Origin of the sequence: Klebsiella sp. R390, from assembly GCF_051131745.1 — a bacterium.
Classification (GTDB): domain Bacteria; phylum Pseudomonadota; class Gammaproteobacteria; order Enterobacterales; family Enterobacteriaceae; genus Klebsiella.
In genome coordinates this window covers 856,577-1,087,262 of record NZ_CP180445.1, presented here as the reverse complement: position 1 = coordinate 1,087,262, position 230,686 = coordinate 856,577, and the positions used below count along the sequence as shown (strand labels likewise).

At 54.7% G+C, this 230,686-nt stretch carries 200 protein-coding genes and 7 pseudogenes (2 of these 207 cut by a window edge); 105 read left to right on the top strand and 102 right to left on the bottom strand.

What is annotated here, in order from left to right:
- Window positions 1-139, top strand: the end of a protein-coding gene (locus ACMYSP_RS05045) for a Bax inhibitor-1/YccA family protein (RefSeq protein ID WP_434585834.1). The gene continues 566 nt to the left of window position 1, outside the view; the window shows 139 of its 705 coding nt (coding positions 567-705); its start codon lies beyond the left edge, outside the window; its stop codon occupies window positions 137-139.
- Between the two features lie 78 nt (window positions 140-217).
- Here ACMYSP_RS05045 and clsB read toward each other — a convergent pair whose 3' ends face one another.
- Window positions 218-1,456 carry a cardiolipin synthase ClsB gene (clsB, locus tag ACMYSP_RS05040; protein ID WP_434585833.1) on the bottom strand — a complete coding sequence of 413 codons (1,239 nt, stop codon included), beginning with the start codon at window positions 1,454-1,456 and terminating at the stop codon, window positions 218-220.
- Entirely contained in the window at window positions 1,453-2,214 is a 762-nt protein-coding gene (locus ACMYSP_RS05035; protein ID WP_434585832.1) for an endonuclease/exonuclease/phosphatase family protein, read from the bottom strand. The genes clsB and ACMYSP_RS05035 overlap by 4 nt, the downstream gene beginning before the upstream one ends.
- 131 nt (window positions 2,215-2,345) lie before the next feature.
- On the opposite strand from ACMYSP_RS05035, the gene ACMYSP_RS05030 reads away from it, so the two are divergent.
- Window positions 2,346-2,783 (top strand): YbhQ family protein, encoded by a 438-nt coding sequence (locus tag ACMYSP_RS05030; RefSeq protein WP_434585831.1) that lies wholly within the window; start codon window positions 2,346-2,348, stop codon window positions 2,781-2,783.
- A 72-nt stretch (window positions 2,784-2,855) separates the two neighbouring features.
- On the opposite strand, the gene ACMYSP_RS05025 is transcribed toward ACMYSP_RS05030, so the two are convergent.
- From ACMYSP_RS05025 to cecR, 5 genes are read right to left on the bottom strand one after another with little or no spacing between them, the layout of a single operon-like run.
- Window positions 2,856-3,962 (bottom strand): ABC transporter permease, encoded by a 1,107-nt coding sequence (locus ACMYSP_RS05025; RefSeq protein ID WP_434585830.1) that lies wholly within the window; start codon window positions 3,960-3,962, stop codon window positions 2,856-2,858.
- 60 nt (window positions 3,963-4,022) lie between these two features.
- Window positions 4,023-5,156, bottom strand: coding sequence for an ABC transporter permease (locus tag ACMYSP_RS05020; protein ID WP_434585829.1), 1,134 nt, complete (start codon window positions 5,154-5,156; stop codon window positions 4,023-4,025).
- Entirely contained in the window at window positions 5,146-6,885 is a 1,740-nt protein-coding gene (locus tag ACMYSP_RS05015; RefSeq protein ID WP_434585828.1) for an ATP-binding cassette domain-containing protein, read from the bottom strand. Before ACMYSP_RS05015 ends, ACMYSP_RS05020 begins: the two co-directional genes overlap by 11 nt.
- Window positions 6,878-7,873 (bottom strand): secretion protein HlyD, encoded by a 996-nt coding sequence (gene hlyD / locus ACMYSP_RS05010; protein ID WP_434585827.1) that lies wholly within the window; start codon window positions 7,871-7,873, stop codon window positions 6,878-6,880. Before hlyD ends, ACMYSP_RS05015 begins: the two co-directional genes overlap by 8 nt.
- The gene (cecR, locus tag ACMYSP_RS05005; RefSeq protein WP_434585826.1) at window positions 7,870-8,547 is read right to left on the bottom strand and encodes a transcriptional regulator CecR; all 678 of its coding nucleotides are present in this window, start codon (window positions 8,545-8,547) and stop codon (window positions 7,870-7,872) included. The genes hlyD and cecR overlap by 4 nt, the downstream gene beginning before the upstream one ends.
- Window positions 8,548-8,830: 283 nt before the next feature.
- Between cecR and rhlE the strand changes: the two genes are divergently transcribed.
- The 3 genes from rhlE (at window position 8,831) to ybiB (ending at window position 13,614) form a co-directional block, all read left to right on the top strand.
- Window positions 8,831-10,231 (top strand): ATP-dependent RNA helicase RhlE, encoded by a 1,401-nt coding sequence (gene rhlE / locus ACMYSP_RS05000; protein WP_434585825.1) that lies wholly within the window; start codon window positions 8,831-8,833, stop codon window positions 10,229-10,231.
- A gap of 227 nt (window positions 10,232-10,458) precedes the next feature.
- Window positions 10,459-12,603, top strand: coding sequence for an ATP-dependent DNA helicase DinG (gene dinG, locus ACMYSP_RS04995; protein WP_434585824.1), 2,145 nt, complete (start codon window positions 10,459-10,461; stop codon window positions 12,601-12,603).
- A 42-nt stretch (window positions 12,604-12,645) separates the two neighbouring features.
- Window positions 12,646-13,614, top strand: a complete 969-nt coding sequence (gene ybiB / locus ACMYSP_RS04990; protein ID WP_434585823.1) for a DNA-binding protein YbiB — start codon at window positions 12,646-12,648, stop codon at window positions 13,612-13,614.
- Between the two features lie 130 nt (window positions 13,615-13,744).
- Here ybiB and ybiJ read toward each other — a convergent pair whose 3' ends face one another.
- From ybiJ to ACMYSP_RS04960, 6 genes are all read right to left on the bottom strand, one after another.
- The gene (gene ybiJ / locus ACMYSP_RS04985) at window positions 13,745-14,005 is read right to left on the bottom strand and encodes a DUF1471 family protein YbiJ (RefSeq protein WP_434585822.1); all 261 of its coding nucleotides are present in this window, start codon (window positions 14,003-14,005) and stop codon (window positions 13,745-13,747) included.
- A 285-nt stretch (window positions 14,006-14,290) separates the two neighbouring features.
- Window positions 14,291-14,557, bottom strand: coding sequence for a DksA/TraR family C4-type zinc finger protein (locus tag ACMYSP_RS04980; protein ID WP_123756063.1), 267 nt, complete (start codon window positions 14,555-14,557; stop codon window positions 14,291-14,293).
- A 263-nt stretch (window positions 14,558-14,820) separates the two neighbouring features.
- Entirely contained in the window at window positions 14,821-15,498 is a 678-nt protein-coding gene (gene ybiX, locus ACMYSP_RS04975; RefSeq protein WP_123756064.1) for a PKHD-type hydroxylase YbiX, read from the bottom strand.
- Window positions 15,499-15,543: 45 nt separating this feature from the next.
- Window positions 15,544-17,832: a catecholate siderophore receptor Fiu gene (locus ACMYSP_RS04970; RefSeq protein ID WP_434585821.1), complete on the bottom strand. Its 2,289-nt coding sequence runs from the start codon at window positions 17,830-17,832 to the stop codon at window positions 15,544-15,546.
- Between the two features lie 287 nt (window positions 17,833-18,119).
- On the bottom strand, window positions 18,120-18,386 hold the full coding sequence (locus tag ACMYSP_RS04965) for a YdgH/BhsA/McbA-like domain containing protein (RefSeq protein WP_434585820.1): 267 nt from the start codon (window positions 18,384-18,386) through the stop codon (window positions 18,120-18,122).
- Window positions 18,387-18,554: 168 nt separating this feature from the next.
- Complete coding sequence (locus tag ACMYSP_RS04960; RefSeq protein WP_434585819.1) at window positions 18,555-19,169, bottom strand: flavin reductase family protein; 615 nt, start codon at window positions 19,167-19,169, stop codon at window positions 18,555-18,557.
- Window positions 19,170-19,264: 95 nt separating this feature from the next.
- Here ACMYSP_RS04960 and rlmF point away from each other — a divergent pair, with 95 nt between their 5' ends.
- On the top strand, window positions 19,265-20,179 hold the full coding sequence (gene rlmF / locus ACMYSP_RS04955; RefSeq protein ID WP_434585818.1) for a 23S rRNA (adenine(1618)-N(6))-methyltransferase RlmF: 915 nt from the start codon (window positions 19,265-19,267) through the stop codon (window positions 20,177-20,179).
- A gap of 50 nt (window positions 20,180-20,229) precedes the next feature.
- On the opposite strand, the gene ybiO is transcribed toward rlmF, so the two are convergent.
- From ybiO to rhtA, 6 genes are all read right to left on the bottom strand, one after another.
- Entirely contained in the window at window positions 20,230-22,452 is a 2,223-nt protein-coding gene (gene ybiO, locus ACMYSP_RS04950; RefSeq protein ID WP_434585817.1) for a mechanosensitive channel protein, read from the bottom strand.
- 100 nt (window positions 22,453-22,552) lie between these two features.
- Entirely contained in the window at window positions 22,553-23,275 is a 723-nt protein-coding gene (glnQ, locus tag ACMYSP_RS04945) for a glutamine ABC transporter ATP-binding protein GlnQ (protein WP_434585816.1), read from the bottom strand.
- Window positions 23,272-23,931: a glutamine ABC transporter permease GlnP gene (glnP, locus tag ACMYSP_RS04940; protein ID WP_100684049.1), complete on the bottom strand. Its 660-nt coding sequence runs from the start codon at window positions 23,929-23,931 to the stop codon at window positions 23,272-23,274. The genes glnQ and glnP overlap by 4 nt, the downstream gene beginning before the upstream one ends.
- Before the next feature lie 149 nt (window positions 23,932-24,080).
- Window positions 24,081-24,827, bottom strand: a complete 747-nt coding sequence (glnH, locus tag ACMYSP_RS04935) for a glutamine ABC transporter substrate-binding protein GlnH (protein WP_123756071.1) — start codon at window positions 24,825-24,827, stop codon at window positions 24,081-24,083.
- Between the two features lie 400 nt (window positions 24,828-25,227).
- On the bottom strand, window positions 25,228-25,731 hold the full coding sequence (gene dps, locus ACMYSP_RS04930; RefSeq protein ID WP_123756072.1) for a DNA starvation/stationary phase protection protein Dps: 504 nt from the start codon (window positions 25,729-25,731) through the stop codon (window positions 25,228-25,230).
- 244 nt (window positions 25,732-25,975) lie between these two features.
- Window positions 25,976-26,863: a threonine/homoserine exporter RhtA gene (gene rhtA / locus ACMYSP_RS04925; protein WP_434585815.1), complete on the bottom strand. Its 888-nt coding sequence runs from the start codon at window positions 26,861-26,863 to the stop codon at window positions 25,976-25,978.
- 353 nt (window positions 26,864-27,216) lie between these two features.
- On the opposite strand from rhtA, the gene ompX reads away from it, so the two are divergent.
- On the top strand, window positions 27,217-27,726 hold the full coding sequence (gene ompX / locus ACMYSP_RS04920) for an outer membrane protein OmpX (RefSeq protein WP_123756074.1): 510 nt from the start codon (window positions 27,217-27,219) through the stop codon (window positions 27,724-27,726).
- Between the two features lie 105 nt (window positions 27,727-27,831).
- Here the strand turns inward: ompX and ACMYSP_RS04915 are convergent, their stop codons facing one another.
- Both ACMYSP_RS04915 and mntS read right to left on the bottom strand, forming a co-directional pair.
- Window positions 27,832-29,409 carry a phosphoethanolamine transferase gene (locus tag ACMYSP_RS04915; protein WP_434585814.1) on the bottom strand — a complete coding sequence of 526 codons (1,578 nt, stop codon included), beginning with the start codon at window positions 29,407-29,409 and terminating at the stop codon, window positions 27,832-27,834.
- A gap of 268 nt (window positions 29,410-29,677) precedes the next feature.
- Complete coding sequence (mntS, locus tag ACMYSP_RS04910; RefSeq protein ID WP_434585813.1) at window positions 29,678-29,803, bottom strand: manganase accumulation protein MntS; 126 nt, start codon at window positions 29,801-29,803, stop codon at window positions 29,678-29,680.
- Between the two features lie 181 nt (window positions 29,804-29,984).
- Between mntS and mntR the strand changes: the two genes are divergently transcribed.
- The 5 genes from mntR (at window position 29,985) to ACMYSP_RS04885 (ending at window position 35,086) form a co-directional block, all read left to right on the top strand.
- Window positions 29,985-30,458 (top strand): manganese-binding transcriptional regulator MntR, encoded by a 474-nt coding sequence (gene mntR / locus ACMYSP_RS04905; protein ID WP_434585812.1) that lies wholly within the window; start codon window positions 29,985-29,987, stop codon window positions 30,456-30,458.
- Entirely contained in the window at window positions 30,455-31,567 is a 1,113-nt protein-coding gene (locus ACMYSP_RS04900; protein ID WP_434585811.1) for an anion transporter, read from the top strand. The genes mntR and ACMYSP_RS04900 overlap by 4 nt, the downstream gene beginning before the upstream one ends.
- Window positions 31,568-31,674: 107 nt before the next feature.
- A complete protein-coding gene (locus ACMYSP_RS04895) occupies window positions 31,675-32,715 on the top strand; it encodes an aldo/keto reductase (protein WP_434585810.1) in 1,041 nt (346 codons plus the stop codon).
- Between the two features lie 174 nt (window positions 32,716-32,889).
- Complete coding sequence (locus ACMYSP_RS04890) at window positions 32,890-34,266, top strand: glycoside hydrolase family 1 protein (RefSeq protein ID WP_434585809.1); 1,377 nt, start codon at window positions 32,890-32,892, stop codon at window positions 34,264-34,266.
- A 103-nt stretch (window positions 34,267-34,369) separates the two neighbouring features.
- Window positions 34,370-35,086: a GntR family transcriptional regulator gene (locus tag ACMYSP_RS04885; RefSeq protein WP_434585808.1), complete on the top strand. Its 717-nt coding sequence runs from the start codon at window positions 34,370-34,372 to the stop codon at window positions 35,084-35,086.
- A 149-nt stretch (window positions 35,087-35,235) separates the two neighbouring features.
- Here ACMYSP_RS04885 and ldtB read toward each other — a convergent pair whose 3' ends face one another.
- Together ldtB and ACMYSP_RS04875 are read right to left on the bottom strand one after the other, a co-directional pair.
- Window positions 35,236-36,150: a L,D-transpeptidase gene (ldtB, locus tag ACMYSP_RS04880; RefSeq protein ID WP_434585807.1), complete on the bottom strand. Its 915-nt coding sequence runs from the start codon at window positions 36,148-36,150 to the stop codon at window positions 35,236-35,238.
- 202 nt (window positions 36,151-36,352) lie between these two features.
- Window positions 36,353-37,135, bottom strand: a complete 783-nt coding sequence (locus tag ACMYSP_RS04875) for a tyrosine-protein phosphatase (protein WP_434585806.1) — start codon at window positions 37,133-37,135, stop codon at window positions 36,353-36,355.
- Between the two features lie 176 nt (window positions 37,136-37,311).
- Here ACMYSP_RS04875 and ACMYSP_RS04870 point away from each other — a divergent pair, with 176 nt between their 5' ends.
- Window positions 37,312-38,907, top strand: coding sequence for an ABC-F family ATPase (locus tag ACMYSP_RS04870; protein ID WP_123756085.1), 1,596 nt, complete (start codon window positions 37,312-37,314; stop codon window positions 38,905-38,907).
- Window positions 38,908-39,232: 325 nt separating this feature from the next.
- Here the strand turns inward: ACMYSP_RS04870 and ACMYSP_RS04865 are convergent, their stop codons facing one another.
- The 3 genes from ACMYSP_RS04865 to ACMYSP_RS04855 form a co-directional block, all read right to left on the bottom strand.
- Complete coding sequence (locus ACMYSP_RS04865; RefSeq protein ID WP_434585805.1) at window positions 39,233-39,484, bottom strand: hypothetical protein; 252 nt, start codon at window positions 39,482-39,484, stop codon at window positions 39,233-39,235.
- Window positions 39,485-39,630: 146 nt separating this feature from the next.
- Window positions 39,631-41,997 (bottom strand): TIM-barrel domain-containing protein, encoded by a 2,367-nt coding sequence (locus tag ACMYSP_RS04860; protein ID WP_434585804.1) that lies wholly within the window; start codon window positions 41,995-41,997, stop codon window positions 39,631-39,633.
- Window positions 41,998-42,011: 14 nt separating this feature from the next.
- Window positions 42,012-43,313 (bottom strand): MFS transporter, encoded by a 1,302-nt coding sequence (locus ACMYSP_RS04855; protein ID WP_123756087.1) that lies wholly within the window; start codon window positions 43,311-43,313, stop codon window positions 42,012-42,014.
- Window positions 43,314-43,596: 283 nt separating this feature from the next.
- On the opposite strand from ACMYSP_RS04855, the gene ACMYSP_RS04850 reads away from it, so the two are divergent.
- Complete coding sequence (locus ACMYSP_RS04850) at window positions 43,597-44,688, top strand: LacI family DNA-binding transcriptional regulator (RefSeq protein WP_434587016.1); 1,092 nt, start codon at window positions 43,597-43,599, stop codon at window positions 44,686-44,688.
- Here ACMYSP_RS04850 and ACMYSP_RS04845 read toward each other — a convergent pair.
- The 6 genes from ACMYSP_RS04845 to moeA form a co-directional block, all read right to left on the bottom strand.
- Window positions 44,685-45,950, bottom strand: a complete 1,266-nt coding sequence (locus tag ACMYSP_RS04845; RefSeq protein ID WP_434585803.1) for a DUF1479 domain-containing protein — start codon at window positions 45,948-45,950, stop codon at window positions 44,685-44,687. The two genes, ACMYSP_RS04850 and ACMYSP_RS04845, sit on opposite strands and share 4 nt — an antisense overlap.
- Before the next feature lie 139 nt (window positions 45,951-46,089).
- Window positions 46,090-46,905 (bottom strand): Cof-type HAD-IIB family hydrolase, encoded by an 816-nt coding sequence (locus ACMYSP_RS04840; RefSeq protein ID WP_434585802.1) that lies wholly within the window; start codon window positions 46,903-46,905, stop codon window positions 46,090-46,092.
- Between the two features lie 222 nt (window positions 46,906-47,127).
- The gene (locus ACMYSP_RS04835) at window positions 47,128-49,560 is read right to left on the bottom strand and encodes a formate C-acetyltransferase/glycerol dehydratase family glycyl radical enzyme (RefSeq protein ID WP_434585801.1); all 2,433 of its coding nucleotides are present in this window, start codon (window positions 49,558-49,560) and stop codon (window positions 47,128-47,130) included.
- Between the two features lie 4 nt (window positions 49,561-49,564).
- Entirely contained in the window at window positions 49,565-50,464 is a 900-nt protein-coding gene (locus tag ACMYSP_RS04830; RefSeq protein WP_434585800.1) for a glycyl-radical enzyme activating protein, read from the bottom strand.
- A gap of 151 nt (window positions 50,465-50,615) precedes the next feature.
- Window positions 50,616-51,374, bottom strand: a complete 759-nt coding sequence (gene moeB / locus ACMYSP_RS04825; protein WP_434585799.1) for a molybdopterin-synthase adenylyltransferase MoeB — start codon at window positions 51,372-51,374, stop codon at window positions 50,616-50,618.
- Window positions 51,374-52,609 (bottom strand): molybdopterin molybdotransferase MoeA, encoded by a 1,236-nt coding sequence (gene moeA, locus ACMYSP_RS04820; RefSeq protein ID WP_434585798.1) that lies wholly within the window; start codon window positions 52,607-52,609, stop codon window positions 51,374-51,376. Before moeA ends, moeB begins: the two co-directional genes overlap by 1 nt.
- Window positions 52,610-52,973: 364 nt before the next feature.
- Here moeA and iaaA point away from each other — a divergent pair, with 364 nt between their 5' ends.
- The 5 genes from iaaA to gsiD all read left to right on the top strand — a co-directional run bounded on the left by iaaA (window position 52,974) and on the right by gsiD (window position 59,262).
- Complete coding sequence (iaaA, locus tag ACMYSP_RS04815) at window positions 52,974-53,915, top strand: beta-aspartyl-peptidase (RefSeq protein ID WP_434585797.1); 942 nt, start codon at window positions 52,974-52,976, stop codon at window positions 53,913-53,915.
- 12 nt (window positions 53,916-53,927) lie between these two features.
- Window positions 53,928-55,784, top strand: coding sequence for a glutathione ABC transporter ATP-binding protein GsiA (gene gsiA, locus ACMYSP_RS04810; RefSeq protein ID WP_434585796.1), 1,857 nt, complete (start codon window positions 53,928-53,930; stop codon window positions 55,782-55,784).
- Window positions 55,785-55,820: 36 nt separating this feature from the next.
- Window positions 55,821-57,362: a glutathione ABC transporter substrate-binding protein GsiB gene (gsiB, locus tag ACMYSP_RS04805; RefSeq protein WP_434585795.1), complete on the top strand. Its 1,542-nt coding sequence runs from the start codon at window positions 55,821-55,823 to the stop codon at window positions 57,360-57,362.
- Window positions 57,363-57,428: 66 nt separating this feature from the next.
- Entirely contained in the window at window positions 57,429-58,349 is a 921-nt protein-coding gene (gsiC, locus tag ACMYSP_RS04800) for a glutathione ABC transporter permease GsiC (protein ID WP_123756097.1), read from the top strand.
- Between the two features lies 1 nt (window position 58,350).
- Window positions 58,351-59,262 carry a glutathione ABC transporter permease GsiD gene (gene gsiD / locus ACMYSP_RS04795; protein ID WP_434585794.1) on the top strand — a complete coding sequence of 304 codons (912 nt, stop codon included), beginning with the start codon at window positions 58,351-58,353 and terminating at the stop codon, window positions 59,260-59,262.
- A 101-nt stretch (window positions 59,263-59,363) separates the two neighbouring features.
- On the opposite strand, the gene rimO is transcribed toward gsiD, so the two are convergent.
- The 4 genes from rimO to ACMYSP_RS04775 all read right to left on the bottom strand — a co-directional run bounded on the left by rimO (window position 59,364) and on the right by ACMYSP_RS04775 (window position 65,551).
- Entirely contained in the window at window positions 59,364-60,671 is a 1,308-nt protein-coding gene (gene rimO, locus ACMYSP_RS04790; protein WP_434585793.1) for a 30S ribosomal protein S12 methylthiotransferase RimO, read from the bottom strand.
- Between the two features lie 178 nt (window positions 60,672-60,849).
- Complete coding sequence (locus ACMYSP_RS04785; RefSeq protein WP_434585792.1) at window positions 60,850-62,112, bottom strand: anaerobic sulfatase maturase; 1,263 nt, start codon at window positions 62,110-62,112, stop codon at window positions 60,850-60,852.
- 81 nt (window positions 62,113-62,193) lie between these two features.
- Window positions 62,194-63,882 carry an arylsulfatase gene (locus ACMYSP_RS04780; protein WP_434585791.1) on the bottom strand — a complete coding sequence of 563 codons (1,689 nt, stop codon included), beginning with the start codon at window positions 63,880-63,882 and terminating at the stop codon, window positions 62,194-62,196.
- A gap of 430 nt (window positions 63,883-64,312) precedes the next feature.
- Window positions 64,313-65,551 carry an oligosaccharide MFS transporter gene (locus tag ACMYSP_RS04775; protein WP_434585790.1) on the bottom strand — a complete coding sequence of 413 codons (1,239 nt, stop codon included), beginning with the start codon at window positions 65,549-65,551 and terminating at the stop codon, window positions 64,313-64,315.
- Between the two features lie 403 nt (window positions 65,552-65,954).
- On the opposite strand from ACMYSP_RS04775, the gene ACMYSP_RS04770 reads away from it, so the two are divergent.
- Together ACMYSP_RS04770 and ACMYSP_RS04765 are read left to right on the top strand one after the other, a co-directional pair.
- Entirely contained in the window at window positions 65,955-66,338 is a 384-nt protein-coding gene (locus ACMYSP_RS04770) for a biofilm formation regulator BssR (RefSeq protein WP_434587015.1), read from the top strand.
- Between the two features lie 125 nt (window positions 66,339-66,463).
- Window positions 66,464-67,555 carry a PQQ-dependent sugar dehydrogenase gene (locus tag ACMYSP_RS04765; protein WP_434587014.1) on the top strand — a complete coding sequence of 364 codons (1,092 nt, stop codon included), beginning with the start codon at window positions 66,464-66,466 and terminating at the stop codon, window positions 67,553-67,555.
- A 2-nt stretch (window positions 67,556-67,557) separates the two neighbouring features.
- Here the strand turns inward: ACMYSP_RS04765 and ACMYSP_RS04760 are convergent, their stop codons facing one another.
- Complete coding sequence (locus ACMYSP_RS04760) at window positions 67,558-68,184, bottom strand: glutathione S-transferase family protein (RefSeq protein WP_434585789.1); 627 nt, start codon at window positions 68,182-68,184, stop codon at window positions 67,558-67,560.
- Between the two features lie 485 nt (window positions 68,185-68,669).
- On the opposite strand from ACMYSP_RS04760, the gene ACMYSP_RS04755 reads away from it, so the two are divergent.
- The 3 genes and pseudogenes from ACMYSP_RS04755 to ACMYSP_RS04745 all read left to right on the top strand — a co-directional run.
- Entirely contained in the window at window positions 68,670-68,969 is a 300-nt protein-coding gene (locus ACMYSP_RS04755; protein ID WP_434585788.1) for a hypothetical protein, read from the top strand.
- Between the two features lie 390 nt (window positions 68,970-69,359).
- On the top strand, window positions 69,360-69,518 hold the full coding sequence (locus ACMYSP_RS04750) for a hypothetical protein (protein ID WP_434585787.1): 159 nt from the start codon (window positions 69,360-69,362) through the stop codon (window positions 69,516-69,518).
- Between the two features lie 3 nt (window positions 69,519-69,521).
- Window positions 69,522-69,830, top strand: a pseudogene (locus tag ACMYSP_RS04745) (MliC family protein); the annotation flags it as partial.
- A 193-nt stretch (window positions 69,831-70,023) separates the two neighbouring features.
- Here ACMYSP_RS04745 and ACMYSP_RS04740 read toward each other — a convergent pair.
- Window positions 70,024-70,416 carry a hypothetical protein gene (locus tag ACMYSP_RS04740; RefSeq protein WP_434585786.1) on the bottom strand — a complete coding sequence of 131 codons (393 nt, stop codon included), beginning with the start codon at window positions 70,414-70,416 and terminating at the stop codon, window positions 70,024-70,026.
- 84 nt (window positions 70,417-70,500) lie between these two features.
- Here ACMYSP_RS04740 and dacC point away from each other — a divergent pair, with 84 nt between their 5' ends.
- Complete coding sequence (gene dacC / locus ACMYSP_RS04735) at window positions 70,501-71,703, top strand: serine-type D-Ala-D-Ala carboxypeptidase (RefSeq protein ID WP_434587013.1); 1,203 nt, start codon at window positions 70,501-70,503, stop codon at window positions 71,701-71,703.
- 28 nt (window positions 71,704-71,731) lie between these two features.
- Here dacC and deoR read toward each other — a convergent pair whose 3' ends face one another.
- Entirely contained in the window at window positions 71,732-72,490 is a 759-nt protein-coding gene (deoR, locus tag ACMYSP_RS04730) for a DNA-binding transcriptional repressor DeoR (protein ID WP_434585785.1), read from the bottom strand.
- A 70-nt stretch (window positions 72,491-72,560) separates the two neighbouring features.
- Window positions 72,561-73,154 (bottom strand): undecaprenyl-diphosphate phosphatase, encoded by a 594-nt coding sequence (gene ybjG / locus ACMYSP_RS04725; RefSeq protein WP_434585784.1) that lies wholly within the window; start codon window positions 73,152-73,154, stop codon window positions 72,561-72,563.
- Window positions 73,155-73,472: 318 nt separating this feature from the next.
- Between ybjG and ACMYSP_RS04720 the strand changes: the two genes are divergently transcribed.
- Entirely contained in the window at window positions 73,473-74,711 is a 1,239-nt protein-coding gene (locus ACMYSP_RS04720; protein ID WP_434585783.1) for an MFS transporter, read from the top strand.
- A gap of 51 nt (window positions 74,712-74,762) precedes the next feature.
- Here ACMYSP_RS04720 and ACMYSP_RS04715 read toward each other — a convergent pair whose 3' ends face one another.
- Window positions 74,763-75,575, bottom strand: a complete 813-nt coding sequence (locus ACMYSP_RS04715) for a Cof-type HAD-IIB family hydrolase (protein WP_434585782.1) — start codon at window positions 75,573-75,575, stop codon at window positions 74,763-74,765.
- Window positions 75,575-76,777: an MFS transporter gene (locus tag ACMYSP_RS04710; protein ID WP_434585781.1), complete on the bottom strand. Its 1,203-nt coding sequence runs from the start codon at window positions 76,775-76,777 to the stop codon at window positions 75,575-75,577. The genes ACMYSP_RS04715 and ACMYSP_RS04710 overlap by 1 nt, the downstream gene beginning before the upstream one ends.
- Before the next feature lie 160 nt (window positions 76,778-76,937).
- Between ACMYSP_RS04710 and ACMYSP_RS04705 the strand changes: the two genes are divergently transcribed.
- On the top strand, window positions 76,938-77,483 hold the full coding sequence (locus ACMYSP_RS04705; protein WP_434585780.1) for a TetR/AcrR family transcriptional regulator: 546 nt from the start codon (window positions 76,938-76,940) through the stop codon (window positions 77,481-77,483).
- A 250-nt stretch (window positions 77,484-77,733) separates the two neighbouring features.
- Here ACMYSP_RS04705 and ACMYSP_RS04700 read toward each other — a convergent pair whose 3' ends face one another.
- The 5 genes from ACMYSP_RS04700 to ACMYSP_RS04680 form a co-directional block, all read right to left on the bottom strand.
- Window positions 77,734-77,970, bottom strand: a complete 237-nt coding sequence (locus tag ACMYSP_RS04700; RefSeq protein ID WP_434585779.1) for a hypothetical protein — start codon at window positions 77,968-77,970, stop codon at window positions 77,734-77,736.
- Between the two features lie 527 nt (window positions 77,971-78,497).
- Window positions 78,498-78,767, bottom strand: coding sequence for a hypothetical protein (locus tag ACMYSP_RS04695; protein WP_434585778.1), 270 nt, complete (start codon window positions 78,765-78,767; stop codon window positions 78,498-78,500).
- A 79-nt stretch (window positions 78,768-78,846) separates the two neighbouring features.
- Window positions 78,847-79,863 carry a phage integrase gene (locus ACMYSP_RS04690; RefSeq protein WP_434585777.1) on the bottom strand — a complete coding sequence of 339 codons (1,017 nt, stop codon included), beginning with the start codon at window positions 79,861-79,863 and terminating at the stop codon, window positions 78,847-78,849.
- Window positions 79,864-79,937: 74 nt separating this feature from the next.
- Complete coding sequence (locus tag ACMYSP_RS04685; protein ID WP_434585776.1) at window positions 79,938-81,125, bottom strand: hypothetical protein; 1,188 nt, start codon at window positions 81,123-81,125, stop codon at window positions 79,938-79,940.
- A gap of 9 nt (window positions 81,126-81,134) precedes the next feature.
- Entirely contained in the window at window positions 81,135-81,698 is a 564-nt protein-coding gene (locus ACMYSP_RS04680) for a phage repressor protein CI (protein WP_434585775.1), read from the bottom strand.
- Between the two features lie 125 nt (window positions 81,699-81,823).
- On the opposite strand from ACMYSP_RS04680, the gene ACMYSP_RS04675 reads away from it, so the two are divergent.
- The 3 genes from ACMYSP_RS04675 to ACMYSP_RS04665 are packed head-to-tail and all read left to right on the top strand — an operon-like array spanning window position 81,824 to window position 82,828.
- Complete coding sequence (locus tag ACMYSP_RS04675; RefSeq protein ID WP_004223867.1) at window positions 81,824-82,045, top strand: hypothetical protein; 222 nt, start codon at window positions 81,824-81,826, stop codon at window positions 82,043-82,045.
- Window positions 82,046-82,077: 32 nt separating this feature from the next.
- The gene (locus ACMYSP_RS04670; RefSeq protein ID WP_434585774.1) at window positions 82,078-82,587 is read left to right on the top strand and encodes a phage regulatory CII family protein; all 510 of its coding nucleotides are present in this window, start codon (window positions 82,078-82,080) and stop codon (window positions 82,585-82,587) included.
- A 7-nt stretch (window positions 82,588-82,594) separates the two neighbouring features.
- Window positions 82,595-82,828, top strand: coding sequence for a phage filamentation protein Fil family protein (locus ACMYSP_RS04665; RefSeq protein ID WP_086817019.1), 234 nt, complete (start codon window positions 82,595-82,597; stop codon window positions 82,826-82,828).
- On the opposite strand, the gene ACMYSP_RS04660 is transcribed toward ACMYSP_RS04665, so the two are convergent.
- Window positions 82,776-83,234 (bottom strand): hypothetical protein, encoded by a 459-nt coding sequence (locus tag ACMYSP_RS04660; protein ID WP_086817017.1) that lies wholly within the window; start codon window positions 83,232-83,234, stop codon window positions 82,776-82,778. The two genes, ACMYSP_RS04665 and ACMYSP_RS04660, sit on opposite strands and share 53 nt — an antisense overlap.
- A gap of 263 nt (window positions 83,235-83,497) precedes the next feature.
- Between ACMYSP_RS04660 and ACMYSP_RS04655 the strand changes: the two genes are divergently transcribed.
- A complete protein-coding gene (locus tag ACMYSP_RS04655; protein ID WP_434585773.1) occupies window positions 83,498-83,722 on the top strand; it encodes a hypothetical protein in 225 nt (74 codons plus the stop codon).
- On the opposite strand, the gene ACMYSP_RS04650 is transcribed toward ACMYSP_RS04655, so the two are convergent.
- Window positions 83,713-83,961, bottom strand: coding sequence for a hypothetical protein (locus ACMYSP_RS04650; RefSeq protein WP_054828969.1), 249 nt, complete (start codon window positions 83,959-83,961; stop codon window positions 83,713-83,715). The two genes, ACMYSP_RS04655 and ACMYSP_RS04650, sit on opposite strands and share 10 nt — an antisense overlap.
- A 75-nt stretch (window positions 83,962-84,036) precedes the next feature.
- Here ACMYSP_RS04650 and ACMYSP_RS04645 point away from each other — a divergent pair, with 75 nt between their 5' ends.
- The 3 genes and pseudogenes from ACMYSP_RS04645 to ACMYSP_RS04635 all read left to right on the top strand — a co-directional run.
- Entirely contained in the window at window positions 84,037-84,378 is a 342-nt protein-coding gene (locus tag ACMYSP_RS04645) for a DUF5347 family protein (RefSeq protein WP_097357601.1), read from the top strand.
- A 67-nt stretch (window positions 84,379-84,445) separates the two neighbouring features.
- Window positions 84,446-84,682 carry a DUF2732 family protein gene (locus ACMYSP_RS04640; protein ID WP_054828968.1) on the top strand — a complete coding sequence of 79 codons (237 nt, stop codon included), beginning with the start codon at window positions 84,446-84,448 and terminating at the stop codon, window positions 84,680-84,682.
- A pseudogene (locus tag ACMYSP_RS04635) lies at window positions 84,682-84,765 on the top strand (conjugal transfer protein TraR); the annotation flags it as partial. The gene ACMYSP_RS04640 and the pseudogene ACMYSP_RS04635, both read left to right, overlap by 1 nt.
- Here the strand turns inward: ACMYSP_RS04635 and ACMYSP_RS04630 are convergent.
- Window positions 84,765-84,980: pseudogene (locus ACMYSP_RS04630) on the bottom strand (replication endonuclease); the annotation flags it as partial. The pseudogenes ACMYSP_RS04635 and ACMYSP_RS04630 sit on opposite strands and share 1 nt — an antisense overlap.
- Here ACMYSP_RS04630 and ACMYSP_RS04625 point away from each other — a divergent pair.
- A pseudogene (locus tag ACMYSP_RS04625) lies at window positions 84,979-87,045 on the top strand (replication endonuclease); the annotation flags it as partial. The pseudogenes ACMYSP_RS04630 and ACMYSP_RS04625 sit on opposite strands and share 2 nt — an antisense overlap.
- Window positions 87,046-87,199: 154 nt before the next feature.
- On the top strand, window positions 87,200-87,388 hold the full coding sequence (locus tag ACMYSP_RS04620) for a hypothetical protein (RefSeq protein ID WP_434587012.1): 189 nt from the start codon (window positions 87,200-87,202) through the stop codon (window positions 87,386-87,388).
- Between the two features lie 110 nt (window positions 87,389-87,498).
- Here ACMYSP_RS04620 and ACMYSP_RS04615 read toward each other — a convergent pair whose 3' ends face one another.
- Complete coding sequence (locus ACMYSP_RS04615) at window positions 87,499-88,746, bottom strand: hypothetical protein (RefSeq protein ID WP_434585772.1); 1,248 nt, start codon at window positions 88,744-88,746, stop codon at window positions 87,499-87,501.
- Between the two features lie 2 nt (window positions 88,747-88,748).
- Window positions 88,749-89,225 carry a hypothetical protein gene (locus ACMYSP_RS04610; protein ID WP_434585771.1) on the bottom strand — a complete coding sequence of 159 codons (477 nt, stop codon included), beginning with the start codon at window positions 89,223-89,225 and terminating at the stop codon, window positions 88,749-88,751.
- 548 nt (window positions 89,226-89,773) lie between these two features.
- Between ACMYSP_RS04610 and ACMYSP_RS04605 the strand changes: the two genes are divergently transcribed.
- Together ACMYSP_RS04605 and ACMYSP_RS04600 are read left to right on the top strand one after the other, a co-directional pair.
- Window positions 89,774-91,000: an AAA family ATPase gene (locus tag ACMYSP_RS04605; RefSeq protein ID WP_434585770.1), complete on the top strand. Its 1,227-nt coding sequence runs from the start codon at window positions 89,774-89,776 to the stop codon at window positions 90,998-91,000.
- A 16-nt stretch (window positions 91,001-91,016) separates the two neighbouring features.
- Window positions 91,017-92,102, top strand: a complete 1,086-nt coding sequence (locus tag ACMYSP_RS04600; protein WP_434585769.1) for an SIR2 family protein — start codon at window positions 91,017-91,019, stop codon at window positions 92,100-92,102.
- Window positions 92,103-92,133: 31 nt separating this feature from the next.
- Here the strand turns inward: ACMYSP_RS04600 and ACMYSP_RS04595 are convergent, their stop codons facing one another.
- Window positions 92,134-93,156 carry a phage portal protein gene (locus ACMYSP_RS04595; protein WP_434585768.1) on the bottom strand — a complete coding sequence of 341 codons (1,023 nt, stop codon included), beginning with the start codon at window positions 93,154-93,156 and terminating at the stop codon, window positions 92,134-92,136.
- Entirely contained in the window at window positions 93,156-94,919 is a 1,764-nt protein-coding gene (locus tag ACMYSP_RS04590; protein WP_434585767.1) for a terminase ATPase subunit family protein, read from the bottom strand. The genes ACMYSP_RS04595 and ACMYSP_RS04590 overlap by 1 nt, the downstream gene beginning before the upstream one ends.
- Window positions 94,920-95,059: 140 nt before the next feature.
- Here ACMYSP_RS04590 and ACMYSP_RS04585 point away from each other — a divergent pair, with 140 nt between their 5' ends.
- From ACMYSP_RS04585 to ACMYSP_RS04565, 5 genes and pseudogenes are all read left to right on the top strand, one after another.
- Window positions 95,060-95,893 carry a GPO family capsid scaffolding protein gene (locus ACMYSP_RS04585; RefSeq protein WP_049106752.1) on the top strand — a complete coding sequence of 278 codons (834 nt, stop codon included), beginning with the start codon at window positions 95,060-95,062 and terminating at the stop codon, window positions 95,891-95,893.
- Window positions 95,894-95,909: 16 nt separating this feature from the next.
- Window positions 95,910-96,782, top strand: a pseudogene (locus ACMYSP_RS04580) (phage major capsid protein, P2 family); the annotation flags it as partial.
- A pseudogene (locus tag ACMYSP_RS04575) lies at window positions 96,775-96,954 on the top strand (HP1 family phage holin); the annotation flags it as partial. The pseudogenes ACMYSP_RS04580 and ACMYSP_RS04575, both read left to right, overlap by 8 nt.
- Window positions 96,944-97,075, top strand: a pseudogene (locus ACMYSP_RS04570) (phage late control D family protein); the annotation flags it as partial. The pseudogenes ACMYSP_RS04575 and ACMYSP_RS04570, both read left to right, overlap by 11 nt.
- 87 nt (window positions 97,076-97,162) lie before the next feature.
- Complete coding sequence (locus ACMYSP_RS04565) at window positions 97,163-97,381, top strand: ogr/Delta-like zinc finger family protein (RefSeq protein WP_434587011.1); 219 nt, start codon at window positions 97,163-97,165, stop codon at window positions 97,379-97,381.
- A 220-nt stretch (window positions 97,382-97,601) separates the two neighbouring features.
- Here the strand turns inward: ACMYSP_RS04565 and ACMYSP_RS04560 are convergent, their stop codons facing one another.
- On the bottom strand, window positions 97,602-99,287 hold the full coding sequence (locus ACMYSP_RS04560; protein ID WP_434585766.1) for an aspartate:alanine antiporter: 1,686 nt from the start codon (window positions 99,285-99,287) through the stop codon (window positions 97,602-97,604).
- 266 nt (window positions 99,288-99,553) lie between these two features.
- On the opposite strand from ACMYSP_RS04560, the gene ACMYSP_RS04555 reads away from it, so the two are divergent.
- On the top strand, window positions 99,554-99,937 hold the full coding sequence (locus ACMYSP_RS04555; RefSeq protein WP_434585765.1) for an inner membrane protein YbjM: 384 nt from the start codon (window positions 99,554-99,556) through the stop codon (window positions 99,935-99,937).
- Window positions 99,938-99,943: 6 nt separating this feature from the next.
- On the opposite strand, the gene ACMYSP_RS04550 is transcribed toward ACMYSP_RS04555, so the two are convergent.
- Window positions 99,944-100,207, bottom strand: a complete 264-nt coding sequence (locus ACMYSP_RS04550; RefSeq protein WP_004859945.1) for a GrxA family glutaredoxin — start codon at window positions 100,205-100,207, stop codon at window positions 99,944-99,946.
- 204 nt (window positions 100,208-100,411) lie between these two features.
- Here ACMYSP_RS04550 and ACMYSP_RS04545 point away from each other — a divergent pair, with 204 nt between their 5' ends.
- The 12 genes from ACMYSP_RS04545 (at window position 100,412) to ACMYSP_RS04490 (ending at window position 111,571) form a co-directional block, all read left to right on the top strand.
- Window positions 100,412-100,699 carry a YbjC family protein gene (locus ACMYSP_RS04545; RefSeq protein WP_123756116.1) on the top strand — a complete coding sequence of 96 codons (288 nt, stop codon included), beginning with the start codon at window positions 100,412-100,414 and terminating at the stop codon, window positions 100,697-100,699.
- The gene (gene nfsA, locus ACMYSP_RS04540; RefSeq protein ID WP_434585764.1) at window positions 100,683-101,405 is read left to right on the top strand and encodes a nitroreductase NfsA; all 723 of its coding nucleotides are present in this window, start codon (window positions 100,683-100,685) and stop codon (window positions 101,403-101,405) included. Before ACMYSP_RS04545 ends, nfsA begins: the two co-directional genes overlap by 17 nt.
- A 112-nt stretch (window positions 101,406-101,517) precedes the next feature.
- Window positions 101,518-102,420 (top strand): 30S ribosomal protein S6--L-glutamate ligase, encoded by a 903-nt coding sequence (gene rimK, locus ACMYSP_RS04535; RefSeq protein ID WP_434585763.1) that lies wholly within the window; start codon window positions 101,518-101,520, stop codon window positions 102,418-102,420.
- 88 nt (window positions 102,421-102,508) lie between these two features.
- Window positions 102,509-102,988: a YbjN domain-containing protein gene (locus ACMYSP_RS04530; protein ID WP_123756245.1), complete on the top strand. Its 480-nt coding sequence runs from the start codon at window positions 102,509-102,511 to the stop codon at window positions 102,986-102,988.
- Window positions 102,989-103,337: 349 nt separating this feature from the next.
- Window positions 103,338-104,450: a spermidine/putrescine ABC transporter substrate-binding protein PotF gene (gene potF, locus ACMYSP_RS04525; RefSeq protein WP_434585762.1), complete on the top strand. Its 1,113-nt coding sequence runs from the start codon at window positions 103,338-103,340 to the stop codon at window positions 104,448-104,450.
- A 190-nt stretch (window positions 104,451-104,640) separates the two neighbouring features.
- On the top strand, window positions 104,641-105,774 hold the full coding sequence (potG, locus tag ACMYSP_RS04520; protein WP_123756120.1) for a putrescine ABC transporter ATP-binding subunit PotG: 1,134 nt from the start codon (window positions 104,641-104,643) through the stop codon (window positions 105,772-105,774).
- 10 nt (window positions 105,775-105,784) lie between these two features.
- On the top strand, window positions 105,785-106,738 hold the full coding sequence (gene potH, locus ACMYSP_RS04515) for a putrescine ABC transporter permease PotH (protein WP_434585761.1): 954 nt from the start codon (window positions 105,785-105,787) through the stop codon (window positions 106,736-106,738).
- Entirely contained in the window at window positions 106,735-107,580 is an 846-nt protein-coding gene (gene potI / locus ACMYSP_RS04510; protein ID WP_434585760.1) for a putrescine ABC transporter permease PotI, read from the top strand. Before potH ends, potI begins: the two co-directional genes overlap by 4 nt.
- Window positions 107,581-107,655: 75 nt before the next feature.
- Window positions 107,656-108,129: a YbjO family protein gene (locus ACMYSP_RS04505; protein WP_123756123.1), complete on the top strand. Its 474-nt coding sequence runs from the start codon at window positions 107,656-107,658 to the stop codon at window positions 108,127-108,129.
- Window positions 108,130-108,171: 42 nt separating this feature from the next.
- On the top strand, window positions 108,172-109,302 hold the full coding sequence (gene rlmC, locus ACMYSP_RS04500; protein WP_434585759.1) for a 23S rRNA (uracil(747)-C(5))-methyltransferase RlmC: 1,131 nt from the start codon (window positions 108,172-108,174) through the stop codon (window positions 109,300-109,302).
- Window positions 109,303-109,379: 77 nt separating this feature from the next.
- A complete protein-coding gene (locus ACMYSP_RS04495; protein ID WP_434585758.1) occupies window positions 109,380-110,096 on the top strand; it encodes a response regulator transcription factor in 717 nt (238 codons plus the stop codon).
- Window positions 110,093-111,571, top strand: coding sequence for a sensor histidine kinase (locus ACMYSP_RS04490; RefSeq protein WP_434585757.1), 1,479 nt, complete (start codon window positions 110,093-110,095; stop codon window positions 111,569-111,571). The genes ACMYSP_RS04495 and ACMYSP_RS04490 overlap by 4 nt, the downstream gene beginning before the upstream one ends.
- A gap of 60 nt (window positions 111,572-111,631) precedes the next feature.
- Here the strand turns inward: ACMYSP_RS04490 and artJ are convergent, their stop codons facing one another.
- From artJ to ACMYSP_RS04460, 6 genes are all read right to left on the bottom strand, one after another.
- Window positions 111,632-112,363 (bottom strand): arginine ABC transporter substrate-binding protein ArtJ, encoded by a 732-nt coding sequence (artJ, locus tag ACMYSP_RS04485; RefSeq protein WP_434585756.1) that lies wholly within the window; start codon window positions 112,361-112,363, stop codon window positions 111,632-111,634.
- A 218-nt stretch (window positions 112,364-112,581) separates the two neighbouring features.
- Window positions 112,582-113,250 carry an arginine ABC transporter permease ArtM gene (artM, locus tag ACMYSP_RS04480; RefSeq protein WP_434585755.1) on the bottom strand — a complete coding sequence of 223 codons (669 nt, stop codon included), beginning with the start codon at window positions 113,248-113,250 and terminating at the stop codon, window positions 112,582-112,584.
- Complete coding sequence (artQ, locus tag ACMYSP_RS04475; RefSeq protein WP_434585754.1) at window positions 113,250-113,966, bottom strand: arginine ABC transporter permease ArtQ; 717 nt, start codon at window positions 113,964-113,966, stop codon at window positions 113,250-113,252. The genes artM and artQ overlap by 1 nt, the downstream gene beginning before the upstream one ends.
- Window positions 113,967-113,972: 6 nt before the next feature.
- On the bottom strand, window positions 113,973-114,704 hold the full coding sequence (gene artI / locus ACMYSP_RS04470; protein ID WP_123756246.1) for an arginine ABC transporter substrate-binding protein ArtI: 732 nt from the start codon (window positions 114,702-114,704) through the stop codon (window positions 113,973-113,975).
- 20 nt (window positions 114,705-114,724) lie between these two features.
- Complete coding sequence (gene artP, locus ACMYSP_RS04465) at window positions 114,725-115,453, bottom strand: arginine ABC transporter ATP-binding protein ArtP (protein WP_123756129.1); 729 nt, start codon at window positions 115,451-115,453, stop codon at window positions 114,725-114,727.
- A 223-nt stretch (window positions 115,454-115,676) separates the two neighbouring features.
- On the bottom strand, window positions 115,677-116,195 hold the full coding sequence (locus ACMYSP_RS04460; RefSeq protein ID WP_434585753.1) for a lipoprotein: 519 nt from the start codon (window positions 116,193-116,195) through the stop codon (window positions 115,677-115,679).
- Window positions 116,196-116,549: 354 nt separating this feature from the next.
- Here ACMYSP_RS04460 and ACMYSP_RS04455 point away from each other — a divergent pair, with 354 nt between their 5' ends.
- Entirely contained in the window at window positions 116,550-117,365 is an 816-nt protein-coding gene (locus tag ACMYSP_RS04455) for a hypothetical protein (RefSeq protein ID WP_434585752.1), read from the top strand.
- 51 nt (window positions 117,366-117,416) lie between these two features.
- Here the strand turns inward: ACMYSP_RS04455 and ACMYSP_RS04450 are convergent, their stop codons facing one another.
- Both ACMYSP_RS04450 and yahO read right to left on the bottom strand, forming a co-directional pair.
- The gene (locus ACMYSP_RS04450; RefSeq protein WP_434585751.1) at window positions 117,417-118,601 is read right to left on the bottom strand and encodes an OmpP1/FadL family transporter; all 1,185 of its coding nucleotides are present in this window, start codon (window positions 118,599-118,601) and stop codon (window positions 117,417-117,419) included.
- A gap of 303 nt (window positions 118,602-118,904) precedes the next feature.
- A complete protein-coding gene (gene yahO / locus ACMYSP_RS04445) occupies window positions 118,905-119,177 on the bottom strand; it encodes a DUF1471 family periplasmic protein YahO (RefSeq protein ID WP_004859987.1) in 273 nt (90 codons plus the stop codon).
- Between the two features lie 412 nt (window positions 119,178-119,589).
- On the opposite strand from yahO, the gene ACMYSP_RS04440 reads away from it, so the two are divergent.
- The gene (locus ACMYSP_RS04440) at window positions 119,590-120,420 is read left to right on the top strand and encodes an N-acetylmuramoyl-L-alanine amidase (RefSeq protein WP_434587010.1); all 831 of its coding nucleotides are present in this window, start codon (window positions 119,590-119,592) and stop codon (window positions 120,418-120,420) included.
- Window positions 120,421-120,427: 7 nt separating this feature from the next.
- On the opposite strand, the gene ACMYSP_RS04435 is transcribed toward ACMYSP_RS04440, so the two are convergent.
- The 4 genes from ACMYSP_RS04435 to poxB form a co-directional block, all read right to left on the bottom strand.
- Window positions 120,428-121,441 (bottom strand): NAD-dependent epimerase/dehydratase family protein, encoded by a 1,014-nt coding sequence (locus ACMYSP_RS04435; protein ID WP_123756132.1) that lies wholly within the window; start codon window positions 121,439-121,441, stop codon window positions 120,428-120,430.
- A 96-nt stretch (window positions 121,442-121,537) separates the two neighbouring features.
- Complete coding sequence (locus tag ACMYSP_RS04430; RefSeq protein ID WP_434585750.1) at window positions 121,538-122,971, bottom strand: DUF2867 domain-containing protein; 1,434 nt, start codon at window positions 122,969-122,971, stop codon at window positions 121,538-121,540.
- A 9-nt stretch (window positions 122,972-122,980) separates the two neighbouring features.
- The gene (gene ltaE / locus ACMYSP_RS04425; RefSeq protein ID WP_434585749.1) at window positions 122,981-123,982 is read right to left on the bottom strand and encodes a low-specificity L-threonine aldolase; all 1,002 of its coding nucleotides are present in this window, start codon (window positions 123,980-123,982) and stop codon (window positions 122,981-122,983) included.
- A gap of 149 nt (window positions 123,983-124,131) precedes the next feature.
- Window positions 124,132-125,850, bottom strand: coding sequence for a ubiquinone-dependent pyruvate dehydrogenase (poxB, locus tag ACMYSP_RS04420; protein ID WP_434585748.1), 1,719 nt, complete (start codon window positions 125,848-125,850; stop codon window positions 124,132-124,134).
- A 152-nt stretch (window positions 125,851-126,002) separates the two neighbouring features.
- On the opposite strand from poxB, the gene ACMYSP_RS04415 reads away from it, so the two are divergent.
- A complete protein-coding gene (locus ACMYSP_RS04415) occupies window positions 126,003-126,437 on the top strand; it encodes a DoxX family protein (protein WP_434585747.1) in 435 nt (144 codons plus the stop codon).
- A gap of 72 nt (window positions 126,438-126,509) precedes the next feature.
- Here ACMYSP_RS04415 and hcr read toward each other — a convergent pair whose 3' ends face one another.
- The 4 genes from hcr to aqpZ all read right to left on the bottom strand — a co-directional run bounded on the left by hcr (window position 126,510) and on the right by aqpZ (window position 131,077).
- The gene (gene hcr / locus ACMYSP_RS04410; RefSeq protein WP_434585746.1) at window positions 126,510-127,478 is read right to left on the bottom strand and encodes an NADH oxidoreductase; all 969 of its coding nucleotides are present in this window, start codon (window positions 127,476-127,478) and stop codon (window positions 126,510-126,512) included.
- 11 nt (window positions 127,479-127,489) lie between these two features.
- Window positions 127,490-129,142: a hydroxylamine reductase gene (gene hcp / locus ACMYSP_RS04405; RefSeq protein WP_434585745.1), complete on the bottom strand. Its 1,653-nt coding sequence runs from the start codon at window positions 129,140-129,142 to the stop codon at window positions 127,490-127,492.
- Between the two features lie 210 nt (window positions 129,143-129,352).
- Entirely contained in the window at window positions 129,353-130,252 is a 900-nt protein-coding gene (locus ACMYSP_RS04400) for a lysine exporter LysO family protein (RefSeq protein ID WP_434585744.1), read from the bottom strand.
- Between the two features lie 129 nt (window positions 130,253-130,381).
- Window positions 130,382-131,077, bottom strand: coding sequence for an aquaporin Z (gene aqpZ, locus ACMYSP_RS04395; protein WP_123756140.1), 696 nt, complete (start codon window positions 131,075-131,077; stop codon window positions 130,382-130,384).
- Between the two features lie 396 nt (window positions 131,078-131,473).
- Between aqpZ and ACMYSP_RS04390 the strand changes: the two genes are divergently transcribed.
- The 3 genes from ACMYSP_RS04390 (at window position 131,474) to macB (ending at window position 136,291) form a co-directional block, all read left to right on the top strand.
- On the top strand, window positions 131,474-133,132 hold the full coding sequence (locus ACMYSP_RS04390) for an ATP-dependent endonuclease (RefSeq protein ID WP_434585743.1): 1,659 nt from the start codon (window positions 131,474-131,476) through the stop codon (window positions 133,130-133,132).
- A gap of 100 nt (window positions 133,133-133,232) precedes the next feature.
- Complete coding sequence (macA, locus tag ACMYSP_RS04385; protein ID WP_434585742.1) at window positions 133,233-134,348, top strand: macrolide transporter subunit MacA; 1,116 nt, start codon at window positions 133,233-133,235, stop codon at window positions 134,346-134,348.
- Window positions 134,345-136,291 carry a macrolide ABC transporter ATP-binding protein/permease MacB gene (gene macB, locus ACMYSP_RS04380; RefSeq protein ID WP_434585741.1) on the top strand — a complete coding sequence of 649 codons (1,947 nt, stop codon included), beginning with the start codon at window positions 134,345-134,347 and terminating at the stop codon, window positions 136,289-136,291. The genes macA and macB overlap by 4 nt, the downstream gene beginning before the upstream one ends.
- Before the next feature lie 68 nt (window positions 136,292-136,359).
- Here macB and cspD read toward each other — a convergent pair whose 3' ends face one another.
- Window positions 136,360-136,581 carry a cold shock-like protein CspD gene (cspD, locus tag ACMYSP_RS04375; protein WP_123756144.1) on the bottom strand — a complete coding sequence of 74 codons (222 nt, stop codon included), beginning with the start codon at window positions 136,579-136,581 and terminating at the stop codon, window positions 136,360-136,362.
- Between the two features lie 325 nt (window positions 136,582-136,906).
- Here cspD and clpS point away from each other — a divergent pair, with 325 nt between their 5' ends.
- The gene (gene clpS, locus ACMYSP_RS04370; protein ID WP_004860017.1) at window positions 136,907-137,224 is read left to right on the top strand and encodes an ATP-dependent Clp protease adapter ClpS; all 318 of its coding nucleotides are present in this window, start codon (window positions 136,907-136,909) and stop codon (window positions 137,222-137,224) included.
- Window positions 137,225-137,254: 30 nt separating this feature from the next.
- Window positions 137,255-139,534 carry an ATP-dependent Clp protease ATP-binding subunit ClpA gene (gene clpA / locus ACMYSP_RS04365; RefSeq protein WP_434585740.1) on the top strand — a complete coding sequence of 760 codons (2,280 nt, stop codon included), beginning with the start codon at window positions 137,255-137,257 and terminating at the stop codon, window positions 139,532-139,534.
- Between the two features lie 139 nt (window positions 139,535-139,673).
- Here the strand turns inward: clpA and infA are convergent, their stop codons facing one another.
- From infA to trxB, 5 genes are all read right to left on the bottom strand, one after another.
- A complete protein-coding gene (gene infA, locus ACMYSP_RS04360; protein ID WP_002211347.1) occupies window positions 139,674-139,892 on the bottom strand; it encodes a translation initiation factor IF-1 in 219 nt (72 codons plus the stop codon).
- A gap of 388 nt (window positions 139,893-140,280) precedes the next feature.
- On the bottom strand, window positions 140,281-140,985 hold the full coding sequence (gene aat / locus ACMYSP_RS04355; protein ID WP_434585739.1) for a leucyl/phenylalanyl-tRNA--protein transferase: 705 nt from the start codon (window positions 140,983-140,985) through the stop codon (window positions 140,281-140,283).
- Window positions 140,986-141,143: 158 nt separating this feature from the next.
- On the bottom strand, window positions 141,144-142,865 hold the full coding sequence (gene cydC / locus ACMYSP_RS04350) for a heme ABC transporter ATP-binding protein/permease CydC (protein ID WP_434585738.1): 1,722 nt from the start codon (window positions 142,863-142,865) through the stop codon (window positions 141,144-141,146).
- Window positions 142,866-144,632 carry a heme ABC transporter permease/ATP-binding protein CydD gene (gene cydD, locus ACMYSP_RS04345; protein WP_434585737.1) on the bottom strand — a complete coding sequence of 589 codons (1,767 nt, stop codon included), beginning with the start codon at window positions 144,630-144,632 and terminating at the stop codon, window positions 142,866-142,868.
- Between the two features lie 114 nt (window positions 144,633-144,746).
- Window positions 144,747-145,715: a thioredoxin-disulfide reductase gene (trxB, locus tag ACMYSP_RS04340; protein ID WP_434585736.1), complete on the bottom strand. Its 969-nt coding sequence runs from the start codon at window positions 145,713-145,715 to the stop codon at window positions 144,747-144,749.
- A 532-nt stretch (window positions 145,716-146,247) separates the two neighbouring features.
- On the opposite strand from trxB, the gene lrp reads away from it, so the two are divergent.
- The 9 genes from lrp to ACMYSP_RS04295 all read left to right on the top strand — a co-directional run bounded on the left by lrp (window position 146,248) and on the right by ACMYSP_RS04295 (window position 160,022).
- Entirely contained in the window at window positions 146,248-146,742 is a 495-nt protein-coding gene (gene lrp / locus ACMYSP_RS04335) for a leucine-responsive transcriptional regulator Lrp (RefSeq protein WP_002439523.1), read from the top strand.
- A gap of 135 nt (window positions 146,743-146,877) precedes the next feature.
- Window positions 146,878-150,999, top strand: a complete 4,122-nt coding sequence (gene ftsK / locus ACMYSP_RS04330) for a DNA translocase FtsK (protein WP_434585735.1) — start codon at window positions 146,878-146,880, stop codon at window positions 150,997-150,999.
- Between the two features lie 122 nt (window positions 151,000-151,121).
- The gene (gene lolA, locus ACMYSP_RS04325) at window positions 151,122-151,733 is read left to right on the top strand and encodes an outer membrane lipoprotein chaperone LolA (RefSeq protein ID WP_434585734.1); all 612 of its coding nucleotides are present in this window, start codon (window positions 151,122-151,124) and stop codon (window positions 151,731-151,733) included.
- Window positions 151,734-151,741: 8 nt separating this feature from the next.
- On the top strand, window positions 151,742-153,085 hold the full coding sequence (locus ACMYSP_RS04320; protein ID WP_434585733.1) for a replication-associated recombination protein A: 1,344 nt from the start codon (window positions 151,742-151,744) through the stop codon (window positions 153,083-153,085).
- A 92-nt stretch (window positions 153,086-153,177) separates the two neighbouring features.
- A complete protein-coding gene (gene serS, locus ACMYSP_RS04315) occupies window positions 153,178-154,470 on the top strand; it encodes a serine--tRNA ligase (RefSeq protein WP_434585732.1) in 1,293 nt (430 codons plus the stop codon).
- Between the two features lie 199 nt (window positions 154,471-154,669).
- A complete protein-coding gene (gene dmsA, locus ACMYSP_RS04310; RefSeq protein ID WP_434585731.1) occupies window positions 154,670-157,108 on the top strand; it encodes a dimethylsulfoxide reductase subunit A in 2,439 nt (812 codons plus the stop codon).
- A 10-nt stretch (window positions 157,109-157,118) separates the two neighbouring features.
- The gene (locus ACMYSP_RS04305) at window positions 157,119-157,736 is read left to right on the top strand and encodes a DMSO/selenate family reductase complex B subunit (RefSeq protein WP_123756161.1); all 618 of its coding nucleotides are present in this window, start codon (window positions 157,119-157,121) and stop codon (window positions 157,734-157,736) included.
- A gap of 1 nt (window position 157,737) precedes the next feature.
- The gene (locus tag ACMYSP_RS04300; protein WP_434585730.1) at window positions 157,738-158,601 is read left to right on the top strand and encodes a dimethyl sulfoxide reductase anchor subunit family protein; all 864 of its coding nucleotides are present in this window, start codon (window positions 157,738-157,740) and stop codon (window positions 158,599-158,601) included.
- Window positions 158,602-158,873: 272 nt separating this feature from the next.
- The gene (locus ACMYSP_RS04295) at window positions 158,874-160,022 is read left to right on the top strand and encodes an MFS transporter (RefSeq protein WP_434585729.1); all 1,149 of its coding nucleotides are present in this window, start codon (window positions 158,874-158,876) and stop codon (window positions 160,020-160,022) included.
- A gap of 124 nt (window positions 160,023-160,146) precedes the next feature.
- On the opposite strand, the gene pflA is transcribed toward ACMYSP_RS04295, so the two are convergent.
- The 4 genes from pflA to ycaO form a co-directional block, all read right to left on the bottom strand.
- On the bottom strand, window positions 160,147-160,887 hold the full coding sequence (pflA, locus tag ACMYSP_RS04290; RefSeq protein WP_434585728.1) for a pyruvate formate lyase 1-activating protein: 741 nt from the start codon (window positions 160,885-160,887) through the stop codon (window positions 160,147-160,149).
- Between the two features lie 320 nt (window positions 160,888-161,207).
- On the bottom strand, window positions 161,208-163,490 hold the full coding sequence (pflB, locus tag ACMYSP_RS04285) for a formate C-acetyltransferase (protein WP_434585727.1): 2,283 nt from the start codon (window positions 163,488-163,490) through the stop codon (window positions 161,208-161,210).
- 51 nt (window positions 163,491-163,541) lie between these two features.
- The gene (focA, locus tag ACMYSP_RS04280) at window positions 163,542-164,399 is read right to left on the bottom strand and encodes a formate transporter FocA (protein ID WP_434585726.1); all 858 of its coding nucleotides are present in this window, start codon (window positions 164,397-164,399) and stop codon (window positions 163,542-163,544) included.
- A 383-nt stretch (window positions 164,400-164,782) separates the two neighbouring features.
- Window positions 164,783-166,543, bottom strand: coding sequence for a 30S ribosomal protein S12 methylthiotransferase accessory factor YcaO (gene ycaO, locus ACMYSP_RS04275; RefSeq protein ID WP_434585725.1), 1,761 nt, complete (start codon window positions 166,541-166,543; stop codon window positions 164,783-164,785).
- A 485-nt stretch (window positions 166,544-167,028) separates the two neighbouring features.
- Here ycaO and serC point away from each other — a divergent pair, with 485 nt between their 5' ends.
- The 12 genes from serC to ACMYSP_RS04215 all read left to right on the top strand — a co-directional run bounded on the left by serC (window position 167,029) and on the right by ACMYSP_RS04215 (window position 181,177).
- The gene (gene serC, locus ACMYSP_RS04270) at window positions 167,029-168,117 is read left to right on the top strand and encodes a 3-phosphoserine/phosphohydroxythreonine transaminase (RefSeq protein ID WP_434585724.1); all 1,089 of its coding nucleotides are present in this window, start codon (window positions 167,029-167,031) and stop codon (window positions 168,115-168,117) included.
- 72 nt (window positions 168,118-168,189) lie between these two features.
- Window positions 168,190-169,473, top strand: coding sequence for a 3-phosphoshikimate 1-carboxyvinyltransferase (gene aroA, locus ACMYSP_RS04265; RefSeq protein WP_434585723.1), 1,284 nt, complete (start codon window positions 168,190-168,192; stop codon window positions 169,471-169,473).
- A 209-nt stretch (window positions 169,474-169,682) separates the two neighbouring features.
- On the top strand, window positions 169,683-170,366 hold the full coding sequence (gene cmk, locus ACMYSP_RS04260) for a (d)CMP kinase (protein ID WP_434585722.1): 684 nt from the start codon (window positions 169,683-169,685) through the stop codon (window positions 170,364-170,366).
- Between the two features lie 128 nt (window positions 170,367-170,494).
- Entirely contained in the window at window positions 170,495-172,168 is a 1,674-nt protein-coding gene (rpsA, locus tag ACMYSP_RS04255; protein WP_004860074.1) for a 30S ribosomal protein S1, read from the top strand.
- Between the two features lie 150 nt (window positions 172,169-172,318).
- Window positions 172,319-172,606 (top strand): integration host factor subunit beta, encoded by a 288-nt coding sequence (ihfB, locus tag ACMYSP_RS04250; protein WP_004100704.1) that lies wholly within the window; start codon window positions 172,319-172,321, stop codon window positions 172,604-172,606.
- Window positions 172,607-172,817: 211 nt separating this feature from the next.
- Window positions 172,818-175,082: a ComEC family protein gene (locus ACMYSP_RS04245; protein WP_434585721.1), complete on the top strand. Its 2,265-nt coding sequence runs from the start codon at window positions 172,818-172,820 to the stop codon at window positions 175,080-175,082.
- A 36-nt stretch (window positions 175,083-175,118) separates the two neighbouring features.
- Window positions 175,119-176,867: a lipid A ABC transporter ATP-binding protein/permease MsbA gene (msbA, locus tag ACMYSP_RS04240; protein ID WP_434585720.1), complete on the top strand. Its 1,749-nt coding sequence runs from the start codon at window positions 175,119-175,121 to the stop codon at window positions 176,865-176,867.
- Window positions 176,864-177,853 carry a tetraacyldisaccharide 4'-kinase gene (gene lpxK / locus ACMYSP_RS04235; RefSeq protein ID WP_434585719.1) on the top strand — a complete coding sequence of 330 codons (990 nt, stop codon included), beginning with the start codon at window positions 176,864-176,866 and terminating at the stop codon, window positions 177,851-177,853. The genes msbA and lpxK overlap by 4 nt, the downstream gene beginning before the upstream one ends.
- Before the next feature lie 32 nt (window positions 177,854-177,885).
- A complete protein-coding gene (locus ACMYSP_RS04230) occupies window positions 177,886-179,115 on the top strand; it encodes a winged helix-turn-helix domain-containing protein (protein ID WP_434585718.1) in 1,230 nt (409 codons plus the stop codon).
- A 103-nt stretch (window positions 179,116-179,218) separates the two neighbouring features.
- On the top strand, window positions 179,219-179,401 hold the full coding sequence (gene ycaR / locus ACMYSP_RS04225; RefSeq protein ID WP_123756174.1) for a protein YcaR: 183 nt from the start codon (window positions 179,219-179,221) through the stop codon (window positions 179,399-179,401).
- Window positions 179,398-180,144: a 3-deoxy-manno-octulosonate cytidylyltransferase gene (kdsB, locus tag ACMYSP_RS04220; protein WP_434585717.1), complete on the top strand. Its 747-nt coding sequence runs from the start codon at window positions 179,398-179,400 to the stop codon at window positions 180,142-180,144. The genes ycaR and kdsB overlap by 4 nt, the downstream gene beginning before the upstream one ends.
- 139 nt (window positions 180,145-180,283) lie before the next feature.
- Window positions 180,284-181,177, top strand: a complete 894-nt coding sequence (locus ACMYSP_RS04215; RefSeq protein WP_434585716.1) for a YcbJ family phosphotransferase — start codon at window positions 180,284-180,286, stop codon at window positions 181,175-181,177.
- Here the strand turns inward: ACMYSP_RS04215 and elyC are convergent.
- Entirely contained in the window at window positions 181,154-181,933 is a 780-nt protein-coding gene (gene elyC / locus ACMYSP_RS04210) for an envelope biogenesis factor ElyC (protein ID WP_434585715.1), read from the bottom strand. The two genes, ACMYSP_RS04215 and elyC, sit on opposite strands and share 24 nt — an antisense overlap.
- A 121-nt stretch (window positions 181,934-182,054) precedes the next feature.
- Here elyC and cmoM point away from each other — a divergent pair, with 121 nt between their 5' ends.
- From cmoM to ACMYSP_RS04175, 7 genes are all read left to right on the top strand, one after another.
- A complete protein-coding gene (gene cmoM / locus ACMYSP_RS04205) occupies window positions 182,055-182,834 on the top strand; it encodes a tRNA uridine 5-oxyacetic acid(34) methyltransferase CmoM (protein ID WP_434585714.1) in 780 nt (259 codons plus the stop codon).
- A 3-nt stretch (window positions 182,835-182,837) separates the two neighbouring features.
- Window positions 182,838-184,160, top strand: a complete 1,323-nt coding sequence (mukF, locus tag ACMYSP_RS04200) for a chromosome partition protein MukF (RefSeq protein WP_032688584.1) — start codon at window positions 182,838-182,840, stop codon at window positions 184,158-184,160.
- A complete protein-coding gene (gene mukE, locus ACMYSP_RS04195; RefSeq protein ID WP_123756179.1) occupies window positions 184,141-184,845 on the top strand; it encodes a chromosome partition protein MukE in 705 nt (234 codons plus the stop codon). The genes mukF and mukE overlap by 20 nt, the downstream gene beginning before the upstream one ends.
- Entirely contained in the window at window positions 184,845-189,293 is a 4,449-nt protein-coding gene (gene mukB, locus ACMYSP_RS04190; RefSeq protein WP_123756180.1) for a chromosome partition protein MukB, read from the top strand. Before mukE ends, mukB begins: the two co-directional genes overlap by 1 nt.
- 183 nt (window positions 189,294-189,476) lie before the next feature.
- Complete coding sequence (ldtD, locus tag ACMYSP_RS04185; RefSeq protein ID WP_434585713.1) at window positions 189,477-191,267, top strand: L,D-transpeptidase; 1,791 nt, start codon at window positions 189,477-189,479, stop codon at window positions 191,265-191,267.
- Between the two features lie 180 nt (window positions 191,268-191,447).
- A complete protein-coding gene (locus tag ACMYSP_RS04180; RefSeq protein ID WP_123756250.1) occupies window positions 191,448-191,999 on the top strand; it encodes a YcbK family protein in 552 nt (183 codons plus the stop codon).
- A 13-nt stretch (window positions 192,000-192,012) separates the two neighbouring features.
- Window positions 192,013-192,660 carry an MBL fold metallo-hydrolase gene (locus ACMYSP_RS04175; protein ID WP_174508505.1) on the top strand — a complete coding sequence of 216 codons (648 nt, stop codon included), beginning with the start codon at window positions 192,013-192,015 and terminating at the stop codon, window positions 192,658-192,660.
- A gap of 63 nt (window positions 192,661-192,723) precedes the next feature.
- On the opposite strand, the gene ACMYSP_RS04170 is transcribed toward ACMYSP_RS04175, so the two are convergent.
- The 4 genes from ACMYSP_RS04170 to pncB form a co-directional block, all read right to left on the bottom strand.
- A complete protein-coding gene (locus ACMYSP_RS04170; protein ID WP_434585712.1) occupies window positions 192,724-193,914 on the bottom strand; it encodes an amino acid aminotransferase in 1,191 nt (396 codons plus the stop codon).
- 186 nt (window positions 193,915-194,100) lie between these two features.
- On the bottom strand, window positions 194,101-195,186 hold the full coding sequence (gene ompK35 / locus ACMYSP_RS04165; protein ID WP_434585711.1) for a porin OmpK35: 1,086 nt from the start codon (window positions 195,184-195,186) through the stop codon (window positions 194,101-194,103).
- Window positions 195,187-195,776: 590 nt separating this feature from the next.
- Window positions 195,777-197,177, bottom strand: coding sequence for an asparagine--tRNA ligase (gene asnS, locus ACMYSP_RS04160; RefSeq protein ID WP_434585710.1), 1,401 nt, complete (start codon window positions 197,175-197,177; stop codon window positions 195,777-195,779).
- A 166-nt stretch (window positions 197,178-197,343) separates the two neighbouring features.
- Window positions 197,344-198,546, bottom strand: a complete 1,203-nt coding sequence (gene pncB, locus ACMYSP_RS04155; protein ID WP_434585709.1) for a nicotinate phosphoribosyltransferase — start codon at window positions 198,544-198,546, stop codon at window positions 197,344-197,346.
- A gap of 329 nt (window positions 198,547-198,875) precedes the next feature.
- Here pncB and pepN point away from each other — a divergent pair, with 329 nt between their 5' ends.
- Window positions 198,876-201,491 (top strand): aminopeptidase N, encoded by a 2,616-nt coding sequence (gene pepN / locus ACMYSP_RS04150; RefSeq protein ID WP_434585708.1) that lies wholly within the window; start codon window positions 198,876-198,878, stop codon window positions 201,489-201,491.
- 53 nt (window positions 201,492-201,544) lie between these two features.
- Here pepN and ssuB read toward each other — a convergent pair whose 3' ends face one another.
- The 5 genes from ssuB to ssuE are packed head-to-tail and all read right to left on the bottom strand — an operon-like array spanning window position 201,545 to window position 205,789.
- Window positions 201,545-202,318, bottom strand: a complete 774-nt coding sequence (ssuB, locus tag ACMYSP_RS04145; RefSeq protein ID WP_434585707.1) for an aliphatic sulfonates ABC transporter ATP-binding protein — start codon at window positions 202,316-202,318, stop codon at window positions 201,545-201,547.
- The gene (ssuC, locus tag ACMYSP_RS04140) at window positions 202,315-203,106 is read right to left on the bottom strand and encodes an aliphatic sulfonate ABC transporter permease SsuC (protein ID WP_434585706.1); all 792 of its coding nucleotides are present in this window, start codon (window positions 203,104-203,106) and stop codon (window positions 202,315-202,317) included. Before ssuC ends, ssuB begins: the two co-directional genes overlap by 4 nt.
- Before the next feature lie 10 nt (window positions 203,107-203,116).
- Window positions 203,117-204,262, bottom strand: a complete 1,146-nt coding sequence (gene ssuD, locus ACMYSP_RS04135) for an FMNH2-dependent alkanesulfonate monooxygenase (protein ID WP_434585705.1) — start codon at window positions 204,260-204,262, stop codon at window positions 203,117-203,119.
- A complete protein-coding gene (locus tag ACMYSP_RS04130) occupies window positions 204,259-205,221 on the bottom strand; it encodes a sulfonate ABC transporter substrate-binding protein (RefSeq protein ID WP_434585704.1) in 963 nt (320 codons plus the stop codon). Before ACMYSP_RS04130 ends, ssuD begins: the two co-directional genes overlap by 4 nt.
- The gene (gene ssuE, locus ACMYSP_RS04125; RefSeq protein WP_434585703.1) at window positions 205,214-205,789 is read right to left on the bottom strand and encodes an NADPH-dependent FMN reductase; all 576 of its coding nucleotides are present in this window, start codon (window positions 205,787-205,789) and stop codon (window positions 205,214-205,216) included. Before ssuE ends, ACMYSP_RS04130 begins: the two co-directional genes overlap by 8 nt.
- A gap of 250 nt (window positions 205,790-206,039) precedes the next feature.
- Between ssuE and pyrD the strand changes: the two genes are divergently transcribed.
- Together pyrD and zapC are read left to right on the top strand one after the other, a co-directional pair.
- Complete coding sequence (pyrD, locus tag ACMYSP_RS04120; protein WP_123756193.1) at window positions 206,040-207,050, top strand: quinone-dependent dihydroorotate dehydrogenase; 1,011 nt, start codon at window positions 206,040-206,042, stop codon at window positions 207,048-207,050.
- Between the two features lie 292 nt (window positions 207,051-207,342).
- Window positions 207,343-207,885, top strand: coding sequence for a cell division protein ZapC (gene zapC, locus ACMYSP_RS04115; RefSeq protein ID WP_434585702.1), 543 nt, complete (start codon window positions 207,343-207,345; stop codon window positions 207,883-207,885).
- 12 nt (window positions 207,886-207,897) lie between these two features.
- Here zapC and ACMYSP_RS04110 read toward each other — a convergent pair whose 3' ends face one another.
- Window positions 207,898-209,007 carry a YcbX family protein gene (locus tag ACMYSP_RS04110; RefSeq protein WP_434585701.1) on the bottom strand — a complete coding sequence of 370 codons (1,110 nt, stop codon included), beginning with the start codon at window positions 209,005-209,007 and terminating at the stop codon, window positions 207,898-207,900.
- A 98-nt stretch (window positions 209,008-209,105) separates the two neighbouring features.
- On the opposite strand from ACMYSP_RS04110, the gene rlmKL reads away from it, so the two are divergent.
- From rlmKL to rmf, 6 genes are all read left to right on the top strand, one after another.
- Window positions 209,106-211,211 (top strand): bifunctional 23S rRNA (guanine(2069)-N(7))-methyltransferase RlmK/23S rRNA (guanine(2445)-N(2))-methyltransferase RlmL, encoded by a 2,106-nt coding sequence (gene rlmKL, locus ACMYSP_RS04105; protein WP_434585700.1) that lies wholly within the window; start codon window positions 209,106-209,108, stop codon window positions 211,209-211,211.
- Window positions 211,212-211,223: 12 nt separating this feature from the next.
- On the top strand, window positions 211,224-213,131 hold the full coding sequence (locus tag ACMYSP_RS04100; RefSeq protein ID WP_434585699.1) for an ABC transporter ATP-binding protein: 1,908 nt from the start codon (window positions 211,224-211,226) through the stop codon (window positions 213,129-213,131).
- Between the two features lie 14 nt (window positions 213,132-213,145).
- Window positions 213,146-214,414 (top strand): membrane integrity-associated transporter subunit PqiA, encoded by a 1,269-nt coding sequence (gene pqiA, locus ACMYSP_RS04095; RefSeq protein WP_434585698.1) that lies wholly within the window; start codon window positions 213,146-213,148, stop codon window positions 214,412-214,414.
- A complete protein-coding gene (pqiB, locus tag ACMYSP_RS04090; RefSeq protein WP_434585697.1) occupies window positions 214,404-216,041 on the top strand; it encodes an intermembrane transport protein PqiB in 1,638 nt (545 codons plus the stop codon). The genes pqiA and pqiB overlap by 11 nt, the downstream gene beginning before the upstream one ends.
- Window positions 216,041-216,604 (top strand): membrane integrity-associated transporter subunit PqiC, encoded by a 564-nt coding sequence (gene pqiC, locus ACMYSP_RS04085; protein ID WP_434585696.1) that lies wholly within the window; start codon window positions 216,041-216,043, stop codon window positions 216,602-216,604. Before pqiB ends, pqiC begins: the two co-directional genes overlap by 1 nt.
- 254 nt (window positions 216,605-216,858) lie before the next feature.
- Window positions 216,859-217,026: a ribosome modulation factor gene (rmf, locus tag ACMYSP_RS04080; protein ID WP_004871568.1), complete on the top strand. Its 168-nt coding sequence runs from the start codon at window positions 216,859-216,861 to the stop codon at window positions 217,024-217,026.
- Window positions 217,027-217,093: 67 nt separating this feature from the next.
- On the opposite strand, the gene fabA is transcribed toward rmf, so the two are convergent.
- Entirely contained in the window at window positions 217,094-217,612 is a 519-nt protein-coding gene (gene fabA, locus ACMYSP_RS04075) for a bifunctional 3-hydroxydecanoyl-ACP dehydratase/trans-2-decenoyl-ACP isomerase (protein ID WP_004849514.1), read from the bottom strand.
- 69 nt (window positions 217,613-217,681) lie between these two features.
- Window positions 217,682-219,439: an AAA family ATPase gene (locus ACMYSP_RS04070; RefSeq protein WP_434585695.1), complete on the bottom strand. Its 1,758-nt coding sequence runs from the start codon at window positions 219,437-219,439 to the stop codon at window positions 217,682-217,684.
- 184 nt (window positions 219,440-219,623) lie between these two features.
- Here ACMYSP_RS04070 and matP point away from each other — a divergent pair, with 184 nt between their 5' ends.
- The gene (gene matP, locus ACMYSP_RS04065) at window positions 219,624-220,076 is read left to right on the top strand and encodes a macrodomain Ter protein MatP (RefSeq protein WP_123756203.1); all 453 of its coding nucleotides are present in this window, start codon (window positions 219,624-219,626) and stop codon (window positions 220,074-220,076) included.
- Window positions 220,077-220,183: 107 nt separating this feature from the next.
- Here the strand turns inward: matP and ompA are convergent, their stop codons facing one another.
- Window positions 220,184-221,254 (bottom strand): porin OmpA, encoded by a 1,071-nt coding sequence (gene ompA / locus ACMYSP_RS04060; RefSeq protein WP_434585694.1) that lies wholly within the window; start codon window positions 221,252-221,254, stop codon window positions 220,184-220,186.
- 352 nt (window positions 221,255-221,606) lie between these two features.
- Window positions 221,607-222,116, bottom strand: a complete 510-nt coding sequence (gene sulA, locus ACMYSP_RS04055; RefSeq protein WP_434585693.1) for an SOS-induced cell division inhibitor SulA — start codon at window positions 222,114-222,116, stop codon at window positions 221,607-221,609.
- A gap of 459 nt (window positions 222,117-222,575) precedes the next feature.
- Between sulA and ACMYSP_RS04050 the strand changes: the two genes are divergently transcribed.
- Complete coding sequence (locus ACMYSP_RS04050) at window positions 222,576-223,199, top strand: TfoX/Sxy family DNA transformation protein (RefSeq protein ID WP_434585692.1); 624 nt, start codon at window positions 222,576-222,578, stop codon at window positions 223,197-223,199.
- Here the strand turns inward: ACMYSP_RS04050 and yccS are convergent.
- Together yccS and ACMYSP_RS04040 are read right to left on the bottom strand one after the other, a co-directional pair.
- Entirely contained in the window at window positions 223,187-225,322 is a 2,136-nt protein-coding gene (yccS, locus tag ACMYSP_RS04045) for a YccS family putative transporter (protein WP_434585691.1), read from the bottom strand. The genes ACMYSP_RS04050 and yccS overlap by 13 nt on opposite strands.
- Before the next feature lie 17 nt (window positions 225,323-225,339).
- Window positions 225,340-225,786, bottom strand: coding sequence for a YccF domain-containing protein (locus tag ACMYSP_RS04040; protein WP_123756207.1), 447 nt, complete (start codon window positions 225,784-225,786; stop codon window positions 225,340-225,342).
- 247 nt (window positions 225,787-226,033) lie between these two features.
- Here ACMYSP_RS04040 and helD point away from each other — a divergent pair, with 247 nt between their 5' ends.
- Complete coding sequence (gene helD / locus ACMYSP_RS04035) at window positions 226,034-228,088, top strand: DNA helicase IV (protein ID WP_434585690.1); 2,055 nt, start codon at window positions 226,034-226,036, stop codon at window positions 228,086-228,088.
- A gap of 29 nt (window positions 228,089-228,117) precedes the next feature.
- Here helD and mgsA read toward each other — a convergent pair whose 3' ends face one another.
- A complete protein-coding gene (mgsA, locus tag ACMYSP_RS04030) occupies window positions 228,118-228,576 on the bottom strand; it encodes a methylglyoxal synthase (RefSeq protein WP_434585689.1) in 459 nt (152 codons plus the stop codon).
- A gap of 154 nt (window positions 228,577-228,730) precedes the next feature.
- Here mgsA and ACMYSP_RS04025 point away from each other — a divergent pair, with 154 nt between their 5' ends.
- Window positions 228,731-229,144, top strand: coding sequence for a CoA-binding protein (locus ACMYSP_RS04025; RefSeq protein ID WP_434585688.1), 414 nt, complete (start codon window positions 228,731-228,733; stop codon window positions 229,142-229,144).
- A gap of 44 nt (window positions 229,145-229,188) precedes the next feature.
- On the opposite strand, the gene hspQ is transcribed toward ACMYSP_RS04025, so the two are convergent.
- Both hspQ and rlmI read right to left on the bottom strand, forming a co-directional pair.
- On the bottom strand, window positions 229,189-229,506 hold the full coding sequence (gene hspQ / locus ACMYSP_RS04020; protein WP_123753647.1) for a heat shock protein HspQ: 318 nt from the start codon (window positions 229,504-229,506) through the stop codon (window positions 229,189-229,191).
- Between the two features lie 59 nt (window positions 229,507-229,565).
- Window positions 229,566-230,686: the 3' portion of a 23S rRNA (cytosine(1962)-C(5))-methyltransferase RlmI gene (gene rlmI / locus ACMYSP_RS04015; protein ID WP_434585687.1), read on the bottom strand. Its footprint extends 82 nt past the window's final position; the window shows 1,121 of its 1,203 coding nt (coding positions 83-1,203); its start codon lies beyond the right edge, outside the window; it ends in the stop codon at window positions 229,566-229,568.

Here is a 230,686-nt window from a genome sequence, read left to right as displayed (position 1 = left end):
GAAAAACATCGGCGAGCAGATCGATACCCGCGATGGTTCAACGCTACGCAAGTACGCTATTCTCGGCGCCCTGACGCTGTATCTGGACTTTATCAACCTGTTCCTGATGCTGCTGCGTATTTTCGGCAACCGCCGTTAAGAGACGCCCACCAGCGTTATCAGCCCCGGGACCTGTCAGGTGGCCGGGGCGATATCTCCTTCACATCATTGCCTGTTATTACACTTCCTGATTTTGTGCGTCCAGCCGATCCTGGGTTTCCATTTCCGGCTGAACCGGCGGGTTGACCCGCGCCAGCTGTGGCGTATGGGCTGGCAGCCAGCCGACCCAGGCCGGGAAGTGGCGTAAAAAGTGGAAGGCAATCACGCTCTGACCCAGGTTCCACCAGCTGCGGGTCGGGAGCATCGATTTATCCACCTGCTTGCAGTCCCGGGCAATCAGCCCGTCAAGGTTGTCGCGTAGGGTCTGATTAAACTCGCGATCGTGGATAATCAGGTTCGCTTCGAGGTTTAACGACAGGCTCAGCGGGTCGAGATTGCTGGAGCCGACGGTGGCCCAGTGATCGTCCGCGAGGGCCACTTTGCCGTGCAGCGGGCGGCGGCGGTACTCAAATATCTGCACCCCCCCTTTGACCAGATAGCGATACAGCAGGCGGGCGCCGACTTTGACAATGGGAATATCCGGCTCGCCCTGCACAATCAGCTTTACCCGCACGCCGCGGCGGGCGGCATTGCGCATCGCATGCAGCAGCCGGTAGCCGGGGAAGAAGTAGGCATTGGCGATAATGACCTCCCGGCGGGCACTGGTCAGCATTTTCAAATAATGTCGCTCAATATCATCACGATGTTCATGATTATCCCGCCAGACAAACAGCGCCTGGGCTTCTCCGGGGCTGCGGTTAACTTCCGGTGGGTGTCGGCGGCGCAGCCAGCGGCGACGGGTAGAGGCGTTATCCGGCAGGTTTTCCAGCTCAAACTGCAGAATATCCAGAACCACCGGCCCTTCGACCTGTACGGTATAATCCTGTTTCGCTTCCGGGCCGTAATCGGTCATGTGTTCGGCGGAGTAGTTGATACCCCCGACGAATGCTGTCGTTTCATCAATTACCACGATTTTGCGATGCATGCGGCGAAACAGATTGGTGCGCATACCGAGCAGTCGCGGTCGCGGATCGTAGTAGCGAAAGATCACGCCAGCGGCGCTCAGTTCATCGACGAAGCCCGCACTAAGGTCGGGTGAGCCGTAGCCGTCGAGCAGCACTTCCACCTGGATCCCACGCCGGGCGGCCTGGAGCAGCGCCGCGTGGAGCCGCCAGCCGACGTCATCTTCAAACCAGATAAAAGTTTCGAGGATCACTTTGCGCTGCGCGCGCGCAATGGCGGCGAACAAGGCCGGATAGTAGTTATCACCATTCTCCAGTAGGCGGATGCGGTTTCCTTCCTGCCAACGGCATTTCATAGCTGAATCTCCACGCTTAGCGGAGCATGATCCGACAGGCGACGCCAGGGATGACGCGCCAACGCGGTTGGGTGGCTGGCGCGGGTATTTTTCACGTAGATCCGATCCAGGCGCAGCAGCGGAAAACCTGCCGGGAAGGTTCTCGCCGGGCGACCGTGGGCGCGGGTGAAGATCTCCTCCAGCCCGGCCTGGGCCTTCAGCGGATGATTAGCCTGCTGGCGCCAGTCGTTAAAGTCCCCGGCAACCACCACCGGTTCTGCGGCGGGCAGGCGATTAACCCGTCCGGCGAGCATCGCCAACTGGGCGCGCCGCTGCCGGGCGCTCAGGCCAAGGTGCACGCAGAGCAGGTGCAGCGCCACGGTGCTTTGCGGAACCGCTATCCGACAGTACAGCAGGCCGCGCTTTTCACTGTCGCCCACGGAAATATCGATATTTTCATCATATTCAATCGGAAAACGGGAGAGGACAGCGTTGCCGTGGTGCCCTTGCGGGTAGACCGCATTGCGCCCGTAGGCGTAATCGCTCCACAGCGAATCGGCCAGAAATTCATAATGGGGGTCGTCTGGCCAGTTATCGACATTCTGTGGGTGAATAGTATGCTCGCCGGTAACTTCCTGCAGACACACGATGTCGGCGCTGACGCTTCTGACGGCGTCACGCAGCTCCGGCAGCATGAAGCGTCGGTTAAACGTCGTAAACCCTTTATGAATGTTAAGGGTCAGTACATTGAACGACCATCCGTGCGATTTCTCGACCATATTTCTCCAGTCAATGTCACTTTCCTGAATGAAATAGTGTAGTAGGTGTCACAAAAAGATGCGGTGTTACGGAATTTTCCGTAAAGTGCGGTACTCTGAGCTATAGATAAAGATCCTTCAGGAGAGAAGCCATGAAGTGGCAACAACGTGTACGCGTCGCAACTGGACTCAGTTGTTGGCAGATTATGTTGCATCTACTGGTCGTGGCAGTACTGGTGATGGGTTGGATGAGTGGCGTGTTGGTGCACGTCGGATTAGGGCTGTGCGTGCTGTATGGCGTCACGTTACTGTCGATGCTGTTTTTACAGCGTCACCATGATTCACGCTGGCGTGACGTCGGTGACTTCCTTGAGGAGCTCACCACCACCTGGTACTTTGGCGTAGCGGTAATTGTGCTGTGGCTGCTGTCTCGCGTGCTGCATAACAATCTGCTGCTGGCCGTGGCTGGCCTCGCGATTCTGGCAGGTCCGGCGGTGGTATCACTGTTGGCGAAAGATAAAAGCCGCTACCCTAAAGCGTTCGGACTGCATCAGGGTAGCAACCCCGCAAATCCGCATAAACACAGATAGCTGTGTGGCCGGGTTGGTCAGACTAGCCAACCCAGCCACAGCCTGAACGATGACGGCAATCCCCTAAAGCGTTCAGGCTATTTTTCTGCGAAACATCGCATACGCCGCCGAGCCGGTAGTCGCGGCAATCACCAGCAACGGCCACAAACTTCCCCACACAATATCCAGACTCGCATCCTTCAAATAAATCTGCTTGGTAATGTCGGTAAAGTGACGGATCGGGTTTATCCAGGTCACGTCCTGCAACCACTGCGGCATATTCTCCACCGGCGAAACGTAGCCGGAGAGCAAAATCGCCGGCATCATAAAGACGAAGACGCCGATAAAGGCCTGCTGCTGCGTCGAGCACAGGGATGAAATCAACAGTCCAAAGCCCACCAGCGATAATCCGTAAACCACCATCGTAAAGTAGAACAGCATCAGCGATCCGGCGAAGGGGATTTGATAGGCCCAGATGCCGATCGCCAGCACGATGCTGGCCTGAAGGGTGGCGACAATCAGCGCCGGTACCGCTTTACCGACGAAAATTTGCCAGGTGGCCAGCGGCGACACCAGCAGCTGATCGAGGGTACCTTGCTCGCGCTCGCGGGCGACCGACAGCGACGTGACGATCATCACCCCGATAGTGGTGATCATGGCGATCAGCGACGGCACCACGAACCACTTGTAGTCGAGATTCGGGTTGTACCAGTTGCGGACGATCAGCTCGCTGTTGTTGGGTTTCGCTTTCCCTTCCAGCAACTCCTGCTGATAGTTTTTGACGATCTGCTGCAGATAGTTGGCGGCGATCTGCGCGCTGTTCGAGTTGCGCCCGTCGAGCAGCAGCTGGAGCGGCGCGGTCTGGTTGGTGTCGAGGTTGCGCGAGAAATCCGCCGGGAAGCGGATCAGCAATAACGCTTTTTGCTCATCGATGGTCGGGCGGATCTCCTGCGGACTTTTCAGCAGCAGCACGTGGGTGAATGCCTTGGCCCGGGCGAAGCGCTGGGTCAGTTCTACCGCATGACGACCGTTGTCTTCGTTGTAGATGGCAATGGTGGCGTTGGTGACCTCCAGAGTGGCGGCGAAGGGAAACAGCAGCACCTGAAGCAGGACCGGCATAATCAAAATCGCCCGCGTCTGCGGTTCACGCAACAGCGACTGCAGCTCTTTGCGGATTAATGTCCATAAGCGATGAAACATAGTCAGTCCTCTCTATGGATAGGCTCTAAACGGCCTGTTATTCCCGGATGATGCGGCATCTTAATCCAGACGTCGTTTGGTCTTCAGCCACGTCAGGCCGATAAACATCACCGCCGAGGCAATTAAAAACAACGTGTTCACCAACAGCACCACCGAAATGTTGCCCGCCAGAAACAGGCTCTGCAGGGTGCTGACAAAATAGCGCGCCGGGATCACGTAGGTCACCGCGCGGATCACCGCCGGCATGCTGTCGATCTGGAAAATAAACCCGGAAAGCATAATCGACGGCAGAAAGGCGGCGTTGAGCGCCACCTGCGCGGCGTTAAACTGGTTGCGGGTGATGGTCGAAATTAACAGCCCCATTCCCAGGGTGCTGAGTAAAAACAGGCTGGTTATCAAAAACAGGATCACCAGCGAACCACGAAACGGCACGCCGAGAATAAAGACCGCCACCAGCATGCACAGCAGCATTGCCAGCATGCCAAGGAAATAGTAGGGGATCAGCTTACATAACAGCAGTTCGGCGCGGGTGATCTCGGTCGACAGCAGCGCCTCCATAGTGCCGCGCTCCCATTCGCGAGCCACCACCAGCGAGGTCAGAATGGCGCCGACCACCGTCATAATGATGGTAATCGCCCCGGGAATAATAAAGTGCTGGCTGATGGCGGCCGGGTTGAACCAGTAGCGCATCTGGACATCAATCAGTGGTTCAAAGGTTTCCCCGCGATCCTCCGCCCGCTGCTGCTGCCAGATTTGCCAGATGCCCTCGATGTAGCCCTGGGCAAAGTTGGCGGTATTGGGCTCGCTGCCGTCGGTAATCAGCTGAATCGGGGCATCGTCGCCGGGGCGCGCCATCTTCTGGTCGAAGTCGACCGGGATAACCACCAGGCCACGAATTTTCCCCGCCTGCATCAACTGAATTAACTGCTGACGATTGTCGCTGACCGTGGCGTCAATATAGGGCGAGCCGGTCATGGTATGCACGAAGTCCAGCGCCTCTTCGCTACGCTGTTCCAGCAGGACGCCGACTTTCAGCTTGCTGGAGTCGAGGTTAATACCGTAGCCAAAAATAAACAGCAGCAGCAGGGGAATGACCACTGCAATCAGCCAGCTGCTGGGGTCGCGGATAATCTGTCGCGTCTCTTTGACACACAGGGCGCGGACGCGTCGCCATGACAGGATCTTAGCGCTCACGGGCATGCTCCTTATCCCAGTCGTGAATCAGGGTGATAAACGCCTGTTCCATGGTGGGATCGGGCTGTTCATCGTTCGCCGCCAGCGCCTTCAGGGCATCCGGCGTGCCGCTGGCGATCAGCTTGCCGTGGTACACCAGGCCAATGCGATCGCAATACTCGGCCTCGTCCATAAAGTGGGTGGTGACCATCACCGTGACCCCTTTATCCACCATGCTATTAATATGCAGCCAGAATTCACGGCGGGTGAGGGGGTCAACGCCGGAGGTTGGCTCATCGAGAAACAAGATATCCGGCTCGTGCATCAGCGAGCAGGCCAGTGCCAGACGCTGCTTGTAACCGAGCGGCAGTTCATCGGCGGCATGGCTGGCGATGCTTTGAAGGCCAAAGGCGTCGCTCATGCGGGCTATTTTCTCGTTCTGCGCCCGGCCGCGCAGGCCGTATACGCCGGAGAAGAAGCGCAGGTTTTGCTCCACGGTCAGGTTGCCGTACAGCGAAAACTTCTGCGCCATATAGCCCAGGTGCTGGCGCGCCTTGCCGGATCCGACTTTCAGATCCATGCCCAGCACCAGTGCCTTGCCGGAGGTCGGCACCAGCAGGCCGCACATCATCTTGAAGGTGGTGGATTTCCCTGCGCCGTTGGGGCCGAGCAGGCCGAAAATTTCCCCGCGCTTAACGCTGAAATCGACGTGGTCGGTGGCGGCAAAGTCGCCAAATTTTTTGGTCAGGCTTTGGGCTTCAATGACCGTCTCATCGTGGTTTCCCTCGACGCGATGGATTATCTCGCCCAGCGGTGATTCGGCGGTAGCGGCGCCGCCCAGCAGGTCGATAAAGGCATCTTCAAAGCGTGGGGTGGTTTCGGCTATTTCCAGCGCCGGCATCTGGCTGTTGTGCTGCACCTCGTCAATGGTGGCCTCTTTTTTGAGGATCAGCCGGACCGATTTCCCCTGGATTACGCCATCGCTGATCTGCGGCAGCTTCAGCGCGCGCTGCAGCAGGCGACGGTTGTTCTCCTCGCGGCTGGAGACCAGGAAGCTGCGCCCGGCCATGGTCTGGGTCAAGGCTTTCGGCTCGCCCTGGTACAGTAGCTGGCCTTCATTCATCAGCAGCACGTCACGGCACTGCTCCGCTTCATCAAGGTAGGAGGTGCTCCAGAGGATCAGCATCCCGTCCCCCGCCAGTTCGTGCACCATTTGCCACAGCTCACGGCGCGAGATCGGGTCAACGCCGACGCCGGGTTCATCGAGCAGCAGCACTTTCGGCTCGCCCACCAGGGTACAGGCGAGGCCCAGTTTCTGTTTCATCCCACCGGACAGCTTCCCTGCCAGCCGGTCGGTAAAGGGGCCGAGGGAGGTAAACTCCAGCAGCCGGGCGAAGGTCTGTTTGCGCGCCTCACCGGTGACGCTGCGCAGATCGGCATACAGCGTGAGGTTTTCCATTACCGTCAGGTCCTCATACAGGCCGAATTTCTGCGGCATGTAGCCGAGGATCGCGTGCAGCGCGCTGTCGTCGGCAATCGGATCGAAACCGAGCACTCTGGCGCTGCCGTCGTCGGCCTTCAACAGCCCAGCCAGCATGCGCATCAGGGTGGTTTTCCCCGCGCCGTCAGGGCCGACCAGCCCGGTCACGTAACCGGCATGGATGGTGCAGTTAAGCGGCGCTACGGCGGGGCGATCCATGCCGGCAAAGCGACGGGTCAGCCCGCTGAGGGTGATAACATCCTCATTCATGACCGTTCCCGTTGCTGAAGGTGATGGTAACCGGCATCCCCTGGCGCAGCGTGTCATCCGCATCGGTGACAATGATACGCAGACGATAGACGAGGTCAGTACGTAAATCCGGCGTCTCTACGGTCTTTGGCGTAAATTCAGCCGTCGGTGAGACGAAGCCGATTTTGCCGTGCCAGGGCTGGTTCGGGCGGCTATCGGTATACAGCAGCACTTCACGCCCGGGCGTTGCCTGACCGAGATTTTTTTCATCGATGTAGGCGCGAACCCACACCGGATGGGTCAACGACAGCGTCATGACCGTGCCGCCGGCGCTGAGCATGCTGCCCGGCTCGACGGCGCGGGTCATCAGCATGCCATCGGACGGGGCGACTAACGTCGTATCGTGCAGATCAAGTTTCGCCTGCGCTAAAGCGGCCTGTGCTTGTTCAAGGCTGGCTTTGGCCTGGGCAATTTCCTGCGGGCGGTTCCCAGCGCGATACTGACGCAGTTTGTCCTGCGCGGACTTCAGCGTTGCCTGCGCCTGGTCACGGGAAGAACGCGCGTTTTCAAGATCGTTCACCGAGATAGCGCTGTTCTGGCGCAACCCCAGCTGGCGCTGATAGAAGTTCTGCGCGTAGTCATAGGCGGCCTGCGCCTGTTTAACCGCGGCGGCGGCCTGAGCTATCTCTTCCGCCCGGTAGCCCGCCATCATCAGGTCATATTGCGCCTGGGCGGTGGAGACATTGGCCTGCGCCTGCTGTAAGGCGTTTTCATAAGGAGCGCGATCCAGTTGGCCCAACGTCTGCCCGGCCTGAATCTTATCGCCCTCATCAACGTTCAGCGATGCCAGCCGCCCGCCGACGCGGAAGCTCATGTTGACGGTCCGAATATCGACGTTGCCATACAGGGTCAGCTCCCGATGCTGACTGCTTTGATACCACCACCAGCCGCCGCCGCATGCGGCGATCAGCAGCAAAACTACCAACACGATAACGACGGGTTTTTTCATGATCCCAGACTCCTTTGCGATAACCCTTGCAGAACAAAATCAATATGGCAGGCGATAACCTGGTAAATTTGCTCAGTTTTTTCTTCGTCAAACTGCACCCATCCGGTGCGCAGCAAAATGGTTTCCCGGCCGAGACGGAACGCGAGAATCTCCCCCAACAGCGCGTGGGTGTGCAGAATCATTTGTGTGTCATCAGCGTCCAGACCAGTAAACGCGGCGATTAAACGGGTCAGGTAGCGGTGAAGCGGGGCAATCACCTGGCTGTGGATCAGCTGATAGGCCGGGGTTGGCGAAAGCTGCTCGCGAGAGATGAATTTGCTGAGATTCACCGTGTCGTCCTGGGTCAGCAGTAAAATCATGTTCTGGCAGGCGCGCAGGATCAGCCCGCGAATGGCGGCCTTATCCGGTGACGGGGTATTCAGCAGCGTTTCTGCCGCGTCGGCATGAGGGTGAAAATTATGGCTGATGAAATCGGCAATCCACTGCGCGCAGGCGAGATACAGGTCATCTTTCGATCCGAAATAGTAGGGGATCGCGGCGATATTTTGCCCGGCCAGCGCGGCAATATCACGAGTGGTAGCATGCTGACCGTATTCACCAAACTGGGCGATCGCGGCGGCAATTAGCTGGTTTTTGGCTTGTTCGCCTTTGGTGGTTGCTGGTGTCGTATTCATCGCGGTATAAAAAATTAATCAATCGATTGATTAAGAGTATATCCGGTTCGCGGAACTGTCCAGAATGGTGAATACTCTCTGTGAACTTCTGTGACATCCGATGTTGCCAGGCAGGGGTGACGAGGATTATCCGGCGGAAAAACCCCGAGGGGATATTTTATGCGCTACGTCACAAAACCTGCTAGACTGCGCCCCTTCATGGCATTGTGGTTTTTGCCATCTCTTTTGCAATAATCTCCCCGAAAACTACGCCTGTCATGGGCCGGGGCGGTTTGGAGTTGTTATGTCTTTTGATTCCCTTGGCCTGAACCCTGATATCCTGCGCGCCGTCGCCGAACAAGGTTACCTTGAGCCAACCCCAATTCAGCAGCAGGCGATCCCTGCGGTGTTGCAGGGTCGCGATCTGATGGCCAGCGCCCAGACCGGCACCGGCAAAACGGCGGGCTTTACGCTGCCGCTGCTGCAGCATCTGATCCAGAAAGAGCCGCATGCTAAAGGCCGTCGCCCGGTGCGTGCGCTGATCCTTACGCCAACCCGTGAGCTGGCTGCCCAGATCGGCGAAAACGTACGCGACTACAGCAAGTACCTGAACATCCGTTCGCTGGTGGTCTTCGGCGGCGTGAGCATTAACCCGCAGATGATGAAACTGCGCAGCGGCGTTGATGTGCTGGTGGCGACTCCTGGGCGTCTGCTGGATCTTGAGCACCAGAATGCTGTCAGCCTCGATAAGGTTGAAGTGCTGGTCCTGGACGAAGCCGACCGCATGCTGGACATGGGCTTTATCCACGATATTCGTCGCGTACTGGCGAAGCTGCCGGCCAAACGACAGAACCTGCTGTTCTCCGCCACCTTCTCTGACGATATTAAAGCTCTGGCGGAAAAGCTGCTGCATAACCCGCTGGAGATCGAAGTGGCTCGCCGTAACACCGCTTCCGAGCAGGTGACGCAGCACGTGCATTTCGTTGATAAGAAGCGCAAGCGGGAACTGCTGTCACAGATGATCGGCGAAGGTAACTGGCAGCAGGTGCTGGTCTTCACCCGCACCAAGCACGGCGCCAACCATCTGGCCGAGCAACTGAATAAAGACGGCATTCGCAGCGCAGCCATTCATGGTAACAAGAGCCAGGGCGCCCGTACTCGTGCCTTAGCCGATTTTAAATCCGGCAGCATTCGCGTGCTGGTGGCTACCGATATCGCCGCGCGCGGTCTGGATATCGAAGAGCTGCCACATGTGGTGAACTACGAGCTGCCAAACGTACCGGAAGATTATGTTCACCGTATCGGTCGAACCGGTCGTGCTGCCGCTACCGGCGAAGCGCTGTCGCTGGTCTGCGTCGACGAGCATAAGCTGCTGCATGACATCGAACGTCTGCTGAAAAAAGAGATCCCCCGTATCGCCGTTGCGGGCTATGCGCCGGATCCGTCGATCAAAGCCGAGCCGATTCAGAACGGTCGCCAGCAACGTGGCGGCGGCGGTGGTCGTGGTCAGGGCCAGGGCCGCGGTGGTCAGGGTCAGGGGCGTAACGCTCAGGGTCAGGGCCGCAGCCAGCAGTCTGCTCCACGTCGTCAGGATGGCGAGGCGCCGAAAGCCGGGGCTAAGCCTTCTCGTCGTATCGGCGATGCGAAGCCGACCGGCGAGCAGCAGCGTCGCCGTCGTCCGCGTAAACCCGCGGCGGCTGAGTAACGGCACCTCCCGCAGTTTACTTCATCGGGTCGTTGCCTGGTGAAGTAAACGTCCCCTGGATGGTGGCAATTACGCCGTCATCCAGGGCGTTTCCCTGCTTGCCCTGCGACTCGCGCCCGGGCGTTATCAAATCCCGAGCCTCATTCCACATTACGCAGAAAGAAATTCCTCCCGGCAGGCAAAAAGTGTCACAATAGTGGCTGTTTATACAGTATTCAGGTTTTCTCATGGCTTTGACCTCTGCGCTAAAAACGCAAATCGCCGCCTGGTATAAGGCGCTTCAGGAACAGATTCCGGACTTTATTCCCCGTCCACCGCAGCGGCAGATGATTGCTGATGTGGCGAAAACGCTCACCGGGGAAGAAGGGCGACACCTGGCAATTGAAGCCCCCACCGGCGTCGGGAAAACCCTGTCTTATCTGATCCCCGGGATTGCTATCGCACGTGAGGAGCAGAAAACGCTGGTGGTGAGTACCGCCAACGTGGCGCTGCAGGATCAGATCTACAGCAAAGATCTGCCGCTACTGCGCAAAATCATCCCCGACCTGCGTTTTACCGCCGCTTTTGGGCGCGGGCGCTACGTGTGTCCGCGTAACCTGACTGCGCTGGCCAGCACCGAGCCCACGCAGCAGGACCTGCTGGCGTTTCTGGATGACGACCTGACGCCGAAGAATCAGGCCGAGCAGGTGCTGTGCGCAACGCTGAAAAGCGATCTCGACAGCTACCGGTGGGACGGCCTGCGCGATCATACCGATAAACCCGTCGACGATGCGCTGTGGAGCCGTCTGAGCACCGATAAAGCCAGCTGCCTGAACCGCAACTGTCACTACTACCGCGAATGTCCGTTTTTCGTCGCCCGGCGCGAAATCCAGGAGGCAGAAGTCGTGGTGGCGAACCATGCGTTGGTGATGGCGGCGATGGAGAGCGAAGCGGTGCTGCCGGAACCGAAAAACCTGCTGCTGGTGCTTGATGAAGGCCATCATCTCCCGGACGTCGCCCGCGATGCGCTGGAGATGAGCGCCGAAATGACGGCCCCGTGGTACCGGCTGCAACTGGACCTGTTCAGCAAGCTGGTGGCGACCTGCATGGAGCAGTTCCGCCCTAAAACCACGCCGCCGCTGGCGAATCCCGAGCGTCTGACCAGCCACTGTGAAGAGCTGTATGAGCTGATCGCCTCGCTGAATAACATTCTTTCGCTGTATCTGCCCGCCGGTCAGGAAGCCGAGCATCGCTTCCCGATGGGCGAGCTGCCGCAGGAGGTGATGGACATTTGCCAGCGGCTGGCAAAACTCACCGACATGCTGCGCGGGCTGGCAGAGTTGTTCCTCAACGATCTTGGTGAGAAAACCGGCAGCCACGATGTGGTTCGCCTGCACCGGGTACTGTTGCAGATGAACCGCGCGCTGGGGATGTTCGAAAGCCAGAGTAAGCTGTGGCGGCTGGCATCGCTGGCCCAGTCTTCCGGTGCGCCGGTGACAAAATGGGTCACGCGCGATATGCGTGACGGGCAGGCGCATATCTGGTTCCACTGCGTCGGCATTCGCGTCAGCGATCAGCTCGAAAGATTGCTGTGGCGCAGCGTGCCGCATATTGTCGTCACCTCCGCGACGCTGCGCTCGTTGAACAGTTTTTCACGTCTGCAGGAGATGAGCGGGCTGAAGGAGAAAGCGGGCGACCGTTTTGTGGCGCTGGATTCCCCCTTCAACCACGTCGAGCAGGGCAAAATCATTATCCCGCAGATGCACTACGAGCCGCTGATCGATACCGAAGAGCAGCATATCGCCGAAATGGCGGCCTATTTCCGCGAGCAGGTCGAGAGTAAAAAACACCTCGGGATGCTGGTGCTGTTTGCCAGCGGCCGGGCGATGCAACGTTTTCTGGAGCACGTCACCGACCTGCGTTTACTTCTGTTGGTACAGGGTGATAAACCACGCTACCGGCTGGTGGAACTGCATCGCAAACGGGTTGAAGGCGGCGAGCGCAGCGTGCTGGTGGGGCTTCAGTCCTTTGCCGAAGGGCTGGATCTCAAAGGTGAGTTGCTCAGCCAGGTGCATATTCATAAAATCGCTTTTCCGCCGATCGACAGTCCGGTGGTGATTACCGAAGGGGAATGGCTCAAAAGCCTGAATCGCTACCCGTTCGAGGTGCAAAGTCTGCCCAGCGCCTCTTTCAATCTGATTCAGCAGGTCGGCCGCCTTATCCGCAGCCATAGCTGCTGGGGCGAAGTGGTGATTTATGACAAGCGTCTGTTGACCAAAAATTATGGTAAGCGTCTACTGAATGCATTACCCGTTTTTCCAATAGAACAGCCTGCCGTCCCTGAGGTTACCGGCAAAACGAAAGCCAAACAGACCCGCCGTAAACGGCGATAATAATGCGATGTCGGCGATGTGAGCAGCTAACAGGAGTCTTCGATGGACTACAGCAAGATCATTAAAGAAGTCGGGCGCGGGAAAAATCACGCGCGTGACCTGGATGTGGATACTGCCCGCGCGCTTTACTCGCGAATGCTCGATGGCGACGTAGCCGAGCTGGAGCTGGGCGGGATTTTAATCGCCCTGCGCATTAAAGGCGAAGGCGAAGCGGAAATGAAAGGCTTCTATGAAGCCATGCAGCAGAAGACCTTGCGTCTGACGCCACCCGTCGCCAGGCCGATGCCGATCGTGATCCCCAGCTATAACGGTGCGCGTAAACAGGCCAACCTGACGCCGCTGCTGGCGGTGCTGCTGCATAAGCTCGGCTTCCCGGTGGTGGTTCATGGCGTCAGCCACGATCCAACCCGGGTACTGACCGAAACGATTTTTGAGCTGATGGGCATCCCGGCAACGAGACATGCCGGCCAGGCGCAGGCCAGGCTGGACAGCCACGAGCCGGTCTATATTCCGGTCGGCGCATTCTGCCCACCGCTGGAAAAGCAGCTGGCTCTGCGCTGGCGGATGGGGGTGCGTAACAGTGCCCATACTCTGGCGAAACTGGCGACGCCGTTTGCTGAAGATGCGGCGCTGCGTCTGTCGAGCGTCTCGCATCCGGAGTATGTCGGCCGGGTTGCCGCCTTTTTTGCCGAGACCGGCGGCCGGGCGTTATTGATGCACGGCACGGAGGGTGAAGTCTATGCCAACCCGCAGCGTTGTCCGCAGATTAGCCTGATTGCTGGGGCGCAAGCGCAGGTATTGTATGAACGGCAAACCGAGGCCGCGGAGGCGCCTGTCGTACTCCCGGAATCGAAAGATCCGCTGGTGACCGCTCGCTGGATCGAGCGCTGCATGGCAGGGAGCGAACCGCTGCCGCCGTCGCTGCGCATTCAGCTGGCATGCTGCCTGGTTGCCACTGGCGAAGCAGCCACGCTTGAGCAGGGGCTGGCGAAAGTCGCAGAGCACTGGTAGCCCGCGAGTTACATACAGGTTGTTTGCAGGGTAGCACGCAAAAAAAAGCCCGTCCGGTGGCACGGACGGGCAAAACAAGGGTATTTCAAGGGTTTTTCAGGGGGTAATACTGTATGGCTGTGCGTCGCGCTTATTTATAGATAACCGCGGTACCGCTCAATTTGTTGTTGCTGTTTGCAGAAGTGATGCTGTAGCCGGTTGCGCCAGCAGCACTTGCTTTCTCAGCCAGTTTTGCTTCCAGACCGTCCAGCGTCGTTGCGCCTTCCGCAGAAACAACACCGATTTTGTTCATGCTTTCAGCCTGAGCCGACGTTACCGGCTGAGCGGCAAAAGCACCAAAGGACAGGGCAGACAGAGCAATAGCAGCGGCAGCATATTTAATGGTTTTCATAGTCAATCTCTCGCAGGTTATTTTGTTAAGGGGACGATGTTCCGTCGATGTGATAAGTATCACGTTTTTTTGCGAGATATAAAATCGAAGGAAATTAACAGTCTCCATCAATTTTTTTGAACCATTATTAATTTATTGAATATTAATAAATTATTTGCCACGAAAGTCACCGCAAAGGCGACAGCGGCGTGAAGAAACTTTGAAGGGCACAGATTGCTACTTTATTCGCCAAAAAACGTGCGCGAAAAGATAACGCCTTCTGCGGTAATGAACGGTAAAGGAGAGTCAGCGAAGCTGGCTGTCCTTGGATCCTCTGCGATTATATCCTGAAAATGTATTGTTATGTAAATCTTTATCCTGCTGGCACTTCACGCAGAACCTGACCCCCGGGATCGCCTTACGCCGGGCCTCCGGAATCGGCTCTCCGCATTCATCACAAAATTTGTGGCTCTCGCCGCTGGGAAGCGCATTTCTCGCCCGCGCGACCGCATCGTCGATGGTACTGTCGATTTGATCCTGTACCGCGCCGTCGTTTGCCCAGCCTGATGCCATGCTGCACCTCTATTCAGCGTTACTTAGTAGACTATTTTATTTGCCATTTTGGGCCTGGGCAGTGCTCACAAAGATTTATCTTTGAACGCCCTTCAGGGCGGCCCGAAGGGTGAGCGAAGCGAATACAATTCTCACGTACTGCGTGTACGCTCCGGTTGTTCCGCGCCGTCCGTGCTCAAACTGGCTGCAACAATCTACGTCTACTGGGATGGGATATGAATATCAGTATAGAAAAGCGGGCGCAGAAAAAGCATCGATAAAGGTCAGATTTCTGACCATTCTCGCAGCAGGTTGTGATACAGGTTGAGCAGGGACAGCACTTCATCACTTTCGCCGTGGCGGCTTTTCAGGGTCTGAATATTGCGATCCAGCTCAAACAGCATGCCGCGTCGTTTGTCGTCGCGAATCATCGACTGCACCCACAGAAAGGAGGCCACGCGCACGCCCTGAGTGACCGGCATCACCGAGTGCAGGCTGCTGGAAGGGTAGAGCACCAGATCGCCGGCCGGCAGTTTGACCGAATGCTGACCATAGGTGTCATTAATCACCAGCTCGCCGCCTTCATAGCTCTCCGGGGCGCTCAGGAACAGCGTGGCGGAAAGATCGGTGCGCATCCAGCCGTTCTGCGCGTGGCTGCGTACTGCACCGTCAACGTGAAAACCGTAGGTTTCACTCTGCTGGTAGCGGTTAAACAGCGGGCTGGAGATCGTTTTTGGCAACGCTGCGGCGAAAAACAGCGCGCTGCGATTTAGCGCCGCCAGCACGTGGTTCTGCAGTTCGTCATACAGCGGGCTACGGGTATCCACCTGCTGGTTTTTCTTCACCTGCGCGCCCTGATCGCCGGTAGTGGCGCGACCGTCTACCCATTCGGCCTGCTGCAAGCGCTGGTTAAACGCGGCAACGTCCTGCGGACTGAGGACGGCGGGAATATGGTACATCATCTTTGGTTCTCCAGAGAAAACGGGGCGTTAACGCCCCGTATCGGATCAGAAATGCACATTGGCGGTCAGCAGGAACGTACGTGGCTCGCCCGGGTGATAACGGTAGCCGCTCTTGTTGATGGAAGCGACGTAATGGGTATCAAACAGGTTATAGACATTCAGCTGCAGATCGACGTTACGGTTGATGCGATAGCCAACTTTGGCATCGGCCACCCAGTAACCTTCGGTGTGGGACGGCGTCCCGACGGCACCATCGCTTCCGCGACGCATGCTGCCAACGTAACGTGCACCCGCGCCAAGCGCAATCGCATCGCTGGCCTGGTACTGGCTCCAGACGGTAAAGGCGTGCTCCGGGGTGTACGGTAACGCGCTGGTACCGTCCTGGGCCACGTTAGCCCCTTCACTGATGCTGGCACGCTGCTGGGTATAGCCGCCGATGACCTGCCAGTCCGGGGTAATATTGCCGGCCAGAGACAGTTCATAGCCTTCTACCCGCTTTTTACCGTACTGCGAGTAAGTGCCGTCGTCGTTTTGCTCGACTTCATTCTCAATGTCGGTACGGAAAATCGCCGCCGTCAGCAGCAGGCGCTTATCCATTACTTCCCACTTGGTGCCCACTTCGCTGGTTTTCGCTTTTTGCGGCTTGAAGTCAGTGCGGCTGGCGCTGTTGCCGGTACCGCTCTGTGCCAGGGCGAAGTTGTTGCCGCCCGGTGGTTGCTGCGAGATAGCGTAGTTGACGTAGATGTTGCCGCTATCGGTCAGGTGATACAGCGCCCCGGCTTTCCAGTTAACCAGGTTGCCGCTGGTGGACGTATCGACGGTGGTGACCGGGGTATTTTTCGCCACGCCGGTCGGGCAGGCGATGGCACCACGGCCGGTACCGCCACACAGGCTTGAGCTGTCGTATTTGGTCTGGTAGCTGTCCAGACGGATGCCACCGTTAATCTCGAAATCACGGGTGATCTGCAGCGTGTCGAAGGCATATACGCCGAAGGTATCCGTCTGCCCGTTGGCATTGGCGCCGCTGGGGTTCAGACCGCCCACGGAAACGCCGCTGTTCGGGTGGTAGATGTTCACCGGTGGCGCGGTAATCGGGTAAACCCCGTAGTTGACCTGGGTTTCGCGGGTGAACTCGATGCCCGTGCTGACGTCATGCTCCACCGTACCGGTGTAGAAGGTCGAGGTCAGGTTCGTCTGGTTGGTGACGATTTTGTTGCTGACGTCTTTGGTGTTCATGTTGCGCGACCAGGTCCAGGTACCCACGTCGTTCGGATCGGGCTGGGTGATGTTGGACGCACCGCCCATGATGGCGGTCATCAGGTAATCCTGTTTCACGCGCGACCAGCGGGTGGTGTTGCGGATCGTGGTGGTATCGTTCAGATCGTGCTCGAAGCGCATGGTCACGGTATCGGTAGTGGAGTCGTCGTAATCGGAATCCGTACCGTAGAAATTGCTGGTGGCAACTTTGCCTGAGCTGTTGAGGGCGGCGGTGCCAGCGGATGGTGCAGAATACCCCGGCAGGCCAATGGTCGGGATGCCGCCGTCAGGCGTATTGTGCTGGGTGACATGCAGATAGTTAAGATACAGGCGCGTTCCGGTGTCGAGGCCAAAAGCGATCGAAGGCGCCACGCCGTAACGTTCATTTTCGACACGATCCCGTCCGGCATCGTGGTTTTTCTCACCCATCAAATTCAGGCGCACGGCGCTGGTGTCGCCAATTTCCTGGTTAATATCCAGCGTACCGCGGCGGGACCAGGCACTACCTGCGCTGACGGAGGCATCAATGCCGGAGGCAAGACGAGGTTGTTTACTGATCATATTGATCGAGCCGGTTGGTGCGCTGCGTCCGTAGTCGGAACCGGACGGGCCTTTGATCACTTCAACCTGCTCGGTATTGAAGGTGTCGCGGGTGACGCTGCCGATATCGCGAATACCGTCAACGTAAATGCTGTTGGAGGTGTCGGCCCCGCGCATGTAGATCGTATCACCGGTCGATGAGTTGCCGTTTTCACCGGCATAGAAGGCCCCGACCCCCGGGACGTTTTTGAGCGCATCGGTCAGGTTAGTGACGCCCTGATCTTTCATCACCTGCTCGGAGACCACCGTAACCGTTCGGGTCGTGTCAACGATCGGGCGGGAAAACTTCGGATCGGCGGATTGTGCCGGGGCATATAACGACGGGGTTTGCGCTTCAACAATTAGCGTTTCGTCGGCATGTTGTTCAGTGCTGTCGGCTGCCAGTACCTGACCTGTTGGAGAAAGGCTGAGACACAGGCCGGTGAAAATTGTCAGCGAGCTAAAGCTACTGAACGGTAGCTGATGTTTTTTATCCATTTTCAATGAGCAACTTATTGTTTTAATTAGTCATTATGACCACTGGCAAAACAATGCTTCGTGGTGTCCACTGCAGGTGATTTGTTAAAATAACAATGCGTTTGATAATGATTTTGATAACTATTATCAAATGACGGCGAATTTTTATCACTCATTAATAGAAAAATAAACACATTTATTTACATGAACTGCATTTTTTCTACATAAATAGAGATACCGAACCACGGCGGGCCTGTGGGCGATGGCAGGGCCAGCGAGCTGGTCGGGCTGGCCCGTAAACATGAACATTACTTATAGATGATGGCGGTGCCCGACATTTTATTGCTGCCGTTGGCAGCGTTGATGCGCCAGGCGACAGCCCCTTGTTCCCGGGCCTTTTCCGCCAGTTTCGCTTCTAAATCATCGAGATTGCTGGCGCCGGAAGCCGATACGCTACCGACCGGACGTAACGGGCCGCTCTCGTCGCTGACCGACGATGGGGGCGTCCCGGCATGGGCAATAAAAGAGAGGGTGACAAAGACGATGGGGATGAGTAACAGCGGATGTCTTTTCATGAGCATATCCTCATTAACAGCATGGGACATACTCTAAGTTTAGGTCTTTCTGGCAGGAGCGGTGGGATAAATCAGCGAAACCAAAGGTTTTTTTGGGCATCAGACGGGCAGAAAAACCTGTTGCCTGACCAGCCGGCCGGGCAACAGAGGATGGCGGCACCGCAGGCGCTAGCGGGCGTCCGGGCGGATCAGATCGAAGCGCAGGCTCTCATCAATCGTGTAGTAGGCGCTTGGCCCACCGGCACGCAGAATCGGCCGGGCCTTCGCGGTCTGATAGATGCCATTTTCCAGTAGAGCATCGTCGATATGCACCGCCACGACTTCCCCCAGAACCAGCCAGCTATCGACAGCGTCACCATCGGCGGTGGTCAGGCGAATGCATTGCGAAAGCCGGCATTCGAAGTTTACCGGGCTTTCTGCGACCCGAGGTGCGGCGACGAGGCGGCTGGCTGCAGGGGTCAGCCCGGCACGCGTAAACTCATCTTCGCTGCGCGGAATGCTGGCCGAGGTTTCGTTCATGGCTTCCGCCAGCTCGCGGGTCGCGAGGTTCCAGACAAATTCTTTGGTTTCGACAATATTCTGTACACTGTCTTTCCATCCGCTGCTGGCAAAGCCAATAATTGGTGGCCGATAGTTAAAACAGTTAAAGAAGCTGTATGGAGCAAGGTTGCGCTGCCCGGCGGCGTCCAGAGAAGAAATCCAGCCGATGGGCCGTGGTCCGATAATCGCGTTGAGCGGGTCGTGCGGCAGGCCATGTCCCTGTGAAGGTTGATAGAAATACATAGAACACCCGTAACCGAAGAGTAGATATCCAGACTCCCTTATTTACCGCGCCGCCGTCAACGGGTATCTTACGCGGCTGTTCAAAGGAGATTGCCATGAAAGCCCAGAAACCGGGATTACACCCGCGTAACCGTCACCATCAACGTTATGACTTGCCCGCGCTATGCCAGGCTCACCCTGAGCTGCAAGGCTTTATCACCCTGAATCCCGTGGGCGAGCAGACCATTGATTTTGCCAATCCACTGGCGGTGAAAGCGCTGAATAAGGCCCTGCTGGCGCACTTTTACGCGGTGAAACACTGGGATATTCCGGACGGCTTTTTATGCCCACCGGTGCCGGGAAGGGCGGATTATATCCACCATCTGGCCGACCTGCTGGCGCTGGATAGCGGCACGATCCCCGAGAATGCCAGCATCCTGGACGTCGGGACCGGTGCCAACTTAATCTATCCGTTGATTGGCGTACATGAGTATGGCTGGCGTTTCACCGGTAGCGAGATCAGCCAGGAAGCGCTCTCCAGCGCGCAGGCGATCATCAGCGCCAATCCTGGGCTCAGTCGTCAAATCCGTCTGCGTCGGCAGAAAGAGAGCGGCGCAATCTTTAGCGGAATCATTCATAAAAACGAGACCTTCGAGGCGACGTTATGCAACCCGCCGTTCCACGACTCTGCCGCCAGCGTGCAGGCCGGCGGTGAGCGCAAGCGCCGTAACCTGGGGCTGGGGACGGACAGCGTGTTGAACTTCGGCGGCCAGCAGCAGGAGCTGTGGTGTGAAGGTGGCGAAGTGGCGTTCATCACCCAGATGATCCGTGAAAGCCAGGCCTTTGGTCGCCAGGTAAAATGGTTTACCTCGCTGGTTTCACGTGGCGATAACCTGCCGCCGTTGTACCGTGCACTGACCGACGTTGGGGCGGTGAAGGTGGTGAAAAAAGAGATGGCCCAGGGGCAGAAGCAGAGCCGCTTTATCGCCTGGACCTTTATGGATGAGGCCAAACGCCGCCGTCCACTGTAATACTGGCCTGAGAGCCAGCGCGAATGGTCAGCCCAGGCGGGCTGACACTATTACGTTGGCTCTGAAGGCATCGGCGGTGCCACGGGGGCTGAAATCGCGGCGGGCATCGGCAGCACCTGATAGGTTTGCACCGGTGCGCGAACCCCGGCCAGGTCGAAGTGCTTTTTCACCTGGGTGTCGAGGGCAAAGCGGACCGTCCACTGTTTCAGCGGCAGGGTGGTGAAGGTGACCCGCAGCGTAAACGCCGTATTGCTCAGGCCGACCAGTCCGGCATAGGACGGCTCGCCGATCACCAGCCCACGAATCTCCTCCTGATCCATCACATCCGCTACCGCCGCTTTCAAGGCCTGAGCGGCTTTATCCAAATCTTCCTGTCTGTCGACGTCGTAGTTGGCAACCACCGAACCAATACCGCGCACGAAGTTGGCGAAGGTGGTGATCGAAGACCACGGGATAATATGGTACGCGCCGGTATCCTGACGCACGCCGACGGACCGAATCGACATCCTCTCCACGGTACCGGTTAACGGACCGATAGTTACCAGATCCCCGGTGTTCATCCCATTCTCAAACTGGATAAAAATACCGGTGATAATATCTTTCACCAGCGTCTGGGCGCCGAAGGAGATGGCCAGACCCAGCGCGCCGGCACCGGCCAGCAGCGGGGCAATATTGACCCCCACTTCCGACAGCAGGATCATGACCGTAATGGTGCTGATGATGACCGCCAGCGCGTTGCGAAACAGCGTCAACAGCGTACGGGCACGGGCGCCGGGCAGCGGGCGACCGTGAATATCGGAAGCCAGGCGGTTCTCAATCAGGCTGGCAAGCAGCGTCCAGCCGATGGCGGAGAAAAAGAGGATCAGCGCAATGCGGATCAGCACATCCACCGCTTTTTGCCCGGCACCGTGTTGTATCCAGTTCCAGAAATCGAACAGACCCCAGGCGCTCAACAGCAGCATCACGGCGACGCAGACCACCAGGATGCGGGCCGCCTTTAGCGAAACCGAGATCCAGCCGTTGAGGCGTTTTTGCAGTTCCGGATAAAGACGCTGCGTTTGCGCCGACAGGGTGATGGTTTTGGCAATCCAGCGTGACAAAATGCCGGAGAGCAGCGCCGCGGCGCCGATGATTGCCAGGCTGCGCACCGTCGCCCCCATCATAAATTTCAGGCTGTTGCCGGGGTCGAAGAGCGAAAAGAAAAACAGCACGATAAAGTAGGCGCAGGCCAGCCAGTGCCAGACCAGCGCAAACGCGCGGATGAACAGGCTAAAGAAGGCCAGCGAGCGGTCTGCCAGTTGGATTAGCCCGAGGGTAATCATTTTTTTATTGTGAAAAATGAGGTACAGCGCCCACAGGGTGATGCACAGCATGATGATTACGTTCGCCAGCGCCCCGACCTGCACATTGACCTGGTTGGAGATAATCGGCACCGCCACGATCAGACCGTAGCCGATCAGGCTGCTGAGTGCGCTCAGGCGCAGGTTCCAGTATTTTGCCCCCTCATCGCTTATCGCAAAGGGCCGAAGTTCCGCCACCCGCGGGCAGAATATCAGCCGCAGTATGGCTTTAAAGAACTCAATCAGGGCGAAGGCGTTGAGAAACAGACTTTGCTGGAAGGCGATGGTCCGGTTGCCGCCGTTAAAGCGATCGCTGAGCATCTGGCCGACAAACAGCGTCAGTGCCAGCAGCAGCAGGTCGAAGATAAACGCCCCGGCGATGGTTGCCGGGAGGTGCAGCCAGTTGCTGCGGTCGTGGTTTTTACGCCGTCCCCACTGGCCCATTTTGCGATACAGCGGCAGGGCTGCCAGACGCACCAGCCACCAGAAGGCAAATACCAGCGAGGCCAGCAGCAGGAAGTAGCTGGCGGCGTTGCGGAAGGTGTCGGCATGGAAAGGTTTGTGGGTCGAGGCGGTGATATTGCGCCACAGCTGCGAGAACCGTGAGGCAAAGCGCTCCCCGTACTCGCGGCTAACCTGAGTGACGTTTTCCAGCACCGTGCGTTCATCGGTCACTTCCGGCGGCGTCAGCGCCGGGGTGCTGGCCGGCGGCGGCGTGGCGGCGGCGGAGCGGAGCTGGTCGATTAGCTCCTTGCGCGCGCTCTCATTTTCCAGTACGTCAGCCAGCGCCGCATAGGCCGCTTTTTTGGTCTCAAGGTCGGGTTCGCTGCTGGCGGGTGCTTGTTCAGCGGTGGCCGCCGCAACGCCTGGCAACGTGGCTGCCGACAGCGGAGCGGCAAACAGCGAGGCGAGCAATAACAGGATCCACGGCACGGGAGACTCCTTTCTTCTTCAAAACGATTAAGTATAGAAGTTGAAAGGCGTGAGAGTAATCTGGAAAACGGCTCCCCTGGGTGGGGAGCCGTTGGAGACATCAGGCGACGTGTTGCAGGAACTCGCGCAGACGCGGGCTCGGCGGGTTCTTCACCAGCACCTGTGGGTCGCCATCTTCGGCAATGCGCCCTTTATCGATAAAGATCAGCCGCGATGCCACTTTCTCAGCAAAACCGATTTCGTGGGTCACGATAACCATGGTCATGCCTTCTTCGGCCAGATCCTGCATCACCTTCAGTACTTCGTGACGCAGCTCCGGGTCGAGGGCTGAGGTCGGTTCATCAAACAGCATCATTTTTGGCTTCACCGCAAGGGCTCGGGCGATCGCCACGCGCTGCTGCTGCCCGCCCGAGAGCTCGGAAGGGTAGTGATGAGCGCGTTCGGCGAGGCCGACTTTCTCCAGCAGATCTTTCGCCAGTTTTTCGGCGGCTTGTTTGTTGGCACCACGCACGCGCAGCGGCCCGAACATGACGTTCTCCAGCGCGGTCAGATGTGGGAACAGGTAAAACTGCTGGAATACCATGCCCGCTTCCTGACGAATCAGGCGCTCGTCGACTTTCGGATCGTTGACCTTCAGACCATCGACAATCAGTTCACCGCTGGTGATCTCTTCCAGCTTGTTGATGCAGCGCAGCAGGGTTGATTTGCCGGAACCGGACGGCCCGATAATCACCACCACTTCGCCTTTGTTGATCTTCAGATCGATATCGTGCAGCACCTTGGTCGGGCCAAAGTGCTTGGAAACATTTTTAAATTCAATCACAGGATTTTCATCCTTCTTTCAAGACGACGCAGAATAAAGCTCAACACCAGGGTGATGATCAGATAAATCACGGCAACGGCGCTCCAGATTTCCAGCGCGCGGAAGTTACCGGCAATAATCTCCTGGCCCTGGCGGGTCAGTTCAGCCACGCCGATGACGATAAACAGCGAGGTATCTTTGATGCTGATGATCCACTGGTTACCCAGCGGCGGCAGCATACGGCGCAGCGCCAGCGGCAGAATCACGTGGCGGATGGTTTCGCGACGGGACAGGCCGAGGGCCAGGCCTGCTTCACGGAAGCCTTTGTGAATAGAGAGCACCGCCCCGCGGGTGATTTCTGCGATATAGGCACCGGAGTTGATCATGATAGTCACCACCGCCGCCGAGAACGGGTCAATACGTAAATCATTAAACGCCATTGGCAAGGCGAAGTAGATAAACATGACCTGGACGACGATGGGGGTGCCGCGGATGATCTCAATGAAGACTAACGCTACGTGGTTCGCAATCCAACCGCCAAAGCAGCGGGCGAAACCGGCGACGAGGCCGATTATCAAGCCGCCAGCCAGGCCGAGGACGGAAATCCACAGCGTCATTTTGGCGCCTTCCAGCAAAATTGGAATGGCGGGCCAGATGGCACTCCAGTCAAACTGCATAATGTGTTCCTGTTACCGTGTCGAACAACAGAGGTCACCCTCTGTGAAAAAATGACTCAGGTCTGCGGTGAGATGATGCCCGGATAGCGGATTGTGGCGGTATCCGGGGAGTCAAACCTCAGCAGACCTGTAAGAAGAGATGCTGATTATTATTTTGGCTCAGTACCGAACCATTTTTTATAAATTTCGTTGTAGGTGCCGTTTTCACGCAGTGTTTTCAGCGCGCCGTTCACCTTTTCACGCAGTTCGTCGCTGCCTTTCGGGAACGCGATACCGTAGTCCTGCGCTTCCAGAGAACTCCCGACGGCTTTGAATTTGCCCTGGCCTGCCGTTTTGATGAAGTAAAGGATGTTCGGGGTGTCATGCAGGACCGCATCGGCACGTCCGGTACCTAACTCCATATAGGCGTTATCGATGTTCGGGAACTGACGCAGGTCTTTGGTCTTGATGTTGGCTTTGGCATAGTCAACGGAACCGGTGCCGCCTTTAACCGCGACCACTTTACCGTTCAGGTCTTTCACATCTTTGATGTCGTTGTTGTCAGCTTTCACCATCACCAGCAGACCGCTCTTATAGTAGCCATCGGAGAATTCGATCGCTTTCTTGCGTTCTTCAGTAATGGTAATCCCCGCCAGCGCGAGGTCGATGTTTTTGGTTTGCAGCGCCGGGATGATGCCGCTGAAATCCATTGGCTTCAGGGTGTAGTCCAGTTTCAGCTCTTTCGCGATCGCGGCCCACAGGTCAACGTCGAAGCCGACGTATTTATCACCTTGTTTAAATTCAAACGGAACAAACGCCGTATCGGTTGCAACAATCAGTTGCTTTTCAGCGGCCTGGGAAGAAACCGCAAAAGCCAGGGTCAGTGCAGCCAGTGAAACTTTAAATACAGACTTCATAGCATTTCCTTTTATATCCACGGGACGATCCCCTGCGAGAACGGGTAACCATATGAAAAAATCGTGCCAGTTTTACAACTTGTTGTTTTATAACAAACGAAGCGAATCCTGTTGCACGATTTAGGGTAAAGAGAACGGCAAATGCACCGTTGTGGGGCGTCGTTTTGGTGCGCCATTAACGCATCGCTTAACAAGTGCATTTTTAACGCAAACAGCAGGTGGAAACAATCTTACCGTAACGATTGTGTGAGGTAATTATTACAATTGATTTACTTCAGTGCGCATTTTGTTCAATGACATGCACTAAAATGGTGCGGATAACGGCGGAGGAGATAAAAAGACGAATATCTGAGGATAATCTGAAAAAGCCGCCAGCGAGGCTGACGGCGACAGGCGAGGATCAGGCGATATTGGCTTCAATGAACCACAGGAATTTATCCAGATCGCGAGATGCCGCGGTGAAGATATCGGCGGTGTCTTCGTCTTTAGTTTCTGCGATCGCTTTACGCACGTCATTGGCCACAATGGCGTAACGATCGGCCAGCTCTTTCAGGTGATCCTGAACGGTGTGAATATCCAGCGGATAGCTTTTCAGCGGGGTCTGGCTGTTAATCACCTGCGTGGTGCCCAGCGCGACGCCACCAAGCTGGACGGCACGTTCTGCCATGGTATCGAGATGCTCTGTCAGCGCGGTGCGGAAACCGTCGAGCATTTCATGGACGGCGATAAAGTTAGCGCCGCGCATATTCCAGTGGGCCTGTTTGGTAATCAGCGACAGGTCGATGAACTGGACGACCTGACGATTGAGCAGCTCGATGGTGGCCTTCTTCTCCTGATCTGCCACATCGTTGCGGGTATAGAGCAGGTTGGATGCTTTCGTTTTAACCAGTTTTGCAGTCGTCATCGTGTCATTCCTCTTGATATTGAAACTCGTCATACATCAATTTTGCATTGACCGGAGTAAGTGTAGTCGGTCACTGATGGGACTCATTATAACAACGGATTGGGCAACGCGGAGGGCGGTAGTCTCTATCGGTTTGATAGCGTAGAGTTGTTGACTGTTCTGTAAAGTGTATAAAATCAAATAATTAACTTTGAATATTGCCGCTCTGCATGGCTCCTGTGGTTATGCAGAGCGGCCTGCAACGTTAGCTGATATCGACTTTCTCGATTTTGCTGTCCCGACGCATGGTTAAGGTGGAACCCATCGACGCGAGGATAATCGCGCCCAGCGCCAGAGTTTGCGTTGCCGTCAGCATCTCACCGAGGAATACCATCCCGGAGAGCGCAGCAAGGGCCGGCTCCATGCTCATCAAGGTGCCGAAGGTTCGGGTGGGCATGCGGGTGAGGGCGATCATCTCCAGAGAGTAAGGCAGCGCCGTAGAGAGTACCGCGATAGCCAGACCCAGCGGCAGCAGCGCCCACTGGAACAGCGTATCGCTGGCCTGGATCATGCCGAGCGGCACAAAAATCACCGACGCAATCAGCGAACCCATGGCTACCGTGGCCGGGCCGTGTTCTTCCCCGGCGCGCTGACCGGTCAGAATATAGACCGCCCAGCAGGAACCGGCGCCGAGCGCCAGCAATGCCCCTGTCAGATCAATCTGGGAGACATCTTGCCCCAGCGGCAGCAGAAACCACAGCCCCAGCACCGCCAGAACCACCCACACGAAATCGAGCGGACGCCGCGAGCCAAATAACGCAACCGCCAGCGGGCCGGTAAACTCGAGCGCCACCGCAATCCCCAGCGGAATGCGCTGAATGGATAAATAGAAGAGGTAGTTCATCGCTCCCAGCGAGATGCCGTAAAAGAGCAACGGCAGGCGTTGCTCTGCGGTGAAGCGCAGGCGCCAGGGCTTAAAGACGATCGCCAGAATGAGCGTACCCAGCGCCAGACGCAGCGCGGTGACGCCCGGAGCGCCAACGAGCGGGAACAATGATTTTGCTAACGATGCACCGCTCTGAATAGAAACCATCGCGATTAAAATAACCAATATCGGCAGCCATGCCGGTACTTTGCGGGACGAGCCGGGCATCCTTTCTCCTGTCAGGGTTTGTCAAATGAGGTAAAGGTTCCAGTGTAAATGAAGAACCCATCTACGGTTTAGCTATTGTTGAAAAAAACGCAGAAGAGATGCGTACAATGCAGCGCAACGGGTAGATTAAACGACTATCAGATTAGGAATTATCTGGATGCACGCCCTGTGAGTAATGCGCGTTAATAGCAGGGTCTTCGATTAAAACAGTTGTTTTCCAGATTGTTACAGAATTGCGGAAACTTTTGGTTACAGGAAAAGCACGGTTAGACAGTGTAAAGTGAAAAGAGTTTCTCGAAAGTTTTTGATATATTTAAAGCTTAGGACTTATTAGAAACACATTTGAGGTGGTTATGAATAAAATTGCACGTTTTTCAGCACTGGCTGTTGTACTGGCAGCATCCGTAGGTACCGCTTTCGCTGCAACTTCTACCGTTACCGGTGGTTACGCGCAGAGCGACATGCAGGGTGAAGCCAACAAAGCAGGCGGTTTCAACCTGAAGTACCGTTACGAGCAAGACAATAGCCCGCTGGGTGTTATCGGTTCCTTCACCTACACTGAAAAAGATCGTACCGAAGGCGGCGTTTATCAGAAAGGCCAGTACTACGGTATCACTGCAGGTCCGGCTTACCGTCTGAACGACTGGGCTAGCATCTACGGCGTAGTCGGTCTTGGCCACGGTAAATTCCAGGACAACAGCTACCCGAACAAGCACGACATGAGCGACTACGGTTTCTCCTACGGTGCTGGTATGCAGTTCAACCCGATCGAAAACGTTGCTCTGGACTTCTCCTACGAGCAGTCTCGTATTCGTAACGTTGACGTTGGTACCTGGATCGCTGGCGTTGGTTACAGCTTCTAATCACTTCGGTGATATAAAAAATCCGCCTCACAGGGGCGGATTTTTTTTGCCTGAAATTTGGCTGACACTCTGCGGTTAGCCGCCGCTGACGGGCGGCGAGCGGCGCTAGCGAATGGTGAAGGCGTCAGTACCCAGATGGCTATACTCCACCTTCTGCAACTGGAAGTTGGTGATAAAGGTTGGCCCGGCACCCTGTTCAGAGATAAAGCGATAGCGCGGGGTAATCTCCTGAGCGCTTATCCCGGTCCACTGCGAGAAAAAGGCGAGGAAATCGTTGGCAGAACGCTGGGCCTTAATGACCTTATGCGCTTTATCATCGCTGGATAACACCATAAACGGCACCTGGAAGTTTTGCTGATACTTGTCGTCGTGCGCCAGGTACTGCACTTCTTTGCCGCGCTCTTTAAAGGCCAGACCGTGATCGGAAAAATAGGTCATCGAGAAGCTATCGCCAGAATTTTGCAGTTGATGATAGAGCTTGCCCAGCAGCGCATCGGTTTGCGTCATGCTGTAGAGGTAACAGGAGGTCTCTTTCGATTGTACGAAGACGGTATATTTGCCCTTGGTACGATCGCAGGCCTGCGGATGCGAACCCATCAAATGCAGAACGATCAGCTGCGGCTGAGTGCGCTGCACCGAGAGCACCTGTTCGGTCAGCTTTAAGAGCTGCTCATCCTGAGTGTTTTTATTGGCTTCAAAATCGCCATTTTTGAGGAACTGCACCTCATCCGCGCGTTTGGCAATGCTGGCGATCGCCGTATCGTATTCGCCAATTTGTCCCTGATTGGAAAACCACCACGTCTGAAACCCTGCACGGTTCGCCAGGGTAACAAAGTTATCCTGATACAGCGGTTTCCCGTCGACGACCCGATTGAGCGTCAAGCCGAGTGATTTTTGCGTCGAGCCGCTGGCGGCAATGTAGTCATTAAACAGGTAGCCATTTACGGAACTGGCAAACGGTGTATTGTCCCAGTGTCCACCAAAGGCCCCGAGCGCATCGCGGCGCGCGCTTTCACCGATCACCACCACATAGAGATGGTATTTGGGTTTGACCGCCATCACGTGCCAGCTGTCTTTCATATTGGCGAGCTGCGCCATACGCGACTGCTCGTCCCGCACTTCATTATTATTGACCACCACGTCTTTCACGAAGCGAAAGGCAGGGTAGCCGGTATCGATCACTTTAAACACGCCGCCCCAGGCCAGATTCTGCACCGGCTGCAGGAAGAAAATCGCGATACTGAACAGCACGCCGAGTAATTCTACTTTATTCAGGCGTTTGGGTTCTTCCGGTTTACGACGCACGGCAATCACGCCGAGCGCAAAAATAAAGACCGCCAGCAGGTAGTTGTACCAGGGGAAGATGGTCAGAATTTCCGTCGACTCTTCGACGTTGGTGGCGTGCAGCGCCAGAAGCGTATTGAAGTTAGGCGCGCCGTAGGCCTGCCCGAATGGATAGTAGAGCGCGGCGAGCAGGGAATAGCATCCCACCACGACTTTTTGCGCGCGCGGGAACGTGCGCCAAAGCAGATGTAGCACGCATGTAAAAGCGACGGTATAGAGCAGACTAAATTCGTAGCCGAGGGCCAGGTTAATTAACAGAGACTGTAAAAAATAAAATCCTGTCCATGGATTGGGGACTAATCCCCGGGCGACCAGCGTTTCTTTCAGGGTGACATTCATAGTTAGTAATCAAAAAGACGCCATGTGCATCCCCTGGCATCAAGGGGTAAAACCTGCTGGACAGTGCCTGAAGAGGGTCTCTGTGAGCCGCAGTAGTGGCAGGGCTGACAAACGATAGGGCTTGCAAATGATAAGGTCAACCAGGCATAACGGATTGTTTTGAGAGAAAGCTTACAAAACTTGAAAAAAGAGGCGGGAAAAAGGTGAAACGAGACAGTATGACGGCCAATTATGACGGAAAAATGAAGCGGCGTGCCGCGACGCCGCGTTACTGGTTGGGTTTTTGCTGACGATTTTTGCCGTTCATCATGTCACACAGCATGCTAATCAGCATTAAGCGAACCTTGAATGGGGAATGAGTAAACACGCGTAAACACCTCTTAAATTCGTTCATGGGACCTCCTGTAGTTTCGCCCTTCGCTCCTTGAAGGATGCCTGCATTACATACAGATATAGCACAGGCTATATCTTATAGCTATGGCTAAAACGTTAATTTTTTGTGCTACGGGCCCAATCATTTACAATGGGGATCTTTTGAGATGATGCTTGATGCGTCACTGGTATGAGGAAGCACAATGAACCGTCGCGCGGGTAAACCTATAACAAAAAAAGTGACGCAGCTTGTTAATGTCGAAGAACACGTTGAAGGGTTTCGCCAGGTGCGCGAAGCCCACCGTCGGGAGCTGATTGATGACTATGTCGAGCTGATTTCTGACCTGATTCGTGAAGTGGGTGAAGCCCGTCAGGTGGATATGGCCGCCCGTCTGGGGGTATCGCAGCCGACGGTCGCGAAAATGCTCAAACGACTGGCCAGCGTCGGCCTGATCGAACAGATTCCGTGGCGGGGCGTATTCTTAACTCCGGAGGGCGAGAAGCTGGCCCACGAGAGCCGCGAACGTCACCAGATCGTCGAGAATTTCCTGCTGGTGCTCGGCGTCAGTCCGGAGATCGCCCGCCGCGATGCTGAAGGGATGGAGCACCACGTCAGTGAAGAAACCCTGGTGGCATTTCATCAGTTCACCCTGAAACACGGGTCGCAAGGAGAATGAACCTGCCCTTTGTTCAGTCGCTGGCGCGCGACCGCTTTTTACATCTGTTGCTGATCGTTGCCGGCGGCTTAAGCTTTTTTGTGCCCTTTGCGCCGAAAAGCTGGCCCCAGGCCATCGACTGGCACACGATTATCACGCTCAGCGGGCTGATGCTGCTGACCAAAGGGATTGAGCTCAGCGGTTATTTTGATGTGCTGGGCCGCAAAATGGCGCGCCGGTTTGCCACCGAACGGCAGCTGGCGCTGTTTATGGTGCTGGCGGCGGCGTTGCTCTCGACCTTTCTGACCAACGACGTGGCGTTGTTTATCGTCGTACCGTTAACCCTTACTTTGAAGAAGTGGTGCGCGATCCCGGTGAACCGGCTGATTATTTTTGAGGCGCTGGCGGTCAACGCCGGCTCGCTGTTAACGCCGATCGGTAATCCGCAAAATATCTTGTTATGGGGGCGTTCGGGCCTCAGTTTCCTGGGCTTTATCGGGCAGATGCTGCCGCTGGCGACGGCGATGATGTTGACGCTGCTGGCGTTGTGCTGGTGCTGTTTTTCCGCTACCCGACTGCATTTTCAACACTCGGACCGGACGCCGTCGTGGCAGCCAAAGCTGGTATGGGGCTGCCTGGCGTTTTATCTGGTCTTCCTGGCGGCATTAGAAATGAAGCTTGAGCTGTGGGGGCTGGGGCTGATTGTCCTCGGCTTCCTGCTGCTGGCGCGCGCGGTGATTATCCACGTCGACTGGTCGCTGCTGCTGGTCTTTATGGTGATGTTCATCGACGTGCACCTGCTGACTCAGCTTCCCGCTCTGCACCAGGTCCTGAGCGGCGTCGGCCAGCTGTCAGCGGGCGGTCTGTGGCTGACGTCTATCGGACTGTCGCAGTTTATCAGCAACGTACCTTCCACTATTTTGCTGCTCAACTATGTTCCCCCTTCAACGCTGCTGGCCTGGGCGGTTAACGTCGGCGGCTTTGGTCTGCTGCCCGGCTCGCTGGCGAATCTTATTGCGCTACGCATGGCCTCAGACCGGCGGATCTGGTGGCGTTTCCACCTTTATTCTCTGCCGATGCTGCTGTGGGCGGCGCTGGTGGGGTATCTCCTGCTGCACTGCGTCGCCTGATGTTCAGAGAATTGGGCAAGAAACAGACAGAATCACCACATTCGCACTCTCTCACTCTGGCGTATAACTAACACGCTGAGCGTAAACATCCTGATGAGGAGAGTGCAATGCGTTATCAAAAACTGGGAAACACCGGTCTGTTTGTCTCGGAGCTGTGCCTGGGCACCATGACCTTTGGCGGCGAAGGCGGCATGTGGGGCAAAATCGGTCAACTGCGCCAGGCCGAAGCTGAACAGCTGGTGGGCAGCGCGCTGGATGCAGGCATTAACTTTATTGATACGGCAGACGTCTATTCTGAAGGCCGTTCGGAAATGTTAACCGGCCAGGCGCTGAAAAACCTCAAAATCCCCCGCGAGAACGTGGTGGTGGCGACCAAAGTCTTTGGGGAAACCGGCACCGCCGGCGTCAATTCCCGCGGCAGTTCCCGCTATCACATCATGGGCAGCGTCAAAGAGAGCCTGCGGCGGCTACAGCTCGATCACATCGACCTGTATCAACTGCATGGCTTTGATCCCGCGACACCTATCGAAGAGACGCTGTATGCCCTGGATAATCTGGTGCAGCAGGGGCACGTGCGCTATATCGGCGTGTCGAACTGGGCGGCCTGGCAAATCGTTAAAGCGTTGGGGATTTCCGAACGTCTGGGGCTGTCGCGCTTTGCCTCGCTGCAGGCCTACTACACCATTGCCGGGCGCGATCTGGAGCGCGAGATGGTGCCGATGATGCAGAGCGAAGGGCTTGGATTGATGGTCTGGAGCCCGCTGGCAGGTGGGCTGCTAAGCGGCAAATACGATCGCGACGGGCAGGGGGAAGACGGAGGTCGTCGTCAGACCTTTGATTTCCCGCCGGTGGAAAAAGAGCGGGCGTTTGACTGCATCGATGTGATGCGGGAAATCGCCGGGGCCAAAGGGGTGTCGGTGGCCCAGGTAGCCCTTGCCTGGCTGCTGCATCAGCCGGCGGTCAGCAGCGTGATTATCGGCGCCAAACGGCGTGAACAGCTGGCGGATAACCTCGCTGCGGTCGATATTCGTCTGAGTCAGGAAGAGCTGGCGCAGCTTGATGCTGTCAGCGCGCTGCCGCGAGAATATCCGGGCTGGATGCTGGAGCGTCAGGGCGAATATCGTCGCGATCAGCTCGCGCAACAATAAACGACCGTGGTGCCCTCGCCGGGGGCGCAGATTGCACGCCGGATCGGTTTACGCCGATCCGGCGTTTTTTATTTGTGCCGCTCACAAAAAACGATCCTTTATTTGCCAGCCTCAGGGATTTCAGCTATATGACTAGTCATGAAATTTAAATGACTAGTCATATAGGGGCGAGAGATGAACAAAGCACTGCCGGCTGATTTTTTGTGGGGTAACTCGGTCTCCAGCATGCAAACGGAAGGGGCATGGAATGAAGGCGGCAAGGGGATGTCGGTGTACGACATTCGCGAGCCTGCGGAATTCGCCTCTGACTGGAAGGTGGCCACCGACTCCTATCATCGCTACCGGGAAGATTTCGATCTGATGCAGGACCTCGGTATGAACTGCTATCGCTTCCAGATTGCCTGGAGTCGGGTGTGTCCTGAGGGGGACGGTGAGTTTAATGAGGAGGGGATTGCCTTCTACCATCAGTTTATCGACGAGCTGATCGCCCGCGGTATTGAGCCGATGATCTGCCTGTATCACTTCGATATGCCGCTGTCGCTGGCGGAGCGCTATAACGGTTTCGCCGACCGTCGGGTGATGGAGGCGTTCATCCGTTACGGGCAGAAGATGATCGCGTGCTATGGCGATAAGGTGAAGTACTGGCTGACCTTTAACGAGCAGAATCTCTACCATATGCCAGAGGCGTTTCTGATCACCGGCTACCTGCGTGGCGAGAAAACCCTGCGCGAGCTGTACCAGATTCAGCACCATGTGATGATGGCCCACGTGCAGGTGACCGATTATCTGCATCAGGCGAAGCCGCAGTGCCTGATGGGCGGTATGCTGGCGCACGCCCAGGTCTATCCGGCGACTTGTAAACCGCGGGATGTGCTCTGCGCCCAGCAGTTGGATGAGTTCTTCAATCAGAACCTGCTGCGTGCTTTTGCCGGGGAAGGTTACAGCCCGGAAGTGATGCACTTTGTGGCAAAAGAGGGGTTTAGCGACATCTATCGCGAGGACGATCTGGCGCTGATGGCGACGGTGAAAGTCGACTATCTGGCCTTCAGCTACTATGCCAGCCGCACTCTCGACAGCGATCCGCTGCCTGCAGGTACGCCGGTGAATTATTATATGTTGTCCGGCGACAAGCCTAATCCCTGGCTGAAAGCGACGGAATGGAACTGGCAGATCGACCCGCTCGGTTTTCGGATGATCATTACCCGCTATTACAACGACTGGCGGCTGCCGGTGTTTCCGATTGAAAACGGCATCGGCGTGATTGAGTCCTGGGATGGCGAAACGCCGGTGGCTGATGATTACCGCATTGCCTATCACCGCGATCACATTAACGCGATGAAAGAGGCGATGTTTGAAGATGGCGCCGAGGTGATCGGTTATCTGGGATGGGGATTGATTGATATCCTCAGTTCGCAGGGCGATATGCGCAAGCGCTACGGCGTCGTTTACGTGAATCGCGAGAATCATGACCTGAAAGATCTGAAGCGGGTGCCGAAGAAAAGCTATGCCTGGTTAAAACAAGCGATTCGTAGCCAGGGTCTGGAGATGTAGAGGCAGAGCGACGGGCAGGCATTTGGTGTATGCTTAGGCCTGCCTTTGTTCGCATCTGAGAACAGAGAAAGACCAGTAAAAACAATCAATAAAAGGACGGGGAATGACGGCGAAGTATCTTGCGATCGCGCGGGAAATTAAGAAGCGAATTATCAGCCAGCAGTATCCCGCCAGCGCCCCGTTACCCGACCAGTTTGCGCTGGCAGCGGAATTTAACACCAGCAGGATGACCATCCAGCAGGCCATCCGCCAGCTGATCGTCGAAGGGCTTATCTATACCCGCAAGGGGCAGGGGACCTTCGTGCGCAAGAACTTTCTCCAGCTTACGCAGTGGGAACTGCCGGGGAGCGACTATTTTGGCGCCACTAAAACCTGGGAGCATCTGGGCGAGGTGGCCAGCCAGATCATCCGCTTTGAACTGCGCTTTGCGACAGAAAAAGAGCAAAGCTCGCTGCTGATCGATGCCGATGCGCCGGTCTATGATTTTGTCCGCTTGCGGGTGCTGAATGGCGAACCGGTGTCGCTGGATATGACGGTGATGCCGGTGGCATTGGTTCCGGGGCTGAATAAAACCCACCTGGAAAGCTCGGTGTTTCGCTACGTCCAGGAGACGCTGGGGCTGAAGCTGATGGGGTCGCATCGGGTGGTGCGGGCCATGAAGCCAGATGCGCTGGATCAGCAGTATCTCTGTTGTACTGAAAGCGACCCGGTGCTGGGTGTTGAGCAGGTGATCTATCTGGAAGACGGGACGCCGCTTGAGTACGCCCACTGCCATTACCGCTACGATCATGGCGGGATTATTCTGGTCAACAACGGGTAGAAAAGGGCGGGCATCAGGCCTGATGTTGCCGCTGGGCTAAACCGACGCCATTAAAAAAGGGTTCATGATTAACATGAACCCTTTTTCTTTCAGCCAGCGGATGGGCATCAGTTGCCAGACCCGCCTTTTTCAGGCCGCTGCGGCAAGGCTTAGTTCAGACGAATCGGCATACCGGAACGGTTCTGGACCGCCTGCTCAACCACATTTTGATCAACATCAGGCTGACCGGTGACCGCCTGAACTTCTTTGGTCAGCGTAATCGGTACCACTTCGCCGTCCTGGAACTGTGCTTCCGTGGTGGACAGTGGATTATGGACTTCCACATAGCGGCTGCCATCAGGCTCGGTGGTTGCTTTTACCGGCTCATCGATAAATTCAACGCGGGTGTTGACCGGCACGTTTTCAAACAGGAATTTGATGTCTTCGTTACGCAGACGAACGCAGCCGTGGCTCACGCGCAGACCGATACCAAAGTTAGCGTTGGTACCATGGATGGCGTACAGACGACCAATGTACAGTGCGTACAGGCCCATCGGGTTATCCGGACCAGCAGGGACAACGGCTGGCAGCGGGTTACCATCAGCCGCATATTCTGCGTGCATTTTCGCCGTCGGAGTCCAGGTCGGGCCTGCTTTCTTACGTTCTACTTTGGTGACCCATTTGATCGGCGTATCTTTACCCAACTGGCCGATACCGATCGGCAGTACGATCACGGTATTGGTGCCTTTCGGGTAGTAGTAAAGACGCATTTCCGCGCTGTTGATCACGATGCCTTCATGGACGGTGTCCGGCAGAATCAGCTGCTGCGGGATATTCAGAACGGTACCGCCTTTCGGCAGGTAGGTGTCCACGCCCGGGTTCGCTTCCAGCATGTTGGACAGCCCCATCTGATATTTCGCGGCGAAATACTCCAGCGGCTGTTTATTGTCTTCAGGAACCGTAATCACCTGGTTCTGACCAATCAGTCGGCTACCGTCGGTCGGTAGCGGATAAGTCACTGCGGAGGCAGTGTTGCAAAAGCCGACGAGAGCGAAGGCTGCCGCTAAAAGTGTCGATATTTTCATATTCGTTATGTCGTGTGCAGTGTCAAAGCCACACAGGCCTTTGTCAGATTATTCAGCTAATAGATGGGAGCGCATTATATGTGCATTCCCGCCAACAGGGAAATCAGATGTGTACGAAATCACACTTTTTTGCCGGTTGTTTCAAGTCTCGTGCCCAGGTCTTATCAATCCTGAGATAGTGCAGTGTGATAAAACATAGTGACTATCCCTCCAGAAGCCTTGAGCGAAGCGCCTCTCGCGCCTGTGGCGTCAGTTGATACTCTTGCTCCAGCCAGAGATCGATACTGGCATAACGCTCATGAATGGCTGACAGCGCCGCCGCGAGATAGGACTCACGCACCGCGATGATGTCTGCCAGATTCTGCCGTCCACGATCGTTCAGTTCATCGCCGAGCGTGTCGAGCAGATGGGCTTCGACCTGGCTTAACATCCCGTGGGTCAGCAGATACTCCTCCATCACGGTATGGTTATCGCAGCCGAGGGCGAACAGCGTCAGCGCGCAACCGACGCCGGTGCGATCTTTACCCACCGCGCAGTGCTGCAGCAGCGCACCTTCGAACGGTTGCATTAGCCAGCCGGCCAACTCGCGGTAGGCGGCATTGTTGAACGGCAGATGACGATAGAGTTGCAGCATAAACTGTTCGCCGTTGATGGCGTTCAGCGTGGCGGCGTTCAGCTCCGTTACTTTGGCATCAACATAGGAGATCCGCGGGTTAGCAGGGGCGTTGAGGTAGGTGGCCCGGCCATTCAGCTTATCGGGGCTGCGCTGTGCTTCATGCGGATCGCGGTAATCAATGACCTGAGTCAGCGGAAGGGTGTCCAGATGGTCAAGGTCTTCGGTGGTCAGCATATGCAACGAGCCGGAGCGCAGTAATTTTCCCTGGCGCAGACGGCGACCGTCGACGGTGGACAGACCGCCGAGATCGCGAAAATTGATCCCGCCCTGGAGCGATAAGAATGCCGGATGGCGCGAGTGTGTCGTCATAGGTTCCTTCCAGATTGAGGGAAAAATCAGGTTTCAGGCACAAAAATTGGGCAATATTACGCAGACCGTACCACAGACTGTGCCTATGATTTTATGGCAAACCGTGAAAAGTGATGGTTTTGCTGGCATAATGTCCGATGTATCACACTTCTCATTCTCTTTTTCAGGATAACCCCGTGCTAGTATCCAGCAACGTCACCATGCAGTTTGGCAGTAAGCCGCTGTTCGAAAACATCTCCGTCAAATTTGGCGGCGGCAACCGTTACGGCCTGATTGGCGCTAACGGTAGCGGTAAATCCACCTTTATGAAGATCCTCGGTGGCGACCTTGAGTCGACGCTGGGCAACGTTTCCCTCGATCCGAATGAACGTATCGGTAAGCTGCGTCAGGACCAATTCGCCTTTGAAGAATTCACCGTGCTGGATACGGTCATCATGGGCCACGGCGAGCTGTGGGAAGTGAAGCAGGAACGCGACCGTATCTATTCTCTGGCTGAAATGACCGAAGAGGACGGCTACAAAGTGGCCGATCTGGAAGTCACCTACGGCGAAATGGACGGCTATTCTGCTGAAGCCCGTGCCGGTGAACTGCTGTTGGGTGTCGGGATCCCGGTCGAACAACATTACGGCCCAATGAGCGAAGTGGCTCCAGGCTGGAAGCTGCGTGTGCTGCTGGCACAGGCGCTGTTTTCTAACCCGGATATTCTGCTGCTCGATGAACCGACGAACAACCTCGACATCGACACTATCCGCTGGCTGGAGCAGGTGCTGAACGAGCGTGACAGCACCATGATTATCATCTCGCACGACCGTCACTTCCTGAACATGGTCTGCACCCATATGGCGGATCTCGACTACGGTGAACTGCGCGTCTATCCGGGCAACTACGACGAGTACATGACCGCCGCGACCCAGGCACGTGAGCGTCTGCTGGCCGATAACGCCAAGAAAAAAGCGCAAATCGCTGACCTGCAATCCTTCGTCAGCCGCTTTAGCGCCAACGCCTCTAAATCTCGCCAGGCGACTTCACGTGCCCGTCAGATTGACAAAATTAAGCTGGATGAAGTGAAAGCCTCCAGCCGTCAAAACCCGTTCATTCGCTTTGAGCAGGATAAGAAGCTGTTCCGTAATGCGCTGGAAGTGGAAGCGCTGTCGAAAGGCTTTGAAAACGGTCCGCTGTTCAAAGGGGTTAATCTGCTGCTTGAAGTCGGTGAGAAACTGGCGGTCCTCGGGACCAACGGCGTGGGTAAATCTACCCTGCTGAAAACCCTGGTGGGCGAGCTGGAAGCCACCAGCGGTAGCGTCAAATGGTCTGAAAATGCGCACATTGGCTACTACGCGCAGGATCACGAGTACGAATTCGACAACGACATGACGGTCTTTGACTGGATGAGCCAGTGGAAGCAGGAAGGCGATGACGAGCAGGCGGTGCGTAGCATCCTCGGTCGTTTGCTGTTCAGCCAGGACGATATCAAAAAGCCGGCAAAAGTGCTGTCCGGTGGTGAGAAAGGTCGCATGCTGTTCGGTAAGCTGATGATGCAAAAACCGAACATTCTGGTGATGGATGAACCAACCAACCACCTGGATATGGAATCAATCGAATCGCTGAACATGGCGCTGGAGATGTATCAGGGCACCCTGATCTTCGTCTCTCATGACCGTGAGTTCGTCAGCTCGCTCGCCACCCGCGTGATTGAGATTACGCCGGAACGCGTGATCGACTTCACCGGTAACTACGAAGATTATCTGCGTAGCAAAGGCATCGACAACTAATGTCAGCCTCCCCGGCGCGCCTGCGTGCCGGGGTTATTTTTCCCGCCTTTTGTTCAACCTTCCCGCAACCAGCCCGCACTGCCATCATTTTTCCATCTTTACTGCACAATGCTGTGAATTAATAGCAATCTGATGTGGCATCACGGCACAACCGTATCCCCGGCGCTGTGAAGCTGAACAGAGAGGCGTGCAATGATTATTATTTTGACCGTGCTGATTCTGGTGCTGTGCTGTGTGGTAATTGGTTTTCTGATTGCCGCGGTTTGAGGTGACGGGCAGCCGGGTCGGTACGCTAAAACGTCCCGCCCGGAAAACAGGCCCTATCTTAGCGATGGTGTACGGTTACGGCGGGAGCGAAGAAGCCACCGCTGGTTGTGGCGCTGCTGGTAAACGTTCCGGGTCCATAAGCCTGAGTAATCGCCGTATCGTTCTCATCGGCTGCAAAACGGCTGAGGGCCGTAGTTTTGGCCGATGTCGATGATGGTAAGGGCATTTCGGGTGAGGGCTTTTCCTGAAATGCCAGCGCACTGGCGGAACACAACGACAGAGAAACAAGCAGAGCAGTCAGTACTTTCATCGTCAGAAGTCCGAATAAGGGAAGGGGCATTCTTACGGTATAGCCGACGCATAAAAAACGCCACGCGGGTTTACCATTGTGGCGTAGTTAGTTACAGGTGGACATCAATTCGTGGTGCCCCTCCCGAACGGGAAGGGCGCGGGGGGTTATGACGGACGCCACTCGCTGGCAGCTTCACCGTTGATGAGCAACTGGCGCTTTTCACCTGCTGGCAGAGTGACGTTCAATACTTGCCACGCCGGGCGATAATGGCCGCGCGGGGTCACCTTCAGGTTAATCGTCTGGCCGTCGCAGACCATTTCCCAGGTCAGCCATAGCGCATTTCCCTCTTGATAACCCCAGCTTTCACCGTCGTCTTCAAACAGCAGTCCGCTGGTGGTTCCGACGCCTTTGAGCGGGAACAGCTTCAGCTCGCGGCTGTCGTCCTCTGCCGCAGCCACATGTGTGATACGCTCGCTGAGCGGCAGACCTGCGCCGGCGCGTACCAACAGCGGCAGTTTTTCCAGCGGCGCGTCCAGGGTGATCCACTGGCCGCCGGCAAACCACTCGCCACGATAAAAATCGTACCAGCCGGAGGCATTATCCGGCAGCCATACCCGGCGTTGACGCAGGCCAGGCTCCACCACGCTGGCGACCAGAATGTCGCGGCCCAGCAGGAAATCATCGCACTCTTCAAAGGTTTGCGGGTCGTGCTCGTGGTCGAGGAAGGTCGGACGCAGCATCGGTTCATCGTCGGCATGGGCCTGCCACAACAGAGTGTACAGATAGGGCAGCAGGCGATAGCGCAGTTCAATCGCGCTGCGAATCGCCGGCGTGACTGCCGGATACATCCACGCTTCATTGACCGTCCGATCGTCGTTCCACGAGTGGATCGTAAAGCGCGGGTGCATCACCCCGTTCTGGACCCAGCGCACGAACAGCTCGGCATCCGGTTTATCGCCGGAGAACCCTCCGACGTCATGGCCCACGTTATACAGGCCAGAGAGGCTCATCCCCAGCCCCATGCGGGTGTTATAGCGCAGGGTATCCCAGTTGGTCCGGTTGTCGCCGCTCCATGTCTGTACGTAGCGCTGCATCCCGGCGCAGCCGGAGCGGGAGATCAGGTACGGCCGCTTTTCCGGGGCGAAACGCTGCTGGGCTTCCATCGAGGCGCGCATCATCAACAGCGGCATCACCGGGCGAATATGTTTGATGGCGATAGTTTGACCAAAGCCGTGACAGCGCGCTTCGCCGTCCCAGACCTCAAATTCGTTGTTATCGTTCCAGGTGGAGTCGATACCCATCTCCAGCAGCTGGCGGGTCACGCCCTCCTGCCACCAGGCGACGGCCTGCGGGTTGGTGAAATCGAGATGCGAGCCTTCGTCATCCCAGAAGCTGGAGCGTTCCGGCGCATCAATTTCGGAATCGCGGATAAATAATCCTTTTTCCGCCACTTCGCCATAGCGCGGGTGGTCCTGGAGCAGGCAGGGCTTAATGTTGGCGGCGAGCTTTATCCCGGCGTCATGGAAGCGCTGGCTCATCACCGTGGGCTGCGGCACCTTGTCATAGTTCCAGTTAAAGACGTAGCGCTTGCCGTTGATCGAGGTGTAGCCGGAAGAGAGCTGGAACGAGTCGCAGGGAATCGCGTGCTCCTCACACAGGCGGATAAAGTTCATCAGCTGGTTTTGCGCATCTGGCGCATCGGTGTAATGCATGGTGGAACCGCTGTAGCCAAGGCTCCATTTCGGCCCAAACAGCGTTTTACCGGTCAGGCGGACAAACGCCTTGGTGACGTCGAGGGCGCGGCGGCCGGTGAACATGTAGTAATCGATGTCGCCGGCTTCCGCCTGCCAGCGGCGATAGGCGGTGTGATAGTTATCAATTTCATTGCCCAGGTCCAGCCAGCAGCTGCTCAGGTTGTCGTAGAACAGGCCATAGCTGATGTCGCTGCGCTGGGTGAGGGTAAAAGGAACGTGCTTATACAGCGGGTCGGTGCTGACCGCGTTATAGCCCATCGCATCGAGGTTACGCATCTCGTAGCGTTTACCGTTGCGCTGCAGATCGCCGGCTTTTTCGCCCAGCCCGTAAAAGCGTTCGTCTTTGCGGCGGCTCAGGTAGTGCGCCACGCCGTCGCCGTGGGTATTGAGTAAATAGGCGCTGGTTGGACGGTCGCTCACCAGCGGCTGCCACTCGCCGTCGTCGTGGCGATAGCTCCACTCCAGCCACAGCGGCTGGTGGACGGTGACGCGCAGTTGTTCGGTGGCGATCGTCAGGCTGTCGCCCTGCTGTTCAAGGGTCCAGGCGGGGAGGCTAAAGCCGCTCAGGTCATCGCGTTGGCGCCCCTCCCACGGAACATCCTGCTGCGGTGCAATGCTCCAGGTGCGGTCCAGCGCCAGCCCGCCTTTGCGCTTCAGCTGCACGCGGAACAGGCTCTCTTCCAGCACATACAGGCACAGCGTGTGCTGCCCGTCGATAGTCAGCTCAACATGATGGGCAAGCTGTTGATGTAAGGTCCAATGTTTAAGCGTTTTCATCTTTATATCCACTCTCAGGCGCGTTTGGCGCGACGTTCAGCAATAAATGTCACCAGGAAGATGGCGCCAATCAGGTCAAAGAAGCCCATGGCGATAAACAGCGGGTTGAAGCCAATTTTGTCGGCGGTCACCCCGATTAATAGCGAGAACAGGAAGCTGGCAATCCAGGCGGCGGAACCGCGCATGCCGTTGACGGTGGCCATCTGGCCTTTATCGAATGACTCCACCACCAGCGCGCTGAGCATGCAGGAGATAATCTGGTGGCCGAAGCCGCCGATGGAGATCAGCACGATAGTGATATACGGGTCGCGGGTAATGGCGACGAGGGCCAGCGAAATCATCAGGAAGGCGCCGGTAACCGAGCTGGCGACCACCGAGTTCACTCGGGTACAGCCGAACCAGCGGGTATACAGTTTTGTCAGATAGCCGCTGGCGACGCTGCCGAGGTCGGCGGCGAGGAACGGCAGCCAGGCGAACATGGCGATCTGTTTCAGATCCATTCCGTGCTCTTTTGCCAGGTAGAGCGGCACCCAGAAGCTCAATACGGCCCAGGCCGGTTCCGCCATAAAGGCCGGGATCGCAATCCCATAGAAGCGCTTATTTTTCGAGACGGTTTTCAGCGCGGTGAAAAAGGGCAGCTTCACCGCCGGTGGTTCATTATCCTGACGAATAAACTCGAGTTCACTTTTGCTGAGATTAGGGTGCTTATCAGGGTTGTTGTAAAACACCCACCACAGCACCACCCACAGCAGGGCCAGCACCCCGGTGAACATAAACGCCCCTTGCCAGCCGAAGGAGGCGTGGGCGAAATAGATAATCGGCGGAGCCAGCATGGCGCCGATGGAGAACCCAACGCCAGCCCAGCCGGCAGCAATCGGGCGTTCAGATTTCGGGAACCATTCGCCGATGGTTTTGGCGTTGGCCGGCGTGGCCGCGGCTTCCGCGCCCCCCATAAAGAAGCGCAAAATCGCCAGGTGCAGCCAGTTGCCTGCCCCGGCGTGGGCGATACAGGCAATGGCCCACAGGGTGGCACAGATCATAAAGCCGAGCTTCAGGCCGATCACGTCGATCAACCAACCGCACAGCGGCTGGAACAGGGTATAGGCCAGCTGAAACGCGCCGACGATCCAGGAGTACTGTTCGGTGGTAATGCCCAGAGTATCTTTCAGTTCCGGGGCAATGATCCCCAGCGAGTTGCGGGTGATGTAGTTGACGGTGACGCCGAGTAAAAACAGGACCAGCATCCACCAGCGTAGATTTTTGACCACCCGGCGAGATTTGCTGGCGGCCATATCGTTGTTGAGGCCTTGGCTCATAGAACTCTCCACAAGATTTTTATGTAGGGGGACATGACCAGCTCATTCCCTGAGTTGTCACACCAATTCTTGTAATGTATTGAATAATATTGTTTTATTTATATCGCTGTCCGCGTGACTAGTATGGAAGTTATCGGACCAATTCAGGTTAAGATAGAACACAGGTGGGCAGTAGCGTTATTTATGAAAGCTTTTTCATAAGGTGGCGAAATGCTCACAACAGAGCCAAACCTTTGCTTGATAGACTGGGTTTACCGCCAATGAAAATTCTTTCATTTTGAAGATGGAGCTGGATCACAAAATGGATAAAAAGCTAAAAATTGCCGATATCGCCGCCCGCACCGGCATGTCGGCGAGCACCGTCTCCCGGGTACTGGCTGGCAAAGCCAACACCAGTGAAAAGGCCCGACAGGCGGTGCTGACCTGCGCCCGTGAGATGGGGGTGATGGACGGCATTGCCGCCGGGCGTATGCTGCTCAATAGCCTGGTGGTCTTTGCACCCCAGCGGGCGTTTGATGAACGTTCGGATATCTACTACTACCGGGTGATCCAGAGCATCCACCAGGCGCTGGGCGCCCATGAAGTGCGCCTTCGAACCTGCGCGCTGGAGGAAAACGACAGCGATGCCAACCTGTTCCTGGCCCGTATGAACGAACCCGAAACCGAAGCGGCAATCCTGCTGGGCATTGACGATCCGCATATTCACGATCTGGCGGCGGATCTGGCGAAACCCTGCGTGCTGATCAACTGCCGTGACGACGGGATGCGCCTGGCGTCGATTGCGCCGGATCACCGGCTGATCGGCCAGTTTGCCGCGCAGTATCTGTTTGAAATGGGTCACCGGGCGGTGCTGAATGTGATGTGCCTGCGCCGCTATACCATGGAACTGCGGCTGGCCGGCATTAAAGAGGCCTGGCGCGGGCGCAATATGCGGTTTGCTGATGGGCGGGATCTGCTCACCGTCGCCAGCTTTAGTGCCAAAGATACCCAGGCGCGGGTAGAGGAGTGGCTCGATGCCCAGGCGGGTAAGCCGCTGCCGACGGCGTTTCTGGTCGGCGGCGATTTCATGGTCGCCGGTACGGTCAACGCATTGCAAAAGCGCGGATTGCGGGTGCCGCAGGATATTTCGGTGATGAGCATCGATGGGTTTAATCTGGCGGCGATTCAGGATGTGCCGCTGACGGCGGTGCACGTCCCACGGGATGAACTGGGTATTGAAGCGGTGCACATGCTGCAACAGCGGCTGATCCGCCCGGATGCACCGCGTGGGTCTTTGCTGCTGCACGGCACGCTGGTGGTGCGCGATTCGGTACGGCGGATACGCTCCGGTAACCGCCATACCGCCGTGGTGCAGGCTGGGTTGTATGACGACTAGACTGCTATGCCCAGCGCCCGTTTCCCGTGGATGTTCAGGTCGGCAAGGGTAAAACGCTCCTGCCAGTCGGCTTCGTAATCTTCGCGAGGGAAGTCCCCCGGCGATGCGCCGTTTTCCAGTGCCACTTTAACCTTGTGCGCGTAGGCAAGGTTTTTCTCACACATCGGCGCGGCGGGAATGTACATCACGTTGCCCCAGCCCTGCTGGTTTTCCACCGGCGCCACCGAGTGAATGACATCGCAATGCCACCAGACCGAATCACCCGCATTGAGCGCCGGAATGGAGCTGAGCGCTTTGATCAGCAGCGGGTGCCATTTCTCTGAAATGGGCAGCACTTTGCCCGGCGCCACGCCGCACAGCTCATCATCCGGGACATCGTCCAGCAGCGGGCGCAGCAGGACATAGGCCATCGCTTCCGGGATCGGCACGACGTGCAGCAGCCCCTGATCGGGGATCATGTCAGAGAGGGCGGTCCAGCCCTGGAAGGTCCGGAAGACCGAGCATTTGGTGGTGTTATCGACGGTGTACTCTTCCACCTCGGTACGGTGTGCCGCATCCCACGGGTCGTAAGCATCAATATTGCCGTTAAAGACGCTGGCAAAGACCTGCTGATAGGCCGGGAGTAACCAGCGTTCCAGCGCCCCGGAATCGGTGTGTGCGCCCAGCCCCTTAGAGGTGGTGCCCGGCGGACGACGGCGGATACGGTCCGGGTAAATCACGCTGACGTCCGGGTCAAACCACTGCTTACCGTCGTGGTTAAAGGTCCACAGGCGGTTCAGGAAGGATTGTACCGCTGCCATCTCATCACTTTGTCGCGCCTGCATCTGCGCCTGTGACCAGTAAATTGGGTAAATTTCCGGGCGGGAGGCATCGAGCGAGCCGAAGAAGGTGTCACCAGGGCCTTTGTAAACCTCATCGAAATGGTTGTGGTCGAGATATTCCAGCATGGAATTATCCCAGGCCAGCGCCCGCTCGCGTGTGAAGTGGCCTTTAATAACCGCACAGCCGCGACGTTTGATCGCCTCGCGCTGGGCGTGGCTGACCTGGCCCTGCGCAATGTCGCTGAACGGGATCACCGGCCAGACATCGTCGCCCCGGGCTTTCAGCGTGTCGATCTCTTCGAGACGGGCCGCGATCCGCGTGCTCAGCCGGTCGAATACCGCCTGGACATCGCCAATTTGCGCACGCAGATGCTGTTTCATGTGTCGAATCGCCGTTTTGTGGTCGGCGGGTAATGTTTCGTGGGTATAGATATCAGCCATGGTGACCTCACTCATCTTTCATTCGAAAGTATCAAATCTTACAAACGATAATTTAAGTTAAAATAAAGTTAATGCAAGTTTAAAAAGTAGAGTGGGCGCACAAAATAGAAAAGCCGGGGCAGGATGCCCCGGTTAGCGGTCAGTCTGTGAAGGGAGTGGTCCGATCGAGAACGGCCTGAATGACCTTCAGCGCCCCGTGATGGTTGTTATCATCGGCGGCGTATGACGAGATGGCTTTGATGCTGTCAGCGGCATTGCCCATGGCGAAAGCGTATTTTACCAGTTTCAGCATTTCCGCATCGTTGCCGCTGTCACCAATGGCAACGCACTCCTGCGGCGAGACGTGCCAGCGCTTAAGCAGACGGCTGATGCCGTTGGCTTTGTGCAGGCCGGGAATGATTAAATCGACAAAGCCGAAACCGCTGGTGACGGGCTTCATGATGCCGTCCAGCGAGACATGCAGTTTATCGATAAGCTGCGGAATTTCGCTATCCGGCAGATTCAGGGAGAACTTGAACAGCGTGTCGTCAATGGCCTGGTAATCGCTGATGCGCTGCAGGCGATGGTAGTGCTTTGACATCAACGCGACAAACGACTCGGGCGCTTTATCGCTGACGTAAGCGCTCTCCAGACCGCAGGCAACAAAATTCAGCTGACGGTCTTTCAGCAGTTCGCCAATCACCACCTGGGATTCGTGACGGGTCAGTTCGCCGTGGAACAGTTGCTTGCCGTGTTCGTAAACCAGCGCACCGTTCTCGGCGACAAACGAGATCTGCTCGCGGATTTCCGGGAAAAATGAGATCAGCTGGTAGTACTGGTTGCCGCTGGCGACAACAAATTCAATACCTTGCTGCTGAAGCTGCGCGAACTGCGCAAGAAAACGCGGGCGATCGTACTGCTTGGCGTCATTGAGAAAAGTTCCGTCCATATCAGTGACGATAACTTTAACGGTCATAACAAAGGCTCCTGGCTAACTTCGACCAGCAACATTCTAATTACAATGTGACCTGAAGCACAAATTTATTTCGAATGAAAGTCATTAACACCCCGGAGGCGGAGCCGATCAATGTGGGCTGGGGTTAATCCCGGAGGCGGCGTGACCGCCTGTCCGGGCTACGGGGCTTGTGCCTGGGTGTAGCCCGGACAAGGCGCAGCGCGCCGCCTCCGGGAAGGTGCCTTACAGTGTATGCTCGGTACGGGCGATGATATCGTCCTGGGCATCCGGCGACAGGGCGGTGAAGAAGGCGGAATACCCGGCGACGCGGACCACTAAATCGCGATACTGGTCGGGGTGTTTCTTCGCTTCCAGCAGCGTTTCACGCGACACAATGTTGTACTGGATATGCCAGCCTTTATGCACCTCGAAGAAGGTACGCAGCAGCACCATCAGCTTCTGTTTATCGGACTCGTTCTCCAGCGTAGCGGGGTTCAGCTTCTGGTTAAGCAGCACGCCGCCGAGGATCGAACCGGTAGGCAGTTTGCCGACCGAGCTTATTACCGCCGTTGGCCCCAGATGGTCCGTCCCGGACGCCGGGCTGGCTCCTTCCGCCAGCGGTGAATGTGCCTTACGTCCGTCCGGCGTCGCCATGGTCTGGGCGCCAAACGGTACGTTAGCAGAGATAGACGAGGTCCCGGCATAGTAGGTACCGCCAATTGGCCCCCGGCCATAGCGCGGGTTGTGGTACTGCTTCAGCTCATCGATGTAGGTCTGGTAGGCGCGCGCCAGCAGGGTGTCCACGCTGTCATCATCGTTACCGTATTTCGGTGCGCCGTTAATTAAGCGCTGACGCAGCTGCTCGTGGGTCAGACCGTCGAAATCTTCCGCCAGCGCTTTTGCCAGCTGCTGTTGGCCGATTGCCCCCTGCTCGAACACCAGTTTCTTGACCGCCACCAGACTGTTGCCGAGGTTGGCGATCCCAACCTGCAGGCCGGAAACCCAGTCGTATTTCGCGCCGCCCTGTTTAATGCTTTTCGCCCGCTCGATGCAGTCATCCACCAGCGCTGAGCAAAGAATGTCATGGACGTTCTCCTCCAGCATGGTATCCACGACGTACTCTATTTCGATCGATTTGCGGGTGTAGTAGCGAATTTGCGTATCCCATGCCGCCATCACTTCATCGAAGTCAGTGAAGTTGCCTGCGGACAGGGCTTTCACCTGCGGCAGGAACACTTCGCCGCTGGTGGCGTCGCGACCGCCTTCCATCGCCGCCAGCATCACCCGGGCGAAGTTAATAAAGCTCATGCCGGTGCAGCGATATCCCCACTTGCCGCCGACCGCGGTTTCGATGCAGCCGATGGCCGCGTAGTCATAGGCGTCCTGTGGCTCGATGCCGAGTTTGATGAATTCCGGGATCACGATCTCGTCGTTATTGAACGCCGGCATCCCGAAGCCGCAGCGAATCACCTGGACGCAGGCGTCGAGGAAGTCGTTGCTCATCCCGGCATGGTAGCGCACGCTGAGGTTCGGCTGAGTAGAACGCAGACGACCGCAGGATTCCAGAATTGCGTAGGAGAGCGGGTTCACTGCATCCTGCGGGGTGCCGTTTATCAGGTTTTGTCCGCCGATGGTGACGTTCTGGTACAGCGGGCTGCCCGCCGAAGCTTTTGAGTGTGAACCGGAGCGAATTTTGTTCACTTCCAGCAGCTTCAGCCAGCAGCTGTGCAGCAATTCAATGGCCTGCTCGCGCTCCAGTGATTGCTGCAGCTCGACGTCGCGACGGTAGAACGGATAGAGATACTGGTCCATGCGGCCAAAGGAGACCGAGTGGCCGTTGGATTCAATCTGCAGGATCAGCTGGATGAAGTAGCACAGCTGCAACGCCTGCCAGAACGTTTTTGGCGGTTCGTGGGCGATAAGGTCGCAGTTTTCCGCGATTGCCAGCAGCTCGTCCCGGCGGCTTTCACGCGTCTCTGTCGCCGCCATTGTCCGCGCCAGTTCGGCAAAGCGCTTGCTGTGCTGACTTACCGCCTCCAGCACGATATCAATGGCTTTCAGGAACTGTTCGCCATGCAAATCTTCCAGCACGGTGAGGTTGATGCGTGAACGGCGCTCGGCCACTTTGGCGCGCATCCCGTCGAGACCCTTTTCCAGCAGCAGCGCATAGTTAACCGCGAGGTGCGCATCGCCGGAGGTCATATTGCCTTCGGCTTTAATAATGCCGGTCGCCAGCAAGGCTTTTTGCTCATCGGTAAACATTCCGTAGCAGCGATCCTGGACGGTTTGTCCACGCCACCACGGGCAGATTTCATGCAGCACCCGTTTGTTTTCTTCACTGACCGCAAAGCCGGCGCCAGGACGATCGGCGAGGTCATCGATCTCTTTTTCGATCCAACTGACGGTATATTCCGGGAAGATTGGCGCGGCGCGGACTTCGCTGGCCTGGTTGCCAATGATCAGTTCGTCGTGCTTGATCCAGATAGTGCGCTCGGCCAGGTGATGGGCCAGCGCCAGCGCGCGACGCACCGGGATCGGCTTATCCAGGTGCTGCTGATAAGCGGTGGTGTAATGCTGCGCCCGCTCGGTGCACACCGGCGGCTTAACGATATGTACCAGTGCCATTTTGTGCGCCTGAATGCGTGCGCTCAGCGTATCAAGTTTCAGGGTGGTCATGGGGTTATCCTCGTAAAGTAGCCGTTAAACCTTTGCTCTGAGCATAGTGCTGCGCGAAGGCGAGCAGCTCGGGTGCAGCAAGCGGTTTATCCGGAGCGGTATAGGGCTGATTGAGTAACTGGTATTTGTTCATGCCCAGCGTGTGGTACGGCAGGAAATGAATCTCCGCGACCTGCAGGCGGTCGGCGGCAAAATCGGTGATGGCGGTAATGGCGGCTTCATCGGCGTTGAACCCCTGAATCAGCGGCACGCGAATGATAATTTTCTTGCCGGCCTGCGCCACCCGTTGCAGGTTATCCAGCACCCGACGCGCGCTGCCGTCGGTCCACTGGTTGAAAATGGCCTCGTTGACATGTTTCAGGTCGGCGAGAAACAGATCTGTCCACGGCAGCGAAGGGGCAATGTATTTCCACGGCACATGCAGGCAGGTTTCAACCGCGGTATGGATCCCGGCTTCATGGCTGGCCTGCAACAGCTGCTGCGCCAGCTCAGGATTCATAAACGGCTCGCCGCCGGAGAGGGTGATCCCGCCGCCGCTGCGATCGTAAAAGGGTTTATCGCGCAGCACGGTTGTCATAATCTCCGCCACGCTTTTCTCTTCACCGCAGACGCTGAGGGCGGTGGTCGGGCAGCATTCGCGTAGCCGGGCGTAATGGTCGTCGGTGAGCTTTTCGCGATGGATAATCAGACCGTCGAGAGTGCGGCTAATCACGTCCGGTGCAGCCTGCTGGCACAGGTCGCACCCGTCGAGGCACAAACGCGCGTCGTACAGCAGGTCGGCGCTGCGGGCGCGGCTTTCAGGGTTTTGACACCAGCGGCAACCCAACGAACAGCCTTTCAGGAAGACGACGGTGCGAATCCCCGGACCGTCATGAGTAGAATAGCGCTGAATGTTGAAGATCATGATTTGCCCTCTTTTTTGCATATGAAGATTAAGTTACTTTCGAATGAAAGTGACATTGATGCAAATCAACAAGCAGAAGGGATCTGATCAGGAAGAAGAGGGAAAGGCGGAGCCGATCACACATTATCCGGCGGCGGGCGCCGCCGGTTGGCTAATGAGTGGTGCCGCACACTTCGCACTGCGGGTCACGCAGCAGCTTCATTTCGCGAAACTGGCAGGTCATCGCATCGTACATCACGATTTTCCCCGCCGCCGGAGTGCCGTAGCGGGTGAGCACTTTGATCGCTTCCATCGCCTGGATCGCGCCGATAATCCCGACCAATGGCGCCATCACGCCCGCCTCAACGCAGGTCAGGGCGTTTTCACCAAACAGGCGGCTCAGGCAGCGATAGCACGGCTCACCCTCCTGCCAGGTAAAGACGCTGATCTGGCCTTCCATGCGGATTGCGGCGCCGGATACCAGCGGCGTTTTGCGCAGGAAACAGCCGGCGTTCAGCTGGTTACGAATCGTGACATTATCGGTGCAGTCGAGCACCAGGTCGTGGGCGGCGGTCTGCGCTCGTAAGGCCTCTTCATCCAGCAGGGCATTCACTGGGGTGAGCTGAACATGCGGGTTGATACGCGCCAGTGCGTCGCGGGCCGAGTCAACTTTCGGCTGGCCGATGGTGGCATCGCTGTGCAGCGTCTGGCGCTGTAAATTGGAGAGCGCGACGGTATCGAAATCCAGCAGCGTCAACTGACCGACGCCCGCTGCGGCCAGATACTGCGCGGCGGCGCAGCCGAGCCCGCCGAGCCCGACTACCAGCACCCGCGAGGACTTCAGCTGCTCCTGACCGTCAAAATCGAACCCGCGCAGGATGATTTGTCGGTTGTAGCGCAGCATCTCCTCATCGCTCAGCTCGATGCTCATTACAGTCCCCCGAACAGATGGTTGAAGGGCTCGACTTCCACCCATTCACCGGCTTCAACAGGGCCGCGTTCACGTTCGAGCACAATAAAACAGTTGCCGAGGCTGAAAGAGCTGAAAATATGCGAACCCTGGTGACCGGTAGAGCTGACCACCAGTTCACCTTCCGGGGTACGCTGCAGCACGCCGCGCTGGAAGTCGAGGCGCCCCGGCGATTTTTTCAAGCGGGCGGCGGCGCGTACGCGCAGACGGGTAGGCTGAGCCTGGCCGTGGTTGCTGCTCAGCTTCGCCAGCAGCGGCTGCACCAGCTGGTAGAAGGTCAGGGTTGCGGAAACCGGGTTTCCAGGCAGACCGCAGAACCAGCTGTTGTTCAGTTTACCGAAGGCAAAAGGTTTGCCCGGTTTGATAGCCAGCTTCCAGAAGCCAATTTCGCCCAGCTCTTCGAGGATGGTTTTGGTGTAATCCGCTTCTCCGACGGAGACGCCGCCGGAGCTAATCACTACGTCGGCCTGCTGGTCCGCCTCGATAAAGGCGGCACGTAGCTTGTCCGGGTCATCAGGGATAATGCCAAGATTAATGACGTCACAGCCCAGCTGTTGCAGCATCAGGTGTACGGCCAGGCGGTTGGTATCGTAGATTTGCCCGTCGCCAAGCGGTTGGCCCGGCAACTGGAGTTCATCCCCGGTTGAGAACACCGCGACGCGCACTTTGCGTACGACCTCGACCTGCGCAATCCCCAGCGATGCCAGAACCGGTAGTTCGGCGACGGTTAAACGGGTCCCCGCCGGGAATACCACCGCGCCGGCGGCGATGTCTTCCCCACGCAGGCGAATGTTTTGTCCGGCTTTCACCGGCGCAAGGAAACGCACACCGTCGTCGGTCTGTTCGGTCTCTTCCTGCATTACCACCGCATCGCAGCCCGGCGGGATTGGCGCGCCGGTCATAATGCGAATGCAGCTTCCGGCAGGCCACGGCGCGTGGAAAGGTTGCCCGGCGAAGGCTTTACCCGCTACCGGCAACGCGGTGCCGTCGGCGAGGTCGGCCAACCGCACGGCATAGCCATCCATCGCCGAGTTATCAAAGCCAGGTACGTCCAGCGGCGAGCTAAGATCATGGGCAGTTACGCGCGAAAAGGCCTGCAACAGCGGTACGGTTTCCACCGCACTCAGCGGCGTAATTCGATTGAGCATTTCTGTCAGGGCTGTGTCGAGGGGCATCAGTCCGGCGTTAAAATCCATGGGGCTCTCCTGCGGGTAAAACTGCGAAAGGGGCATTATGCCAGAAAAGCTTCTCCTGCTATATGGCTTCACCGTTTGTGCTTTATGCCCGTCATACTTCAAATTGCATGAGCGTTGGCTTTCCTCGCTCACCCCAGTCACTTACTGCAGTAAGCTCCAGGGGATTCCCAGCGTCTCCGCCTTCCTGCAATTCGAATTATCTAGGGCATACACCGCAAGATGCGCTTTCTATATTCAAAAATTGTATAGGACTGTCAGCACGATAATGATATTTATACATAAAATTATCCATGGACACTCTTTGCCACTCAGTGGTGGTTTACAGGATGTCAGGCTAAGACTCACATCGTTAAAGGATCGCTGAATGGGCAAGGCGGTGATAGCAATTCATGGCGGGGCGGGCGCATTGACGCGCGCGACCATGACACCGGAGCGCGAGCGGCAGTATGTGGCGGCGCTCTCGGAGATCGTCGACAGCGGGCAAAAAATGTTGGCGGCAGGAGCCAGCGCGCTGGATACGGTGACTGAAGCGGTGCGGCTGCTCGAAGAGTGCCCGCTGTTTAATGCCGGGATTGGCTCGGTCTTTACCCGCGACGCCACTCACGAACTGGACGCCTGTGTGATGGACGGTAACCAGCTGCAGGTTGGGGCGGTTGCGGGGGTCAAGCATCTGCGTAACCCGGTACTGGCGGCGCGTCTGGTGCTTGAGCGCAGCCCACATGTGCTGCTGATTGGCGAAGGGGCCGAGGCGTTTGTCGCCTCTCAGGGGATGGCGCAGGTCGACAACGATCTGTTTTCGACCACCGAACGTCTGCTTCAGCTACAGCAGGCCCAGCGTGACGATGCCATCGTGCTCGATCACCACGCCGCACCGCTGGATGAGCGGCAAAAAATGGGCACCGTCGGTGCCGTGGCGTTGGATCTGAACGGTAATCTGGCTGCCGCGACCTCGACCGGCGGCATGACCAATAAACTGCCCGGCCGCGTTGGCGACAGTCCGCTGCCGGGGGCCGGGTGCTATGCCAATAACGCCAGCGTGGCGGTCTCCTGTACCGGTACCGGTGAGGTGTTTATCCGCGCCATGGCGGCCTACGATATCGCCGCGCTGATGGAGTATGGCAACCTCAGCCTGTTCGATGCCTGCGAGCGGGTGGTGATGGAAAAACTGCCGGCGCTTGGCGGCAGCGGCGGGCTGATTGCTATCGACAGAGAAGGCAACGTGGTGCTGCCGTTTAACAGCGAAGGCATGTATCGGGCCTGGTGCTATGCCGGCGATACGCCGACGATTGGGATTTATCGGGAATAAGGAGGAAGCGCGTTGCCGCATAGTCAAGATATCGACGCCAGTGACGTTCTGGTGGTACGCGATCTGAACGTGGCCTTTCGCCAGGAGCAGGCGACCTTTGCCGCGGTGCAACACCTTTCGTTCACTCTACGGCGCGGTGAGACCTTAGCCATCGTCGGGGAGTCCGGCTCGGGCAAATCGGTGACCGCGCTGGCGCTGATGGGCCTGCTCGACCAGGCGGCGAGCCAGGTCAGCAGCGAGGCGCTGAGACTGCGCCGTCGCAACGGCCAGGTCATCGCCCTCGACGCGCTATCTGACGCCGGGATGCGCAGCGTGCGCGGGGCCGACATGGCGATGATTTTCCAGGAGCCAATGACCTCGCTGAACCCAGTGTTTACCGTTGGGGAGCAGATCGCCGAGTCCCTGCGTCTGCACCAGGGGCTGGGGCGTGAGGCGGCGCTGCGGGAAGCGAAGAAAATGCTCGATCAGGTACGTATTCCCGAAGCGGAAACGATGCTCTCGCGCTATCCCCATCAGCTTTCCGGCGGAATGCGCCAGCGGGTGATGATCGCGATGGCGCTGTCGTGCCGCCCGGCGGTGCTGATCGCCGATGAACCGACCACCGCGCTGGATGTCACCATCCAGGCGCAGATTCTTCAGCTCATTGCCGTGCTGCAAAAAGAGATGGCGATGGGGGTGATTTTTATCACTCACGATATGGGCGTCGTGGCCGATATCGCCGACCGCGTGCTGGTCATGTACCGCGGCGAAGCGGTAGAGAGCGGCAGCGTCGAGGAGATTTTCCGCGCGCCGCAGCATCCTTATACCCAGGCGCTGCTGGCGGCGGTACCGCGGCTGGGGGCGATGCGCGGAAGCGTGTTGCCACGCCGTTTCCCGCTGTTAGCACAAGACCCGCCGGAAGCGGAACAACAGAACACGGTAGGGACCGGCGAGCCGATTCTCAAAGTGCGCGACCTGGTGGCGCGCTTTCCGCTGCGTAGCGGCATTCTGAACCGTATCACCCGGGAAGTTCACGCGGTGGAAAAGGTCAGCTTCGATTTGTGGCCGGGGGAAACCCTGTCGTTGGTCGGCGAGTCCGGCTGCGGCAAGTCAACCACCGGGCGCGCGTTGCTGCGGCTGGTGGCGACGCAGGGCGGGTCAATTATCTTTAACGGTGAGCGCATCGATACCCTGGCCAACAGCAAGCTGCAGGCGCTGCGCCGCGATATCCAGTTTATTTTTCAGGATCCGTTCGCCTCGCTCGACCCGCGACAAACGATCGGCTATTCGATTATGGAGCCGCTGCGTATTCACGGGATGCTTGAAGGCGAGGCCGCACGCCAGCGCGTCAGCTGGCTGCTTGAGCGTGTCGGCCTGCAGCCGGAACACGCCTGGCGTTATCCGCACGAGTTTTCCGGCGGTCAGCGTCAGCGCGTCTGCATCGCCCGCGCGCTGGCTCTCAATCCGAAAGTGGTCATTGCCGATGAAGCGGTATCGGCGCTTGATGTCTCGATCCGCGCGCAGATTATTAATCTGATGCTCGATTTACAGCGCGAAATGGGCATCGCCTTTCTGTTTATTTCGCACGATATGGCGGTGGTTGAACGCATCAGCCACCGCGTGGCGGTGATGTATCGTGGGCGCATCGTTGAGATTGGCCCACGTCGTGCCGTGTTTGAAAACCCGCAGCATCCTTATACCCGCAAACTGATGGCCGCCGTACCGGTAGCCGACCCGGCGCATCGTCACCCGCAGCGCGTACTGCTGTCTGACGAACTGCCGGGCAATATTTACAAGCGCGGGGAAGAGGTCATCAGCACGCCGTTACAACAGGTGGGACCGGGGCATTATGTCGCCAGAGAACCCGTCGCCGACGTGCTGGGAAGATAACAACGACACCAACAAAACAGTATTCAGGAGAACAACATGACACAACGCGTATTACGCAAAGGGTTGTTGACGCTGGGCATCGTGTCGGCGCTGGCTGCAAGCCCGGCCTTTGCCGCCAAAGATGTCGTCGTGGCGGTCGGTTCTAACTTTACGACCCTTGACCCTTATGACGCCAATGACACGCTGTCACAGGCGGTCGCGAAGTCTTTTTATCAAGGCCTGTTTGGTCTTGATAAGGAGATGAAGCTGCAGAACGTGCTGGCGGAAAGCTATACCATTTCGCCGGATGGCCTGGTGTATACCATTAAGCTGCATTCGGGCGTCAAGTTCCAGGACGGCAGCGATTTTAATGCCGATGCGGTGAAGGCCAACCTCGACCGCGCCAGCAATCCGGACAACCATCTCAAGCGCTACAACCTGTATAAAAATATCGCCAGCACCGACGTCGTTGACCCGACGACGGTGAAGATCACCCTTAAGCAGCCTTTCTCTGCGTTCATCAACATCCTTGCCCACCCGGCAACGGCGATGATCTCCCCGGCGGCGCTGAAAAAATACGGCAAGGAGATTGGCTTCCATCCGGTAGGAACCGGGCCGTATAAGCTCGACACCTGGAACCAGACCGACTTTGTCAAAGTGACGAAGTTTGCCGGTTACTGGCAGCCAGGCTTGCCGAAGCTGGACTCGATCACCTGGCGTCCGGTAGTGGATAACAACACCCGTGCGGCAATGCTGCAAACCGGCGAGGCGCAGTTTGCCTTCCCCATCCCCTACGAGCAGGCCCCGCTGCTGGAGAAAAACAGCAAGCTGGAGCTGGTGGCCAGCCCGTCAATCATGCAGCGCTACATCAGCATGAACGTCACGCAAAAGCCGTTCGATAACCCGAAAGTGCGGGAAGCGATCAACTACGCCATTAATCGCCAGGCGCTGGTGAAAGTCGCTTTTGCCGGCTATGCCACCCCGGCGACCGGCGTCGTACCGCCGTCGATTGCCTATGCCGAGAGTTTTAAACCATGGCCGTACGATCCGGCGAAAGCGCGCGAGCTGCTGAAAGAGGCCGGGTACCCCAATGGTTTCAGTACCACCCTGTGGTCGTCGCATAACCACAGCACCGCGCAGAAAGTGTTGCAGTTTACTCAACAGCAGCTGGCACAGGTGGGGATTAAGGCGCAGCTGACGGCGATGGATGCCGGCCAGCGTGCGGCGGAAGTGGAAGGTAAAGGGCAGAAAGAGAGCGGGGTACGGATGTTCTACACCGGCTGGTCCGCCTCCACTGGCGAAGCTGACTGGGCGCTGTCGCCGCTGTTTGCCTCGCAAAACTGGCCGCCAACTCTGTTCAATACCGCCTTCTATGGCAATCCGCAGGTGGATAAAGATCTCAGCGATGCGCTGAAAACCACCGACGTGCAGGAAAAAACACGGCTTTACAAAGCGGCGCAGGAGACTATCTGGAAGGAGTCGCCGTGGGTACCGCTGGTGGTCGAAAAACTGGTCTCGGCGCATAGCAAGAACCTCAGTGGTTTCTATATTCAGCCGGATACCGGATTTAGCTTTGAACAGGCGGATTTAGCACAGTGATGGTATGTACCCTGACCCTCTCCCATACAGGGAGAGGGATGCAGACCCGCAGGCAAAGGGGGGATGATGCTCAACTATGTGCTTAAGCGCCTGCTGGGCCTGATCCCCACGCTGCTGATTGTGGCGGTGCTGGTGTTCTTATTCGTGCATATGCTGCCCGGCGATCCGGCACGGCTGATTGCCGGTCCGGAGGCCGACGCGCAGGTGGTGGCGATGGTGCGCCAGCAACTGGGGCTTGACCAGCCGCTGCATGTGCAGTTCTGGCACTATATTACCAGCGTGCTGCAGGGCGACTTTGGTACCTCGATGGCATCGCGTCGTCCGGTCAGCAGTGAAATTGCCAGCCGCTTTATGCCGACGCTGTGGCTGACGCTTGCCAGCATGAGCTGGGCGGTGATCTTTGGTATGGCGGCGGGGATTGTGGCTGCCGTGTGGCGTAATCGCTGGCCCGACCGGCTGGGGATGGCGCTGGCGGTCACCGGGATCTCATTTCCAGCCTTTGCGCTGGGGATGCTGCTGATGCAGGTGTTCTCGGTGGAGTTGGGCTGGCTACCGACGGTGGGCGCCGATAGCTGGCGACACTATATTCTGCCTTCATTGACGCTAGGAGCGGCGGTGGCGGCGGTGATGGCGCGTTTTACCCGGGCGTCGTTTGTCGATGTGCTGCACGAAGACTATATGCGCACCGCCCGCGCCAAAGGGGTGAGCGAGACGCTGGTGGTGCTCAAACATGGTCTGCGCAACGCTATGATCCCGGTCGTTACCATGATGGGACTGCAGTTTGGCTTTCTGCTCGGCGGTTCGATTGTGGTCGAGAAGGTCTTTAACTGGCCCGGCCTTGGGCGGCTGCTGGTGGATTCGGTGGAGATGCGCGATTATCCGGTGATTCAGGCGGAAGTTCTCCTTTTTTCGCTGGAGTTTATTCTTATTAATTTAGTGGTGGATGTGCTGTATGCCGCCATTAACCCGGCTATCAGGTACAAGTAAGGTGCGATTGCTCAACTGGAGAAGGCAGGTGGTTATTAACGCGATGCCGGGTATTAAGCCCGGACAAATTCGCACGCCGTGGCGCGAGTTCTGTCGGCGATTTCGACGTCAGCCGGTGGCGATGGGGGCGGGGGTATTTGTTCTGCTGCTGATTATGCTTGCGCTGGTGGCGCCGTGGATCGCGCCGTTCGATGCCGAAAACTATTTCGATTATGACCGGCTCAATGACGGCCCGTCGATGATCCACTGGTTTGGCGTGGATTCGTTAGGGCGGGATATTTTTAGCCGGGTGCTGGTCGGCGCGCAGATTTCACTGGCGGCCGGGGTGCTGGCAGTGCTGATCGGCGCGGTGATCGGCACGGTGCTCGGTTTACTGGCCGGGTATTACGAAGGCTGGTGGGATCGCATTATCATGCGCATCTGTGATGTGCTGTTCGCGTTCCCCGGGATCCTGCTGGCGATTGCGGTCGTGGCGGTGATGGGCAGCGGCATGTCAAACGTGATTATTGCGGTGGCTATCTTCTCAATTCCGGCGTTTGCCCGACTGGTGCGCGGGAATACCCTGGTGCTCAAGCAGCAAACCTTTATCGAGTCGGCGCGCAGCATCGGCGCCAGCGATATGACGATCCTGTTCAGCCATATTTTGCCCGGTACGGTATCGTCGATCGTGGTCTATTTCACCATGCGGATCGGGGTATCGATTATTTCCGCCGCCAGTCTGTCGTTCCTGGGGCTAGGGGCGCAGCCGCCGACGCCGGAGTGGGGGGCGATGCTAAACGAAGCGCGCGCGGACATGGTCATGGCACCGCACGTGGCGCTGTTCCCGGCTATTGCGATTTTCCTGACGGTACTGGCGTTTAATCTGCTGGGGGACGGCCTGCGCGATGCGCTGGATCCGAAGATAAAGGGATAGCGTGGAATTCCCCGGCGGCGCTGTTGCTTACCGGGGCTACAGACTGACACCCGGATCAGGCGCGTCAGCGCCGCAATCCGGGATAAGCTCAGAGAGAGGAATTAAACCCGGCTGCCCCACAGGTCATATTCGTCAGCGTGTTCGACTTTCACACGCACGACGTCGCCCGGTTTGACGTTGGTTTCGCCGTTCAGGTAGACCGCACCGTCGATTTCCGGGGCATCGGCCATGCTGCGGCCAATCGCGCCTTCTTCGTCAACTTCGTCGATCAGCACCATCACTTCACGGCCCACTTTTTCCTGCAGGCGTTCGGCGGAAATCTGCTGCTGAAGCTGCATAAAGCGGTTCCAGCGCTCTTCTTTCACCTCTTCCGGGATCTGATCCGCCAGTTCGTTGGCGGTCGCACCTTCAACCGGGCTGTATTTGAAGCAGCCGACGCGATCGAGGCGGGCCTCTTTCAGGAAGTCGAGCAGCATCTGGAAATCGTCTTCGGTTTCGCCCGGGAAGCCGACGATAAAGGTCGAACGCAGGGTCAGATCCGGGCAGATTTCGCGCCACTGCTTGATGCGTGCCAGCTGACGGTCCGCAGAGCCCGGGCGTTTCATCAGTTTCAGAATACGCGGGCTGGCATGTTGCAGCGGAATATCCAGGTATGGCAGGATTTTGCCGGCGGCCATTAACGGGATCACGTCATCCACGTGCGGGTACGGGTAGACATAGTGCAGGCGCACCCAAATCCCCAGTTTCGCCAGCTCTTCACACAGGCTGACCATGCTGGTTTTGACCGGCATGCCATCGTGGAAACCGGTGCGATGTTTGACATCGACGCCGTAGGCGGAGGTATCCTGGGAGATCACCAGCAGCTCTTTAACACCGGCATCGGCCAGGCGTTTGGCTTCGGCAAGCACTTCACCAATCGGACGGCTGACCAGGTCGCCACGCATCGACGGGATAATGCAGAAGGTGCAACGATGGTTACAGCCTTCGGAAATCTTCAGATAGGCGTAATGACGCGGCGTCAGCTTCACGCCCTGTTCCGGCACCAGGCTGAGGAACGGGTTGTGTTTTGGCTTTGGCGTATAGTGGTGGACATGCTCCAGAACCTGCTCGTAGCTGTGCGGGCCGGTGATCTCCAGCACTTTCGGATGCACTTCACGAATCTGATCTTCTTTGGCGCCCAGGCAGCCGGTGACGATGACTTTGCCGTTTTCTTTTAACGCTTCGCCGATGGTTTCCAGAGATTCCTGGACCGCGCTGTCGATAAAGCCGCAGGTGTTGACGATAACCATGTCGGCATTGTCGTAGCTGGGAACCACTTCATAACCTTCGGTACGCAGTTCGGTCAGAATGCGCTCGGAATCCACGAGGTTTTTCGGGCACCCTAATGAGATAAATCCAATTTTGGCCATTTTTTATACTATTCATTGCTCGGAATGGCGCGATTATACCTATGCCTTGATTGTCGTTTCCAGCCCCCGATGAGCGGCAAAGGACGAATAAAGACGTAACCTCACAGCAGATAACAAGAAAGCCGCTGCAATAATCGTCAGCGCACGGTAAAAAGCGCGGCGCGATGCGGGCTGAAGGCTATTTCAGCATGGCGGCTATTTTCTCCAGCGTCGGGGTGACCGATGTGTAAAAGTGGCGAAAGCCCGGGCAGAGATAGTTGAGGCCCTCTTCACCATCCGGGGCGCGCACAATACGATTTTTCGGACACTCTCCCCAGCACAGATTCAAATGCGGACAGGATTTGCAGTAGGCGGGCAGAGTCTCTTTTTTGCCCATACCGAATACTTTCTGCCGTTCGGAAAAGACCATATGCGCCAGTTTGTGGGCGCGGATGTTTCCCAGTTTGTACTCGGGGTAGACATAGTGATCGCAGGAGTAGACGTCGCCGTTTTTTTCAATGGCCAGCGCTTTGCCGCAAAACGGCGCGGTAATGCACAGTTGAGAAGGCAGCCCCATGGTTTGTACCACTGCGGTTTCAAACAGATTAACCTGTACGCGGCCCAGATCGTGGGTAACCCAGTCGTCAAAGGTAGCCGTCAGAAAATGTCCCCAGTCGTCCGGGTCAACGGACCAGTCGGTGACGATGGAGTCGAGATCCCCCGGTTTAGCCCGACGGGTGCCGGTCAGCGGAATGGTGTCGTCCTGCCAGAACTGCGGAGCCGTGGTTTTGAACTCCGCCGCTTCCACACAGGGGGTGAACTGAATATAGGTTGCCCCAAGCTCCTGAGTGAGGAACCGGTAAACTTCGTGGGGAAAGCGGGCATTGACCCGGTTGATAACCGCCAGCGCGTTGAAAGGCACCTGATGACGCTTGAGGGCGGCAATGCCTTCCATCACTTTATCAAAGGTGGGTTTGCCGCTGCGGGTGACGCGAAAACGGTCATGGAGTTCGCGCGGGCCATCAATGGAGACCCCAACAAGGAAGTTATGCGCTTTCAAAAACGCCGCCCACTGGTCGTTAATCAACACGCCATTGGTTTGGAGATCGTTCTCAATACGCTGATGTTTTGGCTGGTATTTCTTTTGCAGTGCAACCACCTTGTGGAAAAAATCCAGCCCCATCAGGGTGGGTTCTCCCCCTTGCCAGGAGAAGATGATCTCCTCGCCATCCTGGCTTTGAATATACTGGCGGATAAAGTTTTCCAGAACTTCGTCGCTCATCCCCTTATCGTGTGGCTGGTGCAGCAGTTGCTCTTTGTGCAGATAAAAGCAGTACTGACAGTCAAGATTACAGGTTGAACCGCTGGGTTTAGCCATCACGTGGTAGCGCCGTTTGTAGGCGGGAAGATATCGGCCTGCATTCGGTAACGGCGTCAGAGGGATCTCGGTGCTTTTTTTCATCAACCCTAACCTGTGTCATGGAGCATCTGAAGTAAAAAAGGCCCGGGGAGTGAACGCCGCGGGCAGGACCGTAGCGTAACGTCAGTTGCCGGTAGGCATACTCAGTTGGAAACCTTCGTTCTGTAGTTGATCGCGTACGTTTTTGAAACGCTCATATTGAGATAGCGTGATTGGGCCACTGTAGGCTTCACTCTGCGATTTACGCGGTGGATACTGGACATAGGTTTTCATCAGGTTTGAGATGGCCTCATTGAAGGTCACCAGCGTCCAGGTGTGCTCGGTATAGTTGTTCATAAAGATGTCGTAACGTTCCTGCGGATCTTGCCAGAGGTCAAAAATCTGCGGCACGGTGGCGACATACGACTCCGGTCCTTTCCATCCAAGGTTCGCGTCAACTGCCAGACCGCCGGTTTTGGCGCCGTCGTCGCCGCGCAGGTTAAATACCGCCTTATAGTGCCCGACGCGTGCGGCCCCCGGGGTCAGCTCGTTTTCTGTAAAGTAGAACCATGACGTCCGCGGGTCTTTGCCCGTGCCGAACAGCACCGGGGAGATGTCGTAGCTATCAAAGATAATGGGCTGACCCGCGCGATCCTTGTCCGGCAGTTTGATGCCGGCCACGGAAGCAAAGGTGGCCATCAGATCCAGACCCCCGACGATGTCGTAGTTCCGGCTATGGTCTTTAATTTTCCCAGGCCACCAGGCGATAGCCGGAACGCGACTTCCACCTTCACGATCGGTGCCCTTAGTACCACGGAACGGCGTGTAACCGGCATCCGGATAGACGTCCTGCCAGGCGCCGTTATCGGTAGTCCAGATCACGAGGGTATCTTTATCGAGACCCAGTTCACGCAGCTTATCCATGATGTGGCCGACGCGGGAGTCCATCTCCACCATCGAATCCGCGTATTTGCTCTTCGACATCGATTTACCGATGTAATCAGGATCGGGCATGTTCGGTTGGTGGTTCTTCATGAAGTTGATGCTCATAAAGAACGGTTCCGTCGATTTGGCATTAGCCGTCAGGAAATCCAGCGAGGCTTTTTCGACGTAGCGATCGAAGAACGGAATGCCGATCACCCCTTCTTTGCCATCGATCACCGGGGTGTTGACGTACTGACCGTTGATTTTGAAGTCTTCTGTCGGGGCTTCACCGGCTTTTCCTGAGAGGGCACCGCGGGTCACGCGAGCAAACATTTCACGCAATTGCGGATCCATATCCGGGTACCAGGCGGGGTCGGCGTAGGTGTAGGCATTGAGGTGATACAGGCCGACGTATTTCATTTCATCATAGCCCTGGGCATTGGGCAGGGAGTAATCGGCTTCACCAAGGTGCCATTTACCGGTGAAGAACGTTTTGTATCCGCCGGTTTTCAGCACCGATGCCAGGGTCCACTCTTCTTTCGGCAGGCCGCCGCCCTGGCCCTGGAAGGCCACGGTGGTCATCCCGCTGCGGTTAGGGATCCGTCCGGTTTGCATCGCGGCCCGGCCTGGGGTACTGCTGGGCTGACCATAAAAGTCAAAGAATGTCATCCCTTCATCGGCCATCCGGTCGAGGTTAGGAGTCGGCATACCGCGACCTTCGCCCCCGCCGTACACGCCGAGATCGCCATAGCCGGTATCGTCTGAGACGATTAAAATGATGTTAGGTTTCTTTGCTGATTCACCGTTTTGGGCCGTACTGTTTTGATCGGCAGCCCGCACAGCACCATAGGGTAAGAGAGAGCCGGCGGCGAACGCCAACACCCCTATACCCTTATATGTTTTATTCATGTTTTTCCCCACCACAGTTGCATTTGATAATGAGTATTATTTAACGCTGTCCGGGATGCCTAAAATGAATCAGTTCAAACCCCAACGTAGCCATGAAATAAGCGGCATCTTATTTGGCGTCCGGGCAAACGTTGTAAGTGAAGTTGAGATTGATGAAAAATGCCAGGACCCTTAGTTGCCCTCTGAACGAGAACTAGCGAAAGGTAGTCAGGCCTTGACCGGTGAGGCTTTGCGAGGTTTTTATCGCGGGTGGGAGGATAAAATAAACGCTGAAAATGAAATTAATTCAGCAAAACGAAGGGTCAGAATAATCGTGTTTTTTGTCATCAAATATTTCGCTATTAATAAATTCAGACCAATTTCACCCGCATTGAATAATATTTTTAAATCATCAAGGACGGCCCCGGGAGGGTTTCCCGGGGCCTGATGGTCAGGAAGAGGTGACATTGCCTGCCGGTGCAGCACCGGGGGCGGTGGGCTCACGCTTATCACGCAAGGTGAAAATCGAGATCAGGGTAAACAGGCCGGCAATGCTGCCGAGAATGTAATAAGTGTGGGCAAAACCAATGGTGTCGTACAGGTAACCCGCCAGCGGTGAGTAAATAGCGGTGGCAATAGAGGCCACGAAAAGCACCAGTAAATAGACCGTCGAGGAGAGTTTATGGTCGAAGTTGGCGGCGATAAATTTGAACACCGACACCAGGATCAGCGGTTTTTCCAGCGCGTGCATCATTTTCACCGCGCCGATCCATACCGGACCTAGCGGGATGGCGGAACCCACGATGCGCACTGACATAATCAGCCCGGCAATAATCAGCGCCCATTTTGCCCCGGTACGGTTAACAAACCACGGCATCAGACACAAAAAGAGGGTCTCACCACAGACCTGAATCGACGCCAGAATACCGTACCAGCGATTGCCTTCTTCTGGGGTGGCGAACTGTAGCGAAAAGTACTGGGCAAACTGCTGATCGTAGGTGTCGTAAATTTGGGTGACGAACAGGGTGAAGATCAGCAGCATCCAGAACTGACCATTTTTCGCCAGCTCCAGCGCATGGGAAACCTTCAGTGCGCTGGTTTTTTGTATCTCATCTTCGGTGAGCTCGATTTTGGTCAGCATAAAACAGATGGCGGCGATAACGATGGCAATACTGGCCAGCCAGAAGGCGAGGTTTGGATTGCTGTCGATATACTTGCCGACAATCCAGGCCGCAGCGGCCCAGCCCAGCGAGCCCCACATCCGCACCCGGCCATATTCAAAGTGATAGCGGCGAGAGATTTTGTCGATATACGAATCGATCACCCCACAGCCGGAGTTAAAAATCATCCCCAGGTAGATACCGCCCAGTAAAGCACCCAGCCAGAAGTTATGGACCAACAGCGGTGCGTACAGATAGATAAAGAACGGCCCGACCGGCAACAGCATGGCCAGTAGGATCCAGATAAGCCGCTTTTTCAGGCCAAATTTATCGGCAATAAAGCCGAAAAACGGCTGCATCAGCAGGGCGATAAAGGCGTTAACGGAGTACAGCAGGCCGGTTTTGGTGGCGCTGATCCCAAGGTGCTGGGTGGTCCAGATAACAAAGAACGCCATGGTCGATGACCAGGCGAATAAATAGAGGAAATCGAAAAGACTCAACAAGACGTAGTTTCTTTTGCCGGGCGTCATGATTTCAGTTCCTTCAGGCGGATCGCGGTTATGTTACAGCCATAAGCTGTAGGATGTGTTTTTTATTGAGTGTTATACGTAATACATTTGCGATACTGATATGACACCTGGGAACGGATTTGATCAATTTTTATGGTGTTAATCTGTGATGTAACCGGCAATAAATAGCAATTTAATGATTTTAACGTATTCATCATCCCCTTTGATTGTATGTTTTACGTATAACATTTTTTGTTTTATTGCCGTATCTTAACGACGGCACGGTGCGCGGGAGAGGATAACCATCTTTTTAACATTGTAAATGATGTTAATTAACCGGAATGATTGACCTCGCGCATCTTTCTGCACAAAAAATAACCATATTATGGTTGTGAGCATGGACAACAAGAGAGGAGGAACCATGATGAACGTTGACAGACGCTACCGTAACCTTCTGAATAAGCTGATTAATGCCAGTATCGATCTTGATGCTTACTTGCAGCTACGCAAAGCGAAGGGCTATATGTCAGTCAGCGAAAATGAGCATCTGCGGGATAACTTGTTTGAACTCTGCCGTGAAATGCGTGAATACGGAGCGCTATTGCGGGATGCCCTCGCGCCGGAAGAGAAGGATGCTTTCCGTTCTGCGGGTGAAGCCGTCGCCTCTGCGGCGATCTGCTTGATGAGCGGGCGCCATGACTGCCCGTCGTATATCGCGGTAAACGTCGAGATGCTGGAACGCTACCTGGCAGCGTTGTCGCTGAATATTCATAAACTGAATAAGTTGGCGGCAGCAAGCCACGCCTGATCGTCAGGGGGAGCTGAGCTCCCCCTGTTTAATGTTATGTAAAAATCCCTTCCTGATGCGCCTCGCTGGCTACCCTTATCGGATTGCCGATAAAAGGAGTCTCCATGCGCCAGACCATTATTCTGATGACGATAGCCACGCTCTGCTTTCCCGCCGTGACCCTCGCCGAAAAGGTCCGCGTCGAGGTATTGCAAAACCAACTGGAACATCCGTGGGCGCTGGCATTTCTGCCGGACGATCGGGGAATGCTTATTACCCTGCGCGGCGGAGAGCTGAAGCGCTGGCGGCAGGGCGAGGGGCTTTCAGCGGCGATATCCGGGGTGCCGCAGGTCTGGGCCAACGGCCAGGGCGGTCTGCTGGATGTCGCGCTGGCCCCCGATTTTGCCCAATCCCGGCGGGTGTGGCTCAGTTATGCCGAAGCCGGGGAGGAGGGTAAAGCCGGTACCGCTGTTGGGTTTGGTCGCCTGAGCGACGATGAGCGGCGGCTGGAAAATTTTCGCGTGGTATTCCGTCAGCAGCCGAAGCTCTCCACCGGCAACCATTTTGGCGGACGGCTGGTGTTTGACGGCAAGGGCTATCTGTTTATTGGGCTGGGGGAAAATAACCAGCGAGCCACGGCGCAGGATCTGGATAAGCTGCAGGGGAAAGTGGTACGCCTGACCGAAGATGGCCGCGTACCGGACGATAATCCGTTTGTCGGCAAAGCCGGTGCCAGAGCCGAGATCTGGTCTTATGGCATTCGCAATCCGCAGGGAATGGCGATGAACCCGTGGAGCCATACCCTATGGCTGAACGAACACGGGCCGCGCGGTGGCGATGAGATCAACATTCCGCAGAAAGGTAAAAACTACGGTTGGCCGCTGGCGACACACGGGGTTAACTACAGCGGCCTGGCGATTCCTGAAGCGCAGGGCACCGCGGTTGCCGGAACCGAAGCGCCGTTGTTTGTCTGGAAACAGTCGCCGGCGGTGAGCGGTATGGCATTTTACGACGCGCAGACCTTTCCCCAGTGGCGCAATAAGCTGTTTATCGGGGCGTTGAAGGATCAGTCGCTGATTGTGTTGCGGGTGAACGGCGAAAAGGTGCATGAAGAGACGCGCTTGCTCGGCGATCGCGGTAAACGTATTCGCGATGTGCGCGTCGGACCCGACGGCTATCTGTATCTCTTAACCGACGAGTCCAACGGTGAACTGCTGAAGGTGAGCCCGGCCGCGTAGGATCAGGTCACCGGGATCATCACCACATCGCGCCATGGCTGACGCTCGTGCAACTGCTGATACCAGCGCTGCAGGTGCGGGCGCGGCTGCCAGCTGTCGACGATCGACAGCAGGTTGTAGACAAAGGGGGCCACGGCAATGTCACCGAGCCCAAACTGCTCGCCGGACAGCCATGCGCTGGTAGCCAGTTCATCATCAAGGATAGCGAACAGCGCTTCACAGGCGGCAATGGCGGCAGCGATAGCCGTCGGGTCACGTTTCTCCACCGGCGTTCTCACCAGTCCCATCAATACCGGGCGGTGGGCCGGAGAAAGCGAGCCGTTCGCCCAGTCCATCCATTTGTCGCTCCGGGTGCGTTGCAGGGGGGAGTCGGGCCACAGACGTTCCTGACCATATTCCGCCGCCAGATAGCGAATAATGGCGTTCGATTCCCACAGCACCAGGCCGTTAGCGTCATCTTTCAGAAGTGGCACCAGGCCATTCGGGTTCATCGCCAGAAACTCGGGGTCGTGGTTGAGACCAAATTCCAGCCCGGCGGGGATCTGCTGATAAGGCAGTTCCAGCTCTGCCAGTACCCAGCGCACTTTCTTCACATTCGTCGAATTATTTCTGCCCCACAGCGTAATCATATCGGTTCCTGTCTGTTATTGAGCCAACATTGCAGCATGGTGAACCGCCATGTTGGAATAAAGCGCATATTCCGGCAAGTGCTTTTATTTGCCTGCAAGGACGCAACCCGCACGAATCCTGAGCGTACGGGGTGATACGATCGTACTTGAGGCGGCGGGTATCAGCATGATTGAGGTACTGGAATATCTCCTTTTTATTTATCCGGATATCTCGGTGTGCACCCAGTAAAGGTAAAAGCAATAAGAACAAGCGCAATTTTGAATATTTAAAATAAAATCAAAAGCGCCTTTTCATGCTTAACTTTTTTGTTTAACAATAATTGGTGAGCTTATGATTACCTGGATAATGCTTTTGGTTGTTGATGTTTGACAGGGATATTAAGGTTGTTCGTTATGTTGCTCAGGTTATTAATTTAAACGACGCCTTATGCAAATAACGCCGGGACCTGGAAATATCAGGTCGGCATTAATAAATGAGATGATTTATGAATAAAACAATTCTGGCTGTAGTTCTCGCGATTGTCGCGGCCCCTACCTTTGCAGGTTCGCATCCGATTGCTCGTACCACTGCGGTCGCGACCTCCGATCACCCTGTCGCCGTGGCGACCGCAACCAGCGGTAATGGCAACCATCCGGTTGCTCGCGGTGCAGCCGTAGCCTCTGCTGACCATCCGGTTGCCGTTGCCGCCGCTACCGGCGATAACGGAAACCATCCGATTGCCCGCACCACCGTGGTCGCTTCTTCTGACCATCCCGTTGCTGCTGCGGCGCTGACCGCAAATTAAGATCTTCCCCGGCAGCGATGTCGGGGATAATTCGTGTCCGTTAATCACCCACATCCCTACCAGCCTGTTATGTCATACCTTTGCTCTAATCTGATTGTCGATCCCCGCGCCCGCGTTTCTCTGTTTTGATATCACTCTGGCGATCCGGTGCAATTTCATTTGCCCAGGCGTCTCACTAGCCTGCAGGGATAATCACCCTGATATCGTTCCAATTTTAAACATAATAGCGCCTGAGTGTGTCTGGCATCTTATGTTAGTTTTCGCTGTGGTGGGCGCCCATGCTCGGCGGCATGTTGCGTCGGTTGGCTCGCAGGGAACACCGGTACCAGACATTAAAACAGGCTCTTCGTCGCTGACGAGAGGCAAAGTAAAAATAATCAGGGGCAGAATATGAAGTTGGGTTTTTTGGCCGGGGCAGTATTAGCAACGTGGTTATCTTTAACCTATCCAACAGAAATGAGAGCGGTGTTTGACAAGTTAACGACGGTATTTGATCAGATAGTGAAACCCGTAGCGGCTCATTCCTCTGAGATGGTGACGCCGGAGTAAAAAATGAAAAAGATTATCTGCGTGTTACTCCCGGCTTTGCTTTCTGGATGCAGTTACTACCATCAGCTGGTGGAACAAGGGCAAACCAAAACCCTGGAATACCAGTGCGATGAGACCGCGCTGTTTTTATGGCAGAACGACACTAAAAAACAGGTGTCGCTGGTGGTCGACGGCGAACCGTTGATCCTCGATGAAGGGTTATCCGCTTCAGGTAAGCGCTATTCTGACGGGGTGTATGTGTACTGGGCTGAAGGGGATCAGGCGAGGCTGTATCGACGCGATCGGACGATCCTGCATAACTGTGCGTTACGACCTGAAGCGCAATCGGAGTCGCTCTTTAAAAGCGATTTCTTGAACTGGAATAAAAACCAACCGCCATCCGAATAACCACAGGCCCCGACCGGGGCCGTTATGCTTCTGGTCTGCAGAGATGAACGAACGTTCGTAAGGAATGACCCGGCTACAAAAATGAAAAATAGCGCTGACGGGTACCAGCGCTGAATGCTTACTGCCCAAACCAGAAAAAACGCGTCCCCAACAGTGGACGACGAAATACTAGAGAATCGGGTTCATTCACGCATCTGCCAAAACGTTTTTTATTAAACGTTTCTGCGGGGAAGCCGCAGGGGGAGCGGCCTGGCGTTGACAGCAAATGGCTGCCCTGAACCCGACGTCGCGCATAAATAAGCATCAATGCCGGTTTCGGCACAAAAGTCAGATGTGTTATGGTATGGAAAGTAAGGTATTGTATTGATTTTATACAATTATTTGTCGGCGTGGCATAATAACGATAATTTTTAGCCATCATGATCAAAAAAAATGCGCTGTTTTCAGCAGGGAGCGGGGTTATTGCGTAAACTTTAAAAACTTTACCAACTCGCTGTTTCTTTAAGGTCATTTGTACGCTTTACTCACCGGCTGCTGCTGTGCCAGAAGGGTTTTGCGGCATATTTTGTTTGGAAAGGATACTTGGGTGGTTCTTATGACGCGTGATGCTTTTTCCCTACGCGGCCTCGTGGCAGGCTGCGCTCTCCTCGTTTTTGTGGCGCCTGCGGTGCAGGCTGCGGACCAACTTCCTGATGCCCCGTCAATTGATGCTCGTGCCTGGGTTCTGATGGACTATGCCAGCGGCAAAGTGCTCAGCGAAGGCAATGCCGATGAAAAACTCGACCCGGCGAGTCTGACCAAGATCATGACCAGCTATGTCGTCGGGCAGGCGCTGAAGGCGGGCAAAATTAAGTCCACCGATATGGTGACCGTCGGGCGTGATGCCTGGGCGACCGGAAACCCGGCGCTGCGCGGTTCATCGGTGATGTTCCTCAAACCGGGCATGCAGGTCTCGGTTGAAGACCTGAATAAAGGGGTCATCATTCAGTCCGGTAACGATGCCAGTATCGCGATTGCTGACTATGTGGCGGGGAGCCAGGACGCCTTTGTTAGCCTGATGAACGGCTATGCGCAGAAAATGGGACTGACCAATACCACCTTCATGACCGTCCACGGCCTTGATGCGCCGGGCCAGTTCAGTACCGCACGTGATATGGCACTGCTGACCAAAGCGATGATCCATGACGTCCCTGAAGAGTACGCCATCCATAAAGAAAAAGAGTTCACGTTCAATAAAATTCGCCAGCCGAACCGCAACCGTCTGCTGTGGAGCTCAAATCTGAACGCCGATGGCGTGAAGACCGGGACCACCGCCGGTGCCGGTTATAACCTGGTCTCTTCGGCCACGCAGGGTGACATGCGACTGATCGCCGTGGTGCTCGGAACGAAGACCGACCGTATTCGCTTTAATGAATCCGAAAAGCTGCTGACCTGGGGCTTCCGCTTCTATGAAACAGTCACGCCGATTAAACCGGATGCCACCTTTATCACCCAGCGGGTCTGGTTTGGTGACAGCAGTGAGGCAAAGCTGGGCGCCGGTGAAGCGGGCTCGATTACGCTGCCAAGAGGCCAGCTGAAAAACCTGAAGGCCAGCTATACCCTGAAGGATCCGCAGCTGACGGCGCCGCTGACTAAAGGGCAGGTGGTCGGGACTATCGACTTTAAGCTTAACGACAAAACGATCGAACAGCGTCCGCTGATCGTGATGGAAGCCGTTAATGAAGGCGGTTTCTTCAGCCGGATGATGGACTTCGTGCTGATGAAACTGCACGGCTGGTTCGGTAGCTGGTTCTCGTAACCGACAGGCCGCGCCCTGCGGGGCGCGGTCAGTACAGCAGTGAAATCTGCTTTTCTTTCGCCAGTGCCAGCAGGTCGTCATCCGGACAGACATCGCTGGCAATCACGTCAAAACTCGCCAGATCTCCCATCCGCGCCGGCCTGACCTTGCCAAACTTACTGTGATCGACCACCAGGACATGATAGCGCGCGCTGCGCATCGCCCACTGCTTAACCGGCAATTCTTCGAGGTTATAGCAGGTGGCGCCCTGTTCGCAGTCGATCCCGGCAGCCGAATAATAGGCGATATCCGGGCACAGATGGCTGAGGGTATCCTGCAGGCTTAGGGGTTTAAAAATCGCGTTGCTGGCGTGAAATTCCCCGCCACATAATATCGCCCGGCACTGCGGCTTCTCCTGTAGCGCCAGAAAGGTGTTCAGCGAATAGCAGACGCCGGTGAAGGGCAGGGCGTTATCGATAGCGTCGATAATCCACGGGGTCGTGGTGCCGCAGTCAAAAAAGGCCATCTGATGCGCTTGCAGCAGAGCGGCGGCATGGCGGGCAGCGCGGCGTTTTTCATCCACAAGGCGGGTTTTCTGGTCGCTGAGCAGGTAATGGGTTGCGCTGCGTGGTTCAAGGACAATATAGCCCCCTAATAACACCACCGGGCCATTATGGCCGTTCAGGTCGCGACGAATGGTCATCTCTGACACGCCCAGTAGCGCTGCGGCCTCTTTTAAATGAAGCTTATCGCTGCGCTTGAGCGCCTGAATGAGCTGGCTGATACGTTCATCACGACGTGTTTCCATATACCCTCTAAGCTGAAATCGCCCTGCACTGGCAGGGCGTTAGTGGGCAATTTTACCTGTCGGGAGAGGGTTAGTCACGCACCCAGCCTTTACGAATTGGCAGGGAGAAGCACAGGCGGTATGCCTGCTCGAGGTAACGATAAAGCCCTTGCCCACCCACCTGCCACAGCAATCCGGCTGCCAGGCAACCGCACATGCCGGTGAGCAGACCGCCTACCATATCCAGCGGCCAGTGCACGCCGAGATAAACCCGGGACCAGGCGATTGCGACGGCGGCGGCCATTAACGCGACGCCAGACCACAGGCGATGCCAGAACAAAAAAGCCAGCGCGAAGGTAAAACTGATGGTGCCGTGGTTGCTGGGGAAGGAGTTATTCGGCGCGTGATGCAAAAACTGGTAGCCAGCACCCGCAACAAAGGGACGGTCATGGGGAAACAGATGACCAAATATCCACGAGAGGGTCAGGCTGATCGCCAGCGCCAGCGCCACTTTACATACCAGCTGCCGCTGATTCGGTCCCCAGAGCCACAGCGCCGCCGCCAGCAATGGCACCAGCAAAATCACCTCTTTGGCGATGAAGGTGGCTATTTCGATAGCCCATGCCGGGGAGGCTGGGGTGGCGTTAATTAAGGCGAACAGTGCGTCGTTGATATTTTCCAGCATACGTCCAGGCTCTTGTATCCGATAGCAATAAGCCGCCCACCTTAAGCTGCGGTGGCGACGAGATAAAGCGGTATTGTCTTAATTATCAGCTCGTTATAGGAATTCTGGCGAGGCCATTTTTTCGCATACACGCAGCTGCGATGAGTATATCGCCTGTAACCTAATTGAAATATAAACGAAATAAAGAGAGGTTGAGATAAAACGGGTGGGCCGTCCTGGGGGACTTTGCGCTATTTTTCATTGTCACTCACAATTCACTATCTCCTCAGCACGACTTTCATTAAACTTTGCGCGATTTTTATTTAAATAAGAGATTGCATGCAGAATTATTCGCTTTCAGGTCGGCGCCTCGGACGGCAGGCGCTGCTGTTCCCCTTGTGCCTGGTGTTATACGAATTCTCTACCTATATCGGCAACGATATGATTCAGCCGGGGATGCTGACGGTGGTGGAAGAGTTCCAGGCTGGCAATGAATGGGTGCCTACCTCAATGACCGCCTATCTCGCCGGCGGCATGTTTTTACAGTGGCTGTTAGGGCCGCTGTCGGATCGTATCGGCCGTCGTCCGGTGATGCTCACCGGCGTGGTGTGGTTTATCGTGACCTGCCTGGCTACCCTGCTGGCGCAAACCATTGAACAGTTTACGCTGCTGCGTTTTTTACAGGGCATCAGCCTGTGCTTTATTGGCGCTGTGGGTTATGCCGCGATTCAGGAGTCATTTGAGGAGGCGATGTGTATCAAAATCACCGCCTTGATGGCTAACGTGGCGTTGATTGCGCCACTGCTCGGCCCGCTGGTGGGGGCTGCATGGGTGCATATCCTGCCGTGGGAGATGATGTTTGTGCTGTTTGCCGTGCTGGCGGCCATCGCGTTTTTCGGCCTTCAGCGGGCGATGCCGGAAACCGCTACCCGCATGGGCGAGAAGCTGTCGATGAAAGAGTTGGGGCGCGACTATGCCCTGGTGCTGAAGAATCTGCGCTTTGTCGCCGGCTCTCTGGCGATTGGTTTCGTGAGCCTGCCGCTGCTGGCATGGATTGCGCAGTCTCCGGTGATTATTATCAGCGGCGAACAGGCCTCCAGCTATGAATACGGGCTGCTGCAGGTGCCGATTTTCGGCGCGCTGATTGCCGGTAATCTGGTGCTGGCGCGGCTGACCTCGAGGCGTACGGTGCGATCGCTGATTATTCTCGGCGGCTGGCCGATTTCGCTCGGTCTGCTGCTGGCTGCGGCGGCAACGGTGGTGTCGAGCCATGCCTATCTGTGGATGACCGCCGGACTGAGCGTTTACGCCTTCGGGATCGGTCTGGCAAACGCCGGGCTAGTGCGTCTGACGCTGTTTGCCAGCGATATGAGTAAGGGGACGGTGTCAGCGGCGATGGGGATGCTGCAGATGCTGATTTTTACCGTCGGGATTGAAGTCAGCAAGCATGCCTATGCGCTGGGAGGGAGCGGGGTGTTCAGCCTGTTTAATCTGCTCAGCGGTGTGCTGTGGCTGGCGATGATGGTCTATTTCCTCAAAGACAAGAGCATAGGAAACGCCAACGACCCGCAGGCCTGACGTTTCTGCATGATTCCGGGGGCGGCAATGCACGCTGCCCCCGGAACCGCATCAGGCAAACGGCGCTTCGCGATTCAACACTTTATCGATGATGTGCAATACACCTTCTTCGTTGTTATGCGGGGCATCGTAGCCCGCCACGGCCTTCACCGGGGCAGCCGCGTTAGCCATCGCAAAGCCAAATCCAGCATGTTGCAACATTTCAATGTCGTTTCCGCTGTCGCCAAACGCCACCACTTCGTGATCCTCAATGCCCCAGCGCTGTTGCAGGATACGCAGGCCGTTGGCTTTATGGATGCCGGGAATAATCAGGTCGATGCTGCCGAAACCGGTCGCTACGGCGGTCACCATGTCGCCTAAGGCGGCATGCAGCTGCGGCTGAATGGTCGGGATCAGGCTGTCGGGGACGTTGAGCCCGAATTTCAGAATAACGTCATCGATATGGTTAAAATCATCGACCAGCTGCAGGCGATGGTAATACTTCGCCGCGACCGCTTTCAGCTCGTCGTTATACTGGTTGAGGGTCCAGGCGCTGCGTTTGCCGCAGGCGATGATCTCAATATCCGGCAGCGTCTGCAGATAATCGATCACCGTGTGGAAATGATTTTTCGGCATCTGGCAGTTGAAGACGTCGTCACCGGCGTTGACCACCCAGCCGCCATTTTCGGCGACGAAGGCAATTTCATGGGCGATGTCGGGGAAAAACGAAATCAGCTGGTAATACTGGTTGCCGCTGGCTACCACAAAACGAATATTTTGCTCGCGCATTCGCTGATACTGGCTCAGGAAACGCTGGCGATTGTAGGTTTTGGCATCGCTTAAGAAGGTGCCGTCCATGTCTACCGCAATCAGTTTGATACTCATCAACTGTTCTCCATGACAGGTTCATGTTGTGGTTTTGCCACCGCCTTCGCGACCAGCGCCGCCACCATAACCAGGCCCAGCACCACCATCATGGCGCTGCGCAGGCCGAAATGTTCGCCGAGGAAGCCCAGCAGCGGCGGCCCGACAAGAAAGGCGAGGTAGCCGGTGATCGCCACTACGCTGACGCGTTTCGGCGCATCGGGGCCGGTATCGCTGGCGGCGGAAATGGTCAGCGGGAAGCCGAGCGACGCCCCCAGTCCCCACAGCAGCACGGAGATTCCGGCCACCCATGGGTTATCGACGAAGATAATCAGGCCGATACCCAGGGCGCCCATCACCGCGCTGGCACGTACCACCGTGACCCGACTGTAGCGGTCGATGAACCAGCCTCCGGTGAAGCGACCGATGGTCATACCGAGGGTAAAGCCGGCGTAAATCAGGGAGCCAGACGTCGGGCTGAAACCATGTCCATCCACCATCAGCAGCGGCAGCCAGTCGTTGGCAGAGCCTTCAGCAAAGGCCATCGCCAGCACCACCACGCCAATCAGCAGCAGCTGCACGTCGCGCCATACCGGCAACCCTTTTTCTTCGTGATGAGCGCTTTCGGTGGCATTCTGCCCGGTACCGTCAGGAATAGCGCGAATTGCGATAGCGATAGGGGCGATAGCCACCAGCGCAGCCAGCAGAATATGCGGTGCGGCAGGCAAGCCAAAACCGGTCACCGCCATCCCCACGCCGGCGCCAAACAGCGTCCCGAAGCTGTAAAAGCCGTGCATCATCGGCAGCACGGTTTTATTCATTTCGCGCTCGACGGCGGCACCTTCGACGTTAATCGCCACCTCCGCAGAACCGAAGCTGGCCCCAAAAATGGCCAGCCCGATGGCAAACAGGGTGGCCGAGGTAAGCCACAGGGCCAGGCTGAGGACCATCATGCCAACGACCGCACAGGACATGGTAGTTCGAATGACTTTGCGGGTTCCGAAGCGCTTAACCAGCCATGCCGAGCAGAGAATGCCGCTCATCGAACCAATAGAGAGGCCAAATAAAACGATGCCCATTTCCGCGGTCGACAGCGTGAGCAGGTCGCGGATCGCTGGCGTACGGGTGGCCCATGATGCCATCAGTAATCCGGGAATAAAAAAGAACATAAAGAGTGCCCACAGCCGAAGCTGCAAGGCTCTGCGGGAGGTTTGCGCTGTCATTCGTCCATGCCAGTGAATGAGAAGATGGAGACAACAGTAGCAAAGTTGTGTACATTTGTACATATACTTCAGGATGTCAGTTTCATGACAAGGCATGGCATCAGGAGAACGGCATAGCTGCCGGATGGCTTGTGTATAAACGCGATAAATGAGGAAAACTATGGCCCGCCGACCGAACGATCCGCAGCGCCGGGAGCGCATTTTGCAGGCGACGCTGGAGACTATCGCCACCCACGGGATCCATGCGGTAACGCATCGTAAAATCGCCAGCTGCGCGGAGGTCCCGTTAGGCTCGCTAACCTACTATTTCAGCGGTATTGAAGCGCTGATTGAAGAGGCCTTTCGTATTTTCACCCGCGATATGTCGGAGCAGTATCAGCAGTTTTTTGCCTCTGTCAGCAATCGCGAACAGGCCTGCGATGCCATTGCCGAACTGATTTTCAGCGCCCAGGTCACCACCGCGCGGAACATGGAGCTGATGTATCAGCTGTATGCGTTCTGCAGCAGCCAGCCGGCGTTAAAGGCGGTGATGCAGCACTGGATGCAGCGCAGCCAGCAAACCCTGGAGCAGTGGTTTGATCCGTCTACTGCCCGTGGTCTGGATGCGTTTATTGAGGGAATGACCCTGCATTTCGTCACCGACAGCGCGCCGCTCTCTAAACCGGCGATCCGCCTGATGGTCGGGCGGCTGGCCGGAGAGGGGTGAGTTGTGAGGTTATTTGTCTGCGTCAGTATGAGATGATGACCTGGCGCGAAATAAATTCAGGATGAAAAATAGCGGGTGTAGCGCGTACGGAGTATCTTAATAAATATTATTTTGAATATAAAGTAATTCTGATTACGTATGATTTTTATTTTACGAATAATAATCCGGAACCGACAGGCTCCGGATTGACGATTAGCAACAGGATTAAGAATCATACGCTGGCAATCGATGTTATTTAGCAGGCGAGAAATTACTTTTTAGACAGTGGGATCGGGGTTGACTCTTTAAATGCACCGAAAGGGTCGCGGAGGATGTCAACGATAACGCTACCTACGCCAGGGATGTGCCCAACGGTTTGCTCCAGGATGCTATTCTCAAAGTCATTGATAGTTTTACCAATAGAGGTGAGCCCGAGAGCGCCAAGAGCAGAGCCAAAAATGCCTGCGCCGTTAACCTGATCCATTTCATGCTGAGTTAATGTTTTCATAATGATATCCTTATTTATGGGTTGTTGCATTGAACTATTTAATTCACTGAACATTACTCACCAGTAAATAATAAGTCAATGTGTTACAAGAACGCGCCGCGTAATTAAGATTATCTAAAGGTTCTGCCGGGAATTTAAAACTCATGTTTTTATTCTCTTGGGAAAAAGAAATAAAACTTAGTTAATAGATAAATACTCTGGATGATTGGTGCATTTGGCATCGTTCCAGACGGCGGGAGTTCTTGAGTCACGGGGTTTAGCACTGACGATTGGCGCAAGCACGCCCAGAGGTGTATTCGTTGCCTGCGCGCAAAACAGGCCGCCGTCGAGAGTGGCAGAAGGGACGTGCGTAACACCATGGTTTTAAACACACGGATTTCAGGCAACAAAAAACCCATTTATGTAAATGGGTTAGTGGAAACAATGACTTATAAGATAATCAATAAGTTAGCTTGGTGGTAAGGAGTGGCGATTACGGGGCAATGCCAACCGCTGCCGCCACTTTGTCGCCACTTGCTCATCGTGACTTACTTTAAGCGCCAGGGGCCACTCTCTTTGATTTGTTCGACTAATCCATCTTCTTCCAATTCACGTAACAACGCTACAACCCAATATTGTTGATTCGAACTGGTCGCTTTTGGTTTTGCTCCCCAATCGAAGCCGCAGAGTTTGAACACTTCAGATTGTTTAATTCCTTTGCCATTTTTCTGTCCATCAGGATGCTTTGCCAAAGCAGCAAGAGCCAATTCTTTCGCTTTAGTACGAAGCTCTAACCCCTGTTTTAGTAACTCTTTCATAATCTATTTCCCTGATAACTAATACCGTCATAATAATACTCCGCTACTGTCAGGTGTGCACGCGAGTAGCATCTTGTGGTTATTGATCCATGGTTGCCAGAGGATTAAAGCGCAGGGCAGTTTCAAGATGGTCAGGTGCAAGGTGAGCGTATCGCATGGTCATTTTTATGTCGTGGTGGCCCAGGATTTTCTGGAGCGCAAGGATGTTCCCGCCGGACATCATAAAGTGTGCTGCAAACGTATGGCGCAGAACGTGTGTTAGCTGTCCCCGCGGAAGTACGATAGAAGTTTTCTCCATCACCGACATAAACTGAAAATAGCAGTCCGTAAAGAACTTGAAGCCGTCTAGGGCAATGATTTCCTCATACAGCTCTTTGCTTATCGGAATGCTACGATTCTTTTTGCCTTTGGTCCTAACAAACGTGATTCGGTGTTTAGTGACCTGGGATCGCGTAAGGTTTACAGCTTCCCGCCAGCGTGCTCCGGTGCTTAGGCAGATTTTGACAACCATAGCGAGAAGGGCACTTTGACGATGGCAGTCGTCCAGGAGTTCTGTTATTTGCTCATGTGTCAGCCAGGCCATCTCTTTTTCGGCAATAGTGAGTTTGCGCATGTTCTCCAGCGGGTTCGGTGCGCTCCATTCTCCGAGCCGGGCCAGCTCGCTAAAAACACCACTGAGATAGCTTTGCTCCAGATTGATCGTGACCGGGCTGGCTCCTTTCTTCCATTTCTCGCTGAAATAAATCTCTGCTGTAAGACGTTTATCACGGTAGTGCGCAAACATTTTGGATGTGAAGTCGGTGGCGAGAGGATTTCCGAGTACATCGACCATCAGAATCAGCTTGTCGTAAACGTGCTCGCCAGCGCTCAGTGATTTGCCGTGCAATTTGAACCAGAGTTCAACGATGTCTTTCAGTGTCCTGCGGTCTACCGATTCACCCAGCCAGGGCTTAGCTTCCGTCTTATCCATCGTGTGGCGTTCAAAAGCCAGTGCTTCGCCTTTAGTGGCGAACTGCTTGCGCACACGCCGCCCGCTGCGTCCGGCGGGGTAGCATTCGCAAATCCATTTTCCTGTGTCGAGTTTTCGTACTGCCATAAAAAAGCCCTCATGTCTGAGGGCTAAATTTAACTGTATGTTTGAACAGTGGTCAATGTATGTTTTTTCAAGGCTTAAACAATGCGAGAAGAATTTAGGGCTCTGAACTGGAATTTATCCTTAAGTTTTTCTTCAAGTTTATAAAATGTTGTGAAATGATAATCATCCATTAAAGTTTCATGAATATTTTCAATTTTCTTCGTTAGGGATAAGCCATTACTAACTTTATAATCGTAGGTTAATGCCTCTAATAGTTGCCATGAAATAGGCGTAGTCATTAAAAAACTATTAGATAAGATTGAACAGTATTTATTATTTTGCATCTCTTCAAAATCGGATTTTGGGGGTATTATTATATTTACCCCTAGGTTTGCATTCGTATTCCTCACTGATTTTGTTGAAAGATATGCTATGCCTGATATGTTGTTTAATCTCTCTGAGGCAATTTTTTGCATCAGTAGATTAGGGATTATATATTCTTGATTGAATGCCCCAGATTCATTGTTTTTTATATAACTACATGATGCAACTAAAGGCCAGAGAATTAGGTGGGATAATAGTATATTATTTATGTCACCATCGTTTTTATATTCATCATTCAACGCGTTAAGAAACCTATAATCTGCCAAAGTATTTAAGTTATAAGCGAAGTTTAGAATGTTTAACTCTTTAGCTGCAGAGGTTGCATATAGTGCTGAAACGTATAGCTTATCAAAATCAGGTTTACCCACCTCTTGCCAGCATATATATAATGATGTTCCTAAATATAAACATGGCAAACCTGCAATAGAATAGCGCTGGGTTTGTACCAAATGTCTCATGTTAAAGGGTATGTGAAAAATATCCTCTCTGTATTCTAATGGTCTACTACTGGCCCTTACGCGGTATAGTGGTCTTTCTGGCCTGGCCCATTCACCAAGAGGTTTTGATATAAAGTTAAAACAATCGATTACTTCCTGTCTATCAAGCATATCGCTGAAAATATTGTATGCTCTACGTACATCGCCTGTTAAAAAAGCCTGCATAACCTCTAATAATGCATTGCATAAATCACAGATAAGAGTGTGATTATTTTTTAAATTCTGTGATAAAGGGCCGTTATCATCACAATCAAGAATAAATTTTTGATATTTCTCGAACGTCTTTACAAGATCTCGATAAAGACTTCCCTGATATTGATTTGAATCTCTTAAAATGCTACTGCGTCGAACTTGTCCGATGATTTTTTTAATTTCATGTTTATCAAAGTATGAATTTTCCATCAGTCAATCCTAGTATGATGAAATTTTGAATTTAACTTGGCCGATAAAGTTAAGTTCTTCTATGGCGCATTCAAATGCACCATTCGATGAATGGACTTTAACTTGTTGATTAGGAAGTCTTGTGATTTCTTTTAATGAGACATGCTGGTCTATTTCAATAAGCCAAAGCCCATCCCTAATATCAGAGTTGCTTTTATCACATAAAAATAAATTTTCTTTTTCTTTAACCAATATGGGATTTACAAGTGTTTTTGAGAAAATTGTAGGATCAAATAATTTCCAGCCGACGCTTCGTAAATCGCCGTCTTCAAGTCTTAAAAACTCGATGTTCATGTGGTTCATATTTTGTGATCCTTCTTTTACTCCGTGCCCCTTCGTCAACCATTCAAGCGAGATACCCGTTTCAAGTGCACATTGAATCACCCATTCTGCAGGGAATGAATCGCGCATGTAGCGTGTTGCTAGTGTGCTCTTTGAAATTCCTAAATGATCACATAAAGCTTGTCTTGTCTTGAAACCATAGGCTTCAACCATGCGCTCTATGGCACCACGCCCGCCTTTTTCCAGATTCATGGTCACTCCAAGTGAACTTTTATCTTGACGATTTCATGATGTGATCGTGTGTTTATCGTGTTCACAAAATAAAAACGATCAGTATTCATCCTGATTAATCATTGCTAAACGAGGAATGTTGCATCATGAGACCTAACATTTCAATCACTCTCATCACCCCCCACGTAACTATCGAAAGATATAGTGAACTCACTGGCTTATCTATCGACACCATCAACGACATGCTTGCAGATGGGCGGTTGCTTCGTCATCGCCTACGCAAGGACAAAAAGCGTGAAAAAGTGATGATTAACATTGCTGCGATGACGGTCGATGCCCTATCTGATTGCAACGTGACTATCAATTAGTTCCATTTTGAGACTTCACGGAGCAACTGACTATGTTTGACTATCGCATATCAAAACATCCTCATTTCAATGAAGCCTGCCGGGCTTTCGCTCTACGCCACAACATGGCGAAGCTGGCAGAACGTGCAGGTATGAATGTTCAAACCTTGCGTAATAAGCTCAATCCGGAGCAACCGCACCAGCTCACGGCGCCAGATATCTGGCTGCTGACCGATCTCACCGAAGACTCAACACTGGTTGATGGGTTTTTGGCGCAGATTCATTGTCTGCCATGCGTACCAACCAATGAAGTCGCACGGGAGAACATGCCTCAGTACGTCCTGAAAGCCACCGCCGAGATCGGTCGTGTCGCTGCCAGCGCTGTTTCGGGTGTTCAGCTGAATGCGACCACCCGTCGTCAGGTTGTCGAAAGCATCAACTCCGTTACTCGGCTGATGGCACTCACCGCTATTTCACTGCAGGCGCGTTTGCAGGCAAACCCGGCAATGGCCAGTGTCGTTGATACGGTGACCAGCCTTGGTTCATCGTTTGGGCTGAGCTGAGGTGTTTATGCTGAACAACGAACCTTCATTCGCATCACTGCTGGTTAGGCAAAGCCCAGCAATGCATTACGGTCACGGCTGGATTCACTTACCTGGTGGAAAAAAATGGCATCCGTGTATTGAGTTGTCTCCCCGGCAGCAGGCTGTCCGGGGAACAGGCAAAAAGAGATTGCTACAACGTCTAAGTATTAACGTGGCAGGCAACCAGCAAACCAGGCGAAAAGCTTTTCCTGGAAGCTGAGCTTAGTGTCATCAGGCAGACCACATGCAATAGCAGCTCTTTTGTAGGCTGGATTTAACAAAGAACCGAAAGGTGCGGAATCAGAGTGATGCAGCGTTTTCAACTTTTGTGCAATCAGTTCTGGGGTCAGTTCATCCCCAGCATAAAGCAATTCCCCATACTGGCGGCTTTGCACGCTTGCACGCTCGGAAATAATGGCTGGTTGCCACACAAGTTGAATTGTCGCGATAACGACAACAGGTAAAGCGAACAACCATTCCAGACCGGTGTCCGCAAACACAGCAGTACCGCTAATAAGCTGAATGGCTGTCATCAATTTGTCAGCTCTGCCATGAAGCGTTGCCGTCATAACCTCAAGGTAATAACTGTAATGCAGTTGGAAGTATTCGGAGCTTTGTTTAGTCATGCCGGGTTCCTATTTTTTATCTTGCCCCGGCTCTGGCCTGGGGGCAGGGGCAGGACGAGGCAGTACATGGAAGTCGTCAGAGTCTGACATCAGATTTCTCCTTTGTGGGGTAGATGATTGTTCGCGCAAATAGTCTACCACTGAGGCACGCGCCGGGCGTGTAGAAAAATCCCCGGCACTATTTCTAATAGGCATAGGTGATGTGATTACGTTGGGAGCATTAATGCCATTTTAAATTTCTATAACTCAGAGGAGGACAAGAAATGGAACCGGGTTTATATGGGGTGTTTTATCAGTTTCTTCACAAAGGTGAAAAATACTCGATCAATGAGGTGGAGCTTGTCTGCTGTTATCCCTCTATAGCAGGTGACGGCAGTTACTTTTTCATATTGAAGGATGGTGCTTTTTTTCGAGGGGAGCAGGTAGAAGAGGTGGTGCGTAAGAAAACATCACCTTTCATTAAATATCAACAGATTAGTTATCGATAGCGGTCGAGGAGTTGCTGGATGTCATGGCTGAATTCTTGATGTTTAACTGATCCAAAGCGTAGTCGGTTAAGTTCTTCGCTGATGACGCTAAAGAATGCCTCCTGATTCGACGATTCGTTACGGAAAAAGCTGTGTAGCAAGCCAGAAATCATTATCTGCTGCATCGCTACTTCCTTGTGGAGGGTTGCGACCTCGTTTTCGAGTTTCTCGATTCGGTCCTTCTCTATCTGGGTCAGCATTGCTAAATCTCTGAGTTATCGGTACGTTTCGCAAAATCATAGCAAAAAAAGAGTTTAATTGTGAGGGATGCTGAAGTGGCGATAAACGGTGATGCTGCAACTGTTCCACTAAGCCCTGGTAAACGTCTGGATGGGCTTAACCATATTGCAGAATTACGTGCAAAAGTATTCGGCTTCAATATTGACACTGAGCTGGTACGGTTTATTTCGGATATGCGTAATCCGCGGGACGTGAACAGATTACAGAATGAGAGGGCTCTGGCAGCCATATTTTTTATGGCAAAGATTCCGACGGAACGTCATTGCGTTAATGTGAGTGACCTGACTACTGACGAAAAGAGGGAGCTGATTAAAGCAATGAATCATTTTCGTGCAGTGGTGAGCTTATTTCCAAAACGGCTAAGCATGCCTAATTAAAACAAACCAGAAAGCAATGGCGTAAACCCGCCGGGCATTCCTTTGCCCAAATTCAGGAGAAACAACTATGCGAAATAGAGAAACCCGCACCACCAAAACTGGACCGGATGATGCTGGCCTACTCCAGCTGTTTAACGAGGCTCGCCTGGATGAGCGTAAAAACTGCGCCTTTGCCGTTTCGTTACGAATAGAGGCGCTGGCGATCTACATACTGCAGCAAGGGATGAACGGAGTGGAAGCGGCAGAATTGCTTCGCCGTGAAGTTGCCCGTTATGACGCTGAATCACGGGGAGACTGGCACTAATGGCAGACTCAATGGACCTCGTGCAGCAACGTGTTGAAGAAAATCTGCATCGCCATATTCAGAACGCCCGTGCAAGACAGCCAGCCAGGATGACCAGATCGGGGTTAAATTTCTGCTGTTCGCGGGCCATCTTCGCCCTGCTGATCAGCTGGTCCTGCTCCATTTCACGCTGAACCGGGTCACGGGCTTCATTGTAGAAAAAGCGCTCCCAGACCTCATCACTCATCGCCTCACGGCGCAGCTTTTCCTGCTCGTTTTCGCTGGCGTAGAGAGTGATTAGGTTTGAAAGCACAGATAACGTGTCAGCAGAGCCGTCATATATCAGCAAGCCGCTGATGGACCGCATTGATTATTTTCATAACCTGAACCGCCCTAAGGCCTATTCTCGCTACCTGCGTGAACCAGTCAGACCGTGTCTGGAACGTCTGGTGCGTGTCCGGGATAGCCAGATATCGACCACATTCCGGTTTATGGCAAGCCATGACGGGCTGGAGGGGTTGCTGGTTCTGCCTGAAATGAGTCAGGACCAGGTAAAGCGACTTTCCACACTGGTAGCCGCCCGCATGAGCATGTGTCTTGATGCGGCTTGTAGCGATCTTTTCGTCAGCGATGACGTCACGCCGGAGCAGATGCGCAGGGCGTGGGAGCGAGTGGCCGATGAGGTCATGCGGCTTGACGTGATCCCTCCTGTATTTGAGCGGTTACGACGCAAGAAACGCCGCCGCAACCCTGTGCCGTATGAGCTTATTCCGGGTTCATTGGCGCGTATGCTTTGCGCTGACTGGTGGTATCGCAAGATGTGGCAGATGCGCTGCGAGTGGCGGGAGGAGCAACTGCGTGCGGTGTGTCTGGTCAACAAAAAAGCCTCACCATATGTCAGTTATGAGGCTGTGATCCATAAGCGTGAGCAGCGCCGTAAATCGCTGGAGTTCTTCCGCTCGCATGAGCTGACCAACGAGCAGGGCGACACGCTGGACATGGAAGACGTGGTGAACGCCAGCAGCAGCAATCCGGCGCACCGTCGTAATGAAATGATGGCCTGCGTTAAGGGGCTGGAGCTTATCGCAGAAATGCGCGGCGACTGCGCTGTGTTCTACACCATCACCTGCCCGTCACGTTTCCACGTAACGCTCAACAACGGCAGGCCAAACCCGAAATGGACGAGCGCGACGGTCAGACAAAGCAGTGATTATCTGGTGGATACGTTTGCCGCTTTCCGTAAGGCCATGCATAAACGCGGTATGCGCTGGTATGGCGTCCGGGTGGCTGAGCCGCATCATGATGGGACGGTGCACTGGCACCTGCTGTGCTTCATGCGTAAGAAAGAACGCCGCGCCATCACTGCTTTGCTGCGTAAATTTGCTATCCGTGAGGACCGCGAAGAGCTGGGCAACAATACCGGCCCGCGCTTTAAGTCTGAACTGATCAACCCGCGCAAGGGCACGCCGACCAGCTACATCGCCAAATACATCAGTAAGAACATCGACGGGCGCGGCCTGGCTAATGAAATCAGCAAGGAAACCGGCAGATCACTGCGGGATAACGCTGAGCACGTTAACGCCTGGGCGTCATTGCATCGCGTCCAACAATTCCGCTTTTTCGGTATTCCGGGCCGCCAGGCTTATCGTGAGCTGCGCTTGCTGGCAGGCCAGGCCGCGCGGCAGCAGTCCGATAAAAAAGTCGGTGCGCCGGTGCTGGATAACCTGCGTCTGGATGCGGTACTGGCTGCAGCTGATGCCGGGTGCTTTGCAACCTACATCATGAAACAGGGCGGCGTGCTGGTCCCGCGTAAACATCACCTGGTCAGAACGGCCTACGAGCTTAACGAAGAGCCATCTACCTATGGCGATCATGGCATCCGTATTTATGGCATCTGGTCCCCGATTGTTGAGGGCCGGATTTGCACGCACGCGATGAAGTGGAAAATGGTTCGTAAAGCCGTTGACGTTCAGGAGGCGGCAGCCGACCAGGGCGCTTGCGCCCCTTGGACTCGTGGCAATAACTGTCCCCCTGTTGAAATTGTGAACCAATCAGGGGGTGAATTACCTGAAACCAGAGAGCCAGAGGCGCTACCGGACCTTCATGATCTGAGTGCTAAGGAACGGCGGGAGCTGACAGCACGGCTGAGGCAGGTAAAACCGAAGCGGCGGCAAGGATATAAACAAGGATATAAACAAGAAATCACCGATCATCAGCGGCGGCAGCTCGATGCTGAGCTGAGGTCCAGAGGGTTTGAAGCGAGTGAAACTGAGGTGGATCTGCTTCTACGTGGCGGCAGTATTCCGTCCGGGGCTGGGCTGCGTATTTTCTACCGCAACCAGCGCCTGCAGGAAGATGAAAAATGGCGGCAGTGGTATTCCTGAGCAGCTGCCAGGGCAGGTGCACATTGCGTTCTCTCAGAAGTATCTCATTGAAAGCGAAAAAGCATTTTACATCCGGAAATTCCTTCTATACTGTATGTATAAACAGTGGATATATATTCAGTATATTTATCCGGCAGTATCGATAGGAGGGAAGATGCAGGACTATTTTTTGGAGTCGTTGAAGCTCCAGCGCATTGATTTTTTTATCAAGATTGTAGCGGCTAGTGAGTGTGACGATGAGGAAAAGCGGCTGGCCATCCAGTGGGTTTCTGAGTTGACCGATGAGCTGATGGCGAAGATTAGTGCTCACGAATACAACCACTCGATGGAACTTCCTGGTTGATAGCAAGAGCGTAGCTGGCGTCAGAATTTTATTCTGGCGCCAGTGTTAAGAGTGGAAATGCAGCAGTGAGCAAGATAATAACTAAATTATATTTTATATGTGAAAAGTTACTAGAAAGAATCACTAGATGCTTCACAGTCAACGTCTTTGACGCTAATTGGTTGAATTATTGATTTTATTATTTCTAGGATTTTTCCTTGAAACCATAATTCATCTGATTCTTCTCCGTTCTTCCCTATATTGCTAATATCTCTATAATCTTTTGTATCAGGACTTTGCTCTGAGCTTATAACAAGATTGAAATAACCATCAATCATAAAAGTTTGCGGTGTGTCGTTATCTAGTGGAGATATATTGTATCTTGCGTAAGATAGATCATAGTATCCGTCAAAAAATTGAGAGTTAACCGCGATGTTTTTCCCACTTAATTCCACGTCACCAATTCTTTTTATTCTATCTGTTATTTTAAGAGATATGTTCATTTTGCTTTTCTTAATTCCATCAATAAGTATACTTACTAGTTCTGATTGACTTTTGTTTGTGGTTATATGACAAAATACTCCTCCTGATGCCCCACAACCGCCACACAGTTCTGGTGAGTCGTAGCTTAATATCCACCACTCTCCATTTTTATTATATGCTACAGGTGTGCATTGAAAAGGTATTCCTAAACCAATATTTGAGTTGAAAATAGCGCAATACGCAATGGCTTCCTTGCCATTCAACTCTGCATTTAAAACTACAGAGCACACAGTTACACACTTGTGAGCGTTTGTAGGTGTGATGTTTATAAGTGATCTCCATAGTTTTAAATATTCAACTCCTCCAATAGCCTTACTTACAGGTGCATAGACATGTGATTCAGTGGCTAATCCTAGCGTAGGGTGTTTATATACTGATTTCAATATTTCTTTATTTGATGGGGTCGTTGGTTTGTATTTTTTTAGTTTTTTTACAATTAATGAGTTTTTATGTTCGTTATCAGGTGTTAAATCAAAGTTGTGTTGGTAGGAGTTTGAATCATTGCTAATAAATATTGCAACTGGGTCTTTAAATTGAAGGTTTGCGCCATATGCATCGTCATCTTTTAGAGGGGTGTTTTTCTTTAAACACATTGTTCTTGAATTTCCTATAACACAGTCTATGTATTTATCATTCCCTGTAATGGGCTCCCACTCACTAACAGAAGTCCTGCCATGGTCGAGCACAGCTCTAGAGTCGTTGTATGTTATATTATAATTATTCCATTTTATCACTAATAAAGAAGCGGGGGGGGGCACTGCATAAGATTGTTGAATGTGAATGTGAATGAATATGATTGTCATAATAAATAAAAGGTAGTGTAATTTAATTTTCATAATCATTTCTCTTCTATAGAGTGACTGCCAAATAGATAGCTTGAAATAATTCCAACAGTGGCTGCCAATAATGCCAGGCAAATGGAAAGGTAACGACTAAGTGAATTAAAATCCATTCTATACACTCTTGGTACATTGTCAGGAAGAGGTCTGTGTGTAGTGTAAAAAGTAAAAAATAAGCAACAAATAGATATAATGAATATTAAAAACGGACCGTGAATAAGTAACTTTAGAATGAATGCATTTTGATCTATTATTTCTCGGCCTCTATTTGCATTGAAAAGAAAGTGAGATGCGGCTCCTAAATATCCAAAAAAAGTTGGCAGTACTATATCGATTAATCTTAGGTTTTGTTCTTGAGAGTAATCGAAGCGCATGCCAATCGCTGGTGAGAGGATTAAAAAAAATATCAAAAAACTCGTTATGCCGAGACTGTATATTATTATTGAAATACGAGCTGATTGAGCAGGTGTGTTCATCTGACCTCCTGGGGACCACAGGGTGTAGACTAAATAATTAATTGTGTGTATTTAGCAAGATTCTAAGTGCATAGAGGATGTCTGAAATTAGTATAGCAATATTATAATAACATGTAGTTCATGGTATACGTGGTGAACATCGGTTGGTACTGTGTTTTGTAATAAAATCAGATGGATAAAATCCATTAAATATGGTAGGTGGTTCATTAATGGATGGGTTTTGTAAAAAATATATCCCTTGTCACGTAAACATGACGGTCCACCTGGGAAGGTTGCTTTTGCATGCCTATGCTGCATGAATCCGCATGATCGTTTGAGGATCGTCTTCGCTGAGGTCCGCCAGAACTGACGGGCTTTTGCTAATGTCATGCAGGTGCATGAAAACCGCTACATAAAGCGGGCAGGCGTGGCGGGGATACGAGCGCGCGCTGAGCTAATTACAACCTTAGGATGGATTTCGAGTACATCAGGTTGCTTTTGCTTTAGCACTGAATTAAAGTGATGAAAGTAGGAAAAATGCGGATTTAACGCAAAAAAGAGGGTTTCAGATGCTAGTTGCATTCAGTTTAGAAAATTACAAAAGTTTTCGCGAAAGACAAGTTCTTAGTTTTGCTTCCTCGATCGGGGATGAGCATCCTGAGCATATGGTGACATTGGCGAATGGTTTACGGGTCAACCGTTTTGCGGCGTTAATTGGAGGAAATGGTGTAGGTAAAACACAATTAATACAAGCTATTAATGAATTTGCAAATGCGATCCATAATGATGGCTTAAATAAATTGCATATGCCGTTTCTTTTAAATAAAGAATGTCGCAGCAAGCCTACTTCTTATGAGGCGATCATCATTGATGAAGATCAGAAGAACTTTATTCGCTATGGTGTTTCCATTTTTAATGAAGTTATAGTAGATGAGTATTTATACATTAGGCCTATTAAAAAAGGTGCTAGAGAGCAATGTATATTTACTCGGGATGTAAATGGGGTAGTATTTAAAAAAGCCGAGTATAAAAAGCAGGAATCATTAATTGGTCCTATTTTAAGAGACAGTGGAGCAGTTATAACTTTCGCAAAATCGTTGGAGATCGATGCTCTTGTAGAAACCAGGCGTTGGGCGTTAAAGCAATTGCCTTACTACTCTGAAAAACATAAGAATCCTAGTTTGAAATTTGTCGAAGGGCAACTGAAACGTCAATTATTAGGTGAAGGGGATAATGAAGCGTTAGATGAAAGTGGTTTAAGGATTATACAAACCTATAATGAAATGGTTGTACAGTCTCCACTTCATATAGATAAGGTCGATTTTTTAAAATTTGGAGAAGACAATGAATATAAATTTGTCTATTTTATAAAAAATGATGATGGTGATTTTACCAGAATTGGGCCAGATCGTAGGGATGAATTTTTTTCCCAAGGAACGCTAAGTGTTTTAACATTCTTAGCAATTTTAATTTGGGCTAGTGAATACGATTTCACTTTGTATGTTGATGAAATAGATTCATCTATTCATTATTCATTAGCAAGTGCGTTGATTAAAAAGATATTCGACAAAACGTGCAGAAGAAATGGAGTGCAGTTTATCATGTCAACGCATAACATCCCTTTGTTGGATGACTATTTTAGACGAGATGAACTCAATATTATAATCAAAGACTCATCTAAAGCTTCAATAATAACCAATGCAGCAAACTTTTCTGTAAGAAAAGATGCAAAGGTCTCTGCAAAATACTTACGTGGTGAATTTGGTACTGTTCCATCTTTTCTTGGTATAAAATAATAAGTGCGAGAAAAACATGACTAGTTTTGCTTACGACGGTGATGCTTCAACATCAACTAATTTAGAAATAACATCTTTATCGCAGTTAAAACCAAAAATTAGCGGCCGGAAAGTGTGTGTTTTTCTCGGAGCAGGCTTTTCGAAAGCATGGGATGATAAGTACCCTATAAGTAACGAGGTTTTTTCTATATCTGAAGAGGAATCTTTAGAAAATATTGATGAATATGGTTTTTTTTCATTATTTGATGGCCTTAAGTTTAAGTGGGCTGAGGAAAATGCAAGTCTTGATGATAAAGCTCATGTATTCAAAAGTTTCAAATACGCTTTGGATGTATATAAACGTTATCCAAGTCTATTGCCATCTTATCTTGATAGGCATACGCTTGAATTATTCGAATCCCAAGTTAAGTTATATATAAAAAATAAGTTTTCAAAAAAAATACCCTCAAATGATTTAAAGTTAAACCAATCCGCACGATTTGGACAAAACAAAAATAATATTATTTCTTTCTTCAAGCAATTCCAAGATGCTGCTGTGCTTGATGTAATAACTACAAATTATGATATAGTTATAGTTATTGATAAGGTGCTGAGCCATGCTTTTCCGGGGCGTTCCATAAGTCGAGGCTTTCCGGTACACAATAATAATATCTTAATGTGTCCTCAGCCCAAAGGAATTGGGTTGTATAAGCTCAATGGTGGATTTGAGGTCGTTGCAGAAAAGGATGGCTTCAAAATAGATTATGATTCATTAGTTGATCCCAAGGTTGTTCCAAACATAATTCTCCCTTCTAACGAGCAAGATTATGGGGATAAGTATTTTAAAACGGCCTTTGTTAAATCCTCTGGGCAATTGAGGCAAGCCGATCTTTTAATCTTCATTGGTTACTCTTTCCCGAAGGAAGACTTTATCATTAATTTCCTTTTAAATACTTTCCTTGATGGTAATAGTACAGAGAAAGAAACAGTGATAATCGGAAGGAACAAAAGTAGCGCAATTGATACACATCAACGTGCCTGTGGAGTATTTAAAGAGCTAAATGATAAGTCTGCATTGTTCTACTATGGCGGAAGTTTTTCTGAACTTTGTCGACAACGCTAAGCGTTCGGGCCTGCGATGCAGGCCTGATATATTAAAGTTTATATTCTTCGAAGCTAATTATACTATCGCCTAAAAACTCATTTAATTCTAAAAAACTCTTCTGAAGAGCCATTAGCTCATTTCGAACAAACACACGGCATGCCTTCTCCACATCCCCAAACCCCCCAACATTGCTCGGCATAATCCCCATCATCTGCGGCGGAACGCGGTGAGCTGCTATCATGTCGTCCCGGCTCACATTCTTGATATTTAGAAACTCATCTTTAGCCGCAACCTCCGACAGCGGGATGATCTGAATCCCGTCCTTTTTGCCGTTGGGCGAGTACATAAACAGGTTGCGGAAGTTGCCCGGCCCTTTGGCACTTTTCATTGCCTGGCGGATGTTGTTCACGTCCTCCTGGTTCTGCGCGGCATCGGTCATATACATGATGAATCCCGCATGGCTGCCGTTGATGTAATACTTACGGCGGAACAGGGTGGCGGATTCATTTAGCAGGGCGGATGGGATGGCGGACAGGTATTCCGGTAGGCCGTAAATCTCCTGGTTCAGGTCTGGCTCCATCAGATGAAAAATGCTGCCCTTGGTGAACTCATACGGCTGGGTGGTCATGCCGTACTGCACAAACCAGTAGGTATCCAGATCCACGCCGCGCCGGGTGTATTTCGCCAGCGATGGCTCAAGCGACAGAATGCCGCCGAGCCGGTTGGTGCGCTTCTCCAGATAGGCATTACCAAATACCAGATAGTCCTGCACAAAGCGGCTGAACGCCTGCTGGCTCAGCAGCGGGTGCGGGATAAAGGTGCTGGTCAGAATGTTGCGCTTCACCGCAATCGGTGAACTGTGATGAACAGCTGCGCGATAGGTCCGTGCCAGCCCGTCAAAACTCACCGGTGGTTCATACCATCTGTCCATTTGTACGCATTCCACATAATCCAGCAGTTCGCGGCGGTCCAGTACAGGAATGGGATCGCCAAAGCTGAACGCCTGGGTAGATGCTGAATCATTGCTTTGTACGTCAGGCAGCATGACGTCCTGTACGGTGTTCTCAGTCATTAAAAAATCTCCACGATGTTACTGGTGTTTGCTGCCTCGCCCTGCAGCGGTTCGTTAAACAATGCGTGCATGGTCGCCCAGGCCAAATCTGCATGGCTGGCTTCTTCGCTGCGGCTGGCTTCGTAAGTGGGTCGGTTGCCGCTGGCGGTGGTGGCCCGGCGGATAGCCATGAATGACTGCGCGATATCGGTATGACCGGCGTCAAACTCAATGCGGCGGTGACTGATGATGTCGTATGCCTTGAGCACCAGGGCGTTTTTGACGTTGGGGTTATAGACAAACTCCCGGACGGCAGAGAAAAAGCCTTTGACGTTCTCATAGACGCCGTGACCGACGCCGGTAGAGTCAATGCCGATATAGGTTACGTTGTACTGCAGGGTGAGTTGGCGGATGGCTTCTGCCTGCGCGCGGAAGTCCATGCCGCGCCACTGGTGGCGCTCCAGTATGCGGAACTTGCCGCCGGGAACGGATGGCGGGGCGATAACGACGCACCCGGCGCTGTCACCGTTCTGGGTGCCTTTCGCCGGGTCATATCCGATCCATACCTCGCCCCAGCCAAATGGACGCAGAGCCAGTGCGTGAAAATCTTCCCAGACCTCCCAGCTGTCCACCATGCAGGCCTGCAGCTCGGACAGCGGGAACACGGACGCGAGATCATCAAGAAATTCGCACATCAGCAAGTTCTGGTATTCGTCTGGGCTGTATTCCAGTCGCAACTGGTCTAGGTCGAACAGGTTACAGCCGCCGCGCACGGCATCTTCTACCGTCACGATCTGCCGGAACTGACCATCAGCACACAGCAGGCCCGCAGCCAGCGCGGAGTGGGGCAAATCGATATCGACACGGTCCGATTTTGAGCGACCACGGTTATACAGGGCACCAGACCAGAAGGGATACGCGCTGTGCGTGAGGCTGGACGGCGTAGAAAAATAGGTCTGCCGCCATCTTTTGTGCAGTGCCATGCCGGAGGCGACTTTGCGCAGCTCCTGGAATTTCGGTATCCAGAAATATTCATCAAGATACAGGTTGCCGTGGTAGCTCTGCGCGGTGCGGGCGTTGGTCCCCAGAAAATACAGCGTGGCACCGTTCGGAAGCACCATCGGATCACCTCTGAGTTCAACATCGACCTCTTTGGCAAACTCAATGATGTACTGCTTAAACATGTGTGCCTGGGATTTGCTTGCTGACAGGAATATCTGATTACGGCCCGTCACCAGGGCATCTATCAGCGCCTCATGGGCAAAATAGTACGTCGCCCCGATCTGGCGGGATTTGAGCACGTTGCGGATACGGTGTTTATTGCCCGCTTCCCACCAGTGGCGCTGATAATCGAACATTGAGCTGTGGAAAATCTCCTGCAGCTTTTCGATCTGTTCGTCGCTGAACTGGTTTTTTTCTGGGGGTTTGCGGGGGCCGCGGTTGCGGTTTTCCACATTGGGGTTTAAATCGGCCTCGTTGCCGCCGTTGTTAAATTTCCCGATACGGGCGTGGCGCTCGGACTGCCGCGCCAGCAGGTCAATCTCCTTAAAATCTTTCCCTTCTTTGTGCTCCTTCATGATCAGCTGGCAGTACCGTGCGGCGGTGGTGAGCTGCATCTGGTCAAGCGGGCCATAGCTGCCCCACTTGTCGCGCTTTTTCCAGCTGTGAACGGTTGCGGCTTTCTCGCCCAGCATTTCAGCAATGCGGGCTATGCGGTATCCCTGAAAATACAGCAGTAGTGCCTGCCGACGGGGATCGAGGTCTGCGGGGGTCATCGTTTCCATGGGACAAACATACGGGCTTGCCCTGAGCCTTTCCCCGGCTGGCTTTTGTGTGGTTTACCGCACAAGGTCCGCGCGTTGTTTCCCCCCCTCCATCACAGCAACCATAAGGCCTCACAGAGTTATTTGATGGAGTCGCTCAAATGGCAGTTAAAGCAAAACGCTTCCGCATTGGTGTGGAAGGGGCAACAACAGACGGACGCACCATTGAGCGCGCCTGGCTGGAGCAGATGGCGGCAAGCTATAACCCGCAGGTCTATACCGCGCTGATTAATCTGGAACACATCAAGGGCTACACCCCGGACAGTCCGTTCCGCCGTTTCGGGACCGTGGATAAGCTGGAGGCCGAAGAAATTACGGACGGCCCGCTGAAAGGAAAAATGGCCCTGTATGCGTGGATCACCCCGTCAGATGATCTGGTGGCGTATACCCGCAAGCTGCAAAAGCTGTTCACCTCGATGGAGGTCAATACCAGCTTTGCCGATACCGGCAAGGCGTACCTGATTGGCCTTGCAGCGACTGACGACCCGGCAAGCCTGGGTACAGAAATGCTGCAGTTTAGTGCCAGCGCAAAAAGTAACCCGCTGGCAGGCCGTAAACAGAACCCGGAAAACCTCTTTACCGCCGCAGAAGAAACGCTGATCGAGTGGGAAGAGGTCCAGGGTGAAAAACCCTCCCTCTTTGCCCGCGTCACCGCGATGTTTACAAAAAAAGAGCAGACCGATGATGCGCGTTTCTCTGATGTACATCGGGCTGTTGAGCTGGTCGCCACTGAGCAGCAGAGCCTGAGCGAGCGCACCGATCAATCCCTGTCCGCGCAGGATAAGCGCATTGCTGAGCTGGAAACCGCACTGCAGAAGCAGCAGACCGATTTTTCTGCGCTTAAGCAGAAGCTGAGCCAGGAAGACAGCCGTAAAGATTATCGCCAGCGTGCGCCAGGTGGTGAAGCACCTGCAGGCACCCTGACCAATTGCTGATGGAGCAAGAGAACCCATGAAAAAGAATACCCGTTTTGCCTTTAACGCTTACCTGCAGCAACTGGCGCGTCTGAATGGCGTGGAAGTCGAAGAGTTATCCAGTAAATTCACCGTTGAGCCGTCGGTGCAGCAGACGCTGGAAGACCAGATCCAGCAGTCCACGGCATTCCTGACCATGGTTAACGTGATTGGCGTGGCGGAGCAGTCAGGCCAGCTTCTGGGCCTGGGCGTCGGCAGCACCATTGCCGGGACCACTGACACGACCACGAAGGAGCGCGAGCCAACCGATCCCACTGAGATGGTGGATGTTGAGTACAAATGCGAACAGACCAACTTTGATACGGTGCTGACTTACGCAAAACTGGATATGTGGGCGAAATTCCAGGATTTTCAGGTGCGTATCCGTAACGCCATCGTGAAACGTCAGGCGCTGGACCGCATCATGATCGGTTTTAACGGCGTAAAGCGTGCAAAAACCTCAGACCGTGCCGCCAATCCGTTGCTGCAGGACGTTAACAAAGGCTGGCTGCAGAAGGTCCGCGAAGATGCCCCGGATTGTGTGATGGGCAGTACCACGGCAGAAGATGGCACCACCACTGCAGACCCGGTGAAGGTCGGCAAAGGCGGTAAATATGCCAACCTGGATGCGCTGGTGATGGATGCAGTCAATGAGCTGATTGACCCGATTTTCCAGGACGATGCGGAACTGGTCGTGATCTGTGGACGTGAGCTGTTGTCCGACAAGTATTTCCCGCTGGTCAATAAAGACCAGGAGAACAGCGAAAAGCTGGCGGCTGACATGATTATCAGTCAGAAACGCATGGGCGGTCTGCAGGCCGTTCGCGCCCCGTCATTCCCGGCAAACGCCGTGCTGATCACCCGCCTGGATAGGGGATTTATCGATCAAAGATGCCTCTACGGTGGGCGGTGTGCTGATTGGCCTGCTGATGCTGGCGATCAACTGGTACTACAAACACAAAACCTATCAGCTGCTACGCGACGGGAAGATAGCCTCATATCGCCCTGCAGCAGAGAAGCAGGCAGGGGGACAGCGGCTTTAAGCAGCCTATTGATGATGCAGAATGGACCATCACAACGTTAACGCACACGGTCAACCCGGATAGCGGATTTACAACCAGCATCGAGCTGGAAGTGAAAATTGATGATTTAGTAATGGACTGAGGTTTTCAAAAGAGAACTTAAAGTTCACAAAATGAAGTAATGTTGTATCATTATTGCGATTTCGGGAAAAATGGCGGGGACGTAAAAATGATGATTTGCCCATTATGTGGAAGCGCAGCCCATACTCGCAGCAGTTTCCAGGTCTCTTCAATGACCAAAGAACGTTACAACCAGTGCCAGAATATCAACAGCAGCCATACGTTCGTAACGCATGAGACTTTTGTGCGCTCAATCTCTACACCTAAAGAGGCCCAGCCTGTGCAGCCCCACCCCACAAATTCAGGCCAGGTAGCATTGTCTCTTTGAGGCTGTCGCCACTTTGTCGCCATTGGATAAAACGATGCATTGTAACTTCATGATTTTAAACATCATAAAATTCAGGCAACAAAAAACCCATCAACCTTGAACCGAAGTGGCGGGGTTGATGGGCTCCACAAAATGGGGACATCAAAGAAAAGCAGTGGCACTACTTATGACTGACGCCCGAGAGAAAAGTTCTGCCTCTATCCATTTTTTTCTTAAATATTTACTGAAGCCCTGGCCAGATGATGACGATCAGCGTCCCCGCCAGGGTTAACAGCACGTTGGCGATGGCGTAGGTCCCCGCATAGCCCAGCGCCGGAATGTTGCTGCGCGCGGTATCGCTGATAATCTCCATTGCCGGGGCGCAGGTACGGGCCCCCATCATGGCGCCAAACAGCATCGCGCGGTTCATGCGCAGCACATAGGCGCCAAACAGGAAACAAATCACCACCGGTACCAGGCTGACGAGCAGGCCCGCTGCCAGCATCTGGCCGCCAACGGCGCCCAGCCCGTGACCAATCCCGGCGCCAGCGCTCAGGCCAACCCCGGCCATAAAGACCATCAGGCCGAACTCCTTCACCATATTCAGCGCGCCCTGTGGGATATAGCCGAAGGTTGGATGGTTGGCCCGCAGGAACCCAAGCATAATCCCGGCAAACAGCAGCCCCGCCGCATTACCAATCCCGAAGCTGAAAGAGCTGAACTGAAAGGTGATCATCCCGATCATCAGGCCGACGATAAAGAAGGCGCAGAAGGCGAGCAGGTCGGTCACCTGGCTGTGAATCGAGATAAAGCCGATACGATCGGCAACGGTTTTCACGCGCCGCGCATCGCCGCTGACCTGCAAAACGTCGCCCTTGTTGAGCACCACGTTGTCGTCGATTGGCATTTCAATCTGGCTACGGATAACGCGGTTTAAGAAACAGCCGTGGTCGGTCAGCTTCAGCTGCGCCAGGCGGCGGCCAACGGCATTATGGTTTTTAACCACGATCTCTTCGGTTACGATGCGCATATCCAGCAGATCACGGTCGAAAACCTCTTTACCATTACGGAAGCTCGGGTCGAGACGTGCGTGGGCGTCCGGGTAGCCCACCAGCGCGATATCATCGCCCATTTGCAGGACCGCATCGCCGTCCGGGTTAGCCAGAATGCCGTTACGGCGGATCCGTTCGATATAGCAGCCCGTTTGACGATAGATCCCCAGCTCGCGCAGATTTTTACCATCGGCCCAGGCCACCAGCTCCGGGCCAACGCGGTAGGCGCGGATTACCGGCAGGTAGACTTTACGCTTGGAGTCGGTATCCAGCCCACGTTCACGGGCAATCTGCTGGGCGCTGGTCTGCAGATCCTGATGCTGCAGCTTCGGCATATAGCGGGCGCCGACGATCAGGCTGACGAGACCAATCAGATAGGTCAGCGCATAGCCAAGGCTCAAATGGTCGAGAGAGAGCGCCAGTCGATCGCTGGGCATACCTAAGTGACGAAGGGTATCACCGGCACCTACCAGCACCGGGGTTGAGGTCATGGCGCCTGCCAGCATCCCCGCCGTCAGGCCGATGTCCCAGCCAAACAGTTTGCCCAGCCCCATCGCCAACAGCATCGCGCTGCCGACCATCACCAGGGCGAGCATCAGATAGTTTTTCCCGTCGCGGAAAAAGATAGAAAAAAAGTTGGGACCGGCTTCCACGCCAACGCAAAAAATAAACAGCATAAAGCCCAGATTCAGCGCATCAGTGTTAATACTGAAATGCTGCTGGCCTAATAATAATGAAACCACTAAAACGCCAATAGAATTACCAAGTTGTACTGAACCCAGGCGCAGTTTTCCGAGGCAAAGCCCCAGCGCAAGTACAACGAATAATAACAGGATGTAATTCCCGTTTAACAAATCTGCGACGTTTATATTCACGAAAGCCAACTTCTCATTTACTAGTAAGTTGTTGAAGGAAATGGTTATTTAGTCTAAGGTTGGCCCAGTGTTGGTGTCGTTCCGAACCTTGTTCCGGCATCCCGGTATAACCACTAAAAATGAGTCGTTAGTTTAATCCTTCCTGGGTGCTGCGGCTAGTCACAATCGTTTTTAGGCGGGTGGGTGCAAAAATGGCATGGATTGCCAGAATGCTTTATCTGACTGGATGTAATGAAGTGGGTTAGAGGCAGAATCAGGAGGATGGTGTGAAATCTGAGCGAGCCTGGGTCGGTATTACCTGCGGGTTCTTTCTGTTTATCGTGGTCTGTTTAATTCTGTTACTGCATATGAACGGAATCTTTCGTGCTGCCGGCAATTCTGAAGTCGGGCTGCTGTTCTTTTTGCTGCCCGGGGCGGCGGCCAGCAGTCTTTCGCCTGGACGACGGGTGATCCTACCGGTGGTGGGCGCTATTCTGGCGGCGCCGGTCTGCCTGCTGGCAATGCGGCTTTTTTTTGTGGCACAACGAACATTCTGGCAGCAGCTGGCGTGGTTGTTTAGTGCGGTGTTCTGGTGTGCGCTGGGCGCGCTGTGCTTTATGTTTATCTGCGCCTGGCTAGATTCCAGGCGCAAGCACTCGTCAAGAGAATGAGTCGACTCAGGCAAACAGGCCGAGATTCTCTTTTGCCCAGGCTTCAAAATCAGTGCAGCCGCCGATGTGTTTCTGATCGACGAAAATCTGCGGAACGGTCTCAACGGGTTTACCCACGGTCTTTTCCAGATCGCTCTTACTGATGCCTTCAGCGTGAATATCAACGTAGCGATAGTTAAAATCATCGCGTTCATTGGTCAGTTTTTCAGCCAGTTCTTTGGCGCGAACGCAATAAGGGCAACCGGGACGACCAAAAATAACCGTAAACATGTTTTTTCTCCTTAACTTTCTGCCGGATGGCGAATGTGACTATGATGACCTGTTCCGGCGGTGAGTAAAAGAAGGTTCTGCCTTTTTCTCCGATGGTTTAAGGCTATGTTTGATAAATGTCGGTCCTGTTAAATGACTATACTGTCCCCGCTGTGCGGCGCTTAACCGCTTGTCCGCAGAGCCTACATTGACCGGAGGAGAGTTATGCGATCGCCCGCCGCCTTACCAAAAAGCGTCCTGGTGATAGAAATTATCGGTATTGTGCTGTTGACCCTGGCCTGGCTCTCGCTCAACCAGTACCTGCAGCTGCCGGCGCCGTTTTCCAGCCCTACGGCAGCCCTGCTGATGATTTTCGCCGGGATCCTGTTGATGCTGCCTGCGGCCATTGCGCTGATGTGGCGTATGGCAAGGATCGTGGCACCACAGCTGACGCAAACTCAAAAACCACCTTCTTCACCTGACAGAGAAAAACGAGATGACGCCGACCATTGATCTGCTGCGTAGCCACCGCTCTATTCGCCACTTTACCGATGCGCCCATCAGCGACGAACAGCGTGCCGCCATCATCGCCAGCGCACAGGGGGCATCCAGCTCCAGCTTTTTACAATGCAGCTCCATTATTCGCGTAACCGACCCGCAGCTTCGCGAGCAGCTGGTGACCTTAAGCGGCGGCCAGCAGCATGTGGCCCGTGCGGCGGAGTTCTGGGTATTTTGTGCCGATTTTAGCCGCCATCTGCAGATCTGCCCGGATGCTCAACTGGGTCTGGCAGAACAGCTGCTGCTGGGGGCGGTAGATACCGCGATGCTGGCGCAAAACGCGCTGGTTGCCGCCGAATCGTTAGGGCTGGGTGGCGTCTACATTGGCGGGATCCGTAACAGTATTGACGCGGTGACCGAGCTGTTGAACCTGCCGCAGCATGTTCTGCCGCTGTTTGGCCTGTGCCTCGGCTGGCCTGCCGATAACCCGGATGTGAAGCCGCGTATGCCGGCGGCGATGCTGGTGCATGAAAACAGCTGGCAGCCGTTGGATGAAACCGTGCTGGCAGAATATGATGAGCAGATGGCACAGTATTATCTGTCACGCGGCAGCAATACGCGTCGCGATACTTGGAGCGACCATATTCGCCGCACTATCATTAAAGAAAGCCGCCCGTTTATTCTGGATTACCTGCATAAGCAGGGGTGGGCAACGCGCTGATTGCGTGTACACTGCTGCCTGCTTAGCGCCTCAAGAGTCAGAGGCCGGGCGGTGGTGGCGTAATTAATACAGTGAAGGCCCGCCGGAGCGGGTCTTTTTGCAGAGGTGCAGGGTGAAAATTGCCATATTATCCCGGGATGGAACGCTCTATTCATGTCGTCGCCTACGTGAAGCCGCGCAGAAGCGCGGTCACCAGGTGGAAATCCTCGATCCGCTTTCTTGTTATATGAACGTCAGTCCGGTGGCCTCGTCAATTCACTATAAAGGCCGCCAGCTCCCGCATTTTGATGCCGTGATCCCACGGATCGGTTCCGCCATTACCTATTACGGTACCGCGGCACTGCGCCAGTTTGAACTGTTAGGCAGCTATCCGCTCAATGAGTCGGTGGCGATTACCCGCGCCCGCGACAAGCTGCGCTCGTTGCAGCTGCTGGCACGCCAGGGGATCGATCTTCCCCTGACCGGGATCGCACACTCTCCGGACGATACCAGCGACCTGATCGCCATGGTGGGCGGTGCGCCCCTGGTCGTCAAACTGGTGGAGGGCACGCAGGGGATCGGCGTGGTGCTGGCTGAGACGCGTCAGGCAGCCGAAAGCGTGATTGATGCCTTCCGGGGTCTGAACGCGCATATTCTGGTTCAGGAGTACATCGCCGAGGCAAAAGGGCGGGATATTCGCTGTCTGGTGGTTGGCAACGAAGTGGTGGCGGCGATTGAGCGACGGGCAAAAGAGGGCGATTTCCGCTCTAACTTGCACCGTGGTGGGGTGGCAACGGTCGCCATTATCAGCGAGCAGGAGCGGGCGATGGCCATCAAGGCAGCGCAGACCCTCGGTCTGGACGTAGCCGGGGTCGATATCTTACGCGCAACCCGCGGGCCACTGGTGATGGAGGTTAACGCCTCACCGGGACTTGAAGGGATTGAAACGACCACCGGAATCGATATTGCCGGGCGGATGATCGCCTGGATCGAGCGCCAGGCCACGCCTGAATTTTGCCTGAAAATGGGCGGATAATCGGTCGCGCTGACACTTTCATGGTATGCCGCGTATTTTTTGCGTAAGCTATGGCGTCGTTTTTACACAGCAAGAGGTCACAGGTCATATGGATTCACTGGTCGTTCCGGGTCTGGATACGCTACGTCATTGGCTCGATGAGCTAGGCATTAGCTTTTTTGAGTGTGATTCCTGCCAGGCTTTGCACCTGCCGCATATGCAGAATTTCGAAGGCATTTTCGATGCAAAAATCGATCTGGTAGACAACGTGGTGCTCTTTTCTGCCCTCGCGGAAGTGAAGCCGTCGGCACTGCTGCCGCTGTCTGCCGATCTGTCGGCGATCAACGCCAGTTCGTTAACCGTCAAAGCATTCCTGGATATCCAGGATGATAACTTGCCTAAACTGGTGGTATGCCAGGCGTTATCCGTCGGCGTTGGCATCACCGTCGAGCAGTTTGGCTGGTTCTTCCGCCAGAGCGAAGAGCAAATTTCAATGGTGATCCTCGAAGCGGCCGCCAACCAGGTACTCTTTAAAGCCGAAGAAGAAGAGTACCCCGCTGAGGAAGTTCAGCACCATTTTCTTCACTAAACCTGTCGATGAATAGCGCAGCCACTACCACAGTGGCTGTGTATTACGCGCTTTTATTCTGCTATTAACCTTTCCTCAAAGAATTTTTCACCGCCATTCTGCCGCTTTTGGCTTATCACGTAGACCGTTATTGCATAAAAAATTGATAAAAGGCGTTATTTTACCTGGGCTATAGCCTCTTATTCTGGCTACAGTTATTCTGGCGATGCTTCCAGTTGCGGGCAACCATTCCGGGAGAGGTCCTCTCTCCTTTTCTTAGGCAATGAAAAAACATGCACGATTATTGCATGCAGACAAGTGCGTATATTAAGCCCGCTTGTTAACGGGCATTTGAGAAGGAATAAGAGATATGACCGCCTTTGGTAAAAAATGGTTAACAGGTCTGGTTACGGGTGCGTTGATGGCCGTCTCTGCCGGTTCACTCGCAGCGGAACAGAAAACCCTACATGTTTATAACTGGTCTGATTATATCGCGCCGGATACGGTAGCCGATTTCGAAAAAGAGACCGGTATTAAAGTGGTGTATGACGTTTTTGATTCCAACGAAGTGTTGGAAGGCAAGCTGATGGCCGGCAGCACCGGTTTTGACCTGGTCGTACCGTCGGCGAGTTTCCTTGAGCGGCAGCTGGCTGCCGGGGTTTTCCAGCCATTGGACAAGAGCAAGTTACCGAACTGGAAAAATCTCGATCCGGAAGTGTTGAAGCTGGTGGCGAAGCACGACCCGGATAATAAATATGCGATGCCGTATCTGTGGGCGACAACCGGTATCGGCTACAACGTCGATAAAGTGAAAGCCGTATTGGGTAAAGATGCCCCGCTGGATAGCTGGGATCTGGTCCTCAAGCCTGAGAACCTCGAAAAACTGAAAAGCTGTGGCGTCTCCTTCCTCGATGCACCGGAAGAGATTTTTGCGACGGTCCTGAACTATCTGGGCAAAGATCCTAACAGTAGCAAAGCCAACGACTACACCGGGCCGGCAACCGACCTGCTGCTCAAGCTGCGGCCGAATATTCGCTACTTCCACTCCTCGCAATACATCAATGACCTGGCGAACGGCGATATCTGCGTCGCGATCGGCTGGGCGGGCGACGTCTGGCAGGCGGCGAACCGGGCGAAAGAAGCTAAGAATGGCGTGAACGTCTCTTACTTTATCCCGAAAGAAGGGGCGCTGGCCTTCTTTGATGTCTTTGCAATGCCTGCGGATGCCAAGAATAAAGATGAAGCTTATCAGTTCCTTAACTATTTAATGCGCCCGGAAGTTATCGCCAAAATCAGCGACCAGGTGTACTACGCGAACGGTAACAAAGCGTCGACTCCGCTGGTGAGTGAAGCGATCCGTAATAACCCGGCTATCTACCCGCCGGCGGACGTTTTTGCCAAGTTGTTCACCCTGAAAGTTCAGGATCCGAAAATCGACCGCGTGCGTACCCGTGCGTGGACGAAAGTGAAAAGCGGGAAATAACATCTTAGGGCCCGGTTCGCCGGGCCTGAACAGATCTTACCCGGCCGGGAGATTGCATTACCCGGCCAGGGTAAACACAGATGCAACGTGCAGCGAATGTATGCACCAGGATGGTGCGCCTGCACTGTAAAGTAGAATGTATGGCAACCGGGCCATACGGTGGTTAGCTTTTTTGCCGGAGAGCACCCGAGTGAATGACGCAATTTCCCGCCCACAGGCGAAAACCCCCAAAGCGCTAACCCCGCTGCTGGAAATCCGTAATCTGACGAAATCCTTCGATGGTCAACACGCCGTCGATGACGTCAATCTCACCATTTATAAAGGCGAAATTTTCGCGCTGCTTGGCGCATCTGGCTGTGGTAAATCAACGCTGCTGCGTATGCTGGCAGGCTTTGAGGAACCGACGGCCGGCCAGATTATGCTTGATGGCGTCGATCTGTCTCGCGTACCGCCTTATCAGCGGCCGATCAACATGATGTTCCAGTCTTACGCTCTGTTCCCTCATATGACGGTGGAGCAGAACATTGCCTTTGGTCTGAAGCAGGACAAACTGCCGAAAGCCGAAATCACCAGCAGGGTGCAGGAGATGCTCGCGCTGGTGCATATGCAGGAATTCGCCAAACGTAAACCGCACCAGCTGTCCGGCGGCCAGCGCCAGCGTGTTGCTCTGGCGCGCAGCCTGGCGAAGCGGCCAAAACTGCTGCTGCTCGACGAACCAATGGGCGCGCTGGATAAAAAACTGCGTGACCGGATGCAACTGGAAGTGGTGGATATTCTTGAGCGTGTCGGTGCGACCTGCGTGATGGTGACCCACGATCAGGAAGAGGCGATGACCATGGCAGGGCGTATCGCCATTATGAACCGCGGTAAGTTCGTGCAAATTGGCGAGCCGGAAGAGATCTATGAACATCCGACGACCCGCTATAGCGCGGAATTTATCGGTTCGGTCAATGTGTTTGAAGGACTGGTGAAAGAGCGCCTGGAAGATGGCCTGGTGCTGAACTCACCGGGGCTGACTCATCCGCTGAAGGTCGACCCTGATGCGTCGGTGATTGATAATGTTCCGGTATGGGTGGCTCTGCGTCCGGAAAAAATCATGCTCTGCGATGAGCCGCCGGCGGATGGCTACAACTTCGCGGTGGGGGAAGTGATTTATATTGCCTATCTCGGTGATCTGTCTATCTACCACGTACGCCTGAAAAGCGGGCAGATGATCAGCGCGCAGCTACAGAATGAACACCGTCATCGTAAAGGGTCGCCAACCTGGGGTGATGAAGTTCGTTTGTGCTGGGATGCCGACAGCTGCGTTGTTCTGACGGTGTAAGGAGAGGGCGATGAGTACATTAGAACCACCGGCCGGGGAGAAAAAACCGGGCGGTTTTGCGCTCTGGCTCGCGCGCCTGCAGATGGCCCATGGCCGCAAGCTGGTGATCGCGCTGCCGTATCTGTGGCTGATCCTGCTGTTTCTGCTGCCGTTCCTGATCGTATTTAAAATCAGTCTGGCGGAGATGGCGCGGGCGATCCCGCCCTACACCGATCTGTGGGAGTGGGCGGACGGCCAGCTGACGTTAACCCTGAACCTCGGTAACTTCCTGCAGCTGACCGACGATCCGCTCTATTTCGAAGCTTATCTGCAGTCGCTGCAGGTGGCGGGTATCTCGACGTTCTGCTGTCTGGTGCTGGGGTATCCGCTGGCATGGGCGGTGGCGCACAGCAAGCCGTCCACGCGAAATATTCTGCTGCTGCTGGTGATCCTGCCGTCGTGGACCTCATTCCTGATCCGCGTGTATGCGTGGATGGGGCTGCTGAAAAGCAACGGCGTGCTGAATAATTTCCTGCTGTGGCTTGGGGTTATCGATCAGCCGCTGGAGATCCTCCATACCAACCTCGCGGTGTACATCGGCATTGTCTACGCCTATCTGCCGTTTATGGTGCTGCCTATCTATACCGCGCTGACGCGGATCGACTACTCGCTGGTGGAAGCGTCGTTGGATCTGGGCGCGCGACCGCTGAAAACCTTCTTCCAGGTGATCGTGCCGCTGACCAAAGGCGGGATTATTGCCGGGTCGATGCTGGTGTTTATCCCCGCGGTAGGGGAGTTTGTGATCCCGGAACTGTTAGGTGGGCCGGACAGCATCATGATCGGGCGCGTCCTGTGGCAGGAGTTCTTTAATAACCGCGACTGGCCGGTGGCCTCAGCGGTGGCAATTGTGATGTTGTTGCTGCTGATCGTACCGATCATGTGGTTCCACAAGCATCAGCAAAAACAGATGGGGGAGCACGGATGAACGATTTGCCGGTAGTACGTTCGCCATGGCGAATTTTAATCCTCGTGATCGGCTTTACGTTTTTATATGCCCCGATGCTGATGCTGGTGATCTACTCATTCAACAGCTCGAAGCTGGTGACGGTATGGGCCGGCTGGTCAACCCGCTGGTACAGCGAGTTGTTCCACGATGACGCGATGATGAGCGCCGTCGGGCTGAGTCTGACCATCGCCACCTGCGCGGCAACGGCGGCGGCGGTGCTGGGTACCATTGCGGCAGTGGTGATGGTGCGTTTTGGCCGTTTCCGCGGCTCAAACGGCTTTGCCTTTATGATTACCGCACCGTTAGTCATGCCGGATGTGATCACCGGGCTGTCGCTGCTGTTGCTGTTTGTGGCGCTCGGGCATGCTATCGGCTGGCCGTCGGATCGCGGGATGCTGACCATCTGGCTGGCGCATGTGACCTTCTGTACCGCCTACGTGGCGGTGGTCATTTCGTCACGACTGCGTGAACTGGACCACTCTATCGAGGAAGCGGCGATGGATTTAGGCGCTCCGCCGCTGAAGGTCTTTTTCATCATCACGCTGCCGATGATTATGCCGGCGGTGATCTCCGGTTGGCTGCTGGCCTTTACCTTATCGCTGGACGATCTGGTTATCGCCAGCTTCGTCTCCGGTCCTGGAGCCACCACCTTACCGATGCTGGTCTTCTCCAGCGTGCGGATGGGGGTGAACCCGGAAATCAACGCCCTGGCGACGTTAATCCTCGCGGTGGTCGGGGTTGTTGGTTTTATCGCCTGGTATTTGATGGCCCGCGCAGAAAAGCAGCGAGTACGCGATATCCAGCGTGCAAGACGCAGCTGAACCCCCTAAAATCTACGGTAAAACTGGTATCGGCGTCGTGATAGTACGACGCCGTTTTCATGGAAGACGCTTCCGTTGGGATTGTTTACAAAAGCACGTTCCTCTCATGCACGCCTGAACGTTCCTGCCCTGGTGCAGGTGGCGGCGTTCGCCATTATTTTGATTCGTGGCGTTGACCTGCTGATGATCTTTAACCAGCTAGGGGTCAGCGGCATCGAAGAGTTTATTCGCCGCAGCGTCCAGACCTGGAACCTGACGCTGGTGTTCCTCTCCAGCCTGCTGCTGGTGTTCATCGAGATCTGGTGCGCCTTCTCGCTGGTGAAGGGGCGCAATCTGGCACGCTGGATCTTCCTGCTGACGCAAATTATTGTCACCGGCTACCTGTGGGCGGCTTCGCTGGGGTATGGCTATCCAGAGCTGTTCAGTATTGCCGGCGAGTCAAAGCGTGAAATTTTCCGTTCTCTGGTGATGCAAAAATTGCCTGATTACCTGGTGTTGCTGTTGCTGTTTGTTCCGACTTCGTGTCGACGGTTTTTCCGACTACAATAACGATGATACAATCCCCGCCCCTGTTTTTTTGAAGGTCTTTTTATGCACTGCGCACTCTATGACGCGGGCCGCTGTCGCTCCTGTCAGTGGCTGGAACTGCCGTTAACACAACAACTCGCCAGTAAAATGGCCGACCTCAGGACGTTGTTAGCGGACTTCCCGGTAGCGCAATGGGAGCCGCCGGTTTCCGGCCCGCAAGTCGGTTTTCGCAACAAAGCCAAAATGGTGGTCAGCGGCAGCGTTGAACGCCCGCTATTGGGCATGCTGCACCGCGACGGCACCCCCGAAGACCTCACCGACTGCCCGCTCTATCCGCCTCATTTTGCGCCGGTGTTTAGTGTATTAAAGCCGTTTATTGCCCGGGCCGGGTTAACCCCCTATAACGTCGCCCGCAAACGCGGTGAGCTGAAGTATCTGCTGCTCACCGAAAGTCAGCTGGATGGCGGGATGATGCTGCGTTTTGTCCTGCGTTCGACGGCGAAACTCGAGCAGCTTCGCGCCGCGCTACCCTGGCTGCAGGCACAGCTGCCGCAGCTGAAGGTGATTACCGCTAATATTCAGCCGGTGCATATGGCCATTATGGAAGGCGAGCAGGAAATTCTGCTCGGCGAGCAGCCCGCGCTGGCGGAAAACTTTAACGGCGTTCCGTTGTGGATCCGCCCACAGAGCTTCTTTCAGACCAACCCGACCGTTGCCAGCCAGCTGTATGCCACCGCCCGCGATTGGGTGCGTCTGCTGCCGGTGGAGCATATGTGGGATCTGTTCTGCGGCGTGGGCGGCTTTGGCCTGCATTGTGCCACGGCGCAAATGCGGCTGACCGGGATTGAGATTGCGCCGGAGGCCATTGCCAGCGCCAGGCAGTCTGCCGCTGAACTGGGGCTGACGAACCTCCATTTTCAGGCGCTGGACTCGACGCAGTTTGCCACCGCTGAGGGCGATATTCCGGACCTGGTGCTGGTGAACCCGCCACGGCGCGGTATCGGCCGCGAGCTGTGCGACTATTTAGGCCGGATGGCGCCCCCGTATATTATCTACTCCAGCTGTAACGCCCGGACGATGGCGAAAGATTTCGCGCTGTTGCCCGGTTATCGGGTTGAACGGGTGCAGCTGTTCGATATGTTCCCTCACACCGCACACTATGAAGTCTTGACGTTACTGGTCCGCGAAGTTTAAACAAAATGTGAACTCTTCTGCTGGCGTAAATCGGGTAAGCTTGGCGAATAACGAGTTGAGATGAGCGGAGCGAGACGATGGCAAAGAAAATTCTGTTGGTCGAAGATGACGACGATATCGCTACGTTGCTGCGTCTGAATTTGCAGGATGAAGGGTTTCAGATTGTCCATGAGGCTGATGGCGCGCAGGCGCTGGTGCAGCTTGAAAAGAGCAGCTGGGATGCGGTGATCCTTGACCTGATGCTGCCCCATGTCGACGGTCTGGAGATTTGCCGCCGTATTCGCCAGATGACCCGCTATCTGCCGGTGATTATCATCAGCGCCCGCGCCAGCGAGACACATCGTGTGTTGGGGCTGGAAATGGGGGCGGACGACTACCTTGCCAAGCCGTTCTCGATCATCGAACTGGTGGCGCGGGTCAAGGCGCTGTTTCGTCGCCAGGAGGCGATGGGGCAGAATCTGCTGATGGACGCCGGACGCATTGACTGCCACGGCCTGAGCGTCGATCCGCTGGCACGGGAGGTCAGGCTACGCGGTGAACCGGTAGACCTAACCCCGCGCGAATTCGACCTGCTGTACTACTTCGCTCGCCATCCCGGCGAGGTCTTTTCCCGCCTGGCGCTGCTCGATCACGTATGGGGCTATCAGCACGAAGGCTATGAGCATACGGTGAATACCCATATCAACCGCCTGCGCAGCAAAATCGAACACGATCCGGCCGAGCCGGAAATTATTCTGACGGTCTGGGGCAAGGGCTATAAATTTGCGCCGGCTCGTCAAGGAGCGGGGCAATGATGCGTCGACTGAGCCTGAGTCAGCGCCTGGCACTGGTCTTTACCTCGCTGCTTTTGCTGTGCGCGGCGGCCGTCTGCGTGGTGCAGTTGTACAGCAGTGCGCAATACGGTAATGCGATGGTGCAGCGGCTGTCGGCTGGACTCGCCCAGCAAATTGTGGCCCGGGAACCGCTTCTCGATGCGCAGGGGCAGGTGAACCGCCAGGCGCTTAAGCCGCTTTTTGACCGGCTGATGGTGTTTAACCCCAGCGTAGAGCTGTACCTGATTTCTCCTGAAGGTGAACTGCTGGCGGATGCCGCGCCTCCTGGCCATATCAAGCGCCAGCGGGTGGCGATCGCGCCGATACAGGCGTTCCTTTCCGGTGGCGCCTGGCCGGTGTACGGCGACGACCCACGTAGTCCGGCTCAGCAGAAAGTCTTCAGCGTCGCACCGCTAAATGTGGAGGGGCAGCTCCGCGGCTATCTCTACATCATCCTGCAAGGGGAAACCTTTAACGAACTGGCGGCCAACGCCTGGCAGAAGACTTTGGGCAGCCTGCTGATCTGGACCTTGCTGCTGGTGGCGCTGTTTGGCCTGCTGGCCGGCGGTCTTGCCTGGTATTGGGTCACGCGTCCGGTACGTCAGCTCACCGCCCAGGTCGTCATCCCTGAAGAAGACAGCATCGGGGCGATCAAATTACTGGCGGCGCAAACCCCCGATCCCCATCCCGGAAATGAAGTGGCGATTTTGCATAACCGGTTTATTGAGCTTGCCCGGCAGATCGCAGGTCAGTGGGATCGCCTGGCCGACAGTGACCGTCAGCGCCGCGAGTTTGTGGCCAATATTTCCCATGACCTGCGCACGCCACTGACGTCGCTACTGGGGTATCTTGAGACCCTGACGCTGAAAGCCGACCGGCTAAGCGCGGAGGAGCGCCGGCGTTACCTCGATATCGCGCTGCGCCAGGGAAATAAAGTCCGCTATCTCTCATCCCAGTTGTTTGAGCTGGCGCGACTGGAACACGGCGGCATCAAACCGCAGCCGGAGAAATTTTTCCTGGCCGAACTGGTCCAGGACGTGGCGCAGAAGTTCGATCTGTCGATTGCTACCCGCAATATTCGTCTGCAGCTGGGGCTGGCCAGCGGTTTGCCGCCGGTGGTCGCAGATTTGTCGATGATGGAGCGGGTACTGACCAACCTGCTGGATAACGCCATTCGCCACACCCCGGACGGGGGGAGCATCAGCCTGACGGCGCGCCAGCAGGGCGCAGAAATGGTGGTGGAAGTGACGGACAGCGGCCCGGGCGTTGCCGGTGAGCTGCGGGCCACGCTGTTTGAACGACCTTCGGTACTGGAACCCGGTCAGAGTCGCGGAATGCGGGGCGGGTTAGGGCTGATGATTGTCCGGCGTATGCTGCAACTGCACGGCGGCGATATTCATCTGTTGGAGGTCACGACAGGGGCCAGCTTCCGCTTCACCCTGCCGCTGCGTCCGTAGCGGGGAGGCTTCCCCGCGCGTGGTTTAACGGGCTACTGGAGTAGCCCGGTAGGCGGACGTTTATTCCGGGAACCACTGGTTGCTGATTTTCTGATAGGTGCCGTCAGCTTTAATCGCTTTCAGCGCGCCATTTAGTTTCTCCAGCAGCGCCTTGTTATCCGGGCGTACCGCAATGCCGAGGCCGGTGCCGAAGTATTGTGGATCGGTCACTTTCGGCGTTGCCACGCCCAATTGCGGGTTGGTCTTCAACCACTCATTGACCACCGCGGTATCACCGAACACCCCATCAATACGGCCATTTTTCAGGTCGATAATCGCATTCTGATAGCTGTCATAGGCGACGGTTTTGACTTCCGGATGTTTGTCCTGCAGGTACTTCTGGTGGGTGGTGCCGTTTTCCATACCAATACGTTTGCCTTTCAGGTCAGCAAAGGAGTGGTAGGCATCTTTTTTGGCGATCACCAGCGCTGAGTTCGCGTAGTACGGCTCGGTAAACGCCACCTGCTTGCTACGCTCCGGGGTAATGTCCATGCCGGAAATCACCGCATCATATTTTTTAAATTTCAGCGCCGGGATCAGGCTATCGAATGCATGATTGGTAAAGGTGCAATCGGCCTGCATCTGTTTGCACAGCGCTTTCGCCAGGTCGAGATCGAAACCGACGATCTGATTGTTGGCATCCATAGATTCAAATGGCGGATAGGTGGCGGAAACGCCAAAGCTGATTTTTTCCGCGGCAGCGGCGCCAAAGGCGAAAGAGGAAAGCACTGCAGCCAAAACTAACTTTTTCATCGTGGAACTCCCGTCGGTCAATCTTATGATGTTGTGCCGTGTCTGCGGCTGATTTTCACAATGCCATTAAATGAATTTATATTCAATAATTACGTATAATTATTTTTTATGAGATGTAAAAAACGGGCAGTGATGAGACTGGCCCGTTTTTAAGTATATTAATTATGCATTGATGAACGGCGGTGAACCCGCCGTTCGGATGCCCTTAACACCGAGCATTAATTTCGCCGTTCAAAGGCCAGCGCTTTGCGTTCCAGCAGCCGCATCATCAGGGTCAGCAGACCGTTGACGATGAGATAGACAATACCGGCCGCGCCAAACACCATCACATCGTAGGTCCGTCCGTACAGCAGCTGGCCGTGGCCCATCACTTCCATGAGGGTAATGGTGTAAGCCAGCGAGGTGCTCTTGAAGACCAGCACGACTTCGTTGGAATACGAAGACAACGCACGTTTAAACGCGTACGGCAGCAGGATCGCCAGGGTGTCTTTTTTGCTCATGCCCAGCGCGCTGCAGGATTGCCACTGGCCGTCAGGAATAGCGCGAATCGCACCATAAAACAGCTGAGTGGTATAAGCTGCGCTGTTGAGGGACAGAGCAATCAGTGCGCACAGCCACGGTTCAGAAATCAGATGCCACAGTACCGGGTAGTTCTGCAGTGACGGGAACTGCCCAGGACCGTAGTAAATCAGGAAGATCTGCACCAGCAGCGGCGTACCGGTAAATAACGTGATGTAAGCGCGGACGATCCACACCAGCACTGGCGTTTTCAGCGTCAGCACGATGGTAAAGATCAGCGACAGGATCAGCGCCACGACGATAGAGGCCACCGTCAGCGTCAGGCTGGTATGCAGCCCTTTTAGCAGTTCGGGTAAATAATCAAGCATCAGCCCGGTCTCCGTTCGAAGCGCGTCGCACGTTGGTCAATACGTTTGAGGATGTACTGACTGAGCAGGGTGATGACCAGATAGATGGCCGCCGCGATGATATACCAGTTGAAAGGCTCCTGGGTGCGGGTGGCAATACTTTTGGTTTGCAGCATCAAATCGTTCACGCTAATTAAGCTCACCAGCGCGGTATCCTTCAGCAGCACCAGCCACTGGTTGCCAAGACCCGGCAGGGCATGGCGCCACATCTGCGGCATCACCAGGCGGAAGAAGATTGCCGCCTTTGACAACCCCAGCGCCTGGCCAGACTCCCATTGCCCCTGAGGGACCGCTTTCAGCGCGCCACGCAGGGTTTGCGAGGCGTAAGCCGCATACAGCAAGGAGAGGGCAATGGCACCGCAGAGGAACGGACTGACGTCGAAGTTCTCAATCTGCATCTGTACCGGGATCTGCACGAACCCGAGGTTGATCGTAAAGCCGTCGGACAGCGTGAGCAGCAGCTGTGAAGAGCCGAAATAGATGAACAGGACCACCAGAATTTCCGGTAGTCCGCGCAGAACGGTGACCACGCTGGTTGCGAGCCAGGCCAGCGGACGCCATTTTACTGACTCCAGCACGGCAAACAGCATTGCCAGCACGAGGCCGATAATGAGTGCGCAAACGGCAAGGCCGACGGTCATCCCGGCGGCACTTGCTAATGGAAAAATTTCATTCATTTAGCGTTACTTCTGAAACCATTTGCTATAGATGGTCTGGTAAGTCCCATCTTTTTTCACTTTTTCCAGCGCAGCATTAAATTTCTGCTGCAGTTCGGTATTGCCCTGGCGAAGCGCAATGCCGAGGCCGGTACCGAAGTAGTCTTTATCGGTGACTTTATCACCCACCGCGGCCAGTTTCGGGTTGCTCTTCAGCCACTCGGTGACGACGGCATTATCGCCAAACACCGCGTCAATACGACCATTTTGCAGATCCAGTTTGGCATTCTGGTAGCTGTCGTACGGCACGGTGGTGATTTCAGGGTGTTTGTCGTTAATGAATTTCTGGTGAGTGGTACCGTTCTGCACACCGACTTTCTTGCCTTTCAGCTGGTCGATGCTGGTAAATTTGCCCTGCTGGCCGACGAACAGCGCAGAGTTTTCATAGTAAGGGGTAGTGAACAGCACCTGTTTTTCACGCTCAGGCGTGATATCCATCCCGGCCATGACCGCGTCGAAACGACGGAACTTAAGGCTTGGGATCAGGCTGTCGAAAGCCTGGTTGGTAAAGGTACAGGTGGCGTCAATTTCTTTACACAGCGCGTTTGCCAGATCGACGTCAAAACCGACAATCTTATTGTTGGCATCGATTGATTCAAACGGAGGGTAGGACGCCTCGGTGGCGAAACGAATGGTCTGGGCGGCAGTAGCTGAAAGGCTCATGCTTGCCAGAATTGCGGCAATCAGTACTTTTTTCATCGTCATTTCCCCGAAAAACATCAATGTGAAAGATAGTTTTTAAATGCGTCGGTCTGCGGATGCGTAAAGCAGCTGGCATCCCCTTGTTCAACGATATGGCCATTTTCCATGTACACCACCCGGCTTGCTGTCTTACGTGCCACTTCGACTTCGTGGGTGACGATAACCTGGGTAATGCCGGTGCCGGCCAGTTCACGAATAATGCTGACGATCTGGGCGGTGATTTCCGGATCGAGTGCTGCCGTCGGTTCGTCAAACAGCAGAACCTGAGGTTCCATCATCAGCGCCCGCGCAATGGCGACGCGCTGCTGCTGACCCCCGGAAAGATGTAGCGGGTAGCGATCGCTGTAAGGTTTGAGGCGAAGACGTTCCAGCAGCTTCTCGGCGCGAGCCAGAGCCTGATCTTTGCTTAGGCCCAGCACGCGGCAGGGAGCTTCAATCAGATTTTGCTGCACGGTCAGGTGCGGCCACAGATTGTACTGTTGGAAGACCATACCGACGTTCTGGCGCAGCTCACGGATGGCTTTGTCAGAAGGTGCTTTGGTAAAGTCAAAGTGGTTACCGGCGATATGTAATGTACCGGAACGCGGCATTTCCAGCAGGTTGAGTACGCGAAGCAGCGAGCTTTTCCCGGCGCCACTGGGGCCGAGCAGCACCAGCGTTTCCCCCTGCGGGCAATCCAGCGTGATGTCGAACAGCGCCTGATGCGCGCCGTAGAAGCAGTTAATGCCGTTTAGTTTAATACTCATCTGGGCTGTCTGATACAAATAGCTATTGAGGCCGCAAATACTACCTTTGACAGAATAGTTATGCAATATTTATGCGTTAAAAGTTAAATGTAAACCACATTTACCTCTAAAGTTAGCACAAAATAGGGGTTCGTGGGGTGGGGAGGAACAAATGTCGGTATAACCTGGAGAAATACCGACATTTTACCGGGGTTATCGTTTCAGCGACGTGGCTTCCACCCCCTTATCCGCGTTTCTCCAGACTCTGTTGCAGCGATCCTGCCGGAGCATGCGAGTTTATGCCGAGATAGCGCACGTCATCGACGGCCCAGCACTGTCCTTCCTGAATCATCAACACCTCATCCTGCCAGCTTTGACTGCCCTGTTTTAAATCGACACGCAGCGGAATATTGCGGGCGTCGCGGTTAGGAATAGTAGAAGCACTGGCTACACTGGCGCTATCTGCCGGCGTGGCGGAACTGGAGAAGAGATTAGACTGGAGCAGGGAGCTGCGCGCCGGGTCCTGACGGGCACTGTCCAGCAGTTTCGCCAGATCGTCACTCAGATAAGGACGCAACGCCGTCAGATCGTTATTACGGTGCTGGATCTGATAATCGTAAAATTTCTGTGCCACGGCATCTGGCCCACCTTCAATGCAGGCGCCGCTACGGGTACCGTTATCTTTATAGGCTGGTGTCACGGTGGTACAGGCACTCAGCGCGAGCGCGCAAGGGAGAATAAATGCAACGAGTTTGTAGCGCATGATGATTTCCTTATAAGCTCACTACGTTATTAGTTTCTGTTCAAGCATAGCCTACTGCTTCCAGGATGTGCTTGACTCTAAGAGCGGAGGTTATGCGTTTGCGGGAAACGGTAAACCACGGCCAGCGCATTAACGTTGACAGATATTTATCTTCGCAATGGGAAATGGTCGCCATGTTTACAGGCCGCCACCGAATATTTTTTTTTGCATAAAAGTAAACTGTACGCGCTGGTTAAATGCTCAATAATGGATATTGAAGTTTGCTACGTTTATGGCAATACAAATATCTATGTTAGGTTGACAATGATTAAAAATATACTAGCGAGTGCTAAGGCTAAGCTCTGGGTGAAGTTTTTGCCATATTTCATTAAAAAAAATGATACTGCTGGCGATCCATATGACTATTACGCCGTCTATTTTGCTGATGTCAGTCGATGCCGCTATCGCCTGGCCAGGTTTAATGGCCGTCACGTTACCCTCGAGTATTTAGATCCCCAGCCAGCTGACAGCGAGCTACGAAATAAATTTTCGCTGGCGCAATTACTGGAGATGGAAAGTGAAATCGTCAGCTATAAAAAATATGGCAAAATAACGCTTAACTCTATATTTGTTTATGCCATTAATCACTATTTACACCTTATCGATATCAAAACGTTTCTCCTGCGCGGGAAAGGCGCGCTGGTTTCCACCTTCTTCAGAGAACGTGAATTAAAGAGCCGGGAACGCGTTTTTTTACTCGGCCTGATCGTCAACGAGTTTGTGAAGCGCCGCCCGTCGAGACCTGTCGCAGGTATCACCATTGATGAAGTGATTGAGCTTCTGTATGGCAAGCTGTGGTACAAGCATATTCGCAATGAGCAGTTCAGATATAAAGTCACGCTGTTGATTGAATCCCTGGTGCTGTCAGGGGATCTGGCGGTTGAACACCAGCGTTATACCGTTCAGGGCAACGCCATCACCACCCTGGTCGAGTTTGAAAAAGACGAGCGCCGCTCGCAGCAGCAGGACAAAATGCAGCGCAATATGATCCGTCTGATGCTGGTCATTACCGTCGCCACCGTTTTTATTACCCTGGCATTACTCGGTCTGGCTGGCGTGATTGATTTACATAAAATCTGGCAGGATATTTTACAAATTAAGCCGGTACGCTTTTTATTCAAACTGATCTAGCCGGAAGACAGCAGAGCCTGGTGCGGTGAACACCCCAGGCTCGGTTGTGGATTAAAACTGATAGCTGTAGTTCATGCTCGCAAACCACAGGTAGGGATGGTCATAATCGCCGGCGATAATCTCTGGCGTTTTCACATGCCCCGACTGCATATGCAGATAAGATACCGCCACGCCAATATTGCTGGCAGGCGTCAGTTGGTATTGCGCACCGGTGGCAAAGCGCCATTCGTCACCCGTCGGCATCGACAGCGCAACATCACTTTGTGAATTGTAGACCGTGCTGTCGAAGCCCACGCCGGCGTTCAGACGCCACTGCTCGGTTGGTCGATACTGAACGCCGAGCGCAGTATGCCAGGAGTCTTTTAGCCGGTTTTGTTTATCGCTTTCCCGACCTGCGACGGTAATTTGCGGGCTGCCAAACTGGCTCCAGTCCTGCCAGCCGAGATCGCCCATCACCGACCACTGTTTATTAATATCATGCACAAGGCTCAGCATAATTTGCTGGGGAGCACGCACCTGCGCTGAAATTGGCAAGTCATAAGAGGTATTCGGCAGATTGGGGAGACGGGCTTTACCATCGATATTAAAGTTGTAATCGGTCTTACTGTTCCAGGTAATCCCGGCGCGGGTTTGTTCCGTTAACTGCATCAGCAGACCCAGGCGGTAGCTCATGGCCCAGTCGTAATCTTTGTCTTTCTGATCGCTGCCATCAACATTACGGGTCAGCGAGAGATAGCCGTAGTTCAGGTTGGCGGAGGCGCCGATAGATAGCCGGTCGTTGAGCTTATAGGCCAGCGACGGGCTCAAGGTCATCGCCACCATGGTGCTCTTTTTAATCAAGCGGTCGCCGGCCCAGTCGCCAAAATCGATACCTAAGCCGTAGTTGCCGTATAAACCGATACCAGCGTATAAATCATCATTAATTTTTTGCGAATAGAAACCACTGGCATTGGGAAACAGGTTCATCACATTTCCCGGACTGCTTCTGCCATCATCTTTTAACTGATAGGAAATATCGCCGCCCATCACCTGCATGCCCCCGGTGAACATATGATCCGGCAGACGGGTCATCCCGGCAGGGTTGGTGACGATAGTGGAAGCGTCCTGCGCGCGCGCGGCCTGTCCTGCACCAGCAAGGCCAACATCTTCAGTGCCTATTTCATAAAAATAGAGCGCACTGGCGTGCGAAAAACTGGAACAGATCAATCCAGAGATAAGTAATGCGACTTTTTTCATTTGCCACCTGCAATGTGTTAATTTATGTCTCGTTTTTATACCCGCTAAGTATAGTCAACACTTCTTTCTCCGGAAGGGATTCTTTTGCAAAACAATGTCGCCCTCAGCGATAAAAGAATAATTTCGTAGATGCTTAAAAATAATGACCTGGGTATGGGAATGATTATTGTGCGGAGGTGGGCATTTGATAATAAATTGAAGGGTTTGTAAATTAAAATACTATCTAAAAATAAATCCTGGCAGAACAGCAGATGGAACATTATCACCGGTCGATGATAATGCTCCTTCAGAAATCAAAACTAATTATTTTTTCTTATAAATATTGGCAGAAACGTGAAGTTTCTTGTCGGTGTTGCCAGAAGACAGAACCACAACATCCGCGCCTTTTTCTTCAGCTTTTTTCAGCAGCTCTGCACGCGCATCGCTCGGAGCGGTCTGGCCTGTAGAGGAAATAGTACCCACTTTCTGATACTGGGTTTGCACTTTCGCGAAATCTTCTTTAGATAAGATTTCTGCCGAGAATGCGTTTGCGGTTAAAAACAATGCTGCACCTGCCACTAAAGCTGCATATTTCATATTTTTAATCTCCATTGTTTAACTTGCTATCATCATGCTCTTGTTTTAACTAACCAATGAGCGGCACCAGATTGAATCAAGTGAATTTTTTTTTCAAGCTAAATACTACAAAAATATGACCTCTAACTTGTGAACTCATAAGGAAAAGATGACTTCAGGGCATTGATTTGCGTTGTCATTTCTGCTGGAAGGTGTTGAGACTCTACTTATGCTCGTTTTTAACGAAAGATAGTATAAATTTATCTTATATAAATTGTCGTATGTAAAACCAAAAAGCTGTCGGAAGACATCGCCAGGGGGATGGTCTATTATGCGTTAAGCCGCATTATGAATCTGCATTGGGCGGCCGCTTGTTGACATGAAGGATCTGACTGATGGCTTTATCTACTGTAAGCGGGGCGTTCGCCTCTTGATGAAACGTTCCGGGCTTATCGCGCTTCTGCTGTTGCTGCTCGCTGGCTGTAGCACTGAGAAAGGGATTATCGACCGCGACGGTTATCAGCTGGATACGCGCCACCCGGCACAGGCCGCTTATCCGCGAGTGAAGGTGCTGGTTATCCACTATACCGCAGATGATTTTGACGTTTCGCTGGCGACCTTAACCGACGAGCAGGTCAGTTCTCATTATTTAATTCCCCAACAGCCACCGCGGTATCAAGGTAAGCCGCGCATCTGGCAGTTGGTACCCGAAGAAGATTTAGCCTGGCATGCGGGAGTGAGCTTCTGGCGTGGGAGTACGCGGATTAACGATACTTCTATCGGCATTGAGCTGGAAAACCGCGGCTGGCAGCAGACCGCTGGGGTAAAAAGCTTTACGCCGTTTAATCCGGCGCAAATTAATGCGCTTATTCCACTCGCGAAAGATATTATCTCTCGCTATCATATCAGCCCCCAGAATGTGGTTGCCCATGCCGATATTGCCCCGCAACGCAAAGACGACCCCGGACCGCTGTTCCCGTGGCGGCAGCTGGCGCAGCAGGGGATCGGCGCCTGGCCGGACGCTGACCGGGTGAACTTCTACCTGCACGGCCGTCCGTCAAATGAACCTGTCGATAGTGCTGAACTCCTGGATTTACTGGCCCGTTACGGCTATCAGGTGACCCCGGAGATGACGCCCGCGCAGCAAAAACGCGTGATCATGGTCTTTCAGATGCATTTCCGTCCGGCCCGCTGGGACGGCGTCGCCGACGCCGAAACCCAGGCTATTGCCGAAGCGCTGCTGGAGAAATACGGTCAGGGATAGTGCGCGGTCAGCGGTGTAATTTACCGTGGTCTTTAAGCCAGGCCGCGGTACGGACAATCCCGTCATCCAGCGTCACCACCGGCTGATAACCCAGCTCTTCCTGAGCGCGGGTGATATCAAGGGTAAAATCAAAGTTCAGCTTAGAGACGCCGTAGTGGGTAAAGGCCGGCTCTTTGGCGGACTTATTGCCAAAGTGCTCCATGCTGCGGGCGATGATATCCAGCATCGGGTAGGGCACCGAGCGAATCCGGCATTTGATCCCCAGCTCATCAATCAGCTTTTGCACGATGGTATGCAGCGGACGCGGTTCACCATTGGTGATGTTCCACGCCCGGGCGGAAGGCAGATGGTCGCAGTGCGGCTGGCTGGCAAGCCACATGGCATGTACGGCGTTTTCGTAATAGGTCATATCCACCAGCGCATTGCCGCCGCGAGGCAGCAGGACGCTGCCATAGTGCTGCATCATCTGCGCCAGGCGCGGAATAAACACTTTATCATGAGCGCCAAACAGGCTTTGCGGGCGCAGAATCGTAAACCGGGTGTTAGGGTTGGCCTGCGCCAGCAGGTTGATGACCTCTTCACTGGCGGCTTTGCTGCGGGCAAACTCATTGGCAAAACGCTGGGGACGAAAGTCTTCTTGTACGGCACGGTGATGGTGATAGTCGAAGTACAGCGACGGCGAGGAGATGTGCACGAAATTGCGTACTCCCCAGGCGACGGCCCATTCGCCAAGGCGGCGGGTGGCCCGAACATTCGCAAGGTCGAAGGCTTGCTGGGTGCCCCAGGGCGAGGTAAAGCTTGAGCAGTGCCACAAGGTGTCAATACCGGCGAGCATCACTTTGGCCTGAGAAGACACCAGCTCGGTTAAATCTGCCGGCACAAACTCGGCGCCCATTTTGCTCAGCAGACGACCCATCGCTTCATTCCGCCCGGTCGCTCTGACGCTGATGCCTTTGTTACGCAGATATTCCACCGCGTTGCGGCCTAATCCGCTGGTCGCACCGGTAACCAGTACCTTCATATCAACCTACTGTCCCAGAAAAGAATTTCGTGCGCATTTTTCCGTGATTCTCCTCATGATGCAATGAGAATGATGAAAGAATCCAATACATACTGCCTATTTGTCTGTGATTTGTTCTGCCAGCCGGATAATACGACGCGCCATGCCGCGAAAGATAAACAGATGCGCAGGGATCATCAGTAGCCAGTAGAACAGCCCAGGCATCCCATGCGGATGCCACCACGCCCGCACATCCAGGGTCCGGTGGTCGCCCTGGTCGCTGAGGGTAAAGCTCAAGCGGCCCAGCCCCGGCGCTTTCATACCAAATAATAAGGTTAGCTGCTTTTCCGGTTCGACGATAATCACCTTCCAGCTGTCAACGCTATCGCCGGTGCGCAGTTCGGCCCTTTCCGGGCGGCCTTTTGCCAGCCGATGGCCCACCAGCAGGTCCATAGCGCCGCGGATCTTCCACAGGATATTGCCAAAGAAGTAGCCTTCTTTGCCGCCAATTTGATTGACGACCTGCCAGATGACTGCCGCACTGGCATGGGTACGAACGGTGCAGCCCGCCTGTTTCGGGTAGTAGCCATATTCCGGCCGCCAACGGGCAAAGGCCTGGGCGTCATAGCCCCAGTCGCTGGAGTTCGCGAGTTGCTGTTCCTCTTTCAGGGTCCGGCGCACGGCCTCATCGAAGGAGATCAATGGCTGCGGGATCAGCGTGCGCAGGGCGCGATCGTCGGCGAGCAAATCGTGTTTCAGCCCCTGAATTAAAGCTCGGGCGATGGTGGGGGGAACGGAGGTGATGACGTTGAGAAACCACACGGAAATCCAGCGGGTCGGGAAGGGGATCGGGATAAGCAGGCGGTGCTTACCGCTTACCGCCATAAAACGCCTGAACTGCTGTTGGTAGCTTAAAATTTCCGGGCCTGCGGCCTCCAGCACGCGATGGTCGCTGGTTGGATGGCGGAGCAGCTGTACCAGATAGTAGAGCAGGTTTTCTAGCGCGATCGGCGTCGTGCGCGAGCGTACCCAGCGCGGCGGCGTCAGGATCGGTAGGTTATAGACCATATCGCGCATCACTTCGAACGCGGCGGAGCCGGCGCCGATGATAATGCCGGCGCGTAGCTCGGTGATCGGCACCCCGGACTCGCGCAGAATATCGGCCGTGATTTGCCGGGCGCGCAGATGATCCGACTGCTCCGCTTCCGGCGCCTGCAGGGAGCTGAGAAAAATCAGCTGGCTGACCGGCGTGGCGCGCAGGGCATCACGAACATTCAGCGCCACCCGGCGCTCATGGGCAATAAAATCGCCGCCTTCGCCCATCCCGTGCACCAGATAGTAAACGGTATCCGCCTGTGCCAGCAGGGAAGCGAGTCCCTGCGGCTGATTCAGGTCGAGTGAGAAGCAGCTGACGCCAGGCAGGTTCAGCCTCTGTAGCCTGTCGATATGGCGTGCCGCCGCCAGGACCGGGTAACCTTGCTGACTGAGCGCCTCTACCAGATGCTGGCCGATATAACCGCTGGCGCCGAGCACCAGAATTCGTTGCGACACGCCGACTCCTTAGCGTTGCAAAAATGCCTGCCAGTGGCTCACGACATCCGTGAGCTGCTGGCGATTAACGTCGAGATGCATGACCAGACGCACTATCGGCGAGGCGTTAATCAGGACACCACGTTCCTGCATAAACGCGCCTAATGCCTGCGCATGCTCTTCGCCCACGCGGACAAACAGCATGTTGGTGTCATGGCGCGTGACGTCGGCGCCAATGGCGCTGAGCTGCCCGGCCATCCATGCCGCATTGTCATGATCTTCTTTAAGTCGTTGCACGTTGTTTTGCAGGGCATACAGGCCCGCCGCCGCCAGAATGCCGGCCTGACGCATCCCGCCGCCGACCATTTTCCGCCAGCGGGTGGCGCGACGAATATAGTCATGGCTCCCCACCAGCAGCGATCCGACCGGCGTGCCTAGCCCTTTGGAGAGACAGATGGTGAACGAGTCACAATATTGCGTGATGTCGCGCAGCTCGCAGCCGTATTCGACCACCGCGTTGAAGATGCGCGCGCCGTCGACGTGCAGCGCCAGGTTGTGTTCACGGGTGAATTCCCAGGCGGATTTCAGGTAGTCGCGCGGCAGCACTTTCCCGTTGTGGGTGTTTTCCAGGCTGAGCAGACGGGTCGGGGCAAAGTGAATATCGTCAGGCTTAATTTTTGCCGCGACTTTATCCAGCGGTAACGAGCCGTCGGCCGCGGCGTCAATGGGCTGCGGCTGAATGCTGCCGAGGACCGCCGCGCCGCCCGCTTCATACAGGTAGTTGTGCGCGCCCTGGCCGACGATATATTCCTCGCCACGTTGGCAATGGCTGAGCAGACCAACGAGATTGGCCTGGGTACCGGTCGGCAGGAACAGCGCAGCCTCTTTGCCGGCAAGTTCGGCAGCATAACGCTGGAGTTCATTCACGGTTGGGTCGTCACCATAAACATCGTCTCCGACCGGTGCGGCCATCATCGCTTCTCGCATGGCGAGTCCTGGACGGGTTACGGTATCACTGCGTAAATCTATCACGGCATTTCCTTCTGGGTGCTCATCCTGCAGGGATTCGCTGCGGGCGCCTTCATTGACGCCGACGACACCCTTGCGGCTGTCGTCGGCGTTATCAGGCTTACCACATGGCGATGTCAGGCATGATGGTGGGGATAAACCAAAAGACTGTTTTACCTGAGCCAGTTGGTTTTCGCCAGTTCGATCACTTCATCACCGCGTCCGCTGATGATGGCTCGCAGCATATACAGGCTGAAACCTTTGGCCTGTTCCAGTTTGATCTGCGGTGGAATCGCCAGCTCCTCTTTGGCGACAACGACATCAACCAGCACCGGGCCATCGGTACTGAAGGCGGTCTGCAAGGCCGCATCGACCTCGCTGGCTTTCTCGACCCGGATCCCGGTGATCCCGCAGGCTTCGGCAATGCGCGCGAAGTTGGTGTCGTGCAGTTCGGTACCGTCGGTCAGATAACCCCCGGCTTTCATTTCCATCGCCACGAAGCCCAGCACGCTGTTGTTGAAGATGACAATTTTTACCGGCAGCTTCATTTGCGCCAGCGAGAGGAAGTCGCCCATCAGCATGCTAAAGCCGCCATCGCCGCACATGGCCACCACCTGACGTTCCGGCGCTGTGGCTTTGGCCCCAATCGCCTGCGGCATCGCGTTGGCCATTGAGCCGTGGGTAAATGAGCCGATCAGCCGGCGCTTGCCGTTCATTTTCAGATAGCGCGCGGCCCAGACGGTGGGTGTCCCGACATCGCAGGTGAAAATGGCGTCGTCGGCGGCGAAATGACTGATCTGCTGCGCCAGGTACTGCGGATGGATCGCTTTTTCGCTCGGCTTCGCCAGATCGTCGAGGCCCTTACGCGCGTCGCGATAGTGTTCAAGGGCGGTATTGAGGAACTGACGGTCGGTTTTCTCCTCCAGGTGCGGCAGCAGCGCGCTGAGGGTAGATTTAATATCGCCCACCAGCGCCATATCGATCTTACTGTGGGCGCCGATGCTGCCGGGGTTGATATCTATCTGGATAATTTTGGCGTCGGTGGGGTAGAAGGGGCGATAAGGGAACTGTGTGCCGAGCAGCAGCAGGGTATCGGCGTTCATCATGGTATGGAAACCGGAGGAGAAGCCAATCAGCCCGGTCATCCCGACATCATAGGGGTTATCGTACTCAACATGCTCTTTTCCGCGCAGGGCGTGGACAATAGGGGCTTTTAATTTTTCCGCCAGCGCCAGCAGTTCGGCGTGTGCCCCGGCGCAGCCGCTGCCGCACATGAGTGCGATGTTACTGGAATAGCGCAGCACCTGAGCCAGCTTTTTGATCTCCTCTTCCGCAGGGATCACCTGCGGGAGCGGTGCCGGATACCAATGGGTGCTGGCACTTTCCGGCGCCGCTTTCAGGGCAACATCGCCGGGTAGCACCACCACCGAAACGCCGCGATTGATCACCGCTTTGCGCATAGCGATGGCCAGCACCTGCGGGATCTGCTCCGGCGTCGAGACCAGCTCGCAATAATGGCTGCATTCGCGAAACAGCTCCTGCGGATGGGTTTCCTGAAAATAGCCGCTGCCGATTTCACTGGAGGGAATATGGGCGGCAATCGCCAGCACCGGGACGTGATTGCGATGGCAGTCAAAGAGGCCGTTAATCAGATGGAGATTGCCGGGTCCGCAGGAGCCGGCGCACACCGCCAGTTCGCCGGTGAGCTGCGCTTCTGCACCCGCGGCAAAAGCAGCAACTTCTTCATGACGGGTGGGCATCCAGGCGATGGTACCCATTCGATTCAGACTGTCGCTCAGTCCATTGAGGGAGTCGCCGGTGACGCCCCAAATACGTTTGACGCCAGCCTGTTCAAGGGTTTTTGCTATGTATGCCGCCACGGTCTGTTTCATGGTTCTCCATCTCCTTTTTGTGATAACGCTTACAAGCTTAGATGAAACTGACCGTTCTGCGCCCTGATCCCCCTCATTTTCCGCTGGTGTTATTCCGCACAAATTCCGCATACTCTGTGAACACGCAAAATGGTAAACAGGAATCATTTCAAATGGTTAAATCACTGTTAAATGCTGTTAATAAAATGCTATCGCATGAGGATGCCGGCAAACTCTTGTTACGACTTGCCGTCGGCGGGCTGATGCTTTTTCACGGGTTGCATAAGCTGTTTGATGGCGTGGGCGGGATCAGCGCCATGCTGGTCGCCAAAGGATTACCGGGGTTTATTGCGTATGGTGTGCTGGTGGGGGAAGTGGTGGTACCGTGCCTGCTGATTCTCGGGATCCTGACGCGTCCGGCGGCGCTGGTGCTGGCGTTTACCATGGTAGTGGCATGGCTGATGGTGGGGACTGGCAAAACCTTTATGCTGGATGCTGTGGGGGCCTGGGCGATTGAAAGTCTGGTCTATTTCTTTATCAGCGCACTGGCGATTGCCTGTCTTGGGGCGGGACGTTATTCGGTGGTGGGAAATTCGGCCTGGCGCTAATAAATGGTGGGTGTGACGTCAACGATTTATCCGGCCTGCCGCGGCTGGCACAGGCCGGATAAGAGCACGGGATTACGCCAGGACCAGGTCGCCCTGCGGGTGGCAGGAGCACGCCAGCACGTAGCCCTCAGCGATTTCTGTGTCGCTTAGCGTCATGGTGCTGTTGACCGTGTAATCTCCGGAGACCACTTTGGTTTTGCAGCAGCCGCAAACGCCCGCGCGGCAGGCGGCGACAACCGGGACGCGGTTGCTCTCCATGGCCTCCAGCAGCGTGGTGCCGACCGGTGCATAAAATGACATCGCCGGCTGTAGCTTCGTAAACTTCAGTCCCTCGCTGGCGGCCTCCGCCACCGGCGTAAAGAACTTCTCTTTATAAAACCGCGTCACGCCCAGCGCTTTCACTTCTCGTTCAACCCATTCCATGTAAGGCGCCGGTCCACAGGTCATCACGGTGCGCGAAGCGAGGTCTGGTACGCTTTGCAGTAACGCCGTCGTCAGGCGACCGGAGACAAAACCGTGGGTGGCGTTGTTTTCTGCGACCAGCGTCAACGGATACTGACGCCACTCGTCGGCAAAAATCACATCCTGCGGCGAGCGGACATTGAAAATCACCTGCACATCAGCTTGCGGACGATAGGTTGCCAGCCAGCGACGCATCGACATGATCGGCGTTACGCCACAGCCGGCCGCCAGCATCAGGAACTTGTCATCCGCTTTATCGTCACAGGTAAAATCACCCATCGCATCTGACAACCAGAGGTAGTCGCCGCGTTTCAGGTCGCGGGTCAGCCACTGTGAGCCGGTACCATCGTCAATACGGCGAACGGTCAGCGTAATGTATTCGCTCACTCCCGGCGTTGAAGAGAGGGTGTAGGCGCGCAGGGTGTCCGCCGACTGGCGCACGCTGACCAGAGCGTACTGCCCGGCACGATACGGGTAGTAGTCGTGGCACAGCAGCGAGATGGTCCACACATCCGGCGTCTCCTGATGAATGTGATGAACCTGCATCCGCCACGGGCACTGATGGGTTGGCATGGTCATGGCTTAACTCCTTACGCGCTCAGCAACTGCTGCATATCTTGTTCGACGGTGGTGACCGAACGCAGACCGAATTTCTCATTGAGAATGGCCAGCAGGTCAGGGGTGAAGAAGCCCGGCGCGGTTGGCCCGGTGACGATATTCTTCACGCCCAGCGACAGCAGGGTCAGCAGGATGACAATGGCTTTCTGCTCAAACCAGGAAAGCACCAGCGACAGCGGCAGGTCGTTGACGCCGCAGCCCAGTTTTTCGGCCAGGGTGACCGCCAGAATAATCGCCGAGTAGGCGTCGTTGCACTGACCGGCATCCACCAGACGTGGCAGCCCTTCGATATCGCCGAAATCCAGTTTATTGAAGCGGTATTTACCGCAGGCCAGGGTCAGGATCAGGCAGTCGTCAGGGACGCTGGTGGCGAAATCGGTAAAGTAGTTACGTTCGCCGCGCGCGCCGTCACAGCCGCCGACCAGGAAGATGTGGCGCAGTTTTTCGCGGCTCACCAGGTCAATCAGCGTGTCCGCGGCACCCAGCAGAGTCTGACGGCCAAAGCCGACGGTAATCAGGTGGGGAATTTCGCTGTACGGGAAGCCGGCCATTTGCTGTGCCTGCGTGATAACCGGTGCAAAGTCGTCGCCTTCAAGATGGCTCACGCCCGGCCAGCCGACGATGCTGCGGGTCCAGATACGGTCATCGTAGGCGCCTACGGTTGGGTCGATGATGCAGTTGGAGGTCATCACGATAGGCCCAGGGAAGCGCGCGAATTCGACCTGCTGATTCTGCCAGCCGCTGCCGTAGTTACCGATCAGATGTTTGAATTTGCGCAGTTCAGGGTAACCGTGAGCCGGCAGCATCTCGCCGTGGGTGTAGACGTTAACGCCGGTGCCGTCGGTCTGTTCCAGTAAGTTGTACAGGTCTTTCAGGTCATGACCGGAAATCAGGATGCACTTACCTTCCGTTGCTTTCACGTTGACCTGAGTCGGGGTCGGGTGGCCGTATTTAGTGGTTTCACCGGCATCCAGAATGCTCATCACTTTGAAGTTCATCTGGCCAATTTCCATCGAACACGCCAGCAGCGCGTCCAGATCGGCAGGCCAGGTACCGAGCCACGCCATAATTTTATGGTACTGGGCGTAAACATCGTTGTCGTACTGGCCGAGAACGTGGGCGTGTTCCATATAGGCTGCCGCGCCTTTCAGGCCGTACAGGCACAGCAGGCGCAGGCCGAGAATGTTCTCGCCAATCGCCGCTTTGTCTTTGTTTGGGGTAAATTCCGCTGCCTGGCGCTGCAGGTCTCCGAGGTCATCGCTGACCAGTTGCAGATCGGCCATCGGGTTGTCGACGCTGACACCGTGCACAATTTGCTGGCACTGCGCTTTGAGCGCTTCACGCATGGCGATAGCCTCGCGCGCATAGCCAATGATTCGTGGGGAATCGAAGTTGACGTTGGTCAGGGTGGAGAAAAATGCCCGTGGGGCAAAGTTATCAATATCATGATCGATGATGCCATATTCACGCGCCTTCAACGCCCATGCGGACAGGCCTTGTAAAGAGGCAATCAGCAGATCCTGGAGATCGGAGGTTTCTGCTGTTTTACCGCACATACCCTGCGCGTAAGAGCAGCCGTTCCCTGCCGGAGTACGGATGGTTTGTTCACATTGCACACAAAACATGGTCACACCTTTTAAAGTTATATTTTAGATACATGTTTAAGGTTATGCCTGTCACCGAAGGGATAAAAGGTATTTCTAATACAATTTAAAGGGAGATTGATTTAACGCAAATTTGCCGGGGTCTGGCGGCGGAAAGTCATCGTGGCGGTCTGAAAACCACGCCGTGTATCCAGGGGATAACAGGCGTGGTCAGCCGCGAGCAACACGAGATCAGGCGGAGAAAAGGGCGATCAGCACCGGCACCAGCAGGCTGAGTACAAACCCGTGAACGATGGCGGCAGGGACGATATCGACGCCCGCGGAACGTTGCAGTACCGGCAGGGTGAAGTCCATTGAGGTGGCGCCGCATAGTCCTAATGCCGTTGAGCGACTGCGACGTACCAGACCTGGGATCAGCATAATGGCCAACAGTTCGCGGGCGAGATCGTTAAAGAAAGCCGCGCTGCCGATCACCGGGCCGTAGGATTCGGTTAACAGGATCCCGGAGAGTGAATACCAGCCGAAGCCGGAGGCCATCGCCAGGCCGGTTTTCAGCGGCAGGTCGAGAATAAAGGCATTAATGATGCCGCCGATCATTGAACTGGCCGCCACCACCACCGCCACAATCATACCGCGGCGGTTAAGCACTATCTGGCGCAAGGTCATTCCATTATTTCGTAGCTGAATACCAATCAGGAACAGCAGGAAGATCAGCGTATATTCGCTGGCCTCGATAGCGTGCTGTAAAAATGACAAACCGCTCAGACCAACGAGGAAGCCAATAAGCACCACGCCGCACAGTTGCAGGGATTCCATTGCCATTGCGATCCGGGACGGTAATTTCTCCTGGCGATGCGGGTGGCGCCACGGCATTTTCTGTTCCAGCCACAGCAGTGCCGCAATATTACACAGCAGGATCACCACAACGCTGACCGCAGCATAATGAAGAATCGACAGCAAATTGCTGGATAAATTATCGAGGAAGGCGAGGCTAATCCCCATGAAAAAGAGGATGACGTAAACAATCCAGCTCAACAACCGTGTAATCAGTTTCAGTGCCGAGGGGTGACGCAGAGGAATAAGGTAGCCGATAACCAGCGGCAGAAGAATGATTAATAATCCCGAAAACATGAACGGTCTGGTCCTTGCAGAGTGAGAATAGCGCCCCTGACACTACCCAAATCACCGAACCGAGTAAAGATGCGTCAAAAAAAAGAAAAGCCCGGCATTGCCGGGCCTCTCAGGAAATCAATCTGGTGATTAATCGCGTTTTTCCAGCAGAGTACGATACAGTACGCCACCCAGAATACCGCCGATGATTGGCATCACCCAGAACAGCCACAGCTGCTGCAGCGCCCAACCGCCCTGGAAGATAGCTACCGCGGTGCTACGCGCCGGGTTAACGGAGGTGTTGGTGACCGGGATGCTGATCAGGTGGATTAAGGTCAGCGCCAGACCAATCGCGATAGGTGCGAAGCCGGCCGGTGCATTTTTATCCGTTGCGCCATGAATGACCAGCAGGAAGCCGCAGGTCAGGACGATTTCGATAACAATCGCGGAAAGCATGGAGTAGCCGCCCGGTGAATGTTCGCCGAAACCGTTCGAAGCGAAACCGCTGGCAGCAACATCAAAGCCGGCTTTACCGCTGGCAACGACATACAGGACGGCTGCCGCAATGATACCGCCAACCACCTGAGCGATAATATAACCAATCACGTCTTTCGCCGGGAAACGACCGCCGGCCCACAGACCTAAGGTGACCGCCGGGTTGAAGTGACCGCCGGAAATATGACCAACAGCATACGCCATGGTTAATACGGTTAAACCGAAGGCCAGTGCGACGCCAGCAAAACCAATTCCCAGTTCCGGGAAGGCTGCTGCGAGAACGGCGCTACCGCAACCGCCAAACACAAGCCAGAATGTCCCAAAGCATTCCGCTGCTAATTTTCTAAACATAACCACCTCAAAAAAATAATGTAAACGAGCACGAGTTCTCGTGCCGATCTTTATTTATCGACGCAAAGGATGAAGATAAAAATAAAGCGACGCTATTCTATGAACAATCGTCATCCTGCGGCTAGCCAAATAACTAAATATAATTTGATTTAGGGCAATGTGATCGTAATCCTTTTGCCAGTGGTCATTCAAGAAAAGTGTAGAACAAAAATAATAAAGATAACCACTTTACAGCATGAATTATTTTTAAAGCGGATAGCATGGTGAATAATCATATCCCGGTCCTATTATGGACTTTACGTCGCACCGCGATGCTGGTGAACAGTGTCATGTTCAGGCATGTGTCGCTATACTGCTGATAACTGAAGGAGAAAGTGGTTACTGAGCGGAGGGGATATGCATCTTGAGCGGGTAGAGATCGTCGGTTTTCGCGGTATCAATCGTTTATCGTTGATGCTGGAGCAAAATAACGTTCTGATCGGCGAAAATGCCTGGGGTAAATCCAGCCTGCTGGATGCGCTGACGCTACTGTTGTCGCCAGAATTTGAGCTGTACCACTTTGTGCGCGATGATTTTTGGTTCCCACCGGGTGATGTACAGGGACGCGAGCACCATCTGCATATTATTTTAACCTTCCGTGAGAACGAACCGGGCCACCACCGGGTGCGCCGTTTCCGCCCGCTTAACGACTGCTGGGTGCCCTGTGAAGATGGTTACCAGCGCATTTTTTATCGTCTGGAAGGTGAGCTGACGGAAGATGGTAGCGTGATGACGCTGCGCAGCTTCATCAATGGCAAAGGCGAAGCACTGGAACTGGACGATATCGATGAGATGGTGCGGCATCTGGTGCGGCTGATGCCGGTGTTGCGTCTGCGTGATGCGCGTTTTATGCGCCGCATTCACAACGACACTGTGCCACACTCACCGCAAATTGAGATAACCGCCCGACAACTGGACTTTCTTTCCCGTGAGCTGGTGAACCACCCGCAAAACCTAACCGACAGCCAGATTCGTCAGGGGTTGTCGGCCATGGTGCAACTGCTGGAACACTACTTTGCCGAGCAGAGCAGCGCCCAGTCCCGCAACCGACTGATGCGCCGGCATTCTCATGATGAGCAACGCAGCTGGCGTTATCTGGACATTATCAACCGGATGATTGATAAACCCGGCGGCCGCAGCCATCGGGTGATTCTACTGGGACTGTTTTCAACCTTGCTACAGGCAAAAGGGACGGTACGGCTTGACCGCGATGCGCGCCCTTTATTACTGATCGAAGACCCGGAAACCCGCCTGCATCCGATCATGCTGTCGGTGGCCTGGCACCTCCTTAATTTACTGCCGTTGCAGCAGGTCACCACCACCAACTCTGGTGAACTGCTGTCGCTGACGCCGGTGGAGCATGTTTGTCGATTGGTGCGCGAGTCTTCGCGCGTCTCGGCCTGGCGGCTCGGGCCGGGTGGAATGAACGCCGAAGACAGCCGGCGCATTGCTTTTCATATCCGTTTTAATCGTGCTTCTTCGCTGTTTGCCCGCTGCTGGCTGCTGGTGGAAGGGGAGACGGAGACCTGGGTCATCAACGAACTGGCCCGGCAGTGCGGGCACCATTTCGATGCCGAAGGGGTCAAGGTCATTGAGTTTGCTCAGTCGGGCCTCAAGCCGCTGATTAAGTTTGCCCGCCGGATGGGCATTCAGTGGCACGTGTTGGTTGATGGTGATGAAGCCGGGAAAAAATATGCCGCTACGGTACGTAGCTTGCTCAACGACGACCGCGATCTGGAGCGCGACCATCTGACCGTGCTGCCGGCGCTGGATATGGAACACTTTATGTACCGCCAGGGCTTTAACGATGTTTATCATCGGGTGGCGCAACTGCCGCCGAACGTGCCGATGAACATGCGCCGGGTGATCACCAAAGCGATTCATCGTTCGTCGAAACCGGATCTGGCGATTGAAGTGGCAATGGAAGCCGGGCGTCGTGGCATTGAGTCAGTGCCAACGCTGCTGAAGAAAATGTTTTCCCGGGTACTCTGGCTGGCGCGTGGTCGCGCCGACTAAGGCGGAAATTATCCGCTTTAGCCAAATTCCGCGTTATGTTTACGTGCACTGCGGATAGAATTGGCATCTTGCTCTGCGGGTAAATACATCAGGAATAGTTATGAAGCTTAATGGAAAGCGCAGGAAACTCTGGTGGCTGCTGGCCGTCATCGTACTGGCCGTGGCCGTTTGGGGATGGCGGATACTGAATGCGCCGTTACCGCAGTATCAGACGCTGGTGGTGCGCCAGGGGGATTTACAGCAGAGCGTGCTGGCGACCGGTAAGCTGGACGCCCTGCGCAAGGTTGATGTCGGGGCGCAGGTGAGCGGGCAGTTGAAAACGCTGCGGGTGAATATCGGCGACAAAGTCCAGAAAGATCAACTGCTGGGGGTGATTGACCCCGAGCAGGCAGAAAACCAAATAAAAGAAGTCGACGCCACGCTGATGGAGCTGCGTGCCCAGCTCAATCAAGCCCGTGCAGAGCGCAAGCTGGCGGCGGTTACCTTAGCGCGTCAGCAGCAGCTGGCCCAGCGTCAGCTGGTATCACGCCAGGAGCTCGATACCGCGGCCACGGATTTGGCGGTGAAAGAGGCGCAAATCGGCACCATCGAGGCGCAGATTAAGCGCAATCAGGCAACCTTAGATACTGCCAAAACCAACCTCGACTACACGCGCATCCTGGCGCCGATGTCCGGTGAAGTGACGCAAATTACCACCCTGCAAGGGCAAACCGTGATCGCTGCGCAGCAGGCGCCGAATATCCTGACGCTGGCAGACCTCAGTACCATGCTGGTAAAAGCCCAGGTCTCTGAAGCCGATGTGATTCACCTTCGTCCCGGGCAAAAAGCGTGGTTTACGGTGCTCGGCGATCCGCTGACCCGTTATGAAGGACGCCTGAAAGATATCCTGCCGACCCCGGAAAAGGTCAATGACGCCATTTTCTACTATGCCCGCTTTGAAGTGCCGAACCCACAGGGCATTCTGCGCCTGGAGATGACGGCTCAGGTGCATATTCAGATGGCGGAAGTGAAAAATGTTATCACCATCCCGCTGAGTGCGCTGGGCGATGCTGTCGGTGATAACCGCTACAACGTACGCCTGCTGCGAACCGGCGAAGTAAAAGAGCGTGAAGTGACGATTGGTGCGCGCAATGATACTGATGTTGCGGTGGTGAAAGGGCTGGATGAGGGTGATGAGGTTATCACCGGCGAAAGCCATGCCGGGACCGCAAAATGACGGCGTTGCTGGAACTGCGTGATATCAGTCGCAGCTATCTCTCCGGTGACGGCAGCGTTGATGTGTTGAAAGGCGTCACGCTGAACATTGCCGCCGGTGAAATGGTCGCCATCGTCGGAGCCTCCGGCTCGGGTAAATCGACCTTAATGAATATCCTCGGCTGCCTCGATAAACCAACCAGCGGCACCTATCGCGTGGCCGGGACGGACGTTGCGCAACTGAGCGGTGACGAACTGGCGCGGCTGCGTCGGGAACATTTTGGTTTTATCTTCCAGCGTTACCATCTGCTGTCGCACCTGACGGCGGCGCAGAACGTTGAAGTCCCGGCGGTTTACGCTGGGACGGAACGCAGGGCGCGTCTGGAGCGCGCACGCGAGCTGCTGATGCGGCTGGGTCTTGGCGAGCGGGCGGAATACCAGCCTTCGCAGCTTTCCGGCGGCCAGCAGCAACGCGTCAGTATTGCCCGGGCGCTCATGAACGGCGGAGAGGTGATTCTGGCTGATGAACCCACCGGCGCGCTGGACAGCCGCTCGGGGGAAGAGGTGATGGCGATCCTCCATCAGTTGAAATCCCAGGGACATACGGTGATCATCGTCACCCACGATCCGTTGGTAGCGGCGCAGGCTGAGCGGATCGTTGAGATCCACGATGGCGAAATTGTGCGTAACCCGCCAGCGAAGGAAATAACGGACGGCGGCGTGTTGCGTCAGGCGAGTCGGGCGGAGCCTTCCGCGTGGCGCCAGTTCACCAACGGATTTCGCGAGGCGTTAGTGATGGCGTGGCGGGCGATGGCGGCGAACAAAATGCGCACGTTGCTGACCATGCTCGGTATTATCATCGGTATCGCGTCTGTGGTGTCGATTGTGGTGGTCGGGGATGCGGCGAAGCAGATGGTGCTGGCCGATATTCGCGCCATTGGCACCAACACCATTGACGTCTATCCCGGCAAAGATTTCGGCGATGACGATCCTCGTTACCAGCAGGCGCTGAAGTATGACGACCTGCTGGCAATTCAAAAACAGCCCTGGGTGAGCTCTGCGACGCCTGCGGTGTCAAAAAGCCTGCGCCTGCGTGCCGACAACGTTGACGTTGCCGCCAGTGCGGAAGGCGTAGGGCCACAGTATTTTAATGTTTACGGGATGACCTTCAGCGAGGGCAACACCTTCAACGAACTGCAGCTTAACAGCCGGGCGCAGGTGGTGGTGCTGGATAGCAATACCCGCCGCCAGCTGTTTCCGCATAAAGCGCGTGTTGTCGGGGAGATCATTCTGGTGGGCAATATGCCTGCCACCATCGTTGGCGTGGCGGATGAGAAACAGTCGATGTTTGGCAGCAGTAAAATTCTGCGGGTGTGGCTGCCGTATTCCACCATGGCCGGCAGGGTGATGGGGCAATCGTGGTTGAACTCTATAACCGTGCGCGTGCGCGAAGGTTATGACAGTGCGACCGCCGAACAGCAACTGTTGCGTCTGTTGGAACTGCGTCACGGTAAAAAAGATGTTTTTACCTGGAATATGGATAGCATCTTGAAAACGGCGGAACGGACCACACATACATTACAGCTGTTTCTGACCCTGGTGGCGGTGATCGCGCTGGTGGTGGGCGGTATTGGGGTCATGAATATCATGCTGGTATCGGTGACCGAACGGACCCGTGAAATTGGTATTCGGATGGCGGTCGGGGCACGGGCCAGCGATGTCATGCAGCAGTTTTTGATCGAAGCGGTGCTGGTGTGCCTGGTTGGTGGCGCGCTGGGCGTGACGTTATCGTTGATGATCGCCTTCGTTCTGCAGTTGTTTTTGCCCGGCTGGGAAATCGGTTTTTCGCCGCTGGCGCTGGTCACCGCTTTTTTATGTTCGACGCTGACCGGCGTGCTGTTTGGCTGGCTTCCGGCCCGCAATGCCGCGCGACTTGATCCGGTGGACGCGCTGGCCCGCGAGTAGAAACAAAAAAATGCCAGTCAGAAGGACTGGCATTTTACTGGCAGGATGTACACAATGAAGTCAAAGCGTTATGCAGCCACTTCGGCTTCCACAGGAACAATCACGCTGGCGTGATTGCCTTTCGGCCCCTGGTGAACATCAAACCGAACGGCTTGTCCGGCTTTTAGCGTTCTGTAACCATCCATCTGGATGGTGGAGTAATGGGCGAAAATGTCTTCGCCGCCGCCCTCAGGGCAGATAAAACCGAACCCTTTGGCATTGTTGAACCACTTAACAGTACCCATTTCCATACTTCGACATCCTTCGTAATTCTTTATAAGTAAGATGGAATGAACCGGTAGTGGAGTGACGAGTTGTTCAAATGCTCGCCAACTCTCGCTAGTACAATTTAGAGAAATACGGAAATGCGTCAAGCGATTGACGGTAGTGGAAGGCGAAAAATGCGTCAAAATTTGAAGCAGTTAACGCTATTGCCGGGGAATGTGACAGACATCGCGGATGGAAGTAATAGATGATAGTTATCTATGATCTATTGTAGATTTGTGATGTGCATAGCCACTGGTCATCAACAGGCCGCCGCCTGTTGGCAACAGCAACCATTGATGAACATTGACGATGAGTAAGAGAGATTGGCTGGATTTCGATCAGCTGGTAGAAGACGAAGTTCGTAATGAACTTAAACCACCATCTATGTATAAAGTGATATTGCTCAATGATGACTACACTCCAATGGAGTTTGTTATTGACGTGTTACAAAAATTCTTTTCTTATGATGTAGAACGTGCAACGCAACTGATGCTGACGGTTCACTATCAAGGTAAAGCGATTTGTGGTGTATTTACTGCAGAAGTTGCGGAAACCAAAGTCGCGATGGTGAACGAATACGCGAAGGAGAACGAGCATCCGTTGCTGTGTACGCTAGAGAAAGCCTGAAGACAGGCATGAAAATTGGGGGAGGTGCCTATGCTCAATCAAGAACTGGAACTCAGTTTAAATATGGCTTTCGCCAGAGCGCGCGAGCACCGTCATGAGTTCATGACCGTCGAGCACTTGTTGCTGGCGCTGCTCAGCAACCCTTCGGCCCGCGAGGCGTTAGAAGCCTGCTCCGTGGACCTGGTAGCGCTGCGTCAGGAACTCGAAGCCTTCATCGAACAGACCACACCCGTACTGCCCGCCACGGAAGAAGAGCGCGATACTCAGCCGACGCTGAGTTTCCAGCGTGTGCTGCAACGCGCGGTCTTCCATGTCCAATCCTCTGGCCGCAGTGAAGTAACTGGCGCCAACGTACTGGTCGCGATTTTCAGCGAACAGGAATCGCAGGCGGCCTATCTGCTGCGTAAACACGAAGTCAGCCGTCTTGACATCGTTAACTTCATTTCTCACGGTACACGCAAAGACGAGCCGAGCCAGCCTTCCGATAACAGCGGAAGCCAGCCCAGCAATGAAGAGCAAGCAGGCGGGGAGGATCGTATGGAAAACTTCACCACCAATCTCAATCAGCTTGCTCGCGTCGGCGGAATCGATCCGTTGATCGGCCGCGAAAAAGAGCTGGAGCGTGCGATTCAGGTACTGTGCCGTCGCCGGAAAAATAACCCGCTGTTGGTGGGTGAATCCGGGGTCGGTAAAACCGCCATTGCTGAAGGGCTTGCCTGGCGCATTGTGCAAGGCGATGTGCCAGAGATTATGGCCGATTGCACCATCTACTCGCTGGATATTGGCTCTCTGCTGGCAGGGACAAAATACCGCGGTGATTTTGAAAAACGTTTCAAAGCGCTGCTTAAACAGCTTGAACAGGATACCAACAGCATTCTGTTTATTGACGAAATCCACACCATTATCGGTGCGGGTGCGGCTTCTGGTGGCCAGGTCGATGCGGCTAACCTGATTAAACCGCTGCTCTCCAGCGGCAAAATTCGGGTGATGGGCTCAACCACTTACCAGGAGTTCAGCAATATCTTCGAAAAAGACCGTGCGCTGGCACGTCGTTTCCAGAAGATTGATATTACCGAACCTTCTGTGGAAGAGACGGTGCAGATCATCAACGGCCTGAAACCGAAGTACGAAGCGCATCACGATGTGCGTTACACCGCGAAAGCGGTACGTGCGGCGGTAGAGCTGGCGGTGAAATACATTAACGACCGCCATTTGCCAGACAAGGCTATCGATGTGATCGATGAGGCCGGGGCGCGGGCGCGTTTAATGCCGGCCAGCAAGCGTAAGAAAACCGTCAACGTGGCGGATATCGAGTCGGTGGTGGCGCGTATTGCTCGTATCCCAGAGAAGAGCGTCTCGCAGAGCGATCGCGATACGTTGAAAAATCTCGGCGACCGTCTGAAAATGCTGGTCTTTGGTCAGGGTAAAGCCATTGAAGCTTTGACTGAGGCTATCAAGATGGCGCGTGCGGGCCTGGGCCACGAGCACAAACCCGTTGGTTCATTCCTCTTCGCCGGGCCGACCGGGGTTGGGAAAACCGAGGTGACCGTGCAGCTGGCAAAAGCGCTGGGCATTGAGTTACTGCGTTTTGACATGTCCGAGTATATGGAACGTCATACCGTCAGTCGCCTGATTGGCGCGCCTCCGGGCTACGTTGGTTTCGATCAGGGCGGGCTGCTGACCGATGCGGTAATTAAGCATCCGCATGCGGTGCTGCTGCTTGATGAGATCGAAAAAGCCCATCCGGACGTCTTTAACCTGCTGTTGCAGGTGATGGATAACGGTACGCTGACCGACAACAACGGCCGCAAGGCGGACTTCCGTAACGTGGTGCTGGTGATGACCACCAACGCCGGGGTGCGTGAGACCGAGCGTAAATCGATCGGCCTTATCCAGCAGGATAACAGCCCGGATGCGATGGATGAGATCAAAAAGATCTTTACGCCGGAGTTCCGTAACCGCCTCGACAACATTATCTGGTTCGATCATCTCTCCACGACGGTGATCCATCAGGTGGTGGATAAGTTTATCGTCGAGCTGCAGGTTCAGCTGGATCAGAAAGGTGTCTCGCTGGAAGTGAGTCAGGAAGCACGAGACTGGCTGGCAGAAAAAGGCTACGACCGGGCAATGGGCGCACGCCCAATGGCGCGTGTTATCCAGGATAACCTGAAAAAACCGCTGGCCAACGAGCTGCTGTTTGGTTCACTGGTTGACGGTGGGCAGGTGACCGTCGCGCTGGATAAAGAGAAGGGTGCGTTGACCTATAACTTCCAGAGCGCGCAGAAACATAAACCGGAAACCGCACATTAAAAGTTCTACCCTGTGGTTATCGCAAAAAACCGGCCTGTTGGCCGGTTTTTTTATGCCGCAATTTTAGGCGGCTGCAGAAATGAAAAGGCCGGGAATTATCCCGGCCTTCAGCATCTGACGCCACGAGGGCGGAAAACTATCAGCGACTACGGAAGACAATGCGGCCTTTGCTCAGGTCGTACGGGGTCAGCTCAACAGTCACTTTGTCGCCCGTCAGAATGCGGATGTAGTTCTTACGCATTTTACCGGAAATATGCGCAGTTACCACGTGACCGTTTTCCAGTTCTACGCGGAACATTGTGTTAGGCAACGTGTCAAGTACGGTGCCCTGCATTTCAATATTGTCTTCTTTGGCCATCTAGTCCTCTGGGGTATCACTACCGTAGTTTTGAACCGGCAAGATAATGCCGAAGTTCAGCGAGTAAGTAAAGGTTTACGTTTGTGCACTTTATCTTTCAGGCTGCCTTCGCTTACGCGGTCACATAGTTATTGATGCTGCCAGGGGCTTAACATTACCAACCCGACGCATCCTAAATTATTCAGGATATAAATTTCTGAAGTAGTTTTGGCGCATTGCCCGTAATCCACACGGAAAAGCCGCATGACAGGCGCAAACGTAAAGGGGGGAGTGACAGAACGATGGGCGTTATCTGACTCTTATTATTCCCAAACGGCGGCGGGGCAACAGGCAGAAGCTACTCTACTGCGCAATTATACCATCATGGTGAAAAATGTGCTGAAAACATTTACACATGGCCGGCAAATAGCACCCTCGGTACCCAAAATCGTGCAGGCAGGCGGCAGGTACGTAATTCGGCCAGACGGTCAAGATAATCACGACGAGGGATTTCGATGGCTCCCAGCGATGCCGTATGATTATTCAGCACCTGGCAGTCAATCAATTTACCACCATCGCGGGCAAATACCTGACAGAAAATCAGTAACGCCGTTTTTGAGGCATTTTCCGCATGGCTGAACATCGACTCACCACAAAACAACGCCCCTTGAGCCACGCCATACATGCCGCCCACCAGCGTGTCGTTTTGCCAGACCTCGATCGAGTGCGCATGGCCCAGTTCATGGAGCTGATGATAGGCTTTGACGATGCCAGGGGTAATCCACGTACCTTCATCACGATTTTCGGCGCAACCTTCAATGACCTGGCCAAACGCATGATTGAGCGTGACGCGATAGGGAGAGCGTTGGTGAAAACGCTTCATGCTGCGGCTGAGGTGAAACTGTTCTGGCCACAAGACCGCACGGGGATCGGGGGACCACCATAAAATAGGATCGCCCGGAGAGAACCAGGGGAAAATGCCGTGCTGATAGGCCATCAGCAGGCGTGACGGGCTGAGATCGCCGCCGAGCGCCAGCAGGCCATTCGGTTCGCGCAGAGCCCCTTCCGGAGAAGGGAAGGCAATGGACTGACGGGAGAGCTGAACCAGACGCATTTTAACCTCAATACGCACCAGGCAATTGTCCAATAGACTCGCTGTGTTTCAACCAGCCACTACCGCTGTCATTTCAGGTTAATGGCTGGGGCAAGAGCACCATGCCGGTGCCCTGAAACGCATAAAGTATATACGCAAAACGAGGGGAAATATCCCGTCTACAGACGCTGTTTAAACTGGTAATAACGCCCTTGTTGCGCCAGCAGTTCTGCGTGATTACCTTGCTCAATAATCTTCCCGTTGTCCATGATAATTATCTGATTAAAACGTGCCAGTCCGCGCAGACGATGGGTAACCATCAGGACGGTTTTTTCACGCATCACATCACTCAGCAAATCAAGGATTTGGCTTTCAGTTGTCGCATCAAGCCCTTCGGTGGGCTCATCAAGCAGCATCAGCGGGGCATCATGCAGCAGGGCACGGGCGATGGCCAGTCGGCGTAGCTCACCGCCGGAAAGCTGACGGCCGCCTTCGCCCAACCAGGCATTAAGGCCGCTGTCTTCCAGCAGTTTTTCCAGACCGACGCGTTCCAGGGTACTGGTGAGCTGAGCATCACTGGCGCCAGGGGCGGCCAGCAGCAGGTTGTCGCGCAGCGTGGCGCTGAACAGATGCACCCGCTGAGGAACAACGCTCATCGCCCGACGCAGGGAAGCTTCATTGATGTGCGCTAACGGTTGGCCGTTAAGCAGGATCTCACCCTGCGCCGGATCCCAGGCGCGGGTCAGAAGCTGTAATAGTGTCGACTTGCCGCAACCGGTACGCCCCAGAATCGCGATATGCTCGCCTGCTGTGACCTGCAACGAGACGCTATCCAGCGCCGGGGCAGGCTGTTGTGGATAGCTAAAGGTGACCTTATCCAGGGTCAGCGCAACGCGCTCAGGCGGTTGTTCCGCTCCCGGGACGAAAGTGACTTCTGGTTGTTGTTCGGTAATTTGCGTAATCCGACGAGCGGAAGCAATGACCTGACCAAGATGCTGAAACGCACCGGTGACCGGAGCCAACGCTTCAAATGCTGCCAGGGCGCAAAAAACAAACAGGGCGATCAGCGCGCCCGGCTGACTGTTTCCGCCAACCCCGGCAGAGGCCAGCCACAGCATGGCAATCACCGCGATACCGCCAATCAGCAGCATCAGCGCCTGCGACAGGGCAGTGAGATCCGCCTGGCGACGTTGTGCTTCCTGCCAGCGCTGTTCGGTCTTTTCCATCTGTGCCCGGTAGCGGTCACTGGCGCTGAACAGCATCAGCTCTGCCTGTCCTTGTAACCAGGAGGTCAACTGCTGGCGATATTGTCCGCGCTGCTGGGTGATATGTTCACCCGTCGGTTTTCCGGCGCGATAAAACAGCGGCGGCAAAATTACCAGCGTTAACAGCATGATCCCACCCAGAGTCAGCGCCAGCGTGACGTCGAGAATGCTCAGGCCGGCGGTAACCACCAGAATCACGACCAGCGCGCCGACCAGCGGGGAGATCACTCGCAGATAGAGGTGGTCCAGCGTATCGACGTCGGCAACCACCCGGTTAAGGAGTTCACCCTGGCGAAAGCGCGCCAGCCCGGCGGGGGAGAGCGGCAGCAGTTTGCTGAAGGTGAATACGCGCAGATGTTGCAGAACGCGGAAAGTGGCGTCATGGCTGACGAGACGTTCAAAATAGCGGCCGGCGGTACGCAGAATCGCCGCACCACGCACCCCCGCAGCCGGAAGCATATAGTTAAAGCTGTAGATCCCGGCGACACCTACCACGGCACTGGCGGATAAGAACCAGCCCGAAAGCGTCAGCAGGCCAATGCTGGCCAGCAGGGTGATAATCGCCAGCACTACGCCGATCGTCAGCAGCCAGATATGCCGCTTGTACAACGCCAGATAAGGCAATAATGCGCGCATTTAAATCTCCTCCTGACGGTGGGCTAACAGAGTCGCAAAATGACTCTCGGCGGCAGCCAACTGAGCATAGGTACCCTGTTCGACAATCTGACCATCCTGCATCACCCAGATTGCATCCCAATCGGCGATACCTTCCAACTGGTGGGTGACCATCAGCGTGGTTTGTTGCGACGAGGCGTTAAACAATGCCTGCATCACCCGCTGCTCGCTGTGGGCATCGAGGCTGGCTGCAGGTTCATCTAATAACAGCAGACGGCAGGGCACCAGCAGCGCGCGCGCCACGGCAATGCGCTGGGCCTGGCCGACGGACAGGCGACCGGCCTGATCGCCGACCGGCGTGTGAATACCTTGTGGCAGCTGAGAGACAAACTCGCTTACCCAGGCTTTGTCCAGCGCGAGCTGGAGCTGTGCCTCGGTGGCTTCCGGCCAGGCCAACAGCACGTTTTCACGCAGAGTTGCCGCCGGAAGTTGCGGGTTCTGGCCCACCCAACTGAGCAGGCGATGCCAGCGACTGGCGTCGAGGTCGCGCAGTTCAATACCGTTGACCAGCAGCGAGCCATCGTAAGGAAGAAAACCGGTTAAGGTGTTGAGGAGTGAACTTTTCCCCGAGCCACTTTGGCCCACCAGCACCACGCGCTTACCGGCTGGAAGCGTAAAATTGAGTGGCCCCGCCAGAACTTTTCCTTCCGGGGATTTAATCAATAAATCACGGGCTTCGAGGCGAATCAGCTCATTGTCGCTGAGCACTTTTTCACCTTTTTCATCCTGTGCCAGCGGCGTTTCCATAAACGTCTTCAGGCTGTCTGCGGCACCAATGGCCTGTGCTTTCGCATGGTAGAAGGTGCCCAAATCACGTAGTGGCTGGAAAAACTCCGGTGCCAGGATCAGGGTCAGGAAACCCGACATCAAGGTCACTCCGACGCCGTAATGGCCGAAATTCAGCTCGCCAAGATAGGAGAAACCGAAATAGACCGCCACCAGCGCAATAGAGAGCGAGGTGAAAAACTCGAGCACGCCCGACGAGAGAAAGGCGAGGCGTAGCACTTCCATCGTCCGCTGGCGGAAATCCTGAGAGGCTTCACGAATATTGTCCGTTTCTGCTTCACCGCGATGAAACAGCCGCAGGGTTTCCATGCCACGCAGGCGATCGAGAAAATGGCCGCTCAACCGGGCCAGTGCCAGAAAGTTTCGACGGTTGGCATCAGCCGCACCCATGCCGACCATCGCCATAAACAGCGGGATCAGCGGTGCGGTACCGAGCAGAATCAGCGCGGCGGCCCAGTTAATCGGGAAAATAGTCAGGACAATCAACAGTGGCACGCAAGCCGCCAGCGTCATCTGTGGCAGATAGCGCGCGTAGTAGTCGTGCATATCATCAATTTGCTCAAGAATGAGCGTTGCCCAGCTTCCTGCCGGTTTTCCCTGAATCCACGCCGGGCCCGCCTGTTGTAAGCGATCGAGCACCTGGCGGCGAATTTCGCAACGAATATGCTGTCCGGCCAGGAACCCCACCCGTTCGCGGAACCAGACCACCCAGGCCCGGAGAATAAAAATTAATGCCAGCACAATAAACGGCAGCACCAGCGCCGTTGCCGGAATATTCTCCATGATCATGCGATGAAGGATCCGCGCCAGCAGCCAGGCCTGGCCGACGATCAGCAGACCGCTAATGACCCCCAACGCACGGGAAATCATCAACCAGCGACGGGAGAGAATGCTTTGATTTTTTAACCAACGTGTTAACTCTTGCTGACGGGTTTTATTCATTGCGCACTTTGCAGGTGTAGTTATGAGGTTTTTAGGCTGGGCAATGTTACAACGAGGAAAAAATAAAGGCGACTTTTCGTCGCCTTCTTTACCTTTGTTACTGACTTGTAAAGATTATTTGCAAGCGTCGGCTAAACCATCAAGATAACGCTCGGCATCCAGTGCAGCCATGCAGCCGGTACCAGCAGAGGTGATCGCCTGACGATAGATGTGGTCCATCACATCGCCGGCAGCAAAGACGCCCGGAACGCTGGTCTGGGTGGCATTGCCGTGGATCCCTGACTGCACTTTGATATAGCCGTTTTCCAACGCCAGCTGGCCTTCAAAGATGGCGGTGTTAGGGCTGTGGCCGATAGCAACAAACAGGCCGGCAACGTCCAGAGACTCGATATTGTCGGTATTCTGCGTGTCGCGCAGACGCAGACCACTCACGCCCATCTGATCGCCGGTGACCTCTTCCAGCGTGCGATGGGTGTGCAGCACGATATTGCCATTTGCCACTTTATCCATCAGGCGGTTAATGAGGATTTTTTCGGCGCGGAAAGAATCGCGACGGTGGATCAAGTGAACTTCAGCGGCGATGTTAGACAGATACAGCGCTTCTTCAACTGCAGTGTTGCCGCCGCCGATAACGGCGACTTTCTGGTTGCGATAGAAGAAACCGTCACAGGTTGCGCAGGCGGATACGCCGCGGCCTTTGAACGCTTCTTCCGACGGCAGCCCCAGATAACGTGCGGACGCGCCGGTGGCGATAATTAATGCGTCACAGGTGTATTCACCGCTGTCGCCCACCAGACGGAAAGGACGGTTTTGCAGATCGACGCTGTTGATATGGTCGAAAATAATTTCGGTATCAAACTTTGTTGCATGCTCATGCATGCGTTCCATCAGCAGCGGGCCGGTCAGATCGTTCGGATCGCCAGGCCAGTTTTCCACTTCTGTGGTGGTGGTCAACTGACCCCCTTTTTCCATGCCGGTAATCAGCACTGGCTGCAGGTTTGCGCGCGCTGCATAGACGGCAGCGGTATATCCCGCAGGTCCAGAACCAAGAATAAGCAGTTTACTGTGTTTGGTCGTGCCCATGAGATCCCCATAATTTATTGGCATACATTGGGCTGGATTGTAGGGAATTTGTTGTCGTAAAAAAAGAGCACAGCGATTTTGTTAACGATGTGTGCAATAGAAGTAGCCGATGAATTGGTGATTTAACGAACGAGGAATATAACTAATTCTACTGTCAGCGGGACAATTATAAGATGAAAACATGAGAATCAACGGGGGGGTATAATGAATATCTGGCATCTTGTACTAAAAATCGATGTTTTGCTTTGACAATCCCCTGTGCTTTTGCGAAAACATCCATGGAAGAAAAAAACAGTGTTTCGCGTGTGGCGAATTTTCATGCACGCAGATGCCATTTTTATCCGGGTTAGCGAAATCTACGCATGGTGTGGACAGACGCCATGCGTGATGTTGGTGACTGCCGTCAGGCAACGGGCTTCTCACGTACCCCTGGGTTACTCAATGTCGTAAAGGGTAATAACAGGATGGACTCGGGCAGTGAAGGCTCTGAGTCGGAACAGGAGTAGGGAAGGAATACAGAGAGACAATAATAATGGTAGATAGCAAGAAGCGCCCTGGCAAAGATCTCGACCGCATCGATCGTAATATTTTGAATGAGCTGCAAAAAGACGGGCGTATTTCAAACGTCGAGCTTTCTAAACGGGTGGGACTTTCACCGACGCCTTGCCTTGAGCGCGTGCGTCGACTGGAAAGACAGGGTTTTATTCAGGGCTATACGGCGCTGCTCAACCCGCATTATCTGGATGCATCACTTCTGGTATTTGTTGAGATTACTCTGAATCGTGGCGCGCCGGATGTGTTTGAGCAATTTAACTCCGCTGTGCAAAAACTTGAAGAAATTCAAGAGTGTCATCTGGTTTCCGGCGATTTCGACTATCTGTTGAAAACCCGTGTGCCAGATATGTCAGCGTATCGCAAATTACTGGGCGAAACCCTGCTGCGCCTGCCGGGTGTAAACGACACCCGTACCTACGTGGTAATGGAAGAAGTCAAGCAAAGCAATCGTCTGGTTATTAAGACGCGCTAACACGGAACAGGTGCAAACTCGTCGCAGTTTGATTACACTCCTGTTAATCCATACAGCAACAGTGCCGGGGAGACCCGGCACTGTTGTCCGTTTTAGCAGCAGGCAGGAAACAGCCTGATACCTGGAGAGCCTTTTTTGAGCCAGGAATACACCGAAGACAAAGAAGTCAAACTGACAAAGTTAAGCAGCGGGCGCCGACTCCTTGAGGCGTTACTCATCCTTTGCTCTCTGTTTGCCATCTGGCTGATGGCAGCATTACTGAGCTTTAATCCCTCGGATCCTAGCTGGTCACAAACGGCCTGGCACGAACCCATTCATAACATAGGCGGCATACCCGGCGCCTGGCTTGCCGACACGCTATTTTTCATCTTTGGCGTGATGGCTTACACCATCCCGGTGATCATCATCGGTGGGTGCTGGTTTGCCTGGCGTAACCAGACCAATGACGAGTACATCGACTATTTTGCCGTCTCGCTACGGCTGATTGGCGCACTGGCGCTGATCCTCACCTCCTGTGGTCTGGCATCAATCAATGCCGATGATATCTGGTATTTCGCTTCCGGTGGCGTTATCGGCAGCTTGCTGAGCACCACTCTGCAACCGTTGCTGCACAGCAGCGGCGGCACGATTGCACTGCTGTGTATCTGGGCGGCGGGTTTAACGCTGTTTACCGGCTGGTCATGGGTGAGTATCGCGGAAAAACTCGGCGGCGCTATTCTTTCTGTACTCACCTTCGCTAGCAACCGTACCCGTCGGGACGATACCTGGGTGGATGATGAAGACGAGTACGAAGACGATGAAGATGACGTTGATGACAGCACGAAACCGCAAGGGTCGCGTCGCGCACGTATTTTACGCAGCGCCTTAGCGCGTCGGCAGCGTCTGGCAGAAAAATTCTCTAATCCGATGGGCCGCAAAACCGATGCCGCGCTGTTCTCCGGCAAGCGCATGGACGATGCCGAAGAAGAGGTGCAGTTCAGCGCGAAGGGCGCTCCCGTTGCGGCTGATGATGTACTGTTCTCAGGTTCCAGCGCAGCACGTCAGGCAGATGCTGACGATGTTCTGTTTTCTGGCGCCAGCGCAACGCGTCCAGGTGATTTTGACCCGTACGATCCGTTGCTGAATGGCCACAATATTGCCGATCCGTTGACCTCTGCAGCCGCCGCGACTGCGGCACCGCAGGTGTGGGCTGAGTCAGATGCCGGGCTTGCGCCGCAAACGGCGTATCAACCGGAAGCGGTACAGCAGCCGGTGTATCAGCCGGAATCGGGCTACCCGCAGCATCAGGCCTATCAGCCTGAGCAGGTGCCGGTACAGCAGCCGGTGTATCAGCCGGAATCGGGCTACCCGCAGCATCAGGCTTATCAGCCTGAGCAGGTGCCAGTACAGCAGCCGGTGTATCAGCCGGAGCCGGGCTACCCGCAGCATCAGGCTTACCAGCCTGAGCAGGCGCCGGTGTATCAGCCGGAGCCGGGCTACCCGCAGCATCAGGCTTACCAGCCTGAACAGGCGCCGGTACAGCAGCCGGTGTATCAGCCGGAGCCGGGCTACCCGCAGCATCAGGCTTACCAGCCTGAGCAGGCGCCGGTACAGCAGCCGGTGTATCAGCCGGAGCCGACTTACCCGCAGCATCAGGCCTATCAGCCTGAACAGGCGCCGGTACAGCAACCGGTGTATCACTCGGAACCGCCAGTTTCTTCTACACCTGCTATTGAGCCTGAAGCGCCGCAGGAAGAGGTGAAGCCGCAGCGTCCGCCGATGTACTATTTTGAAGAAGTCGAAGAGAAGCGTGCGCGTGAACGCGAACAGCTGGCCGCCTGGTATCAGCCGATTCCTGAACCGGCCAGCCCGGTCGCCACACGGCCGATAACGTCAGCTCCCGCGCCGGCACCTGCCGCTGAGGCTGCCGCAGTCAGCGCGCTGGCTGCTGGCGTGCATCAGGCCGCCGGTCCAGCAGCGACGTCAGCCGCGGCTTCTGTGGCATCAGCAGCTGCACCGTTGTTCAGTCCGGCATCCGGTGGGCCACGCGTACAGGTGAAAGAAGGGATAGGCCCAAAACTGCCGCGCCCTAACCATGTCCGCGTCCCGACGCGTCGTGAGCTGGCATCCTACGGCATTAAGCTCCCGTCGCAACGTATGGCTGAAGAGCAGGCGCGTAAAGCGGAGCTTGACCAGAATTATGACGATGAACCGCTAACTGACGAAGAAGTCGATGCGCTGGAGCAGGGCGAGCTGGCTCGCCAGTTTGCCGCCACCCAGCAGCAGCGCTACGGGGAAGTCTACGCATCGGATGAAGACGACGATGACGGCGCTGCCGAAGCCGAGCTGGCCCGCCAGTTTGCCGCCTCTCAGCAGCAGCGCTATAGCAGCGAACAGCCGCAGGGCGCGACGCCGTTCACCCCGGCTGATTATGATTTTTCGCCGATGAAAGCGCTGGTTGACGACGGCCCGAAAGCGCCGCTGTTCACTCCGACACCGGAAGCACAGCCGCCGGTACAGCAGCACAATCAGCAGCACTATCAACAGCCGGTTACGCCGCCGCCTGCAATGCAGCCTCAGGTTTCTCAACCGGTACATCAACAGCCGATGCATCAACAACCGGTGCACCAGCCGGTACAGTATCCGCAGATGGCACCGCAGGCTCATCCTGCGGCCCAAAGCTATCAGCCGCAGCAGGCACATGTGCCTTCGCAGAGTGCCGCTCAGCCGCAGCAGGAGAGCCTGATTCACCCGCTGCTGATGCGCAATGGCGACAGCCGTCCGCTGCAAAGACCGACGACGCCGCTGCCGTCGCTGGATCTGCTGACTCCGCCGCCGAGTGAAGTTGAGCCGGTTGATACTTTTGCTCTTGAGCAAATGGCGCGTCTGGTGGAGGCCCGTCTTGCCGACTTCCGCATCAAGGCCGATGTTGTGAACTACTCGCCGGGACCGGTGATCACACGCTTCGAACTGAACCTGGCGCCGGGCGTGAAGGCGGCGCGTATTTCAAACCTGTCGCGCGATTTGGCGCGCTCGCTCTCTACCGTGGCGGTACGTGTCGTGGAAGTGATCCCGGGCAAACCGTACGTTGGCCTGGAGCTGCCGAACAAAAAGCGTCAGACCGTCTACCTGCGGGAAGTGCTGGACTGCACGAAATTCCGCGATAACCCATCGCCGCTGACCGTGGTGTTAGGGAAAGATATCGCCGGCGATCCGGTGGTGGCCGATCTGGCAAAAATGCCGCACCTGCTGGTTGCCGGTACCACCGGTTCTGGTAAATCGGTCGGCGTGAACGCCATGATCCTCAGCATGCTGTATAAAGCGCAGCCGGAAGATGTGCGCTTCATCATGATCGACCCGAAAATGCTTGAACTGTCGGTCTATGAAGGGATCCCGCATCTGTTGACCGAAGTGGTCACGGACATGAAAGACGCCGCCAACGCTCTGCGCTGGAGCGTGAACGAGATGGAACGTCGCTACAAGCTGATGTCGGCCCTTGGCGTACGTAACCTCGCGGGCTATAACGAGAAAATCGCCGAAGCGGCGCGGATGGGCCGCCCGATCCCGGATCCGTACTGGAAACCGGGCGACAGTATGGATGCCGTGCATCCAGTGCTTGAAAAGCTGCCGTATATCGTGGTTCTGGTGGACGAATTCGCCGACCTGATGATGACCGTAGGCAAAAAGGTGGAAGAGCTGATCGCTCGTCTGGCGCAGAAAGCGCGTGCCGCGGGGATTCACCTGGTTCTGGCTACGCAGCGTCCGTCTGTTGATGTGATCACGGGCCTGATCAAAGCGAACATTCCGACGCGTATCGCCTTCACCGTATCGAGCAAAATTGACTCGCGTACCATCCTCGATCAGGGTGGGGCCGAATCGCTGCTGGGCATGGGGGATATGCTCTACTCCGGGCCGAACTCCACCATGCCGGTTCGTGTTCATGGCGCGTTTGTGCGCGATCAGGAAGTTCACGCGGTGGTCCAGGACTGGAAAGCACGCGGACGTCCGCAGTATGTGGACGGCATCACGTCGGATAGCGAAAGCGAAGGCGGCGGCGGTGGCTTTGACGGATCGGAAGAGCTGGATCCGTTGTTCGATCAGGCGGTGAACTTTGTTACTGAAAAACGTAAAGCGTCTATTTCTGGTGTGCAACGTCAGTTCCGTATCGGATACAACCGCGCAGCCCGTATTATCGAACAAATGGAAGCGCAGGGTATCGTCAGCGAACAGGGCCATAACGGCAACCGTGAAGTGCTGGCACCGCCCCCCTTCGAGTAAGTGCAAAGTTGGGTAAATAAGCGCAAAATCAGCATTGTCTTCTGTCCCGCCGTCTCTGGCGGTCCTAAATTAGGGACAGAAGAGGCTCCCGCGTCGGGAGTGACGCACATTAAGGAATAACAATGAAAAAACTCGCAATCACCTGTGCATTACTGTCTGGCTTTGTTGTCAGTCAGGTTTGGGCGGATGCCGCCAGCGATTTGAAAGGCCGCCTCGATAAGGTGAGCAGTTTCCATGCCAGCTTCACGCAAAAAGTGACAGATGGTAGCGGCAATGCGGTTCAGGACGGGCAGGGCGACCTGTGGGTTAAGCGTCCTAATCTCTTTAACTGGCATATGACCCAGCCAGATGAAAGCATCCTGGTCTCCGACGGCAAAACGCTGTGGTTCTATAATCCGTTCGTTGAGCAGGCGACGGTGACCTGGCTGAAAGACGCCACCAGCAACACGCCGTTTATGTTGATTGCCCGTAACCAGGCGAACGACTGGCAGCAGTACAATATCAAGCAAAATGGCGACGATTTTGTTCTGACGCCGAAAACCGGTAGCGGTAACCTGAAGCAGTTCACCATCAATGTGGGCCGTGACGGTACCATTCACCAGTTCAGTGCGGTAGAGCAGGATGACCAGCGCAGTAGCTACCAGCTGAAAGCACAGCAAAATGGTGCGATCGATGCATCTAAGTTCACTTTTACACCGCCGAAAGGGGTGACAGTGGACGATCAACGTAAATAGAGGCGAATGTGAGCAATCTGTCGCTCGATTTTTCCGACAATGCGTTTCAACCTCTGGCCGCCCGTATGCGGCCAGAAAATTTAGCGCAGTACATCGGCCAGCAACATCTGCTGGCACCGGGGAAACCCTTGCCGCGAGCGATTGAAGCCGGGCATCTGCATTCGATGATTCTGTGGGGGCCGCCAGGCACCGGCAAAACCACCCTGGCGGAAGTGATTGCCCGCTATGCCAGTGCCGATGTCGAACGCCTGTCGGCGGTGACCTCTGGCGTGAAAGAGATCCGCGAAGCGATCGAACGAGCCAGGCAAAACCGCAATGCCGGGCGTCGCACCATTCTGTTTGTCGATGAAGTCCATCGTTTCAATAAAAGCCAGCAGGATGCGTTCTTGCCACATATTGAAGACGGCACCATTACCTTTATCGGTGCGACAACAGAAAACCCCTCTTTTGAACTCAATTCCGCACTGTTATCCCGGGCGCGGGTCTATCTGCTGAAATCGTTAACCAGCGATGATATTGAGCAGGTATTAACCCAGGCGATGAACGATAAAGACCGCGGTTACGGTGGACAAAACATTGTTCTGCCGGACGAGACTCGCCAGGCGATTGCCGGGCTGGTGAACGGCGATGCGCGCCGGGCGCTTAACACGCTTGAGATGATGGCCGATATGGCCGAGACCGACGCCTCTGGTAACCGGGTGCTACAAGCGGCGCTTCTGACCGAGATTGCCGGTGAGCGTAGCGCGCGTTTTGATAACAAAGGCGATCGTTTCTACGATTTGATCTCCGCGTTGCATAAGTCTGTACGCGGCAGTTCACCGGATGCCGCGCTGTACTGGTACGCGCGAATTATTACCGCCGGTGGCGATCCGCTGTACGTTGCTCGTCGTTTATTAGCAATTGCATCGGAAGATGTTGGTAATGCCGACCCGCGCGGCATGCAGGTGGCGATTGCTGCCTGGGACTGCTTTACTCGCGTGGGGCCGGCAGAGGGTGAGCGTGCCATTGCCCAGGCGATTGTTTACCTGGCCTGCGCCCCGAAAAGCAACGCGGTTTATACCGCTTTTAAAGCCGCCATGGCCGATGCCCGCGAGCGTCCTGACTACGATGTACCGGTGCATCTGCGCAACGCGCCAACCCGCCTGATGAAAGAGATGGGGTATGGGCAAGAGTATCGTTATGCCCATGATGAGCCGAACGCTTATGCCGCCGGAGAAGCCTATTTCCCGCAGGAAATGGCCCAAACTCGTTATTATCAGCCTACAAATCGGGGGCTGGAGGGTAAAATTGGCGAAAAGCTCGCCTGGCTTACCGAACAGGATCAAAATAGCCCCATAAAACGCTACCGCTAACTGAGACGTTGCGGTAAGGTTATCAAGATATTCCGGTGGTCGTAGTCTGCGGCCACTTTTTCTTTTATTAATTCGATAAGCACAGGATAAGCATGCTCGATCCCAATCTGCTGCGTACCGAGCCAGACGCAGTCGCTGAAAAACTGGCACGCCGGGGCTTTAAGCTGGATGTAGATAAACTGCGCGCTCTGGAAGAGCGTCGTAAAGTTCTGCAGGTTGAAACTGAAAACCTGCAGGCGGAGCGTAACTCCCGATCGAAATCCATTGGCCAGGCGAAAGCGCGCGGGGAAGATATTGAGCCATTACGCCTGGAAGTGAACAAACTTGGCGAACAGCTGGATGCGGCGAAAGCCGAACTGGACGTGTTGCTGGCGGAAATCCGCGACATCGCCTTGACCATTCCGAACGTGCCTCACGACGACGTTCCGCAGGGTAAAAGTGAAGAAGACAACGTTGAAGTCAGCCGCTGGGGTACCCCTCGCGAGTTTGATTTTGACGTCCGCGATCACGTCACCCTGGGTGAAATGCACGGCGGGCTGGACTTTGCCGCGGCCGTTAAGCTGACCGGTTCCCGTTTTGTGGTCATGAAAGGGCAGCTGGCACGTCTGCACCGTGCACTGGCACAGTTCATGCTGGATCTGCATACCGAACAGCATGGCTACAGCGAAAACTACGTTCCGTATCTGGTCAACCAGGAAACGCTGTATGGTACCGGTCAGCTGCCGAAGTTCGCCGGCGATCTGTTCCACACGCGTCCGCTGGAAGAAGAAGCTGACAGCAGCAATTACGCGCTGATCCCAACGGCTGAAGTACCGCTGACCAACCTGGTTCGCGATGCAATCATCGACGAAGACGATCTGCCGATCAAAATGACCGCCCACACGCCGTGCTTCCGCTCTGAAGCGGGATCCTACGGCCGTGACACCCGTGGTCTGATCCGTATGCACCAGTTCGACAAAGTTGAAATGGTGCAGATCGTGCGTCCGGAAGATTCCATGGCAGCGCTCGAAGAGATGACCGGCCATGCAGAGAAAGTTCTGCAGTTGCTGGGCCTGCCGTACCGTAAAGTGGCGTTGTGCACCGGAGACATGGGCTTTAGTGCTTGTAAAACCTATGACCTGGAAGTATGGGTGCCGGCACAGAACACCTATCGTGAAATCTCCTCCTGCTCCAACGTCTGGGACTTCCAGGCGCGTCGTATGCAGGCTCGTTGCCGCAGCAAATCAGACAAGAAAACGCGTCTGGTTCACACGCTGAACGGCTCCGGACTGGCGGTAGGTCGTACTCTGGTGGCGGTGATGGAAAACTATCAGCAGCCAGATGGCCGTATTGAAATTCCGGAAGTTCTGCGCCCTTATATGCGCGGCCTTGAATTTATCGGCTAAATTTTACCGCTGTCTCAAAAGCGCCTTCGGGCGCTTTTTTTTTACCCCCTTCTTGATGCCGGGCAATAATCCACCCGGTGAATACCCGCATACTCCCTCAGTGTTAAATCAGCATAAAAAACTAAAATAAACTTATTTCGTTATATAATTAACTATATAACGATTGTCAGTGAACTGTGAGCAATCAAAGCGAGTATCCATGAAAATTAAAGCCCCCGATGCTTTACTGGCTGCCGAAGTAAGCCGGCGTGGTTTAATGAAAACCACGGCCATTGGCGGTCTGGCAATGGCCAGCAGTGCATTTACCTTACCCTTTACACGTATTGCCCACGCCGCCAACGCGCTGGCTCCGGTCAATGAAACGGTAACCTGGAGCGCGTGTACCGTGAACTGTGGCAGTCGCTGCCCGCTGCGGATGCATGTGGTTGATGGTGAAATCAAATACGTTGAAACTGACAATACCGGCGACGATAACTATGACGGCCTGCATCAGGTGCGCGCCTGCCTGCGTGGGCGTTCAATGCGTCGCCGGGTCTACAATCCCGATCGTCTGAAATACCCGATGAAGCGCGTCGGTAAACGTGGTGAAGGTAAATTCGAGCGCATTAGCTGGGAAGAAGCCTTCGATACGATTGCCGGCAATATGCAGCGCCTGATTAAAGACTACGGAAACGAGTCTATCTATCTGAACTACGGCACCGGCACCCTCGGCGGCACCATGACCCGCTCCTGGCCACCGGGAAAAACGCTCATTGCACGTCTGATGAACTGCTGCGGTGGGTATCTCAACCACTACGGTGATTACTCTTCGGCGCAAATTGCCGCGGGACTGAATTACACCTACGGTGGCTGGGCCGACGGCAACAGTCCATCGGACATTGAAAACAGCCAGCTAGTGGTGCTGTTTGGTAATAACCCTGGCGAAACGCGCATGAGCGGTGGCGGGGTGACCTATTACCTGGAACAGGCGCGACAGAAATCTAATGCCCGGATGATCATCGTCGATCCGCGTTATACCGATACCGGTGCGGGCCGTGAAGATGAGTGGATCCCGATTCGTCCCGGTACCGATGCCGCGCTGATTTCGGCGCTGGCCTGGGTCATGATTACCGAAAACCGCGTCGATCAGCCATTCCTCGATAAGTACTGCGTCGGCTACGACGAAAAAACGTTGCCTGCCGATGCGCCGGCCAACGGCCACTACAAGGCCTATATTCTTGGCCAGGGTAGCGACGGCATTGCCAAAACTCCGCAGTGGGCTTCGACGATTACCGGTATTCCGGTCGATCGTATTGTGCAGCTGGCTCGCGAAATTGCGACCGCCAAACCGGCGTATATCAGCCAGGGTTGGGGGCCGCAGCGTCATGCCAATGGTGAAATTGCCACCCGCGCGATTTCAATGCTGGCAATTCTGACCGGTAACGTCGGGATTAATGGCGGCAACAGCGGCGCGCGTGAAGGCTCCTACGACCTGCCGTTTGAGCGTATGCCGACGTTTGAAAACCCGGTAGAAACCAGCATTTCAATGTTTATGTGGACCGATGCGATTGAGCGGGGTCCGGAAATGACCGCGCTGCGCGACGGCGTACGCGGCAAAGATAAGCTGGATGTGCCGATCAAAATGATCTGGAACTATGCTGGTAATTGCCTGATTAACCAGCACTCTGATATCAACCGCACGCATGAAATCCTGCAGGATGACAAAAAGTGCGAAATGATCGTGGTGATCGACTGCCACATGACCTCATCGGCAAAATATGCCGATATTCTGCTGCCCGACTGTACCGCCTCCGAGCAGATGGACTTCGCACTGGATGCCTCCTGCGGCAATATGTCTTACGTGATCTTCACCGACCAGGTGATTAAACCGCGGTTTGAATGCAAGACCATCTATGACATGACCACCGAGCTGGCAAAACGCATGGGCGTGGAGCAGAAGTTTACGGAAGGTCGCACCCAGGAAGGGTGGATGCGTTACCTGCATGAGCTGTCCCGCAAGGCGATCCCTGATTTGCCGGACTTCGACACTTTCCGCAAGCAGGGGATTTACAAACAGCGCGATCCGGAAGGGCATCACGTTGCCTATAAAGCCTTCCGTGACGATCCGCAGGCCAACCCGCTGACCACACCATCGGGCAAAATTGAGATCTACTCGCAGGAACTGGCCAACATTGCCGCGACCTGGGAGCTGCCTGAGGGCGATGTGATCGACCCGCTACCGATTTATACCCCAGGTTTTGAAAACTATAACGATCCGCTGATCGCGAAATTCCCGCTGCAGTTAACCGGTTTTCACTATAAATCTCGCGTGCACTCGACCTATGGCAACGTTGATGTGCTGAAGGCGGCCTGCCGCCAGGAGATGTGGATCAACCCGCTCGATGCGAAGAAACGTGGCATTACCAACGGCGATCGTATTCGTATTTTCAACGATCGTGGTGAAGTGCATATCGAAGCCAAAGTGACGCCGCGCATGATGCCTGGCGTGGTCGCATTGGGCGAGGGCGCCTGGTATAACCCGGACGCAGGACGTGTGGATCAGGCGGGGAGCATCAACGTGCTCACCACCCAACGGCCTTCGCCTTTGGCGAAAGGCAATCCATCGCACACTAACCTGGTCCAGGTCGAAAAGCTGTAAGGAATAACCGATGACAACTCAATACGGATTTTTTATCGATTCTGCTCGTTGTACCGGTTGTAAAACCTGCGAGCTGGCTTGTAAAGACTTCAAAAACCTAACGCCCGACGTCAGCTTCCGCCGTATTTATGAATACGCCGGCGGCGACTGGCAGGAGGACAATGGCGTTTGGCATCAGGACGTCTTTGCCTATTACTTATCCATTGCCTGTAACCATTGTGAAGACCCGGCCTGTACCAAAGTTTGTCCGAGTGGCGCCATGCACAAGCGCGATGACGGGTTTGTCGTCGTCGACGAAGATGTGTGTATTGGTTGCCGCTACTGCCATATGGCCTGCCCGTACGGTGCGCCACAGTACAATGCGGCGAAAGGGCACATGACCAAGTGCGATGGCTGCTATGAGCGTGTCGCTGACGGCAAAAAGCCGATTTGCGTCGAATCTTGTCCGCTGCGTGCGCTGGATTTTGGTCCGATCGAAGAGCTGCGTAAAAAACACGGCGAGCTGGCTGCGGTAGCCCCGTTGCCATCAGCACATTTTACGAAACCCAGTATTGTCATCAAACCGAACGCTAACAGTCGTCCGTGTGGTGATACAACCGGCTATTTAGCCAACCCGAAGGAGGTGTGAGATGGGAAGTGGATGGCATGAATGGCCGCTGATGATCTTCACGGTCTTTGGACAATGCGTCGCTGGTGGCTTTATCGTCCTGGCACTGGCGCTGATGAAAGGTGATTTATCGCGCGAACAGCAACAGCGTGTGGTGCTGAGCATGTTCGGTTTATGGGTGCTGATGGGCATTGGCTTTATCGCCTCCACGATGCACCTGGGATCGCCCATGCGGGCCTTTAACTCGCTTAACCGCATCGGCGCCTCGTCATTGAGTAACGAAATTGCGAGCGGCGCGCTCTTTTTCGCCGTAGGCGGCATCGGCTGGCTGCTGGCTGTGATGAAAAAGCTGCCGGTCGGCTTGCGCAACCTCTGGCTGGTGGCGACGATGGTGCTTGGCGTTATCTTCGTCTGGATGATGGTGCGCGTGTATAACACCATTGATACCGTCCCGACCTGGTATAGCGTCTGGACGCCGCTGAGCTTCTTCCTGACGCTGTTAATCGGCGGGCCGCTGCTTGGGTATCTGCTGCTGCGGGTCGCCGGCGTGGACGGCTGGGCAATGCGTCTGCTGCCGGTGATCACCTTGCTGGCGCTGGTGGCAAGCGTCATCGTTGCCCTGATGCAAGGCAGCGAACTGCCGACGATCCACAGCTCCATTCAGCAGGCTTCGGCGCTGGTACCGGATTACGGTTCACTGATGGCATGGCGTGTGGTGGCGTTAGCCCTGGCGCTAGCATGCTGGGTGATCCCGCTGCTTAAAGGCTATCAACCGGCGGTACCGCTGTTAAGTCTGGCATTCGTGCTGGTGCTGGTCGGTGAGATGCTCGGGCGTGGTGTGTTCTATGGCCTGCATATGACTGTCGGTATGGCGATCGCCAGCTGATAGCGCAATTACGCCAGAGCGTCCTGCTCTGGCGTAATTAAAAAGTGCGATTGATTCATGAAATTTTTCTACTGATATTCCCGCCGTTATTTTCCAATAAATTAATAAAAACAATGGAATAATATAAAGAATAATTCTGTTGCCGTTGCGCTGGATAAAAAACTTCTATCGTTGCTCGTGAAACCGCGTCCCGCCTGATTTCTGGCGGATTGACAATGTTTTTTGCAGTGGCATGATGCGCACGAAATCTAAACTTCCTCACGGTTATACCCATGTCCATCTACACCCGGCCGGTGCAAATGTTGCTCTGCGGCCTGCTTCTTTTGACGCTGGCGATAGCGGTTTTAAACACGCTCGTCCCGCTTTGGCTCGCCCATGAAAATATGCCAACGTGGCAGGTTGGCATGGTCGGTTCATCTTATTTCACCGGTAACCTGGTTGGTACGCTGCTGGCTGGATGGGTGATTAAGCGTCTTGGGTTTAACCGGAGCTATTATCTGGCTTCCCTGATTTTTGCCGTGGGTTGCGTGGGCCTGGGGATCACCATCGGCTTCTGGACCTGGCTAAGCTGGCGTTTTATCGCCGGCGTTGGCTGCGCGATGATTTGGGTAGTGGTGGAAAGTGCGCTGGTGTGCAGCGGAACCTCGCGTAGCCGCGGTCGGCTGCTTGCCGCCTATATGATGGTTTACTACGTGGGTACGGTGCTGGGCCAACTGATGGTCAGCAAACTGCCGACGGACCTGATGAGCGTGCTGCCGTGGGTGACCGCCATGGCACTGGCGGCGATCCTGCCTCTGCTGTTTACCCGTGTGGTGAATCAAAGTGATGAAGCGCATGAACCTGCGCGTATCTGGCCGATGCTCAGGCTGCGTCAGGCGCGTCATGGTGTTAACGGCTGCATTATCTCCGGGATCGTGCTGGGGTCGCTGTATGGCCTGATGCCGTTGTGGCTGAACCATCAGGGCGTGAGTGACGCCGGGATTGGTTTCTGGATGGCGGTGATGGTCAGCGCAGGGATCCTTGGCCAATGGCCAATTGGCCGCATGGCCGACCGCTACGGTCGTCTGCTGGTGCTGAGAGTGCAGGTCTTTATCGTCATTCTGGGCTGTCTGGCAATGCTGAGCGGTGCCGCTATGGCACCGGCGTTATTCATTCTTGGCGCCTCGGGCTTCACGCTCTATCCAGTGGCGATGGCGTGGGCCTGTGAAAAAGTCGAACGCCATCAGCTGGTGGCGATGAACCAGGCTTTGCTGATGAGCTATACCATCGGGAGCCTGCTTGGGCCGACCCTTACCGCGATGCTGATGCAGAGCTTCTCTGACAATCTGCTGTTTATTATGATTGCCAGCGTGTCATTTATTTATCTGCTGACGCTGCTGCGCAAAGCCGGCCATCACCCAACACCGGTGGCTCACGCCTGATGATGTCCAGCTGTCAGATGGGATATTGTTGGTGAGCGTTCTACGTTTGCTGGCAAGAGAAGGAGAAGGGCGCTTCCGGGGCAACGCTAATGCGGCCCCGGAAATGACAAAAACGGCAGGGAAGTTAGTACATCACCTTATGGCCATACTGCTCGAGAATACCTTTCACCCGATCCATCGTCTCTTTCTTCGGCGGATGCACGCCATCAAGCTTGTACTCTTCACCCATCGCGACCCATTTATGTTTGCCTAACTCGTGGTAGGGCAGCAGCTCGATTTTTTCGACGTTACCCATATCGCGGGTAAACTCACCAAGGCGATGAGCCGAGTCATCATCATCTGACCAGCCCGGAACCACAACGTAGCGGATCCAGACTTTGACATTTTTGTTCGACAGATAGCGGGCAAACTCCAGCGTACGATGGTTCGATACGCCAACCAGGTTCTGGTGGATCTCATCGTTCATCTGTTTGAGGTCGAGCATGACAAGGTCGGTCACCTCAAGCAGCTCATCAATCACCGGGTCGTAGCGGCGGACGAAACCGTTAGTATCAAGGCAGGTATGAATCCCCTCTTTCTGACAGGCCCGGAACCAGTCGCGTACAAACTCGGCCTGAAGAATGGCTTCACCGCCGGACGCGGTGACACCGCCGCCGGAAGCATTCATAAAGTGGCGATAGGTTACGACCTCTTTCATCAGGTTTTCAACGGTGACTTCGGTGCCGCCGTGGGTATCCCAGGTGTCACGGTTATGGCAATACAGGCAGCGCATCAGGCAGCCCTGGAAGAAGGTGATAAAGCGGATCCCTGGGCCATCGACGGTGCCACAGGATTCAAAGGAGTGAATACGGCCAATAGTTGACATTGCGGTGATATCTCCAGATTCGGCCCGTCCGGGGCCTGTGATGCACAGCTCAAACCGGCTGTGTTAAGTCTGTTTTGGCAGTTATCCATTGAGTATAGATAACGGACAAAAGAGACAGGGGTAGGTGCTAAAAAGGCCCCACTGACGTGGAGCCTTTATTATACGCTTTTTACTTCGCGATTTCAGTCAGTACCCATCGTCTTTCAGGCTGTATCTTTGTTGGCTTCGTCCACTCACCCGAATCACTTACTTGAGTAAGCTCATCGGGATTCGTGCACTTGCCGCCGCGATGCAACCCGAAATCCATTGGGTAGCACCACTTACATGGTCTGAGTGAAGGTACGGGTAATAACGTCCTGCTGCTGTTCTTTAGTCAGGGAGTTAAAACGTACTGCGTAGCCAGATACACGGATGGTCAGCTGCGGATATTTTTCCGGGTTTTCCATCGCGTCGAGCAGCATTTCGCGGTTCATAACGTTGACGTTCAGGTGCTGACCGCCTTCGATAGACGCTTCGTGGTGGAAGTAACCATCCATCAGACCAGCCAGGTTGGTTTTACGAACTTCGTCGTCTTTACCCAGTGCGTTCGGAACGATAGAGAAGGTATAAGAAATACCATCTTTTGCGTAAGCAAACGGCAGTTTAGCAACGGAGGTCAGAGAGGCAACAGCACCTTTCTGGTCACGGCCGTGCATCGGGTTAGCACCTGGTCCGAACGGTGCGCCAGCGCGACGACCATCTGGGGTGTTACCGGTTTTCTTACCATAAACCACGTTAGAGGTGATGGTCAGAACGGACTGAGTCGGGATAGCGTTGCGATAGGTGGTCAGTTTCTGAATTTTCTTCATGAAACGTTCTACCAGGTCAACCGCCATGTCATCGACGCGAGAGTCGTTGTTACCAAACTGCGGGTATTCGCCTTCGATTTCGAAGTCAATGGCCAGGCCGTCTTCGTCACGAATCGGTTTAACTTTCGCATATTTGATAGCAGACAGGGAGTCAGCCGCAACGGACAGACCTGCGATACCACATGCCATGGTACGAACCACGTCACGGTCGTGCAGAGCCATCAGAGAAGCTTCGTAGCTGTATTTGTCGTGCATGTAGTGGATAACGTTCAGCGCGGTGACATACTGCTTAGCCAGCCAGTCCATGAAGTGATCCATGCGATCCATAACTTCGTCGAACTTCAGAACGTCGCCTTTGATTGGTTCAGATTTCGGACCAACCTGCATTTTCAGTTTTTCATCAACGCCGCCGTTGATAGCGTACAGCATGGTTTTCGCGAGGTTAGCACGTGCACCGAAGAACTGCATTTGCTTACCAACAACCATCGGGCTTACGCAGCATGCGATAGCATAGTCGTCGTTGTTGAAGTCCGGACGCATCAGGTCATCGTTCTCATATTGCAGAGAAGAGGTATCGATAGACACTTTAGCGGCGAATTTCTTGAAGTTCAGCGGCAGTTTTTCAGACCACAGAACGGTGATGTTCGGCTCCGGAGAAGGACCCATGGTGTACAGGGTGTTCAGGAAGCGGAAGCTGTTTTTAGTCACCAGAGTACGGCCGTCGACGCCCATACCACCGATAGATTCAGTTGCCCAAATCGGGTCACCGGAGAACAGTTCATCATATTCTGGGGTACGCAGGAAGCGAACCATACGCAGTTTCATGACCAGATGGTCAATCATTTCCTGTGCGTCTTGCTCGGTGATTTTACCTGCTTTGATATCACGTTCGATGTAAGCATCCAGGAAGGTGGATACGCGACCGAAGGACATTGCTGCACCGTTCTGAGACTTAACTGCGGCCAGGTAGCCGAAGTAGGTCCACTGGATAGCTTCCTGTGCGTTGGTTGCCGGACCAGAGATATCGCAGCCGTATTTCGCTGCCATTTCTTTGATCTGACCCAGTGCACGATGCTGCTCAGAGATTTCTTCACGCAGACGGATAGTCGCTTCCAGGTTTACGCCATTTTCCAGATCGGACTGCAGAGACAGGAACTGGGCGTATTTGTCTTTCATCAGGAAGTCGATACCGTACAGCGCAACGCGACGGTAGTCACCGATGATACGGCCACGGCCGTAGGCATCCGGCAGACCAGTCAGAACGCCAGATTTACGGCAGTTCAGAATGTCTTTGGTATAGACATCGAATACACCCTGGTTATGGGTTTTACGGTATTCGGTGAAGATTTTTTTCAGCATCGGGTCCAGTTCGCGATCGTACGCTTTGCAGGAACCTTCAACCATTTTGATGCCGCCGAACGGGATAATCGCACGTTTCAGCGGTTTTTCAGTTTGCAGACCAACGATTTTCTCAAGGGCTTTGTTGATATAGCCTGCGTCATGAGAAGTGATGGTGGATGCAAGGGAAGTGTCGAAATCAACAGGTGCGTGAGTACGGTTTTCCTGTTTAACGCCTTCCATGACGTTGTCCCACAGCTTGGTTGTCGCGTCAGTTGCGCCAGCCAGGAAGGACTCGTCACCTTCATAAGGGGTATAGTTTTTCTGGATAAAGTCACGTACGTTGACTTCTTTCTGCCAGTCACCTTTCGCAAAACCTTCCCAGGCTGTGGCTAACTTTTCATTAAGCTCGGACATGTAACACCTACCTTCTTAAGTGGATTTTTTATTTACTGCCTGAAACGGCCCTTAGTGATGGTCGTCGCCACGCAGGTAAATGACCCAGTATGTCAACCCAACCAGCAGACCACCGCCGATAATGTTCCCGATAGTTACCGGAATCAGGTTATCAGTAATGAAGTTCATGACGGTCAGGTGAGAGAAATTTTCCGGAGCAGAACCGACTGCGGTCCAAAATTCCGGGCTTGCAAAGTCGCGGATTACGATACCCAGTGGGATCATAAACATGTTAGCGATACTGTGCTCAAAGCCGCTGGCAACAAACATGGCTACGGGTAAAACCATAATCATGGCTTTATCCATCAGGCTGCGACCGGAGTAGCTCATCCACACCGCCAGACAGACCATCAGGTTCGCCAGGATACCCAGGCACACGGCTTCAATAAAAGTATGGTGCATTTTATGGTCAGCGGTTTGCAGGACGTTAAGACCCCAACCGCCGTTGGCGGCCATATACTCGCCAGACAACCACATCAGCAATACAAACAGCAACGCGCCTATCAGGTTACCAACATAGACGTTGAGCCAGTTTCTTGCCAGTTGACCCCAGGTAATTCGTCCGCTGGCTTTCGCCACGACGATAAGAACAGTGGAGGTAAACAGGTCAGCACCGCAAATGACGCAGAGAATCAGGCCGAGTGAAAAGCAGATCCCTCCGATCAGTTTGGCAATGCCGAAAGGCATCGCGGCAGTACCGGTTGTCGCTGTTATATAGAAGACAAAAGCGATTGAGATGAAAACACCAGCGGTAATCGCCAGATAAAACGTCTTCATCGGGTGCTTTGTCGCTTTGTAGACACCTGCTTCTTCGGCAACTTTCGCCATGGCTGCAGGGAGTAAAAGATCAAAAGGGTTGTCAGCTTTCACACTAACTCTCTCTTTATAAAAGTTGGCGGTGAGATACTAACAAAGCATTATAGAAGGGAAATTGATGTAGATCATATCCCACCGGAACTATAAGCCCTGTATGCGTATGGTTTCTACTAATTATTGATGTAACTTTTTGTTTTAAAACAGGAAAATAAATTTTAAAATTTACAAAATATGTTGATTTTTTTCAGTTTAGGGCAACGCTGACGGTTAATTAAAATGGAGTATATTTTATTAAAATTAACAACCAAAGCTGCTGCGTAAAAAAAATTTACGTTAATTTAACGTAGCAACCACAAATTAGCGGCGGGTTTGCTCAGCGATGAAAAACGGGGTCTCATCGACCCCGTTGAAAATACGCTTACCAGATATTTAAAGCCTTATTTGGACCAGAAGGCCGCTTTTGCGCGCTGCAGCTTTTCGTATGCTTGCAGTAACGACTGATGGGCAGGGAAGGCCTTGAGATCGCTATCGACCGGCTGCAGGCCGTAGAACGGCGCTTCACCGCTCAGAGCCGCGCTGGCGGCTTCAACTGCATCAGCCCCATACATGCGTACAAAAGCATTCAGGTACTGCAGAGGTTGGCGCTCTTCTTCCTGGCTGAGCAGCAGCAGCGTCTGCAGGCAGCGGTAGTAGTTGGCGCGCTCTGCGCTGAAGATGGAAGCATTGAATTCAATGGTCCATTCAGTCCAGATTAGCGCCTGCTCCAGATCGCCGCCGGCCAGTGCCAGCATGGCCTTCAGTTCACCAATACGTAAGGTGTACCAGCCGTTGTCTTTACCCGTTGCCAGGCCAAGCAGCTCGCGTACGCGGGTAAAGTCATCATTCCCCTCGTCGTCCAGTTGCTCGATCAGCGCCAGATAATCTTCTTTCTGCCATTCACTGCCCGGTAGAGAAAGGATCGTGTCGCGCAGATGGCTGCCCATGCTGTTATTGGCCAGCCACAGATCTTCTGCCGGATAAATGTCCGACATGCCCGGAACGATGATGCGGCAGGCGTAGACGCTCAGGTGTTCGTAATCGGCGATGTAAACTTCTTTATCTTCTTCTTTAAAGATAGCCATCAGGGTGGCGAACTCTTCTTCCGTCGTACCGGAGAAGCTCCAGTCGACGAACGGATAGTCGGCATCCTGCTTGAACATATCCCAGGAGATCAAACCGCTGGAGTCAATAAAGTGGGTTTCAAGGTTGGCATGCTCGGCCACTTCTTCGTCATCGAAGGTTGGCGGTGTGAAGACGTCGAGGTCTTTCAGGCTGCGGCCTTGCAGGAGTTCGGTAACGGTACGCTCCAGCGCGACGCCGAAGTCCGGGTGGGCGCCGAAAGAGGCGAAGCAGGTACCATTCGCCGGGTTAAACAGCACCACGCAGATAACCGGGTATTTGCCGCCCAGCGAGCCATCGTAAGCAAAGATAGGGAAACCTTCGGCTTCGAGTTTGTTGATTGACTCCACCACGCCCGGATAGCGTGCCATTACTTCCGCAGGAATTTCCGGCAGGCTGATGCTCTCAGCGATGATGCGATTTTTGATGTGACGCTCAAAGACTTCTGACAGTGCCTGCACGCGGGCTTCATTCGCGGTGTTACCCGCGGACATCCCGTTTGAAACATACAGGTTACCGACAATATTCATTGGAATATAGACGGTTTCGCCATCGGACTGGCGGGTGAACGGCAGGCCGCACACGCCACGATCGTCGTTACCGGACTGCAGATCCACCAGCATGCTGGCAGTCAGTTGATCGTCAGGATCGTAGAAGGCGCGCAGGCGCGGATCCAGCAGGCCTTCCGGCACCTCGTCATCTTCGGTCAGCGGGAACCATTTTTCATTCGGATAGTGAACGAACGGTCCGTTGGCGATGGTTTCGCCTAACCAGAAGTCAGCGAAAAAGTAGTTGGTGGACAGGCGTTCAAAATATTCGCCCAGCGCGGAGGCCAGCGCTGCTTTTTTCGTTGCCCCTTTGCCGTTGGTGAAGCACAGCGAGCAGGCTTTATCGCGGATATGGACGGACCACACGTGCGGTACCGGATTCAGCCATGAGGCCTCTTCAATATCAAATCCGAGGTCGAGCAACTTTTGCTGGAAGCGCGCGATGGAGTCTTCCAGGGCGGCGTCTTTGCCGGGTATAAATGTTTGAGTCATGGCGATCACTTTTATCGTACGTAAAGCGCGCAATGATACGGCTTTTAGATGACAGGCGCTATCTCGTTGCGCTGGGGAATTCATAACTGCTTTCTTATCGTTCGAACGGCTCAATTTCCAGCGGAAGGATAAATGCAGCAGGGTTGAAGGCAGAGACGGTAATTCCAGCGTAATAGTAGCAATTATGTCGGTTTTATGACGTCAAGATGGCAGATTCTTTTGTGTGACGGAGCGCGCATTTCACCCGCGGCCGGTTTTACCCATTGCGGTGCGTGTCACTGAATGATAAAACCGATATATACATCCTCTTTCCAACCGCCTCTTTGCTGGCTCAGTCTGCTTACCTTGGTTGCTAATCTCAGCACCTGGTCACGCCCGGACCTGTCATCTTGACGCGTGTGGAATGATGTGGTGCACCGATACAGGGATTACTGATAGCCCGCGGCGGTTCGCGAGCAAATAACATAGCAACGTGGTGAGGGGAAATGGCTCAGGTCTATAACTTTAGTTCGGGCCCGGCAATGCTGCCGGCGGAAGTTCTCAAACTGGCGCAGCAAGAACTGTGCAACTGGCAGGGGCTGGGTACGTCGGTGATGGAGATCAGCCACCGTGGTAAAGAGTTTATCCAGGTGGCCGAGACGGCGGAACAGGATTTTCGCGATCTGCTCAATATCCCTTCCAACTACAAAGTTTTATTCTGCCACGGCGGCGGCCGCGGGCAGTTTGCCGGTGTTCCGCTGAACCTGCTCGGCGATAAAACCACCGCTGACTATGTTGATGCCGGCTACTGGGCAGCCAGCGCGATCAAAGAAGCGAAAAAATATTGTTCACCGAACAGCATTGACGCCAAAGTGACGGTTGATGGCCTGCGTGCGGTGAAACCAATGAGCGAATGGCAACTGACGCCGGGTGCAGCTTATCTGCACTATTGCCCGAATGAAACCATCGACGGCATCGCGATTAATGAAACGCCGAATTTTGCCGACGACGTGGTTGTTGCGGCGGACTTCTCCTCCACCATTCTGTCTTCCCCTATCGATGTCAGCCGTTATGGCGTGATCTACGCCGGCGCGCAGAAAAACATCGGTCCGGCTGGCCTGACGCTGGTGATTGTGCGTGAAGATCTGCTGGGTAAAGCCAGCATTGCTTGTCCTTCCATCCTTGACTACTCCGTACTGGATGCCAACGACTCGATGTTCAACACCCCGCCGACCTTTGCCTGGTACCTGGCTGGCCTGGTGTTCAAATGGCTGAAAGAGCAGGGCGGTGTTGCTGCAATGGATAACATCAACCAGCAAAAAGCCGATTTACTCTACGGCATCATCGATAACAGCGGCTTCTATCGCAACGACGTTGCCGCAGCTAATCGCTCGCGTATGAACGTGCCGTTCCAGCTGGCTGACAGCGCGCTGGATAAGCTGTTCCTTGAAGAGTCCTTCGCTGCGGGTCTGCATGCCCTGAAAGGCCACCGCGTGGTTGGTGGAATGCGTGCCTCTATCTATAACGCAATGCCGCTGGCGGGCGTGAAGGCACTGACCGACTTTATGCAGGACTTTGAACGCCGCCACGGTTGATCGCTGTTCTGTTTTTCATCCCCGCAGCCGGTCTGCGGGGTTTTTATTCTGTTTGTTTGAGAGTTAAGTCTGATGGAATCCCTGACGTTACAACCCATTGCGCGAGTAGATGGCACCGTAAACCTGCCTGGGTCAAAAAGTGTCTCTAACCGCGCTTTGCTGCTGGCGGCATTAGCCCGTGGCACCACGGTGCTGACCAACCTGCTGGACAGCGACGATGTTCGCCACATGCTGAATGCCCTGAGCGCCCTGGGAGTTCATTACACCCTGTCTTCTGACCGTACCCGCTGTGACGTTGTCGGTAACGCCGGGCCGCTGCAGGCCGGTAATGCCCTCGAGCTGTTCCTCGGTAATGCCGGAACGGCCATGCGTCCGCTGGCGGCGGCGCTGTGCCTCGGCAGTAACGATATCGTGCTGACTGGCGAACCGCGCATGAAAGAGCGCCCGATTGGTCATCTGGTGGATGCCCTTCGCCAGGGTGGCGCGCAGATTGATTATCTGGAGCAGGAAAACTATCCGCCTCTGCGCCTGCGTGGCGGTTTTGCCGGTGGTCAGGTTGAAGTAGACGGCAGCGTCTCCAGCCAGTTCCTGACCGCGCTGCTGATGGCAGCCCCGTTGGCGCCGCAGGATACCGTTATCGCCATTAAAGGCGAACTGGTGTCAAAACCGTATATCGATATCACGCTGCACCTGATGAAAACCTTCGGCGTTGAGGTCGAAAACCAGGCCTACCAGCGTTTCGTGGTTAAGGGCAATCAGCAGTACCAGTCGCCGGGTGATTACCTGGTTGAAGGGGATGCCTCATCGGCGTCGTACTTCCTCGCCGCGGGGGCGATTAAAGGCGGTACGGTGAAAGTGACCGGTATTGGCCGTAACAGCGTTCAGGGCGATATTCGCTTTGCTGACGTGCTGGAAAAAATGGGCGCGACCGTGACCTGGGGCGACGATTTTATTGCCTGCACGCACGGCGAACTGAACGCCATCGATATGGATATGAATCATATTCCGGATGCGGCAATGACCATTGCCACCGCGGCGCTGTTTGCAAAAGGGACCACCACGTTACGTAACATCTATAACTGGCGCGTCAAAGAGACCGACCGTCTGTTTGCGATGGCAACAGAGCTGCGTAAAGTGGGCGCCGAAGTGGAAGAGGGAGAGGATTACATCCGCATTACACCTCCGTCGACGCTGCAGTTTGCGGAGATCGGCACCTATAACGATCATCGTATGGCGATGTGTTTCTCGCTGGTGGCGCTTTCCGATACGCCGGTGACGATTCTCGATCCGAAGTGTACGGCGAAAACCTTCCCGGATTACTTCGAGCAGCTGGCTCGTATCAGCACCCTGGCGTAATGTGTCTCGGTAAAACGTAAAACGTAAAACAAAAAGTAAAACATTGTCATCTCCCGGGCTGATATTCCATCAGCCCGCTATAATTGCGCAATTCTTCTGCGATCCTTTTCTGGTAGTCCGTAATTTGCAAGCAATGCTCACTTTCCCGCGTATAGATGCGTATAATGCGCGGCGTTTACATTCTATGTGCCTTGCTGAAGGAGAAAAAGATGACGGCAACGATTCCGGTAATCACCATTGATGGGCCTGGCGGTGCGGGTAAGGGCACATTGTGCAAGGCAATGGCAGAAGCGCTGGGCTGGCATCTGCTGGATTCCGGTGCCATCTATCGTGTGCTGGCACTTGCCGCGCTGCATCACCATGTAGATGTTGAATCTGAAGAGGCGCTGGTGCCGCTGGCCGCGCATCTGGACGTGCGTTTTATCTCCACTGACGGCAGCCTGGAAGTGGTGCTTGAGGGGGAAGACGTCAGCGGCGAGATCCGTACCCAGGAAGTCGCCAATACCGCCTCAAAAGTGGCGGCGTTTCCACGCGTGCGTGAAGCCTTATTGCGTCGCCAGCGTGCGTTCCGCGAATTGCCGGGCCTGATCGCCGACGGACGCGACATGGGAACCGTGGTATTTCCCGATGCGCCAGTGAAAATTTTCCTCGATGCATCCGCTGAAGAGCGCGCCCATCGGCGCATGCTGCAGTTGCAGGATAAGGGCTTTAGTGTTAACTTTGAACGTCTTTTGTCCGAGATAAAAGAGCGTGACGATCGCGACCGCAATCGCAGCGTGGCGCCGCTTGTCCCGGCCGCTGATGCTTTAGTTCTCGATTCGACTGAACTAAACATTGAGCAAGTAATTGAAAAAGCGCTACACTATGCGCGCGAAAAACTGGCTGTCGCCTGATCGTTAAGCGACGCGGCCTCCGAATTATAGCAGTACCCCCGCAGCAATGGAGTGTTAGCGGGTATGTTAAACAACCCCATCCGGCACGGAGCCAGGTGGACGTTAAATATGAAACCTGAAGATTAAACATGACTGAATCTTTTGCTCAACTATTTGAAGAATCCTTAAAAACAATCGAAACCCGTCCGGGTTCCATCGTTCGTGGTGTTGTTGTTGCTATCGACAAAGATATCGTACTGGTTGACGCCGGTCTGAAATCTGAGTCTGCCATTCCGGCAGAGCAGTTCAAAAACGCCCAGGGCGAGCTGGAAATCCAGGTTGGTGACGAAGTTGACGTTGCTCTGGATGCAGTAGAAGACGGCTTCGGTGAAACCCTGCTGTCCCGTGAGAAAGCTAAACGTCACGAAGCTTGGATCACGCTGGAAAAAGCTTACGAAGAAGCTGAAACTGTAGTCGGTGTCATCAACGGCAAAGTTAAAGGTGGCTTCACTGTTGAGCTGAATGGTATTCGCGCGTTCCTGCCAGGTTCCCTGGTTGACGTTCGTCCAGTTCGCGACACGCTGCACCTGGAAGGCAAAGAGCTTGAGTTCAAAGTAATCAAGCTGGATCAGAAGCGTAACAACGTTGTTGTTTCCCGTCGTGCTGTTATCGAATCCGAAAACAGTGCAGAACGCGATCAGCTGCTGGAAAACCTGCAGGAAGGCATGGAAGTCAAAGGTATCGTTAAGAACCTCACTGACTACGGCGCATTCGTTGATCTGGGCGGCGTTGACGGCCTGCTGCACATCACCGACATGGCGTGGAAACGCGTTAAGCACCCGAGCGAAATCGTAAACGTTGGCGACGAAATCACTGTTAAAGTGCTGAAGTTCGACCGCGAGCGTACTCGTGTATCTCTGGGCCTGAAACAGCTGGGCGAAGATCCGTGGGTAGCTATCGCTAAGCGTTATCCGGAAGGTACCAAACTGACCGGTCGCGTGACCAACCTGACCGACTACGGCTGCTTCGTTGAAATCGAAGAAGGCGTTGAAGGCCTGGTTCACGTTTCCGAAATGGATTGGACCAACAAAAACATCCACCCGTCCAAAGTTGTTAACGTTGGCGACGTAGTGGAAGTTATGGTTCTGGATATCGACGAAGAACGTCGTCGTATCTCCCTGGGTCTGAAGCAGTGCAAAAACAACCCGTGGCAGCAGTTTGCGGAAACCCACAACAAGGGCGACCGTGTTGAAGGTAAAATCAAGTCTATCACTGACTTCGGTATCTTCATCGGCCTGGACGGCGGCATCGACGGCCTGGTTCACCTGTCTGACATCTCCTGGAACGTTGCAGGCGAAGAAGCAGTTCGTGAATACAAAAAAGGCGACGAAATCGCAGCAGTTGTTCTGCAGGTTGACGCAGAGCGTGAGCGTATCTCCCTGGGCGTTAAACAGCTCGCAGAAGATCCGTTCAACAACTGGGTTGCACTGAACAAGAAAGGCGCAATCGTAAACGGTAAAGTCACTGCAGTTGACGCTAAAGGCGCAACCGTAGAACTGGCTGACGGCGTTGAAGGTTACCTGCGCGCTTCTGAAGCTTCCCGCGACCGCGTTGAAGATGCAACTCTGGTTCTGAGCGTTGGCGACGACGTTGAAGCTAAGTTCACCGGCGTTGATCGTAAAAACCGCGCAATCAGCCTGTCTGTTCGTGCTAAAGACGAAGCTGATGAGAAAGATGCAATCGCAACTGTTAACAAACAGGAAGATGCAAACTTCTCTAACAACGCAATGGCTGAAGCTTTCAAAGCAGCTAAAGGCGAGTAATCTTAGTCATTCAGGTTATAACAACCTGAATTATGACGAGTTTACTTGACAGATTGCAGGATTCGTCCTGTAATCATGCACAAAGGGCGGCTACGGCCGCCCTTGTTTAAAGCAGTTAGCTAATTTGCCTTGAAGGAAACCGGAGGAATAATGACCAAGTCCGAATTGATAGAAAGACTTGCCAGCCAGCAATCTCACATTCCTGCGAAAGCGGTTGAAGATGCTGTTAAAGAGATGCTGGAGCATATGGCCTCAACGCTTGCTCAAGGTGAGCGCATTGAAATCCGCGGTTTCGGCAGCTTCTCTTTGCATTATCGAGCACCTCGCACCGGGCGTAACCCGAAAACTGGCGATAAAGTCGAACTGGAAGGTAAGTACGTTCCTCACTTTAAGCCTGGGAAAGAACTACGCGACCGCGCCAATATTTACGAAGAGTAAGTCTCGCCACACGGCGACTACGTACTCCGAAGATAAAAAAAGCACCTGACCGGTGCTTTTTTTATGCCTGCAATTTGCTGCTCCTCGCAATTCGTACTCCGCTTTTGCAGTAATCCGGCCAACGCTGCGGAAACCGCAATCCAGAATCGTAGAAAGGCAGCTGACGCTCTCTCTCATTCACGTAATACTTCCCGCCAACAGGGAGGTCACCATGCGTTTATCACAGCTGGCAGCGTGCGTCATAACCGGAATATTCCCGCTGTTGGTACTGCCGGTGTTGCCGACGCTGACCGCCGTTCAGGGATGCATCCTCGGGGCCATCGCGCTCTCTTTTTCACGCCACGGTGTCTTACGCTACCTGGCGCTGACTATCCTCTTTTTTGCATGGGGTGTGCTGAGCGCTCACCAGGCACTCTGGCCAACCCGCGCATTAGCCGGTAGCCACCCGTCAGTTGAGATAACGCTGACCGCAACCGACGCCGGGACAACCCATCAGGGGATTATCACCCATGTGAACGGGCAGCGGCTGTTTCCGGCCCCGGGTGTTACGCTGTATGGCAATCCTCTTCCCATTGCGCCTTGTGCCGGGCAGCGCTGGAAGATGGCGGTCCGGCTTCGTCCGGTCCATAGCCAGCTTAATGCTGGAGGCTTTGACAGCCAGCGCTACGCGCTATCACAGCATCGTTCTCTGAGCGGCCGCTTCACCTCAGCGCAAGCTATCGACCCTGAATGCAGCTATCGGGCGCGTTTTCTGGCATCGCTAGGTCGTACCCTTGAGACGTTCCCCTGGCAGTCGGTGATCCTCGGACTCGGCATGGGGGAGAGGCTGGTGATACCCGGGGAGATCAAACGCCTGATGCAAGAGACCGGAACATCACACCTGATGGCGATCTCTGGTCTGCATATCGCGTTAGGCGCACTGCTGGGTGGAGTAGCTGTACGTGGCCTACAGTTCTTTTTTCCTTGCCGATGGATCAACTGGAAAACGCCGTTACTCGCAGGCCTGATCTGTGCGCTCGGTTACGCCTGGTTGACCGGAATGCAGCCGCCGGCCCTGCGGACCTGTATTGCTCTGGGCACGGCGGCAGGTTTGCGATTATTCGGCAAACGCTGGTCGCCCTGGCAGGTGTGGTTATGCTGTATCGGTGCGATTCTGCTTGCCGACCCGCTGGCGGTGTTATCGGACAGCCTGTGGCTTTCAGCATTTGCCGTCGCAACGCTGATTTTCTGGTATCAGGTTGTGCCCGTGTCGTTGCACAGCTGGCGCTGGCCGCTCCGACAGATACTGGCATTAAGCCACCTGCAGCTTGGCCTGATGTTTTTACTGCTGCCGATTCAGATTGTTATTTTCCACGGTATCAGTCTGACCTCCTGGCTGGCTAATCTTATTGCCGTGCCGCTGGTCACCTTTGTTATCGTTCCCTGTATTCTGGTAGCCATGTTGCTGCATCTCAGTGGTCCCGTGGTTATCGAGATGGCGTTATGGGCGCTGGCCGATCGCCTGCTGGCCGGATTATTCTGGTTTTTACGTCAGTTACCGTCAGGGTGGCTGAGCCTGGATTTTCGCTGGGCAGGGGTGAGCCTGTTGCCCTGGCTGTTGCTCCTTATCTGGCGTTTTCATGCCTGGCGTTCGCTCCCGGCGCTGTGCTTCAGCAGCACGGTGCTGTTGAGCTGGCCTTTTTGGCGTCCGTTGCCGCAAGGGGAGTGGCGGGTCACGATGCTTGATGTCGGGCAGGGACTGGCACTGGTTATCGAACGCGAAGGCGCGGCGATTCTCTATGATACCGGGCTGGCCTGGCCCGGTGGCGATAGCGGGCAGCAGATTATTATCCCGTGGCTGCGCTGGCATAACCTGCTCCCTGAGGGGGTTATTTTAAGTCATGAGCACCTCGATCACCGTGGTGGACTGAATTCACTGTTGAAGGCCTGGCCCGGCCTGTGGATCCGCAGTCCGCTTGGCTGGCAGGGACATCTCCCGTGCCGGCGAGGTGAAAGCTGGCGCTGGCAGGGATTGACCTTTCGTGCACTCTGGCCGCTCCCAGGGGCAAACACGGCGGGCAATAATCGCTCCTGCGTGGTGCGCATTGACGATGGCAAACACAGCATTCTGTTAACCGGAGATATTGAAATTCAAGCAGAACGAGCCATGATGAGTCACTACTGGCAGCATCTTGCGTCTACACTTATCCAGGTCCCGCATCATGGCAGCAATACATCGTCTTCCCTCGCGCTGTTGCAGCGGGTTGGCGGAGCGGCGGCGCTGGCTTCGGTGTCGCGATACAATGCCTGGCGCATGCCATCAGATAAGGTTGTGCAGCGCTACCGGCAGCAAGGTTACCGGTGGCTCGATACGCCCCATCAGGGGCAAATAACGGTTATTTTTTCCGCAGAAAGCTGGCAAATCCACGGCTTACGAGATCAACTTTTACCGCGTTGGTATCATCAGTGGTTTGGCGAGACCGTGGATAACGGGTAGAATATGCGGCTATTTCAACATAAGCTGGTTTATTGAATGCAGAACGATAAAGATCTCTCCACGTGGCAGACCTTCCGCCGACTTTGGCCGATTATAGCGCCATTTAAACCCGGACTGATCGTCGCGGCAGTTGCGTTAGTCTTTAACGCAGCGAGTGATACCTTCATGCTATCGCTTCTTAAACCGTTACTGGATGATGGTTTTGGTAAAACGGATCGCTCGGTGCTGCTATGGATGCCGCTGGTGGTGATTGGCCTGATGGTGCTGCGTGGCATCACCAGCTACATTTCAAGTTATTGTATTTCCTGGGTTTCCGGAAAAGTGGTCATGACGATGCGTCGTCGCCTGTTCAGCCATATGATGGGAATGCCGGTCTCTTTCTTTGATAAGCAGTCCACGGGGACGTTGCTGTCACGTATTACCTATGACTCCGAGCAGGTGGCGTCGTCTTCTTCCAGCGCGTTGATTACCGTGGTGCGTGAAGGCGCCTCGATCATCGGTCTGTTTGTGATGATGTTCTATTACAGCTGGCAGCTGTCGCTGATTCTCATTGTGCTGGCGCCTATCGTCTCCATCGCAATCCGTGTGGTCTCCAAGCGTTTTCGTAATATCAGTAAAAATATGCAGAATACGATGGGGCAGGTGACCACCAGCGCTGAACAGATGCTGAAAGGCCATAAAGAAGTGCTGATGTTTGGCGGCCAGGGCGTAGAAACCAAACGTTTTGATAAGGTCAGCAACAAAATGCGTTTGCAGGGGATGAAAATGGTCTCCGCCTCGTCAATCTCTGATCCTATCATTCAGCTGATTGCCTCGCTGGCGCTGGCGTTTGTCCTCTACGCGGCGAGCTTCCCAAGCGTGATGGAAACGCTGACCGCCGGTACGATCACCGTGGTGTTCTCTTCGATGATCGCGCTGATGCGTCCGCTGAAATCGCTGACTAACGTCAACGCCCAGTTCCAGCGCGGTATGGCGGCCTGCCAGACGCTGTTTGCTATCCTCGATTCCGAACAGGAAAAAGACGAAGGTAAGCTGGTGATTGAGCGTGCGAAGGGCAACCTTGAGTTCAACAATGTCACCTTCACCTACCCAGGGCGTGAAACGCCGGCGCTGCGCAATATCGATCTGAGCATTCAGGAAGGCAAAACGGTTGCTCTGGTCGGGCGTTCCGGGTCGGGTAAATCGACCATCGCCAGCCTGATTACCCGCTTTTATGATATCGATGAAGGCCAGATTAAGCTGGATGGTCACGATCTGCGTGAATATACCCTGGCCTCGCTGCGTAATCAGGTGGCGCTGGTGTCGCAAAACGTGCATCTGTTCAACGATACCGTGGCGAACAACATCGCCTATGCTCGTACGGATGAGTACAGCCGCGAGCAGATAGAAGAAGCCGCGCGGATGGCCTATGCGATGGACTTTATCAGCAAAATGGATAACGGCCTTGATACCGTTATTGGTGAGAATGGCGTTCTGCTCTCTGGCGGTCAACGTCAGCGTATTGCCATCGCGCGAGCGCTGCTGCGTAACAGCCCGATTCTGATCCTCGACGAAGCAACCTCGGCGCTGGATACCGAATCTGAACGCGCCATCCAGGCGGCACTGGACGAACTGCAAAAAAACCGCACTTCGCTGGTGATTGCGCACCGTCTGTCTACCATCGAGCAAGCCGACGAAATCGTCGTGGTAGAAGATGGTCGTATCGTAGAACGTGGTAGTCATGCCGATCTGCTGGAACATCGTGGCGTCTATGCCCAACTGCATAAGATGCAGTTTGGCCAATGATTGCCCGAATCTGGTCCGGTGAGTCGCCGTTATGGCGGCTGTTGCTCCCGCTCTCCTGGCTTTATGGCCTGGTGAGCGGGCTGATTCGCCTCAGCTATCGGCTGGGGCTGAAGAAAGCCTGGCGCGCGCCGGTTCCAGTGGTGGTTGTCGGTAACCTGACTGCCGGGGGCAACGGTAAGACTCCGGTAGTTATCTGGCTGGTGGAGCAGCTCAAGCAGCGCGGCATTCGTGTTGGTGTGGTTTCCCGCGGCTATGGCGGGAAAGCGGCAAGCTATCCGTTGCTGCTGAGCTCCAACACCAGTACCGCCGAGGCCGGTGACGAACCGGTTCTGATTTTCCAACGTACCGGGGCGCCGGTTGCCGTCTCGCCGGTTCGTAGCGATGCGGTAAGCGCTCTGCTTGCGGCCCACGATCTCCAGCTCATTGTTACCGATGATGGCCTGCAGCACTATAAGCTGGCGCGGGACAAAGAAATTGTGGTGATTGACGGCGTGCGTCGTTTTGGTAATGGCTGGTGGCTACCGGCAGGACCGATGCGCGAACGCGCGTCACGCCTGCAGAGCGTCGACGCCATCATCGTGAACGGCGGCGTGGCGCGAATGGGAGAGATCCCGATGCAGCTGCGTCCGGGGCTGGCGGTGAATTTACTCAGCGGTGAACGGCGTGACGTGGCCTCCTTCGACAATGTGGTCGCTATGGCCGGAATCGGCCATCCTCCGCGGTTCTTCGCCACCCTGGAAAGCTGCGGCGTACTGCCGGTGAAAACCGTGGCGTTGGCAGACCATCAGGCGCTGACCCAGGCGAGCGTTTCCGCTCTCGTAACGGCCCAGCAAACGCTGCTGATGACTGAAAAAGACGCAGTGAAATGCCGCGGTTTTGCCGAAGCGAACTGGTGGTATTTGCCCGTCGACGCCATAATGGCGGATGAACGCGCTCAGCAGCTGCTGACGGAACTGGTCGCGCTGGCGCAACGTAAGCCTCAATAACGCTGTGCCGGAGTCCTTCACGGAGAACCTGCATGTCGGTATTACAACTTTCACTTAAAGATGCCCGCCATCTCCATCTTGCGGCGCAGGGATTACTGAAAACACCCCGGCGCCGTGCTCGTGCCAGCGATATTCTCCCCACCATCCAGCAGATGTCACTGCTGCAGATCGATACCATCAACGTCGTTGCCCGCAGCCCCTATCTGGTGCTCTTTAGCCGTCTCGGGAACTATTCGCCAGCCTGGCTGGAAGAGGCGTTACGCAGCGGCGAACTGATGGAGTACTGGGCCCATGAAGCCTGCTTTTTACCCCGCAGCGATTTCGCCCTGGTACGCCACCGCATGCTGACGCCGGATAATATGGGCTGGAAATACCACAAAGGATGGATGGCTGAACACGCTGCTGACATTCAACAGTTGCTGGAGCATATAGCGCACAACGGCCCGGTACGTTCCGCTGATTTTGAACACCCGCGCAAAGGTACCAGCGGCTGGTGGGAGTGGAAGCCGCATAAACGCCATCTGGAAGGGCTGTTTACCGCCGGGAAAGTCATGGTTGTAGAACGACGTAATTTTCAGCGGGTGTACGACCTGACGCATCGGGTAATGCCGCACTGGGACGATGAGCGCGATGCGCTGTCGCAGGCCGATGCCGAAGCACTGATGTTGCGTAATAGCGCCCGCAGCCTCGGTATTTTCCGTCCCCAGTGGCTGGCAGACTATTACCGGCTACGTCAGCCCGCATTACCGACGCTGCTCAAGCGCTGGCAGGACGAGGGAGTGGTGACGCCGGTGAACGTTGAAGACCTGGGCGAAATGTGGCTCCATCACGAAACACGAGCGCTGCTTGAATCCACGCCCGGTGGCAAACTCACTGCCAGCCATAGCGCCGTGCTCTCACCGTTTGACCCGGTGGTCTGGGACCGTAAACGCGCCGAACAGCTATTCAATTTCAGCTATCGTCTTGAGTGCTACACCCCGGCGCCTAAACGTCAGTATGGTTACTTTGTCCTGCCGTTGCTGCATCAGGGCAAACTGGTGGGCAGAATGGATAGCAAAGTGCATCGTAAAACCGGGATACTGGAAATTATCTCGCTGTGGCTGGAAGAGGGAGTAAAGGTTAGCGCCGGGCTGGAAAAAGGGCTGATACGTGCAATAGAAGCCTTTGCCCTCTGGCAGTCGGCACAACAGGTGACCCTGGGACGTTTGCCGCCAGGACTGTTTGCTGACCGGCGCGAGGGCTGGGAAATAGCCTCAGCCTGAACCCCTGGCAATGGCTCACGCAGCCATTGCCGCAAACGGATCCCTGAGCTTGTCATCATGTGATATGCTGCTGCGGAATCTATTCGGTCCATCAGGAGGAACTATGGATCACCGTTTATTAGAAATCATCGCCTGTCCTGTCTGCAACGGTAAACTCTACTACAGCCAGGATAAGCAAGAGCTGATCTGTAAAATTGACAGCCTGGCCTTTCCGCTGCGTGACGGCATTCCCGTATTGCTGGAAACCGAAGCCCGCGCATTAGCCGTCGGAGAGAGCCACTCATGAGTTTCGTGGTCATTATTCCTGCCCGTTTTGCCTCCACACGTTTACCCGGAAAACCGTTACAGGATATCAACGGTAAGCCGATGATCGTGCACGTGCTCGAACGCGCGCGTGAGTCCGGGGCTGAACGTATTATCGTCGCGACGGATCATGATGAGGTGGCGCGTGCGGTAGAAGCCGCCGGAGGCGAAGTGTGCATGACGCGCGCTGACCATCAGTCCGGCACTGAACGTCTGGCCGAGGTTGTCGAAAAATGCGGCTTTAGTGACGACACCATCATCGTCAATATTCAGGGTGATGAACCCATGATTCCACCGGCGATTGTGCGTCAGGTGGCAGCGAATCTGGCGGCCAATACCTGCGGTATGGCGACGCTCGCGGTGCCGATTCATGATGCCGAAGAGGCCTTCAACCCCAATGCGGTGAAAGTGGTGATGGACGAGCAGGGCTACGCGCTCTACTTCTCCCGAGCCACGATCCCGTGGGATCGCGATCGTTTTGCGCAGTCTCGCGAGACCATTGGCGATTCGTTGTTACGTCATATCGGGATTTACGGTTATCGCGCCGGCTTTATCCGTCGCTACGTCAGCTGGGCGCCAGGCCCGCTGGAGCAGATTGAAATGCTGGAGCAGCTGCGCGTGCTGTGGTACGGCGAAAAAATCCATGTTGCGGTGGCTGAAGTGGTTCCCGGCACCGGTGTCGATACGCCGGAAGATCTGGCCCGCGTTCGCGCAGAGCTACGATAATCTCCTCATCCCCTCCATCGCGAGGGGATATCCTCACGCTGTTTTTCCATATTTTTTACCCCAAATTTGATCTCACCCGATGACATCCCTGCGGCTGGCGCTCATTATGAAACCAGTAGTATTCACAGGGGTAATCTGAATGGAACAGTTGCGAACCGAACTGAGCCACCTGCTGGGAGAAAAGCTCAGCCGCGTGGAGTGTGTCAGCGAGAAGCCCTTGTCGGCGCTATGGTCGCTCTACGATGCACAGGGAAATCCGTTACCGCTGCTGGCGAGGAGCTTCACCACGCCCGGCATTGCCCGCCAGCTGGCCTGGAAAATATCGATGCTTGCACGCAGCGGCACCGCGCGGATGCCGGTGGTGTACGGGGTGTTAACTCATGAAGAGCATCCCGGGCCTGATGTGCTGTTGATTGAGCGACTGCGCGGCGTTTCCGTGGAGGCGCCAGCCCGGACGCCGCAACGCTGGGACCAACTACAGGAGCAGATCGTTGAAGCCCTGTTGGCCTGGCACCGTCATGACAGCGGTGGTTGTGTTGGTATGGTCGACAGCACACAGGAAAATCTGTGGTCGAACTGGTATCGCCAGCGGGTAGAGATGCTGTGGAGTACGCTAAACCTGTATCAGGACACCGGCCTGACGATGCAGGACAAACGGATCCTGTTCCGCTCCCGGGAGTGCCTCCCGGCGCTATTTGAAGATTTCAGTGATAACTGCGTGCTGGTGCACGGGAGCTTTACGCTGCGCAGTATGTTGAAAGACCCGCGTAGCGATCAGCTGCTGGCAATGGTTGGGCCGGGCATGATGCTCTGGGCGCCACGTGAATACGAGCTGTTCCGACTGTCTGACGGCGGGCAGGCGGAACAACTGCTGTGGCATTATCTGCGCCGTGCGCCCGTGTCAGAATCTTTCGTATGGCGGCGCTGGCTCTATTTGCTGTGGGATGAGGTGGACAACCTGGTCAATACCGGGCGCTTTGACCGCACCCGGTTTGATCTGGCGGCTAAATCACTCCTGCCCTGGCTCGCCTGATACCCCTTTTAGCCACTGCCAGAGGCGTCCCAGCGTTTCGTACCCGACACGATCGCTGTGCATCAGCCATACCGGCGACGGGATCGCGCGCTCCCACGGGTTGAGCGGCGATTCAATCGCCAGCTGATTAGCCGGCGCCGGCAGCGGATTGAGCCCGGCATGGCGGAAGAAAATCATCGCTCTGGGTAAATGCGACGCGGAAGTCACCAGCAGGAAAGGAGCATCACCGATGGCCTGTTTGACCGCGGCGGCTTCCTCTTCCGTATCTTTCGGGCTATCGAGAACCATTATTTCGCTGCGTGGGACGCCAAGGCTTTGCGCCACTCTGGCACCGGCTTCAGCCGTGCTGACCGGGTTGGTTTTCGCCGCGGCGCCGGTAAAGATCATCTTCGCTCCCGGATTTTCCTGCCACAGTCGGATCCCTTCAGCCAGTCGCGGCAGGCTGTTGTTGATCAGGTTGGAGCTGGGTGCCCAGTCAGGATTCCAGGTATACCCGCCGCCGAGCACCACCACATACTGAACCCGTTCGCTGCCGCGCCATGTTGGATACTTGTCCTCGATAGGCTTGAGCAAACCATCGGCCACCGGCTGCAGACTAAGTGCAACCAACAGCAACCAGCCAACGCTGACGCATACTTTTCCGGTTCGCTGGAAACGGCTGAACCACAGCAGCGCGATGCCTGCGGCAATCAGCAACAGCAACAGGGGAAGCGGCAGCATCATGCCGCCGAAATACTTTTTCAGAGTAAAAAGCATGCCAGGTGGTTCCTTTTTTAACCATATAACCAAAGTTATGCCCGGATCTTATAACAGATCGCTACATTCTCCGCGTGGGTATGACAAAATAGCGGTTTTGTTTTGGCAGGTGGGGTCGCCGGTGAAGGATCGTAATTTCGATGACATGGCTGAAAAGTTTTCGCGCAATATCTACGGCACCACCAAGGGCGAACTGCGCCAGGCGATCCTCTGGCAGGATCTCCACCCGTTACTGAGCCAGCTCGGCCCAGGACCGCTCCGGGTCCTGGATGCGGGCGGCGGGGAAGGCCAGACGGCGGTAAAAGTGGCGGAAATGGGCCATCATGTGACGTTGTGCGATCTCTCTGGCGAAATGGTGGCTCGCGCCCGACAGGCGGCTGTCGATAAAGGTGTGATCGACAACATGCATTTTGTACAATGCGCTGCTCAGGATATTGCGCAGCATTTGGAAACCCCGGTCGATCTGATACTGTTTCATGCGGTACTGGAGTGGGTGGCTGAACCGCAGGAGATGCTGCGTGCGCTGTGGTCCGTTGTCAGACCCGGCGGTGCATTGTCGCTAATGTTCTACAATGCTAACGGTCTGCTGATGCACAATATGGTGGTCGGAAACTTCGACTACGTACAGCTTGGCATGCCGAAAAAGAAAAAACGCACGTTGTCGCCGGACTATCCGCGCTCACCGCAGCAGGTTTATGGCTGGCTGGAAGAGCAGGGCTGGCACATTACCGGGAAAACCGGCGTGCGGGTGTTTCATGATTATCTGCGTGAAAAACGCAAACAGCGCGACGATTTTGCGGCGCTGCTGGAGCTGGAGACGCGCTACTGTCGCCAGGAGCCGTATATCAGCCTGGGTCGCTACATTCATGTCACAGCGCTTAAGCCGCAGATGCAAGGATAAACTATGAGTGAATTTTCCCAGACAGTCCCCGAACTGGTTGCCTGGGCCAGAAAAAATGATTTTTCTATTTCGCTGCCGGTAGACAGACTCTCTTTTCTGCTGGCGGTTGCTACGCTGAACGGCGAGCGGCTCGAAGGGGAAATGACTGAGGGAGAACTGGTGGATGCGTTCCGCCACGTCAGTGATGCGTTTGAGCAGACCAGCGAAACCATCAGCCAGCGCGCCAATAACGCGATTAACGATATGGTGCGCCAGCGTCTGCTGAACCGCTTTACCAGCGAAATTACGGAAGGTAATGCCATTTATCGCCTGACGCCGTTGGGTATCGGCATTACCGACTACTATATTCGCCAACGCGAATTCTCTACTCTGCGCCTGTCTATGCAGCTGTCGATCGTTGCCGGTGAGCTTAAGCGCGCCGCCGATTCCGCTGAAGAGGGCGGCGATGAGTTTCACTGGCATCGCAACGTCTTTGCGCCGTTGAAATACTCGGTGGCTGAGATTTTCGACAGTATCGACCTGACGCAGCGCATCATGGATGAGCAGCAGCAGCTGGTTAAAGATGATATCGCTCAGCTGTTGAATAAAGACTGGCGTGCGGCGATCTCCAGCTGTGAACTGCTGCTGTCAGAAACCTCAGGTACGCTGCGTGAGCTGCAGGATACGCTGGACGCCGCGGGCGACAAGCTCCAGGCAAACCTGTTGAGAATTCAGGACGCGACAATCGCGCGCGATGATTTGCATTTTGTTGACCGCCTGGTTTTCGATCTGCAAAGCAAACTCGACCGCATCGTCAGCTGGGGCCAACAGGCTATCGACCTGTGGATCGGCTACGATCGTCACGTCCATAAATTTATCCGTACCGCTATCGATATGGATAAAAACCGCGTGTTCGCTCAGCGTCTGCGCCAGTCGATTCAAACCTATTTTGATGCGCCGTGGGCATTGACTCACGCCAGCGCCGATCGTCTGCTGGATATGCGTGATGAAGAGATGGCGCTGCGCGACGAAGAGGTCACCGGGGAACTTCCGGCCGATCTGGAGTACGAAGAGTTTAACGAAATTCGCGAACAGCTTGCCGCGCTGATTGAAGCGCAGCTGGTGGTCTATAAAGACAAAGGTGTGCCGCTGGATCTGGGTCTGGTGGTGCGCGAATATCTGGCGCAGTATCCGCGAGCTCGCCATTTTGATGTGGCGCGAATCGTTGTCGATCAGGCCGTTCGCCTGGGCGTCGCACAAGCAGATTTCACCGGACTGCCGGCAAAATGGCAGCCGATTAATGATTACGGAGCCAAGGTACAGGCGCATGTCATCGACAAATATTGAACAAGTGATGCCAGTTAAACTGGCGCAGGCGTTGGGCAATCCGTTATTTCCGGCGCTGGATAGCGCCTTGCGTGCAGGCCGCCATGTGGGTCTGGACGAGCTGGATAATCACGCATTTTTGATGGATTTCCAGGACTACCTGGAAGAATTTTACGCTCGCTATAACGTTGAGCTGATTCGCGCGCCGGAAGGGTTTTTCTATCTGCGCCCGCGTTCCACCACGTTGATTCCGCGTTCCGTGCTGTCCGAGCTGGATATGATGGTGGGCAAAATTCTTTGCTATCTCTACCTCAGCCCGGAGCGTCTGGCCAATGAAGGGATCTTTACCCAACAGGAGCTGTACGATGAGCTGCTGAGCCTGGCCGACGAAGCCAAGTTGCTGAAGCTGGTAAACAACCGCTCCACCGGTTCAGATCTCGACCGCCAGAAGCTGCAGGAAAAAGTCCGCGCCTCGCTCAACCGTCTGCGCCGTCTGGGCATGGTCTGGTTTATGGGCCATGACAGCAGCAAATTCCGCATTACCGAATCGGTCTTCCGCTTTGGCGCTGACGTGCGCGTGGGCGACGATCCGCGCGAAGCGCAGCTGCGTATGATTCGCGACGGCGAAGCGATGGCGCTGGAAAATCATCTGCAGCTTCATGACGAAAATGAAGAGCATCAGCCGGATAGCGGGGAGGAAGAGTAATGATTGAACGCGGTAAATTTCGCTCGCTAACGCTGGTTAACTGGAACGGCTTTTTTGCCCGAACCTTCGATCTGGATGAGCTGGTCACGACCCTCTCCGGCGGTAACGGTGCCGGGAAATCAACCACCATGGCGGCCTTCGTCACGGCGTTGATCCCTGACCTGACCCTGCTGCACTTCCGTAACACCACCGAGGCCGGCGCCACCAGCGGTTCGCGCGATAAAGGCCTGCACGGTAAGCTGCGTGCCGGGGTCTGTTATTCAGTGCTGGACGTTATCAACTCCCATCATCAACGCGTAGTCGTGGGCGTGCGCCTGCAGCAAATCGCCGGTCGCGATCGTAAAGTGGATATCAAGCCCTTTGCGATCCAGGGGCTGCCGATGGCGATTCAGCCAACCCAGCTGCTGACCGAGACCCTGAACGAACGCCAGGCGCGTGTTCTGAGCCTCAATGAGCTGAAAGAGAAGCTCGAAGCGATGGAAGGTGTGCAGTTTAAGCAGTTCAACTCGATTACCGATTATCATTCGCTAATGTTCGATCTGGGCGTGGTCGCCCGTCGTTTACGCTCGGCCTCGGATCGTAGTAAATACTATCGCCTGATTGAAGCCTCGCTGTATGGCGGCATCTCCAACACCATTACCCGCTCGCTGCGCGACTATCTGTTGCCGGAAAACAGCGGCGTGCGTAAGGCGTTCCAGGACATGGAAGCCGCGCTGCGTGAAAACCGCATGACGCTTGAAGCGATCCGGGTGACGCAGTCCGATCGTGACCTGTTTAAACACCTGATCAGCGAAGCGACGAACTACGTGGCGGCGGACTACATGCGCCACGCCAACGAACGCCGGGTGCATCTGGACAAAGCGCTGGAGTACCGTCGCGACCTGTTTACCTCACGGGCGCAGCTGGCGGCAGAGCAGTACAAGCACGTCGATATGGCCCGCGAACTGCAGGAGCATAACGGCGCAGAGGGCGATCTGGAAGCCGATTATCAGGCTGCCAGCGACCATCTGAATCTGGTGCAAACCGCGCTGCGTCAGCAGGAAAAAATCGAGCGCTATGAAGCGGACCTCGAAGAGCTGCAGATTCGTCTTGAAGAGCAGAATGAAGTGGTTGCAGAAGCGACCGATCTGCAGGAAGAGAACGAAGCCCGCGCAGAAGCTGCTGAACTGGAAGTGGATGAGCTGAAAAGCCAGCTTGCTGACTACCAGCAGGCGCTGGACGTGCAGCAGACCCGGGCGATTCAGTACAACCAGGCGCTGCAGGCGCTGGAGCGAGCAAAAGCGCTGTGCCATTTGCCGGATTTAACCCCGGAAAGCGCCGGTGAATGGCTGGAGACCTTCCAGGCGAAAGAGCAAGAAGCGACGGAGAAAATGCTGTCGCTGGAACAAAAAATGAGCGTCGCGCAAACGGCGCACGGTCAGTTTGAACAGGCTTATCAGCTGGTGGCGGCGATTAATGGCCCACTGGCGCGAAATGAAGCCTGGGACATCGCGCGGGAACTGCTGCGTGATGGCGTGAATCAGCGACATCATGCCGAGCAAGCGCAAGGGCTGCGCAGCCGACTGACCGAGCTGGAACAGCGCCTGCGCGAACAGCAGGATGCCGAACGTCAGCTGAGCGATTTCTGCAAGCGCCAGGGTAAACGTTACGACTTTGACGAGCTGGAAGCCCTGCATCAGGAGCTGGAAGCGCGTATTGCGTCGTTGTCCGATAGCGTCTCTTCCGCCAGCGAGCAGCGCATGAACCTGCGCCAGGAGCTGGAGCAGCTGCAGTCGCGCACCCAGTCTCTGCTGCGTCGCGCGCCGGTCTGGCTGGCGGCACAGAACAGCCTTAACCAGCTCTGCGAGCAGAGCGGCGAACAGTTTGAATCGAGCCAGGACGTCACCGAATATCTGCAGCAGCTGCTGGAGCGCGAGCGCGAAGCGATTGTTGAGCGTGACGAAGTTGGCGCACGTAAACGGGCCATTGACGAAGAGATCGAGCGTCTCAGTCAGCCTGGCGGTTCTGAAGACCCGCGTCTTAATGCGCTGGCGGAACGTTTTGGCGGCGTGCTGTTGTCGGAAATCTATGACGATGTCAGCCTCGAAGATGCGCCGTACTTCTCCGCACTGTACGGCCCGTCACGCCATGCGATCGTGGTACCGGATCTGTCGCAGATCACCGAACATCTTGAAGGGCTGGAAGATTGCCCGGAAGATCTCTATCTGATCGAAGGCGATCCGCAGTCATTCGATGACAGCGTATTCAGCGTCGATGAGATGGAAAAAGCGGTGGTGGTTAAGGTCGCCGATCGCCAATGGCGTTATTCACGCTTCCCGACGCTGCCGCTGTTTGGTCGCGCCGCACGTGAAAGCCGCATCGAGAGTCTGCACGCCGAACGTGAAGATTTATCCGAGCGTTTTGCGACTCTCTCTTTTGATGTGCAGAAAACGCAGCGTCAGCATCAGGCCTTCAGCCGCTTTATCGGCAGCCATCTGGCGGTCGCCTTCGAAGACGATCCGGAAGAAGAAATCCGCAAGCTCAACAGCCGCCGTGGCGAGCTGGAGCGCGCGCTGACGACGCACGAAAGTGATAATCAGCAGAACCGGGTGCAGTTTGAGCAGGCGAAAGAGGGCGTGTCAGCCCTTAACCGTCTGTTGCCGCGTCTTAGCCTGCTGGCGGACGACACGCTGGCTGACCGGGTGGACGAAATCCAGGAACGTCTGGATGAAGCCCAGGAAGCGGCGCGCTTTATTCAGCAGCACGGTAATCAGCTGGCGAAGCTGGAGCCGATCGTTTCGGTACTGCAAAGCGATCCGGAACAGTTTGAACAGCTGAAAGAAGACTATCTCTATTCGCAGCAGACGCAGCGTGATGCGCGTCAGCAGGCGTTTGCGCTGAGCGAAGTGGTGCAGCGTCGCGCCCACTTCAGCTACTCCGACTCGGCGGAAATGCTGAGCGGTAACAGCGATCTGAACGAAAAACTGCGCCAGCGTCTGGAGCAGGCTGAAACGGAACGTAGCCGCGCCCGTGAGGCAATGCGCAGCCATTCTGCGCAGCTCAACCAGTACAATCAGGTACTGGCCTCGCTGAAAAGCTCTTATGACACCAAAAAAGAGCTGCTGGGCGATCTGTATAAAGAGCTGCAGGAGATCGGCGTTCGTGCCGATAGCGGTGCGGAAGAACGCGCCCGTTCGCGTCGCGATGAGCTGCATACGCAGTTAAGCAACAACCGCGCACGCCGTAACCAGCTCGAGAAAGCGCTGACCTTCTGCGAAGCGGAAATGGACAACCTGACCCGCAAGCTGCGTAAGCTTGAGCGCGACTACTGTGAAATGCGTGAGCAGGTAGTGAGTGCCAAAGCGGGCTGGTGTGCGGTCATGCGTCTGGTGAAAGACAACGGCGTCGAACGCCGCCTGCACCGTCGCGAGCTGGCCTATCTCTCTGCGGATGAACTGCGTTCGATGTCGGATAAAGCCCTTGGTGCGCTGCGTCTGGCGGTGTCGGATAACGAACACCTGCGCGATGTGCTGCGTGTTTCGGAAGATCCAAAACGTCCTGAGCGTAAAATTCAGTTCTTCGTCGCCGTTTATCAGCATCTGCGCGAGCGTATCCGTCAGGATATTATTCGCACCGATGACCCGGTTGAAGCGATTGAACAGATGGAGATTGAGCTCAACCGTCTGACGGAAGAACTGACTAACCGCGAACAGAAGCTGGCCATTAGCTCCCGCAGCGTCGCCAACATCATTCGTAAGACCATCCAGCGCGAGCAGAACCGTATCCGTATGCTCAACCAGGGTCTGCAGAGCGTCTCCTTCGGGCAGGTCAACAGCGTGCGGCTGAATGTCAACGTACGGGAAACCCATTCGACGCTGCTTGACGTGTTGTCTGAACAGCATGAACAGCATCAGGATTTGTTTAACAGTAACCGTCTGACCTTCTCCGAAGCGCTGGCGAAACTGTATCAACGCCTGAATCCGCAGATTGATATGGGGCAACGCACGCCGCAGACCATCGGCGAGGAGCTGCTCGACTACCGCAACTATCTGGAGATGGAAGTGGAAGTCAACCGTGGTTCAGACGGCTGGCTGCGCGCGGAATCCGGTGCGCTGTCGACCGGGGAAGCGATCGGTACCGGGATGTCAATTCTGGTGATGGTTGTGCAGAGCTGGGAAGACGAGTCTCGCCGTCTGCGCGGAAAAGACCTGTCGCCATGCCGTCTGCTGTTCCTCGACGAAGCGGCGCGTCTCGATGCCCGCTCTATCGCCACGCTGTTTGAGCTGTGCGAGCGTCTCGAGATGCAGCTGATTATTGCCGCGCCGGAAAACATCAGTCCGGAAAAAGGCACTACCTACAAACTCGTGCGTAAAGTGTTTAATAATCACGAACACGTCCACGTGGTCGGGCTGCGCGGTTTCGCCGCCCAGCTGCCGGAAACGCTGCCGGGAACGGCGGATGCTTCCTGAAAGGGATGATTGATAGATAAAAGGGCGACATGATGTCGCCCTTTTTGTTGTCGGATCTGCTACCGTAACGTTGTATAATCTTTAAACTTCTTTACATTTGGGAAAGCAAAAGCGCTTTCGCCTTCATATACTGAGAGTAAGCCCTAATTTGTGGGCAGCAATGTGTCAACAGGGGGGCAAGGGATGTTGCTAAAGAAACGATATGGTTGTTCATTGTCAGCGCTGAGTTTGAGCCTGGCTCTGGCATTTGCTCCACTGTTCAATGCCCAGGCCGAAGAGCCTGAAGTCGTACCAACGGACAGCTCCGCAACTTTAGGAGAGCTGTCGTCTGCGCTAAGCCAGAGCGTCGGCCAGTCGGCGGCGGTCGCTAAAATGGCCGGTGAACAGCCTCAGGCTGCCGGTGCCGTAGAGAAAAGTCGCGCCGATATGACAGCACTGCTGCCGGCGGGCTATCAGCCAGTGTTTATGAATCCGCTGGTGGCGCTGTATGCGGCCAGGGACATGAAACCGATGTGGGAGAACCGCGAGGCGGTTCAGGCCTTCCAGCAGCAGCTGGCTGAGGTTGCTATCGCCGGGTTTCAACCGCAGTTCACCACCTGGGTGAGCCTGCTGACCGATCCGGCGGTCAGCGGCATGGCACGTGATATCGTGCTGTCTGACGCCATGATGGGCTACCTGCATTTTATCAGCGGCATTCCGGTACAGGGGAATCGTTGGCTGTATGGCACCAGGCCGTACACGATGGCGACGCCACCGCTGTCGGTGATTAATCAGTGGCAGCTGGCACTGGATAACGGCGCGCTGGTGCCGTTTATTGCCGGGCTGGCACCAACGCATCCGCAATATGAGGCAATGCACCGCGCGCTGCTGTCGCTGGTGGCGGATTCGCGTCCGTGGCCGCAGTTGACCAGCACGACCTCGCTGCGACCGGGCGAGTGGAGTAATGATATTGGCGCGCTGCGTGAAATCTTACAGCGCAACGGTATGCTCGACGATGCGGCTAACATTGCCTTGCCGGGAGATGTCGTCAGCCCGTCGGCGGTGAAGAAGGGTAAAGCAGCGACGCGCGGGGTCTACGACCGTCAGCTCGTCGACGCGGTGAAACGTTTTCAGGCATGGCAGGGGCTGGGCGCCGATGGCGTCATTGGTCAATCGACACGCGACTGGCTGAACGTCTCGGCGGCCCAACGCGCTGGAGTGCTGGCGTTAAATATTCAACGCTTACGCTTGCTGCCGGGCAAACTGTCGACCGGCATTATGGTAAATATTCCGGCGTTTTCACTGGTTTATTATCAGGATGGCAGCCAGGTTCTGGCATCGCGGGTGATCGTCGGTCGCCCGGATCGTAAAACGCCGATGATGAGCAGCGCGCTGAATAACGTGGTGGTTAACCCGCCGTGGAACGTCCCGCCAACGCTGGCGCGCAAAGATATTCTGCCGAAGGTGCGTAACGACCCCGGTTATCTTGAACAGCACGGTTATACCGTGATGCGCGGCTGGAACAGTAAAGAGGCGATCGATCCGTACCGGGTTGACTGGTCGACGATCACCGAAAACAATTTGCCGTTCCGTTTCCAGCAGGCGCCAGGTGCACGTAATTCATTGGGCCGCTATAAGTTCAACATGCCAAGCTCTGATGCCATCTATCTGCACGATACGCCGAACCATAACCTGTTCCAGAAAGATGTCCGGGCGTTAAGCTCTGGCTGCGTGCGGGTAAATAAAGCTTCTGAACTGGCGAATATGCTGCTGCAGGATGCGGGCTGGAACGACTCGCGGATTTCTGATGCGCTGAAGCAGGGCGACACTCGCTATGTGAATATCCGTCAAAATATTCCGGTCAATCTTTACTATTTAACGGCGTTCGTCGGGGCTGATGGCCGCATGCAATATCGTACAGATATTTACAATTACGATCTCACCGCGCGATCTGGCGCACAAATTCTGCCAAAAGCGGAACAATTAATCAGGTAAATGAAGTAGTTCAACCAAATTTGTTGTCCTAATACGTGGTAAAAACAGGCTCTGTGCGTCTACAGGGCCTGTGTTTACTGGGGTTAGGCTACCTTGACGTTGGCAATAATGCCCGGTAAGGTGCCTTTCGTGCGCCAGAAGTGCATATATTCGATTCATTTACTTGTAGACCTGATTATCATGGACAAATTTGACGCTAATCGCCGCAAACTGCTGGCGTTAGGCGGGGCTGCGCTCGGTGCTGCAGCCATTCTGCCTGCGCCGGCATTTGCCACCCTCTCGACCCCCCGACCGCGTATTCTGACGTTGAATAACCTGCACACTGGTGAATCACTCAAGGCGGAGTTTTTCGATGGCAGAGGCTATATTCAGGATGAATTAGCAAGACTTAATCATTTCTTCCGCGATTTCCGCGCGAATAAAATTAAGACTATCGATCCGAGTTTGTTTGATCACCTCTATCGTCTGCAGGGATTACTTGGCACCAATAAACCTGTCCAGCTTATCTCTGGCTATCGTTCTCTCGATACCAATGACGAGCTTCGCGCACGAAGCCGTGGTGTGGCTAAACATAGCTATCACACCAAGGGTCAGGCCATGGATTTTCATATTGAAGGCATTTCGTTAAGCAATGTTCGCAAAGCGGCGTTATCTATGGGCGCAGGTGGTGTAGGATACTACCCACGTAGCAATTTTGTGCATATTGATACCGGTCCGGTCAGGCACTGGTAACGAAAGGAGCATCATGAACTATCGTATTATTCCGGTCACCGCGTTCGCTCAGAACTGTTCTTTAATCTGGTGTGAACAAACCCGGCTCGCCGCACTGGTCGATCCGGGCGGCGACGCCGAGCGAATCAAACAGGAAGTAACCGCAGCGGGCGTTAGCCTGATGCAGATTTTGCTCACCCATGGTCATCTCGATCACGTTGGTGCGGCGGCTGAACTGGCACAGCATTACGGTGTGCCGGTTATCGGTCCGGAAAAAGAAGATGAGTTCTGGCTGGAAGGGCTGCCAGCGCAAAGCCGGATGTTCGGTCTGGAAGATTGCCAGCCGCTGCAGCCGGATCGCTGGCTCAATGAAGGCGACGTGGTCAGCGTAGGGAATGTTTCTCTGCAGGTACTGCACTGCCCGGGGCATACGCCTGGACACGTTGTCTTTTTTGATGATGCTTCACGCTTGCTGATTTCCGGCGATGTGATTTTCAAAGGGGGCGTCGGGCGCAGCGATTTCCCGCGCGGCGATCATGGGCAACTGATTGATGCGATTAAACGTAAATTATTGCCGTTGGGTGATGATGTGACGTTTATTCCCGGTCACGGTCCGATATCGACGCTGGGGTATGAGCGCCTGCACAACCCCTTCCTGCAGGATGAAATGCCGGTCTGGTAATTTATCGTGTGGGGAATGTAATAAAGGCCGCGTCAGCGGCCTTTATTTTTTCTGCCGGCGAGATTACAGCACGGCGACGATCGCTTCACACAGCGGTGCCATGTTATCTGGCGTCATACCCGCTACGTTGATACGCCCGGAGGCCACGGCGTAGATGCCGAACTCTTCACGCAGACGCAGCACCTGCTCTTTGGTCAGGCCGCTAAACGAGAACATGCCGTTTTGCTTGATGATGAAAGAGAAGTCACGGCTGGCGCCTTTTTCCTGCAGCGTATTAACAAACAGCAGACGCATGCGCTGAATGCGCTGGCGCATATCGGTCAGCTCTTGCTCCCAGATTGCACGCAGTGCGTCGTTGCTGAGGATTGTGGCGACCACAGAAGCACCGTGAGCCGGCGGGTTGGAGTAGTTGGCACGGATCACCGACTTCATCTGGCTGAAAGCGCGGTCAACGGTATCGGCATCGGCGGCCACCAGCGTACAGGCGCCCACACGCTCGTTATACAGACCAAAGTTCTTCGAGTAGGAGCTGGCAACCAGCAGCTCTTTATGCAGCGCAACGAATGCACGCAGACCTTCAGCATCTTCTTCCAGACCACGGGCAAAGCCCTGGTAGGCGAAATCGAACAGCGGTAGCCAGCCTTTTTCGACGGACATCTGTGCCAGCTGTTGCCACTGATCCAGCGTCGGATCGATACCGGTTGGGTTATGGCAGCAACCGTGGAACAGAACCACGTCACCGGCCTGGGCTTCGCTGAGGCTTGCCAGCAGGCCGTCAAAATCCAGCGCGTGGTTGGCCGCATCATAATAAGTGTATTCGCATACTTCGAGGCCCGCGGAGTTGAACACGCTCTTGTGGTTCGGCCAGCTTGGATTGCTTACCCAGACGCGTTTCGCTGAGGTATTTTTTGCCAGGAAGTCTGCCGCAACGCGCAGAGCGCCGGTGCCGCCTGGAGTCTGGGCGGTACGTGCGCGCTTGTCGCTGACGATTGAGCTGCCTTTACCAAACAGCAGCTCCTGGGTGCAGCGGCCAAACTCCGGAATACCGTCGATACCCAGATAGTTTTTCGTGGTTTCATTTTCCAGCAGGTACTGCTCTGCTTTTTTGACGCTGGTCAGGACCGGGGTTTTACCCGTTTCGTCTTTGTAAACACCAATCCCGAGGTTAATTTTAGTCGGACGGTCATCGGCACGAAACAGATCGGCCAGGCCTAAAATGGGGTCAGCAGGGGCGGCAGTAATGTTCTCAAACATGACGAGGTTCCATTGTGATTACTGAGGGAATTTCGCTATCAGGGTAACGGGAGATTTACAAATTGCCAACCGTTTGCGACAAAAAGCGAGAAGGTTTTCGAAAGTTACGATCTTTATCTTACTAAATGAGAAAAGCAGGACCGAAGTCCTGCTTTTTAGGCATATCACGAAGGGGTGTACTGCAGATTAGAACTGGTAAACGATACCAACCGCTGCCTGATCGTCGGTAGCAACGCCAGCAGTTTTGGTGTAATCGTTGTCGTCCAGCAGGTTGAATTTGTATGCTGCGTAGACGTTCATGTTCTTGTTGAAGTAGTACCAGGTACCCACTTCGACGTATTTAACCAGGTCAGCATCGCCGCCGGAGAAGCCAGGACGGCTCTGCAGGTCTTTACCTTTGGTCTGTACGTAACCGATGGACGGACGCAGACCGAAGTCGAACTGGTACTGAGCAACGGCTTCAAAGTTCTGAGTTTTGCTGGCGAAGTAGACGTCCTGGTTTTCCGGAGTCATGTTGTAAGTCTGGGAGTACATCACAGCTGCGTAGACGTTGTTCGCATCATACTTCGCAGAAGTTGCCCATGCTTCAGCTTTGTCGCCGTTGCCATCAGCTTTCTGATCTACGCTACGGTTAGAGCTGGAGTAGCCAGCAGACAGTGCGATACCATTGTCAAACGCGTAGGTTGCGGAGGTGCTGAAACCGTCGCCGTTCTGTTTGTGAACGTTACGAGAGCTGGCGTCGTTTTTACCCTGGTACTGCAGCGCGAAGCTCAGGCCGTCAACCAGACCGAAGAAGTCAGAGTTACGGTAGGTTGCAACGCCGTTGGTACGACCGGTCATGAAGTTGTCGGTGTAGTTCCAGCCATCGCCGCCCCACTCAACCAGCATATCGGTTGCCGCTTCAACGTCGTAGATCGCACCGTAGTTACGACCATAGTCGAATGAACCGTATTCACCCGCTTTCAGACCGGCGAATGCCAGACGAGTTTTAGTCCCCTGGGAACCTTCAACGTTGGACGCGTCCATGTTGTATTCCCACTGGCCGTAACCGGTCAGTTGGTCGTTGATCTGGGTTTCGCCTTTCAGGCCGATACGAGCATAGGTGGTGTCGTCGCTGCTGGTGTCACCGTTGGTGGTCCAGACGTGCTCGCCAACCATTTTGCCGTAGAAATCCAGTTTGTTGCCGTTTTTATTATAGATTTCTGCAGCATTTGCTGCGCCGGCTACCAGCAGGGCAGGGATTACCACTGCCAGAATATTGCGCTTCATCATTATTTATTACCCTCATTAATATTTTTATATGAACACTTGCCACTGCCGCCAATACATTCTGTCAATAAAAACTTACAGAACCATTGATGATAGTTTGGTGTCTGAAGGCATCTTTCCATCCGCGCCAGCGTTTCGCTAGCCGGAAAATGCTACCAATGTCGCATATGAGTAACAATAAGAAAGAGTATGTAACAAAATGTGTTTTTTGGGGAACTTTGTGAACTCAATCAAAATTCCGTTCCACTTTGCTCGCTAAATCACCAGTCCATATATATCTATATGAATTAATTATGATTAATTTAGATAAAGCAGCGATTGTGTATTTTGTGTGTGCATTTCGCTTTTTTTTCACTCAGCGTTTGTCTTTGCATCTTGTGCGGTGAGAGGTTAAAAAATGAACAAAATTATCAGATGGTTCATCGAGGAATGAACATAAGGTGCGATTTATCCTTACTCAACGAGTCGTAATAGTGAGTAACATAAATGTGACGCGGAAGGCTTGATGTTTAGATTAATTAAGACTTGTTAACAAATCTTGACATAAAAAAAGGCCAGCATACGCTGGCCTTTAGGGTAATAAGGAAAAACAATCAGAATGTAGCGCTGCGCGGCGTACGCGGGAACGGAATGACATCACGCACGTTCTGTACGCCGGTGACATAGGCGATCAGACGTTCAAAGCCCAGACCGAAGCCAGAGTGCGGAACGGTGCCATAACGACGCAGATCGCGATACCACCAGTAGTCTTCTTTATTCAGGCCCATTTCCGCCATACGGGCATCCAGCACGTCCAGACGCTCTTCACGCTGAGAACCACCGATGATTTCGCCGATACCCGGTGCCAGAACATCCATTGCCGCGACGGTTTTACCGTCTTCGTTAAGGCGCATATAGAACGCCTTGATGTCTTTCGGGTAGTTTTTGACGACGACCGGCGCTTTGAAGTGCTCTTCTGCAAGATAGCGCTCATGCTCGGAAGAGAGGTCAACACCCCAGTACACCGGATTTTCAAACTGCTTGCCGCAGTTTTCCAGAATGGTGACGGCATCGGTGTAATCGACCTGGGCGAAATCGGCATCAATAAAGCGTTCCAGACGCGATACGGCTTCTTTATCTACGCGTTCGGCGAAGAATTTCATATCGTCGGCACGCTCTTCCAGTACCGCTTTGAAGACGTACTTCAGCATGGCTTCCGCCAGGCCGGCAACGTCGTTCAGGTTAGCGAATGCCACTTCCGGCTCCAGCATCCAGAACTCCGCAAGGTGGCGGCTGGTGTTGGAGTTTTCGGCGCGGAAGGTCGGGCCAAAGGTGTAGATTTTGGACAGCGCACAGGCATAAGTTTCGCCGTTCAGCTGGCCGGATACGGTCAGGAACGACTCTTTGCCGAAGAAGTCTTTATCGAAATCTACTTTGCCCTGATCGTTGCGCGGCAGGTTTTCCAGATCCAGCGTGGAGACGCGGAACATTTCGCCGGCACCTTCGGTATCGGATGCGGTGATCAGCGGCGTCGATACCCAGAAGAAACCTTGCTCGTCAAAGAAACGGTGCAACGCTTGCGCCAGGGTATGACGAACGCGGGCAACGGCGCCAATCAGGTTGGTCCGCGGGCGCAGGTGCGCGACTTCACGCAGGTACTCAATGCTGTGACGCTTGGCGGCCATCGGATAGGTATCCGGATCCTCTACCCAACCGGTCACTTCAACGTGGCTGGCCTGGATTTCAAAACTTTGACCCTGGCCCTGGGAGGCGACGATTTTGCCGGTAATGATAACCGAGCAGCCGGTGGTCAGGCGCAGCACTTCCTGATTGTAATTGGGCAGAGAATTATTAATAACGGCCTGTACAGGATCAAAGCAGGAACCGTCATAGACGGCCAGGAAGGAAAAGCCAGCTTTTGAATCTCGGCGAGTACGCACCCATCCGCGCACGGTGACTTCGCTGTCAACGGCAACACGGCCCTGGAGTACGTCGGCTACAGGCACAACGCTCATAATAGTCTCTCTATTCGTAGTCCAATAAAAAAAATCGGTATCCCCCAGTGATGGGGGGATATCTATGTTACCTGTCATCTTCCGTCAGACAAGTAGATTTCGCACCGTGAAGGGGAGATTTCGGAAATAAATAAAGGAAAGGAGCCAGAACGGCTCCTTATGATGATTAACTGGCCTTTTTCACCGGCGGCAGATCGAAAGCTTTACGCAGCGCCCGGACAAAGGCTTTATCGTGGCAGATGGTTTTGCCGGGGCTGTCAGAGAGTTTGGCGACTGGCTTGCCGTTACACTCCACGAGCTTGATGACGATATTTAACGGTTTCACCTGAGGAATATCGCAGGTTAAACGCGTACCAATACCGAAACTGAGATTAACCCGTGATGCAAAGTGGCGATACAAATCCACCGCTTTGGCCAGATCGAGATTATCGGAGAACACCAGCACTTTGCTCAGCGGGTCGATCCCCAGCTTGTGGTAGTGCGCGATGGCTTTCTCTCCCCACTCAACCGGATCGCCAGAATCATGGCGCAGGCCCTGATAGCGGGTAGCAAACTCCGGGCCGAAATCCCGCAGGAACGCATCCATGGTAATGCAGTCGGTCAGGGCGATCCCCAACTGGTCGGGGTACTCTTCCAGCCATGCCGCCAGTGCTGCGCGCTGGCTGCTGGCGAGGTTAGGGCTAATTTGCTGATGCGCCTGGAACCATTCGTGTGCCTGGGTGCCCATGGGCGTCAGATTCAGACGGCGGGCCAGATCGTAGTTGCTGGTGCCGACAAACCATGATTCCTGCTGCAGGCGTTCAACGATGGCCTGCTGCACCTCTCGCGAGAAACGGCGGCGGGTGCCGAAGTCCATCAGACGGAAGCCGCTGATATCGAGGTCTGCGGTCATCTGCGTGAAGTCGGCCAGCTTGTGTTCGAGCGTGTCCAGCGCCAAATCGACGCTGATTTCCGGTGAGCGATAATGGTGAACCAGCTCGCTGATTACTGCCAGCAGCGGGACTTCCCACATGATCACTTCGCGCCACGGGCCGGACAGGCGAATATTCAACTTGCCGTTGTCGTTTCTGACGCTGACCTGGCTCGGGTCGTAGCGGAAGTTGCGCAGCCAGTCGAGATAATCTTGAGAAAAGAACGGCAGGGTAGACAACCAGTGATATTCATCGTCCTGCAGCGTCAGGTCACGCATGGTCTCAACCTGCTCGCGGATCGCATCGGCGTAGATACCGAGTAAATCGTCACCACGGCAGCGGAACTCCGCCGCAACGTGCACATCGTTGTAGCGGTGGAAGACAGCCTGCTGCATATGCAGCTTGTAGGCATCCGTATCAAGCAGCGAGTGCAGTACAGGAGAAGTGAATTGTGTCATGGTGCGCAGTAGCGTCCTCTCACTGGAGCGTTTCCATCAAAACCGAAGCAGAAAAAAGGAGGCGGAGTATACCTTTATTACCCGACTCTGTCCCGCTGTGGCGATCGATGGCGACGCTGGCGGTCATTTGCGAGGCCTAGTTTAATATATTGAACAGGGATCACACCACAAGCTTTATAGCGGGTCGAGTGCATTTCGTGCCTCTAATGTTATCGATATGTAGCAAATTTCGTGTTTGGCATTGAAAAGATGAAGATTCTGCGTAGCGCGATCTACACAACAGGAATAGACTGGGTTCGACACTTTATGGAACATGCTAAAGGTTTTTTATGACACAACAGCCCCAAGCCAAATACCGCCACGATTACCGTACGCCGGATTATCTGATTAGCGATATCGATTTGACCTTTGACCTGGATGCCGAGAAAACCGTTGTTACGGCAGAGAGTAAAGTCTCCCGTCACGCGGCGGCGTCTGACGTGCCGTTGCGTCTGGATGGTGAAGACCTGACGCTGGTCTCCCTGAAAGTAGATGGCCAGCCGTGGAGCCACTATAAAGAAGAAAATAACCAGCTGGTGATCGAAGGATTACCGGAACATTTCACCCTGACTATCGTCAATGAAATCAGCCCGGCGGCCAATACCGCGCTGGAAGGCCTGTATCAGTCTGGCGAAGCGCTGTGTACCCAATGTGAAGCTGAAGGGTTCCGGCATATTACCTGGTACCTGGACCGTCCGGATGTCCTCGCGCGTTTCACCACCAAAATTATCGCCGATAAAGCGAAGTATCCGTACCTGCTTTCCAACGGCAACCGCGTTGCTCAGGGAGAACTGGAGCAGGGGCGTCATTGGATCCAGTGGCAGGACCCGTTCCCGAAACCGTGCTATCTGTTTGCGCTGGTGGCTGGTGATTTCGACGTGCTACGCGATACCTTTAAAACCCGTTCCGGGCGCGAAGTGGCGCTGGAGCTGTTCGTTGACCGCGGCAACCTCGATCGCGCGCCGTGGGCGATGACGTCGCTGAAAAACTCCATGAAATGGGACGAAACCCGTTTCGGCCTCGAGTACGACCTCGACATCTATATGATCGTCGCCGTCGACTTCTTTAATATGGGCGCCATGGAGAACAAAGGACTGAACGTCTTTAACTCCAAATACGTGCTGGCCCGTACCGATACTGCGACCGATAAAGACTACCTTGATATCGAACGAGTCATTGGTCACGAATATTTCCATAACTGGACCGGTAACCGCGTCACCTGTCGCGACTGGTTCCAGCTGAGCCTCAAAGAGGGGCTGACCGTGTTCCGCGATCAGGAGTTCAGTTCTGACCTGGGTTCACGTGCGGTTAACCGGATTAGCAACGTTCGCACCATGCGTGGCATGCAGTTCGCTGAAGATGCCAGCCCGATGGCTCATCCTATCCGCCCGGATATGGTCATTGAGATGAACAACTTCTACACCCTGACGGTGTATGAAAAAGGGGCCGAAGTGATCCGCATGCTGCACACCCTGTTGGGTGAAGCCAACTTCCAGAAAGGGATGCAGCTGTACTTCGAACGTCATGACGGCAGCGCTGCCACCTGCGATGACTTTGTCCAGGCGATGGAAGATGCTTCCAATGTCGACCTGTCCCATTTCCGTCGCTGGTACAGCCAGTCCGGTACGCCGGTGGTGAGCGTCCATGATGACTACAATCCGGAAACCGAACAGTATACGTTGACCATCAGTCAGCGTACGCCGCCGACGGCGGAACAACCGGAAAAACAGCCGCTGCACATTCCGTTCGATATCGAACTGTATGACAACGAAGGCAAGGTTATCCCGCTGCAGAAGGGCGGTCATCCGGTGCATCACGTGCTGAACGTGACCCAGGCCGAGCAGACGTTTGTGTTCGACAACGTCTACTTCCAGCCGGTCCCGGCGCTGCTGTGCGAGTTTTCCGCTCCGGTGAAGCTGGAGTATAAATGGAGCGATCAGCAGCTGACGTTCCTGATGCGCCATGCGCGTAACGACTTCTCCCGCTGGGATGCTGCGCAGAGCCTGCTGGCAACCTACATCAAGCTGAACGTCAATCGCCATCAGCAGGGCCAGCCGCTGTCACTGCCGATTCATGTGGCCGACGCGTTCCGCGCGATCCTGCTGGATGAGAAGATTGACCCGGCGCTGGCGGCCGAAATTCTGACGCTGCCTTCCGCCAACGAAATCGCTGAATTGTTTGCCATCATCGACCCGATCGCTATTGCAGCGGTACGGGAAGCGCTGACCCGCACGCTGGCGAAAGAGCTGGCGGACGAGTTCCTGGCGATCTACAACGCCAACAAGCTCGCGAGCTATCGCGTGGAACATGCCGATATCGGCAAGCGTTCACTGCGCAATACCTGCCTGCGTTACCTGGCGTTCGGCGACGTTGAGCTGGCGAATAAGCTGGTCGTCGCGCAGTATCATCAGGCGGACAATATGACCGATGCGCTGGCGGCACTGTCGGCGGCGGTGGCGGCGGAACTGCCTTGCCGCGATGCGTTGATGCAGGAGTATGACGATAAGTGGCATCAGGACGGTCTGGTGATGGATAAATGGTTTATCCTGCAGTCCACCAGCCCGGCAGCGAATGTCGTTGAGACGGTGCGCGGCTTGCTGAATCACCGCTCCTTCAGCATCAGCAACCCGAACCGCGTTCGTTCGCTGATTGGCGCCTTTGCCGGCAGCAACCCGGCGGCGTTCCATGCGGAAGACGGCAGCGGCTATCAGTTCCTGGTTGAGATGCTGACCGAACTCAACAGCCGTAACCCGCAGGTGGCGTCTCGCCTGATTGAACCGTTGATTCGTCTGAAACGTTACGATGCCGAACGCCAGGCGCTGATGCGCGCGGCGCTGGAGCAGCTGAAAGGTCTGGAGAATCTCTCCGGCGATCTGTTCGAAAAAATCAGTAAAGCTCTGGCATAACGGTCAGGAGATCCCCGGTACGCGCAGCGCAACCGGGGAAATCCAGAAGGTGGTTAACCGTGATTCAATAAGCGCGGCGCAGACTCGCTCGTGCCGCGCTTCATGACTCTGTCCAGCACCTCGGCTTCCAGCTCGGCCAGGCGCGCCGAACCGGTCCGACGTGGGCGTGGAATATCCACCCCTAAATCCAGTCCAATTTTACCGTCCTCAATCAACAGCACCCGGTCGGCCATGGCGACCGCTTCACTCACGTCGTGCGTCACCAGCAGCACGGTGAATCCGTGTTGTTCCCACAATGACACAATCAAATCCTGCATTTCCAGCCGGGTTAACGCATCCAGCGCGCCCAGCGGCTCATCGAGCAACAGCAGGCCCGGTCGGTGAATCAGCGCGCGGGCCAACGCCACACGCTGTTTTTGCCCGCCGGAGAGCGCCGCCGGCCACTCGCCGGCGCGGCTTTCCAGACCCACGCTGGCCAATGCCTGGCGGGCCGCGTCGTGCCAGGCGCCTTTCAGTCCCAGGCCGACGTTGTCGATCACCGTTTTCCATGGCAGCAATCGCGCATCCTGAAACATCATTCGCGTATCGTCCTGGATCTGCGCCAGCGGCGTGGCCCCGGCCAGCAGTTCGCCGTCATTGGGCTTTTCGAGCCCGGCGAGCAGACGCAGCAGGGTGCTTTTGCCGCCGCCGCTGCGTCCCACTACCGCGACAAATTGCCCGGTAGGAATATGTAAATCCAGCGCGTTCAGAATGGTATTGTCGCCGTAGCGTTTGCTTACGCCGTTCAGTAACAGCGGGATCCCTGGGTTGAGACGGGCAGTAGTCATGCGTTGGCCTCCTGAAGATGATAAGCCGGGTTCCAGCGTAACCACACGCGTTCGAGCAGCTGTGCGCTGACGTCGGCCAGTTTGCCAAGAATGGCGTAAAGAATGATGGCTACCACCACCACGTCGGTTTGTAAAAACTCACGGGCATTCATGGCCAGATAGCCAATGCCGGCGTTGGCGGAGATGGTTTCGGCCACGATCAGCGTCAACCACATCAGGCCAAGGGCGAAGCGGATCCCCACCATGATGGAGGGCAGGGCGCCGGGCAGAATCACATGGCGGAACAGGGCAAAACCGGATAAGCCGTAGCTCCGCGCCATTTCCAGCAGCCCGCGGTCGATGTTACGAATGCCGTGCCAGGTATTGATGTAAATCGGGAACATGGTCCCCAACGCGACGAGGAAAATTTTGGCGCTTTCGTCAATGCCGAACCATAAAATCACCAGCGGAATCAGGGCCAGGTGCGGCACATTGCGCAGCATCTGAATTGAGGTATCCAGCAGGCGTTCGCCCCAGCGCGAGAGGCCGCTGATCAGCCCGAGCACCAGCCCGATAGAGCCGCCGATGGCAAAGCCCAGCAGCGCCCGCCACGAGCTGATGGCCAGATGCTGCCACAGTTCGCCGCTGGCGGAGAGCGTCCAGAAGGCTTTCAGTACCCCCTCCGGAGAGGGGAGAATACGGGTGGATAACCAGCCAACCGACGACGCGAGTTGCCAGATGATGACGGTTCCCACCGGCAGCAGCCAGGGAGCTACCCGCATCAGCAGTTTTTGCGCAGACTTTGCCATGATGTACTCCTTAGCTTTGCGCGACTTTACGCGGGATAAACTCATTGGCGACCGCCTCGCCCTGCTGGCGCAGGCTCTGCGGCTGCGGGACCGACGGAATATTGACATCCAACAGCGGGAACAGCAGTTCTCCGACGCGGTAAGCTTCCTCAAGATGCGGGTAGCCGGAGAAAATAAAGCTATCGATACCCAGTGCCGCGTATTCATTGATGCGCTCGGCCACGGTGGCCGCGTCGCCAACCAGTGCGGTTCCGGCACCGCCACGTGCCAGCCCGACGCCGGCCCACAGGTTGGGGCTGATTTCCAGCTTGTCGCGCTGACCGTTATGCAGCGCCGCCATCCGCTGTTGCCCGACCGAGTCGGTTTTGGCAAAGGCCGCCTGCGCGCGGGCAATGGTCTCATCATCAAGGTGCGAAATAAGACTGTCAGCCGCCTGCCAGGCCTCTTCATTGGTTTCCCGGACAATCACATGCAGACGGATCCCGAAGCGCACCTGGCGACCATGACGCGCGGCTTTTTCCCGCACCTGGGCAATTTTTTCCGCCACCTGCTCCGGTGGTTCTCCCCAGGTCAGATACAGGTCGACCTGCTCCGCCGCCAGATCCTGCGCAACGTCAGAGGATCCGCCAAAGTAGAGCGGTGGCCGTGGCTGCTGGATCGGTGGAAACAGCAGCTTCGCGCCGCGCACCCGCTGGTGTTTACCGTTATAAGTGACCGTTTCTCCCTCCATCAGGCGGCGCCAGATATGGGTAAATTCCGCCGAGGCTTCGTAGCGTTCGGTATGATCGAGGAATACCCCGTCACCGGCCAGTTCCTGGGGATCGCTGCCGGTCACCAGGTTAAACAACGCCCGGCCGTTGGACAGACGGTCGAGCGTTGCGGCCTGGCGAGCGGCAACCGTAGGGGACATCACGCTGGGGCGCAGGGCCACGAGAAACTTCAGCCGTTGCGTCACTGGGATCATTGAGGCGGCAACCAGCCAGGCATCTTCACAAGAGCGGCCGGTCGGGATCAGCACGCCGGTAAACCCAAGACGGTCGGCGGTTTGTGCGATCTGTTGCAGATAGCCATGATCCACCGGACGGGCACCTTCGTCAGTACCAAGGTAGCGGCCATCGCCGTGGGTCGGTAAAAACCAGAACATATTTAAACTCATGATTTTGCTCCTTGTGCCACGGCGGGCTGCCAGATTCGGGTGCGGATATCGACTTTTTTCGGTACCAGTTTGTTCTCATAGAACAGGTCGGCGGTTTGCTGCTGGCGAGCGGCCGTTTCGGCACTGACCGGGGTGATAGTGGTGGGCGGGCGATGGTCAAGATAGCTGGCGATCACCGCTTCCGGCACACCCATGGTTTTTGCCAGTAAGGTAATGCTTTGCGGACGCTGGCTCAGGGTCAGGGCATCCGCCTGGCTGAATGTTTCCAGTACGCCGGTAATAAAGGCCGGGTTTTTATCGGCATAGGGGCGCGCAGCGAGATAGAAAGAGCCGGTTTGTTTCAGGTCGCTGCCATCTTTCAATACCCGGGCGTGGGTTTGCTGTAGCGCCGCAGAGTAATAAGGATCCCAAATAGCCCAGGCATCCACGTTGCCCTGCTGGAACGCCGCGCGAGCGTCGGCAGGCGCCAGATAGACCGGTTGAATATCGCTGATTTTCAGGCCAGCTTGCTGTAAGGCCCGCAGCAGCAGGTTGTGGGAGCTGGAACCTTTCTGGAACGCGACTTTACGTCCCTTGAGTTCCGCTACGCTTTTTATCGGGCTATCCTGGGCCACCAGAATCACTTCCGCTTTGGGCTTCGGCGGTTCGGCACCGACGTAAACCAGATCGGCCCCGGCGGCCTGGGCAAATATCGGCGGAATATCACCAGTACTGCCCAGATCGATGCTGCCGACATTTAACGCTTCGAGCATCTGTGGTCCCGCCGGGAATTCCACCCAGGAGATAGCGGTATTCGGATAGCGTTTTTCCAGCAACTGGTGGCTTTTGGCCAGCACCATACTGACGCTGCCTTTTTGGTAGCCGATGCGCAGCGCTTCCGGTGCGGGTTCCGCCGCGTGGCTCAGGGCAGAAAACGTCAGTAACCCGCTGAGGGTCAGGGTTCGCAGGATATTACGCATGCTCCACCCCGCGAATGGTCTTGAGGCCAGGGGCCCGGCTGGCGGTGCGGTGCAGCGCTTGCCAGAAGGTTTCCAGCGCCTGATCGAGGCGGCCCTGCAGGTTCGGCGTAAACTGCGGCTTGTGTTGATAGTCGGTTATCTGGCTATCGTCAGCAAAGACGCCATGGAGGATCTCCTGGGCCTTCAGGGCGTTAAGGACCGGCTTCAGGGCATAATCCACCGCCAGCATATGGGCGATAGTGCCGCCGGTGGCCAGCGGCAGGACGATTTTCCCCTCCAGCGCTCGTTCCGGCAGCAGGTCGAGCAGGGTCTTCAGAGCACCGGAAAACGACGCTTTATAGACCGGAGTGGCGATAATCAGCCCGTCTGCGCCGGACAGTTGTTCATTCAGAGTCTGCAGCGCCGGGCTATCAAAACGGGCATAAAGCAGATCTTCCGGGGCAAAGTTTTGCAGGTGCCAGTGGCAAACTTCAACATCAGCCGCGGAGAGGGTTGCTCTGGCATATTCCAGAAGCGCACTGGAACGGGAAGGGTAGCGCGGGCTACCCGCAAGTGTAATGACACGCATCGTCTCTCTCCTTATAACCAAATGTTTGCATTTATCTATAATTGATAACATTTGCGAGCAGTGTGACAGAGGCGATTTATTTCCCTAAATGATTTTTCCACCCTTGTTTTGTCAGAATTTGCATAATGGGAGGGGAGAGAAGAAAACGTTTGCGTCGGATGCGAGATTTTTTGTTGTAGGTCAATTCCCTTTCTGGCGCCGATCGAACATAATACGCCCCCGGTTTGCCACCGGGAATCCAGGAGAGTTCATGTACTACCCCTTCGTTCGTAAAGCCCTTTTTCAGCTCGATCCTGAGCGCGCTCATGAAGTTACTTTTCAACAATTACGCCGAGTATCAGGTACGCCGCTGGAAATGCTGGTTCGCCAGAAGGTGCCGACCAAACCGGTCACCTGCATGGGTCTCACATTTAAGAATCCACTGGGTCTGGCCGCAGGGCTGGATAAGAATGGCGAGTGCATCGACGCGCTCGGTGCAATGGGGTTCGGCTCCATTGAAATTGGTACCGTGACGCCGCGCCCGCAGCCGGGTAACGACAAGCCGAGGATCTTCCGTCTGGTTGATGCGGAAGGTTTGATCAACCGCATGGGCTTTAATAACCACGGCGTTGATAACCTGGTTGAGAACGTCAAAAAGGCGCATTTTGACGGTATCCTCGGCATTAATATCGGCAAGAATAAAGACACGCCGGTCGAGCAGGGTAAAGATGATTATCTGATTTGTATGGAAAAAATCTATCCTTATGCCGGTTATATCGCCATTAATATCTCTTCACCGAATACGCCAGGGCTGCGTACCTTGCAATATGGTGAGGCCCTCGACGATCTGCTTTCCGGTATTAAAAATAAGCAACTGGAACTCCAGCAGAAGCATCAAAAATATGTTCCAGTGGCGGTAAAGATCGCGCCGGATCTTTCTCTCGAAGAATTGATCCAGGTCGCCGATAGTTTAGTTCGCCATAATATTGATGGCGTCATCGCGACCAATACCACCCTCGATCGTTCGCTGGTACAGGGAATGAAATTCTGTGATGAAACCGGTGGTCTTAGCGGTCGTCCGCTGCAACTGAAGAGTACAGAAATTATCCGCATGCTGGCGGCGGAATTAAATGGTCGGTTACCGATTATCGGTGTCGGCGGGATTGATTCAGTGATCGCCGCGCGAGAAAAAATGGCGGCAGGGGCGAGTCTCGTCCAGATTTATTCCGGGTTTATTTTTAAAGGGCCACCCCTGATTAAAGAAATTGTTACCCATATCTAATCTTTTCCCCCTCTGATCCCACCCAGGGCTTTATTTCCGGCCCTGGTTGTTTTATATTCCTTCATTGTTGCTTATTTAGACATTTTAGTCTTTTCTTAATTTTGGAAATAATTTTGTTGCAGGATGCCATGAATTTATAGCCAAAATAATTCGAGTTGCAGGAAGGCGTCGACGCAGGGAATCCCCAGGAGCTTACTGAAGTAAGTGATTGGGGTGAACGAGGAAAGGCAACGCACATGCAACTTGAAGTATGACGGATATAGGGCTGGACGCAAAAGAGGATTGGTAGACGATGCGAATTAAACCTGACGATAACTGGCGTTGGTATTACGATGAAGAGCACGATCGTATGATGCTCGATTTGGCCAATGGTATGTTGTTCCGTTCGCGTTTTGCGCGTCGGATGTTAACCCCGGACGCCTTCGCGCCATCCGGATTCTGCGTTGACGATGCCGCGCTTTATTTTTCCTTCGAAGAAAAATGTCGCGATATAGAATTATCGAAAGAGCAGCGCGCGGAATTAGTCCTGAATGCGCTGGTCGCGATTCGCTTCCTGAAACCACAAATGCCGAAAAGCTGGCATTTCACCTCTCATGACGCCAGCTGGCAGCCGGTCACCGGTGACGCCGCCAGTGCCTGGCTCAGCGATAGCGGGCAACAGGTGAATTTGCTGGTGGTTGAACCCGGGGAAAATGCGGCCCTGTGTTTGCTGGCCCAGCCGGGAGTGACGGTCGCAGGACGTATTTTGCAGCTTGGTGACGTGATTAAAATTATGAACGACCGACTGCAACCGGCATCAGGTGCCGCCAGCTACAGTCTGGGTCAGGCGGTGTAAACACCCTGTTGGCTAAGGCGCCAGCCGTAAAGCAGTTTTAGGTACGCAGCTACAGCACAGAATGGTGCCATCTGCCGCCACCGCGTTTTTCTTCAGCGGGCTGACTTCACCTTCTTCCAGCCGGATACGGCAGCTGCCACAGATGCCGGCCCGACAGGAGTAGGGAATGCGAATGCCTTTTTGCTCCAGTTGTTCCAGCAGGACCTGCTGCGTATTGCCGTTAAAACTCTGCCCCTGCCACGCTATCTCTACCACGGAATTTTGCTGCTGGTCTACCGCCAGCGTCTCGTCGCTCTCGCCAGCACCGTAGGCTTTTGCCGGGCCGCGCGTTAGCACTTCCACTTCATCGCCAACCCGCACGACGCCGCTGTTGCGGGCGATCAGGTTCTGACCGAAATCCACATCGCCGTTATCCAGCGCGGTACGGAAGCGCTGCAGGGTGGCCAGCGGTTCGCCGGAGGGATGCTTTTGCCCACGTTCCGGACTGACGGTGGTCAGCACGCAGCGGCTGCAGGGCTTTGCCACCTCAAACACCACCTCGCCGATACGAATCACTTTCCAACTGTCTTCTTCCCAGGCCGCGGCGCCGGTCACGACCAAATTGGGGCGAAACTGTTCCATGCGCACGCTTGCCGGACAGCGGCTTTGCAGATCGCGCAATGAGGCTTCATTGGTTAATAAATAGGGAAAGCCATCGGCGAAGCTGAGGGGAACCGCGTCATGGCGTTTCACCCGTCGGGTCAGCTGTGGCCCTAACCAGCGGAGCTGAACGTCACGATTAAAGAAACCGCTGAGCCACTGGTTTACCGATGCTGGCGCGATCAGCGCGGTGAAGTGGTTACCCCACACTTCGGTCGGCTCGCCCTGAGGGGCAAAATCCGCAAAGCGGATTATCGCGCTGCTGCCGTCGACTGCCGTCAGGTGAATACCGTCGTGCAAAGGCGAGGGGGTAAACTTGACCATCTGAGGAAACTGGCGGGCAGTAATAAAGGTGCCATCGGTTTCCGTCACCATGAAGGCTCGATCGAAGGCCAGACCGCTGATATCGGCAAACGCGTGCGTCAGGCCAATTCCACGCATGGATTTGACGGGATGAATAAAAAGTCGCGATAGCGTTAGCATGCGCTGCCTCCAGGCTTAAAAATAAGCCTTTAACTTTATGACATGGGGCGCATATTGGCTATAATGCGCAACAATTTTCTTTTAGTAAAAGTGACGATATGAATTCTCTGTTTGCCAGTACGGCTCGTGGCCTTGAAGAGCTGTTAAAAACTGAACTGGAAGGGCTTGGCGCGCTGGACTGCCAGGTAGTCCAGGGCGGTGTCCATTTTCAGGGAGATACGCGAGTACGCTATCAAAGCCTGATGTGGAGCCGGCTGGCTTCGCGCATCATGATGCCGTTGGGCCAGTGTAGCGTGTACAGCGATTTGGATCTGTACCTCGGCGTGCAGGCCATTCCATGGACGGAGATTTTCACCCCAGACGCCACTTTTGCCGTGCATTTTAGCGGGCTGAACGACGAAATTCGTAACAGCCAGTACGGCGCGTTAAAGGTCAAAGATGCGATCGTTGACAGCTTCACGCGTAAAAATCTGCCGCGCCCCAACGTCGATCGTGAGCAACCCGATCTGCGTATTAACGTCTGGCTGAATAAAGAGACCGCGCACATCTCGCTGGATCTCAGCGGAGAAGGCCTGCATCTTCGCGGCTATCGCGATGGTACCGGTATGGCGCCGATCAAAGAAACCCTGGCGGCAGCGATTGTTATGCGCTCTGGCTGGGTTCAGGGTACACCGCTGCTCGATCCGATGTGTGGTTCCGGTACGCTGCTGATTGAAGCGGCTATGCTGGCGACCGATCGTGCGCCGGGGCTGCATCGTGGTCACTGGGGTTTTAACGGCTGGCTGCAGCACGATGACGCGGTGTGGAAAGAGGTTAAAGCCGAAGCACAGACCCGCGCCCGTAAAGGACTGGCTGCCTACGAGTCACGTTTCTACGGCTCTGACGTCGATGCCCGTGTGATTGAACGTGCGCGGAGCAACGCCCGTCGCGCCGGAGTAGGCGAGCTGATCGCCTTCGAAGCCAAAGATGTGGCCCAGTTGAGCAATCCGCTGCCGAAAGGCCCTTACGGGACCGTTATCAGCAACCCACCGTACGGTGAACGTCTGGAAAGCGAGCCGGCGCTGATTGCCCTGCACAGCCTGCTGGGTCGGGCGATGAAAACGCAGTTTGGCGGCTGGAATCTGTCACTGTTCAGCGCCTCACCGGAACTGCTCAGCTGCCTGCAGCTGCGTGCGGACAAACAGTTTAAAGCGAAAAACGGCCCGCTGGACTGCGTGCAGAAAAACTACCATCTGGCGGAAACCGATGGCAGCAGCGTGGCATCCATGGCGGATGATTTCGCCAACCGCCTGCGTAAAAACCTGAAGAAATTTGAGAAATGGGCGCGTCAGGAAGGGATCGAATGCTACCGCCTGTATGATGCCGACCTGCCGGAATACAACGTGGCGATCGACCGCTACGCCGATTGGGTGGTGGTGCAGGAGTACGCGCCGCCGAAAACGGTTGATGCACATAAAGCGCGTCAGCGTCTGTTTGACATCATCGCGGCTACTATCTCCGTGCTGGGCATTGCACCGAACAAACTGGTGCTGAAAACCCGTGAACGGCAGAAAGGCAAGAATCAGTACCAGAAAATGGCCGAGAAGGGCGATTTCCTGGAAGTTCAGGAGTATAACGCTCGTCTGTGGGTCAACCTGACGGATTATCTCGATACCGGCCTGTTCCTTGACCACCGTATCGCCCGTCGCCTGCTGGGCCAGATGAGCAAAGGGAAAGACTTCCTGAACCTCTTCGCCTACACCGGCAGCGCCAGCGTCCACGCCGGCCTCGGCGGCGCACGTTCTACCACGACCGTGGATATGTCCCGTACCTATCTCGAATGGGCCGAGCGCAACCTGCGCCTCAACGGGCTGACCGGGCGTGCCCATCGTCTGATGCAGGCTGACGTGCTGGGCTGGCTGCGTGAAAGCGATGAACAGTTCGATCTGATCTTTATCGATCCGCCGACGTTCTCCAACTCAAAACGCATGGATGATGCCTTCGACGTGCAGCGCGATCACCTGCGTCTGATGACGGATCTTAAACGTCTGCTGCGCAAAGGCGGCACCATTATGTTCTCGAACAACAAACGCGGTTTCCGTATGGATCATGACGGACTGGCACAGCTGGGGCTGAAGGCGCAAGAAATTACGCAAAAAACGCTGTCTCAGGATTTCGCTCGTAACCGTCAGATTCACAACTGCTGGCTGATTACCGCAGCCTGAAAGGAATAAAGAATGTCATTAATTAGTATGCATGGTGCCTGGCTTTCCTTTAGCGATTCACCGCTGCTGGATAACGCCGAGTTGCATATCGAAGATAACGAGCGCGTCTGTCTGGTCGGGCGCAACGGTGCGGGCAAATCCACCCTGATGAAGATCCTCAATCGGGAGCAGGGACTGGATGACGGACGGATCATCTATGAGCAGGATCTGGTTGTGGCTCGTTTGCAGCAGGATCCGCCGCGCAATATCGCCGGTACGGTATACGACTTTGTGGCCGAAGGGATCGCCGAGCAGGCGGCTTATCTGAAGGGATATCACGATGTCTCTCGCCTGGTGATGACCGATCCGAGCACTAAAAATTTAAATGAGCTGGCGCGCCTGCAGGATCTACTGGATAACCTGGGATTGTGGCAGCTTGAAAACCGTATTAACGAAGTCCTGGAACAGCTGGGTCTGGATGCGAATGCCGAGCTGGCGTCTCTTTCCGGCGGTTGGTTACGTAAAGCCGCTCTCGGGCGTGCGCTGGTCAGTGGCCCGCGTGTGCTGCTGCTGGATGAACCGACCAACCACCTGGATATCGAAACCATTGACTGGCTTGAAGGCTTCCTCAAAACCTTCAAAGGAACCATCATTTTCATCTCGCACGACCGTTCCTTCATTCGCAATATGGCCACCCGTATCGTCGATCTCGATCGCGGTAAGCTGGTGACCTATCCGGGTAGTTACGATCAGTATCTGCTGGAGAAAGAAGAAGCCCTGCGTGTTGAAGAGCTGCAAAACGCCGAGTTTGACCGCAAGCTGGCCCAGGAAGAGGTGTGGATTCGCCAGGGCATTAAAGCGCGCCGTACCCGTAACGAAGGTCGTGTTCGCGCCCTTAAAGCGATGCGTCGTGAACGTGGCGAACGTCGCGAAGTGATGGGCAGCGCGAAGATGCAGGTCGAAGAGGCGGCACGTTCAGGCAAAATCGTCTTCGAAATGGAAGATGTTAACTATCAGATTGACGGTAAGGTGCTGGTCAAAGATTTCACGGCGCAAATCCAGCGCGGTGACAAAATCGCGCTGATCGGTCCTAACGGTTGTGGGAAAACCACGCTGTTGAAACTGATGCTCGGTCAACTGAAGGCTGATAGCGGTCGGGTTCATGTCGGCACCAAGCTGGAAGTGGCCTACTTCGATCAGCACCGCGCCGAGCTGGATCCGGATAAAACCGTGATGGATAACCTGGCCGAAGGCAAACAGGAAGTGCTGGTAAACGGTAAACCGCGCCATGTGCTGGGCTATTTGCAGGACTTCCTGTTCCATCCAAAACGTGCGATGACACCTGTGCGGGCGCTGTCTGGCGGAGAGCGTAACCGACTGCTGCTGGCACGTCTTTTCCTGAAGCCAAGCAACCTGTTGATCCTTGATGAACCGACAAACGATCTGGATGTGGAAACGCTGGAGCTGTTGGAAGAGCTCGTCGATGGGTATCAGGGCAGCGTCATGCTGGTCAGCCACGACCGTCAGTTTGTCGATAACACCGTTACCGAATGCTGGATCTTCGAAGGCGGCGGAAAAATTGGTCAGTATGTCGGCGGATACCATGATGCGCGCGGTCAACAATCGCAGCATCTGGCGCTAAAACAGACTGCTGCCAAAAAATCAGCAGAAGTTGCTCAATCGAAAGCAGAAAGTGTCAAACGTGCACCTAACAAACTAAGCTATAACCTGCAGCGCGAACTGGAACAGTTGCCACAACGACTTGAAGAACTGGAAACCCAACTGCAGAGTCTGCAGGCGCAGGTTGCCGATCCTTCTTTCTTTGGCCAGTCCCATGACCATACGCAGCAAGTGCTGGCTCAGCTGGCCGAAGCGGAACAGGCACTGGAAACTGCCTTTGAACGCTGGGAATATCTCGAAGGATTAAAAAACGGCGCCTAAGCTGAGGAGTTTTCATGTGCGATCATCATCATGCTGCGCGGCATATCCTGTGCCCACAATGTGATTTGCTGGTGGCTTTGCCGCAGCTGGAGCATCGCCAGAAAGCCGTGTGTCCGCGTTGCGGTACGACGCTGACAACCACGTGGGACGCGCCTCGGCAGCGTCCCACGGCCTATGCGCTGGTGGCACTGTTTATGCTGCTGCTGGCAAACCTGTTTCCCTTTGTCGATATGAGCGTGGGGGGGATCAGCAGCGAGATTAAGCTACTGGAAATCCCGGGCGTTTTGTTCAGCGAAGACTACGCCAGCCTGGGCACCTTCTTTCTCCTCTTTGTACAACTGGTACCGGCATTTTGCCTGGTGACGATTCTGTTACTGGTTAATCGGGTGCATCTGCCGGTGCGGCTCAAGGCGTTTCTGGCGCGTATTCTGTTCCACCTCAAAACCTGGGGAATGGCAGAGATTTTCCTTGCCGGCGTACTGGTGAGCTTTGTCAAACTGATGGCCTACGGCGATATCGGCGTGGGCTTAAGTTTTGTGCCCTGGTGTTTGTTCTGTTTGCTCCAGTTGCGGGCGCTGCAATGCGTTGATCGACGCTGGCTATGGGACGACATTGCACCGATACCCGCGCTCAGGCAGCCGCTGAAGATTGGCCAGACGGGGATCCGCCAGGGTCTACGCTCATGTTCGTGCTGTACTGCCATTTTGCCTGCTGATGAGGCGGTTTGTCCGCGCTGCCAGACTAAAGGGACGGTCCGACGTAAGCATAGTCTGCAGTGGACCATGGCCCTGCTAATCACCTCTTTCGTCCTGTATCTCCCGGCAAATATTCTGCCGATCATGATCACCGATTTGCTCGGGGATAAACTACCATCCACGATTATGGCTGGGGTGATACTGCTCTGGAGCGAAGGGTCGTATCCGGTGGCATTGGTGATTTTTATTGCCAGTATTATGGTGCCGACGCTAAAAATGATGGCGATTGCCTGGCTTTGTTGGAACGCCAATGGCAACGGCCAACGTGACTCGGAGCGCATGCACCTGATTTATGAAGTAGTGGAATTTGTTGGCCGTTGGTCAATGATTGATGTTTTTGTCATCGCGGTCCTCTCGGCGCTGGTGCGCATGGGAGGGTTGATGAGTATCTATCCTGCAATCGGGGCGGTGATGTTTGCGCTCGTTGTCGTCATGACAATGTTCTCAGCGATGACCTTTGACCCTCGTTTGTTGTGGGACCGTGAACCAGATTCAAGCCATGAGGAAATGCAGCAGCATGGAAAATAAGAGCGGAGAAGCAAAGGTGCAAAAGGTGAAGAACTGGTCACCCGTGTGGATCTTCCCCATCGTCACTGTGCTAATCGGCGCGTGGATCCTTTTTTATCACTACAGCCATCAAGGGCCGGAAGTGACGCTGATCACCACCAATGCGGAAGGTATTGAAGGGGGAAAAACCCGGATTAAAAGCCGCAGCGTGGACGTTGGGGTGGTGGAAAGCGCTATCCTGACTGACGACCTGACGCACGTTGAGATTAAAGCGCGTCTCAATTCCGGCATGAAGAAGCTCCTGCATTCAGACTCGGTCTTTTGGGTCGTGAAGCCACAGGTTGGACGCGAAGGGATCAGCGGTCTCGGGACCTTACTTTCTGGTGCTTATATTGAGCTTCAGCCGGGTACCAAAGGCGGCGATTCTGCGCAATATCCGCTGCTGGATTCACCGCCGCTGGCGTCACCTGATGCGAAAGGTATTCGGGTACTGCTGGAAAGCGATAAAGCCGGACAGCTCTCTCCGGGCGACCCGGTGCTGTTCCGTGGCTATCGTGTCGGCTCGGTGGAAACCAGCACCTTCGACCCGCAAAAACGCAGCATCACCTATCAGCTGTTTATCAACGCGCCTAACGATCGTCTGGTGACGACCAACGTGCGTTTCTGGAAAGACAGTGGCATTGCGGTCGACTTAACCTCGGCGGGGATGCGTGTAGAAATGGGGTCATTAGCAACCCTGTTTGGCGGCGGCGTCAGCTTTGACATCCCGGAAGGTCTCGACCTGGGTGAGCCTGCGGCGAATAAAACCGGCTACCATCTTTTTGACGATCAAAAGAGCATTCAGGATTCGATCTATACCCAGCACATCGATTACGTGATGTTCTTTAAAGATTCCGTTCGCGGTCTGCAACCCGGGGCGCCTGTCGAATTCCGTGGGATACGTTTAGGCACCGTCGGTAAGGTCCCGTTCTTTATTCCTGGATTACATCAGCGTCTGAATGATGACTATCGCATTCCGGTTGAAGTCCGTATTGAGCCGCAGCGCTTGATCAACCAGCTGGGCGGGGATCCTAACATCCGTACGCATATGGATGATCTGATCAATCGCGGATTACGCGGATCGCTGAAAACCGGTAACCTGGTGACCGGTGCGCTGTACATCGATCTCGATTTCTATCCAAAAGCGCCGCCGCGCGGCAAAATTCAGGAATTTGGAAGCTATCCGATCATTCCTACCATTAGCGGTGGCCTGGCACAGATCCAGCAGCGCCTGATGGAGGCACTGGATAAGATCAACAATCTGCCGATTAACCCGCTGCTGGAGCAAGCAACCAGCACGCTGGCGCAGAGTGAAAAAACCATGCAGCGTGTTCAGACGACACTGGACAGCCTGAATAAGATTGCGGCAAGTCCGTCAATGCAGCAGCTGCCGGGAGATATGCAGAATACGTTGCGTGAACTGAACCGTAGTATGCAGGGCTTCCAGCCTGGTTCTGCGGCATACAACAAGATGGTTGCGGATATGCAGCGACTGGATCAGGTTCTTCGCGAACTGCAGCCAGTACTGAAAACGCTCAATGATAAGAGCAACGCGCTGGTATTTGAGGCCAAGGATAAAAAAGATCCTCAGCCGAAGGGAGCGAAATAATGAAAAAATGGTTAGTGGTTGCCGCGGCATGTGCGCTGGCGGCGTGCAGCAGCAGTGGGGAAAATAAAACCTACTATCAGCTTCCGGTTGCACAGAGCGGCGCGCAAAGCGCCGCCCACCAAAGCAAAAACCTGCTGTGGGTTGAGCAGGTGAGCATCCCGGATTATCTGGCGGGCAACGGCGTGGTCTATCAAACGACGGACGTGCAGTATGTGATTGCGAGCAATAATCTGTGGGCCAGTCCGCTCGATCAGCAGCTGCGAACCACGCTGGTGGCGAATTTGAGTAATCAACTGCCGGGCTGGGTGGTTTCCTCGCAGCCCCTGGGCAGCGACCAGGATACCCTCAATGTGGCGGTAAATGGTTTCCATGGGCGTTACGATGGACGGGTGATTGTCAGCGGGGAGTGGTTGCTGAAGCATCAGGGACAGCTGATTAAGCGTCCGTTCAATATTGAACTGAAGCAGCAGCAGGACGGCTATGACGCGATGGTGAAGACTATGGCGCAGGCCTGGTCGCAGGAAGCGACCGCAATTGCCAGTGAGCTGAATCGCTTGCCATAAGTAAAATGAATACAGATTTAAAGCCGCGGGGGTGAAAAACACCCGCGGCTTTTTTATTTGCCACGTCAGACCGTTACTTGTGCCGGTTCACATTTTTTGTACAAATGAACTTTCATATAGCTCACAAATATGACAATGGCGTGAATTTTGCGCATTGACGTTCCCTCTGATTCGCGGTATTCGTTAACCGTGGTTGCATATTTAGTGACCACTGTTTTCTTTTCCACCAGATCAAATAATGAGGGAAACGAGGCATGAAGAGACAAAAACGAGATCGCCTGGAACGGGCACATCAACGTGGATATCAGGCCGGGATCACCGGTAGATCGAAAGAAATGTGTCCCTACCAGACCTTGAACCAAAGGTCCTACTGGCTAGGAGGCTGGCGAGAAGCCATGGAGGACAGGGTACAAACTGCCTGACTGTCTCTTTAAAAAAAGAAGCCTCCGCCGAGCGGGGGCTTCGCCTTTTATAACTTATCTCTGCTTATCAGAACGCAGATGTGTCCTGGAACAGGCCCACTTTCAGATCGGTTGCGGTGTAAATCAAACGACCGTCAACCAGTACTTCTCCATCCGCCAGCCCCATAATCAAACGACGGTTTATCACGCGTTTGAAATGAATACGGTAGGTCACTTTCTTCGCCGTTGGCAGTATCTGACCGGTGAGCTTCACTTCGCCCACGCCTAATGCACGTCCTTTACCTTCGCCGCCTAACCAGCCCAGGTAGAAGCCAACCAGCTGCCACATGGCATCCAGGCCCAGACAGCCCGGCATCACCGGGTCACCAATAAAATGGCAACCGAAGAACCACAGGTCCGGGTTAATATCGAGTTCAGCCTCAACATAACCTTTGTCATAGTTACCACCGGTTTCGGTCATTTTGATGACGCGGTCCATCATCAGCATACTTGGCGCCGGCAGCTGTGGGCCTTTGGCGCCAAAGAGTTCACCACGACCAGAGGCAAGAAGGTCTTCTTTTGTATAGGATTCGCGTTTATCTACCATGTTTTAAGTAAGCCTTATTTTGAGTTCGGGACGCAGGATAGCTAACACGTGTAAGCTGAACAAGTCCGATCAGTTCGAACCTGAACCGCCTAACCAGCGTAGCGGCCACGGAAAACGGTGGCGACTCTCTTGCTGCGTCGCCTGTGCAATCCGTTCCTGAATGGTTTGCCGTAACGTTTGCCCTTCGCCATCCCATAGCAACTGGGTCAAAATGGGTATTGCTTCAGTGACATCTTCGACTGCCCAGATGAAAAACTGCTCATCGGCGACGGCCTGCTGGATCTCTGCAGACAGGCTCAGATGGCGGACGTTAGCTGCAGGAATGATCACGCCCTGTTTGCCGGTCAGCTCGCGCTGCTGGCAAATGGTAAAGAAGCCTTCGATCTTTTCATTGAGTCCGCCGACCGGCTGTACGCGACCAAACTGGTCCACGGAGCCGGTGATGGCGATGCTTTGATTGATGGGGACTCCCGCCAGTGCACTGATTAAGGCACACAGCTCGGCCATCGAGGCGCTGTCGCCGTCCACTTCACTGTAGGATTGTTCGAAGGTCAGTGAGGCGCTGAAAGGCAGCTGTTGCTCGAGCTCCAGCTCGGACATCAGAAACGCCTGCATGATCATCATGCCTTTGGCGTGAATGTTACCTCCCAGCTCCGCCTTGCGCTCCACGTCAATAAACTCACCGTCACCGATGTGTACGACGCAGCTAATGCGCGATGGCTCACCAAATGCGCGAGGATGGCCCGGGAATTCGATGACCGACAGGGCGTTGATCTGACCAATGCATTCGCCTTCGGTCTCAATCAGGATCTGTTCCTGCAGGATTTCATCCTGGATACGTTCGGCAAGATAGCCTTCACGCCACTCACGGCGTGCCAGCATGGTTTGCATCTCTTCGGCGGTGATTTGCTCACCTTCACAGAAGGCGGCTGCCTCACGCAGCTGACGAGCGATCCATTGCGGGCACAGCGGCAACATTTCCTGATCGCCGGTATAGCGGGCCGCTTCCTGAATCAGCAAGGGCCAGGCATCCGCCGCCAGGCCAGGCAGCTCGAGCTGCTGCGCATTCTTCCAGACCCACTGGCACCATTGCTTCAGGGTGTCTTCATCAGCAATTTGCAGGTTGTCTTCGTACTCGCTGTAAATCGCCTGCGCAGAGAGCTCAGGTTCCATCTCCTGGAAATCGGCCAGTGATTCGCGTTCGCCGACCAGAATGACCTTCAGGTTGAGCGGCATTGAGGGAATGCTGACCGGCAGAGGACGGGACTCGTCAAGGGACAGCCAGTCAAAGCGCTGGCGGATAACCATGCTTTTCAGGCGCACCCACAGCAGCGGCTGTGCCAGTAATGCCCGCAGGGAAATAATTAAGACGCCGCCGTTTATGCGATGCACCAGGCCCGGCTGCAGCGAGATTTCGCCGTTAAATTGCCGTACGCAGCCAAAGAGCTGTTCTGCTTCGACCCAATCGGCAGTTTCAACCGGGGCGGTGCTGGCAAAATTATCGTCAGCGTGCGTTGCCGGTGTCAGGGTAACGTTTCCGCCGTTGACCTGATAGCGAACGCCGTACAGCGGGTCCGTCGGTTCAAATAGCGTGCGGGTTTCTGTCGCCAGCCATTGCAGGTATTCCGCTTCTTCAGGGGCTTTAACCAGCATGAATGGCGAGATGGTCGGGGTCACAAGAAGTTGTTCCAGACCATAGAATAAGCGGGGCTGCAGCTCGCCTGCGAGGGATTCCTCAGCATGGGCTAAATCAGCTTGTGCAAACAGCGCCTGATAACTTTCCGTATCAGGAGCAAGGTCTTTTCGGGTCAGTTTCGTAATGGTCAAAGTCGCTGTTTTTAGTCAGATGTAAAGCGCGCGATTATACCTTATGCTGCGTCCGAGCACACGGAGGATTACATGTGCAGCGATGATAAGCGGGTTACCTGCATCACGAATGATGATTTATTCTCAGCACATCGGGAAAAAACTGATATCCTGAAATGAGTTACACGGTCACATTGAGATCGCAATGAAATATCAACAACTGGAAAATCTTGAAAGCGGCTGGAAATGGAATTATCTGGTAAAGAAGCACCGGGAAGGTGAGCTGATTACCCGCCATATTGAAGCCAGCGCAGCAAAAGCCGCGGTCGATGTCTTACTGACGCTCGAAAATGAACCGGTTCTGGTGCATACCTGGATTGAGCAGCATATGAATCCAGAATTAACCAACCGCATGAAGCAGACTATCCGGGCGCGTCGCAAGCGTCACTTTAACGCAGAGCACCAGCATACGCGTAAAAAGTCGATCGACCTGGAGTTCATTGTCTGGCAGCGTCTGGCAGGGTTGGCGCATCGACGTGGCAAAACATTGTCAGAAACCATCGTGCAGTTGATCGAGGACGCTGAGCATAAAGAGAAATATGCCAGCAAAATGTCCAGCCTGAAGCACGACTTGCAGGTACTGCTCGGTAAAGAGTGACGTTAAGAGTAGGGGGGCTCGTGTCGTGGCGAGTAGCCGTTTACTTCGATATCTGAATTTAGCGCAAAAAAACCCCGCATCAGCGGGGTTTTTTATAGGTAGTAATCTTAAGCCTGCGGCTGAGATACTACGTCTTTGTAACCTTTAACTTCGATCTCTACGCGACGATCTGGGCCCAGGCAGTCGATCAGTGCAGCGCGAGCTTTCACGTTGTCACAGGTAGTGCCGGTAACCGGGTTGGATTCACCCATACCACGTGCGGAGATTTTGCCAGCCGGGATACCTTTAGAAACCAGGTAATCAACAACAGACTGAGCACGTTTCTCGGACAGCTGCTGGTTGTAAGCGTCAGAACCGATACGGTCGGTATAGCCCAGAACCACTGCAGAACCGTCTTTCGGATCCATGTTGCTCAGCTGGGTGTACAGCTGATCCAGAGCCTGCTGACCTTCCGGTTTCAGGGTAGATTTGTTGAAGTTAAACAGTACGTCAGACTTCAGGGTGAAGTGCTTGGTAGTCACTTCTGGAGCCGGAGCCGGAGCCGGAGCTACAACTGGAGCTGCTTCGTCCTGACCGAAACGGTAGGAAACACCCAGGCTCAGCATGCCGTTATCCGGACGCGCGCCAACGGTACCTGCATCACCGATGTTGTTAACCCACTGGTATTCCAGACGAGTAGCGATGTCACGAGTAACAGCCCACTCTAAACCACCAGCAAATACTGGGGATACGCCAGTGTCGTGTTCGCTGCGGGAAACGCCGGTAGAACCGTAGTTGCCATCAGCATCTGCACGCCAAACCATACCACCCAGACGGGTATAGATATCCAGATCGTCAGTGATCGGGTAACCCAGTTTAGCGGTCAGCTGAACGCCCTGAGCTTTGAATGCGCCGTTGTCTACGCTGCCTTTGTATGCAACGCGACCCAGCCAGTCATAGCCCATTTCAAAACCGAGGTACGGGTTAACCTGGTAACCACCGAACGCACCAGCACCGAGCTGGCTGTTATGGGTAGGACCATTGTTGCCCTGGAAACCGTTACCGTAGAAACCGGTATCGTGATACTGGGACCAACCCAGTTTACCACCTGCATACCAGGTGTTATCTTTCGGTGCGGCCTGCGCTACGGTAGCGAAGCCAGCCAGTGCCACTGCAATCGCGATAGCTGTCTTTTTCATTTTTTGCGCCTCATTATCATCCAAAATTCGCCATGAAGGTACAAAAGACCTCACGGTTAAATCCTTCACCCGGGGCGTGACTTGTTGTTAACTATGCTGATACATGCAGCGTAAGCCGATCACCCCTGGCGATGTAAAGTCTACAACTTAGTTCGAAACTTACAAGTGTGAACTCCGTCAGGCATATGAAAAAAAAGGGTTGTATACACAATATTTAACAAATATGGTTGATTTTCGTTCGGCAAAAAAAGCTGCGAAACCGCATCAGACAGGCGTTTCAACAAAAATGACCCTGCTCAAGATATGGAATTGGCGTGCTCAAAAAAAATTCTAGGATTCCTCCTAATTTAGCTTAATGATACAAATTAGAGTGAATTTTTAGGCCGCTGAGTTGTCTGCCACCCTGGTCCAAATTGCCAACTGGACGCATGATGAAGCCCATGGCATGACCTTCCTCTGCTGCAATGACCAGGCGTTCGTGCTCGTCTGCAGTAAGTTCATCTGACAACCAGCCAATAACGACACTGTAATTGCCGGTACGGAGCGCGCGGATCATCGATTCTAAGGTGTTGCACGGAGACAGCTGGCTGATCTGCATCACCTTGGTCAACGGTAAACCAGCAGACTGCACCCACTCGCGGCTCAGTTTTTGTTTTGGCGTTAGCCAGAGCTGCCAACGTGACTGCTGCCCCAGCTGCTGTAATAAAGGTAGCAGGAGTAGCTGTGTCATCATAGGTTGATCCTCGCGATAGACAATTTCACTAATCAGCCCGCTGGCTGGTTGTTCGGTGACGTCTTGCGAATGGCGACGTACGGAAGCAGAAGTCAGTGATGAACGGTTTGCGTAAGCTGAAGTGAACATAGTCTATCCCGCCTGTGAGTTACTGTATGAATGTACAGTATATCGACCAGGGGAAAAGATCAACCTCATTCGTCAATTTTCTGGTTGAAAATTGTACATCTTCCTGGCGCAATCTCTGCCAACCCGTGCAGGCTGTGGAGGAAGGAAGACAAACTTTTTTTGTGCACACAGCAGATTGTCATGGGCAGGTTGCCCTTCTTAACCGTACCGCGCGTCCACCACAATCATACCGTTAGCCAGCTTATTTCGGTCACCAGCCATACGGACGTTTTCTGCATTCTATTGCACGGTATTTCATATGTTCGAGGATAAATTTCTGAAAGCATCTCGCAAAACGATGTGTTAATTGAGATGAGTGTAAAAATCATCTTGCCGCAATAAAAGAAGTTACTTATTTTCTATTATTAACGGATCTGTTAAAAAATAAATTCTGCTCACATGATTAACAAAGGAATAATCATGAAGAAAATGACATCTCAACGGTTCTATCAATTTCAAGAATGTTTATCATCATTAGGGAAAATACGTTGTCGACCGCTATTTGGCGGCTATAGTCTGGCAATAGATAATACCGTATTTGCCATGGTGGCGGAGGGGGAGGTTTACCTAAAAGTGTGCGAGCAAAGCGCAGCTTACCGCATTGAGCATGCTGCACCGCTTCTGATTATGAAAAAAAGCGGCCGCCCGATTTTATTAAAATATTATCAAGTTGATGAAGCGCTTTGGTGTGATAATGAAATGCTGTTCAAACTCTCAGAGTTTTCATTACATACCGCGCAAAACGAAAAAAACCAGCAACGTGCTTCAGGACGTCTGAAAGACCTGCCAAATATGAGTTTTCATATGGAGCTAATGCTCATTCATGTTGGGGTAACAGATGAACACACATTGCGTCATGTGGGTGCAAAAAACGTATGGTTAAAATTGCGGGAATCTAATAAAGCACTCTCACTGAATATTCTCTATGCATTAGAGGGCGCGATTGTGGGTGTGCATGCTGCAGCGCTCCCGGCACAACGTCGGCGGGAGCTTGCAGAATGGGCTGGTGGCCAGCACCGTGGTATTGATGGCTACTCCGGTTGAATCGCGACCTGTTTTTGTAAGCGGCATATTTCCGGTAACAGCGCCAGTAGCAGGCCAATTTGCTGGAGTACCAGCGGTTCTTTACTATCAGGCTGGGGCTCGAGATGCTGGATCCGGGTCTGCAAACTATTGAGCACCTGCTGCACCCGATGTTCGTCGGATGGCCTGTGGTGCAGCGCATCATCGACATAACAAACGGCATCATCAAGCAGCTCCAGAATATCTGGTGTCGTGAGTTTCTCCCGGTGCGCGCCTAGTGCGGAAATATAGCTGGTAAACGTATGATTCAGGCATAGCAGACGGAATGCGGTTTCGCGCAGTGCGGCATTAGCCCGAGGCTCCGTAGACAGGTTCGAGACCACTGAGGCAAGTTCTCCATCCCGGCTATGGGCATCGCGACGTGCGACGCGATATGCCAGACGATTGTCGCGTCCCTGGTGGTACTGCTCAAGAATAGCATCCAGGTAGCGGCAGTTGGCATTGATCGCTTGATCCAGTACGCGCGGCAGATTACGAAACTTCCAGTCAGGCCAGATAAAACTCACTGCTGCCCAGGCGATAGCACAGCCCATCAACGTATCAAAAATACGTGGTAACGCGACTTCGAATCCCTCGCCTAACAGATTAAAACAGAGCAGGACCAGCAGAGTGATAAACATCGTCGCGTGGGCATACTGCACATTGCGAAAAGCGAAGAACAGTACACCTGTCAGGACAATCAACAACAGTTGCCCTTCCACGGAAGGCACCAGCAATAATAAAGGCAGGCCGATAGCGACGCCAATCAGGGTACCGATAATCCTCAGGGCGAGCCGGTGTCGCGTGGCGTTATAGTTTGGCTGGCAGACAAACAGGCTGGTCAGAAGTATCCAGTAGCCGTGATTCAGCCCGGTAAACTGGATAAACGCATAACCCGCACAGAGCACCAGCGACATTCGCACCGCATGGCGGAACAGCGCTGATTCAGGCGACATATTACGGCGCAGGCGCAGCCAGATATCGCTGAAGCCGCTTAGCCTGTCGTCCAGCAGCAAGCTTTCGGTATTGCTGCTGGAAGGCGCGATGGTCTGTGCCGACTCAATGGTTGCCAGTTGGGCATCGATCGCCCGTAAATTGTTAAGCAGAAAGCCCAGAGCCTTGATTTGCTCGACAGGGGCGCCGCTGGCACGTACGCGATCGAGGGCGGAATCAAGATGCATAAAGGCCCGTTCGAAATGGGCATCGTGCTGATAGGGTTCACGTAATAGAATCGCGCGGGATAATTTTTGACATGCCTGAGCCTGCATCGACAGCATTCGCTGAAAGCGAAACATCACATCGCTATAGCGGAAATGGTCGCGCAGCGTTTGATACTGAATGTGGGAGGAGCTTGCGCGTTCGTGAATATCCTGGGCCACGAAGTAATATTGCAATGTGCGGCGAGTGCCGCGTTGGCCACGATCACCCCGCAGGCGCGTCAGCAGCGAGGCCTTGGTCTGATTCAGCGTGGTAACCAGTTGGCCATTTGCAATGGCTAAATCGTATAACGGCGCCTGACTCTCATCTTCGATATCCGGGTCAAACAGGCGGGATTTGAGCTCCAGATAGCGAGCCAGTTGCTCATAGCTGCGTGCCAGATTGTCCTGGAGAGGGCGAATCGGAAAAATGATATGCCCGGCGAGCGTCAGCACGTTGTACCAGACCGCTCCGGTCAATAAAAATAGCGGCTGCAGGTACCAGCGATCGTAGAGCGTGGTCCCCAGCATGGTATAGATGGCAATCAGCAACGCGCCAAATGCGATGGTGGCATAGCGCTGCCCCAGACCGCCGAGCAGAATAAACCCTGTCGTCGAGACGGTTAAACCGAGGGCGAACAGCCACGGCCACGGAAAAAGTAGCTCCACTGACGCTGAAGCAATAAAAAAGCACACCAGAGTGATGGCAAGGTTGCGCAGTCGGCCGGTCAAACGGTCGTCGAGGTCAGTCAGGGCTGCAGCAACCACACCCAGCGTCAGAGGAATGGTGAGTTTAACTTCGCCAAGCCACCACGGAACGGCGGTTGTGCCGCAAAGTGCTATAAAAATCCTGGCGTTATATAGCCAGGTGCTGTTCCATGTATAACGACGTAGCAAGGGGCTAAGCATGGGGTTCTTCCGTTCGGTTACTGAAAGCGACGGCGCGCATTGGCTTCCCGCGCAGCGCGGGCAGTTTCGACGGAAACCACTCTGCGTCCTACCGGCCACAGTGCAATGGCGGCGATTTTAAAATTGGCGATACCAACCGGGATCCCGATGATGGTCACACATTGCGCGATGCCGCTAAAGATATGCATCAGGCAAAGCCACCAGCCGAAAAAGATAAACCACAGAATATTCAACAACGTACCGCCGGTGTTGAGCAGCGCACTTTTTCGTTGCGGCTCCAGTTCATCAACATGAATCGCTTCATTGCCATAAGGCAGAAGAGACAGCCGGGTAATTTCCCAGCAGGAGCGGGTTAACGGCAGCGTGAAAATCAGAATGATGCTGACCAGTGTTGCCAGCAACCAGCCCAGGGTGGTTGCGAAACCACCAAGGATAAAGTTCAAAATATTCAGAATGGTACGCATAAACCCTCAGTTCAGTCCTGGAGATAATATCCCCGTCATATTTCAGGTTGCCTGCGCGCTGACAATGTTTGCTCACCGGAACGACTGACTTGAGTTCGCTCATCAGGGGTCGCCCACTTGCCGCTGCGCTGCAACTTGCAGTATGTCGGGTATAAGACCCGACCATTGTAACGTTTTTTACGCTGGAGCACCTGGTCACAGGCGGTTAAACTTAAAAACATCCAACCTGATTGATATTCGGCATTATATGGAACTTAAAGCGACAACATTAGGCAAGCGTATGGCACAGCATCCCTATGACAGGGTGCAACTGCTTAACGCCGGAGTAAAGGTATCTGGTGATAACCATGAATATATCATACCTTTCAATCAGTTATTGTCTGTTCATTGCAAGCGAGGTCTGGTGTGGGGCGAGCTGGAGTTCGTTCTGCCGGACAGCAAAGTGGTGCGTTTGCACGGCACCGAGTGGAATGAAACCCAGCGTTTTTTTCATCACCTGAATACGCTCTGGCAGCAGTGGAGTACGGAAATGAGCAACATTTCCGCCGATGTTCTCCGCCAGTTGCTGGTGGATGCGGGCCGCGCCAGCGCAGAAGGCAAATGGTTGACCCGTCAACAGGTCGCTGAAGTACAGGGAAAGATTCGCCGGGCGCTCGCCGGGTTGCCGATGCCGACCAGCCGCCTCGATGCCTTTGAGAACTGCCGTGAGCTGTGGCAGGAGTGCCAACGCTGGCTGGCAGATACTGAAACCGCGCGCCTTGCCCATAACCAGGCATTTACTCAGGCGATGCTGGAGCAGTACAGCGGCTTTTTTGCCGGGATAGAATCCTCACCGCTAAACCCGGCACAGGCCAGGGCGGTGGTAAACGGTGAGCGCTCGTTGTTGGTACTGGCCGGTGCTGGAAGCGGGAAAACATCAGTCCTGGTGGCCCGCGCCGGCTGGCTGCTGACGAGAGGCGAAGCCGCTCCCGACCAGATCCTGCTGCTGGCGTTTGGTCGCCAGGCAGCCCAGGAGATGGACGAGCGCATCCGCGAGCGCTTAAGCTCTGACGATATTACGGCACGCACCTTTCACTCGCTGGCGCTGCATATTATTCAGCAAGGTAGCAAAAAAGTGCCTGCCATCAGCAAGCTGGAGAGCGATAGCTCCGCGCGTCAGGACCTGTTGCTGAAAAACTGGTGTTTGCAGTGCCAGGAAAAAAAAGCACAGGCAAAAGGCTGGCGCCAGTGGCTGGAAGAAGAGATGGGCTGGCAGGTGCCGGACGGCGAATTCTGGCAGGACAAAAAAATACAGCGGCGAATGGCCAGCCGTCTCGATCGCTGGGTCAGTCTGATGCGTATGCACGGCGGTTCGCAGGCTGAGATGATCGCCGGAGCGCCGGAAACGGTGCGCGAGTTGTTCGGCAAGCGCGTTAAGCTGATGGCACCGCTGTTGAAAGCATGGAAAACGGCGTTGAAAGAGGAAAACGCGGTCGATTTCTCCGGGCTGATACACCAGGCAGTAAATATTCTGGATAAAGGTCGGTTTGTTAGTCCATGGAAGCACATCCTGGTGGATGAGTTTCAGGATATCTCGCCTCAGCGTGCCGCGTTGCTTGCCGCTTTACGCCGGCAAAATACCCAGACCACGCTGTTTGCCGTTGGCGACGACTGGCAGGCTATTTACCGTTTTAGCGGCGCTCAACTCTCTCTGACAACGGCCTTCAACCACTATTTTGGTGAGGGCGATTGCTGTGCACTGGACACTACCTACCGCTTTAATGGTCGCATTGGCGAGGTGGCGAACGGTTTTATCCAGCAAAACCCACACCAGATGAGCAAACCGCTGAACAGTCTGACCGCCGGAGACAAAAAGTCGGTGACCTTATTGGCCGACGATAAGCTCGACGATCTGCTGGATAAGCTCAGTGGCTATGCGAAACCGGAACAGCGGATCCTGCTACTGGCCCGTTACCATCACCTGAAACCCGAGGCGTTGGAAAAAGCGGCCACGCGCTGGCCGCACCTGCAGCTTGAATTTATGACCATTCATGCCAGCAAAGGCCAGCAGGCGGACTACGTGATTATTCTGGGGCTTCAGGAGGGGGACGATGCGTTTCCGGCGCCAGCCCGCGAATCGATCATGGAGCAGGCCTTGTTGCCGCAGCCGGAGGATTTCCCGGATGCCGAAGAGCGACGTCTGCTGTATGTCGCGATGACGCGCGCACAGCTGCGCGTCTGGCTGTTGTTCAACAAAGCTCAGCCTTCGCCTTTCGTTGAAATGTTAGAAGCGCTCGATGTGCCGGTGGCGAGAAAACCGTAAAAAGCTGGCGGACTGGCCGCCAGCCGGGCTTACTTAAGACGTTCGGCGAGATAACGTTGATAATCCGGGATCAGGATATCGAGAGGCTCACTGAAGGTCGGCGACAGAATAATAAAGTCTGCCGTTGACGCATTGGTGGCAACAGGGATGTTCCAGACGGTTGCCAGGCGCAGCAGCGCTTTAACGTCCGGATCGTGCGGTACCGCGTTGAGCGGGTCCCAGAAGAAGATCAGTACATCGATCTTCCCTTCCGAGATCAGTGCACCAACCTGCTGATCGCCGCCCATCGGGCCGCTCAGCATCGCGTTCACCTCAAGCCCGGTCGCCCGGGAAATAAGATTACCGGTGGTGCCGGTTGCATAGAGTTCGTGCTGAGCCAGCAGCGGCTGGTGGCGCGTAACCCATTTCATCAGCATATCTTTACAGTGATCGTGAGCAACCAGCGCGATATGTTTGCGTGCTGGTAGTGTACGAGTCGTCAGTTCCATAATTTCATTCCACATTTTGACCTGCAGACAGATTACTGGAAGTGACTGCTGCTGCAAGCGTCTGGGCGAAAAATTTTGACGCATCCGTAAGTTAGGATGGATGGCCCGTTCGCCTGGATTAGCTTACACTTGGGCTAAATAGCGGGAGGATAAAATGAAAGAGAACGATATCGCAGCCATTCTGAACTCAACACAGACGATTGCGCTAGTGGGGGCGAGTAACAAACCCGACCGGCCCAGCTATCGGGTGATGAAATACCTTCTGGAGCAGGGATATCGCGTTATCCCGGTTTCACCAAAAGTCGCTGGCACCACGTTGCTGGGACAGCAAGGCTATGCCACGCTCGGCGATGTGCCGGAGAAGGTGGACATGGTTGATGTATTCCGTAACTCCGATGCAGCGCTGGGCGTCGCGCAGGAGGCTATTGCGATTGGCGCAAAAACCCTGTGGTTGCAACTGGGCGTCATTAACGAGCAGGCGGCCGTGCTGGCGCGCGAAGCGGGACTCAACGTGGTGATGGATCGCTGCCCGGCGATTGAAATACCGCGCCTGGGTTTGTCGAGGTAAATAAAAACCCCGCCGCGGCGGGGTTTTTTCATGTTAGTAACGTCTTAGTTACGTAGCCGCGGTGCCTGCAGCTGCTGGCGAATCGTTCTGGCCAGTTCGTCCATGGACGGCTGCTCCGGATGCTCATCGCTGGTTTCGCTGCTCAATTGCGCTTCCGCAAGATAAGTGTGGATCGGCTGTCCATCCTCATCTTCCATCACCACATGATACCAGGGAGATGCACGCAGTTCGTCATTGGCGGCAATTTCGTCCTCTTCAGGCTCGGAGAGCGAGTATTGTGGATCGATATCAACCACCACGCCAAGATAGCCCAATAGCGTATGGCGGACCTGTTGCCCGATACCGAATTTGCTGGCAATCATAAGCACCTCCTGGGAAACGTCATTACCTGCTATATGCGGGCAAGGTTTCACTTTTCAAGTTACATGACGCGACAGGCAAACCCTTTCAGATACAGCCCTTCCGGGTAGGTTGCGATCACCGGGTGATCGGCAGCCTGACGGAACTGTTCTATAAATTGTACATCACGTCCGGCGTCAATTGCGGCATCGGCGATGATTTTCTGAAATAAATCGGTCGCCATCAAACCGGAACAGGAGAAGGTCAGCAGAATGCCGCCGGGATTCAACAGTTGAATCGCCAACATGTTGATATCTTTATAGCCACGGCAGGCGCCCATCAGCTGGTTTTTGTTCTCCACGAACTTTGGCGGGTCCATGACAATCACGTCAAACTTCTCACCCTGATCGCGATATTTACGCAGCAGTTTAAACACGTCGTCGCGGACAAATTCGGCTTTGGAAAGGTCCAGTTTGTTGAGCTCAACGTTTTGCTTCGCAACGTCCAGCGCCTCCTGGGAGGTATCTACGCTAATCACCTGGCGGCAGCCGCCCATCAGCGCAGAGACGGCGAAACCGCCGGTATAAGAGAAGCAGTTCAGCACGCGTTTATCGGCGACGTAGCGACGGGTTGCCAGTCGGCTGTCGCGCTGATCGAGGTAGTAGCCGGTTTTGTGGCCACCCTGAATATCGACCAGCAACTGCATGCCGTGTTCGGTGATTGGCAGCAACGCGGGCGGCAGGTCGCCGGTGACCAGACCCTGCGCCAGTTCCAGACCTTCTTTTTTACGTACGGCGACATCACTACGATCGTAAATCGAGCAGTCCGGGAACAGGGTTTGCAGCGCGCTAACGATGGCGGCACGCTGATACTCGGCGCCGGCACTTAACAGCTGCAGGACGAAAAAGTTACCGAAACGGTCAATCGTGACGCCAGGCAGTCCGTCAGACTCGCCGGCGATCAGGCGATAGCTGTCGAGACCGTCGCGGGCGGCCAGCCATTCACGCCAGGTTTGCGCTTGCTGCAAACGACGTTCGAAAAAGGCGGTATCGATAGTTTCCTGGCGATCGAAGCTCCAGACGCGCGCGCGAATCTGCGATGACGGCGACCAGGCACCACGAGCCAGCCATTTTCCCTGCGAGTCGACGATGTCGATGGTTTCGCCGGAACGGGCTTTACCTTCCATACGAGCAATGGCGCCGG

Bases quoted from the DNA above. Each gene is read 5' to 3' on its own strand.
- ACMYSP_RS04775 (WP_434585790.1), bottom strand. From the start codon at position 65,551: ATGACGCCCGGCAAAAGAAACTACGTCTTGTTGAGTCTTTTCGATTTC.
- cydC (WP_434585738.1), bottom strand. From the start codon at position 142,865: ATGCGCGCATTATTGCCTTATCTGGCGTTGTACAAGCGGCATATCTGG.
- deoR (WP_434585785.1), bottom strand. From the start codon at position 72,490: ATGGAAACACGTCGTGATGAACGTATCAGCCAGCTCATTCAGGCGCTC.
- ACMYSP_RS04390 (WP_434585743.1), top strand. From the start codon at position 131,474: ATGCATCTTGAGCGGGTAGAGATCGTCGGTTTTCGCGGTATCAATCGT.
- ACMYSP_RS05030 (WP_434585831.1), top strand. From the start codon at position 2,346: ATGAAGTGGCAACAACGTGTACGCGTCGCAACTGGACTCAGTTGTTGG.
- mntS (WP_434585813.1), bottom strand. From the start codon at position 29,803: ATGAACGAATTTAAGAGGTGTTTACGCGTGTTTACTCATTCCCCATTC.
- ACMYSP_RS04650 (WP_054828969.1), bottom strand. From the start codon at position 83,961: ATGCTGACCCAGATAGAGAAGGACCGAATCGAGAAACTCGAAAACGAG.
- artP (WP_123756129.1), bottom strand. From the start codon at position 115,453: ATGAGTATTAAACTAAACGGCATTAACTGCTTCTACGGCGCGCATCAG.
- poxB (WP_434585748.1), bottom strand. From the start codon at position 125,850: ATGAAACAGACCGTGGCGGCATACATAGCAAAAACCCTTGAACAGGCT.
- ihfB (WP_004100704.1), top strand. From the start codon at position 172,319: ATGACCAAGTCCGAATTGATAGAAAGACTTGCCAGCCAGCAATCTCAC.
- ACMYSP_RS04690 (WP_434585777.1), bottom strand. From the start codon at position 79,863: ATGGCAGTACGAAAACTCGACACAGGAAAATGGATTTGCGAATGCTAC.
- ACMYSP_RS04610 (WP_434585771.1), bottom strand. From the start codon at position 89,225: ATGAACACACCTGCTCAATCAGCTCGTATTTCAATAATAATATACAGT.
- ACMYSP_RS04900 (WP_434585811.1), top strand. From the start codon at position 30,455: ATGAACCTGCCCTTTGTTCAGTCGCTGGCGCGCGACCGCTTTTTACAT.
- artI (WP_123756246.1), bottom strand. From the start codon at position 114,704: ATGAAAAAAGTACTGATTGCCGCAATTCTGGCAAGCATGAGCCTTTCA.
- ACMYSP_RS04435 (WP_123756132.1), bottom strand. From the start codon at position 121,441: ATGAAGGTACTGGTTACCGGTGCGACCAGCGGATTAGGCCGCAACGCG.
- ACMYSP_RS04740 (WP_434585786.1), bottom strand. From the start codon at position 70,416: ATGACCTTAAAGAAACAGCGAGTTGGTAAAGTTTTTAAAGTTTACGCA.
- ACMYSP_RS04100 (WP_434585699.1), top strand. From the start codon at position 211,224: ATGTCATTAATTAGTATGCATGGTGCCTGGCTTTCCTTTAGCGATTCA.
- ACMYSP_RS04665 (WP_086817019.1), top strand. From the start codon at position 82,595: ATGCTGAACAACGAACCTTCATTCGCATCACTGCTGGTTAGGCAAAGC.
- ACMYSP_RS05035 (WP_434585832.1), bottom strand. From the start codon at position 2,214: ATGGTCGAGAAATCGCACGGATGGTCGTTCAATGTACTGACCCTTAAC.
- yccS (WP_434585691.1), bottom strand. From the start codon at position 225,322: ATGCTTAGCCCCTTGCTACGTCGTTATACATGGAACAGCACCTGGCTA.
- aqpZ (WP_123756140.1), bottom strand. From the start codon at position 131,077: ATGTTTAGAAAATTAGCAGCGGAATGCTTTGGGACATTCTGGCTTGTG.
- ldtB (WP_434585807.1), bottom strand. From the start codon at position 36,150: ATGAAAATATCGACACTTTTAGCGGCAGCCTTCGCTCTCGTCGGCTTT.
- ACMYSP_RS04765 (WP_434587014.1), top strand. From the start codon at position 66,464: ATGACGATAGCCACGCTCTGCTTTCCCGCCGTGACCCTCGCCGAAAAG.
- pqiB (WP_434585697.1), top strand. From the start codon at position 214,404: ATGGAAAATAAGAGCGGAGAAGCAAAGGTGCAAAAGGTGAAGAACTGG.
- ACMYSP_RS04670 (WP_434585774.1), top strand. From the start codon at position 82,078: ATGTTTGACTATCGCATATCAAAACATCCTCATTTCAATGAAGCCTGC.
- ACMYSP_RS04615 (WP_434585772.1), bottom strand. From the start codon at position 88,746: ATGAAAATTAAATTACACTACCTTTTATTTATTATGACAATCATATTC.
- mukB (WP_123756180.1), top strand. From the start codon at position 184,845: ATGATTGAACGCGGTAAATTTCGCTCGCTAACGCTGGTTAACTGGAAC.
- ACMYSP_RS04845 (WP_434585803.1), bottom strand. From the start codon at position 45,950: ATGGCTGATATCTATACCCACGAAACATTACCCGCCGACCACAAAACG.
- fabA (WP_004849514.1), bottom strand. From the start codon at position 217,612: ATGGTAGATAAACGCGAATCCTATACAAAAGAAGACCTTCTTGCCTCT.
- mgsA (WP_434585689.1), bottom strand. From the start codon at position 228,576: ATGGAACTGACGACTCGTACACTACCAGCACGCAAACATATCGCGCTG.
- ycaR (WP_123756174.1), top strand. From the start codon at position 179,219: ATGGATCACCGTTTATTAGAAATCATCGCCTGTCCTGTCTGCAACGGT.
- ACMYSP_RS04980 (WP_123756063.1), bottom strand. From the start codon at position 14,557: ATGGCATCAGGCTGGGCAAACGACGGCGCGGTACAGGATCAAATCGAC.
- mntR (WP_434585812.1), top strand. From the start codon at position 29,985: ATGAACCGTCGCGCGGGTAAACCTATAACAAAAAAAGTGACGCAGCTT.
- artQ (WP_434585754.1), bottom strand. From the start codon at position 113,966: ATGAATGAAATTTTTCCATTAGCAAGTGCCGCCGGGATGACCGTCGGC.
- ACMYSP_RS04875 (WP_434585806.1), bottom strand. From the start codon at position 37,135: ATGACGACACACTCGCGCCATCCGGCATTCTTATCGCTCCAGGGCGGG.
- ACMYSP_RS04595 (WP_434585768.1), bottom strand. From the start codon at position 93,156: ATGACTGAGAACACCGTACAGGACGTCATGCTGCCTGACGTACAAAGC.
- ompA (WP_434585694.1), bottom strand. From the start codon at position 221,254: ATGAAAAAGACAGCTATCGCGATTGCAGTGGCACTGGCTGGCTTCGCT.
- dacC (WP_434587013.1), top strand. From the start codon at position 70,501: ATGACGCGTGATGCTTTTTCCCTACGCGGCCTCGTGGCAGGCTGCGCT.
- ACMYSP_RS04040 (WP_123756207.1), bottom strand. From the start codon at position 225,786: ATGCGTACCATTCTGAATATTTTGAACTTTATCCTTGGTGGTTTCGCA.
- ACMYSP_RS04840 (WP_434585802.1), bottom strand. From the start codon at position 46,905: ATGACCGTTAAAGTTATCGTCACTGATATGGACGGAACTTTTCTCAAT.
- ACMYSP_RS04895 (WP_434585810.1), top strand. From the start codon at position 31,675: ATGCGTTATCAAAAACTGGGAAACACCGGTCTGTTTGTCTCGGAGCTG.
- ACMYSP_RS04230 (WP_434585718.1), top strand. From the start codon at position 177,886: ATGTCGGTATTACAACTTTCACTTAAAGATGCCCGCCATCTCCATCTT.
- gsiB (WP_434585795.1), top strand. From the start codon at position 55,821: ATGACACAACGCGTATTACGCAAAGGGTTGTTGACGCTGGGCATCGTG.
- ACMYSP_RS04695 (WP_434585778.1), bottom strand. From the start codon at position 78,767: ATGAAAGAGTTACTAAAACAGGGGTTAGAGCTTCGTACTAAAGCGAAA.
- pqiC (WP_434585696.1), top strand. From the start codon at position 216,041: ATGAAAAAATGGTTAGTGGTTGCCGCGGCATGTGCGCTGGCGGCGTGC.
- ACMYSP_RS04295 (WP_434585729.1), top strand. From the start codon at position 158,874: ATGTCCATCTACACCCGGCCGGTGCAAATGTTGCTCTGCGGCCTGCTT.
- ACMYSP_RS04180 (WP_123756250.1), top strand. From the start codon at position 191,448: ATGGACAAATTTGACGCTAATCGCCGCAAACTGCTGGCGTTAGGCGGG.
- ACMYSP_RS04170 (WP_434585712.1), bottom strand. From the start codon at position 193,914: ATGTTTGAGAACATTACTGCCGCCCCTGCTGACCCCATTTTAGGCCTG.
- cspD (WP_123756144.1), bottom strand. From the start codon at position 136,581: ATGGAAATGGGTACTGTTAAGTGGTTCAACAATGCCAAAGGGTTCGGT.
- glnP (WP_100684049.1), bottom strand. From the start codon at position 23,931: ATGCAGTTTGACTGGAGTGCCATCTGGCCCGCCATTCCAATTTTGCTG.
- artM (WP_434585755.1), bottom strand. From the start codon at position 113,250: ATGCTTGATTATTTACCCGAACTGCTAAAAGGGCTGCATACCAGCCTG.
- rhtA (WP_434585815.1), bottom strand. From the start codon at position 26,863: ATGCCCGGCTCGTCCCGCAAAGTACCGGCATGGCTGCCGATATTGGTT.
- ACMYSP_RS04680 (WP_434585775.1), bottom strand. From the start codon at position 81,698: ATGAATCTGGAAAAAGGCGGGCGTGGTGCCATAGAGCGCATGGTTGAA.
- ompX (WP_123756074.1), top strand. From the start codon at position 27,217: ATGAATAAAATTGCACGTTTTTCAGCACTGGCTGTTGTACTGGCAGCA.
- ACMYSP_RS04495 (WP_434585758.1), top strand. From the start codon at position 109,380: ATGGCAAAGAAAATTCTGTTGGTCGAAGATGACGACGATATCGCTACG.
- clpS (WP_004860017.1), top strand. From the start codon at position 136,907: ATGAGTAAGAGAGATTGGCTGGATTTCGATCAGCTGGTAGAAGACGAA.
- ACMYSP_RS04860 (WP_434585804.1), bottom strand. From the start codon at position 41,997: ATGAAAACGCTTAAACATTGGACCTTACATCAACAGCTTGCCCATCAT.
- ACMYSP_RS04685 (WP_434585776.1), bottom strand. From the start codon at position 81,125: ATGGAAAATTCATACTTTGATAAACATGAAATTAAAAAAATCATCGGA.
- ACMYSP_RS04865 (WP_434585805.1), bottom strand. From the start codon at position 39,484: ATGAAAGTACTGACTGCTCTGCTTGTTTCTCTGTCGTTGTGTTCCGCC.
- serS (WP_434585732.1), top strand. From the start codon at position 153,178: ATGCTCGATCCCAATCTGCTGCGTACCGAGCCAGACGCAGTCGCTGAA.
- ACMYSP_RS04770 (WP_434587015.1), top strand. From the start codon at position 65,955: ATGAACGTTGACAGACGCTACCGTAACCTTCTGAATAAGCTGATTAAT.
- serC (WP_434585724.1), top strand. From the start codon at position 167,029: ATGGCTCAGGTCTATAACTTTAGTTCGGGCCCGGCAATGCTGCCGGCG.
- ldtD (WP_434585713.1), top strand. From the start codon at position 189,477: ATGTTGCTAAAGAAACGATATGGTTGTTCATTGTCAGCGCTGAGTTTG.
- ACMYSP_RS04715 (WP_434585782.1), bottom strand. From the start codon at position 75,575: ATGAGTATCAAACTGATTGCGGTAGACATGGACGGCACCTTCTTAAGC.
- ACMYSP_RS04590 (WP_434585767.1), bottom strand. From the start codon at position 94,919: ATGGAAACGATGACCCCCGCAGACCTCGATCCCCGTCGGCAGGCACTA.
- ACMYSP_RS04600 (WP_434585769.1), top strand. From the start codon at position 91,017: ATGACTAGTTTTGCTTACGACGGTGATGCTTCAACATCAACTAATTTA.
- iaaA (WP_434585797.1), top strand. From the start codon at position 52,974: ATGGGCAAGGCGGTGATAGCAATTCATGGCGGGGCGGGCGCATTGACG.
- ACMYSP_RS04965 (WP_434585820.1), bottom strand. From the start codon at position 18,386: ATGAAAAGACATCCGCTGTTACTCATCCCCATCGTCTTTGTCACCCTC.
- msbA (WP_434585720.1), top strand. From the start codon at position 175,119: ATGCAGAACGATAAAGATCTCTCCACGTGGCAGACCTTCCGCCGACTT.
- pflB (WP_434585727.1), bottom strand. From the start codon at position 163,490: ATGTCCGAGCTTAATGAAAAGTTAGCCACAGCCTGGGAAGGTTTTGCG.
- ACMYSP_RS04760 (WP_434585789.1), bottom strand. From the start codon at position 68,184: ATGATTACGCTGTGGGGCAGAAATAATTCGACGAATGTGAAGAAAGTG.
- ACMYSP_RS04110 (WP_434585701.1), bottom strand. From the start codon at position 209,007: ATGCTAACGCTATCGCGACTTTTTATTCATCCCGTCAAATCCATGCGT.
- ACMYSP_RS04720 (WP_434585783.1), top strand. From the start codon at position 73,473: ATGCAGAATTATTCGCTTTCAGGTCGGCGCCTCGGACGGCAGGCGCTG.
- ycaO (WP_434585725.1), bottom strand. From the start codon at position 166,543: ATGACTCAAACATTTATACCCGGCAAAGACGCCGCCCTGGAAGACTCC.
- ACMYSP_RS04705 (WP_434585780.1), top strand. From the start codon at position 76,938: ATGGCCCGCCGACCGAACGATCCGCAGCGCCGGGAGCGCATTTTGCAG.
- ACMYSP_RS04175 (WP_174508505.1), top strand. From the start codon at position 192,013: ATGAACTATCGTATTATTCCGGTCACCGCGTTCGCTCAGAACTGTTCT.
- ssuD (WP_434585705.1), bottom strand. From the start codon at position 204,262: ATGAGTTTAAATATGTTCTGGTTTTTACCGACCCACGGCGATGGCCGC.
- pncB (WP_434585709.1), bottom strand. From the start codon at position 198,546: ATGACACAATTCACTTCTCCTGTACTGCACTCGCTGCTTGATACGGAT.
- ACMYSP_RS04785 (WP_434585792.1), bottom strand. From the start codon at position 62,112: ATGAAAAAAAGCACCGAGATCCCTCTGACGCCGTTACCGAATGCAGGC.
- ompK35 (WP_434585711.1), bottom strand. From the start codon at position 195,186: ATGATGAAGCGCAATATTCTGGCAGTGGTAATCCCTGCCCTGCTGGTA.
- ssuC (WP_434585706.1), bottom strand. From the start codon at position 203,106: ATGGCAAAGTCTGCGCAAAAACTGCTGATGCGGGTAGCTCCCTGGCTG.
- ACMYSP_RS04655 (WP_434585773.1), top strand. From the start codon at position 83,498: ATGGAACCGGGTTTATATGGGGTGTTTTATCAGTTTCTTCACAAAGGT.
- dmsA (WP_434585731.1), top strand. From the start codon at position 154,670: ATGAAAATTAAAGCCCCCGATGCTTTACTGGCTGCCGAAGTAAGCCGG.
- lrp (WP_002439523.1), top strand. From the start codon at position 146,248: ATGGTAGATAGCAAGAAGCGCCCTGGCAAAGATCTCGACCGCATCGAT.
- nfsA (WP_434585764.1), top strand. From the start codon at position 100,683: ATGACGCCGACCATTGATCTGCTGCGTAGCCACCGCTCTATTCGCCAC.
- hspQ (WP_123753647.1), bottom strand. From the start codon at position 229,506: ATGATTGCCAGCAAATTCGGTATCGGGCAACAGGTCCGCCATACGCTA.
- gsiC (WP_123756097.1), top strand. From the start codon at position 57,429: ATGCTCAACTATGTGCTTAAGCGCCTGCTGGGCCTGATCCCCACGCTG.
- ACMYSP_RS05025 (WP_434585830.1), bottom strand. From the start codon at position 3,962: ATGTTTCATCGCTTATGGACATTAATCCGCAAAGAGCTGCAGTCGCTG.
- glnH (WP_123756071.1), bottom strand. From the start codon at position 24,827: ATGAAGTCTGTATTTAAAGTTTCACTGGCTGCACTGACCCTGGCTTTT.
- moeA (WP_434585798.1), bottom strand. From the start codon at position 52,609: ATGGATTTTAACGCCGGACTGATGCCCCTCGACACAGCCCTGACAGAA.
- cydD (WP_434585737.1), bottom strand. From the start codon at position 144,632: ATGAATAAAACCCGTCAGCAAGAGTTAACACGTTGGTTAAAAAATCAA.
- pqiA (WP_434585698.1), top strand. From the start codon at position 213,146: ATGTGCGATCATCATCATGCTGCGCGGCATATCCTGTGCCCACAATGT.
- ACMYSP_RS04415 (WP_434585747.1), top strand. From the start codon at position 126,003: ATGGTTAAATCACTGTTAAATGCTGTTAATAAAATGCTATCGCATGAG.
- ACMYSP_RS04400 (WP_434585744.1), bottom strand. From the start codon at position 130,252: ATGTTTTCGGGATTATTAATCATTCTTCTGCCGCTGGTTATCGGCTAC.
- dinG (WP_434585824.1), top strand. From the start codon at position 10,459: ATGGCTTTGACCTCTGCGCTAAAAACGCAAATCGCCGCCTGGTATAAG.
- ACMYSP_RS04915 (WP_434585814.1), bottom strand. From the start codon at position 29,409: ATGAATGTCACCCTGAAAGAAACGCTGGTCGCCCGGGGATTAGTCCCC.
- rhlE (WP_434585825.1), top strand. From the start codon at position 8,831: ATGTCTTTTGATTCCCTTGGCCTGAACCCTGATATCCTGCGCGCCGTC.
- ACMYSP_RS04130 (WP_434585704.1), bottom strand. From the start codon at position 205,221: ATGCGTAATATCCTGCGAACCCTGACCCTCAGCGGGTTACTGACGTTT.
- ACMYSP_RS04620 (WP_434587012.1), top strand. From the start codon at position 87,200: ATGCAGGACTATTTTTTGGAGTCGTTGAAGCTCCAGCGCATTGATTTT.
- lpxK (WP_434585719.1), top strand. From the start codon at position 176,864: ATGATTGCCCGAATCTGGTCCGGTGAGTCGCCGTTATGGCGGCTGTTG.
- rpsA (WP_004860074.1), top strand. From the start codon at position 170,495: ATGACTGAATCTTTTGCTCAACTATTTGAAGAATCCTTAAAAACAATC.
- cmk (WP_434585722.1), top strand. From the start codon at position 169,683: ATGACGGCAACGATTCCGGTAATCACCATTGATGGGCCTGGCGGTGCG.
- lolA (WP_434585734.1), top strand. From the start codon at position 151,122: ATGAAAAAACTCGCAATCACCTGTGCATTACTGTCTGGCTTTGTTGTC.
- ACMYSP_RS04780 (WP_434585791.1), bottom strand. From the start codon at position 63,882: ATGAATAAAACATATAAGGGTATAGGGGTGTTGGCGTTCGCCGCCGGC.
- aat (WP_434585739.1), bottom strand. From the start codon at position 140,985: ATGCGTCTGGTTCAGCTCTCCCGTCAGTCCATTGCCTTCCCTTCTCCG.
- ACMYSP_RS04550 (WP_004859945.1), bottom strand. From the start codon at position 100,207: ATGTTTACGGTTATTTTTGGTCGTCCCGGTTGCCCTTATTGCGTTCGC.
- hcr (WP_434585746.1), bottom strand. From the start codon at position 127,478: ATGACCATGCCAACCCATCAGTGCCCGTGGCGGATGCAGGTTCATCAC.
- sulA (WP_434585693.1), bottom strand. From the start codon at position 222,116: ATGTTCACTTCAGCTTACGCAAACCGTTCATCACTGACTTCTGCTTCC.
- artJ (WP_434585756.1), bottom strand. From the start codon at position 112,363: ATGAAAAAGTTAGTTTTGGCTGCAGTGCTTTCCTCTTTCGCCTTTGGC.
- ssuB (WP_434585707.1), bottom strand. From the start codon at position 202,318: ATGACTACTGCCCGTCTCAACCCAGGGATCCCGCTGTTACTGAACGGC.
- hlyD (WP_434585827.1), bottom strand. From the start codon at position 7,873: ATGAAAAAACCCGTCGTTATCGTGTTGGTAGTTTTGCTGCTGATCGCC.
- potF (WP_434585762.1), top strand. From the start codon at position 103,338: ATGACCGCCTTTGGTAAAAAATGGTTAACAGGTCTGGTTACGGGTGCG.
- ybiX (WP_123756064.1), bottom strand. From the start codon at position 15,498: ATGATGTACCATATTCCCGCCGTCCTCAGTCCGCAGGACGTTGCCGCG.
- ACMYSP_RS04440 (WP_434587010.1), top strand. From the start codon at position 119,590: ATGAAACGTTCCGGGCTTATCGCGCTTCTGCTGTTGCTGCTCGCTGGC.
- ybiJ (WP_434585822.1), bottom strand. From the start codon at position 14,005: ATGAAAACCATTAAATATGCTGCCGCTGCTATTGCTCTGTCTGCCCTG.
- rmf (WP_004871568.1), top strand. From the start codon at position 216,859: ATGAAGAGACAAAAACGAGATCGCCTGGAACGGGCACATCAACGTGGA.
- ACMYSP_RS04750 (WP_434585787.1), top strand. From the start codon at position 69,360: ATGAAGTTGGGTTTTTTGGCCGGGGCAGTATTAGCAACGTGGTTATCT.
- trxB (WP_434585736.1), bottom strand. From the start codon at position 145,715: ATGGGCACGACCAAACACAGTAAACTGCTTATTCTTGGTTCTGGACCT.
- ACMYSP_RS04545 (WP_123756116.1), top strand. From the start codon at position 100,412: ATGCGATCGCCCGCCGCCTTACCAAAAAGCGTCCTGGTGATAGAAATT.
- infA (WP_002211347.1), bottom strand. From the start codon at position 139,892: ATGGCCAAAGAAGACAATATTGAAATGCAGGGCACCGTACTTGACACG.
- ACMYSP_RS04300 (WP_434585730.1), top strand. From the start codon at position 157,738: ATGGGAAGTGGATGGCATGAATGGCCGCTGATGATCTTCACGGTCTTT.
- ACMYSP_RS04215 (WP_434585716.1), top strand. From the start codon at position 180,284: ATGGAACAGTTGCGAACCGAACTGAGCCACCTGCTGGGAGAAAAGCTC.
- ACMYSP_RS04885 (WP_434585808.1), top strand. From the start codon at position 34,370: ATGACGGCGAAGTATCTTGCGATCGCGCGGGAAATTAAGAAGCGAATT.
- clsB (WP_434585833.1), bottom strand. From the start codon at position 1,456: ATGAAATGCCGTTGGCAGGAAGGAAACCGCATCCGCCTACTGGAGAAT.
- elyC (WP_434585715.1), bottom strand. From the start codon at position 181,933: ATGCTTTTTACTCTGAAAAAGTATTTCGGCGGCATGATGCTGCCGCTT.
- pepN (WP_434585708.1), top strand. From the start codon at position 198,876: ATGACACAACAGCCCCAAGCCAAATACCGCCACGATTACCGTACGCCG.
- clpA (WP_434585740.1), top strand. From the start codon at position 137,255: ATGCTCAATCAAGAACTGGAACTCAGTTTAAATATGGCTTTCGCCAGA.
- rimO (WP_434585793.1), bottom strand. From the start codon at position 60,671: ATGGCCAAAATTGGATTTATCTCATTAGGGTGCCCGAAAAACCTCGTG.
- ACMYSP_RS04565 (WP_434587011.1), top strand. From the start codon at position 97,163: ATGATGATTTGCCCATTATGTGGAAGCGCAGCCCATACTCGCAGCAGT.
- ACMYSP_RS04970 (WP_434585821.1), bottom strand. From the start codon at position 17,832: ATGGATAAAAAACATCAGCTACCGTTCAGTAGCTTTAGCTCGCTGACA.
- ACMYSP_RS05015 (WP_434585828.1), bottom strand. From the start codon at position 6,885: ATGAATGAGGATGTTATCACCCTCAGCGGGCTGACCCGTCGCTTTGCC.
- potI (WP_434585760.1), top strand. From the start codon at position 106,735: ATGAACGATTTGCCGGTAGTACGTTCGCCATGGCGAATTTTAATCCTC.
- ACMYSP_RS04460 (WP_434585753.1), bottom strand. From the start codon at position 116,195: ATGCGCTACAAACTCGTTGCATTTATTCTCCCTTGCGCGCTCGCGCTG.
- moeB (WP_434585799.1), bottom strand. From the start codon at position 51,374: ATGAGCATCGAGCTGAGCGATGAGGAGATGCTGCGCTACAACCGACAA.
- matP (WP_123756203.1), top strand. From the start codon at position 219,624: ATGAAATATCAACAACTGGAAAATCTTGAAAGCGGCTGGAAATGGAAT.
- helD (WP_434585690.1), top strand. From the start codon at position 226,034: ATGGAACTTAAAGCGACAACATTAGGCAAGCGTATGGCACAGCATCCC.
- rlmC (WP_434585759.1), top strand. From the start codon at position 108,172: ATGCACTGCGCACTCTATGACGCGGGCCGCTGTCGCTCCTGTCAGTGG.
- rlmF (WP_434585818.1), top strand. From the start codon at position 19,265: ATGAAAGCCCAGAAACCGGGATTACACCCGCGTAACCGTCACCATCAA.
- ACMYSP_RS04245 (WP_434585721.1), top strand. From the start codon at position 172,818: ATGCGTTTATCACAGCTGGCAGCGTGCGTCATAACCGGAATATTCCCG.
- asnS (WP_434585710.1), bottom strand. From the start codon at position 197,177: ATGAGCGTTGTGCCTGTAGCCGACGTACTCCAGGGCCGTGTTGCCGTT.
- macB (WP_434585741.1), top strand. From the start codon at position 134,345: ATGACGGCGTTGCTGGAACTGCGTGATATCAGTCGCAGCTATCTCTCC.
- rlmKL (WP_434585700.1), top strand. From the start codon at position 209,106: ATGAATTCTCTGTTTGCCAGTACGGCTCGTGGCCTTGAAGAGCTGTTA.
- ACMYSP_RS04305 (WP_123756161.1), top strand. From the start codon at position 157,119: ATGACAACTCAATACGGATTTTTTATCGATTCTGCTCGTTGTACCGGT.
- kdsB (WP_434585717.1), top strand. From the start codon at position 179,398: ATGAGTTTCGTGGTCATTATTCCTGCCCGTTTTGCCTCCACACGTTTA.
- ACMYSP_RS04585 (WP_049106752.1), top strand. From the start codon at position 95,060: ATGGCAGTTAAAGCAAAACGCTTCCGCATTGGTGTGGAAGGGGCAACA.
- zapC (WP_434585702.1), top strand. From the start codon at position 207,343: ATGCGAATTAAACCTGACGATAACTGGCGTTGGTATTACGATGAAGAG.
- ACMYSP_RS04025 (WP_434585688.1), top strand. From the start codon at position 228,731: ATGAAAGAGAACGATATCGCAGCCATTCTGAACTCAACACAGACGATT.
- yahO (WP_004859987.1), bottom strand. From the start codon at position 119,177: ATGAAATATGCAGCTTTAGTGGCAGGTGCAGCATTGTTTTTAACCGCA.
- aroA (WP_434585723.1), top strand. From the start codon at position 168,190: ATGGAATCCCTGACGTTACAACCCATTGCGCGAGTAGATGGCACCGTA.
- ACMYSP_RS04660 (WP_086817017.1), bottom strand. From the start codon at position 83,234: ATGACTAAACAAAGCTCCGAATACTTCCAACTGCATTACAGTTATTAC.
- ACMYSP_RS04675 (WP_004223867.1), top strand. From the start codon at position 81,824: ATGAGACCTAACATTTCAATCACTCTCATCACCCCCCACGTAACTATC.
- ACMYSP_RS04605 (WP_434585770.1), top strand. From the start codon at position 89,774: ATGCTAGTTGCATTCAGTTTAGAAAATTACAAAAGTTTTCGCGAAAGA.
- ACMYSP_RS04530 (WP_123756245.1), top strand. From the start codon at position 102,509: ATGGATTCACTGGTCGTTCCGGGTCTGGATACGCTACGTCATTGGCTC.
- cecR (WP_434585826.1), bottom strand. From the start codon at position 8,547: ATGAATACGACACCAGCAACCACCAAAGGCGAACAAGCCAAAAACCAG.
- ACMYSP_RS04960 (WP_434585819.1), bottom strand. From the start codon at position 19,169: ATGTATTTCTATCAACCTTCACAGGGACATGGCCTGCCGCACGACCCG.
- ybiB (WP_434585823.1), top strand. From the start codon at position 12,646: ATGGACTACAGCAAGATCATTAAAGAAGTCGGGCGCGGGAAAAATCAC.
- ACMYSP_RS04710 (WP_434585781.1), bottom strand. From the start codon at position 76,777: ATGACAGCGCAAACCTCCCGCAGAGCCTTGCAGCTTCGGCTGTGGGCA.
- ssuE (WP_434585703.1), bottom strand. From the start codon at position 205,789: ATGCGTGTCATTACACTTGCGGGTAGCCCGCGCTACCCTTCCCGTTCC.
- ACMYSP_RS04490 (WP_434585757.1), top strand. From the start codon at position 110,093: ATGATGCGTCGACTGAGCCTGAGTCAGCGCCTGGCACTGGTCTTTACC.
- hcp (WP_434585745.1), bottom strand. From the start codon at position 129,142: ATGTTTTGTGTGCAATGTGAACAAACCATCCGTACTCCGGCAGGGAAC.
- ACMYSP_RS04450 (WP_434585751.1), bottom strand. From the start codon at position 118,601: ATGAAAAAAGTCGCATTACTTATCTCTGGATTGATCTGTTCCAGTTTT.
- dps (WP_123756072.1), bottom strand. From the start codon at position 25,731: ATGACGACTGCAAAACTGGTTAAAACGAAAGCATCCAACCTGCTCTAT.
- macA (WP_434585742.1), top strand. From the start codon at position 133,233: ATGAAGCTTAATGGAAAGCGCAGGAAACTCTGGTGGCTGCTGGCCGTC.
- mukE (WP_123756179.1), top strand. From the start codon at position 184,141: ATGTCATCGACAAATATTGAACAAGTGATGCCAGTTAAACTGGCGCAG.
- ACMYSP_RS04700 (WP_434585779.1), bottom strand. From the start codon at position 77,970: ATGAAAACATTAACTCAGCATGAAATGGATCAGGTTAACGGCGCAGGC.
- ACMYSP_RS04640 (WP_054828968.1), top strand. From the start codon at position 84,446: ATGCGAAATAGAGAAACCCGCACCACCAAAACTGGACCGGATGATGCT.
- ACMYSP_RS04855 (WP_123756087.1), bottom strand. From the start codon at position 43,313: ATGAGCCAAGGCCTCAACAACGATATGGCCGCCAGCAAATCTCGCCGG.
- ACMYSP_RS04830 (WP_434585800.1), bottom strand. From the start codon at position 50,464: ATGATCTTCAACATTCAGCGCTATTCTACTCATGACGGTCCGGGGATT.
- ACMYSP_RS04050 (WP_434585692.1), top strand. From the start codon at position 222,576: ATGAAGAAAATGACATCTCAACGGTTCTATCAATTTCAAGAATGTTTA.
- potH (WP_434585761.1), top strand. From the start codon at position 105,785: ATGAGTACATTAGAACCACCGGCCGGGGAGAAAAAACCGGGCGGTTTT.
- mukF (WP_032688584.1), top strand. From the start codon at position 182,838: ATGAGTGAATTTTCCCAGACAGTCCCCGAACTGGTTGCCTGGGCCAGA.
- ACMYSP_RS04755 (WP_434585788.1), top strand. From the start codon at position 68,670: ATGAATAAAACAATTCTGGCTGTAGTTCTCGCGATTGTCGCGGCCCCT.
- ybjG (WP_434585784.1), bottom strand. From the start codon at position 73,154: ATGCTGGAAAATATCAACGACGCACTGTTCGCCTTAATTAACGCCACC.
- ACMYSP_RS04850 (WP_434587016.1), top strand. From the start codon at position 43,597: ATGGAGCTGGATCACAAAATGGATAAAAAGCTAAAAATTGCCGATATC.
- pyrD (WP_123756193.1), top strand. From the start codon at position 206,040: ATGTACTACCCCTTCGTTCGTAAAGCCCTTTTTCAGCTCGATCCTGAG.
- ACMYSP_RS04890 (WP_434585809.1), top strand. From the start codon at position 32,890: ATGAACAAAGCACTGCCGGCTGATTTTTTGTGGGGTAACTCGGTCTCC.
- pflA (WP_434585728.1), bottom strand. From the start codon at position 160,887: ATGTCAACTATTGGCCGTATTCACTCCTTTGAATCCTGTGGCACCGTC.
- ACMYSP_RS04835 (WP_434585801.1), bottom strand. From the start codon at position 49,560: ATGACCACCCTGAAACTTGATACGCTGAGCGCACGCATTCAGGCGCAC.